Genomic DNA, 230,686 nt, shown 5'->3' on the forward strand with positions numbered 1-230,686 from the left:
ACGTGCCGCCTGCTCAGCAGAGGCGTACGCCTGCTTCGTCTGCTCAAGCTCCTGCTCCACAGACACAAGCTGGGACGCCAAGACCTCCGCAGTCGCATTGAACTGCTGCGCCTTCTCCGCGTCACCAGCACCCGTGGCCTTATCAGCCGCCTGAAGTGCCGTACGCGTCTTCGCCTGCAAGTCCTCCTGCGACTTAATCAGACGCTCCAGCTTCATCTGCAGCTGGTTGCGGTTGCCAATAATCGACGCAGCCTGCTGCGAAATCTCCTGATGGTTCTTCTTCGCCTGTGCAACCGCCTGCTGAATCTGAACCCGAGGATCTGCATTTTCGTCGATCTTCGAGTCAAACGATTGCATCATGTACTTCCAACCCTTGGTAAATGGGTTAGCCATGGGGGACACCTTTCGTCGATAAGCAAGAATGCCCCACCAAGTGTACGGAAACTACTCGCCCGCCTGCTGCTGCTCAATCTGGCGACGGACCTCATCCATATCCAAAGCGTTGACCTGATCCACCAGGTCAGCAAAGGCAGCCTCCGGCAGCGCACCCGCATTACGGAACACCAAAATGCCGTCGCGGAACGCCATCAACGTCGGGATTGCCTGGATCTCAAGCGCCGCCGCAAGCCCCTGATTCGCCTCCGTATCCAGCTTGGCAAAAGTCACATCCGGATGAGCCTCCGAAACCTTCTCATACACCGGCGCAAACTGGCGGCACGGTCCGCACCAGGACGCCCAAGCATCAACGAAAACGGTGCCTTCGCTAACAGTGGCCTCAAACGTGTCCTCGGTTACATCGATCGTGCTCATTACATACTCCTTCGCATTGGTTTGTTAAGGTGCCAACTACTTCAACCGTATCAACGTGCCCGAGATTCCCAGCCGGGCATAACCTGGGGAAAGTACAAAATAATGACCAAAAATTACAGCATTTCCGGCCCGTCGACTGAAGCTGCGGTGGACTCGCTTGTTGATGAGGTGCAGCTTGTACGCGGCATCCACACCGTAGACGTTGACCTGGAAAACGGCCGCCTGACCGTCAGCGGTGAGGACTTCTCCGGCGAGGAGATTCTGCAGGCAATTGCCACAGCTGGCTATACGCTTACAAATGAGTAGGCTGGCGCCATGGCTACAAAAAATTACAAGGTAGAAGGCATGACCTGCGGCCACTGCGAGTTGAGCGTGCAGGAGGAAATCGCTGAGATCGCCGGCGTGACCGCGGTAAAGGCGGACCACGTCAGTGGTGCCGTGACGGTTGAGGGCGACGGATTCGATGATGCGGCCATTGCCTCCGCGGTCAAAGAGGCCGGCTACAAACTGGTTTAACCGATGACGCACATCGAGCTTGGCGTCACGGGCATGACGTGTACGTCCTGCTCGTCGCGCGTGCAGCGCAAGTTGAACAAACTCGACGGCGTGGAGGCTGCGGTGAATTACTCCACCGAGACCGCCACGATTGATTATGACCCGTCAAAGGTTGAAGTTGAGCAGCTGCTCTCCACGGTCCGCGGCGCAGGCTATGACGCCTTCGTGGTCCAGGACAAGGAGCCCCTGCTTGACGACGCAGCCAGCGCCCCCACCACCGACCCCCTCCTCACCACCACCGTGTGGTCTGCGATTGTGTCGCTGCCGGTGATGCTGGTCTCCATGATCCCGGCGATGCAGTTTGCGAACTGGCAGTGGGCGGCGTTTGCTGCGACGACGTTGGTGTACTTCAGCGCCGGCAGCGTGTTCCACCGCGCCACGTTGACCAACCTGCGCCACGGCACGTTCACCATGGACACCCTGATCACGCTGGGCACGACCGCGGCGTACGGATGGTCGATCTGGGCGCTGTTCTTTGACGGCAGCGACCACATTTATCTGGAAACGGTGTGCGTTGTCATCACGTTTCTGCTGCTGGGGCGTTGGTTTGAACACCGCGCCAAGGGGCGCAGTTCCGAAGCGTTGCGCAACCTGTTGGACATGGGGGCCAAGGACGCCGCCGTGCTTCGAGACGGTGTGGAGGTCCGCATCCCCATCGGCGAGCTGCGCGTCGGCGATCACTTCGTGGTGCGGCCCGGCGAGAAGGTAGCTACGGATGGCCGCGTGGTCAGCGGCAGCTCCGCTATTGACGCCTCATTGTTGACCGGCGAATCCGTGCCCGTTGAAATCACCGAAGGCGACACCGTTACCGGCGCAACGCTGAACACTTCCGGCCGCCTAGTGGTGGAAGCCACCCGCGTGGGTGAAAACACCACGCTTGCGCAGATGGCGCAGCTGGTCAAGGACGCCCAATCCTCCCAAGCACCCGTGCAGCGGTTGGTGGACAAGATCTCCCAGGTGTTCGTGCCTGTGGTCATGGTGGTGGCACTGCTTGCGCTGGTTGGCCACCTGATCGCCGGCCAAGGCGTGACACAGGCGTTTACCGCGGCGGTTGCCGTGCTGATCATCGCGTGCCCGTGTGCGCTCGGGTTGGCCACCCCCACCGCCATCCTGGTGGGCACCGGCCGCGGCGCGGAGCTCGGCCTTTTGATCAAGGGGCCGGAGGCGCTCGAATCCACGGGCAATGTGGACACCATCGTGCTGGACAAGACCGGCACCGTAACCTCTGGCGAAATGCAGGTCACCGGGGTGTACCCGGCGCGTGGGTGGGATGAAGATGAGGTGTGGGTGTTGGCGGGGGGCGTCGAGAAGCAAAGCGAGCACCCGATTGCCCAAGCCATCGCCGCAGGTACCCAACCTGCCGAGGCCACCGACTTCCTGGCTGAGCCGGGCATTGGGGCCTCTGCGCGTATCAACGGCCACCGCATCCACGTCGGCCGCCCCACCCAGGAGCTTGGCGAACTGGCTGCCGCATTCGACGCCGCTGAAGCCGAGGGCGCGACCGCCGTTGCCGTGGAGCGCGACGGCAAGGCGATCGGCGTGATCGCAGTGCGCGACACCGTGCGCGCTGAATCCGCGGCCGCCGTGGCTGAACTCAAACGCATGGGGCTGACCCCACACCTAGTCACCGGCGACAACGCCGGCGCGGCTGAAGCCGTGGCGCGCGAAGTGGGCATCGAGGAAGTCACCGCGGGCGTGCTGCCTGCGGACAAGGTGGACGTGGTGCGCGGGTTGCAGTCGGAAGGCAAACGCGTGGCCATGGTTGGCGACGGCGTCAACGACGCCGCAGCCCTCGCCACCGCCGACCTTGGCATGGCCATGGGCGCGGGTTCTGACGTGGCCATCGAGGCCTCCGACATCACGCTCATGCACGACTCTCTGGGATCCGCCGTAGACGCCATCCACCTGGCACGACGCACCCTGCGCACCATCAAAGGCAACCTGTTCTGGGCGTTCGCCTACAACGTGCTGCTGATCCCCGTGGCGGCGCTTGGGTGGCTGGATCCGATGCTGGCGGGCATCGCCATGGCGTTCTCTTCCGTGTTTGTTGTATCTAATTCACTACGGTTGAAGGGCTTTAAGGCACAATTTGGCGGGTGAGCGAACTAACACGCACCCAACGCCTTGACCGCCTGCCCGTAACACCGAAGCACAAGCGCCTGCTGTTTGGCTCCGGCATCGGCTGGGCCCTTGACGCCATGGACATCGGCCTGGTGTCCTTCATCATTGCCGCGCTTGCCGTGCACTGGGACTTGGATAAATCCACGACGTCGTGGATTGCGTCGGTGGGGTTCATCGGCATGGCGGTGGGTGCGTCGCTGGCGGGCCTGTTGGCCGACAAGATCGGCCGCCGTCAGGTGTTCGCCGCGACGCTGCTGCTATATGGGCTGGCCACGGGCGCTTCGGCGTTGGTTACCTCCGTGGGGGCGTTGATGGTGCTGCGCTTCATCGTGGGCCTTGGCCTGGGCGGTGAGTTGCCGGTGGCGTCGACGCTGGTCAGTGAGTTCTCTCCAAGGCGTGTGCGCGGGCGCATGGTGGTGATCCTGGAGGCGTTTTGGGCGCTGGGTTGGATCATGGCGGCGCTGATTGGCACATTTGTGGTGGCTGGCAGCGACAACGGGTGGCGCTACGGCCTGGCGCTTGGCGCGCTACCGGCGTTGTACGCGCTGTACGTGCGCCTTGGGCTGCCGGAGTCGGTGCGCTTTTTGGAGTCCAAGGGCCGCCACGAAGAGGCCGAGGCCATCGTGCGCTCCTTCGAGGCCCAGGCCAGCCATGTGGAGCCGGTGGTTGAGGAGGTTGCGCAGCCCATCGAGGGAGGCATTTGGGGCCCTGCTTTACGACGCCGCACCGCCGCCTTCTGGACCGTCTGGTTCTGCGTCTCACTCGCCTATTATGGGGCGTTCATCTGGATCCCGTCCTTGCTGGTGGAACAGGGCTTCACCCTGGTGCGCTCCTTTGCGTTCACGCTGATTATCACGCTTGCACAGCTGCCCGGGTACGCGGCGGCGGCGTGGTTGATTGAGGTGTGGGGCCGCCGCGTGACGCTGTCTGCTTTCTTGGCGGGGTCTGCCGTCTCGGCGTTGCTGTACGGGTTGGCCAGCGCCGAGTGGCAGATCATTGCCGCGGGTTGCCTGTTGTCCTTTTTCAACCTGGGCGCGTGGGGAGCGCTCTACGCCATCGGCCCGGAGCTCTACCCCACCGAGATCCGCGCTACCGGCACCGGCGCCGGTGCTGCCTTCGGACGCGTCGGCTCCATCATCGCGCCACTTTTGGTGCCGCCGGTGCTTGCCTTCGGCGGCCAGATCGCCGTCTTCGGGGTCTTCGCAGTGGCGTTCGGGGTTGCGTGCGCGGCAGCTTTTTCGCTGCCCGAGCAAAAAGGCCAACCGCTGATCTAGCCGCTCAGTCTCTTGCGATGCAGCGATTCCCAAATCACTGCATTCCGAGATCTATTTCCCCAAGATGTGACACGTGCTCGGGAAATTACTGCACTGACCCACCGCTCGCCTGGAACAATCGATCCAGCTGCCCGTACATCTGCGGCAGCGTTTCATCTGAATACCGCAGCGGCGTCCACCCCTGAAGCGTCACCTCCAAGTTAATCGACGCATCTTTGTTTCGCTGCGTCTTGTCCCAGTGATGCGCCCCGTCATACATAAGCCCAACCGTCAGTCGCCGCTTCATGTCAATGAGGACAAGGTCAAAGGTGGTAACAATCCGACCCTCCGTCCAGATCGTTACCTGTTCTTCCAGCAAAAGCCCATGTTTATCCGCCAAGAACTGGGCGATCAACCTCATCTCTGATTCTTTGGGAGAATCTGCAAAACCAGATGACGCGCCAATCACTGAACTGAGCCACAGCATGTCAATGTGTTGCTGTCCAGCTGCGAGGACTTTGGTGGGGTCGACGTGGAGGTGGCGGCGTGTGGCGTCGATAAGCTGAACTGCCCTGGTGAACGCATCATCCTTTCCGGGGGCACTGACCACGGGCCATCTGGATGTGCCTCTTCTTACTAACTTCAGCGCCTGCATCGTGGCAAGCGCGGGAGACGCCACCTGGACACGGGTCCCTCGGCAGCGCGCCAGCCACACATCAGGGCCAGGAATGGAGCCGCGTCTTACACCTGGCTGCAAAAGTGAGGCACGCTGGGCGCGTGAAAAACCATCAGCTAGAAACGTAATATCGCATCCCTCCACCAAAAACGGGAGACCATAAAGAGCCAAAGCGCCAAAGCCGGTAAGCACAAAATTTGGATGTGCAAGAGCATGCGCGGCGGCACGTAGCCGCGCAGGCGCCAGATACTGGATGCGCTGCGGATTGCAAGCGGCTACGTGTGTGGCCAAAGCCGGCGACAGCAGCTCATGGTTAGACACCCAGTAATGGGGGCTCAGCTGAAAGAGTCCAGGGCGCGAAGGGTCAACATTGTTTACAAGGGCGTTCGCGGCAGGTATGTCCATCCCGCGGTGAGGCTTTTCATTCATACCTCTTTAGACTGCGTGCAGCCGGGCTCGGTTCCCTCCCCGCGTGAAATGCGATGCAGTAATTCCGGGAGCACGTGTTGCCACTAGGGGTTTTACACCGCGGAATGCACCAATTTCGGGATTAGCGCGGTGTTTTCCGCAAAATTTGCGGGGCTTAGCCGTGGGCCATGTTGACAAAGCGCGAGTAGTGCAGCTGGTGCGCCACCGGGATCGTGTCAATCGGGCCGCCGCGGTGCTTGGCAACGATGATGTCGGCTTCGCCGGCGCGCTCGTCGTCACGATCCTGCGAATCCGGGCGGTACAGCAGGAACACCATGTCGGCGTCCTGCTCAAGCGAGCCCGACTCACGAAGGTCTGCAAGCTGCGGCTTCTTGTCCGTACGCGACTCCGGGCCACGGTTCAGCTGCGAAATCGCGATCACGGGGACCTCCAGCTCCTTGGCCAGCAGCTTCAGGTGACGGGAGAACTCCGAGACCTCCTGCTGACGCGACTCCACCTTCTTGCCAGAGCTCATCAGCTGCAGGTAGTCCAGCACCACAAGGTCCAGGCCGTGCTGACGCTTCAGCGCGCGGGCTTTGGAGCGGATTTCCATCATGGTGAGGTTTGGGGAGTCGTCGATAAACAGCGGGGCGTCCTGGATCTCGGTGAGGCGCTTGGTCAACTTCTCCCAGTCGCGCTCCTCCATCTGGCCCGAGCGCATCGACGACAACTTGATCTCCGTCTCCGCCGACAACAAACGCATAATGATCTCGGAGGCGCTCATCTCCAGGGAGAAGATCACGCTGGTCTTGTTGTGGTGAATCGAGCACGAACGCATGAAATCCAGCGCCAGTGTGGACTTACCCACGCCCGGGCGCGCCGCGATGATCACCATCTGGCCGGCGTGCAGGCCGTTGGTCAGGTTGTCCAGGTCGATGAAACCGGTGGGCACGCCCTGGTCGAGGGCGCCGCCGGCGGCGATTTGCGTGAGTTCGTCGATAGTAGGCTTCAGCAGCTCGGATAGCGCGCGGTAGTCCTGGCCGGCGTCGTTGCGAGTGATGGCGAAGACTTCCTGCTGCGCGCGGTCTACAAGCGCCTCAACCTCCATGCCTTCCTCGCCTTCGTACCCAAGCTGGGCCACGTGCGTGCCGGCGTTGACCAGCTGGCGGAGGATGGACTTCTCCTCCACGATGTTGGCGTAATACAGGGCGTTGGCCGCCGTCGGCACCTCAGAGATCAACGTGTGCAGATACGGCGCACCACCGACGCGCTCCAGCTGGTTGAAGCGGTCTAGGCGCCCGGCGACGATCAGGACGTCGATCTCGCTGGCGTCCGAGTACAGATCCACAATCGCGTTGAAGATCAACTGGTTGGCCGGGAAATAGAAGTCATCCGAACGCAGCTTGTCCACCACGTCAATGACCACGTCCTGGTTCAGCAGCATCGCACCGAGCACGGAGCGTTCCGCGCGCTCATCATGCGGCGGGGTGCGGTACTCGGAGTTCTGCCAATGCTGCCTGCCGCGCTCGTAGCGCGAAGACCCCCTCCGCGGCTGGTAGCCCGACGATGACCCCGCGTCATCCGAGAAGTCCGAGAAGTCCGGCGGCACGTCATCCGCAGGCTCTGGCGGCAAGACGTAGTCGTCTTCAAAACTGTTGTTGGCGGCCACGATGATCCCCTTTCACTGTGTGTAAAACACTACCCCACGCAGAGTTATCCACAGGCCCTGTGGACAATTGCGCAAAACCAGTGCGAGTTGTCCACAGCCACCCCGCCGGCCCTGTGGAATTCTTGTGGAATCACGCCGCAAACGCACAGCAACCCATCACATCAACGCAGCTCAAGCTATATACATGCAAAACCGCACCGGAGCGAACAAACGGGGGATAACTCCCCTGACCACGAGGTTTGACAAGCCCATTTTTGGCACTCAACACAGCGACACGCCGCCTGCGCTGGCATTCTTATGCGCTACTTATCCACAATTGTTCACAGGGGTGGCGCGGGGGTGGAATCACTCTTCGTGCGCGGCCCAGTCGGCCATGTACTCCGCAATGCCGTGCGGGTCAGCCAGAAAGTCGCGCATGGCCCGAAACGCCATCGTCTCCTCCACGGCCACGCCGCGGGTCATGCCGTGCTCGCCCACCTCCACAATCTCCGCGCCAGGCACACCCAGCAGGATTGGCGAGTGCGCCACCATCACCACCTGCGTATCTGGGCGTCCCAAAGCATGCAGCTGCGCGAGTAACGCCATTTGGGAGATGGCGGAGAGGCCCGATTCGGGCTCATCAAGCAGGTAGAGCGCGTTCGGCTGCATCCGGGACGTCACCTCCAGCACGGACTCCCCGTGCGAGCGCCCGCCAAACTCCGTGATCGCCGTGTGCGTCTCCCCGCGCAAAAAGTACCCGGCAACCTTCGCCCGCGGCCCAGTGGCAAGCGTCAGCGCCCCAAACATCGGGTCATGAGCCCCAGGCTTATCGACGCCCCACGCCCCACCCTCAACCGCAAACCCCCACGCCCTGGCGACCCCCTCCAACAGCGTGGATTTGCCCACCCCGTTGCCGCCGGTAAACACCGTGATTGGCCGACGGAAGTCGAAGCCGAACTCCGCCACGTGCGCAATCGCGGGCGTGTCTAGGGCCCACGCGGGAGCCTTCGTGGCGTCGATGGAGATGCGGGTGATAAACATCAACTACAAAGACTAGAGCCTCACTCGGGGCTTGTGAGGTAGGCGGCGGTGCCAGCAGGGTCGTTGATGAATTCGCGGGTGGCGGTGAGGGGCTCGCAGGCGTCGAAAAGCAAAGGCTCCAAGGTGGGAACCTCAAGGATGCGGGCCTCCGGGATGGCCAGCAGCACCGGCGAGTGGGTGGCCATGAGGATTTGGGCGCCGCGGCGGGCCAGGACGGTGAGGCGGCCGAGGAGTTCGAGTTGGGAGAAGACGGACAGGCCATCTTCGGGCTCATCAAGAATGATCAGCGTTTCGGGGCCGAGGCGGGTGCGCGCGAGGTCCATGATGCCCTCGCCGTGGCTGCGCAGTGGAAGGCCCACCAGCGCGTCGTCGGGGCCGAGGCTGGCGTGGTAGTTGGCCAGGGTGAGGTAGGTTTCGCCGCGGAGGAAGTAGACGTCGCGAGGGTTTTTGCGGCGCGTCAGTGTCAGGGCCTCGTGCAAAAGCGAGTGGTCGGCCGCCTCGAAGCGTGCGTTCCTGGAACCGCCCGCCGCGTTCGCGCCGGCTGCAATCGCAATCGCTTCGATGAGCGTGGACTTGCCCGCACCGTTGTCGCCAGTCAGGATGGTCACCTGCGCCAGCTCCAGCGGCCGTTGGGCGAGCTGGCGCACCACGGGAAGGCCAGCGGCGTAGCCCACCACCGGGGCGTCAATGCGAACGCGGGTAACAAACATAGCGTCAGTTGCAGCGCTAGTGCAGGCCCGCCGGCAGCGGCACCGCCGCATCAACCGCCAACAAGAACCCGTACGCCGTACCGGAAGCGATGCCGATGATGTTCACGCTGCCATCCGGATTCAGCGTGTACACCGGCGCGCCTGAGTCACCCTGCCACGCCAAGATCGCCACCGCGATCTCACCCGTATCCGGGTTCACGTTGAGCACGCGCCCGCAGGTGCGGGAGGTACGCCCGCCGTCTTTGCACACCACGTCCCACTGCTTGACGCTGGTCACCGGCTGCCTTGAAACAACCGCACGGTTCGGGTGCACGCGCTGCGCGAACTGGCTCACCGCGTGATTCGCACCAAAAAACGGCAAGTCAACATAGCCGCCGCGCACCACGGAAGCGTTCACCGCGTCCCCCGGCAGGCGGAACCACGCCACGTCCGTCAACGCACCGCCCAGGGTGTTATCGCCCTCGTATGTATAGCCAGAGTCACGAAGGTCCGAGAGCAACGTGCGCCCATCCACCGCGTATACCGCCACCGGACGCGCCCCACCAATCGGCGCCAAACAATGCCCCGCCGTCACCCCATACAGCGCCCCACCACGCTGCGCCACCGAATTCAACGTGCAACCATAACGCGCACCGTTCGAGTACTGGATGCGGATCACGTCACCCGGGTGCACCACCACCGCGGCAGACGCCGCCGGCGCCGCTAGCAAGGAAGCCACTAACAAGGAAAGAGCCATAACAACAGCGACAACAGCGCCCGAAACGGCACGCGCAGCACGAAACACCATGCTGGTCATTCTAACCAGCGCCCAGGCACGAAAAAGCCGCGGGGCCCGCTCCTCACAAGCGGGCCCCGCGGCCAAAATGCTGTTGTCGTGGATTGCGTTATGGGTGGTTCACGCAATCGTCGTCAAGCAAACTATGCTCCAACGACCTCGAAGTTAATCTTGCCTTCCACATCGTCGTGGAGAGCAACCTTCACCTGGAAACCGCCGGTCTTCTTCACAAGACCCTTCGGCACGGTGATGCGACGCTTGTCCAGCGACGGGCCACCAGCAGCCTTCACCGCATCAGCGATGTCAGCCGGGGTGACGGAGCCGAACAGCTTACCGTTCTCAGCGGTGCGCACGGCAACCTTCACGCCGGTCAGCTGGTCCAGCTGGTCACGCAGCTCCTTTGCGTGCTCCAGGTCGCGCACCTGGCGGTCAGCCTGGGCACGCTTGATGTCTGCAATCTGCTTCTCCGCGCCGCGGGTAGCCGGGATGGCCAGGCCGCGCGGCAGCAGGAGGTTACGGCCGTATCCGTCCTTGACCTCGACGATATCGCCGGGCTCACCAAGGTTCTCAACGGCAGCGGTGAGGATCAGTTTCATGAATCCTAACCTTCCTTCTGGTTGAAAAGTTTGAGTGTGGTTTTCGTAAAAAAGAAGCGTGTTTAGAACGGTGGCTCATCATCCATACCGCCGAACGAGTCGGACGACGGTGCGGAGTTCCACGGGTCATTCGCAGGCTGCTGCTGTTGCTGTTGCTGCGGCTGCTGCGAAAACTGTTGCGGCTGGGACTGCCCGAACCCGCCCTGGTTTTGTGCCGGGGCTTGCTGGTTCTGACGCTGGCCACCAAAGTTTCCGTTCCCGCCCTCACGCGTGGTCCGGGCAATCTTGGCGGTGGCGTACCTCAGGGACGGTCCAACCTCATCGACCTCGACCTCGAAGACAGTGCGGTTCTCACCCTCGCGGGTTTGGTAGGAGCGCTGCTTCAGGCGGCCCGTCACAATGACGCGCATGCCTTTGGTCAGGGTTTCGGCGACGTTCTCTGCCATTTGGCGCCAGCAGTTGCAGGTTAGAAACAGTGCATCGCCGTCTTCGAACTGGTTCGTCTCTCGGTTGTATGTCCGCGGGGTGGACGCGATGCGGAAGCTTGCTACGGCTGCTCCGCTGGGGATGAACCGCAGCTCTGGGTCTGCAACGAGGTTGCCTACAACGGTGATTTGAGTATCGCCTTGAGCCATGTCCGTTTCCTTTGCTCTTACTTGTCTGTACGCAGCACCTTGGTGCGCAGGACGTTCTCGTTCAGGCTCAGAACGCGGTCGAGCTCTGCGACGGTGTCGGACTCGCACTCGAGGTTGAGCACCGCGTAGATGCCTTCTTCCTTCTTGTTGATCGGGTATGCAAGGCGCTGCTTGCCCCACACATCAACCTTTTCCACCTTGCCGCCATCCTTGCGGACGTTCTCGAGGAACTTGTCCAGGGACGGGGCGACGGTGCGCTCATCCTGCTGCGGATCGAGGATGATCATTACTTCGTAGTGACGCACGGACCTCATCACCTCCTATGGTCTTTGTTTTCTTCGGCCATCACCCTTGTGGCGATGGCAGGAGGGTCGCTTGGCGTCAAGCAACCTTGCTAGGGTACCCCAGATTCGGGGGTCCGCCAAAAGGGGCTTTTTGCTTATCGACGCCTCCCTGCCCTCACGGTCATCCGCCGGGGTTCGGGGCTGCGCCGAAGACGGCGAGGGTAACAGGGATGACGGTCATGAAAAGAAACGCTGCGATGCCCAGGGTGATGGCGAGGGTGGTGCGTTTTTGCGTCGTGAAGTAAAAGGCTCCAAGGAACAGGATGAAGGCCACCGCGATGGACACAATGCCGGCGATAGTTGTGGCGTTAAGCATGGGCGGGCTCCTGCCAGTCGGTGGGGCGGGTAAGCAGCGGGTCGTGGCCGTTGTGTGCCTGGGCGACGATGTCGGGGCGGCGGCCGAAGAGTTGCTGGACAACCAGAACCATGATGGTGACGATGAGCGCGTCACGGCAGATGATCACGATGTCGAGCACTTCGCCCGGCAGGCCCAGGTTGTCGGTGCCAAGCATGTGCCACATCAGTACCGGCCAGACCATCATGTCCACCGTCATCCACGTCAGAAGCAGTTTCCAGTGCGGCAGCGCGAGCACCGCCGGGACGATGAGCCAGATGGAGTACTGGGGGCTCCACACCTTGTTAAACAGCAGGAAGAAGCCAACGATGAGGCAGAGCAGCTCCGCCACGCGCGGCTCCTTCGGCGCCTTGAGTCCCATGATCAGCACGGCCAGGCAGCCGGCGGCAAACAGGACGAATGTGACGGTGTTGAGGATGACGGGTGCGCCCTCGCCGGAGTCGAAACCCGACCAGCCGAAGGTGCGCGAGATCACCGCGTAGATGGTGGTCCACTCCCAGCCGCGGTCCGTGTTGAGGCGGTTGAACTCGCCCCAGGCGTCCGCGTTGCGCAGGTAGACGGGCACGTTGATCACAAGCCAGGTAACCACGGTGGCGGCGAGCATCTTGAAAAACGGCACGAGGTTGCGCTTGCGAATGGCGATGGTCAGGTACGCGCCCAACACAAACAGTGGCCAAAGTTTGAACGAGGTGCCGGCGCCGATCAGGATTCCGGCCAGCCACCACTTCTTGTTGCGCGCCGCCAGAAGGGCTGCGACCAGGAAGAAGATGGACGGGATGTCCCAGTTGGTAAACGCGTGCATGATCAAAAGCGGAGAGCCGACCACAAGCAGGGTGTCCCAGATGCGGTTGCCGGCAAGTTCCGCCACCATGCGGGCGGTGCAGATCCAAATGATGGACAAAAACAGCACCGTCATCCAGAAGTACCAACCCACCTCTGGCAAAAACCTGCTGGCCACGAAGTAGGTGTTGCGGGAGATAAACGCGGTGAACTGTTGGAACAGGCCAGCCAACACCGGGTATTCCATGTAGCGCGTCAGGCCGTCTTCAACCCAGGAGTAGTCATAGACAAAGCCGGGCTGGTCTAGGCCGCGGGCGCCGTAGAGCGGGACGATGTCGTTGTAGCAAAAGGAGGTGAACTGGCGGTTGCCGTCCCAGTTCAGTTGCATCACGCCGTCATCATCCGGCTTGCCTAAAGAGCAGTTCGCCTTGGACAGCCCACCTAACGTAAGGAACACGTAGGCGAGGGCGAAGATGGCGCGCAGCGGCGTCCAAAAGCGGGCGCGGCCGATTTGCGCGTAGCGGCCCATCGGCCCGCCAAGGTAGTCCACCCAACCTTTGGCCAGCGGCTCTGTACGCCCGGGCTGGACGCGGTGCTTAGGATCCGGCCAGGTCTGGGTCGCGGTCATCGTGCTCCTTTATTGGAAGATGCTGTTGAGGTTGTCCAATGCGTCACTAATCGCGTCGCTAATCGGCGGCGGGGGCGGCATCGGTGCCGGGGCGGGAACTGGTGCCGGCGCCGGTACCGGTTCACCTGGTGCAGGTGCCGCCGGGTCCTCCGCCGGGTCAGCTTCCTCAGACGGTGGCGTGGTGGTTGGCGTGTAGTAGTAGCTCGCGTCTCGGCCACCCAGGTTGGTGCCGCCGGAGTACGGCTTGACACCCCAGTAGACCGGGCTGGCGGTTGGGAAGGCCTCGAACTCTTCGTTCTGCAGCGCCTCATCCAGCACGCCCTTCCAGATCCTGGTTGGTGTGTTGGAGCCGAACATGTTGCCGCCCCACTCGTTGAAGATGGCGGTTGTGTTGTCCGCGGTGCCAACCCACACAGCCACGGACAGTTGCGGGGTGCCGCCGACCATCCAGGCGTCCTTGTTCAAGCCGGTGTTGCCCAGCTGTGCGGTGCCGGTCTTGGCTGCGGCGGGGCGTCCGCCGGCGAGGGTGGCGTTGGAGTAGCCGACCACGGACTGCATCGCGTCAATGGTGTTGTCCGCAACCTGCTCTGCTACTCGACGCTCTGCGTACGTCTGATCCACCTCATAGAGCACCTCACCGTTGCCGTCCACAATCTTCTGCACAAAGTGGGCCGGGTGGTACACGCCGCGCTCCAAAAGCGTGCCTACTGCCGACGCCATATCCAACACCCGCGACTGGTACTGACCCAGCACAATGCCTTCATACGGCTGGCCACCGTTTTCACGCAGGGTCACCGGAATACCCGGGATGGAACGGGCAACGCCCAAGGCGTGCGCCATGTCAGCGGTGTCCTGCGTGGTGTTGTCCAGGTCATCCTGGATACGCAGGTACGCGGTGTTGGAGGAGGTACGCGTGGCTTCCTTGGCGGTGATCACGCCGCCGCCACCGCCGTCCCAGTTGGTCACCTGGATGCCGCCGGGCAGCATCACCGGGGAGGAGTCAAAGGTATCCGTCAGCTTGATGCCCTGCTGCAGCGCAGAGGCAAGCGTGAAGATCTTGAACGTGGAGCCGGTCTGCAGACCAGCGTTGGCGTAGTCCCAACCGTTCGGCTCATCGCCGCCGTAGTAGCCCACCACGCCGCCGGTGGAAGGATCAATAGCCACCACGCCCGTGCGCGCGTCTTCCTGCAGGTTAGCAAGGTTGTTGCGCGCAACGCGTTCCACGATCTCCTGCGTCCTCGGGTCAATGGTGGTGGTGATCTGCAGACCGCGGTTGGTCAGGTCATCTTCCGTAATGCCCAGGGACTCCAGCTCCGTGATCACCTGGTTCTTGATCAGGCCGTTCGGGCCGGTGGCCTCGGTGTATGGGGAGTAGGAGGCTGGGTCGCGCGTCTCCGGGTACTGCGCCGCGGCGCGCTCCTCTGGCGTGATCGCACCGGTTTCCACCATGCCGTCCATGACGTAGTTCCAGCGCGCGTTTGCGCCGTCCGGGTTGGTCCACGGATCCAGCTGGGACGGCAGCTGGATGGAGGCAGCCAGCACGGCGCCTTCCTCCAGCGTCAGCTCGCTGGCCGGCTTGCCAAAGAACGCGTTTGCCGCAGCCTGGATGCCGTAGGCGTTGCGCCCGAAGTAGACAGTGTTGAGGTACGCGTTGAGGATCTCCTCCTTGCTCCAAGAGTTGGTCATCTTCACGGAGTAGACCAGCTCACGAGCCTTGCGCTCATAGGAGTGTTCGTTGCCCACAATCGCGTTCTTCACGTACTGCTGGGTGATGGTGGAGCCACCGCCAGCGCCAACGTTGCCGGTGATCTGACCGATCGCGGCACGGGCGAAGCCGGTAAAGGAGAAGCCGGAGTTCTCCCAGAAGTCACGGTCCTCTGCTGCGAGGACGGCGTTTTGGACGTGCACCGGCACGCTATCAAGCGGGATTTGCACACGGTTGCCGTCCGGCGGCACCACGCGGGCAAGCTCCGTTGCGCCATCACTGAAATAGATGTTGGAGATCTGCGCTGTTTCAATCTCGCCCGGCTCCGGAATGCGGGCTTCGGCATATTTGATGCCAAACCACGTTGCCGGGATTGCAGCCAACAGCACAAGAAACAGCAGTAGCGCTAGGAGCCATTGCCCCCAGCGCGTCTTGGGTTTCTTCGCCTTCTTCTCCACGTTCTCTGCCACAAAATGACACACTACCTTGGCAGCTGCGCTGTAACCTCTTTGAGCAGGAAGTTCCACTTACAAGATTCGCAGACCTCTACAAGATGCACAGTAATTGGGCCCACTTCCTCCACCAGACGGGCAATCTCGGCCTCATCTCTTGCGGTGCCGCTGCGCCGGCCCAGGTTGTCCCCGTAAACCCAGCGGACATAACGCAGGGCATCTTGCTTACAGACGGGGCATGCCACCTGTGCCTCAAACCCATGAAAACGTGCGGCTGTGATCAGGAGGTGGTCGGCGTCCAGGTAGGCGTCGGCAAGCAAAAGCCCCTGATGCAGATCCCTGAGTGTGGTGCGGCGCTGCCACCCGTGCGACAACTCGTTTGTGTAAACAATTTTTTTGCGTGTACCATCGTCGGAAAACTTTAGATTTTTCAACCTTTGGGAACCTCCATGTCCAACGAACAAGACGCTCTAGAGCTAGCCCGCCGCGTGCGCCCAGCCATGACAAAGCTCTACGTTAGCTACTTCCGCACCGCCGAGCACTCAGAGCTGACCGGCCCGCAGCTGTCCATCATGACCCGGATCGCCGAGCACGGACCGAGCCGCATTAGCCAGCTTGCCGACGCCGAGGGCGTGCGCATGCCAACCGCCTCCAACACCATCAACCAGCTAGAAAAACGAGGCCTGGTCCAGCGCACCCGCGCCGTGGAAGACCGCCGCGGCGTCAGCGTCGAACTCACCGAGCTGGGCATGCAAGAGCTCAAGCGTGTGGGCGAAGAGCGTACCCAGTCCCTCGCCGAGATGATCAGCACGCTGGATGAGAACCACCTCAAGCTGATCGAACAGGCCGCAGACGCCATCAACGCCCTGGCAGAAACCTACGCCGAGGCATCTTCTAAAAGGGACCTGGAGCACAGCTAAAGTAGTAACCGATGGTTGCTCGCTCATTTACCAAAGAACTAGCGGAACTCCCCGCTGACGGGAAGCCGCTACGCGTTGTCGTGGGGTGGGACGCGCAAAACACCGAAGCCATCGAATTCGCCGCATGGCTCGGCCGCTCACTGCCAGTCAAGGTCAAAGTGCTCTCCGCCGTTGAAGGCACCTGGAAAAAACCCTTGCCCGGCAAGAAATACAAGCGCTGGTTCCGCGACCGCGCCCAAGAGTTTGAACTGCAAGCCAAACGCGTACTCAAAGCGCACATTCCGCGCGATCAGTGGGCAAAAGACTTCGCCGAGCTGGCAGAACGCACCGATGTTGCTGGGTCGCTATATTCATGCGCTGCGGATTTCTCAGCGGACATGATTGTGTTGGGCTCGCGCGTGAAAACGCAAAAAAGCAGATTCCGGCCCTCCTCTACTGCAGACGAGCTGATGCACTCCTCCCCCGTCCCCCTCGGGCTCGCGCCGCGTGGGGTGAAGCTGTCGCGCAAAGGCATCACGCGCATTACGTACGCGCTTATCGAGTCCTCAAAATCCGCACAACCACGCGACGAAGGCCGCTTCTCCGGCCTGCCCTACGCCGCAACCCTCGCCTGCGTCCTGGGTGTGCCGCTGCGCATCATCGCCTTTTCACCCCAGGAGCAAACCGACGACCTCTCTCTGGCCGCCGAGTGGAACGAATCCACCCTCGGGCTTTTGGATCGGGCGCGCGACCAGGCGTACGGTGTGGCGTCTGCAATGGGGCCGACCTGCGCCGACAACTTTGACGTCCACGCTTTTGTAGCCAGCGGCAAAGGTTGGAAGCGCTCCATCGACTCCGTGAAATGGAAAAAGGGCGACCTACTGTGCATGGGATCGCAGCCTTCCGACCAGCTCAAGCGCGTGTTTGTTGGCTCTCGCGAAGGCGAGTTCATCCGGTTTGCGCCCGTGCCAGTGATCATCCACCCACGAGGAGTGAAGTAGCCAATGAATATGGACAAGGGCAGAGATCAAGGCTGGGATCACCCGGAAAATGACCTACACGGCGGCCAAGACCGCTTCTCCCGCGTACGCCCAGCCCCGCGCGACTTTGATGAGCTAGCCGACGAGCCGGACCCGCTGGAAGTGGCGCGGCGCAACAGCGCGTCTACCCGCCAAGCACTCTGGTACGCGCTGACAACCGTGGGCGTCACACTTGGGTTCGCGCTTTTGCTGGGTCTGGTTGGGCGGGTCGCCGGCGGGCCACTATGCGATGCCGGCGAAGCCACCTGGCTGTGCAGCCAAAGCTGGCGCACCTGGTGGGCAGTGCTCACCTCCATCCCGCCCGTTGCAATGCTGCTCGGCTGCGCCGTAATCATGGTGCGCAAACTCAACCGCTACGAACGCTGGATGCCGTGGATGGGCGTCTTCTGGCTACCGCTGGTGCCATTCACCATGGTCTGGCTGATCATCACCGTTGGCATGCTGGCCCGGGATTTCGCCGGGTAGGTTTTTGGGGGTTTGGGGTTGGTTTTTTGGGGGCTTTGGTAGTGGCTCCGCCCGGGGCGCGGGCCCGCTGAAAAATCTGACCTCGCTAATTTGTTCGAAGCGCTATGGCCTGGGCCTTTGCTGAGGAGCCCCGGGCGCCTCGTCACATTTGTCAGGGAGGTCAGCAGCGCTACCGTAGCAATTCCGGGAGCACGTGCCACCACCTGGGCGTTTAGGGGCCAGAATGCAGTAATTCGGAAATTACTTCATCGACGACGCCGTGTGATGAGCGCTCCGCCGGCCATGAGACACAGCATCGCAATGGCTACGGGAAGCATGACGCTCGCACCGGTTGAAGCGAGGCTGCCACCGCTACCGCCACCGCCCACTGACGCTGCCTGCGCAGTTATGGACTGGGTGGTTGCCGACTGTGCACTTGTGCGCTGGGTTGTCGTGGACTGGGTTGTTGACCTGGTTGTTGTGGGCTTGGTGGTTGTGGACTGGGTGGATGTCTTGGGGGTTGTTGAGGATGTTGTTGGCTGGGTTGGCTGGGTTGGCTTGGTTGTGCCCGACGGGGAAGGCGAAGGCACTGGGGAACTGGGCACTGGGGAGCTGGGCGCTGGGGAGCCCGGCGCGGGCTCAGGCTCAGTAGTGGCGTTGCCGACCAGGTATGTGATTGTGGACCACTCGGTGACGGCTTTGCCCTGCGGATCAACCGCACGCATGTCCATGGTGTACGTGCCGGGTTTGGTGAACACCCAGTCGGCATGGATGTGGAAGGGGCCCTCGCTCACGCCGGAAATGGTGTGCGTTCCGGTGGAGCTGGCCAGTGTGCGTTCCGGAACCCCGAGGGAGGGAATGTGCCCGGCCCACCATGCGCCGCCCTTCGGGGTGGAGCGTGGGCGGACTTCCACATTGACGCCGGCTGGGTACTGCTCGGCGACTCGGAACGTATCCCAGCCAGGCCAGATACTGTCACGGTCCTGCATGAGTGGGAGGTGGTAAATGCTCGCACCACGCTCAACGATGCCGGTAAAGGAAAGCGCATCCGCAATAGAGTCGGTAGCTGTCACCTTGCGGTTGTCCTTCACGCGCAGGACCACGGTTTCGGGGACGTGGTGTTGGTCGTCTTCGTTGATGAGGAGGTGCGGGGTGGCGTCGATAAGCTTGGGCCCAAAATCGATGTGACCTGTGGTGATCTCCTTGATGGTGTCCGGCTTGGCATCGGGGGCGACGACAAAACGCAGCACTTCCTGCTGGGATGGCGTGCCACCCTTCTCCGCAACCCACACGCCGATCTCGTACGTGCCCGGTTTTCTGAACGCCCACGAAACATGCATGTGCTCCGGGCCTTCAGTGGTGTACGCGCGGGTGGAATCGCTGCCGGCCAGGCGGTCTTGCGGGGAGGTTTGGTTGCCGCGGAACGCGATCCACTTGCCGCCCTCCGGCGCGCTGAGCGGAGTGAAGGTGAACGTGTAATCCTTCTTCGTTTGCGCGTATGCGTGCTCACTGCTCAGTCCGGGCCAAACCACGCCTGACCGTTGGGTTTCCGGGAGGATGTAGGCAGTGGCGCCTTTCTCGGCGAAACCCTCGATGCTCTCGGGCAGGGTCGTGCTCACCTGGGAGGGGACGGTGAAGTAGACGTCGTTGGGACGTCGCCACACGGCGCCGCGCTGGTGGAGGTTCGTCTCATCCTTGATGCGCAGGTGGAGCACGTCGTTGTCGTAGTACGGCGCGATGTCAACGTGCCCGGAGCTCAAGTTCAGGGCCTGGCCCTCGGAGGGGACAGGCTCGGAGGGGACCGACGGCGCAGACTCGGAAGGAGCGGGCTCCGAGGGCGCAGTAGGAGCGGACGGCACAGGCTCGGACGGCTCCGTTGGCTGCGAGGAAGGCACCTCGCTCTCCCCGCCCCCACCGCTGAGGCGCACTGTCGTTCCCGGGATCGGGGCGTACGCATCGGTGTGGGGAACGCTGACAAGGGCGGCGTCCGCAGCGTTAGACCGAGACTCCGGGATGAGGCGGAGGAGGAGTTGGTAGTTGGGGCGTTGGCAGCCGTCGATAAGCTGCTTGCTCTTCCTGCTGTCTGGGGCGGAGGTGAAGTCGACCTCGCAGTCGGCGATGGCGTCGCGCGGCATGGTGGTCAGTGGGCCGTTATCCATTCTGTAGAAACCGCCGGTGACGCGCAGTGTTGTGCGGGGGTCGGCGGGTTCGACGGTGATGTCGATGTTGCGCATGTCTTCGCCGTAGACCGCGGAGGTGCTCACGGTGACATCGGGGCTGGTGAGCGTCAGGGGGTCAGTGTCGAACGCCGGGATGGGCTCCATGCTTGGCGACGGCAAAACCCCCGCACCGTCCCTAGTCGCAGTTTTGGCGTCGCCGGTGCGGAAGCGCAGCGGTGCAGACGCCCAGCGTGGCGTGGGCGAAGATGTGCTGGGAAGGTAGACGGCTTGGAGGTCGGAGGTGTCGTCGCCGAGCATCTCATCCCACGTGGCGGTGCCGCCGGTAACTTCGCGCTCGGCGAGGTAGAAGCCGTTGATGAAGAACTGGACGTGGCCGGTGTCGTTGGGGTTGCCGGTGTCAAAAGTCAGCGTGCTCAGCACGCCTTGCTCCGCGCCTTTCGTCGACGCGATGGAAGGCGCAATGCTGAATGTCGGGGTGCCGGTGCCGATGCTCGGCGCGGCATTATACGCTGCAACGATGTCCGTGATCGTGCGCTGGGCAGGATCCGTGCCGCCTACCTGCCAGGTCAGCGCTTGGGGCGCGGAGTGGATAAAAGAACCGTCCTTCATCCGCGCGGTTGCCCGGTAGGTGACTTGGTAGAGGCCGGGGCGTGTGAACGTCGTGGAGTTGTGAGTGTGGGTGCCGGCGTTGACCCAGGTTGAGCGGAATCCCGGGTCATGGGAGGACCACAGGCGCGTTAGCGGATAGGTCTCATCGCTGTAGTTGAACAGCTCCATCTTGCCCGGGCCGGAAAAACCAACGATTTCCATGTTGAAGGACTCCGCCCGGAATTGATCCGTGGGCAGATCCGCAGCCGCACCGAAGCCGGCCCAGATGGGCATGGTGTTTTTGGGGAAGCCGTGGGCGGGTCCTCCGAAGTACATGAGGTGGCCCGGTTCGACGCCGAGGAAGCTAAAGCGTGGGTCATCGGGAACCCGCCAGGCGTAGGCGCCAAGCCCGCCATCGGTGCGCCCGCGGCTGACCCAGTTCACGGTGTTTTCAATTGGGACGAGCCCGGCGCTGTTGGACATGAGCCGGAAGTTGCCGTCCTCCCACACCGCGTGGGGAGAATCCACGTGCGTTTGTGTGCGCACTATTTTGCCGTCGGTGGTTGCGGACTCGGCGAGGGCCAGAGGCGCGCCGATGAACAAGAGGGTCAGAGTGGCGACAAGCGCCGGGAAACGTGTGCGCAACAGGATGCTCTCCCGAAGTTAATGAAAATGACTTTCATTTACCTTAATTACGTCCCCACGGAAGGGCAATAGCAGGGTCTACCTTTGCCAAATTTGACGTGGCACTAATGTTGCGCGGGGCTATCTAGTAACACCGTGGCGACTATCCAGTAACGCAATGGTGAGTATCGAGTAACACTTTGGGGGAGGATTTTTCTGACCGTGCGACAAAAGGGCATGCGGCTTATCAGAGGAGTCCGATCGTGACTGATTATCGGGCCGTGATGGATCTAGTTTTGCAAGGCTGGTCTGTCCGCCAAATCTGTTCGACTGTGCGATGTTCACACACCACAGTCCAAAAAGCTCGCCACACAATGGTGAAGCGACGCACCAGATCACAACTCATGCACAACTTGCCGGCATCACTGATGAAGAAATGGCTACGTGGTTTGTTGATGGTCGTAGTGTTGCTCAAGGTGACTTCGTGCCGATTGACTTTGAAGCGGTTGTCAAGGCGCGCACCGGGCGAAACAAAGTGACCCTCCAAGTCTTGGGGGGCGATACACCACCCAACCAGCTCACCCAGGTCAGCGTTACTACAGCTACGAGCGATTCCGTCAGCTTGTTGCCGAACACGTCGATGCCACAGGTCTTAGCGCACGCATTACGCACGCCCCTGCCCACACCATGCAAGTCGACTGGGCGGGACATGACAGCCATTTTTCCCATCGGTTCAGCCTGTGACCGTTTTATACCGGCGATTCCCCGACTGCGTATCGGTGGTATCAGCAGCATCACCGCGTGTTTCGGTTGGGCGATCTTCTTGCAGGAGTCCTACAGCAGGCCTAAGCAGAAGTTTTCTAGTGGCCGTGAGCTGATCAACGCGGTTAAAACACGTCGTGAGGACGCGCAGCGCTTTAAAGAGCTGTCGCAGGGCGTAGAAGCCGAACTAGCAGGAACGTTAGATCAGTATGACCCGGATCTGATCCAGGGCGTGCGGGTGCTGTGGGTGCGCGAGGGACGTGCAGCACGCGATGAGACGGCGTTTCGTCATGCGCTTAAAGCCGGGCACCGCTTGCGTCAGGCTGGTCAGCGTATGACTGATGCCGCGATCATTGACACGTATGAGCAGGGCTATCGTGTGGCTCAAGAAGTCGGTGCGGACGGGCGCAAGAATGAACTACCGCCGATGAAAGACCGGCAGACTATGGCTAGGCGTGTGCGTGAGTATGTCACGACCTCTAAGAGTGAGTCTTATGGCTCGTCAGCGCCCTCTGAGCGGGCTACACTGAGCGTAAGGCATTGTCCACTATGGGGCGTAAGGGCGGTAAAAAGGCCGATGAGCGCTGGAAAGGCCGAGACAGTGACTAACGCCCAAGCTGAACTGAAGAAACTAGAAACAGCTAATAAGCGTCGGAGAACGAACGCAACAGGCGATAAGTTCACTATCGCAGGCTGGTTTATGAAAGCCAACGCAGAGACCGGGGAGTGACCTTCAATTCCAGAGGCAATGCAAGAGTTCAATGTTTCTCGAAAGACCGTGCAAAGAGCTTTGAGAAATGGCGGTATTCAGCTTTCTCGAGGTCGGCGTAAAACTTCTAATTAAATAGGTCAAGCCGTAGGCAATATACGGTTCCCGTGCGGTAGCACTAGGTGGTTGGTTTTTTAAGCATGGATCTAAGGATGTGACTGTTACCATCAGGTGTTTGTTCGGGAGGGGATGAGAAGATCCTGGTTGGGTGCAGGTGTGTTCGTTACACTGCAGATTTAGTTTGTTTTGAAGCGTCCTGGGTTTAGTTCCTACCTCTGCTAAGGAAGGATTGGCACTATGCCCAGAAAGTATTCCGTCGAATTCAGGCAGAAGGCGGTTCATCAAGTCGTTGAGATGATTCGTTTGGAGTCTTGCTCACTGCAACGTGCCTACACCGAGGTCGGCGAGCTCCTTGGAGTATCTCACCACACGTTGCGGGCTTGGTACCGTGACAGTGCTTCAGTACGCGATGATTCTGACGCTTCAGGCGGCGAGACCATGGAAGAAGAACTCAAGCGTCTGCGCCGCGAAAACCGTGAGCTAAAACGAGCAAACGGGATTCTTAAGACTGCTTCGGCTTTTTTCGCAGCGGAACTCGACCGACCCACGACCAAATGATCGCCTACATCGACGCGCACAAAGATCAGTTTGGGGTCGAGGCCATCTGCCGTGTTTTGAAACAGGCAGATCGTGGATTCATCACTTCTCGCGGCTACCGTAAAGCCACTACTCGTGTCCCGAGTGCGAGAGCGTTAAGCGATAGTCTGCTTATCCCAGAGATTCAACGCGTGCATGCGGAAAACTTCTCGGTCTATGGCATCCGCAAGATGTGGCACGCGATGAACCGTGAAGGCTTTCATATCGGCCGAGATAAGACTGCACGTTTGATGAAGCTTGCAGGTGTTTCTGGTCGACGACGTGGACGAATCCCGATAACTACGATCAGTGCGAAGACACCGGATCATCGCCCGGACTTGGTCGAGCGAAACTTTCGTGCAACAGCACCTGGACGGCTTTGGGTGGCCGACATTACCTACGTTCGCACCCTGTCAGGGTTTGCATACACAGCGTTTGTCACTGACGTCTACAGCCGCAAAATAGTCGGTGTTGCCACACGCTCTACGATGCGTACCGATGCGCTGCCGATGGAGGCTTTGGAACATGCTTTAACAACTGCTGGTCGAATCCATGGCGATCAGCTGGTACAACAACAGTGATCGAGGAAGTCAGTACGTGTCGTTGAAATACTCCGCCGCTTTAGCTGAAGCCGGAATCCGGCCGAGTGTTGGCACCGTTGGCGATTCCTATGACAACGCGCTGGCGGAGACGGTCAACGGTCTCTACAAAGCTGAACTTATCCATGCGCACGGCCCGTGGACGTCGGTCGGCGAAGTCGAGCTTGCCACCTTGCGATGGGTGCATTGGTGGAACACCAAGCGCCTTCACGAAGCCTTGGACTATGCCACCCCGCAGGAAGTAGAAATCGAGTATTATTTCACCGAGCCCATCAACACCGGGCCATAAAAGAAGCGGAACCAAACCCAGGACGCTTCAGTTTTGCGAATAGTGACTCACACAACTTCAATATAAGGAGAAATGTTGCTACAAGGTCAGAAGTCGATTTCCCTGCAGAAACTCTTTGCATCATTTGTCGCGGTCATTTGTGCGCTGTTTTTCGTAGAAATACCATCTGCAAACGCCGAGGAACTTATCAATACCCAATCCATTGATCTTCCTGATGACGTTAGGCAGCATCTTGCTGATGACGTCGAAAAGCAGGAGGTGCTCCGAATCGCATTCCCAGGAACTTCGGAACCTGGACTCTCATCTTCTCGCTCTTCTACCGGCTTTTTTAATTTGAATAGTGAAGACCCTCTTTTGGTTGACCCCGAAAACTACATTGTAGAAAAGCGTAGTAATGATGTCTTTATCGCTTACAGCGCTGTTAAAGAGGGTGAAGAGAATGTAACTCTCGACATCCGTTCTATCAACCTCACAACAGGAACCGTGGAAGAGACTCAGCAGTACTATTTTTCTCCGAATGATGTTACAGGGGAAATGGACGCTAAGGTGGTTGCCGAAGGTGAGACACTTTGGGAAGGTGCAGTTGATCAGTCCGGAAATATTACCCGTACCCAGTACGAGCAGCCTAGTCTTCAATATGGCACTGCTTATGATGCTTGCATTCGCTCTGTCGATTCCTTGTGTGCTGTCGGTGGTAGCACCGGGGGGGCGATCGCCTGTGCGCTTCTAGGAATTACCGGTATTGGAGGTATTGCTTGCGCTGGTGTCGTCGGGCTTATCGCTATGTTTGGTTGTAATGGTGCCAAAGAGCGCGTTTGCGGGGGTGCAAGGCGTTAAGAGTCCTTGGTGGTGATTTAAGCATTGCAGATGTCATGGAGGTAAGGAAGCCACTATGAAAGTTTGGCAAACAGCAACGGTCTCACTGCTTTTTGGAGTATTTCTCTACTTCGTAACTTTGGGAGAATTATGGTTTGCACTCATCCCTGTTCTTCTGCTGGTCTCGTTTATGATCGTGTCCAGGATTCCTTTCAAAGCATCGTCCAAGGCAGAAAGGGCTTCAATCCTCATGATTGCCGTTCCTTTTCTATTAATCTGGTTAGCGTATTTTAGTCCAGAAGACCTCTTTTACGCTGCGTTGCTAGGTATAGCTAGTGCAGTTCTTCTTTTTGTTCTTCTTTTTCTTCATGAGAAGAGGTCTATTCAAAACAGTGATTAAGCAAATGATTTGTGCTATCTCTAGCTTTTACTTGAGCTGTTTGAGCAGATGTACTGGTGCTTGATGACTTTCTAACAACGCCGATCGAAGCTGCAACAGCACACCAGCTGCTCAACATTCTTGCTGAGCGCGAACACCGGGGATCAACGATTGTGACTTCTCAGTTCACACTCGATGAGTGGTAAAAATCCATCCCCGATGCTGTCATCGCTGAGTCGATCCTCAACCGACTTGTCGTTGGCGCTGAGATCATCACGTTGGAAGGACCGAACATGCGCCTAGAGACCAACACCCAGTAGCTGACCCTGGTCCACGCCCGAGTGTTACTCGAAACTCACCCGGGCGATACCGGTTACTCACCACGGCGTTACTAAACCCGTGGTCCTAACAGCACTAAGGGAAAGCGGAAAGAATTCAGAGCGGCACCCCGAATCCTGAATTTGTTTCCCAAAATCGGACAAAGAATTCAGTTTCCCCAGGTCGCTGAACACCCCTAATGGAAAGAATTCAGGATTTCTCCCAAGGTACTGAATTATTTCTGAATTCATTCCCCGGACACTGACGCCCCCACGCACTCCCCACACACCGGATTGCCCTCACGGCACGCCGCGCATGAGAGGTACTGGTGGCGGCACTCGGGCTCGTTGGCGCAGTTGTAGAAGTCATTGGTGGCTTCGCCGCAGTGCACGCAGTGGCCGAGCTGGACAAAATTCGGGTCGCCCGGCGCGCCGAACTCGGTGTGCATGCGCTTGTCAAAGACGTACAGCGAGCCTTCCCAAAGGCCCTGGTTGCCGTACTTTTCGCCGTAGCGGACGATGCCGCCGTCGATTTGGTAGACCTCTTCAAACCCGCGGTTTTTCATCAGGGGCGTTAACACTTCGCAGCGGATGCCGCCGGTGCAGTAGGCGATGACGGGTTTGTCCTTCATCCAGTCATACTTGCCGCTTTCCAGCTCACGGATGAAGTCATGGGTGGTTTCCACATCGGGCACGACCGCGTTTTTGAACTTGCCAATCTCGGCTTCGCGGGCGTTGCGGCCGTCAAAGAACACCACGTCCGGGTTGTTCGCCACCAGCTCATTGACCTGCTCAGGGGTCAGGTGCGTGCCGCCGCCGATCACACCCTTGTCATCCACCTGCAGCTCATCGGGCGCGCCGAAGGCCACGATCTCCTCGCGAGCCTTCACGCTGAGTTTGGGAAAGTCCGCGGCGGAGCCTTCGGACCATTTGAACTCAATGCCGCGGAAGTATTCCTTGGTTTTGCGGGCGTAGGCCTTGCACGCGTCAATGTCGCCGCCGACGGTGCCGTTGATGCCGTGTTTGGAAATGAGGATCCTGCCGGTCAGCCCGAGGCCTTCGCACAGGTCACGCTGCCAGAGGCGTACCGCCTCAGGGTCTGCAATCGGCTGGAACTTGTAGTACAGCAGGATCTTTCCGGTCATGCCCGAAAGTCTAGGCCAGAGGTATAGGCCCGTACCTAACGCAGGTACCTAACGCTTGTGGTAAAGCGCCTTCTTCCAGTACTGCGGCTCCGAGGTCACCAGCACCCCGAGGGAGCGGAAGATCCCTTCGTCGACGGAGCCGAGGATGGTGGTGGTGTGGGCGTCGCAACCCTGCAGGTACTTCAGGTGCTCCAACGCCACAGCCGCCTGCGGGTCGGTGGACGCGGACACAGACAGCGCGATCAGCACCTCATCGGTGTGCAGGCGCGGGTTGACGGAGCCCAAGTGGCGCGTCTTCAACGACTGGATCGGCTCGATTGCCTCAGGCGCAAGCAGGTGGACGTCATCCGGAATCCCCGCCAAAGACTTCAGCGCGTTGAGCAGCACCGCAGCCGAGGGCCCCAGCAGGTCCGAGGTTTTGCCGGTGACAATCTCACCGCTCGGCAGCTCCAGCGCCGCACCCGGGCTGCCGGTCGCCTCAGCAATCTCAAGCGCCGGGCCCACCACCACACGATCCGCCGTGGTCACGTTCGCCTTGCGCATCACGTTGAGTACGCGGTCGGAGACGGTGGAGTCTTCATCGTTGCGTCGTTCAGCAACAAGCGCATGGTAGTAACGCCGAATGATCTCCTGCTCAGAGGCGTGGCGGCACGCGGCGTCGTCACTCATGCACAGCCCAGCCATGTTCACGCCCATGTCAGTCGGGGACTTGTAGGGCTCCGTCCCCGTCGCCTCCTTCAGCAGGGTGCGCAACAGCGGGAAGACCTCAATGTCACGGTTGTAGCTGGTGGCCTGCTTGCCGTACGCGTCCAGGTGGTACTGGTCAATCACGTTGATGTCATCCAGGTCCGCCGTAGCCGCCTCATAGGCCAGGTTCACCGGGTGGGACAGCGGCAGGTTCCAGATCGGGAACGTCTCAAACTTGGCGTAACCAGCGTTAATGCCGCGCTTGTGCTCGTGGTACACCTGGCTCAAACACGTGGCCAGCTTGCCGGAGCCCGGACCCGGCGCGGTCATCACAATCAGATCCCGCGACGTCTCCACGTACTCGTTGCGGCCAAAGCCTTGATCACTGACCACTACGGCGGTGTCGTTCGGATACCCGCTAATAGTGAAATGGCGCGACACCTTCAACCCCAGGCGCTCCAGGCGCGAAATGAACGCCTCCACATGCTGGTTGTGGCCCTCCAGCTGCGTCACCACGACATTTTCGGCGAGGAAGCCGCGGTTCCGGAAAACGTCGATAAGCCGAAGCACCTCGTCCTCATAGGTGATGCCGAGGTCGGCGCGGACCTTTTGACGCACAACATCGCCCGCGTTGAAGCAGACGACAATCTCCACCTCATCTTTGATGCGGTCCAGCATGGCGATCTTGTTATCCGGGGTAAACCCAGGCAGCACGCGCGACGCATGATGGTCATCGAAGAGCTTGCCGCCCATCTCCAGGTAGAGCTTGCCGCCGATTTCTTCACGACGAGCACTAATGTGCTCCGACTGCAGCTGGATGTACTTCTCGCGGTCAAAACCCACTGTGTACGGCATGCGCGCAATCCTACCGCGCCAACTACGCTTACACCGCATGGAGCACTTCACCTGGACAGTTGCGCAAATCCTTGAGGCGGAGCGGCGGCTGCGCGCCCACACTGAGGACCCGGAGGCGATGATGCGGGCGGCAGCTGATGCGGTGGCGGAGGCGGCGTCGGTGATGCTCGCGCCGCGCGAGCCCGTGGTCATCCTCGCAGGTCCCGGCGGCAATGGCGGCGATGGGCTCTATGCCGGCGCGACGCTTGCCGCCGGCGGCCACCCGGTTGATGCGCTGCTCACCGCCGGTCGCGCGCACCAGCCGGCCCTCGATGCGTTTGTTGCCGCCGGCGGCCGGGTCATCTCTGCGCTGGACAGGCCGTGGGAGTACAGCCTGCTTATCGACGCAATAACCGGCCTCTCCGCCCGCCCCGGCCTCGACGAGTCCCTGCGCCCACTTGTGGAAGACGTCGCTGAACTACCCACGCTTGCCGTAGACCTGCCGTCCGGCGTGGAGGCGGACACCGGCTTGGCGGGTGAGCTGCACATCACCGCGGATGCCACCATTACCTTCGGCGGTTGGCGGCGCGCCCACGTCCTCCACCACGCCTGCGGCACCCAACTGCTTGCCGACATTCACCTTGGCCAGCACAGTCTTGCACTGGAGCTTGAGGCGATGTCCGACGACGGCGAGCTCGGCGACACCATGATGTTGTTCGCCTCCCGCGCCGTGTCAGGTGAGCCCTTGCCGGAAGCGTTCCCTGACGAGTTCGCTGTGTTGGAACCCTTCGACGTCGCCCCCATCACGCCCGGCCCGTCTTCGGACAAGTACACCGGCGGCGTTGTCGGCATTGTCGCAGGCAGCGCGGAGTTCCCGGGCGCGGCGGTGTTGAGTTGCCTCGGCGCCGTCAACGCCACCCCAGGCATGGTCCGCTACGTGGGCACGCAAGCGGCCGAGGTCGTGCGCGCGATGCCGGAGGTCGTCGCCGTCGAGCGCCTCGAAGACTGCGGCCGCGTCCAGGCCTGGGTCTTCGGCCCCGGCAGCACCTCCGAAGCCGACCTGCGCTGGCTGCTCGCCCGCCCGGAGCCTTTGCTTATCGACGCCACCGGCACCACCCTCCTCGCCTCCTCCCCCACCCTGCGCGATCTCCTTGTTTCACGCTCCGCCCCGACGGTGCTCACGCCGCATGATGGCGAGTTCGCCCGCCTCCACGACGCGGTCTTCGCCGGCGCGGCCGGTGCTTCGGCCGGCCCTGGCACTGCCGCTAGTGCCGCCGGCGCGGGTGCCTCGCGCCTTGAGGAAACCCTCGCGCTGGCGAAAGCGCTGCGCTGCACGGTCGTGCGCAAAGGCCGCGTCACGATCATCGCGGACCACACCGCCGCCGGCCCCTCCACCGGCCCTGCGACTGGCACCACAGGCTGGGACTACGCGTACGCGGTTGACGCCGGCCACTCCTGGGCGGCCACGCCTGGCTCCGGCGACGTGCTCAGCGGCCTGATGGGCGCGCGCCTTGCGCTCGCCGCAGCCGAGGCCCCGCTCGACATTCCCGCCGACGAGGTCGCCGCACAGTCCGTGGTTGTCCACGCGGTTGCCGCAAGTCTTGCCGCTCGCACGCCATATGGGAACGCGACGGCCCCGGCGAGCCGCATCGCAACGTTCGTGCGCGACGCCACCGCCTGCCTCACCTAGCCCAACACCCAGCCCGACACACCCTGCCCGACACACCCAGCCCGACCGCCGTTCTGGGGATAGGTGCTTTCGCCAAGGCTCGCACTTTTTGTGAGTAGATGCTCGGTCAGAGGGTCGGGTTTTAGAAACTTAAGGCTGTGACCGAGCATCTATTCACTTTTTTGCAGAGGCTCGGCGGAAGCACCTATCCGCACCCTGCCCAGCGCACCAGCGCCACTCCTACCCGCACTGACTTCCTGCAGGTGGCGGTGAAGCACTACGGTTAGGGGAGCATAAGCTAGAGCAACACCTAACAACACCGAAGCCAGGAGTAACAGAAGCGATGCGCATCGCAGTGCTATTTAAAGAGGTGCCGGACACGTACGGCGAACGCGAACTGAATTTAGAGACGGGTTTGGCTGTTCGCACTGGTGACAACGTTGCGGACGAGGCGGTGGAGCGCGCCGTGGAGGCCGCGCTGACTATCGCTGAGGCCACCGGTGGTGAGGTGGAGTTGTTGTCGGTGGCGCCGGCGTCGGCAGACGCGAGCATTAGGAAAGGCATCGCGATGGGCGCCGAAAACGCCCACATTGTTAGCGACGACTCCCTGATCGGCGCGGACTTTACGCTGACGGCGGAGGTGTTGGCGGCGTTGGTGCGTCGTGAAGAATATGACCTTGTGGTAGCCGGAAACGTGTCCAGTGACGGTGCGGGCGGCGTGATCCCGACCATGGTGGCGGAGCTGCTGGATTGGCCGGCGCTGACCAACCTGACAAAGGTGGAGGTCGCCGGCTCCACGGTCACCGCGACGCGCGCGAGCGACGGCGCCACGATGGAACTTTCCGCCGAGCTGCCCGCCGTGATTTCGGTGACGGACGCGTTTCCGGACGCGCGCTTCCCCAACTTCAAGGGCCTGATGGCCGCGAAGAAAAAGGAACTGGACACGCTGACGTTGGCGGATCTGGGGATTGACGCGAATGATTTCGCCCCGGCGCGCGCGATTGTTGTTGAGGCGAGCCAGCGTCCGCCGCGTGAGGCGGGCACGCTGATTCATGACGACGGCACCGCCGCCACCCAAATCGCCGACTTCCTGGCCGAGAAGAAGTTCATCTAAAGGAGACGCACCATGACAGACGCTATGACACAGCCAGTTCTTGTTGTTATTGACTCCCTTGAGACAGCTGCGGAGCTTCTTGGCGCGGCAAGTGGGATCGGCACGCCGGTCGCGCTGACCGCCAGTGAGGAGATCGCCGGCCAGCTGGGGGAGCTTGGCGCGGCGAAGGTGCTGGTCGCGAGCCTGCCGGAGGACGTGTTGAGCATCCCGCTTGCCGACGCCACCGTAGCCGCCATCACCGCCACCAACCCAGCAGCGATCCTCTTTGCCAACAACGTGGAGGGCCGCGACGCCGCCGCGCGCGTGGCAGTGCGTGAGAAGCGCGCCCTGCTTTCAGACGTCACGTCTATCCGCCGCGACGACCAAGGCGTGATCACCGACCACTCCGTCTTCGGCGGCAACTACCTCACCGTTGGCGCGGCGACGCATAGTGCGCCGGTGGTGACGGTGCGTCAGGGGGGCGTCGAAAAGCAAGCAAAGCCCCAGGCAGCCGAGGTGGAGACGCTGGAGGTTGAGCTGACCGGCAGGCGTGCGGCGACGGTGGTGTCGCGCACCGCGGTGACCGACGAGTCGGCGCGACCGCCGCTGCGCACCGCGGACCGCGTGGTCACCGGTGGTGCGGCGACGGGTTCGGCCGAGCAGTTCGAGGAGCTCGTCGGCGGGCTGGCGGATGCGCTGGGTGCCGCGGTTGGTGCGACGCGTGTGGCCGTGGACAACGGGTACATCTCCAACGATCACCAGGTTGGCCAGACCGGTGTGCTGGTGTCGCCGCAGCTTTACATCGCGCTTGGCGTTTCCGGCGCGATCCAGCACCTGGTGGGCATGCAGACCGCGGACACGATTGTGGCTGTGAATACGGATGCGGATTCGCCGATTTTTGAGGTCGCGGATTTCGGCGTCGTCGGCGACATCTTTGAGGTTGTGCCGCAGCTCATCGCCGCAATCAACGAACGTAAGGCGTAGCCGTGAGCATTTCTTTACGACGCGGCCTGCCCCGTGTTGCGGGCGGCGAACCCTGGCCACCCGCCGACGCCGTCGGGCCGGCGCTCCCCGAGCCTGCCGTCGAGCCTGCGGTTGCTGGCGCTTCGGTTGCTGGCGCTTCGGTTGCTGGCGCTTCGGTTGCTGGCGCTTCGGTTGCTGGTGTTGGTGACGTTGGTGCTGCTGGCGTTTCAGCTGGCGTGGCCACGATGAACGTTGCCTTGCGCCGCGGACTCCCGCGTGTCGCCGGTGGTCCCGCGTGGCCAGAGGCTGATTCCGCCCAGGTCCCCGTGCGCACGTACCGCGAAAACGCTCTTGCGCCCGCTGCCGCGCTGGCCGAAACTGCCGCGGAACCGGCTGTCGCGACTGAGGCCGTGGCGCTGCGCCGCGGGCTTCCGCGCGTTGCCGGTGGTCCCGCGTGGCCGGATGTCGACACCGCCCAGGTCCCAGTCCGCGAATACGCCGCAACACCAGTCGCGGAACCGGCACTGGAAGCCGCTGCGGAACCGGTTGCAAAGCCCGCTGCGGAACCGGCTGCAGAGCCAGTTGCGGAGACGCAGCCAGCGCCAGCTGCAGCAACCCCGGCAGCCGCAGCTGCACCAGCCGCCGCTCCCAAGTCGGCAGCCGCAGCTGCACCAGCTGCGCCCAAGAAGCTTGGGTGGCTGTGGTGGCTGGTTGGCGCTGTTGTGCTTGGCGTGGTGGCCGTTGTCGTTGCTCGAATGGTGTTGGGTACGGGGTGGGGGCAGGGGTTCGTCGATAAGCATCCTGGCACTCAGCCGCTTCCAGACGACGCACCCGTCGGCTTCCCGGCCTGGCTGAGCTGGGCGCACTTCTTCAACATGTTCCTGATGGTGCTGATCGTGCGCACCGGGCTGCAGGTGCGCAACGAACGCAAACCCGAAGGATACTGGGCGCCGAGGTGGGCGCCGAGCAAGAAAATCAGCCTCACGCTGTGGCTACACCAAGCGCTCGACGTGCTGTGGGTGATCAACGGGCTGGTGTTCTACATCCTGCTGTTCGCCACCGGGCATTGGGTGCGGATTGTGCCCACAAGCTGGGACGTGTTCCCGAACGCGGTGTCCGCCGGGCTGCAATACCTGTCGCTGGACTGGCCGCTGGAAAACGGCTGGGTCCACTACAACGCGCTGCAGGAGCTGGCGTACTTTGCCACCGTGTTCATCGCGTCGCCGTTGGCCATCCTGTCGGGCCTGCGTATGAGCAGCTTCTGGTCCGAAAAGTGGACGCGTGCGGGCAAGGTTTTGACGGCGCCGCTGGCGCGCAAGATCCACTTCCCCGTGATGATTTACTTCCTGGTGTTCATCGTGGTGCATGTGGGCCTGGTGCTGGCCACCGGGTTCCGACGCAACATGGCCGGCATGTTCGCCGGCCGCGGCAGCGTCGACCCCTCCGCCTACGCCACCGACTGGACCGGCGTGTGGGTGTTCCTCGGCGCAGTCGTTGTGATTGCCCTGGCGTGGTTCCTGGCAAAGCCGCGGTTTGTGGCGCCCGTCGCGGGGGCGACCGGCAAGGTCAGCAGCCGCTAGCTTTTGCGGCTTTGGCGGCTTTTGCGGTTGGCCAGCCAGGTCATCCCCGCCCACACCAACGGGATGCCCGGCGCGACCACCAGCAGATAATACGGCCACGGGCCGAACAGGTTCAGCAGGCTCCAGCCGCGCGGGTGGCGCGCCACAAACATGTAGTTGCCGCCCGTGATCTTGTTCATCACCTGCGCAAACCCCGCCCACGCGAACGTGATGGCGGTAACGATGCGCCAGTCTTTCCAGGACGGCCGGTAGCCAAACGCGAACGTTAATACGGTTGGCACCACCAGCGCCGCCGTGTGGAAAAACCAGTACGCAAACTCCTGCAGCCCCGGGTAGCGCTGCACGTATGCCATGTCCGGCGTGAGCAGCGCCATTGGATTGAGCAGGAATCCCCAGTAGAAGGAGAGGGCTTGGGGCAGGGGGGCGTCGGTAAGCAGAGCGATCGGTGTGACCACCCGCAGGGCGTCAGTGACATGGAACGGCGCCGTCTCATCCCACACAATGCGATCCGGGTGCAAAACCCACAGGTAGTACGCGGTAACGCAGATACCCAGGACCGCCCCGGCGACCTTGCGCGCCGCCTTGCGCTTGTTGCGCGGCAGCCTCCGCGCCGCCACAACCAGCACCCCACACAACACAATCACAAACACGAGCACGCCTGCGTGACGACGATCAAACTGCCCAATATTCCCATACGTCTCCCCATTCCGGGACGTCCAATCCGGCGGCGTATACGGAATGGTCGGCGGCAGCAGGGGCGGCATCGCGCGTCGCGCTTCGCGGGCGTTGTGCGCCTCGTGCGCTTTGTGCGCTTGGGCGTTGTGCGCCTCGTGCGCTTGGGCGTGTCGCGCTTGGTGCGCCTGGGCGTTTGTCCCTGCGTGTGGCGGTGGGTTTGAGCCGGTGTTTGGGCCCGGGTTTGGTGTTGCGTCTGGCACAAGGCGTGATCGTAGCCGACTCGCCGCCGCTCCCCCGCCCTGACGTCGCTTGTTGCATGTTTGCGTGTGCGTTTGCGTGTGCGTGTGCGTGTGCCTGCGCATGCTTGCGAGCGCGCGCCTGCGAGCGCGTCCAACTTGGCCTCGTGTGCGCGCCATCGGATAAACCCCGTACACAACACTACGGATAGATACCCAAAACACGGTCTATCCGTACTCTTCCGTTCGGGGTTTAGGTCCGGAGAGGTCCGGAGCGAGCCGGAGCACGGCCAGAGCAACCCGGTGCACGGCCAGAGCAACCCGGTGCACGGCCAGGGCGGGTCAGAACGGGGTACCGCGTGCTCGGCAAAAGGCCTCAGGGCAACCCATGCACGCCCTCCAACCTAAAACCCGTCTACCCCACCCCGTTTAGACCCCTAAAACAGCTCGAAAACGGGGTCCTGTAAACGGGGTTTACGCTCAGAACCAACCCGGAGCACGGTCGAAGCACGCCTGTTCGGATAAACCCCGAACACAACACTACGGATAGATACCCAAAACACGGTCTATCCGTACTCTTCCGTTCGGGGTTTAGGTCCGGAGCGAGCCGGAGCACGGCCAGAGCAACCCGGTGCACGGCCAGGGCGGGTCAGAACGGGGTACCGCGTGCTCGGCAAAAGGCCTCGGGGCAACCCATGCGCGCCCTCCAAGCCAAAACCCGTCTACCCCACCCCGTTTAGACCCCTAAAACGGCACGAAAACGGGGTCCTGTAAACGGGGTTTACGCTCAGAACCAACCCGGAGCACGGCCGAAGCACGCCTGTTCGGATAAACCCCGTACACAACACTACGGATAGATACCCAAAACACGGTCTATCCGTACTCTTCCGTTCGGGGTTTAGGTCCGGAGAGGTCCGGAGCGAGCCGGAGCACGGCCAGAGCAACCCGGTGCACGGCCGAAACGCGGCCAGGGCGGGCCAGGGCGGGGCGGCGCGGGAACAGGCTGGCGTCGGCACGCAGGCCCCCGCAGTTCAGTGACGCAGTTCGGCCGCATCACGCGAAGGCGCGTATGGTGCAAGCGTGCAAAATCCCACACCAAAACCCATACCAAAACCCACACCAAAACAAGCACCAAAGTCCCAGATGCAGATCGTGCCGCTGATGGCGATGAGCTTCGCGGCGTTTGTGTACGTCACGTATGAGATGTTTGCGATTGGGTTGATCTCCCCAATGGCGGTTGACCTGGGCGTGACGGAGGGCCAGATCGGCCTGCTTATGACGGTGTACGCGGGTTTGGTTGCCGTGGTGACTATCCCGTTGATGCATTACACGCGGCGGATGAACCGTAGGCCGTTGTTTATTGCCACGCTGGCGTTTTTGCTCACGGGCATTGTGTTGCAGGCGATCGCTACGAGTTATCCCATGTTGGTGGTTGGTCGTGTGACGGCGGCGTTTACGCATGGGTTGTTTTGGTCGTTGGTCAACCCGATGGCGGCGAGGTTGGCGCCGGCGGGTCAGATGGGTAAGGCGGTGGCGGCGGTGTCGTTTGGCTCGACGATGTCGACGGTGCTGGGCGCTCCCCTGACCACCGCGGTTGGCCACGCGATTGGGTGGCGCAACGCCACGTGGTTGCTTGGTGTTGGCGCGATTGTGGCGTTTCTGCTGCTGCTCAAGACGCTGCCGAGCATGCCAGCGAAGCCCCCGGTCAAGACCGCGAATGTGCAGAAGACGAGGTCCGCGTTGCCGTCGTTGGTGTTTTATCTGACGTTTTCGGTCACGGCGCTGTTTGCCACGTTTACGTATCTGGCGTTGTTGTTGCAGGATACGGCTGGTGAGCGGTGGGTCGCGCCGGGCTTGGCGCTCTATGGCGTGGTGGGCATTATCTTTGTGGTGGTTGCGGGCCGCCGGGTGGATGCCCGCATGATCCGGCTTAACGGCTTTGATGCACTTTTCTTAATGACGTCCGCGTTCACCGGCCTTCTCGCCCTCCAGCAACAAAGCGGCGTGCTGATGTTTGTGGCGGTTGCGTTGCTGGGCATGTCTTCAGGCACATTGCCGACGGCAGCGACCACGATCTTCATGCACGCCGGCAAGGGCAACCAGGACATGGCTAGTTCTATTTACGTGGTCACGTTCCAGGTGGGTATCGCCGCCGGTTCCGCGCTCGGTGCGGCCAGTGTGGATGCCGGGTACCTCAGCGGCACGTTGTTGATCACGCTCATACTCGGCGCGGCGGCGCTGGTGACGTTGGTCGGGTTCTCGCGCCCGCGCCTGCGCTAAACCAGCACGGATTCGCGGGCGCTGAGGCGCTGGACGTGGCCGTCGCGGACTTCGTACACGGCGTCATCCGGGGTGATCATGGACCGGTTGTGGGTGACAAAGCCGCAGGCCACGCCGGTATCGGCTACCAGCGATCGGAGGAGAGACACGATTTCTTCGGTGCGGGTGGAGTCGAGGGCGGCGGTTGGTTCGTCGGCAAGAATGAGCGAGGGCTCCCCCATCAACGCGCGTGCGATGCCGACGCGTTGGCGCTGGCCGCCGGAGAGTTGCTGCATTTTGCGGTCGCCGAGCCCGTCCAAACCGACTTTGGTGAGGAGTTCGTCGGCGCGGTCTTTGCGTGGTTTGATGCCGCGCATGTGGTCGGTGATCAGCAGCTGGTCGCGTACGTTGAGCGCCCCGATGAGGTTCGCCTGTTGGAAGATCATGCCGATCCTTGTGAGGCGGGTGTGGTTGGTGACGGGGGTGGCGTCGATAAGAATGCTGCCGCTGTCGGGGGTGATCAGGCCGGCGGCGGCGGAGAGCAGGGTGGATTTGCCGGAGCCGGATTCGCCGACGATGAAGGTGATTTCGCCGTCGCGGGCGGTGAAGGTGGCGTTGTCTAGGGCGGTGATGGTGTCTTGGCCGTCTTTGAAGGTGACGGTGACGTTTTCCATGGTGAGCATTTAGGCGATACCTCCGAGTGCAAGCTGGGGTTGGACGTTGGTGATGGAGCGGGTGGCTATCAGGGCGCCGACCATGCCGAGGGCGAAGATGCCAAGTGGTGGGCCGACGGTGGTCAGGGTGGTCAGGGTGAATGGGACGGTGCCGGAGGCGAGTGCGCCAAGCGCGAGTGCGATGCCGGTGCCTAGGATGACGCCGAAGCCGAGGAGGATTGCGGACTGGCCGAGGGCGTCTTTACGCAGGTAGGCGTTGGAGCCGCCGATGGCTTTGAGGATGGCTAGGTCGCGGGTGCGCTGCATGGTCCACACGGTGAGGAACGCGACGATGACCAGTGCGGCGATGGCGTAGAGGAACCCTTGGATCATGAGCAGGGAGCCTTGTTCGGAGCCGTAGGCGGGCAGCCCGGCGAAGGATTCGCGCAGGCTCAGCCCGCTGTCGTCGGCGGCGAGGAGCACGGTACCGTCGGCGTCGGTGTGCATGGCGGTTTGCCAGATTTCGGTTGGCACCCACAGTACGGGTGAGTGGGCAAATTCCAGGGGGCTAGTTAGCTTATCGACGCCCACCTGCTGCCCACCCACCCGCACAACCTCACCCGCGGCGAGGTCGAGGGAGGTCGACGCGATGGCGCCGTCGCCGAGGGTTTCGCCGCCGGGAAGCGTGGTGCCTTTGGGCAGGGCGAGGATGGCTACGGCGTCTTCGGTGCCATCGGCGCGCGTGAGCAGCGTCTGTGCGGTGCCGAGCGGCGTTGCGCCTGCTTCGGCGTCGACGCGGGAGGTGGTAAATGATGGGTCCTCGTTGTCTTGGAACACCACGGATTGCGGGTTGAGCGCCTCAAGCGCGGAGGTGTTTTGTTTGCCAAGGCCCGCGGTGAGTCCGGTGAGCATGACCACCAGGAGGGTGATCAGCGCGACGGTGCCGGCGATCAGCCCGAAACGCCCGCGGGCGTTTGTGATTTCTCTTAAAGCTAGGAACATGGCCCCTATTGTGCGTGTGACCTGGGGATTTCCACATCGGGCGGGCGGTTGAAATCTGCCTCAACCGTTCGGTTGATAGGTTGGTGCGTTGTGAAGACCACCAACCACATTTTGGTCCTGTTGAGCGTGAGCCTGCATGTGCTCACGGCTGTGTTGCTTGGCGTTGGCCTGTTAAGCGCGGGCCAAGCAGGCGCACTGAGCCCGGTGACGTTGGTGCTGGTGGCGGCGTTTTCCCTGGTGTATTTGGCGGGCACGGTGTGGAAGCACCAGGGCCGTGAGGTGTCTCAAGCGGCGGCGTACGCGTGGCTGGCGCTGATCGTTGCGTTGTGGGCGGCGCTTGGGGTGCGCACGAGTGCGTTTGTGTGGTTGGAGTTTCCGCTGGTGATTTTGGCGCCGCTGCTTTTGCCCACTGGGTTTGGCTTGGGCGTGGCGGCGATGCTGCTTGCGGCAACGCTTGCGCGCACGGTGCCGGACGCGGGTTGGGCGGGCTTTATCGGCCCAACCATTGGCACGTTGCTGGCGGTGTTCATTGTGTACGCCTACCAGGCGCTTCGCCAGGAAACGGAAATGTATAAGGCGCTTGAACATGCCGCGGGTGTGGCCGAGGAGCGGGCGCGGCTTTCGCGCGAGGTGCACGACACGATGGCGCAGGGCTTGAGCTCTATCGTGTTGCTCGGCCGGGCGTTGGATAAGCAGCTGGGTGATAACGAGGAGGCACGCGCCACCTTGGATACGATTCGGGCGACTGCCTCGGAAAACCTGGCGGCGGCGCGGCGGTTTGTTGCGGTCAACGCTCCCCCGGCAGCTCCCCTGCCCACGCGCCTTCATGAGCTTGCCGCAAGCGCCGAGGAGCGCCAGCGCGCGCTGGGCCGTACCCTTCGCGTGCAGGTCAACGCGGATACGGACGTGCCAGAGCCGGCGGCCAGTGTGATTGAGCGCGTGGTGCGCGAGGGTGTGAGCAACATTGAGCGCCACTCGCACGCGGATCTGGCGGTGATCACTGTAGATGTCTCTGGGGACGGCTCTGGCCGTGTGGCTACGGTGGACGTGTATGACAACGGTGATGGCATCATCGGCGAGGAAGGCTTTGGCATCAAGGGCCTGCGTGCTCGTTTGGCTGAGGTCGGTGGCACGTTGACTATCGACGGCTCCGTGCTCGCCGCCAGCGTCCCAGTGGAGGAACAATGATCAGGATCATGCTTATAGACGACCATCCGGTCGTCCGCGCCGGCTTACGCGCCGTACTGAATTCTTTTGGTGACGTTGAGGTGGTCGCCGAGGCTGACAACGGCGACGCCGATGTCCCGGACGATGTGGACGTGGTGGTCACGGACATCCAGATGCCGGGCTCAAGCGGCATCGACCTGACCAGGCGGTTGACCAAGGCGGGCGGTCCCCCGGTGCTGATCCTGACTACGTATGACACGCAGTCTGACGTGGTGGCCGCCATGGAGGCCGGTGCCTTGGGCTACCTGCTGAAAGACGCTCCCGAGGAGGACCTCCACGACGCCGTGCTCAAAGCCGCCCGGCGCGAACGCGTGCTCTCACCCCAGGCGGCGGGCGTGCTGGCGGATCGCGTGATGAACCCGAACGAGGCGTTGTCCGCGCGCGAGATTGAGATCCTCCAGGCGCTGAAAACGGGGGCGTCCAACAGGCAGATCGCGGATACCCTGTTCATCTCGCTGGCCACGGTGAAGACGCACCTGATCCACATCTACGAAAAGCTCGGGGTGGATAACCGCACCGCGGCGGTGCAGCAGGCCCAGGACCGCAGGATTATCTAGCGCTGACCAGCGCTAGTTATTTAGCGCGGGTGAGCACCTGCATACCCGCAAACGCCGCGCCCGCGCACACCAGAGACACCACCGACATGGTCAGCGCATGGTTGGAGCCCAGGCCGACCAGTGCTGGGACCACGCCCGCGATCAAAAACTGCGCAAAGCCCATCGCGCCGCTGCCGGCACCCGCGCCGATCGCGCGGATCTCCTCCACCGCAAGCGCCGCCGCGTTTGCGGAGATGAACCCGGACATCATGGCCAAAATGGCAAGACAGGCCACCACGGGGACCAAAGTTGGGCCGGTCAGGGAGAGGATGATGAGGATGAGGGTCACGCAGGCGTCGATAAGCAAGGCGCAGACCAGCAACTTCCTGGGGGCAACTGAGCGAACCACGCGCATGTTGAAGGCGTTGGAGATGGGAAACAGCAGCGCGATCGCACCGAAGGTGAACGCGTAGGCGGTGGGTGATTGACCCAGCTGCACCTGCAGGACCAGGGGTGAGCCGGAGATGTAGGCGAAGAGCGCGCCGAAGCCGAGCGATCCGGCCAGCATGTAGCCGACAAACACCGGGTGCTGCAGGCAGCGCCAAATGCGCGAGGCCAGGCCGCTGAGCGCACCCGGAGAGCGCTTCTCCACAGGCAGGGTTTCCGGTATACGTAGTGCCACAACCAGCTGCAACAGGTTCACACCCGCCAGCACCCAGAACACGCCGCGCCACCCCACCGTAGGAATCAGCAGCCCACCGATCGCGGGTGCAAACGCCGGCATAAAGCCGGAGAGCGCCTGCAGGGCGGAAAACGCGCGGGCCGCCGCCACGCCGTGCACTATATCCGGCACCACGGCGCGCGACACCACAATCACACACCCGCCTGCCAGGCCCTGGAGGAAGCGCGCCGCGATCAGCGTTGCAATGGTCGGCGCGAGCGCACAGGCCACCGACGTGAGGAAGAAAATGACACTGGCAATGATCAGGGGGCGCTTGCGTCCGGTGCCGTCTGAAATTGCGCCGAACAGCAGGTTGCCCACCGCCATGCCAATCATGAAGGCGGAGATGGTCAGCTGGACCGCGCCGGGGGTAGTGCCCAGTTCCTGCTGTAGTTGCGGCAGGCCGGGCAGGTACATGTCAATAGACAGCGGGCCGGCGGACGAGAAGATCGCCAGCGTAAGCATGAGTCCTGCTGAAAGTTGGTGCACGCAGGTACCATACAGCACATGGTGCACACTCAGGGAAGCCTCATCGGGGCATGGGATTTCGCAGCTACGGGTCGCCTGGCGCCAAAGCCGGGGCGTTTTTCGGTGCTTTTGCCTATCGACGCCACGTTGACCCTCACCGACCGCCACCACCTCTCCGAAGCAGTCTCTGCTGGCCAGGGCGCCGTGGTGACCTCCGGGGACAAAGTGTTGGTGGACGTTGGGGCTTCCGCCTACGGCGTGCAACTGGATGCGGTTGTGGATGCTGATGGTGCGGGCGCTGGCGCTGGTGAGAGCACTGTGGAGATTTACCAGCCAGACGTCTTTACCCTGCGCAGCGTGACCACGGAGCTGGTTGGCGAGGCCCGCGTGTTTGTCGGCTCCATGTTTGGGCAGACCTCCCCCGTTGTTCCCCCTTCCCCACTGGTTGCCGCGGAAATCCGCCTTGCACCAGGTGCGGAGGTGGCGATGACGCTGGAGCCGGACTTTGAATACGGCCTGCTCGCGGTGAGTGACGGGTTGGCTTTGCAAAATACGCGTGTTCCGCGCGGTGTTGTTGGCTACACTGACGTTGGTACGGCCACATGGGGCGTGAAGAATTTGGGGAATGAAGTGGCCCAAGCGGTCATCTTCGGGGGAAAGGTGTTTTAGAAAAGTATGAACGTCACTGTCTTGTTGTCCTTGGAGGGGGCGGACCCGGAGATTTCGCGTTGCGTGAACGTGGATTCGGCGATGCACTTGGGTCACCTCAGCGCTGTGATTGATGCGGCGTTTGGGTTCTCCGGTGCGGCGACGCACCTGTACACCCAGGGTGAGGGTGGTTTCCGCAAGCTATACACGGCGCATCCTGGTCCTGGGGAGCTGAGCGAGACGAGTCTTACCGTTGGGGATATTACCCCGATGACCTATATCTATGACCCGGCGGCGAACTGGAACATCGCCGTTGAGTTGCTCGGCCCAACTCAGTTGGATTCGCCGACGCCGGCGTTGGTGGACGCGGCGGGCCCCGACATTGTTGAGGCCGCGCATGGTCCGGCGATGATGACCAAGTTCCGAATTGAGGCGCGCCGTATCGCTGCAGGTCTGGCACCGAATATGGAGATCACTCCCCTGCTGCTGAGCTACCTGCCGGTGATGAGCCCGGAGCGGATCCTGCAGCGGCTGACGGTGGCTGACCAGGTTGCCGTGGCAACGCGTATCAGCCTGGCGGCAGAAGAACTGTTCTACGGCGAGGAGTTTGCCAAGGCGCCGTTCCACCAGGCAGATCTGGCGGAGGAGTTTGAGAACTTTTTGGACTCGCGCCCAGACCTGCGCGAGATCATCCAGACGGACCCGGAGGCGGACCGCAACCCTACCCTGCTTGCCGCGGTGGCGGACTTTTTTGATTCCCACCTTGGTGAGCCCGAGGTTGATTTTCTGGACGAGATGTCCCCGGATCTGATGGCTGACTTCCCCGGCGCATTCGAGGAGGCCACGATGGATGACGTCGTGCGCGACCTGATGGAGATCTTCCTCGACCCGGTAAAGCTCACCGCGAAAAAGGGCCAGTTGCCTACCGCTGTGGTCCAGGAGATCAGTGACGTGCTCAATATCACGTCCTGGTACTCCCGCCCAACCGAGACATCCATCCCGGGAGTCCACGAAGTGCGCAAGCTGTTGGAAGGCGCCGGCTTTATCGGGGTGACCAGTAAAAAAACGCTGGAAGTTACAGATCTTGGCTTTGACCTGCTCAACTCCATCGACATGACCGGCGTGTTTATCCCGGAGTGGGCGCGCGGCTTTGAACACGCCTTTGGTGAAACGCTGTGGCGTGAAAGCTTGACCACCCTGGGCAATATGTTCAACCTTGGCACCGAGTACGGCATTGAAAACAAGCTAGGCCGCATGCCCGAGAACTTCTCGGATGTTGTGAGCCTGCTGATTAGCTTCGCGGCCTTGGATGACAGCAGCAAGCACATGGCAATCACCCCGGAGGCTCGCCGCATGTTTGGCCGCATGCTGGACTACTACAAGCACGGGATCTAGCGCGCTTCTAACGCGGGCGCGCATACCAGGCAGCGGCGGCGCGGGCGCCGAGGTAGGTGCCGAGGGTGTTGCACCAGACGTCGTCAAGATCCGAAAAGCCCACCGCCAGGATGTACTGCGCGGTTTCGATGCCCAAGCTGAGCAGTAGGCCGCAGAGCGTGGCGCGGCGCACGCTGTCGCGGAAAAACACCCAGCCCACGGGTACAAACAGGGCGATGTTGCCAAACAGGTTGAACCACGGGCCCCACCACACCCGCGGGTGGATGAACGTTTCAAAGGGAATCAACCGCAGCTGGCGCACCTCGTGCGCTTGGGCCTCCCACAGGCCGGGTACTGAAAAGTAGGCCTTGCCCAGGGTGAGCACGAAGATTACCGCGAAAACGAAAACGGCGAGCACCGGAGAAACCCGGTGCCCACCGCTGAAGCGTTTGGCAGCCACGCGCTAGGAGGTGGCCTCGTGCGGGACGGGCCCGCCGGAGATCTGCCGGTAGGCGTGCGCCTGTGCCAGGTAGACCAGCGGGGCAAGCACCACGGTGAGCAGGAAGGTCAGGCCAGCGCCTGCCCACACGTTGAAGCCCACCACGTCCACCGCCGCGGCCGGGATCGCAGCAATCACGCCAACAACCAGGCTAAACAGCAAGAGCAGCAGGGTAGTGCCGTAGTTGCGCTTGGCGGCCTTCATGCCTTCGCCTAGGCAGAAGCCGAAGCTGCCCGCGTTATCTGCGGCGTAGAACACCGGGTACACCGCAAACGGCGCCACCAGTGCGAACACCAAGGCGCCAACGACCACGCCGGGCGCCGCGGCGATAGCCATGTTCATCATTTGCTCTTGGATTTGCTCTTGGCTCATGTTGGTCGCATCACCAAAGGCGTTCGGGTCAAAACCCGTCACAGCCAGCGTGACCACAAACGCAATGCCGGCCAGGATGATACCAACAAGGCCCACCAGCATGCGGTTGACCACAGACACGCCCAACGCCTTGCCGTAGGCGGGGGAGTTCGGCTTGTCCACCTGCGCCGTTAACGTCTGCTGCAGCGCCGCGCTGGCAAACACCGGGTCCAACAGCACAAGCGCAATGGTAAACAGCAGGCCAGGCACCGCAAGCGCCGGGATCTGGTCCGCAACGCCCAACACCGCCATGACCAGGCCGATGACCAGCCAAAACTTCGGGTTGGTCTTGTACACACCAAATGTCCAGGCAATCGCCTGGCCCACACGCAACTTGCCCGTGCCTTTGGTGTGGCCGTAGCCATTCGCCGCGGGGTCGTTGATCGGGTGTGGGGTATCGGTGTCGCCAAAGTAGCCGTCTACAAGCTGGGTGCCATGGAAACGCTGCGCGTTAGCACCCGCAAGATCAGCGGCGGAGTTTACTTCGAATCGGGCAAAGTCGTCGGGGACAGTCAAAAATTCTCCTTCGTTCGTGGCCTTCGTTCGTGGCTGTTTACTTCACTACAAGGTTGACCATGCGGCCCGGCACCACAATGGTCTTCACCACGGTCTTGCCGTTGGTCAGTTCCACAACCTTCGGGTCTGCAAGGGCAATTGTGGTGATCTCGTCTTGGGATGCGTCGGTAGGAACATCAATTCTCGCTTTGACTTTCCCGTTGATTTGGATGGGCAGTTCCACGGTGTCGTCGACAAGCAACTGCTCATCAAAGGTCGGGAATGGCTCAAAGGTGATGGTGCCTGTGTGGCCGAGCTGTGCCCACAATTCCTCAGCGATGTGCGGCGCGAGCGGGCTGACCATCTGCACCAGAGGAGTGACGGCCGCGCGTGGGGCGCCAATCGGGTAGGCCTTGGTCAGGTAGTTGACGTACTCGATGAGCTTGGCGGCAACAGTGTTGTCGCGCAGGTGCTCATAATCGTCGCGCACGCCAGCGATGGTGCGGTGCAGTTGCTTCTCATCGTCGCCGGTCAGGGGGCTGTCGGTGACGGTGACGTTGCCGGTTTCCTCATCCACCACCAGGCGCCACAGGCGCTGCAGGAAGCGGTGCGCACCCACAACGTCCTTCGTCGCCCACGGGCGAGACGTGTCCAGCGGGCCCATCGACATCTCGTAGACGCGCAGGGTGTCCGCACCGTAATCACGCACCACGTCATCCGGTGCCACGGCGTTCTTCAGGGACTTGCCCATCTTGCCGTACTCGCGGTTGACTTCCTCGCCGTCGTAGTAGAACTTGCCGTCTTTTTCCTCAACCTCGGCGGCCGGGACGTAGATGCCGCGGGAATCCGTAAACGCGTAGGCCTGGATGTAGCCCTGGTTGAACAGGCGGCGGTACGGCTCCTTGGAGGTAACAAAGCCCAGGTCATAGAGCACCTTGTGCCAGAAACGTGCGTAGAGCAAGTGCAGCACGGCGTGCTCGACGCCGCCCACGTACAGGTCCACGCCACCCGGGTCATTCTCGCCGCGCGGGCCGGTCCAGTACTCCTCATTTTCAATGTTGACAAACTCATCCGAGTTCGTCGGATCGATGTATCGCAGCTGGTACCAGGAGGAACCGGCCCACTGCGGCATCACGTTCGTGTCACGACGGTACTGCTGCTCACCATGGCCCAAATCCATGGTCACGTTCACCCAGTCCGTGGCCTTGGCCAGCGGGGGAGAAGGCTCCGAATCCTTGTCGTCCGGGTCGAAGGACACCGGCTTGTAGTCCTCAACCTCCGGCAGCTCTACCGGCAGCTGGTCCTCCGGAATGCCGTGGGCCTGGCCGTTTTCGTCATACACAATCGGGAAGGGCTCGCCCCAGTAGCGCTGGCGGGCAAACAGCCAGTCGCGCAGCTTGTACTGGATTTTCTCGGAGCCTTTTTGCTTATCGACGAGCCACGCAATCGCCTGGTCAACGCCCTCCTGCTTGCCCAGGCCGTTGAGATCAAGGCCGTCCTGGTTGGCGGAGTTGATGTGCGGGGCGTCGCCCACAAACGCTTCCTCGGTAACGTCGGCGTCCAGCACCGGGATAATCGGCAGGCCGAAGACGGTGGCGAACTCATAGTCGCGCTCATCGTGCGCCGGCACCGCCATAATTGCGCCCGTGCCGTAGCCGGTGAGCACGTAGTCCGCGATGAAGATCGGCACCTGTTCACCATTGACCGGGTTCGTGGCGTACGAGCCGGTAAACACGCCGGTCTTTTCCTTGTTCTCCTGACGCTCAAGGTCGCTCTTTGCGGCGATGGCGTCCAGGTACGCGCTGATCGCTTCGGCCGGGGTGGACTTGCCGTTGGTCCAGCGAGCGTCGATGCCGTAGGCGTACGCGTCTGTGGTCAGCTGTTCTACCAGCTCATGCTCCGGGGCAAGCACCACGTACGTTGCGCCGAACAGCGTGTCCGGGCGGGTGGTGAACACCTCAATCGGCCCAGCAGGGGAGTCAAACGTCACCTCCGCACCGCGGGAACGGCCGATCCAGTTGCGCTGCATGGCTTTGACCTTCTCCGGCCAATCCAGCAACTCCAGATCATCCAACAGACGATCCGAGTAATCCGTAATGCGCATCATCCACTGCTTCAGGCGTTTGCGGTAGACAGGGAAGTTGCCGCGCTCAGACTTACCGTCCGCCGTGACCTCCTCGTTGGCCAGCACCGTGCCCAGGCCCGGGCACCAGTTGACCATGGAATCCGCAAGGTAGACCAGGCGGAACTCATCGATCGCCTTGTGCTTTTCCTCCGTGGTCAGGTCCTTGAAGTCACGACCATCCTTCGTAGTACGCGCGCCCGAAAGAAGGTCCTTGACCAGGTCCTCGATCGGGCGGGCCTTCTGCAGGTCCTCATCAAACCAGGCGTTATAAATCTGCAGGAAAATCCACTGCGTCCACTTGTAAAACTCCGGATCCGTGGTGGCCACCGCACGACGCTTATCGTGCCCCAAACCCAACTGACCCAGCTGGCGCTCCATGTTGGCAATGTTGGCCTCAGTAGTGGTGCGCGGGTGCGTACCCGTCTGGATTGCGTACTGCTCCGCCGGCAGACCAAACGCGTCATACCCCAGCGTGTGCAGGACGTTCTTGCCCAGCATGCGGTTGTAGCGGGCGTACACATCCGTTGCAATATAGCCCAGCGGGTGCCCCACGTGCAGACCCGCACCAGAAGGGTACGGGAACATGTCCTGGACGTTCAGCTTCTCCTTCGGCAGCTGCGCCGTCTCGCCATCGGAGGCCTGTGGCGCCAAATCACCCGTGGGGTTCGGAGCGTTGAACGTGCCGTTGTCGCGCCAGTACTGCTGCCACTTCTGCTCAATGGTGTTCGCCAGATCAGCGGTGTAGCGGTGCGCGGTGGGATTCGCGTTAGTCATGGTTAGCCAGTGTAATAGCTGGGCCGGTTGGCGGGGTTTGGGGTGCTGGGGCTTGGGTTGGACCTGGGTTGGGCTTGGCTTGGGCTTGGCCCCGGGGGAGCTTTTTTCAATTGCGGCAGCATGTTGCCAAACCGGGGATAGTTGCCGCAATAGCGGCATTTCCCCAGGGAATTGTTTTTTTGGTGGAAATGGCACGGAAAAACAATTCGGAAACAATTAGGCGAAGAATTCGGGGAGAATTAGGGGCATTGTCTTACGTTTTTGCTGGTCAGCGAATTGTCCGGAATTGTTTTGAATTGTTTTTGGTGCGGGTTCAAGCACTGATCCAGCGGGTGCCTCGTCCACGTTGCGGCCCTGTGGGATCTATACGAGCACGGCCTAAAGACCGCAGGTGCCGCAAGATTCGACCGGCCTCCACCGGACTAATGCCCGCAAAGGTGGCAATGTCTGAGGCTTGGAGCGCTTCCCCGTCTGCAAGACGCGCCTCCACCCACTCCCGCACACTTACCGTGGGTAATCCCTCACGGTTAGCAAGACCAAGGAGATTGCGTGCTTCGTCGCTGAGCACCCACTCGTCAGCGTCACGAACCGCCTGAAGCACGCCACGGTCCACCATCTCTGACATCAGTTCCCGAACCAGCAGGGGAGAGCTTTGCGTTTTCTCCGCGGCAGTGTGCTCAGTGATAATCGGTGCGGAGTTGAGGTGCCAAAGAACAATCAGTGCATCGACGCTGTTCATCAGCTCTTCGCCATACCTTTGGGACAAACGCTGCAAGCCCTTCACAAAATTTGTATCGGGCTCCTGCGCGGCAAGAATCACCTGCACATGCGCCGGCGTGGCCTCCACCTCAGGCACATCACGCCCCGACCGGATCATCGCCGCCCACATGCGGTCAAAACCGCGGGAGCTTTCCTCCGCAAGGCCAAGGGTGCGCATCGCAGCCATTAAGCGGTTATTCCTTGGAACAGACGGCGTTGATAGCAGCCTGCCCACCGACACCCCCGGCGGCAAAGGGCCAGGTGAAGATACTTTCAGCGTGCGGTTGGACTGCTCCACAACAACCGGACCGGGAATGCGCCAGTCGCGGTGGATGACTGCGTTGGACACAACTTCATCAACAGCCTGGGCGGGAAAGCGGGGGATTGCGGTTTCGGTGCCGTCGTCAAAAAGCACACGCTCAATTTCCTGGTTACCTTTCTCCGCAATGATCCGCCTCAGCCGAGGTAAAGCCAGAAGAATCGGCTCCGAAATCTCCGTGACCTTGGGATCCGATCCGGGGAAATCACGCCACAAATGCTGGATCACAATATCTGTGGGATCCGGATCGGCGAGGAGGATTTCGCCGGCGCGCTTCAAGCGTGCGTCGTCACGCAAAAGCCCCAATTCCTTGAGCAAACCCGCAGTGGTGGCTGGGACCAAGGCGTCGCTGCCGGAGCGTTGGCGGTGCGCCCGCAGCATGCGACGCGCCTCCTCAATCACCGGCAAACGCAGGTCCTCAACAGCCACATCCGAAGGCTCATTGGAGAAATCCGGGTTACGACGCGCCGCATCAATCGAACGCCGCTGCTCCTCAGTCATAGGAGCGCAAGAAAACTTCGCATCAGCTTGACGACGCTTCGCCGCACCATTCTTACGCGTATACAGCGCACGCGCCTCAGGAACATAGATCACCAGCAACCGAACACCCCACACATGATGCTCAGTGACCACCACGTTCATATTCGGAACCGTATGCCCAAAAATTGACTGGGCAACATCCTCCTCGCCCAGCTCACACCCCAAAAACGCATCTGGGCCAGGTGTCTTATCCGCAACACCGACAACGATATAACCCGTGCCGGCGTCACTATTCGCCATACACACGGCCTCATCAATCAGCTTCTCCATAAGCCCCGCCCGCGCCCTATCCGCCCCAACCCGCAGACTCGGGTCCTCCTTAAACTCAAGAGTGAGCGACTCCTGCGAATCAGCAGTCTGGCCCCCATAAATGTTTTCAAGAGCTGAAGCCACAAACGGCGGAAGAGCTGCAAAGGAAGCCTGCGTATTCATAATTGCATCATACATTTCCCCAGGGAATTGTTTTTTCGGCGGAAATGGCGCGGGAAAACAATTCGGAAACAATTAGGCGAAGAATTCGGGGTTAATTAGGGGCATTTCCTGGCGTTTGTGCTGGTCAGCGAATTGTTTCGAATTGTTTCATTTTGCGTCAATCGGTGGCAGACGGCCCCTGGAGAAAGAATTCAGGACCTGCTCCGAAGTCCTGAATTCTTTTGGCTGAAGCGTTTTGCCACCTGGGGATACTGAATTCTTTGCCCGATTTTGGGAAACAAATTCAGGATTCGAGGCGCCGCACTGAATTATTTCTGAATTGTTTTAGGCAGAGACCTGGGCAGGCATTTAAGCAATGCCGAAGCCTAGCAGCGCCCAGTGGATGCCGATCGCGGCGGCGCACACGGCAAGCAGCGCAGTACCCACGCCGTAGATGGCGGCGATGGCGTATTCGTGCTGGTCAATAAGCTGACCCAGTTGGCGGGCCAGCATGGCCAAGGTGGACAGCGATCCAGCAAATCCAATGCCGGCAAACGTTTGCCACTGGCCAGGCAACGCAAGCGTGAACCCCATGATTGCAGACGCAGTGAGGTTCGCCGTCAGTGTAGCTGCCAGCGGATGGTCGATGGCCGTCATGAAACACCAGCGCACAAAGCCGCCAAGGACCCCGCCGACAAACACGGCAAGAGCGCTGATGAGTAACGACGCCTGACTAAACATGCGCGTGCGTTCGGGTAGAGGAGCCGGCGAGGAACGCTAACGTGGCCGTGGATAAGCAAAGTGCAATTATGAACAAAGCCCAGGCAGCCGAGCTGTGCGCGCTGGCGAGCGCGACCGCAGAGAGCGTGGAGAAGCCGCCGAGGAATCCCACACCCCAGAACGGGCCTGGGTTGAAATAGCCCATGGCAAAGCAGGCAGCCAGGTTCACGGCGAAAGTGACTGACATGGCGAGCATCTCCGGCGTGGTCGGATTCAGCCAGAACAGGAGCAGGAAGCGTGCCAGCGCCCCCAGCCCAGACCCCAACGCCACAATCAGGCCAGTGCGGAGGGAGTCAGCGTTCACGTGAGACGACTGTAGCACTCGGCACCGTTTACACTCCTAGGCATGCGTACCCGTACCATCGCCGCCGCTGTTGCGGTTTCCCTTGTCGCCGCCACGTCGGCGCCTGCGCTTGCTAACGAATCACGTCCCGGCTTCAGCGCCCCCGAACTGTCCTCTATGACATTGAACTGGTTCAACCCCGCCGCCTGGCCGGAGGATATGGAACAGGAGATGTCCCGGATGGGTCTGTTCGCCCTGTCATCGTTCTTTGGCCACCGTTTGATTGGCGCGATGATCTTCTTCCCGTTCGCGCTTTGGGGCTTAAGCAGCTACTACTTGCCGCGTTAGGTTGTTTGCTGCTTGTTGGCCCAATCGACGATCGGCTCCAAGCGTGCAAGGTCAACCCTGTCGACGTCCTTGCCATAGGTGTCGATCATGTTGCGCTCATTGTCACTCTTGCGCGGCTTGATCCTTAACGCCGTGATCAGCGTGCGCATCACGCCTTTATGCTGAGCGTTGAGCTGCGAGTAGTTCAGGCGGCCAGGCAGGTAGAAGCGCTTCACGTGCGGGGCGAGACCGCCGAGGAGCTTGCCGGTGGCGTCGGCTTTTTCTACTTCTTCATCAATGGTCATGCCGACGGTGACCAGTGCGATTGGGGTTTGCTCGACCTGGTTGGGGGCGAGCTGCTTGATTAGCTTCACACCGTCATGCAGCGGGCCGTGCGCCGGTGCAAGGATCACCGTGGGTCCGGTCAGCGCGGGTGGGTTTGGGATCTGTTGGGCGGTGGTGTTGAGCCGCTTGGCAAGTGCTTCGGCGTACTGCTTGGTTGAGCCGTAGTAAGTGGAGTACAAGATGGTGCAGGACATGGGTCTATTGTGCCTTGGGCTGGGGGAGCTTTTTTGAATTGCGGCGAATATCTGCCAAACCGGGGATAGTTGCATTGGCTGACAGGTGATTGCCAGGTTTGTGGCCTGAGCGGGAGCTCCTGGACCTAGGCGGCCTAGGCGGACCTATGCGGACTGCCGTGGCGCGTATCTGGGTGCGCCTCTAGCAGACAATGATTTTAGCCCTGCGTTTCCCCAGGTCGATTGTCTCTACTCATCGCGGTTTTTGCGTTGTGTGCTAGTGGCCAGACGAAAACTGGACTCACAGGCGCAAGCGATGCTAGAACGAAGGCACAAACAGCGAAGCCGGAAGCGTTATCGGACTTCTTGTCATCGGAGCTATCATCCTTGGGCTCTACGGATACTTCAGCCCGACTAACCCCAACGACGCTTTCGCGAACGCTGCGCGGTAGTTCCCGGGTCGGAACCTGGGACCTAGAGCCCGGGGATCTGGGCCCTTGCGCGCAGAGAACCTTTTAGCGATCACAAAGATTCCGGGGACCAGAGCCTGCGGCGGCGGGCTAGGATGCGTCGCAGATCCCGCGCGCGCCGGGTGTCGAAATCGGTTGCCGCAACAATGCGCTCCGCAGCATCCTGCGTTACAGCAAGGGCAAGACGCATCACAGCATCAGTAGTCCTGGTATTCAAACCGATCTCAGCACAAAAAGCACGAAACATCTTTCCGCTGATGTTGTCCGTGCGTCCCTGAATGGATAACGCCATTGTGGTGTCGCCATACGGGATTGTCGAAGGAATGTCATAGATCGGAGCCACCTCTGCAACCCCATCCCGCCAGACCATCGAGATGTTCTTGGCGTGTAAATCACCATTACCCGTAAGCCACGCCAACGCTGCCTGAAACGCCACAGCGCGGGCGGTCAGCAACGGTGAAGCACTCACGGCCATCAGTGCTTGCGCCACCTCCTCCATCGCCGGGTCGTACTTCTCACCCGGGTAGAGCCCCATGATCTGTGCGGCGTCCTCGACATGAAGCCTTGCTTCCCCTACGCGGTCGAATCGGGAGATGAGGAGGGCGGGGAGGCCGCGGGCGTCGATAAGCAACTGCACCTGCGCTAGCGGGAAACCTGCTGCACGGGCGATACCGAAACAAGCGGCTTCATTTTCCACGAGCTTGGGATACTCAGGGGGTGAGACTTTCAGAATGAACTCGGTACCAGTCCCACGCACCGGTGCGGCAATCGTGCGCGCCGACGCTTTATCCTGCACCCCCGGGACTGCGATCGGATCAATAATCCCAGCGTCAGCGAGCGCTTGAGAAAAGTCCAGATCACCATCCAGGTCAATAACTGCAGGGGTGGGCCGCGGGCGCTGCCCAGGAGCAACCACCGCGACATCCCCAACCGTGTCCGCACCAACTGCAAGAAGAAGCGTCAATTCATCGTCCAACGAGGCCTTTACCGTGCGTTTAAGACTTGATAGTCGCCGACCCTCCGGCAACAGATTGGTAAAGAACGGAGGAATCGCGCCACCAAAGTTGTTATAAGGCGCTTGATCCAGCGGCAAACTTGTGGCCACCGGAATAGGCGAGTTTCCTACATAGTCAAACTCAGTGGCCCCACCTGGAGTCTTCGAAAAGTGTCCAACCAGCACTCCGGCTCTGTACACGTCAGCGACAATCACAGCAGATCACCCCGGTGGACTTTCGGCTCCAAATCGTAGCCAAGCGCGGAAAGCACGGTAATCACCTTGCCTACTTCAGCAGTCGGCTTACCCTTTTCAAGCTCACGCAGGAAACGGTCCGACACTCCTGCAAGATCAGCAAGATCTACCTGCGTCAGACCAGTGCGTTTGCGTTGAGCCCGAACAAATGTCCCAAGCTCGCCTGCGTCCATGCGGTGTCTCCTCCTTGCATCGCCTTGCTTGCCGACGGAATGCTCGCACCGATTCCGTACCCTTCAGATCACAACGATAGCGCCAAACAAGCAGAAACGGAATGCTCGCACCGATTTTGGTGCCGTTTTGGAGTATTGGGTTGAAGATTTCACGGAATCGGTGCGCTCGCTCCGAACGTCACAAGCTTTGCAGCTGGGTGGCCTGCAGGGGAGCTTTTTTGAATTGCGGCGGATATCTGCCAAACCGGGGATAGTTGCCGCAAGCAAGGTCAATGACGGCGGCCGGTACGTTCGGCGAATTGGTCGAGAAGGTAGAGGACCTCGGGGGATCGCCAAGCACGCTGGCGTTTATCTAGCTGCGCCGACACTACAATCCCATCCGCTTCCAACCGGTCGAGGGCGTTGCGGGCCGTTTCAACGGACACATCGAATTCGGCAGCGACTGCGCTGGTGGTCAGTACCGGTCGTTGGATGAGGAGGTCGAGGAGGGGCCACGCGAGGGCGTCGATACGCGCAGTGAGCTCGTCACTCCAAGCTGTGCGGACCTGCAGCAATTCCTCTGCTAGCCACGAGCCTCGTTCGGCACCGTCGATGGCGGCGCCGGCGAAGAGGGTGATGATGGGCTCGATGTCGCCGGCGCGATAGGAGGTGAGGGCTTGGAAGTAGCCGTCGACGTTATGAAGAAGGCCAGCTGAGATCGGTAGGGCGACGGTGGATGTCAGCCCGCGATTGCGCAGCAGCACATGGATGAGTGCGCGGCCGGTGCGCCCGTTGCCGTCTGCAAACGGATGGATGGTTTCGAATTGCGCGTGGGCGAGCGCCGCCTGCGCAAGTGCCGGAATGTCGGTGCGTTGCATGAATCGCTGGAGATCTTCAAGCAGCGCGGCAACGTGCGTGGCCTGCGGCGGGACGAACAAGGCGCCGTCGGGGTGGAAATCCCCACCACCAATCCAGACCGCCTGCGTGCGCAGTTCGCCAGCGATGTCCGGGGCTGATTCCTCCAGCAGCACGCGGTGCATGTCTAAAATGCCGTCGATGGTGGCGCCGCCGCGCGCAATCGCCTGCTGCATGAGGCGTGTGTTCGCAGCAATCAGCGCTGCGTTGCCCGTGCCGTGACCTGTGGTTTCCGCTTCGAGCACTTTGCGTGCGGACGCTGTCAGCTGCTCAATCCTGCTCGACGCCACCGACTCACTGCGCAGCAGCAACGGCGTGAACGGGAGGACTCGGTGGGCCTCGGTGGCGTCGAAACGCACGGCGGCAACGGTTGCTTCCTCCACAATCGCCGCGGTGCCGTTGGTCAGTGTGACGGCTTCTTCGCTGATCGCAGGCACGACAGCACTCTGGTAGGTCCGGGGCATTCGCTTTGCGACGCGCCCCGCAAACCCCCCTTCCGCCCCCACCCAATCCAACGTTTCATACGCCACACTCGGCCACTGCATAACGACACGGTACCAGCAAACCACCAAACTTATGGCCCTAAGTTTGGTGGTTTGGCAGAAAGGGCGAAGATCTTCGGTTGGGGCTTAGGCGACCCAGTTGAGGCAGAAGACGATCCAGGGGAGCGCGACGACGTCGATAAGCACAGCCCCCGAAAGTGGAACCACCACCATCGCAACCTTGGACTGCAAACCATGCTTGCGGCCAACCGCATCCATGTTGGCCACCGCGTTGGGGGTGCCGCCGAGGCCGTGGCCCATCATGCCGCCGCAGATGACGGCGGCGTCGTAGTTCTTGCCAAGAATGCGGAACACAACCAGCGCCACAAACGCCACAAGCACAACCACCTGGACCAACAGGATGACCAGCAGCGGCAGGGCGAGATCATAAAGATCCCAAATCTTCAGACTCATCATGGCCTGAGTAAGGAAGAAGCCCAGCGACACATCTGAAATCAGCTTCAGCGTCTTGCCGTGAATTTCCACCCAGCCAGCGGCGTCGTTGATGTTGCGCAGAATGATCGCGATCAACATCGCACCGACGTAACCCGGCAGCGAATAACCCGTCCACTCGCCGAAAAGCTTGCCCAGGTACACACCGATGACCACAATCACGCCGATCACAGCCGCGGTTGCAACCACCGAGCCCTCGTTAACCTCGGACGTGTTGTCCACGCCGCGCTCCTGCACATCACCAATATCTCGCGTTTCAACGGCCAATTTGTTCCGCTTAATCAACCACGTGGCCAGCGGACCGCCAATCAGCGAACCTGCGATCAGGCCAAACGTTGCCGCAGCAATCGCTACCGCAGTCGCGCCCTGGGCGCCGAGTTCTTCAGCCGTTGGACCAAACGCTGCCGCCGCGCCGTGTCCACCCTCAAGCGATACCGCACCAGCCATGACGCCCAGCAACTCGTTGATCCCTAGCGCTTTTGCCAAACCGATGCCGACGAGGTTCTGGAAAATTGCCACAGTCCAGCACGCAACCAGGTACACCACAAGGACTCGGCCGCCGGTTTTGATCAGGCTTAGCGACGCACCGAGACCGATCGTGGTGAAGAATGCCAACATCGCAGGGGATTGGAGGGTGGTATCGATCGTCAGTTCGATCGAGCCCCACTCACGCAATGCCAACACAACGAGCGCGAACAGGAAGCCGCCAACTACAGGCCCCGGGATTGCGAACCTGCTGAAGATTCTCCAGCTCCTCGCAGCCCACGCGCCAAACAACAACAGCAAGAGCGTCAACGCTACTGAGCTCACCAGACCAACTTCGATCTGCATGCGTCACCTTCTTTCTCTGGGTTCTTCTTTGGGTCCTTCTTTGCGGCTTTCGCCTTGAACAGGCTCACCTTACGTTCCATACGAGGCGTGGGCCACATCAGCGTGTTGGTCCGAGGCTTTTACGGGTTGTGTGGCGCTGGGGGAGTTGTATGCCTGGGGGAGTTGTGTGGCTGGGGGAGCTTTTTTGAATTGCGGCGAATATCTGCCAAACCGGGGATAGTTGCATTGGCTGACAGGTGATTGCCAGGTTTGTGGCCTGAGCGGGAGCTCCTGGACCTAGGCGGATCTAGGCGGACTGCCGTGCCGCGTATCTGGGTGCGCCTCGGGTGCGCCTCGGGCGCGCCACTAGCAGACAATGATTTTGGCCCTGCGTATCCCCAGGTCGATTGTCTCTACTCATCGCAGTTTTTGCGTTGTGTGCTAGTGGGCAGACGAAAACTGGACCCACAGGCGCAAGCGATGCTGGAGCGAAGATCATTGAAAGCTATTTTGCTGCTTTGGGTGAGGATGGCGTGCAAACGTCATACGATGACACTCATGAAGAAGATCCTCAGCGCGGCTACGGCTGGCGCATTAGCCCTGTCCACCGTCGCAGTTGCACCGGCTGTCCAGGCGCAGCCGGTGAAGACCAACTACGCCCAGAACACTCAGAACACCAAGAACACCAAGAACACCAAGAACACCAAGAAAACTGACGCCAGTAGCGAAGCCGGAAGCGTTATCGGACTTCTTGTCATCGGAGCTATCATCCTTGGGCTCTACGGGTTCTTCAGCCCGTACAACCCCAACGGCGCTTTCGCGAACGCGGCGCGATAGTTGCGTGTAACTGTTTAGGGCGCAGGTGCGTGGGCTGCTTTAACACTTTTTAACACTTTATTGCCACTTTGTTTTTACACTTTGACGCTTTGTCTACCTGCAGCTTTTCCACTTTGCAACTTGCTAAATAGGCAGTTTTGCAAGTTTAAGTTGCACTTTTGCCGACCACTTTTGCACTTTTGCACTTTGCTGCACTTTGCCCAGTTTTGCAGGTTTGGTTTTTCAGTTAATAAGGGTTCGGTGGAGCTGTTGCGGGGCCGCGGCAGCTCTGCAGCATGCGAGTTAACGCTTGATGCGGGTGGCACCTCGAAGCAATTGCGGCGAATATCTGCCAAACCGGGGATAGTTGCCGCAATAAGCCTGAAACTGTGAGCCAGCTGCCAGCCGTGGCAGATATCCCCGATTTGGCAACATGCTGCCGCAATCCCAAAAAGCTCTACCCGGGGTCAACCACACCTCGCCACGAACGGCAATCCACGCAAGAGCACCATTTGGGTGCGGACGCACTCGACGACCAATAAGATCAGCGTATGGCTCTTCAGGCACGGGCGCTGACGTTTAAGCGCCATAAGGAACAGTCGGCGGCAGTGCGACTCTTGCACGCCGACAACGCGCCCGTAGTCCTCGCCATGATCGCGGAGTACTTCCCGCGCGGCGCCGAGCCAAGACCCGCCGGGGAAGTGTACGAGCTGATGGCGGCCGACTTTGCGCTGCTGCGCGACACGTTTGATCTGCCGAAGAGTCCGCAGTCATATTGCAACGACTGGGTAAAAGCGGGCTGGCTCGTTCGAAAATCTGGCACTCAGGTCACGGGTGAGACGCTGGAGCCGAGCGAGGACGGCCTGGTTGCGCTGCAGATGATGGATCGGGTTGGGGGTCCGTATTCGGCGGTGACGGCGAGTAGGGTGGCGTCGATAAGCAATGCCCTCCAAGACCTGGCAAGGGACACAGACCCGGACATTTCAACGCGCCTGAAGCACCTGCGGAGGCAGCGTGATCGGGTGGACGAAATGATTGCAGATGTGGAGCGCGGCGTGTTTGAGCTGCCTTCGGATGCGAGTGTGCAGGAGCGGGTGGGCGATATTTTGGGCATGGCCTCTGCAATCCCGAGTGATTTTGCGCGTGTGCGGCATCAGTTGGAGGTGCTGAATCTGGATTTGCGCCGGCAGTTGCTGGACCCGGAGGGCAGTCGCGGTGATGTGCTAGCGGAGATTTTCGCGGGCGTCGATGTTATTTCGGAGTCGGATGCGGGGCGCAGTTTCAACGGGTTTTATCGGCTGGTTGTGGATTCGGAGCATGGCGCGTGGGTGGAGTCATGGATTGGGGAGATTCTTCAGCGGGTTGGTCCGGAGGTGATGGATTCCAAGACGCGTTCGCAGTTTAGGAATCTGTTCCGCAATCTTGAAGACGCTGGTTATGAGGTCAACCGCATGATGACCCGCCTTGCGCGCAATTTGCGTAATTATGTTTCCAGTGAACAGTTTGCTGAAGATCGTCGGATGATTGAGCTGTTGCGCGATACGCGCAGGCTTGCGTCGGAGGCGGCGGAGGCTGAGGAGTTGTCGCCAACCAAGCGGATGGAAACGCCGTTGCAGCGTATTGGTATGGCGGTCAGTTCTGTTGCACAGATGAAGCTGGCGGATCCGGGGGCGGAGGTAATCACGTCGGATGTGGAGCGTTTTGAGGCCAGTGAGGGGGATGCGGAGGCGCTGCTTGAGCTGGTGCGTGAGTCTGAGATTGATCTTGAGGAGCTGTCTGCCGCTGTTGCTGATGCGGTTGCTGAGCTAGGCAAACCTTCTATTGCGGATGTATTGGAGCACCATCCGGCGACGCAGGGTTTGGCCTCGGTTGTGGGTTTGGTTTATTTGGCCATGCGGTTCGGGGTGCAGCTTGATGGCAGGGAATCGGTTCGTTTTGAGGAGGACGATGGGGCAGTTCGCTTAGCGACGTTGCCTCTGTTCACCTTCGACACCACATCAGTGGAGGAAATGCGATGACGGAAGCACTGTGGAGTGGAGATACGGGGACGTTATCGTATGAGTCCCGGCGCGCGTTGGTGGATTTGTTGAAGGGGCCGTTGATTAGCGCAGACCGTAAAAAAGACACGTGGAACGCCATTTTGAGCGACAAGGAGGCGTTGCGCGGCTGGCTGCATGACGTGTTTTTGGAGCTGGTGATTGATGAGGAAGCCGGAATTGCGTTTACCCGTCACGTTCGCCCGGATAACGATGACGTGCACGTGCCACCGGTGTTGCGTACGGATTCCTTGACGCACCTGCAGACGGCGATTTTGCTGCAGCTTCGCCACGAATTGGGCATGAGTACGCCGGGGGAGCGCGTAGTGGTTGGTGAAGACGAGCTTTACACGGCAATTGGGTACATCCGGGCGGTGGATAACCGTGATGAGGCTGGTTTTAAGCGTCGTTTTGATGCGGCGATCAACGCCATCAAGAACAAGTACAGCCTGCTCACGGAGACGGAGACGGAAGGACGCTATGTAGTCTCGCCAGTACTGCGCCACATTTTCGATGCGGATACTGTCTACGCGCTGCGCGAGGAGTACCTACGGCTAGCTGGAGCCAACGCTGGCAATGACCTCGAGGGAGAAGAGCAGTGACCGAACAATTCAAGTTGGCACGAGTTCAGCTTGTGAACTGGGGAACGTTCCACGGCTACTTTGACATTCCGGTGGGGCAAAAGGGTTTTTTGATCACGGGTGCGTCGGGCTCGGGTAAGTCCACGCTGATTGATGCGTTTTCGACCATCCTGGTTCCTCAGTCCAAGATCCGTTACAACGCGGCGGCGCAGCAGGACAGCACGCGCGATAAAGGTCGTAGCAGAGTGTCCTACATTCGTGGCGCGTGGCGCAGGAGCGAGGACCCCACTACTGGTGAGATCCGCAGTCAGTACCTGCGCGAAGGTGCAACCGCGACGGTGGTTGCAATGACGTATCACAGCCCAAGCGAGACGTATACGTTGGTGGCAATTTTTCGTCTCAACGCAGGGCAAAACTCCGAGGCCCAGGTGCGGACGCTTTACGGCATCTTCCCGGACGAGGTGGACGTTGATGCGTTCATGCCGCACCTGGTGAACTCGCTGGATAAGCGCAAGCTTGAGCAGAAGTTCAAGACGCCGAGCAACGGCGTCACGTTTACAGATCAGTATTCGGTGTTTGCCAACCGTTTCCGTGCACGCCTGGGCATTGATAGTGAGGACGCCCAGATGCTGCTGCACCGTACGCAGTCGGCGAAGTCTTTGAGCAGTATGGATGAGCTGTTTCGTGATTACATGCTGGAGCAGCCCATCACGTTCGACCTGGCCAGGGAGGCGGTGGCTACGCATGGTGATCTGCGCTATGCCTACGAGCGTCTGGAAGATCTGAACCGCCAGATTGAGGCGTTGGCGCCATTGCCGGGGTTGCAGGCGTCGTTAGAAGAGGCGCAGGCTACGCGCGGGCATGCGGAGGCGCTGGCGGCAGCGTTGCCGTCTGTACGCAGGGCGATTGAGGCTGCCGAGCTTCGCGACGCCATCACGACCCACCAAGCCCAACGCGAAGCTGTCAAGGTGCAAGAAAGCTCACTTACCCAGCGCAAACAAGCACAACAGGAGGCGGTGCAGCGCGCATACGCCAAGTTGGAGGGGCGCACAGGCGACGCTGTGACGCCGCTTCGCCAGCGCATCCAACGGGAGGAGCAAGAGCTTGCTGCGCGTACGGCGAAGGCGAAAGAGCTGCAGCGGATCCTGGGCGTGGACGAGCTAACCACGGAAACCTTTGCGGAACTCAAAGCGCAAGCTCGCCGTGAGATTGAAGAGGCACCCGCAGAACGCGAGCTACTGGACGCAACGTGGTCCGACGCCCGCGCACAGAAACAGCAGTGCGAGCAGCAGGAGCGCGCAATCCAGCAGGAGCTTGAGGGCTTAAGTGCGCGTTCCAGCAACATCGACCAGGGATTCATTGATCTGCGCGCGCAGATGTGCGCGGACATCAACCTGACAACGCAGGAGCTGCCCTTTGTGGGTGAGCTGATTGACGTGTTGAAGCAGGAGGAGGAGTGGGAGCCGGTGATCCAGCGCCTGTTGTCCATCTTTGCCATCACGCTGCTGGTGCCGGAGGAGCATGAGCGCGCGGTGAACAGTTGGGTCAATAGCCGCCGGCTTGGCCGCAGGTTGGAGTACCGCACGGTGCCGGCGGGTGCGACGCCACCGAAAAGGCCGAAGAACTCAGCCAGCCTGTTTCACAAGGTCGCGGTGGTGGATAGCCCGATGCGGCCCTGGTTGGAACAGATGCTGGCCAGCACGTTTGATTACGCCTTGGTGCGCACCGTTGAGGAACTTGAGCAGCAGACGCAGCGCGCGGCAACTATCGACGGTTTGGAGCGCAACGTCCGCGACCGCACAAGGTCCACCCGCTATATCAAGGACGATCGCCGCCCGCTTGGGCAGCATCGTGATTACCGTTTGGGCTCCTCCAACAACAAGAAGGTGGAATTGCTGCGTGGGTCGTTGAAAGAAGCGCGCCAGGCAACAACTGCTGCCCACAACCGGGAGCGAGAGCTGCAACGAAAGCGCGTGAGCTTGCAGCATCGCCTGGATCAGGTGAAATTAATTGCTTCGACGGGGTGGGTCGAGGTGGATTACGTGGGCGTCGAGAAGCAACTGGCTCAACTGCAAGCTGAGCTGGAGCTTGTGACCTCCTCACCCGAGGTGCGCGAGCTGAGCCGTGCCTACGAGGACGCGTGTGACAGCCTGCAGGCCACCGAGGAGGAGCTGCGTGAGGTGCAGCGGCAGATCACCGTCGCGGAGACCAGCATTGCCGCAGATCAGGCGCGGCTGGCGGAGGTTGAGCGCGCCAGCGTTGCGGTGGACCAGGCGCTGTTTGATGAGCTGGAGGCCAAGCTGAAAAGCCGTAAGCGGCGGCTTACGCGCGAGAACATCGGTTCGCTTGCAGACGAGGTGCAGTCCGAACTCGACGCCACCATCAAACACAACGCGCAAGTGATCACCAGTGCAAACACAAAGATTGGCAACATTTTGACCAGCTACCTGGCCGGGTGGCCGTCTGAATCGGCGGAGCTGCGTGCCGAGCCGGAGTTTGCGGGTGAGGCGATCAACCGCCTGGAAGCGCTCCGTGCGGACCGCCTGCCGGAGTTCCGCGGCCGGTTCCTGGAGCTGCTCAACGGCCAATCCGTCATGCACCTCAGCCACATCTCCACGCAGCTCGCGCGGGCGAAGGGTGACATTGAAACCAACCTGGGCCCGATCAATGCTTCGCTGATGCGCTCGAAATACACCCCCGAGGGCGGCGGGAGGTATCTGCAGATTGAGGTCCGCGACAACCGCGGGCCTGAAGTTCGCGAATTCCAGCAAGACCTGCGCGAAGCCACCGCCGGCAGTTTGAGCGCAGCCGACGAAACCGAGGCGATCGCGCGCTACCATCGGCTGGCGAAAATCATGGACCGCCTCGCCTCCTCGGAGCGTGCCGATACCCGCTGGCGCAACCTCGTCCTGGACACCCGCCGCCACGTGAAGTTTGTGGGCAACGAAATTGATGCCGACGGTGAGGTGTACAACACCCACGTTGATTCCGCGTCGCTCTCCGGCGGGCAGGCGCAGAAACTTGTGTTCTTCTGCCTGGCTGCGGCGCTGCGCTACCGCCTCGCCGGGGTGGATGCGGACGTTCCCACATACGCCACCGTTGTGCTTGATGAGGCCTTCGATCGCGCCGACCCCACCTTTACCCGCACCGCTATGGACGTGTTCACCCGCTTCGGTTTCCACATGATTCTGGCGACTCCGATGAAGCTGATCAAGACACTATCGCCCTATGTGGACGGCACGATTGTGGTCAACTACGCCGAAACGCCACAGGCGCGCTCCACCTTCGAGTTCATTGACACCCACGGTGGTTAGCAGGTTGGTCAGTTTCTGATGCGTTTACCCGACCAGCTTCCGTTGCGCCTTGACATTGAACGCGCGCTTTTGGGTTCAGCGCTGCCCGAGTCGATCCCGTTGCACCCGCCAACCGCAAAGAAAGTGCTAGCGGAGCCCTTAGTGGCAACCGAGTTCGTTCGCGCCTGGCAGGCATATGAGCCCCAGGTGGAGGTGGAGTGGGTTACTCGCCGCTGGGCGCACCTAGGCCAGCAGCGGGTCCCGGCGCGTGTGCATATTGGCAGTTGGGAGCGGGTTGCGGAGCTCACCGGGCAGTCTTCAGCGTTGGCGTTGGCGCGCTCCCGGTTTGCTGAACTTGTGGGATTGTTCCCGTGTTCGCCGGGCTTCCCCGGCTTTCGTGCGACCGTTGCGCGCACTCACTCCACTTGGCTGTCGCTGGACAATTTGGACTTCACCCGCCTTACCAACACTCTGACCTGGATGTATACGCACCCCGCTTCCGGTCTGCGCCCGCGCGCCCTGCCCGTTGAAGGCGTTGACACCAAATGGGTCGAGAGCCACCAGAGCCTCCTGTTGCGTTTGCTCAAGCCGCTCGGTCTGGCCACTTTGGGCCTTTCGCTTACCGACGCCACCCTCCGCCTCCGCTTCCTCGACTCCTCTTTGGCCCCCACACCGAATCTTCTTGACATCGCAGTTCCGTTCAACGCCTTGCCGCTTCCTTTGGGCCTGACGGTTGTGATTGTGGAGAACAAAGAGACGTTCCTTGCGCTGCCGCAAGCGCCTGTTGGTTCTAACGCCGTGTTGGTGTTCGGCGCGGGCTACAGCGGAGCGCAATTAGCTTCCCTTGACTGGGTCCGCGGCGGCAAGGTGCTGTACTGGGGCGATGCGGATGCGGATGGCTACGCCATTCTGAACGCACTGCGCAGCCACATGGGTGCTGGCGTTGCTGGTGCTGCTGGTGCTGCTGGTGCTGGTTTCGGGCAGGTAGAGAGCGTTGCGATGGATAGCGCTACCGTTGCGAAGTTTCTGCACCTGTCAGTTGATGATCCCGGCGACGCCACCCGACACCTACCTTTCCTTACCGAGGAGGAAGAAAACGCGCGACGCCTCCTGATCACACGCGGCAACCGGAGGCTTGAGCAGGAGCGAGTGTCGCTGGACTGGGCGCTCGCGCAGGAAGCCTTCGCTGGGATCTGGGGTTGAGGTCGGCTGCCGTTTTGGGCTGTGTGGTGCTGGGGGCCGGGGTGCTGGAGGAGCTTTTTGGAATTGTGGCAGCATGTTGCCAAACCGGGGATAGTTGCATTGGCTGACAGGTGATTGTCAGGTTCGGGGACTAAGCGGGAGATCCTGGATCGGGCCGGGCTACTGGGAGCGGATCTGGGTGTGTGCCTCGGACGCATCCCTGGGTGCGCCACTAGCAGACAATGATTTTGGGCCGGCGTTTGTACAGGTCGATTGTCTCTACTCACCGCGATTTTTGCGTTGTGTGCTAGTGCGCCAGATGACAACTGGGAGCATGGGCAGGTTCAAGGTCGCGAGTGATGCTCACGAGAAGGCACAAACAACCAAATTTATGGCCGTAAGTTTGGCGGTTTGCCGGAAAGGGCGAAGATCTTTGGAATCTATTTCCCTGTTTTGCAGAGGGCGGCGTCCGAGCGTCATACGATGTCACTCATGAAAAAGAAGACTGACGCCAGCAGCGAAGCCGGAAGCGTCATCGGACTTCTTGTCATCGGCGCTATCCTCCTCGGACTGTATGGGTTCTTCAGCCCGTACAACCCCAACGGTGCGTTGGCGAACGCTGCACGGTAGTTGCTTGTAGCTGTTTAGAGTGCAGATGCGTGAGCTGCTTTAACACTTTTTAGCACTTTATTGCCACTTTGTGTTTACACTTTACAACCTTGCCTACCTGCATCTTTTCCACTTTTAAACTTGCCAAATAGGCAATTTTGCAAGTTTAAGTTGCACTTTGCGCGCTAACTTTTGCACTTTTCCTAGCTTTGCAGTTTCGGTTTTGCAGTTTGCGGTTAATGCTAGGCCCTGTCATCGGGTAGGCCTACGGGGCAACGGAGGTGCGGGTTAGCGCTTGATGCGGGTGGTACCTCAAAGCGATTGCGGCGAATATCTGCCAAACCGGGGATAGTTGCCGCAATAGGCCCGAAACTGTGAGCCCGCTGCCAGCCGTGGCAGCTATCCCCGGTTTGGCAACATGCTGCCGCAATCCAAAAAAGCTCTACCCGAGGTCCGAGGAATCAGAACCATGCTTTCCAGAGTGTGGTTGTGTCAAATAGGCATTCGCCCTGTGCGGTGAACTGCTGAGGTTTGCGGGAGGTGTGTCAGTGTCTTTCCACAATGGCCGATAACGGCCATACTTAGCGACTATCGTTTATGGAGAATGCACGACAAGTGAATGGCACCGGCTGTAAGGGGGAGTTTATTTGCAAAACGATACACCGAGACCAGCGATAGTTTCGGTTACAAAGACTGCGAATACCGGAACCCGTCCATTCCTTGCTCTTACAGATTCCGGAGACTACTACTGGTGCAAGCAACTGCATAACGATCATGGACCACAATCCACAATTAATGAGGTCGTTTGCTCAGTAATCGGAGATGCCCTAGGTGCGCCAGTCGCGCCTTGGGCACTCGTTGATGTTCCGCCCGAACTTGTAGGAACTTCCACCCCATCTGGACAAGCTGGCGTAACTAACACAGTTCAAAGTCTGCCGGTTTTTGGGTCGAAGCTATTTCACTTCGCGGACATTTGGGATGCTTCCGAAAAAATTCGTTTCACACGTCGAGACGGCAATGAGGAGAGGATTCCCCGACTGATTGCCTTGTGGATACTCTGCAACGCCAAAGACCTGCAGGTTATTCATGACACCTCAGATGACATGCGTATTTATTCCGTCGACCACGGGATGTGGTTCGGGTCCGACGAGTCTTTGTGGGTATTAGCCCCGTCATCAGAGCTCTATGGGCGAACCGAGATTGGCCACCCTCAACAAGCTATCCCCAAACATTTCTGGTGTGAAGCATTGGATGCGGTTGCCTCGTTGAGTCCGGATCTCAAAGTGGACGTTCTGTGTGCAATTCCTGAAGAATGGGAGGTCCCACACCATCAGGTAGAAATTTTGGTGCAATACTGCTTAGACCGCCGTGAGTACACCATCGAGCGGCTTCGGCAAGAGATGCTGCACGTTTGAAGGAGGTGCTATGAAATTCCGCTACTGGACGCTGACTCTCCAGCATGACCCGTCGTTATTAGACCGGCAGGGGATCGGCGTTGTTGCAGAGGGCGAAGACGGCGCCTCAGCGGCGCGAATCATTTCAACCGGCGACCTCCGCACCAACGGCATGTCAGACGCAGCCAAAACGGCAGCACGTACAGTTCTGGATACGCTTCGCGAAGAATTGACCCCCCTCGTTTCTGATCAGCCAATTCTCCAGTTCGGACCTAGCACGGAGATCCGCACTTTCCTGAACACCGCAAATCAGCGTTGGAATAACTTTGTGGAGGTTCAAAGTGATCGCACTTTGGCCGTCGATATGGAGCTCGGCGAAGTCGTTGACTACTTGTTCAGCATGTATATCCGCAGCACACCTGCGTCCCACAAGACTCCGCAGCAAAGACTCCAAGAAAAAGTGTGGCGCGCATACGAAGGCGTTCCACAGGTCGCTGCCTTGCTGCGTCGCCAACCGACCACAACGTTTGCTGGTGTGAACGTCCGAACGGATCTTGCTCTGATTGATGACAACGAGGTTAAAGAGCTGGTCCGAACCGTTCCGTTCAACATCGATCCTGACCCGAGGCGGCTCCAAGGCGTAGACGCCTGGACCATGCGAGTGTTCAACCTACGGAAGAACGGTGGCCAACTCGACTCCCGGGGCGAGTCCATCACGCTTCCGAACAACGTTCCCGTTTCAGTCATCTATGCACCGCCCAATACACGAGAACAATACGAAACCTTTGACCTGATCACTCAAAACTGGTCGGATTTTCAGATCGAATCCGTCTCTGCCCTTCATGCAAAAGAGCATGTGTTGGCGTTGGCTGAACGCATTTAGCACTTGATTTAGCACTTGATGTGGGTGGGGGTTTTGCCGCGGGCGATTTCGTCGATAAGCAAGTCCATCCTGCGGATCTTTTGCATCAACGCATCTTCCACCTCCTGGACCCGCACGCCACACACCGTGCCCGTGATCAGGTCCGTGTTGGGGTGGAGGGTGATCTGGCTGAGGAAGTCTCGTAGCGACAAGTCTTGCGCGGCCTCCAGCCCGTCCGAATCGAGGCCGGTGAACCACCCGAGGATGTCATCCAGCTCCTCGCGCGTGTGGCCTTTGCGCTCCACTTTGGCCAGATAGTTGGCGTAAATGTCGCCGAAGCGGTAGTTGAATACGCGCTCAAGTTTCGCCTGCTCGTCCATGGGTGGGCTCCTTTGTCGGGGTGGGTGGTGTCGCTGCTTTCGTGGTTGGTGCCATCTATACCGCAGAGCGATTGCGGCGAATATCTGCCAAACCGGGGATAGTTGCATTGGCTGACAGGTGATTGCCAGGTTTTAGGTTTGGCCGAGGGCTGGACGAGACACTGGTAGCGCATACGGCTGCGCCCGAGACACACCCCCGGCGCGTCACTAGCAGACAATGACTTTGACCCTACATTTCCCCAGGTCGGTTGTCTCTACTCATAGCAGTTTTTGCGTTGTGTGCTAGTGCCCGGACGAAGATTGGGCTTATGGTCAGGCTCGCTTGTGCGTTAGCGAACGCTGCGCGGTAGTTGCTTCTAGCTGTTTAGAGTGCGGATGTGTGAGTCTCTTTAACACTTTTTAACACTTTATTGTCACTTTGCTTTTACACTTTGTCGCCGTGTCTACCTGCAGCTTTTCCACTTTCCAACTTGCAAAATAGGCAATTTTGCAAGTTTAAGTTGCACTTTTGCCGACCACTTTTGCACTTTGCCCGGTTTTGCAGGTTTAGTTTTGCAGTTTGCAGTTTGCAGTTAATGCTGAGACCTGTCATCGGGAAGGCCTGCGGGGCAACGGACGTGCGGGTTGCGCTTGGTTCGGGTGGGGTGATGTGCGCCTGCTGCCGTCATGCATGCCTTCTAGGCCTGCCTGCTGGGCAGTAATTAGGCAGTAGCTGCCAAGTAGTAGCGAGTCTCGGGTTTGCCGCGGCCGCCGATCATGATGACGAAGTTGGCGTCGATTAGCAGGCGAAGCGCGTAGCGAACCTGACCTTCTGCAAGTTGCGTGTCCAGTTCGATTTCCCGTAACGACTTTCCTAAACCTGCTCCATCGCGGATGCTGGCATAAACCGGCAAAGCATTCTTGCTCAGCTGCCCAACTTCTTCCGACCGGTCTTCGCTGGCAGTGACTGGTTCTCGGCGCGGATGGCGCATGGTTTCGCCGCCCTCGGAAACAAGGCTGTAGATTCCCGCGTATTCTTCCACAACACCAAGGGCCTCCAGCTTTTCAAGCATCATGGTGCACTTTTTGTCGCTCATCGGCCGATAATCAGCGATGATTCGTGACCGTTCCGCAGGACCATAGGCACGTAGATTTACTAACAAATCTTCCTGATTCGGAGTGAGCGGCCCAACGGATTGCTGCAACGACTCAAGCCACGAATCCTCATCAGGAGAGAATCGCGAACCTCGGGGAAATACAACCTTGAATTCCACCCCAGTATCGATGAACTGTGGGCGTGGCAAACGAGCTTCGCGCAAAGCTGCGACGATTTCCTGGATGCCGCCGCCTTCGCCTTCGATGACGCGGGAGTCGTCGTCAAGCCGAAGGCTCCTAGCCATTTCATACAGACGCTTGTTTACAGCCGATTTGGCCAAGGCGGGCCCACCCAGCTGATCAACGGAAATGCCCCGCAGACCGCCGGGGTTGACCACGACCAATGCGCGGTCAGTTACACGGATTTCAATCTTTTTCCCGGTATCCAGGGAGGGTCCAAGATCGCGGTGTACCAGCGCATTCGCAATGACTTCACGTACGGCAGATGTTGGAAACTCGGGAGTGTCTACAAGATTTCCGGAGTCGTTGTAACGGCTTACCGTGTCGGTATTCCTGCGGACCCAAAGCATGGCGTCCTGCAACATAACGGGCACCGGCCCCTCAATCTCTTTGAGGTTTTTGTTGCGAATACCGCTACCATCCCTGGCCAGGCGAACCGCTGCGGTTGCACCAAGTGCCGGCTCCTGTGCTTGAGGCAAGTAGCCCATCGCGTACAGGCCACCGCGGCGAATATTGCCAGCAGCATCCGTCACCCCGGTCATTTGCAGCAAGCGCTCATCGTCTTCAATCTTCCCCAGCCGAGGGCTGGAATCACGGACTATCCGCACATAGGAGGCCAAGAGCTTCGCATCCAGCAGTGCCGTGTCAGTACCTGGTAGCGATTCAAAGTCATACTGCGGAGTCTTGCCTTCAGCAAGTGCTGCCAGTTGAAGCATCCGGAGGTCATTAGCGTTCATCGCGTAATCTCCGTCAGCCTGACGCAGGTAGGGCATCCCCTTGACCGTCGCTGGTTTCTCCTGCGGCATAAGTGGCAACACTTCCACGACAACCACATCGCGGTTTTGCACTTTAAGTGGCAAACAATTGATTTGCGGGGATGGGTCCACCGCAGTCCGGCTTATTTGCGTGACCGCTTTTATCATTTTGGCTGGATTGGCCACCCCGGTAACTTCGAAACCCCGCCGCTCATCCACCCCAAGAATGATGGTTCCTGGCTGCGGCATATTTGCAAAAGCGCAGATCGTCTTCGCCAGGTTTTCCGGCACTTCCTCTGCGGCACGCTTGCACTCGATCAAGGTTGTGTCGTCACCGAACGCCCTCAGTTGCGACAACACCTCAAGCAGCCGTTGCTCATTCCAATTCACATTGCCACTTTAACACTTATTGCCAATTTTATGACCTCCTGTTTTTCCTATTTAATTTGCACTTTTAGCAGTTTAGATTGTTCAAAGTAGCAATTAACACTTTTACTGCTTAGGGGTTTTCTGTTTTCGGCCCATACATAGCTTTTTTCAAATGCGGCGAATATCTGCCAAACCGGGGATAGTTGCCGCAATAGGCCTGAAACTGTGAGCCAGCTGCCAGCCGTGGCAGATATCCCCGGTTTGGCAACATGCTGCCGCAATTCAAAAAAGCACTACCCGTGGTCCGGAGTCCGAAGGAACGGGAGACAGGCCCACTCCCGTGGACCATAATGGTTTCACAATCACCAAAACTGACGCGCACGATGACCTGGAGGCCACAGCATGGCAAAGCAGAAGCTCATTCAACTCTTTCTTATCGACGGCACCGCCGACGGCCCCGTCAAAGCGTCAATTTTGGGCTGGCTGGGCAGGGTGTATTCGATTCCCGTGCAAGAGCTGAGGCGCCCAGACATCAACTCGCGCCCTGACTTGAATACCCATGCGATTTACTTCCTCGTGGGAACTGACAACGAGACGGATGAGCCACTGATCTACGTTGGGCAAGCAGGGCCTAGGAAATCTGCTCCGTCGCTTGCTCGCGTCTTCGAGCACTTGAAGAATGATGAACGCAACGAAAAAGTGGACCCCGAGGAAATGGAAGAGATCCGTTCCCTTGAGGAGCGCGCGTGGTTCAACCGCGCGATTTACCTGTGTACCAGCGATAACTCCTGGGGTCCGACAGAACTGAACTATCTGGAGAATGCCTTCTACAAGTTGGTGAAGCAGGTTGGCACCTTCCAGATCGGAAACAAGAGCGAGCCACCTGCAGGCAACGTTGTTGAGGAGCACATCCCGGTGCTGGATGACTACATTCAAAACACGCGCCTCATCCTGAAGTCTCTCGGTATCGATGCCTTTGAAACTCCGCTTGGAGACGCGTCCGCATCAAACACCTCGAAGAGCACCATTACTAACGACGTCCGCGACACCGACCCCATCTTCGAAATCGGATCACCCAACACGTTCCATGGTGAGGCGCGTCAGAACGCCGACAAGTTCGTGGTGCTCAAGGGCGCTGTCCTTAGTGAAACGATTGTCCCGAGTGCGCCGCGAAGCGTAGCCCGCAACCGTGAGATCCATGCTCACGCTATCCAGGGCAACCGTCTGATTAAGGACATCCCTTTCTCAAGCCCAACTGCCGCTGCTGCTTTTCTGAGTGGTAACTCCGTGAGCGGACCGAAGGCTTGGAAGGTGAAGGGGCGCAACATATCGCTGGCGGAGTGGGTGGACACAGATTCTCCGCGCCCAGCCGAAGAATCGGCAAACTTGGCGCAGGTTACCGAGGAAGTAGCAGAGGTTGTGGCGGCTACCGTGACTCCAGTCGAGGAAGAAAGCCACGCTGTGGCCGTGCAACCGGATCAGACGTAGCACCCGTGAGGCGCGGCTATAAAGCCGAAACGGCGCGTGCCCACTCAGTAGGCGTAGGAAGCTCGTCAGTAGTGAAGTAGCGGGAGTGCGTAACCTTGAGGTCATCGAGAGAGGCGGCACCAATGACCACGATTTCAACGTCTGGATTGGAGTTTTCAGACTCCGCCTCAAGACGAGCACGAATCGCTTGATCGGCGTCGGTGTACTCGGTCAGCTGGCGATCGCCCGTACGCCGGTTGTACACAATCAAGAAATGCTTCATCGACTCTCTCCTTCCTCTCAAAACTAGATGGTTTGAAGGTTGTTATGCAGGTACGCAGCCACTCGAATTGGGTGAGGCATGAACTAGGCCTCTGAGCAATTGCGGCAGATATCCCCGGTTTGGCAACATGCTGCCGCAATTCAAAAAAGCTCCACCCGAGGTCCGGAGGCCAGGGTCCCGAGAGCCACCCGAGGCCCGGGGCCAACTACCCCAAATCGACACCTACGGCAGATTCGGCGGCAGCAACTCGGAGGGTTCACCGGTGGAGGTGATGACCAGTTCGTCGCGGGCCCTTGAAGCAGCCACGTATAGCAAGGAACGTTCGCGTTGGAGGGCCTCGCGGGCGTCTTCCTCAGAAAGGTCCTTGAGACGGAAGCGCAACGGCATCAATTCCTTGCCCACACCCATGAGCAAGACGTGGGTAAATTCCATGCCTTTGGCGCCGTGCATGGTCATCACGGACACCTGCTCAGGCGTAGCACGCTCGGCGTTGCGGGTGGCCACAGCGTCAATGCCGTGGTCCGCAAGACCGGAGACAACGCGGGAGATCTGACCGCGCGTACGGCACATCACGCCAATATGCACGTCGCGCTCCGAGTCCATCCACTTAGAAATGAAGTGGGCGGCAACGTCGAATTCTTGTGCCTCGGAATTCACACGCACAAGGTACGGGTCCGGGCCGGTGCGGGCGGAGCGGTAGCCGCGGACGGAGTCGTTGTCTCCCTCGCCGTCCAGGTACGCCAGGCCCTCTTGCCCCAGCAAGATGAGCAGGGCGTATTCCAGGTTCTGCTTGGTGGTGCGGTAGTTCAGGGTGAGGCGTTGAGAGCGGCCTCGCGTAGCAATGCCAAAACGTGACAGGGTCAGCGGTTGGCCGTAGATGCGCTGGTGGGAGTCCTCTGCAATAAAGATATCGTTGGGACCGGTGGCAACGCAGGCGCGCAGGAATCGCCAATGGCCCGCGTTGAAATCCTGAGCCTCATCAACCACCACGTGATCAAACGTGTACCCGCCGCCGTTTTCCACGCGCACGTTTAACACTTCGGCGCCAACGGCACTCATGGTGGGCCAGAACAACTGCCCGTCCACTGCTTGGGTTTGCATGACGGATTCCATAACGGCCCACACCAGTTTGCGCTGCTTCCGGTTCAGCGGTGTGCCGCGACCGGTGCGTGCGATCTTGAGGTATTCCGCAAGCGAGGTCACCTGGCCAGCAAGGACTACGCCTTCGTACTCCTGCTGCAGGAACGTGAGGTTTGCAATGGAGCGCGGCAGGTCATCGCTGGCGGCTTCCAGTGCGGTCTCCCAGACCTGTTCGGCGTCGCGTTCCAGGTAGGGGCGCACGCGCGGCGCACCCAGGCCCAGGACGCGTTTGGTGGCGGCCTCCACTTCGTGTGGTGCGGCGGACGTCAACACCTGGCGTACCGCGGCGTCCACGTTGTCCACCCAAATACCGGGCTGACCAAGTGACTCCGCCGCAGGGTGATGCGGGTTCAACGTATTCAGCTGGTACTTCAGCCCCTGCGCAAGGCCCTTGGTGTACGTGGTCAGCAGGATGCGCGGTGCCTCATCGCCAGCGGGCTGGTTCGGTATTGCCCGGCGCGCCAGGTTGTTCGCGCGGTGCACGGCAACCACGGTCTTGCCGGTGCCGGCGCCACCGAAGACACGCGCGGAGCCGTTGCGTGCGCCTTCCGCCATGCGGCGTTGCTCTGGGTGGATGAACACACGCCACTGGTCGAAATCGCCAAGACTGATCACGGCGCGTAGGGATTCGGTATCCACGTCATCCACGTAGGCGAAGTCCAGTTCAGCTGCGGGTTGGCGCAGGCCGGCAAGCAAAAGCGTGTCTTCGTCGGCACCGGATTGTTCCACCGCGCCGGGCTCTAGCTTCTGCAGTCCCAGGGAGTCGCGCACTTCGTCGACGGTGTAGCCGGCTACAAGGCCGAGGATGGCGTCGTGTTCCCAGGTCGGCCGGGCGTTCAGAAGCAACTGAAGCTCTGCCTCAGACTCGGCGCGCCACACAGCCTTCAGCAGCGCCTGGTCCACACCGAGCTCTTCGTACAGGCTGGCCGGGGTGTAGCCGTTGTGCTCCATCTCGGTGCGCGGCGGGGCCTTTGGCTTCTCTGCGACGACCGCATCCACCCCATCCGCCTCCGAAAGGTGTCGCGCCTGCTCTTGCTGCTTTGCGGCCAGCTTCTCGGCGGCTTCGGCTGCGGCTTTCGCCTTGGCCTCGGAGGTGCTCTCGGCAGCAGCCGTGTCAGCGGCGGGTGCGTCTTCCTGGATGAGCTGGGTCAGGCCGTTGACGGGGTTGACGGTCAGGCGAAGGCGCGCAGGGTCGAGGCGTTCGGCTTTGGCGTTGCCTTCGTCGTGGGAGTCAACGTCGACGAGGACGAAGTGGTGCGTTTCGGCGTCGCGAATCTCAAAGAGCACCGCACGGAACTGGTCATTGACGCGGCCGGTGCGCACGCGCTTGTCCACCGCGTTGCTAAGCGTCTTGATGCGCAGCGACGGGTTGGTGGGATCTTCTGCAAGCTTCTGCAGGAAGTTCATGACGGGTTTGTGCAGCACCCCGTCTAAACGCAGGCCGCTGTAGAAGCTAAACGTCACCATCTGTGTCATGTGTTAATCACCCTTACCCAGCAACGCTGCCGGAATTGTTTGCTCGCTGAGTGTATCTGGATACATCAACGTCCAACCCTGATCACGCAGGGTGTCCTCGGCTTGTGCGTAGGACGCGTCTTGCTGCATCAGCAGTGCAATCTTGCGATCTGGCCAGGATACGGCGGTGGGCAGCGACCCCACTTCCTCACCAATATCCTCGGTGGCTTCCGCACCGGCTCGTGCCAGCAGCTGCAGGGCGGCGAGCACTCTGGATTCGTCCTCAAACTCCTCGATCGCTTCGGCCCAGGCTTCGGGGACCTCGTCGGCCACAGCGTCGGCATCCGGGGATACCGCTGCAGGAACCTCGGCCGGCTCCACAGCAACCGCGCCCTCATCTTCCGCGATGGTGGCAATGACCACAGGGGAGTCTGCAAGCCACCAGATGTTGGCAAAGCGCAGGAAGTCACGCCAGTTCTCATCAGTAATGGAACCAGCGTGCGGTGCCTCTACGTAGGCGCGCTTGGGGTGCAGCTGTTGCTCAAAAAACGCGCAGCGCAGGTGGATCTGGTCGCGGAAGGTCACATGCGCCCCACCCGGGATGCTACGTGCCTTTGACTTGCCAATAAGCAGTCGCATCAGCGCCTGGGCAGTCATACCGTAGGTGGCTTTCTCCGGCCCGGCCAGGTAGTCCAGCAGCTGGGTGACAGGGGAAGAGGTGAGCATCTTCCAGGCGTCTGTACTAAAGCCCTTGAACTCAGGGAACTTCTTCACCCTCGCCCACGCCGGCTTCTGGTCAACTTGCTTTTGCTCGTCTTCAAACCAGGTGATATCCGCATCCGTAACGTTCCACGGCAACCAGGACTCCTCATAGTGCAGACGGTTGCGCTTGGCTATGTCATCCGGGAAGCGGTAGTGCGCTTGGCTGATGTGGAACGCCGCGCCGTCCGTAAACACCGCCACTGGGCGCACATTGGCTTTGGTGCGGTGGGTAAACAAGAAGTCTGGCTTGGTGTAGCCCTTGTCCACCTGCTCACGCATCTTCCACTCCTCACCGTCAGTGAAAGTGATCTGCCACTCCACCTGGCCAGCGTTGGGGATGTCCTTGACGGTGGCGTGGCGGTCTTCCAAAGCCTTGCGCAGAATCTCACGGAAGCGGACCTCCAGGTTGGAGGCGCTATCACGCACCGGCGCTTCGGTTTGGGTCTCCCAGGTAACGCTCAACGGGTCAAGGTCTGCCCCCGGGTGATCTTGGTCGGCCAAGATGGCACGCAAGACCCGCTCGGCCGCCGCACGTGAGGTGACCTCCAGATGACTTGCCTGCGTGTACGGCAACAGGCAGTCCGGGCAGGCCAAGCGCTCATCGGCGGCACACGAGCAATTCTTCACACGGGTGAACGCCTTCTCCAGTAGTCGGCGGACGTCTTCAGGCGTGGCGAACTGCGAAAGGTAACCGGTACCGCCGGGCACAATGTCATGCATCAACAACGCATCAACGGTGTCGCCCTTATCATCCGGCACGCGCACGGTAACCACGCTGAGATGCTCCGGCTCACCACCCAAGTCTTCCTTAAAGCCAAGCTTGATCGCCGCGGTCAGGCTGGGGATGGTGGAGTTGTCGCCCGCGGTCAGCTGCACCGGCACGTGCAGCAGCACGCCCTGAGTTTGCAGCGTGCGTGACAACGCCACGGTTACGGTCTCTTCCTCGCTGGCGTTGCGCTTCGGGCACCACGGCCTGTGGTCCCACTTGGAGTTAGCGCCCTTCTGGGAATCTAAGTGCCCGCAGTAGTTACACACCGTGAACAGAGGAGCGTCCGTTTCCCTGTTGGCGTAGATCCTCTTGGCGCTCGGGCCACGGCCCAGGTTGAACCAGCTCAAGTTCACGTACCGCAGGTACTGCGCACCAAAGCCGAGGGAGGTGAACCATCGGCCGCCGTGTCCGCCTTCGGGTACGGCGAAGCTCAGGGTGGTGATGTAGTTGAGGCTGGTGCGTTCTTCATGGGTGCCGTCGATAAGCGACCTAGCCCTATCAACCTCCGCCGAGACCCGCCGCATGCGAACCGAGTCCAACACCTGGCCCTTGTCCGCAAAACCGGCGTCGCCGCAGACCGGACAGGCGGCAGGCGTTGCGCCTTCGGTGACGCGCGCGCCATAGGAGCAGGCGCGACACAGGCGCCACTGCTCAATGTCGCCGCCGTTGTGGCCCATCTCCACCGCATCCACGGTGGCGGCGATGCCGCGGGCGTAGAACGTGTTGCCCGGCGCGAGCTCCATCAGCGCGGAGGACACGCCGCGGGACAGTTCGAAGGTTTCCGGATCAATCTGCAGCGTGGACGGGTTGAGTTGAGAGACCACCACGGCCAGCTCCACCGAATCATCCAGAAGCGTGAAGTTGGGCAGCAAGCCGTAGCGCTCCATGGAGGAAATCCAGTATTCCTTAAGCAAGATCTCGCTGATGTCGCGCTGCGTGCGTTTGAGCGCCGCCTTGGTGCTGCGTTTTTCACGTTCCAACTCCGCATCGGCGTTTTCGGTGCCCGCGTTCGGGTCTGCCTTCGCTTCCAGCTGGATCATCCGGTCCTGCAGTACATCGAAGCGTTCAGTCATTATCTTCACTTCTCTGTCCCACAGTTCTTGGCAGCGCTTGAGCTCACCAACCAGGGAGTCCGGCCCAAGGCCCGTGGCCCACTCGCGGACACCGGCAAGCGACACCTCATCCACCGCGCCTTCCACGGTGGCCAGGTACGCATCCACGCGCTCGTCCACGCCCGCGGCAATGTCTTCTGCCAGCACCTCTACAAGAGACCTGCGCTTGGTAGAGAACACGCTGGTTGCGTCCTTCACCTGCAGCCCCTCCGCGGCGAAGTCCAACGTGTCCACCAAATACGCGGTGACCTGCCGGTGCAGGATCTCGGTGGCGGACAAAAACGCCGCCGGCGGAACAACAGACCCTGCGATCATGGACAGCGGTTTATTCAGCTTGGGCAGTGTCGTGCCGCGGCCTTGCACAAACGCCAGCACCAGCGAGTTGCCGGTCAAACGCCCGGCGCGCCCCACACGCTGCACGTAGTTGGCAACAGACTTGGGCAGAGACGCCAGCATGACGGTAGACAGGTCTCCAATATCAATACCCATCTCCAGCGTTGGTGTTGCCACCAGCACATTCGGCGCGTTCGGTGCGGTTTCCGCGCCGCGGAAAGAGCGCTCCAGCGCCAGGCGTTCATCCTTAGGTATCAGCCCGGTGTGCTCGCGCGCGACCACCGCACGCGGGGTGGTGGAGGTGTAGAGCCGTGAGTAGTAGTTCGGCTCAATATCGGCCGGCTCGAGCTCACCAAGGCAACCGGGGGTTGAGCACGGCATCCCGGCAAGCAAAGAACTGGTCTGCTTGTCTGCGCCCAACGTTCCATGACACACCCCACACCTTAAGGAGCGCGCGTGGTCTTCAAACCGCACCACCACCTGTTCTGGTTTGAGTGCGTAGACGGTGCCACCCGTGCCGGTGGTGATCGCCTCCATGACACCGGCGTTGGCGAGTTCCTTGAACACGTTGGTAAGCGCAGTGGTGGCGTCATGGGTTGAGATGCCCAGCATCTTCGACGTCCACCGTGCGTAGCGCCCGCGCGGGCTGCCAAGCGGGGTGATGCCGCGATCTTTTTCATCTAGCGCGGCGCCTGCGCGTGGGAACTCCGGCGCGCCACCCTTGGGAAAGCTCGGTACGCCTTCCGCTTTGGCAAAACGGTTGTGCAGGCGCCAAGAGTTGGCGTCATCCTGCAGGTACTTCTGCAAAAGCGTCGTGGTGATGCCGCCGCGCTCACGCACCTGCTCTAGAAGCCCACGCATCCACCGCAACCGAACCTCTGGCGAGGACGCGTCCTTGAGCTCAAACAGGCCAGCATCAACCTTGCGCAGCGCCGCCTCCGCAGCATCCAACAGCACCTGGTCTTCAACCTGCACCGACGATGCCAACGCACCCGTGGACACCAAGGAGCGCGGCAAGTGCGCACGCTGACCAAACTCCAGCGCCGCATCAAGCTCCAGGCGGTTGAGCACCGCCGTGGTTGCGCGCCTGCGCTCCGCATCGGGGGCATCCTTCATCCAAAACGGTGCAAACGTTGGGGTCTCTGCAAGCTCCGGCGGCAGCAGCTCGAAGCGGGCGCGCGCCGGGTCCGCGTCCGCGTCCGCCTGCTGGAGGATGCGGTGCGGCAGCGTTGCGACGGTCACCTCACCCCCCTCATCCAACCCCGCACGTGTGACCACACTGCGCATCAACGTACGAATGCCAAAGGCACGCGCACGCGACTGCACAAAGCCTGCGCGGTGTGCTGCATCCTGCACCGAGTCCGCGAAGACCAGGGTCTTCTTCTCGTTCTGGTCCAGCTCCGGCATGCCGAAGAGGTTGGACAGGCCAACTGAGAGCAGCGTTGCCACGCGTGAACCGATGTAGCGGATCGTGTCCGTACCACCACAGGACGGGCAGACCTGGTCGCGCGCGTAATCCTCCGCGCCAAGACCGGAGTAGGTCAGCACCGGCACCGATTTACCTTCCGCCAGGTCTTCCTCGCTGGGGTCCGCGGTGCTTAAGCTCCGGGTTTCGGTGTGGAACCACATCATGGTGCGCTTGCCTTCGTCATCACTCATGGCAGACCACGGCACGCCTTCGGCGGTGGCGCGGCGGTGCTCCGTCGTGGCGTCGATAAGCGGCCTGGTCCTCTCACGGGCATTGAATGACGCATGGCGGATCTCGGCACCGTTGAGCACCACTGCATCGGTGCCCGGTTCCATCGCGGCCATCCACCCGGCGCGTCCGCACTCACGGCAGTAGATGGCGGGCAGCCACACCCCGGCTTCGTCCCAGACCAGGTGGCCGTCATCGGCGAAGCGGAAGATGTCTCCGGTGTCATTGGGGGTTACGGTGCGCTCAATGCGGGAGACTTCACGCAGCCACAGGTGCGTTTCCACGCCCGGCAGGCGCTTGCCCTCAAAGCGGTACTTCTCGCCGGCTTTCGCGCGCAGGTGCGCCACCGCGGTGAGCAGGTGGGTAATGAATTCACGGGCCACTTCGGTGCCTAAAGAGCGCTCTACAATCGGGCCCAGCACCAACAGCGGCAGGGTGTCTTCCTGCTCGCCTTCACGGTTGATCAGCGGCTTTGCCGTGTTTGCTTGCTCCAGCAGCGCTTGGGTCAGCGGGTGTACCGCGTACGCCGAGATGGTTTCTTCGAGGCTCTCGCCCGCGCCCCACAGCTGGGTGCGGAACACATCCAGCACCAGATCCGCGTGGTCGCGACCCGAGGTGTCTTGCTGGATGGTTTCCACCACGGTGCGCAGCTGCTCAATGTCCGGGTACGGCTGCACCGGGTGCGCACCGTAGGCTTCCGCGAGTTCTGCCACCCAGTCCTGGTAGCTCAGCGTGCGCTCGCCCACCACGGCGTCTGGCGTGAACGTTTCACCAAAGATGGTGGCCGCGAAGTTCAGCACCTTCTCCTGGTCGCCCTCACCGCCCAGGGTTGCGGACGTTGCCACCGGCGTGACCCTGCCAAGCGGGTTTTGTTCGTACTCGCCCAAAAACCCTTCCGGCTGGTGGGTTTTGAGCATGAGTCCTAGTCTGCGCAGCAACAGCGCCACATCTGTGCCCTGCGCACCGTCATACGTGTGGAACTCATCCAACACCAGGTACTGCAACGATGTTGCGGATTTCTCCCAGATCTCACGGTCTGCCGGGCGAAGCAGCAGCTGGTCCAACATCTTGTAGTTAGTCAACAGGATGTCTGGGGGGTTGAGCCGCATCTCATCTGGATTATTGATCAGCGAGTGCTCAGTTACCTTCTTTACGTTGCCCTTAGCCTCACCCGTGTAGATGCCGGCGGTGACACCGGCCAGGCCTGGCTCGCTAGTGATCAGCTTGGCCAGGCGATCTGCCTGGTCATTGGCCAGTGCGTTCATGGGGTAGAGCAGCAGCGCCTTTACGCCGGTGCGGCCTTGTGCGCGTGTGCGTGCTGCGTGGTCCAGCACGGGGTACAGGAAGGATTCCGTCTTACCGGAGCCAGTGCCTGTGATCACGAGCGTTGCTTGTGGACGCCTCTCCCCACCACCGTCCGAACTCCTCAACCTCCGGAACGCTTCTGCCTGGTGGTGGTACGGCGTGAAGGCAAAGCGGGTGGGCATCCAGTCCAAGATGCCGTCCCACCCCAGGGCACGCGCGTAGGGCAGACGCACCCGCACGTACGGGCCGTGAAACATACCCCGCTCTGTGTCTTCCAAAAACGCTTTGAGGGCGTTGGACGTCTCCGGGTTCTTCAGCGAAAACGCGGTGGCGAGGTACTCGGACACACCATCAAGGACGTGCTCCGATGCGTGGACGGGAATGAGGGAGGACACGGGAACAACTCTAATCAGGCTTCACGGCCGACATAGCAACCTGACACAGCCGTCCGAAGACACTCAATTGGCAACCAACTTTTGTGCTGCCTCGAAGACAAGCTCCGGTGATTCCTTCACTTTCTTCATAGGTGCCACACCAAGCCCTGGGATACTTTGCCCGTTGGCCCACCAATCTTGAACAAGCTGTATGCCATGCGTGCTTCCAACGAACTTGGTAATAAGGATTTCGTTTACATTTCCAACATTGGAATCAATACCAGTGAGATCCTCATTGAATTGGAAAACCGGATAGTATTTCGTCCCTCCGACCTCGTGGAGGAAGATTCCCTTCCTGTCCCTCAGATACCTCAGGAAATCCTTCTTCCCCTTCTCGTTCCTATCAGGAAAGACGGTCTCAAGCAGTCTGGCCTGCGTAACGCATTCAACCTGGTTCACGCAGTCAATAAGAAGGCAGGCTTCTAGATCAGGTGGAACCGCACCGTTCCATATTGGCCGCTCCCTCCAATCCACCGGAAAGCCCATTGCGTGCATTGGAATATTGCTTTGGTGCGTATAAGCCTCAATAAGCTCCAACATTTCATCCGACCACTGAGAATCCGGATAGACCCGAGTAAATATGAAACGGATAGCTGCGATCGTTTTATAGAGCTTGTGCGGCAAAGTCTTAAAGTCCGACAGACCATCAATTGCCCCTTTGGGTGCTGCTAGCGTCGTGTCAAACACCTTGTTCCAAACCCGCCCATAGTGAGCACAAACGTTACGGAGATAACGGAAGTGGTTCAGCCAGCTTGAAAAGGTTGCTTGATCGCCTTTTCCATCTGGGTTCACAATCCCAGCCCGAGCGGCGATAAGCGCCCTGTCTTCTTCGTGCAGCAGATCAAAGAGCCTGCAGATAGTACCCAAAGTCATGATTTCCGTAGCCGCCCATACTGGGAGGTGTGGCCCATATTTGCTGCGGAAGTGTTGAACGAAATCTCCCTGACTTCGCCGCTCTTCACGCGAATAATCCGCAATCCATTCAATATGTTTGGACTGCTTAATAACCTTTTGAGATGCTGTCCATATAGATACGTTTTTACGCAAATGGACAGGGATTCTGTGCGCAAACGGGTGGTAGAAACCAAGCCGGTTACTTAGCTGTGATCTCAACCAGACTTCGATCATTTCGAGACCTTCGATCAGCTTGTTTCGCATCAGCTCGTCGAACCGATAGAGGTCAACCACTTGAGCAAAAGTTGTACCTTCACGAAATGCACCGTTGGTTTTGAAAAAGTACGCGTACCCCGCGAAGCGAAAGTAACCGATTTTTCTTAAAGTTGCTTTTGCTAACTCGTAGTCTTCAATGTCCAGTCCGTGACCGTATAACTTCGCCAGCTGCTCATCAACGAAAAAATATGGTTTCGCGTAACTACTTAGGCTTAAGGGACATTTCGTGTGGATAAACCGATACGGATTCCCGGGTCAGCCTGGGATAATGCCGTGATCTTGATTTTGAATCGGTTCCAACAGCCCAATCGGTGAAATCAACACCGGATAGTCCTAGGTCTGTGATAGGGGGACTGCGGCTGGTGCGGTAAGGCCAATTCCTATGGCTAATAGGAATCGGCCGTCGTGTGACGTGTGCGGCCACGGACTGGTTAAGAACGGCAAAACCGCGGCAGGAACCCAACGCTGGCTATGTCCTGCGTGCAACGCTTCATCGATTAACACCCGGGCGCACACCAGCGAGATTCGACACTTCAAAATCTTTATCGACTGGATCCTTTCCGGGGAATCCGCAGACCACTTAGCCAAACGCCTTGGGGTGAGCAGACGGACTTTGACCCGGTGGTTCAAACTGCTGTGGTTTATCACCGTGCCCACGACTACAGACCCCTACCGTGTCTATGACCAAGTCTTTATCGACGGCACCTACTTTCACAAGAAATGCCTGCTGGTAGCCTGCACCGACACACACGTCATCGCCTGGCATTGGTGCCTGCGTGAAAGCTCGTATGAGTACCTAAAACTATTCGACAAAATCGCCCAACCACTCATCGTCACCACCGACGGGTCAGGCGGAGCACTTAAGGCACTGCGCATTAAATGGCCAGGCGTAGCCATCCAGCGCTGCTTAGTCCACGTCCAGCGCAACACGTTTGCCGACATCAGCCGCAACCCGATTCACCCCGCTCATAAAGCAATCCGCAAACTCGGCTACATGCTCGTCCAGATAGACAGCCTTGAAGATGCTGCACGCTTTACTGCTGCAGTCCACCACACCCGCATCACCTTTGCCGATTGGCTTAAACAACGCACCTACCGCAGTGCTATACCTGCAGGCCAAGTACCAAAATGGGTCAGCCCCAACCAGAAATGGTGGTACACCCACCGCAATGCACGCCGGGCATTAAAACGCTTAGAAAAACTCATTCATGACAGACACCTATTTACCTTCCTTACCCCGCCTGAAGGCGTTGTCATGCAGGACTTAAAAGCCACCACAAACCTGTTGGAAGGCGGCATCAACAAACAGCTCAAAGACCTAGCAGGAAACCATCGCGGCATGTTCGATGAGCATCAGCGCATCACCATGGACTGGTGGCTCTACGTCCATACCGAAGACCCGGTAGCGCCACTGGAGTTAGCTAAGCAACAAGACTTCGGACGCCAAGGAGAAAAAGCAGCACGCACCGCCTGGGCGAAAGAACAACTCAAACGACGCGGCCACCCAGACGGGCGACCAGCCACATATGACACCCACATCGACAACGAATGGAACCCCAGCTTAGGCATAAGAAAAGGCTGGGCAGGACGCCCCTAAATCCACACGAAATGTCCCTTAGTACGACACGCCGCAAATCCACACGAAATGTCCCTTAACCCACTACTTAGCCGATATCCTCTTAACGTTTTTTCATCCACACATATAAAACTAGCCGCCTTCCCATACGGAAAGGTCGGCTAGTCGTAATGAGTTCGAGGCTACTCCCTGAGGCAGCGTTGCACAAGCCACAACGATCACGTTACCCCCGGGGGATGTCGCTTTGTTCAATGTCCGGCACCCCTCCCAAGCATCTAGCACCTACATCAGACTGACAAAGAGTAACTGCCTCGGCTGATAGTTCCAGGATGTTCGCCACCTTGGGTACACCTGCTGCTTCACACCTTGGCGCACGTGGCGGCGACCCGCTCGGGGCGTGGAATTGTCAGATCCAGCTAGTTGGTACTGATTCGGGCAAGACGAAAAGACGCTACCCGAACCGTTCGTGTCACAAGTTTAGGTTTCACACTCACAGCTGATACGTTGTCGCAGTGTCGCAGCAGCGATCAGAGTTGTTAAGCAATCAACAAAACGCCCGCACATCTGCCAGGTACAGGTCCTGAAGAAACTCCATGCCTGCTGGATCTGTTTGCGACCGGAGATAGAGCAGCAGGGTCGTGACTATCTGGTAGCGCTTAGCGAGTATTTGGTAGCAGTTGAAGACTTCTGGGACCCCCCCCTTGCAGTACCAGGTACGCGGAACACCGATACCAACGACGCGTACTCGCGGTACCAACTGCCTTAATTAAACCGGCCTGGGTTGGTGAGAGGGCATGATGTAACACAGGAGGAACATCATGGCTATCAGCCCTTACGACCAGGAGACCCGCCAGCGGGCGGTGCGCCTGTATTTCGAGGAGCTCGCTGACGGCGCTTCATCCAAGGCAGCCGCACTACGCGCTGTCGAAGCTGTCATCGGCATCAAAACATCGACTATCCGCAACTGGGTACGCGCAGAAGAGAAGAAGGTAGACGCCGCCGTCGAGCAATCCGATGCCGAGAAAGACGCGGAACTTATCACCCTGCGCAAGGAAAATGCCCGGCTCAAAGAAGCCAACGAGATCCTGAAACTGGCCTCAGCTTTTTTCGCCCAGGCGGAGCTCGACCGCAAACTAAAGTGATTGTGGACTTCCTCCGCACTCACCGGCACCTGTATTCCATCGAGCGGATGTGCCGCGTGCTCAATGAGCATGAATACGCTATTTCACCAGCAACGTTCTACCGCTTCCAGGCCCGTGGTTTCGGGCCCACCCCTGCCGAGCTGGATGAGGCTTACACCGCGCACCGGCTCTTTGAGCTGTGGCGGGCCAATCGGCGGGTCTACGGGCGACGAAAACTATGGAAAGCCGCCCACCGGGCAGGCTGGAACATCGGCCGTGACCAGGTGCAACGCCTCATGAATATCCTTGGAATCGCGGGTGTACTCCGACGCAAGACCACACGCACCACCGTTGCTGATCCCTCCGCCGAGCGTTTCCCGGATCGTATTCAACGGGCCTGGTCGCAGGCTCAGCGTCCCGATCAGTGGTGGGTCGCGGATTTCACGTATGTGCACACCAGTTGCGGTTTCAGCTACGTGGCTTTTGTCACCGACGTGTTCACCCGTGAGATCCTGGCGTATGTCGTGGACACCCGAGCCACGAAATCTTTGGTCATCCGTGCGCTGCGACAGGCACTGGCGATACGCCAGCGCCAGGACCCGTACTTTGATTCGGCCGGGGTGATCCATCACTCGGATGCGGGCTCACAGTACACCTCCACAGATCTCCGCCGACTGCTGGCCGTCCACCAAATGGACGGGTCCATCGGCACCGTCGGCGACGCTTACGACAACGGTCTGATGGAGTCAACGATCGGGCTGTACAAGTCAGAACTCATTGATTTCGAAGCGGGGACGTGGACGAACTGGAGTGAGGTGGAACGCGCCACAGCCGGATGGGTCCACTGGTATAATCACGAGCGGTTGCATTCCTCGCTCGGGCATATCCCGCCGATCGAGCACTACACCAACTACCAACGAGAAAACCACGCAGGCCTTCACGCCGCGTAACACGCCACTCTCAAAAAGTCAGGCCGATTCAAATCGCCACCGACAATTGCCGACACACCCATATAGGTAAATGGTGTGGGCTGTGTCAAATTTTGTGGACGGGTAAACCCGTTGTGTTTGGTTGTGGGGGTTAGGCTGCGGCGGTGTGTGTGTCGGCGCAGCGGGTTTTGAATTGGCGCATTGCTTCGGCGGGGATCAGCCCGGTGGTGGAGTGGATGCGGCGGCGGTTGTAGTACGCCTCGATCCAGTGTCCGACTTCGTAGCGGGCGTCGAACTTGGACGCGAACTGTTTCTTTTCGTACAGCAGATGCAGCTTCAACGTGGAAAACATCGACTCCGCAACCGCGTTGTCCCAGCACACACCGACCGCGCCGGTGCTTAAACGCACATCGAGTTTCTTGGCTGTTTGCGCGAACTGCTTCGAGGTGTACTGCGAGCCGCGGTCGGAGTGAAACACCGCGTTGCCCGCGACGAAACCGGCCGCGTGCGCCATGGTCAGCGCGTCGACGACAAGTTGCGCACTCATCCGGTCTGCGATCTGCCACCCGACAACCATCCGAGTGCTCAGATCGATCACGACGGCCAGATACATCCACCCCTGCGCGGTGCGCAGGTAGGTGATGTCGCCGCACAGATAGGTTGTCGGCATCGCTGGGTAGAAACGGCGCCGAAGCAGATCAGCACGTGCGCTCGCCTGCGGGTCTTGGATCGTGGTGCGTTTAAACGCGCGACGGTACTTGGTGTACAGCGTGTTGTCAGCCATGATCTTTCGCACCGCATACAGCGTGGTTGCAACGTTTTGGGCCTGAAGCTGCCGGTAGATAGTGCGCGCCCCGGCAAAACCGTTGTGCTCGTTGAAGATATCGATAACCAGATCGGTAATCGCCGCGCGTTTCGCCCGCGGTGTGCCACCGGCCTGCGGAGTATCTCTACGCTTGCGCCAGGCGTAATAGCCGGAGCTAGATACTTCCAACACACGGCACATCATTGACACTGGGTAGCGGGGGCAGGGGTTGCCTTCTTCGTGGAAGTGGGCAATTACCGCGAAGAGGTCCTCGTGGTGTGCTCCGTGGCGAAGAAGGCGGCCGCTTTTTTTAAAAACTCGTTTTCACGCTCGAGCTCTTTGATCCGCTTTGCCATCTCTGCCGGGTCCTGCGACGCGGCATCAGCAGCGCGCATGTGGCTGCCGGAACCAGTGCCCAAGGTGCCTTCGGCTTTGGCCACCCAGCGTCCCAACGACGAGGCCGACACCCCGTACTCCTGGGCCACGGCACCACGGGTCTTGCCGAACATCAACACCTCATCAATGCACTGCTGACGGAACTGATCCGAATACTTACGTGGCATGATTTAATCCTTCCAGATCGGTGGGTTTCACCGTCCACCAGAATCATGACACCCCAGTAGCGGCCTAACAGGATGTCGCCAGGGTCAGTGTCCAGCGACAGCGCTAAAACCGCTCTAATTCAGCGAAAATCGAAGAATTAGAGCGGTGTTTTTTGAAGCGTCCTGGGTTCAGATTCAGGTAACTCAAGGATGAGTGTGAATCCGGGGTTTGTGTCTTTGAGAAGGCCCTTTAGAAGCCTTCAAGTACTTCGTAGAGGGCGGTGGCTAGGGTTAGTCGCCGTCGCTAGCTGTGCTTGGCTGTTAATGTCATGTCGACCAACTGCAGGAAGCGTATAACGTAGTCTTTGACAAAGCCTGCGGTGCCTTCATTGAGATGGCCGGAGTCTTCGAAGAGGGTGGGGGATTGGCCAAGGAATACCTCGGGCTGACCAGGAAGCGGCATATCGAAGTAGGACAGGGCGAGCCGGAGGTTCTTCTGTGAACTGTAGCCGCCCATGCGGCCTACAGAGTGACTGATGATACCTGCGGGAAGGTTCTTCCAAGCCACATCCGAGTTGGGCTTGGAACCGATGTCCACTGCATTCTTGAGACAGGCAGGGATAGTACGGTTATTTTCCGGGGTAACAAAGAGGACGCCGCTCGAGTTCTTGATGGTGTCGCGGAAAGTGGTGTACTCAGCTGGAATGGGCTTGTCCGTGACCGAGGGGTCATCGTAGTCGAAGTCATAGAGCGGCAAGTCACGGATTTCAACGATGTCTGCCTGGTAGTTTTCAGGGATCATTGTGAGCACTTCGTGTGCAATCTTGCGCGCAAATGAGCCGCGGCGCAGGCTGCCGACGATAACACTAATGCGTGGGGTGGTCATAGGAAGTCCTTTCTTCTTAGTTGGGCGTAGGTACGTGCGATCAAGGGAGAAAAGGCTTGCAGCCAAAGGCAGGCGGTGGCCCGGCGGCGTGGGCGGCAGTAAGAAAGTTATCCACTTTGTCTTCTTCATGGCGGAAGTACAGTTCGATGAGTCCTAACAGTCCCCCGAGGACGGCCTCCCGTGCGGCGGACGTATCCAAAAGCCGCATGGCTGCTGGTTGGTTTCCTTCGCGGATGGCTTCAAACAGCGCGATGGTCTCAAGCCAGCTTCCTTGGTCTGGTCGTGGAAACGGTTTAGAAATCCCAGTCATCATCACTCGTTTCTTCAGCGGTGCCAATGACATAGGAGGAACCGGAGCCGGAGAAGAAGTCATGGTTTTCATCTGCTCCAGGTGCTAGGGCAGCGAGGATTTCCGGGTTCACTTCCGTTTCTTCAGGTGGGAAGTAGTCCGGGTAGCCCAAATTCATGAGCGCCTTATTGGCGTTATAGCGAACGAATACAGCTACATCATCCATGAGCCCCAACGGCTCATATAGCTCGCCGGAATAATCCAGCTCTAGGGCATAAAGCTCTTCGAGCAAGGAAATAGTGAAATCATGCATCTCCTGTTGCCGTTGTGGAGCAGACGTTTCCAGTCCGCGCTGGTACTTGTAGCCTGAGTAGTAACCGTGCACTGCCTTGTCACGCAGAATGAGGCGAATCATGTCTGCCGTATTTGTCAGGGTGGCGTGGACGGAAAAATGCAGGGGAAGATAGAAACCCGCGTAGAGAAGCAGCGAGGAAAGCAGCGTCGATGACACTTTGCGCTTGAGTGGATCGGGTCCAAAATAATGAGTGAGCACTTTTTTGGCACGTGCCTGGAGAAGGTCATTATTCACCGCCCAGCGGTATGCCTCATCAATTTCTTTCGTACTGCTCAAAGTAGAAAACACTGAAGAGTAAGAACGGGCATGGACTGATTGCATGAAGGCGATGTTGGTATACACGGCCTCCTCGTGCTCGGTGCGGGCATCTTGGATCTGACAGATTTCGCCCACAGTGGCCTGGACGGTGTCCAGGGTGGTGAGTCCCGTGAACACCCGCATGGTGAGGTTGCGTTCCTCCGGTGTCATCCTCTGCCACGCCGGGAGATCGTTTGAAAGTGGAACCTTTTCTGGCAACCAAAAGTTGGCGGTGAGGCGGTTCCACACTTCAAGATCCTTCTCATCGCTCACCCGATTCCAATTGATGGCGCGGATGCGGGCTGAAGGGTCATGCCGGTAACTTGGCGGCGTAACTGAGATGCTGGTTAGCTCAGCAGTGTTTGATGTTGAAGACATAGCTTCTTTCTTTCTTGATGGATGGTTGTGAATGAAGGAAGGACCGTGTTCCTACAGAGCACAGGAAACGCAGCCTTCGACCTCGGTTCCCTGGAGTGCAGGTTGGCGTAAACGGATGTAGTACAAGGTCTTGATTCCGGCTTTCCAGGCATAGATTTGTGCCTTGTTGATGTCCCGCGTAGTGGTGTCAGCGGTGAAGAACAAAGTCAGGGAAAGCCCTTGGTCCACGTGTTGGGTGGCCATAGCGTAGGTGTCGATGATTTTTTTGTACCCCACGGTGTAGGAGTCATCGAAATACTCCAAGTTGTCGTTGGTCATTTCCGGTGCGGGGTAGTACACGCGCCCCAAGCGGCCTTCCTTGCGTATTTCAATCTTGGAGGCAATCGGGTGTATGGACGCGGTGGAGTCATTGATGTAGGAAATTGATCCAGTGGGTGGAACTGCCTGCAAGTAGGCGTTGTAGATGCCGTCTTGCATCACTTGGTTCTTGAGCCGTAGCCAATCCTCGCGTTGAGGAATCTGCACGCCAGCCTCATGGAATAGCTGTTTTACGTGGTCAGTGGCCGGCGCCCAGTCTTGGTCGATGTACTTGTCGAAGTAGACGCCAGTGGCATAGGTGGATTCTTCAAAGCCAGTGAATCGTTGACCTTTCTCAACCGCTAGCGCATGGGATGCACGGAGCGCATGATAGGTCACGGTCAGGAAATAGATATTTGTAAAGTCCAGTGCTTCGGCGCAGCCATAAGGAATACGCTTGGAAGCCAGGAAACCGTGGAGATTCATTTGGCCCAACCCGATGGCATGCATGGATGCATTACCGTGAGCGATGGAAGGAACAGCTTCGATATTTGTTAGGTCTGAGACCTTCGTGAGAGCGCGCACCGCGGTTTCAACAGTTTCCCCAAAGTCCGGTGATTCAAAAGCTTTAGCGATGTTGAGCGACCCTAGATTGCAGGAAATGTCCTGGCCAACGGTGGTGTAGTTACCTGAGGCGCCGTAGGTGGATGGCGTGTTGACCTGGAGGATCTCACTACACAGATTGGACATATTGATATGTCCTTTGAGGGGATTAGCGCGGTTGACCGTATCCTCAAAGAGTATGTAGGGGTATCCAGATTCAAACTGAAGCTCAGCCAGCGTGGTGAAAAACTCGCGGGCCTTGATAGTCGTATGAGAAATTCGCGGATTGGAAACCAGCTCGTCGTAATACTCGGTGATAGACATGTCAGACATGGCTACGCCGTACTCGCGAGCGATGTCATACGGGCTAAAAAGATGCATATCCTTGTTCTCTTTGGCCAGCTGGAAGGTTATATCTGGAATAACAACTCCCAGCGAAAGAGTCTTAATGCGGACTTTCTCATCGGCATTTTCCCGCTTGGTATCCAGGAAACGAAGAATATCTGGATGGTGCGCATGTAGGTAGACGGCTCCAGCGCCCTGTCGAGCGCCCAATTGGTTGGCATAGCTGAAGCTATCTTCCAGAATTTTCATGACTGGGACTACGCCGGAAGCTTGGTTCTCAATCTTTTTGATTGGGGCTCCGGATTCGCGCAGATTGCTCAGTAACAAGGCCACACCACCGCCGCGTTTTGAAAGCTGCAGTGCAGAGTTCACGCTGCGGCCAATGCTTTCCAAATTGTCTTCGATGCGAAGGAGGAAGCAGGAGACCATTTCGCCACGCTGGGCTTTTCCTGCGTTGAGAAAAGTAGGGGTGGCGGGCTGGAAGCGTCCGGTCATGATGTCATCCACCAGCTTCTCCGCAAGCTCTTCATCGCCCTGTGCAAGGTACAAAGCTGTGGTGGCGACGCGTTCTTCGTAGCCTTCCAGAAATCGCGAGCCATCAAAGGTTTTCAGTGCGTATGAAGTAAAGAACTTAAATGCGCCGAGGAAAGTGCGGAACTGATGCTTGGCTCGGTGGGCTCTGTCGTACATAGTGCACAGAAAATCGTCATCATAAAGCTCAAGGAATTCCCGCTCGTAGTATTCGTTATCAACCAACCACTCCAAGCGCTGCTTGGTGGATTCAAACTGATGCATGCGGGGAGTGACATGGTGCGCTAAAAAGTCTTGTGTTGCCTCAATGTCCTTGTCGAACTGGATTCTTCCCGAATCGTCGAATAGGTTCAGCTGCGCGTTGAGTGCATGGTAGCTCTTGCGCTTACCGACACCGCCGGCATCGTCTGCTGAAGCGGTGCGGGGCGTAGGGCCAATGGGCGGTGTGGGGGTGGCCTTAAGTGGCGGCATTGTGGTTTCCAATCTGTGTGTTGCGGATGTGGTCTTCATTTTGTGGGAAATCAATGGGGTGTAATTGTTAGTTGCTTTGCTGCTCCCAAAACTTGTGAAGGCCCTGCTTTACAGCGGCAACGTCCTTCTGCGTGCCGAGTAGCTCGAAGTGATACAGCTCTGGAACGTGGCACTTAGCGGAAATGATGCGGCCGGCGACGCAGTAAGCGCTTCCGAAGTTGGTATTGCCTGAGGTAATCACGCCCCGGATAAAGGAACGGTTGATTGGGTCATTGAGGAAGTCGATGACCTGTTTGGGGACTGCGCGTTTGAGCGAGCCACCGCCGTAGGTTGGAACGATGAGTACGTACGGGTGTGAAACCTGGATCATTCCGGTTTTCTTGGGCCGCAGTGGAATGCGCACTGCGGGTCTATCTAAGCGTTCGACGAATCTTTTTGTGTTTTCAGAAACGCTAGAAAAGTACACCAAATCTGGTGAGTCTGACATGACAATCCTGCTCATCCTGGCCTTAGCCATAAGTGGGATAGGTGATGATCGAAAAGATTAACTACGTACTACCGTAGTTGCAAACTACGCCGCACCGTAGTTTTTAAAAGGGCAGGTAGGGACAGGATTAATGAGAAAGGGAAAGACTACAGGCTGTGGTGTGCTACAAACACTGCGTCCGTAGCTGGGCGCCCAAGTACTACCCACTGAGTACTGTCGGCTACCTGTACTTCGAGCGATTCTGAAAAGGGCGTTCCTTCGCGCGTGGTAAGAACAGCCCCAATGACGATGCCTTGCTCTTTGAGGAAGGCCAGCAGTTGTGGGTCGGAATCAGAAATGCGTTCCACGGTCACCTGCGGTTGTGCGCCGCTGTCGGTGAGACGGTGCGCACTGGGGATAGTGACCTGTCCATCAACCGTAGGGATAGGGTCGCCGTGTGGATCCCTAGTGGGGTAATTGAGGAACTTATCCACGCGCTCTATGAGCATGTCAGACACCGCGTGTTCAAGATTTTCGGCTTCATCATGGACCTCGTCCCACGTATAATCCAATGCTTGAACCAAAAAAGACTCAAGCAATCGGTGGCGGCGCACCATGACCAATGCGTACTGCCTGCCAAGTTCGGTTAACTCCACAGAGCCATAGGGCGTGTGTGACACGAGCCCTTGCTTCGACATTTTGCGCACTGCATCGGAGACCGAGGAGAGCTTGAGTCCCAGCTGTTTCGCTATAAGTGTGGCGGTAACGGGCTCGGATGACCATTCCTTTAGCCCCCAGATAGCTTTCAAATAGTTCTGGGTACTGGTGGACAGCTCAGAAACAGACATGAGTAAATGTTAACCCAGCTTCCGTATGCGCCTTAGGCGCTGTGCCCCAACGCTCATAGCGAACAGAGGCCAAGTTTGAGAGGAATGCCGGTAAGGTGGGGCCAGTTAAAGCATTCTTCACTTGAAGGAGAACCACTAATGTCTGAGAAGATTTCAATGAACTTGAAGTGCGCCAGCGTAGTGCGTAATGGAATGGCTAGTACACAGTGCAGTAAAACAGCGCATGTAATGGCTCATGTAATGCACTGTGTAGAGACAGAGCGTCTGGAGCAGGAGTATCAGCGCTCCCGTACTGGACGGCGACGGCGTTATGCGTGGTCTGTGCTGAAAAAATAACCCCGCAGGTTTCCCTGCGGGGTGTTGTTGCAACTAGAACGGCACTTCTTCAGAGTCATTAGCAGCAGCGTTATCTGCGCTGTTCTCGCGGCGTGCTGCTCGTGCCTCAGACTCCTTCTTGGAGTCGATCAGCTGCACAGTGTCGATGCGCGCTACCAGCGGATAGTGCTTGTTGCCGTCCTTATCGGTGTAGTTGTTTAGTCTTCAGCGAGTAGCTCACTGCAACGCGATCACCAGCGCCGATGCATCCGAAGACGCCGAGGTTCTTGGCGTCAGCCACGTAGCCAGTGAGTTCGACAATCTCTGATTCCACCTTGCCTGTGGACTTGTTCTTGAACGTATTACGTGCGTAGACGTTGAGCTTCACCGTCGCACCGCCGTTTGCGTGCTCAAAGATCTTCGGCTCGCGTGCTGCGTTGCGGTTGCCCGCAAATGGTGGACACGTAGTGGAGCTACCTCATGGTTAGGCAGCTGTTTCTTCTTCGTTGGTGGTCTGGGTGATGTGGTGCTCGAAGTCGACGGGGCTGACCATCCCGAGTGCGGAGTGGCGCCGGCGGCGGTTGTAGACCATTTCAATCCAGCGGGCGACACCCGTGCGTGCAGCATCCCTGGTAGGCCAGCGTTGCCGGTCGTAGAACTCAGTCTTCAACGTCGACCAGAACGACTCGGCCATCGCGTTATCAAAGCACACCCCGGTACGCCCGACGGACTGGGCAATGCCCAGGCCGCGGCAGACGTCCCAGAGCTGCTCGCTGGTAAACTGTGCCCCACGGTCAGCGTGAAACACCAGGCCATCAGGAACCTCACCGCGTAGCGTATACGCCATCCGCAGGGCCCGTTCGACCCGGGAAGTATCTTGCACACTATCCATAGCCCAGCCCAGCACTCGGCGGGAATGACCATCACGGACCGCACACAAGTACAGCCAGCCTTCACCGGTGCGCAGGTAGGTAATATCCGACATCCACACCCGATTGAGCTCACCGGCATCAAACATGCGCTTAACCAGGTCAGGAAGCGTGGACTTACGCTTGGACTGAATCGTGGTCACCGGGACGAAGGCACGCGGTGAAATCCCCTCAATCCCCATCAGGCGCATCCGCTTGGCCACAGTCTTCCGATTGAGCGCAATGCCGTAGCGCTCAGCCAGTTCTGCGGTAATGCGCGGTGCACCGTAGACCTGATCAGAGTCAGCCCAAATCTGGCGGATACTGCAGTCAACATCGTCATAAAACGCTGCCCGATCATCGTTACCTAGGAGTCGTTGCTGCTGGTTATGGGACCATTTGTAGTAGCCGGACCGTGACACCTTCAACAAGCGTGCCATACGTTTGATGCTGTAGTTTGCCTTCTCTCGCCGCATTAGTTCGAACTTTTCTGTTCGCGTTGCCTCAAAGCGAAGAAGGCTGTCGCTTTTGACAAAAACTCGTTGTCCATCCGAGCTTCTGCCAGCTCCCGGCGCAAGCGCGCATTCTCGGCCCGAAGATCCGCCGCGCTCATCCCATCGGCAGCGCCTCGGCGCTCCCGCTCATTTTTGACCCACTTGCCCAAAAGCCCCGGGGCGACACCGATCTCTCGGGCCACATGAGCGGTCGGGCGCTGCGACTCAATCACGAGATTCGCGGCTTCACGCCGGTACTCCGGCGTGTACTTCTTGCGTTGTTGACTCACAATGAACATCCTCTCCTACGGACACAACATCCGTACAAGTTGGGTGTCCACTAAACGAGGGTAACCTCAAAACTACGGAAGCATCTCGAATGGGAAGAACATTGGCGTAAGGATAATGACCAGGATCGTCAGCAAGGCTGTGATCGGAACGCCGAGTCTCAGGTAGTCGCGGAAACTGTAGCCGGCAACCAGTGTTTGCGACATTGCCGTTCCGCCAATCGGAGTAGCAATCGACATGTTCGATGCCAAGGCGATCGCCAGGACAAACGTATATGGATTCGCACCAACACCAACCGCAATGCCGATGAAGATCGGCGTCATCATTGCTGCCACAGCTGTGTTCGACATGATGTTGGTCAACACCACGGTCACAATCACGGCAATTGCGAGCAGTATCCAGAGGTTATCGCCGACGATCTGGACGGACAGTTCACTGATCTTCTGACCAGCACCGCTGTCGTTCATGCCTGCAGCGATACCTTGTGCGAAGGCGATCAAAAGGACGGTATTCCAGTCCAACTGAGCCATAGTTTTCTTGAAGTCCACGCATCCGGTGATCAAGACAACTGCAGCACCAATGAGTGCAGTAATTTCGATTGGGAGCAAGCCGGTAACGAATGATACGACGCAGAACAGAAGAGTTGCCGTTGCAATCCACGTATGCACTGTCGGCTTAAAGTTCTCGAATTCTTCAGCACCCGGCGCGTCGCTGCCTTCGAAAGTGCCACCACCGACAACATTGACATCCGCAAAGGTAAACGACTTCTCCATTACCTTGTAGCCAATAGTGACGCAATAGAGAATCAAAACAATCAGGGCAGGGATCGCCACATACGCGAAGGAAAACATTCCCAGCCCGCCGTATCCTGACTCCTCAAGAATGCTGGAGGCGACCGGTTGCGATGTTGAGCCGACCAGTGAGATTGTTCCGCCAACGGAAGCTGCCATACCAAGGGGCATCAACAGATTCTTGTTAGACAGCCGACCAGGCGCGGCGGCAACCATTCCGCCAATCAGCGGGATAAATGTGGCTACCAGCGCTGTATTGCTTAGGAAAGCTGATGCTACACCCGCCACCAGCATCATCACTGCCAGCAGCGACTTCTCATTTCTTGCGAAACGGGATCGTAGGATCCAGCTGCCAAGGACTTTCACCACACCGGTCTCAAAGAGGGCATACCCCACGATCAACATGCCGAAGACCAAGAGAGTTACAGGTGTTGCAAAGCCTGAATAGACCTTCTTGAACTCCATCGTCCCGAAAAGTGCAAGCAACAACGATGAACAAAGCGCAGTGATCGCCAGGGGTATCCGATCAAGGACGAAGGCTACGAGTGTAAGACCAATGATGATTAGGGCAACGTATTCCGTTGCAATGAATCCAGAAAGGTCGATCATTTTAACCCTTTCCCTCCAGAGTTTGCTTGAGTTTTTCGAGTTCCAGGAGAGCAGAGTCGCGCCACGCGACCCTTTCTTCCCACTTATCTAGCGGCATAACTTCTCGTCGTTCGGCCTCGACCCGCGAAACCAGATCAGGCTCCCACGGATCGTTTTGGCCTCGCTCCTGGCCCATCCGCAAATACGCCGGCCCCAGGCGCTCTGCGTGTTTCACGATGCCTCCGCGAGTGTTAACGTCAGCAACTTCGAATGGCCCCATGAAAGCCCAACGGCGTCCAAGTCCGTCCCGAACCACTTTGTCCAAGTCGTTAGCTCCAATTACCCCATCACGAACCAAGGCATAGGCTTCGCGGAGAAGGGCACCCTGCAAACGGTTGAACACGAATCCTTCCTGTTCAACTTTGATGAGCACCGGTTCTAAACCACAGCTCGCATAGATCTCGATTGCTCGTTCCACCAACGCCTTATTGGTTTTCGGTGTTGGGACAATCTCAATGACGGGAAGCAGATACGGTGGGTTGCCGGGATGAGCGACCAATCCTTGCTCAATCAAGCCAGTGTCTTCCATGCTCTTCGATGCCGTAATGGCAGACGACGAGCTGGCGACGATGACATCCTGATCTACATGTTCCGCGATCTGCCGGAAGAGATCCCGTTTCAGCTCAAGCTGTTCGGGAATACATTCTTGGACTAAATCGGCCCCTCGCAATACTTCCGAGAGATCTTCACCGACGCTGAGGTGCACTTGTACCTGCTCCTCCGTCAGTGAAGCCAAACCTGCCGCGGACAACTGCTCTGCCCTTGCACAGACCTCATCGAGAATCAGAGAGCGGCGCTCTGCCGAGGGCTCGTAGATTGCTACGTCATTACCCTCACGCAGGAAGACAACTGCGAAGGCAATACCAATTGATCCGCCCCCAAAGATCGCCATTTTCGTGTTAGACATGCTGAGCTCCTACCGTCATGCCCCCACAAACGTAGAGAACCTGTCCAGTCACAAATCCGGCTTCTTCCCCAAGAAAGAAAGAGACCGCGTTGGCTACCTCCGCTGGGGCACCCATCCGCTTAACTGGAATCGCTTCAATGATCTGCCGGGTCTTGGGGGCGTTTTCCGGATTCGCATTATTGAACAGCTCTGTAGCGATAGGTCCTGGTGCAACGGCATTTGCAGTGATCCCCTGCGATGCCAGTTCGAGCGCCCACGTCTTCGTCATGCCAATTAGTCCTGCTTTGGAAGCCGCGTATGCAGAACGATCGAGCTTGCCCAAGGCCGCACGGGAAGAAATGTTCACCACTCGGCCAAACTGCTCTTGCCTCATCCCTGGCGCCAATGCCTGCATGCAAAGAAACGCGCTTCGCAGATTAAGGTTCATGACGGCGTTAAACTCCGCTACTGTTTGGTTTTCCAAACTGTTCGGAAAGACTGCGCCGACGTTGTTGACTAGGCGGCAAATTGGGCCACCTTCCAGGGCTTTTTCAAGCGCCGCTTGAGTCTCAACAGGATCCGAAAGATCGCAATGTATCGCTCCGTCACCATCTCTATCTAAAACAATGACTTCATAGCCTTGGGATTTACATGATTCGACTACTGCGGCACCAATTCCTCTGCTACCGCCAGTTACCAGCACTCGATTATTCGGCACTCGTGGTCTCCTTCCAGTCTTGAGCTATCCACAACGTCAATGTGGCGTAGATAACACTGACTAGAAGTTATTGAGCAGGACACATATCGTCCAATAACAATGGATTATCACTTATAAGAAAAAGGCATACTGTGGATACGCGCAATATTCATTCATTCATCGCAGTGCATGAAGAGGCAAGCTTTTCAAAGGCAGCAGCGATACTTGGCATAAGCCAACCACTGGTGAGCCAACGGGTCCGCCGTCTAGAGCAAGAAGTCGGCGCTGAACTAATTGCCCGCGAATACCGACCCTTAAGACTGACAGTTGAAGGGGAAACCTTCCTCCCACACGCCCGCGAGATAGCTCGCGCAGAGAAGAATGCGCTAGATGTCCTTAACCACGCACAAAAGGGCGTGCGTGGACGGGTTTCGCTCGGCTACGCAGGCGCCTCAGTAAATAGCCTTCTTCCACCCCTAGCCCAACAACTCCGCAAAGAACTTCCCGCGGTGGAGCTTGATTTAGTGCCAATGATCTATGCGGGTGAGGCCCAAGGCTTAGTGGCTGATGGCAAACTTGACTTGGCTTTCTCAAAGAGACCGCTGGTCAAGCCAGAGCTCAATGAGCTTCTCGTGGAATTTGAGGAGATAGTTTTAGCTCTCCCACCGACCCACCCGTTGGCCTCGGAACCAGTCATTGATCTAGAAAAACTCAAGCACGAATCATGGATCATGCTTGAAGACCTAAAAGGGTCCGGCCTCCGCGGCACGGCCCTGAAACTACTCGAGTCAGCCGGCATCAAACCCAAGATCACGCAGACTGCGCCTGATTCATACACTCTCTTAGCGATGGTGAGTGCTGGCTTGGGGTGCACAATCACGCTCTCAACTGTTGTTCGTAGTGTTCACGCTGACGTCGCGATTGCGGAGATCCGTGGCGGTAGACGTTACCTAGAAGCGACGCTTGTGTGGCGATCAGATCCGTCGCCCGTCGTGGAGGCAGTTGCTACCTCGCTCAAATCCTTTTTTGCAGAGCCGAGGCGGCCCACGGGAAGACTTCTCCCATAGCCCCAGTCATGGCACCTCGCCGAGAGGGCCCATCCGACCCTTGTTCTCCGATGTTTGGCACTCCACGCTTAATTCCCGGTTGCAATGCCAGTCTGCGTAGGACTTTGGCGTGAGGAATATTGGATCTCCGCGGGCTTGTGTGTGTCGCTCCCGTGCAGAGCCTGTACCAGGAGGTTGCGGGTTAAGCGACAAAATGTGTGCTTTTTTGGATATGGATTCCCGGGCCTGCCTGGGCCTACGGCGGGAGAGTGCTCGTTGAATCGGGATTCCCGACCATAGACCGGAAGGTCCACCACTTCAGGCGTTGGATGTGCTACGACAGCAAGCTGTTAAACCAGCTGCATGCCAACTCAACACAGGAAGAGAAAACACAACAGGCCCCTATGCCCGGCATGCGAGCACACCGCCACGAAAATGGGCACCACCTCCAGCGGAAAACAGCGATGGCGCTGTACACACTGCGGGCACACCTTCACCAACCCGAACACGGCTAAGACCAGCGCATATCGGTTTGCCATCTTCATCGACTGGATCACCGGCCAGCGTCCCCTCGACGCTGTGGCTGCTGCACACAACGTCTCCAGGCGCACATTGATCCGCTGGTTCACCTACTTCTGGTTCATCATCGTCCCATGCAAACCAGACCCGTACCGCGTCTACGACCAGCTGTTTATTGACGGCACCTACTTCCACAAAAAATGCCTGCTTGTCGCTGCAACCAGCGAACACGTCGTTGCCTGGCACTGGTGCACACGAGAAACCGCCTACGACTACGCCAAACTCTTCGACCTGATCGCCGAACCCCTAGTCGTGACCACAGACGGCTCCGGTGGCGCAAACAAGGCCATCAAACAATGCTGGCCAAACGCCTCCATCCAACGCTGCCTCGTCCACGTACGCCGCGACACCATCAAAGACACCACACGCCAACCAACAATCACCGCGCACAAAGCACTCCTTCGCCTCGGCAACCAGCTAACCCACATCACCACCCGTGACCAGGCAATTACCTGGGTACTTCGCCTCAACCGCTTCCATGACCTCTACGGTGACTGGCTCAAAGACCGCACCTACCGCAACCAAGTCGCCCCAGAAGAGATCCCAAAACGCATCCGCGACAACCAGCAATGGTGGTACACCCACCCCAGAGCCCGCAGAGCCTACCGCCGGTTCGAGCGTCTCTACCAACAAGGCCACCTCTTCGTCTGGCTCAACCCACCACACCGCACCACAACCGAGCTGAAGACCACCACAAACAGCCTGGAAGGCGGCGTGAACGCACAGCTGAAACACCTTGCCCGAGCCCACCGCGGCGCATTTGACGAACATCAACGAATCATCATGGACTGGTGGCTCTACCTGCACACCCAACACCACGATGACCCGCTGGCGCTAGCAATCGAGCAAGACTTCGGCCGCAAAGGCTACGCACACGCCCGCCAGGCACACATGCGTGAACGCGACCAAGCCAACTCACCCGACGGCCGGCCGAAAGTCTACGACACCGGCATCGACACCGACTTCAACCCCTCCTGGGCCATCCGACACGGCTGGGCAGGACGCTCATAACCCCAGCACAGCACCCCGGGCCCGGCCCATTCCAACCCCCGAAAAGCACACATTTTGTCACTTAAATCGACACGCCGAGAAAAGCACACATTTTGTCGCTTAACCCGAGGTTGCAGGGATTCTGTCGGAGAGACGAAGAGCAGGTCCCCTCGCCACTCGCGCTCTAAAATGGGGGGGGTGGGTGAGCGCTCATCCGGTCACGGGGGGGTTGGACCGTGGGCGAGAGAACCTGCTAAGAGAAACTATACACACGGCTTACATTTCTTGTCTAGTCCTTAGCCAAACTTTTTTCTTGCAGGCTCTGACCAGCGGAAATAGCGCGCTTTAGCTACGCGTTGGCAAAGCTACCGTTCGGGTTATAAGGGTTGAACCACGCCATGATGGGCAGGAACAGAGCCAGCAAGACAATCACACCAATGGCAGCTCCGATGTCAGAGCTGGACTTGTTGTCCTGCGTGTTGTTCTGGGTGCCGCCGGTGTTGTTCTTGCCCTTTTCGTTTTCGCAGTTCGGGTAGCACTTCTTCGTAGTCAGAACTGGTGGCGTAAAGACTTTCGCCTGCGCCTGAGGTGCGACGGTTGCAGGGGTGAATACCAGCGAGGCGGCAACAGCGGCGCCCATCAGTTTCTTCATGGTCTTTTTCTCTTTCAGCAGAGGGGGGAAACAGGACACCGCTGACTTTACCGCGACTCCCCCGGGTGGACGCTTCAAGCAGACGCCTCAAGCAATTGCGGCAACTATCCCCGGTTTGGCAACATGCTGCCGCAATTGAAAAAAGCTCCCCCAGCACTAAACCGGCACTATCCGATGTTTGGGGCAGGCTAGGGCGGCGGGCATAGGCCTAGGGGACGCTTGGGGCGTCGGCAAGCGAGAAGCCCCAACACCTAGTAAGAGCTGGAACCACCCGCACCCGAAAAGCCCGAGCTGAAGCCCGTGTTCGCGCTAAACGAAGACGAGGACGAAGACTGCGCAGCCTGGTGGGCCTCCACGTTGGAGGAATGCCAGCTGTAGATAGTCACGTACGGGATGTAGTTGGAGTAGATGTAGCCAGGATCCGTAAGGCGCGGAGCGTAGAGCTTGTTGTACTCCTTCACGTCCGAGAACTCGCGGCGCTTGATCTCCGGGATGAGCTGGTTGTAATCAGAAAGAATGCGGGTGAACTGGTCCACAAACTTCGGATAATCCGGGTTCTGGTCCAGGTAATCCAGGCCGCGCTCCAACTTGGCCAGCTCGCGCTTCAGCTCCTGGTCCTTGATCTGGCGGCGGGCCTTGATCACGTCCGTGCGCACCTCATTGATAATCACGGCGCGCTCAGCCGGATCGCCCTGCTCAACCGCAAACAGGCGGTTGATGTTCTCCTCCGCGTTACCCGTGTCCTGCACGGTCTCGGCGAACTTGGCCAGCTTCTTGTGGTTCTCCCACGCCTGGCGGTCCGTGCCCACCTCCAGCTGCATCGCGTCATGCATGCCCAGGAAGCGGTCGCGCACCTCCTCCCACTGCTTGCGCAGCTCCGCGTTAGCAAACGCGCTAGACACGGAATTGGCGCGAATGTCCAACTCATCAATGCGCTGGCTCAGACCCGTGAACTCGCGGCCAATGATCGCATGGTTCTCGCGGGCCTGAGCAATCGCTTTCCTGCGTTTGCTGCGCTGGCTCGCCGCAATCGCGCCACCCGCCAGCGTCACGCCGCCAACACCAGCGCCAAGGCCGATGCCAGCGGCTGCCTTGTTGCCGGCGGCGCTGTCAACCGGGTAGTTCTGCGCGGCATCAATGTCCATGGCAAGGTCCGCGCCGGCGAAGTAGCCGGCCGGGATATTGTCGTCCCGCAGCCCAGGCTTCATCGCCTCAAGGGCGTCCTCCAGGCGCTCGCCGGAGCGCAAGTAGAGCTGGTTGGCAACGTCCTCACCGGCGAAGATGAAGTTGTTGCGGCCTTTGACGTCGGTGCCAACGATCAACATGCCATCCGCAAACTTCTTGTCCAGGATTTGGTCCGGGAAGTTATCACGCAGGAAGTTCTCTACCGCGTCGTTGACGTTCTCGCGGCCCTCGTCCAGCGTGATGAAGTGGAGCTTCTTCACCGTGTCCGGGTGCTGGAGACGCTCCACGTCACGAAGCAGGCGCGCCTCATCATCCGCCAGCATCACATCCGAGGGGTCCGAGATCTCCACCGCGGGTGCCTCGGCCTGGGTGGCAATCACCACAGGCTCGGGCGTATCCGGCAGGGCGTAGCCCACCGTGCCGCCAATGCCGCCCAGCAAGGCAGTCAGGCCCAAGACGGCAGCCCAGTCCTTGCCCTTCGTGCTTCGAGATCCGCGGTATCCCTTATTGTTATCCGGATTCATGGCGGCCATGGTACGCGCGGATATTCGGCTGGGCAGGGTGAGAGGGCAGCGTTAGGCGTCGACAAGCAAAAAGCCCCTGCGCACGTGTAACGTTTGAGCTGTACACCCCACAACGGATCGTTCGGCACGTACCTGCCGATGGAGGAGAACACTATGGCAACCGTGACCTATGACCAGGCCACCCGTATTTACCCCGGCGCGGACAAGCCCAGCGTTGACCGCCTGAACCTGGAAATCGCAGACGGCGAATTCCTCGTGCTCGTCGGCCCGTCCGGCTCCGGCAAGTCCACCGCACTGCGCATGCTCGCAGGCCTGGAAGACACCAATGAGGGCCGCATTCTCATCGGGGACAAGGACGTGACCAACGCCAGCCCCAAAGAGCGCGACATTGCCATGGTGTTCCAGAACTACGCCCTGTACCCGCACATGACCGTGCGCGAGAACATCGGTTTTGCGCTGAAGATTGCGGGTATGGACAAGGGCGAGATCAACCGTCGTGTGGAAGAGGCAGCGGCAACGCTGGACCTGACGCAGTACCTGGACCGCAAGCCGAAGGCCCTGTCCGGTGGTCAGCGCCAGCGCGTGGCCATGGGTCGTGCGATTGTGCGTGAGCCGCAGGTGTTCCTTATGGACGAGCCGCTGTCCAACCTGGACGCCAAACTCCGCGTGCAAACCCGTACCCAGATTGCTAACCTGCAGCGTCGCATGGGCGTGACCACCCTGTACGTCACGCACGACCAGACCGAGGCGCTGACCATGGGCGACCGCATCGCCGTGCTGAACTTCGGCGTCTTGCAGCAGGTAGGCACCCCGCGTGAGCTTTATGATCACCCGGATAACGTCTTCGTTGCTGGTTTCATCGGCTCGCCCGCCATGAACCTGTCCACCTTTGATGTGGATCCGCAGACCCGCACCGCGCGCATCGGTCAGGCGAGCATCCCGCTGGACGACGCTACGCTCAACGCCCTATCCGTGGAAGACAACGGCCAGGTGATCCTTGGCTTCCGTCCGGAGTCGCTGGAACTTGTCGGCGCTGATGAGCCGCACACGATCCCGGTTGAGGTGGATTTTGTGGAGGAGCTGGGCTCTGACTCCTACGTCTACGGCCACCTGGCTGGCGGCGGCTGGCGCGAAGCCGGCTTGGAGGAAGGCCGCGAGGGTGCTGCGAGCGACCAGATTGTGGTGCGCACCCCGCCGCTGTCCGGCGCGAAGAAGGGCGACGTGATCCACGCTCGCATCAAGGAGGGCGGCCTGCACGTCTTTTCCAAGGCGACGGGTCAGCGCATCTAGCTTCTTGCTGGTTTAGCTGGTTTAGCTGTGTCTCTGGAGAAGCTGAACGTAGTTTCTCCAGCGTATGCGCCGACGCTGCTCACCATGCCGTGGTCGGTGCCGCTGGAGGAATGGGACTCAGATCTGCTTGCAGCGCTGCCGCGCGGTATTTCCCGCCACACGGTCCGCCTGATCGCCGCCGATGAGTTGGTGTTTGCGGTCAAGGAGATCGGTGAGTCTGTGGCGTACCACGAGTACCGCATGCTGCGCCGCCTGCAGGAATTAGGTGTGCCGTGCGTGGTGCCGGTGGCGGTGATCACCCACCGCGTGGATGCGGATGGTGAGCCGCTGACCGCCTGCCTGGTCACCGAGCACCTGCGGTTTTCTTTGCCGTACCGCGATCTGTTCTCCCGCGAGCTCGCCCCGTACACCGTAAGCAAGCTGATCAGGGCGCTTGCCGTGCTCTTGGTGCGCCTGCACCTGGTCAACTTTTACTGGGGGGATGTGTCGCTGTCGAACACGCTGTTCCGCCGTGACGCAGACGAGTTCCTCGCCTACCTGGTGGACGCGGAGACCGGCGAGTTCCACGAACCGCTGTCCAAGGGCCGCAGGCTTTACGACGTGGACGTGGCCCGCGTCAACATCATCGGCGAGTTAATGGACCTCCAAGCCGGCGGCATGATCGACGAAACCATGGACGTCATCGCCGTGGGCAACGAGATCGAGCGCAATTACCTGGAGCTGTGGGACCTGATGACGGGTGACCTCTACGTCCAGGGCAACCAGGCGTTTGACGCGATCAGTGAGCGCGTGGCCAAGATCAACGCGCTTGGTTTTGACGTGGGCGAAATGGAGATCTCCAACGAGGGCGACATGCGCCGCGTCCATGTCCAGCCGGCGGTGTTCTCCACGGGCTTTAACCGTAGAAAATTGCAAGCCCTGACCGGCCTGGACGTCCAGGACCGCCAGGCGCAGCGGCTGTTGGGTGAGATGGAGGTCTACCGCGCCGTGCGCTACGGCGGCAAACTCCCGCTTGAGGCGGTGGCGCATCGCTGGATGGTCAAGGAATACGAGCCGGTGGTGAGCCTGATCCCGCCCAAACTGCGCGAGAAACTCGAACCCGCCCAGATCTTCCACGAGATCCTGGACCACCGCTGGTTCATGAGCCAAAACGACAAGCGTTTCGTCCCGCTTGCAGAGGCAGCCGAGTCTTACTTCGACCACGTCCTGCCCACCCACCGTGATGAAGCGATGGTCTACCGCGGGGAGTCTGCACCGGATCGTGACGCATCACACAACTGTTTTGATGGGTATTGACATGTCACTACACTGGTAAACGTACGACGTTTCCCTTAGTAGAAGGACGACTCATGAATAAGATCAGTCGCGTACTTGCCACCACGGCAGCTGCAGCACTGACCGCTACCAGCCTCGTTGCCTGCGGTGGCAGCGGCGGCGAAGCCGGCCCAAGCGTGTACTTCCTCAACTTCAAGCCGGAGCAGGATGCGGCTTACCAGCAGATTGCAAAGGAATACACCGAAGAGACCGGCGTTCCGGTGAAGGTGGTTACCGCCGCCTCCGGTAAGTACGAGCAGACCCTGCGCACCGAGGTGTCCAAGTCTGACGCCCCGACCCTGTTCCAGATGAACGGCCCGACCGGCTTTGAAACCTGGAAGGACTACACCGCTGACCTCGGCGACACCCAGGTTGCACAGCAGCTGAACGAGGACGTGACCCCGCTTGAGGGCGAGGACGGCACCGTTCGCGGCGTCCCGTTCGCTGTGGAGGGCTTCGGCATCCTCTACAACGAGGAGATCCTGGACCAGTACTTCGCACTCCCGGGTGCGGCAGTCACGTCCGTGGATGAGGTCACCAACTTCGAGTCCCTGAAGGCTCTGGCTGAGGACATGCAGGCCAAGAAGGACGAGCTGGGTATTGACGGCGCGTTTGCCTCCACCTCCCTTGCCTCTGGTGAGGACTGGCGCTGGCAGACCCACCTGGCCAACGGCCCGATGCACTACGAGTTTGAGAATGTTGGCGACCAGAACACCGCCGACGTGACCTTTGAGTACAACGAGGAGTTCAAGAACCTCTTCGACCTGTACCTGCAGAACTCCACCGTCCAGCCGTCCCTGGCACCGTCCAAGGCAGTGAGCGACTCCATGGCTGAGTTCGCACAGGGCAAGGCCGCCATGGTGCAGAACGGCAACTGGGCATGGAGCCAGATCGCTGAGGTCAACGGCAACGTGGTCAAGGAAGACAAGATCAAGTTCATGCCGATGTACATGGGTCTGCCGAATGAGGAGACCACCGGCATCAACGTTGGTACTGAGAACTACTTTGCTGTGAACTCCCAGGCATCTGAAGAGGACCAGCAGGCGTCCAAGGACTTCCTGGACTGGCTGTTCACCTCTGATGCGGGCAAGGAGCACGTGATCAATGATCTCGGCTTCATCGCTCCGTTTAAGAACTACGGCCCGGAGGACACCCCGGCTGACCCGCTGGCAAAGCAGGTTCAGGCTGCGATTGCTAACACTGAGGTTTCCACCATCCCGTGGGACTTCCAGTACTTCCCGTCGCAGCAGTTCAAGGATCTCTTCGGTGGCAACCTGGCACAGTACGCGTCCGGCAACATGGAGTGGTCTGACGTTGTGGCCAAGTTCGTCGAGGACTGGAAGGCCGAGAAGCGCACCAGCTAAAAGCTGGGTAGCGTAAAAGCGGATCACACGTTGTCGTCGATAAGCGACAGCCCGTGGTGAGGGGATACCCCCTCACCACAACCCTCCCGAAAGAGGCACCTACGCATGCAACAGTCTTTGAAAAAGTATTTCCCAATTTTCGTTTTGCCAACGTTGCTGGCATTCCTCATCGCATTCCTGGTTCCGTTTGTGATGGGTTTCCTGCTCTCGTTCACCAACTTCACAACCATCACCAACGCAACGTGGGTGGGGTTGGACAACTACGTACAGGCGTTCAACGCCCGAGAAGGGTTCGTGCGATCCTTCGGGTTCACGGCGCTGGTATCCATCGTGTCCATCATCACGGTGAACGTGTTCGCATTTGCCATCGCGTGGGTGCTCACCCGCAAACTTAAAGGAACTAACTTCTTCCGCACGATCTTCTTCATGCCCAACCTGATCGGCGGCATCGTGCTGGGCTACACCTGGCAGTCCATGATCAACGCGGTGCTGGCCAAGTACGGCACCACGATCGTGTCTGACTGGAAGTTCGGCTTCGCCGGCCTGGTCATCCTGCTGAACTGGCAGCTGGTGGGCTACATGATGATCATCTACATCGCCGGTCTGCAGAACGTGCCGCCGGAGCTGATCGAGGCCGCCGAGCTGGATGGCGTAAGCAAGTGGGAGATGCTGCGGCACGTGACCATCCCAATGATCATGCCGTCCATCACCATCTGCCTGTTCCTGACGCTGTCCAACACGTTCAAGCTGTTCGACCAGAACCTGGCGCTGACCAACGGTGCGCCTGGCGGCCAGACCGAGATGGTGGCGCTGAACATTGTGAACACCATGTTCAACCGCGTCGGTGTTGAGGGCGTTGGCCAGGCAAAGGCAGTGATCTTTGTGGTTGTTGTCGTTGTCATTGCAATGTTCCAGCTCAGCACCACCCGTCGCAGGGAAGTGGAGGCATAACCCATGACTACCAGCATTCAAGCACCTGAAGCTTCGGCCAAGAAGGCAACGGATAAAGCTCCGGTGAAGGCCTCGGAGGCGCGCGTCTCCGGCCCGGCGAAGACCCTGATCTACGCCGTGCTGCTCTTCCTCACCGTGGTGTTTTTGGGCCCGATCTTCTTCATCCTGCTCAACAGTTTCAAGCAGAAGTTCTCCATCTCCAACAACCCGTTCGCGTTGCCGCTGGGGGACATGTGGGCTGGGTTTGAGAACTACATCACCGGCATCCAAGGCGAAGGCTTTGGCATGGCCATCGTGTGGTCGTTTGTGATCACGATTCTGTCCGTGGCCGCGATTGTGTTCTTCTCCGCCATGACCGCCTACTACATCACCCGTGTGAAGACGTGGTGGACGTCCGCACTGTACTACATGTTCGTGTTCTCCATGGTCATCCCGTTCCAGATGGTGATGTTCCCAACCGTGGCCATCGCGGACCGCCTGGGCTTGGACAACCCGCTGGGCATGGTGGTGTTGTACATGGGCTTCGGCGCTGGCCTGTCCGTGTTCATGTTCGCGGGCTTTGTTAAGTCCATCCCGCTGGAGATCGAAGAGGCCGCGGTTATCGACGGCTGCTCGCCCCTCACCACCTTCTTCCGCGTCGTACTTCCCATGCTGAAGCCAACCGCGATCACCGTGGCCATCCTGAACGCCATGTGGGTGTGGAACGACTACCTGCTGCCGTACCTGGTCATCGGCCTGTCCACCCCGTACCGCACGATCCCGGTTGTGATCCAGCAGTTCGTGGGCTCCCAGGGCAACCGCGACATGGGCGCAATGATGGCGATGCTGGTGCTGGCCATCATCCCGATCATCGTGTTCTACATGTCTGCACAGAAGCACATCGTTGAAGGTGTCGCTGCAGGTGCAGTGAAGGGCTAAGTCGGGCTAGCCTTAAAAGGGTGTTCCACCCAGAGTCCCGTTTCATGTCCGCCGTCACGCTGATGGCGGACATTGTCATTCTCAACATGTTTTTGGTGGTCGCCTGCCTGCCAGTAGTCACGGTTGGCGCGGCGGTGCGCGCAGCCAATGTGGTGGTGCGCGACATGATCCAGGGCGTCGGCTCGCGCTACTGGCTCCGCTTTCTTCGTGAGCTCACCTCCCACTGGAAACCCGCCACCGCCTATTGGTTCCTCCTCGTTCTCTTGCTGGGTCTGCTTGCGTACCAGCAGTTCGTGGTGTTCCAGGCCGGCGTCTCCGGCTTCGCACTCACGCTCATCCAGGCCCTCGCTTTGTCCGGCCTATTCCTCATCGCGGGGGTGACGGTGTGGTTCTACGGCCTCGCGTCCTCCCGTCCGGCGCCTTTTGGGCCTTTGCTTATCGACGCCACGCTCACCACCCTCCGCCACCTCCCCCACACCCTCGGCGCGGTCATTGTCCTGGCGGCAGGGGTGTGGGGCGTGGTTGCGCTGCCGATCGGGTGGGCCGTGCCCTTGACGGTGTTCCTCCTGCCAGCGCTGACGATCTACGTCATCCGCCTGATCATTGCGGGGCCGCTCGGGGAGAAGCTGGACGCTTAGAACGGCTCGGCGACGGTGCGGGCGAGGACGACGGCGCCTGCGTCGATACGCTCAGTGAGCGCGTTCTCAACCGCCTCGGGGGTGTCTCCGGTGAGGAACCAGCCGGTCCAGGTGGTTTTGCCGGGGGAGAAGAGGCCGTCGCCTTTGCCGATGATGTTGAGTGTGGCGTCGCGAAGCCAAAGGGGCCCCACGAGTTTGGTTTGCTCCGTGCTGTCACTTTCGGCGAGGTTGGGTTGGTACGCCACGGCGTGCACGTGGCCAATGAGCTCCTGGTACAGCGCCTCCGCTGTGGCCGCGTTGTGCTCCGCACCCAGGTAGATGACGGTGATCAGTGACATCGCGTCTGTCGGCGCGTCACGCACCCGGAAATCCGCAAGCCCGCCGAGGAACGCCGGGTACGCAGTCGGCTCGGTGGGGCCTTCGAAGAAGAAATCCTCCACCGCCTCATCACGATCCGTCGTGACAAAATCCACCAACGCATTGAGCTCATAGAGCTGCATGGTGTCCGGGGCGGGCAGGTTGTCGTAGGCGGCTTGGCAGCGCAGGTCCCACAGGAAGAACTCGCTGTCAATCGGGTGCGGGCTTGGAGAGATCGCAACAACCTCCGCGCGACTCATGGCCACGCGTGCGCGGTAGAGCTCATACGCGTCGGCGAGGTCGTGCTCGTGAGCGACGAAGTGAGTAGAGACGATCTCATATGCCATGTGCGCCAGCGTAGCTGCGGTGTAGTGCTGGGGGAGCTTTTTTGAATTGCGGCAGCATTCTGCCAAACCGGGGATAGTTGCCGTTGTGTAAAGTTTGCTTGACAGTTGGTCGTTGCGGGTTTACATTTTGTATATGGAAGGGAACGAAAGGAGAGCGGCATGAGCATGGTGCGCAAGTGGCGGCGCTGGCTGGAACTCTCCCAGCAAGAACTCGCCGACCGAGTCGGCGTTTCACGCCAAACCATCGCCAACATTGAACGCGGCAACTATTCGCCTTCCGTGTACCTAGCACTGGACATTTGCCGCGAACTTGGCAAAACCGTCGAGGAAATCTTCGGCGATGACGAGGAACAGCTTTAGGGAGGATTACTGATGAAGCAGTACGGCGACACCATTGTTAACTACGTTGCGGACATTGCCCAGGACGAATTCGAAGCCTCGACCTACTACAAAGCCGACTCTGTAGCGCTGTACACGTCCCTACCGGTGACGGCGCTCGTGGGTACAATCCTTGCCTTGGTACTTCCCGGCCAGCTCGCCATGTGGTCACTGCTTGTGCTTTGCGTGCCTGGGCTCAGTAGCGCAGCCGCTGCCCTCTGGATGCGCAACTACGTGCCACGGCCAGTGTCTAGTCTGCGCAAGATGCCGCGCGGCCTGCTCGTGGTCTACTTCGGCCTGGTCGCAGTGTGGCTGGCAATCATCATTATCACCGGCGCGTACAACCCCGAGGGCGAGTTCAGCGGCGCCGGCACCATTGGCGCCATCGTCGGTGCAGTTATCGGCATGCTGGTTTTCGGCGCACTCGCCGGAAAAATCAGCGAGCGCAGGCGAGCAAAGGACCAGGCGCGTCTCGACGCCACATCTGACGACTAGCCGACCACCTAAATCCGATAACGACGGTTGCGGCTCGTGGGGGGAGCGGTTGGTGAGATCACGTTGGCGTCGACAAGCTTGCGCAAGCGAGGCCGCACACTGCTAAGGCTGACACCTAGCGCATCGGCAATCTCCCGAGCTGAAAGCTCCCCACCTCCCGCAAGAACGTTAATGATCTCCGGGTCCACACTACCCGCACCACCGTTGGATGGGGCAAGCGTAAACCGATCGGGATCACTCGTAGGCACCAAGCTTCCTGCCGACGCAAGCCCGTTCAAGATCGCTCGCGCGTCATCACTATCAAGCCCCACATTGTCTTTCAGCTCCCGGGTAGACACCGCACCGAGGCCATGCGCAATCGCAAGCGCCACCTGTTCCTCCCTAGTCGCCTTCGGAGCAACCCGATTCAGCCACTGCGCAATCTCCGGAGTCAACAAACCGAAGCGGAAAAGCGTCACAGTGAAATCGCCAATGTTCGCAGTAAACAACGGCTGAGGCAGACCATGCGTTTGCATCCCCGACTTCATACGCTGAATTCCACTGCCCTGATTCTCCGCAACACGCGAAGAGCCCCCAGGCGTGCGCAAATGACTCAACAAGTTAGCTAGGTACTGGTTACGAGCAGTCGACCGATTCTCCTGAATATTGTCCACCGTTCGATCACCCCAAAGACCGCCCGGATTATTGATCTCCACCCGATCCGGATAGATATCAATCTGCACCTGCCGACCCAACACCTGCGGGTTGTAATCCCTATGCATCACGGCATTGACCACCGCCTCACGGATAGCAATCTCCGGAATCTCCGGCTCATCAATCATCACAGAACCACGCTCCACAGTCCGCGTACGAAGGTTGGCTAACACAGTCTGGATTGCGTTCTCAACCGCAATCGGCAACGGACCATCACACTGCTTCCGCTCAAGAAAACGCACCTCCCCCGAAGATTTCTCTGTCTGCGGGTGTACCGCAACATCAATGAACAATTGTGGGTAAAACTGCTGCGGATACGTCCCAAGAGCAAGCGTGCCCGCAAGAGTAGGCGTGCCACCCCCATCAACAACATGCAGACGCTCAAGCGCCTCTACATCACTCTTCGTTCCGTACATAAGCCTGGACCCAGACTTAACAAAAGAGCCCAAAAGCGCTTCCCATTCCGGCTTCTCCAGATCATCCAGCGTTGCCTTCGGCGCCGGTGCCAACTCCGCCAAATCCGGTTCATACAAGGTGGCAAGTTGAAACACCTCATACGAAGATAGCCGATGATCACCATCGAACAGCCGCTTATAAGAACCGTTCCGCGGACCCTGGCTTGTGACATAACAAGGCATTAACTTGCCCAACTTCGGATCATCCCTCATCGGGTACACCCTCAAGACAATCACCGGGGCGCCGTTGTACTCATCCGCTTCAGGCTCCACGCGCGGAAGCGGCGTGACACCCGGGTTCTCCTGCGAGGGGCGGAACGCATCCTCTAAGCGATCGCTCATCTGGTGATAGTCAAAATCAGGGTTCACCACAAAACGCCCAGTTTCCTGATCCTCTGAAATCCCCAGAACAATAAGACCCCCACGAGTGTTAGCAAAGGCGCTGACAGTGCTCCAGAACGCTTTGTCGAGTTTGCCCGTACCGCTCTTGGCCTCAATGCAGTGATCATCATCCCGCTGCCGATTGAGGCGCTCCATAATCCTGTTCATGCGATCACTCATGCTGTCAGTTTAGCGAATCTATAGAGTGACGGCCTCACTTTATAGAGTGACAGTTCACTTTTCGGTCAATTTACACAGTGAGGGCGTCACATTATAGAGTGAGGGACCTATTCTTCGAGAGATAATAGAGTGACGGCGTAGTGATGTTTAGTGATTCAGCTGTCCCTGGGGGAGTGGCCTGGGGCGGTGGGGGAGCTTTTTTGAATTGCGGAAGCATTCTGCCAAATCGGGGATAGTTGCATTGACTGCCAGGTGATTGCCAGGTTTGAGTTGCGATGAGTCGTAGCCGCGACCCGCCGTGCGTGTGCCACTAGCAGACAATGATTTTGGCCCTATGTTTCCCCAGGTCAGTTGTCTTTACTCAGCTTGAGTTTTGCGTTGTGTGCTAGTAGGCCCACCGGGAGCGCCTTGCAGGGAGCGACACTGCCTCACTGTTGCCTCACTGCTAGACGACATTGAAAATTACCCCGCAAACCCGCAGGTCGAATATGGAGACATTTGGCGGATTTTGCGTTGTAGTCTAGCAAGGCGTGGGTTGGGCGTGGGTGGGGTGTGGGGAGGGCAGGGGAGTGCCCGACAACAAATGCAAAAGCCCAGGCCGCAAAGCGAAATCTGGCAAACACCTGTGAGCCGTGGCAGATATCCCCGGTTTGGCAGATATTTGCCGCAATTGAAAAAAGGACCCCCAGAGGTCTGGGAGTCCTTCGCTAACGGTCCTTCGCCAGCGGCAGCAGTCTGTGCGGCAGCAGTCTGTGCGGCTAGCCAGTGCGGTTAGCGGGCAGCTTCGGCGTTGGCTTCAGTGTTCGTTGGGGTGGAGGGTTCTGCGTTGGCGTCAGCGTCGTCAAGCGAAGTGCTCTTGATCTTGCCTGCGGCGAACTTGTTGATGATCAACGCGATCGCGCCATCGCCGGTGACGTTGGCTGCGGTGCCGAAGGAGTCAACAACAATGTAGGCGGCGATCATGAGGGAGACCATGGACTCGTCAAAACCAAGGTTGGCCTGCAGCAGGCCAACCGCAGCCATGATGGCGCCACCCGGCACGCCCGGCGCAGCGATCATCATGATGCCCAGCAGCAGCATGAAGCCGAGGATTTGCGGGCTGGTCACATCAAGCCCACCCATGAACACGATGGCCAGGGCGTACAGCATGATCTTCATCATGGAACCCGACAGGTGAATCGTCGCGCACAGCGGGACTACGAAGCCGGCGACGTCCTCGTCCACCTTGTTCTTCAGGGTGGATGCGTAGGTGACCGGGATCGTGGCTGCGGAAGAAGAGGTACCCAGCGCGGTGAAGTACGCCGGCAGCATGTTCTTCAGGGCAACGAACGGGTTCACACCAGCGATAACACCGGCGATGATGTAGAGCAGCAGGACGATGACAAGGGTCATCACGATGGACAGCACCAGGACGGTACCAAACGCGGCGATGGTGGAGCCGAAGTTGTCATTCATGCCCAGGCTCAGGAACGTGCCGAAGATGTAGATCGGCAGCAGCGGGATGACAAAGCTGGTGACAACCTTCAGGATCACCGCGTTGAGCTCATCAAGCACCTGGTGCATGTTCTTCGACGGCACCGCGGTCATTGCAACACCGATGACAAAGGACAGCAGCAGCGCAGCCATCACCGGGAACGGCGCTGGCATTTCGACGCTGAAGAATGGTTCGAGGCCGCCTTCGCTGGGGTCGTCGACGGAGGTGACTAGGCCGTCATTAAGAAAAATCGGGTACAGCACGGTTGCGGTGCCCCACGCGATGAGACCGGAAATGATCGTGGAACCGTACGCAACACCGGCGGTGATGCCGAGCCACTTTCCCGCTCCCTGCCCCAAGCCGGCGATCGCCGGCGCGATCAGCGCGAAAATCAGCACCGGGACGAAGAAGCCGAGGAAGTTGGAAAACAGGCCATTAAACGTGACAAACACGCGCGCAAGCCAGTCAGGGAAGAACAAGCTGCAGACGTAACCGGCGATGATCGCCAGCACAATCCACATCAGCAGCGAGTTCAGAAATTTCGATTTCATTGCTGAAACCCTTCTACAGTGAACGGGAATTGGACAGGGCGCGGCCGCAGCCGTCGCTAATTTCTCATTTTCCCCTAAATAACCACCTGTTTTCCAATCATGGGCTGTTTTCTTTGGCCGTGGCTTCGGGTTTATGCTTGGGGGCATGTCCCCGCTTGCAACCATGACCACGCTTAACGCGGTGCTTGGCACCATTTTCATCGTCCTCGCGCTTGTTTTCCTCATCGTCGGCGCCATGGCTACCGCTGGCAAACTCCCCGGCAATAACGTTGTTGGCCTGCGGGTTCCTGAGGTTCGCAAGAACGAGTCCACGTGGCGCCAGGCCCACCGTGTGGTCGGCCCCTTCTGGATTCTCACCGGTGTGGGCCTCGCGTTGGCCGCCGCGTTTGCGTTCATCGCCTCCGGTTGGCTGTGGATCGCCCCGGCCATTGCGGTGGTTGCGTCCGTTGTTGCTCTTTCGGTTGGTGGGAACTTCGGCGCCAGGGCTGCCCTGCTTGTCGACGACGCGCTGTCCTCCACCTCCGCCGATTCCGCCAGCGCCGGTACCGGTGCTGGTGCCGCCGCCGCCCCGGCCGTGGACCTGGGTGCCTTGCGAAACGCCGCCACCCAAGCCGACAACAAGACCGGCAACAAGACCGGCGGCGAGTAACTCTAGGCGGCCAGTAGCCCCCTGACCAGCGCTAACCCCACACGCCCCACTGGCCTCATTGCAAACAAGGCCGTTTGTTACGGATGTGACTAACGCGACCTGGGGTTTGTAAGCGACCCCGGGGTTGCTTACAGGATCCACACCCAGACCCACCCGAACCCGCCGGGGCCTACTGTCAGGGTTCGAGCTGTGAGCGTCGGAACCGTAGCTCACGCTCCGCGCCGTAGAGTGCAGAACCTTCCACGGGAATCTCCGCGAGGTTGATACCGCTGGCAACCGTGAGCGCGATTTCATTTGCACCGTGTGCGGCTTTCAGCGGGAGACTAATGCTCTCCGCGAAGGCATCCCAGTCCCTTGCGCGCAGGTTTTTAGTTTTGCCGTTCACTGTCAGTGCAAGGGTGAAGTCGCGGTACACGGCTGTGCAGGGGATGTCATACATGGGCGCGACCTCCCAATTACCTGCTACGTTTTGAACAACCGATATGTTTTTGGCGTGGCAGTCGCCGTTGCCGGTCAGCCATGCGAACACCAACTGCAAATAAAGCGTTCGGGCTGCAATACGCGGCTGCGCAGTAACTTCGGCGAGAGCCTGGGTCACTTCTTCGGCTGTGACGTTGTATTTCTGGGATGGGGGGATGTTGAGGATCTGCGTAGCGTCTTCAAGCGGGAGCCTCCGGCCCCCATACCGATCAAAGCGTTGGACTAAGAGTCCACTGACACCGTTGCGGTCTTGGACCAGCTGTGATTGTGCAACCGGAATGCCTAACTTGGCAGCGTGCTGCAGGTGCAGATGCTCATTTTCCACAAGCTGCGGATACTCTGCGGAGCTGAGTTTCAGGATGTAGTCGCCACGATCGATGGTCAGCGGCGTGTTGATCATGGAGGCAGATGCTTTCCCTTGCACGCCGGCGAGACCCTGCGTTTCCACTGTTTCGGTCAGCGTTTGGAAGTCGAGATGCCCAGGTTCTCCCTGCTGGACGGGTGGCACGGGTTTCGTGCCCGTGGGTACCACGCGAACGTCACCAGGTAGGTCGTTGCCAATTGCCAGAAGAAGGGACAGCTCATCATCCAGCGAAGTCTTCACCAGTTTCCGGATGACACTCAAGCGGTGGCCCTCCGGCAGCAGCCCGGTGAAAAAGGCTGGTAGTGCACCGCCTTGCGTATCGACGCCCCCGTCAACCACCGGCAACGACTTCGCCACCGGAGGACCCGCATACCCGGGAAGATACGCAAAGGTGACCCCGCCGTCTTCTTTTCGCACCAGCGTTGCAACGTGGGCATCTTGCTTCCAGACGTCCGCACGCTTGACGGTCCGTAACTGTTCAAGCGAGTTCACGGCGTGACCTCCAGGCGAAGGCCGAGGACATCGAGTGTTTCTAGTGCTGCCTTGAGGCTTGGCGTTGCCGTTCCGTGTTCGAGGTCGCGCACCGTCTTGTCTGAAAGGTTGGCAAGCTGCGCCAGCTGTACCTGGGTGAGCCCGAGGGATTTTCTGGTTTGGCGGATGGTGGCGCCAATTGTTCCGGCGATGACCATCGGATCGGGACGTTGCTGCATTTCGGAAGTATCCTTCGGATTCATACGGGCTCAGACGGCATAGTGCCAGTTTTTCGCTGATTAAAGCGTTGAATCGGAAGTATACTTCGGAAAGCGGCCCGATCCCACCCGAATGAGGCACGAAATCGGCCGAAACGGCAATATTCTTCGGAATTCACACGTGGGCGCAAATTATGCGCTACGCTGTCATGCGTGACTTTCAACAACTTGGCCCACGGCAATCTTCAGTGGTGGTGGCTCGCGTAGACGGCGTGCCACAAGTCAACGTAGAAAAAATCTTCTGGCCCGCCAGCTTGAACTCAAACCAAGCGCCGCGGGCCTTTGCTCTAAGTCCCCGGTGCTGCATAAGACAAAGCACAACGACAAAGGACGAACACAATGAGCAAATCCCCACCACAGCCGCGGTTTACGAAGGTAGACGTGCGCTATCACGAGGACGTCTCCAGTTTGTTCGCGCACCTTGGTGGCTGCGAACAGGAAGACTCCGTGCTTTTAGAGTCCGCTGATATTACGACGAAGTCGGGGTTGCATTCGATGGCGGTGCTCAAGGCGTCGTTAAGAGTGACCTGCAATGGCAACCAGGTGAGCATCGAGCCGTTCACCGAGTCCGGCGAGCTGCTAGCCAAGCAAGCCCAAGAGCAGCTCAAGCCGTACGCAACCGCCGAAAACACCTACGAGTTCCCGGCAAGTAAGGCCGAGGATGAGCGGGAGCGGCTGACGGCGCCGTCGAGTGCGGAGGTGCTGCGCGCCCTGAGCACCAAGGCCGGCTACGGCAACGAGGACTTTCCACTGTTGGCGGGCGGGTTCGCGTTTGATTATCTGGAAACGTTTGAGACGCTGCCGCAGGTCCAGGAGGGGGAGAACACCTACCCGGATTACCAGTTTGTGCTGGCAGAGGTGCTGCTGAAGGTGGATCACCAGGCGCAGACCGCGTACCTAGCCGCCGTGGATGCCACCGGCGAGGGCATTGATCTTTCAGAGCTCGCCATGCGTATCGACGCCCCAACGCAGACCTACACCCCCGCCCCACACCCGGAAAACACGCTGCGTGTGGCCGCGAGTATGGGTGATGGGGAGTTTCGGAGGGACGTGGATAAGCTGAAGGGCTCCATTGCCAACGGGGATATTTACCAGGTGGTGCCGGCGCGCAGTTTTACTACGACCTGCCGGGATGCGTTTGCGGCGTACCAGCGGCTGCGTGAGACGAACCCCTCGCCGTACATGTTTTATGTGCGCGGTGTGGACCGGGCGGGGCAGCCGTACGAGTTGTTTGGGGCTTCGCCGGAGTCCAACCTGAAGTTTGATGCGGCCACGCGCGAGGTGCAGTTGTACCCGATCGCGGGCACGCGACCGCGCGGGTTGAACGCGGATGGCAGCGTGAATTTGGAGTTGGATACGCGCATGGAGCTGCAGCTTCGTACGGATGCGAAGGAGGTTGCGGAGCACACGATGCTGGTGGATCTGGCGCGCAATGACCTGGCGCGTGTGGCTGAGCCGGGGACTCGCAAGGTGGCGGAGTTGTTGCAGGTGGACCGCTATTCGCGCGTGATGCACCTGGTCAGCCGGGTCACGGCGACGCTTGCGCAGGACCTGGATGCGCTGGATGCGTACCGCGCGTGCATGAACATGGGCACGCTGACGGGCGCGCCGAAGCTGCGGGCCACCGAGTTGTTGCGTGAGATGGAGGGCACCCGCCGCGGGTCCTACGGCGGCGCGGTGGGCTACCTGCGCGGCAACGGCGACTTTGACACCTGCATTGTCATCCGTTCCGCCTATGTTTCACGTGAAACATCGGTGGTTCAGGCAGGCGCGGGCGTAGTTCGGGATTCGGACCCGCAGGCCGAAGCCGATGAAACCCTGCACAAGGCATACGCCGTACTCAACGCGTTGGCCCTGGCTGCCGACGCGGAGCTGGAGGTAATCAAATGACAATTGTGATGCTGGATAACCAGGACTCGTTTGTCTATAACCTGGTCGACGCGCTTCGGGATACCGGCGACCACGACATGGTGGTCTACCGCAACACTGTCTCCGCCGACACGGTGCTGGCCGCCAATCCGGACCTCATCGTGCTCTCGCCCGGCCCCGGCTACCCGGTCGAGGCCGGCTGCATGATGGAGGTCATCGGCCGCGCCCAGGGCCGCATCCCAATCCTGGGCATCTGCCTTGGCTACCAGGCACTGATTGAACACCACGGCGGCCGCGTCCACCCGTGCGGCCCAGAGCACGGAACCTCCCGACCGATGCGCCTGACCGAGGCCGGCAGGGCTAGCGTGCTTTTTAGCGGCCTGACCACCGGCGGCACGCCCACCGAACCAAGCAACAGCGTCCCTGTTGCCCGTTACCACTCACTCGGCGCAACGCAGGAGCCGGAGGGGATGCGCGCCCTTGCGTGGGCCGATACTGAAATTGGTGAGGTGATCATGGCCGCCGAGACGACGGATAGTATGGCCATTGGCCTGCAATTTCACCCCGAATCTATTTTGACGCCGGCCGGCCCGATCATGCTCGAGCGCTGCGTTACTCAACTGCTGCAGAAAGGTGCAAACAATGGCAAGTGAAAAGTCTCTGGAAATTCTGCGTCGCTTTTTGGATAACCCGGCGCCCACGCTTGAAGAGGCGGTGGAGGCGTTTACCCCGCTGACTATCGGTGATTATGACGACGTACACATCGCAGCCCTGTTGGCCACGATCCGTACGCGCGGCGAGACCTTCGCCGACATCGCGGGCGCGACCCAGGCGTTCCTGGCTGCCGGCCGCCCGTTCCCGGTGACGGGGGAGGGGATCATGGACACCGCCGGTACGGGTGGTGACGGCGCGAATACCATCAACATCACCACCGCTGCCTCGCTGACCGCGGCCGCCGGTGGCGTGAAGATGATCAAGTGCGGCAACCGCTCCGTATCTTCCAAGTCCGGTTCCGCTGACGTGCTTGAGGCGCTGAACATCCCGCTGGACCTGGACCCGGACCGTGCGGTGCGCCAGTTCGAGTCCGCCAACTTCACCTTCCTGTTCGCCCCGGCCTACAACCCGGCGATTGCGCACGTGCAGCCGGTGCGTAAGTCCCTCGGCGTGTCCACACTGTTCAACACGATGGGCCCGCTGCTTTCGCCTGCTCGCCCGGAGTTCCAGATCATGGGCATTGCCAACCCGAAGCAGGGCCAGGTGATCGCGGAAACCATGCGTGAGCTGGGCCGCGGTCGCGCACTCGTGGTACACGGCGCGGGTACGGATGAGATTGCGGTCCATGGTGACACCCAGGTGTGGGAGCTAGACCGCGAGGGCGAGATCACGCACTACACCATCACCCCGGAGGAGCTCGGCGTTTCGCGCCACCCGCTAGAGGCGCTGCGCGGTGGCGACGGCGCGGAGAACGCCGCCTACATGCGCGCCACCTTTGCGGGCGAAGGCCCCCAGGCGCACCACGACGCGATTGCGCTTTCCGCCGGCGCCATGTTCTACCTTTACGGCAAGGCGGACACGATTGCGGAAGGTGTAGCGCATGCGAGCACCTTGCTTAACGACGGCACCGTTCAAGCCTGGCTGCAGAAGCACGAGGGGACCGATTACAGTGCCTAAGCTTCCTACGGTTCTGGAGAATATCGTCGCCGGCCGAAAAGGTCACCTTGACGAAATTCATGCACGGCTGCACGGCGTTGATTTCGACACGTTACCTAAATCAGAACGCTCGTTGTACGAGAATCTGAAGCGTCCGGGGACCAGTTTTATTTTGGAGTGCAAGAGCGCGTCGCCGTCTTTAGGCATGATCCGCGAACACTACGAGCCGGGGGAGATCGCCACCGTGTACTCCCACGGCCACTCCAAGGCGGCGGGCATCTCCGTGCTTTGCGAGCCCGACCGCTTCGGCGGCGACTACGACCACCTGGCAACGGTCGCCTCCACCACGCACCTGCCGGTGCTGTGCAAGGACTTCATCATTGATGAGATCCAGGTATATGCCGCTCGCTACTTTGGTGCGGACGCAATCTTGCTCATGCTCTCTGTGTTGGACGATGAGGAGTACTCGCGCCTCTCCGCGCTGGCGGACTCCCTTGGCATGGACGTGCTCACCGAGGTGATCGATGAGGAGGAGGCGCACCGCGCGGCCAAGCTCGGCGCGAAGATCTTCGGCGTGAACCACCGCAACTTGCACGACTTGTCCATTGACCTGACGCGCTCCAAGCACCTGGCGCAGTTCGCACCGGAGGACTCGGTGGTGGTTTCGGAGTCGGGGATCAGGGACGTGCGCACGGTTCGCGCGCTCGGCGCGCACTCTGACGGGTTCCTCGTGGGATCGCAACTGACCAGCCAGCCGGACGTGGACCTGGCGGTGCGCGAGTTGGTCTACGGGCCGAATAAGGTCTGCGGGCTCACCAGCCCATCCGCGGCGCAGGCAGCGAAGGCGGCCGGCGCAGTCTACGGCGGGCTGATCTTTGAGGATGCCAGCCCCCGCAATGTTTCACGTGGAACATCTGCCAACATCATCGCGCACGAGCGCGGGCTGAAGTACGTCGCGGTCTCTCGCCGCACGGAGAACTACGGCGAGCTGATCCAGGACGGCATCGCGGCTGTGCAGATTCACGCACCGCTGCAGGCGTCGGTGGAGAAGGAGCGCGAGCTCATCGCACGCGTTCGCGCCGAGGTTCCCGAACATGTTGAGGTATGGCGCGCAGTTTCGATGACGGACGAGCTCGGCCCCGAGATCGCCCAAGCCATCACTGATGACGTGGACATGCTTGTCCTCGATGCCCATGAGGGCGGTTCGGGGGAAAGGTTTGATTGGGGGGTGCTGCGTGGCGTCGATAAGCAGAAGGCCCTGCTTGCTGGTGGGCTGAACCCGGACAATGTTGCGGAGGCCTTGACCACCGGGGTGGCCGGCGTGGACCTGAATTCGGGTGTGGAGTATGCACCGGGGCACAAGGATGCGGCGAAGCTGCGCCAGGCTTTTGCGGCGATTGGGAACTTTTATGAGGAGGACAACAATGAGTGAGTACAGCCGCGGTGGCAAAACCCTGCTGCCAGCGTATTACGGTGAGTTCGGCGGGCAGTTTGTGCCCGAGTCCCTGATGCCTGCGCTGGACCAATTGGAGCGCGCGTTTGTGGAGGCCTTTGAAAACGAGGAGTTTATGGCCGAATACCGCGCGCTGCTGCGGGACTACCTGGGCCGCCCGACCCCGCTGACGGAGTGCCGCAACCTGCCTATCAACGGCAACACGCGCATCTTTCTCAAGCGCGAGGACCTCGTGCACGGCGGCGCACACAAGACCAACCAGGTGATTGGGCAGGCGCTGCTGGCAAAGCAGATGGGCAAGACGCGCATCATCGCGGAGACCGGCGCGGGCCAGCACGGCACGGCGACGGCGCTGGCGTGCGCCCTGCTGGATCTGGATTGCGTGATTTACATGGGCAAGGTGGATATGGCCCGCCAAGAGCCGAACGTCTACCGCATGCGCCTGATGGGTGCGGAGGTTATCGGCGTGGAGTCCGGCGCAGGCACCTTGAAGGATGCCGTGAATGAGGCGCTGCGCGATTGGACGGCCACGTTCCATGAGTCGCACTACCTGCTTGGCACCGCGGCGGGCCCGCACCCCTTCCCGAAGATTGTGAAGGAATTCCACCGCGTGATTTCTGCCGAGGCGCGCGCCCAGATGCTGGAGCGCACAGGCGCCTTGCCGGACACGGTGGTTGCGTGTGTGGGCGGCGGCTCCAACGCGATCGGCATGTTCGCGGAGTTCATTGATGATGAGGGCGTGGAGCTCGTCGGCGCCGAGCCGGGCGGCGAGGGCTACGGCGTGGGCATGCACGGCGCCGCGATCGCCCAGGGCACCGTCGGCATTTTGCACGGCACGCGTTCTTACCTGATGCGTGATGACGACGGCCAGGTCGAGGAGTCCTACAGCATCTCCGCCGGCCTGGACTACCCGGCGGTTGGCCCGGAGCACGCCTACCTGGCCAAATCCGGCCGCGCTAAGTACGTGCCGGTGACTGATGAGGAGGCCCTGCGCGCCTTCCAGTTGCTCTCCCGCCACGAGGGCATCATTCCGGCGCTCGAGTCTTCGCACGCGCTTGCTTATGCTTTACGACGCGCAGCCGAACACCCCACCAACGCCCAACCATTAAACATCCTGGTCTGCCTCTCTGGGCGCGGAGACAAGGACGTGGCACACGTTCGCCGGACGTTAGAGGAGCACCCGGACTGGGTTCTGTCTGACAAGGCATCTGAAAAGGAGGAGCAGCGATGAACCGCTATGACACGATGTTTCAACGCCTGGAGGAGAAGGGGGAGGGCGCGTTCGTTCCGTTCATCATGCTTTCTGACCCCTCTCCGGCAGAGGCCGTGGAGATCATCTCCACCGTTGTTGAGGCTGGCGCGGATGCCGTGGAGTTGGGTGTGCCGTTTTCTGATCCGGTGGCGGACGGCCCGGCGATCCAGACCGCTCACGTGCGCGCCCTTGATGGCGGCGCGACGGTGCAGCAAGCCTTAGATCAGGTGCGTGAGCTTCGCCAGCGCTTCCCGGAGTTGCCGATTGGCATGTTGATCTACGCCAACGTTGCCTTCGTCCGCGGCCTGGAGCGTTTCTATCCGGACTTTCACTCCGCGGGCGCGGATAGCATTTTGCTTCCAGACGTCCCGGTGCGCGAGTCCCAACCGTTTACTGAAGCCGCCACCGCCGCGGGTGTGGACCCGATCTACATCGCACCGGCGAAGGCGTCGCGTGAAACCTTGGAGGGTGTGGCGGCCAACTCTCGCGGCTACATTTACGCCATTTCTCGCGACGGCGTGACCGGCGCTGAGAAGGAAGCCACCGTGGACGGACTCCGCGAGGTGGTGGATAACATCAACTCCTTCGGTGGGGCGCCAGTGTTGTTGGGCTTTGGTATTTCCCGCCCGGAGCACGTACGCGACGCGATTGCCGCGGGTGCCTCAGGTGCCATCACGGGTTCCGCGATCAGCAACATCATTGCCAAATACACCGAGCACACCCACCCGAATCCGGGCCATGTGACCGATATGGATGGGCTGAAAGCGGAGCTGTCTGACTACGTCCGGGCTATGAAGCAAGCTACGGTGAAGGCATGACAAACCCGAACCCGCACACCTGCTCCCGCCGCATGTTCATCCTCGGCTCCGCGGCAACCTTCGCCGGCGCGTTCCTGGCCGCCTGTGGTCAGGAGCCGACCGCGGAGCTTGCCAAAACCGAGGTACCTGTTGGCAGCGCGGTGATTATGGATCGCTTCATCATCGCCCAGCCAACCGAGGGCAACTTCGTGGCGTACTCCTCCATGTGCCCGCACCAGGGCGCGAAGATCACGGTGGTTAACGGTGATGAGGTGCGCTGCACCAAGCACGGTTCCACCTTCAGCATTGTGGACGGTTCGGTGACCTCCGGCCCGTCGGAGTCCGCCATGATGACGGCTGCGCTTGCAGACAACGGCGACACCGTCACCGCGAGTAATCAGTAAGCCCTGAAGTAGGAGTCCGGGTACGGCAGCTTGGCGTGATCCACGCCGAGCTCCTCCAGGGCATCAATGGCCCACTCCGCGTTGCGCAGGGCGGCGCGCCCGATCATGACGGCGTCCGCGTCGCCTGCTTCCAGAATGTTTTCGGCCTGCTGGGCGTCCGTGATTAAACCCACGGCCGCTACCGGCAGGCCGCTTGCGTCTTTCAAGGCGCGTGCAAACGGCACCTGGTAGCCGGGTTCAACGGGAATGTTGGCGCGGACGTTGCCGCTAGAGGAGACGTCGATAAGATCAACGCCCTTGTCGCGCAACTGGGCGCCAAGCCAGCGGGAGTCATCCAACGTCCAGCCTTCCGGGTCCAGCCACTCGGAGGCAGACAGGCGGACTAACAGCGGCATGCCTTCCGGCAGCACCTCGCGCACGGAGGACACCACCTCAAGCAGAAGACGCGCCCGGTTCTCGCGCGAGCCGCCATACTCATCGCTTCGCTGGTTCGACAGCGGGGAGAGGAACTGGTGCAGCAGGTAGCCGTGCGCCGCGTGGATTTCCACGAAGTCGAAGCCGGCCTCCACGGCACGGGTCGCCGCGGCAGCAAACAACGCCGGAAGCTCACGGACCTCGTCCAAGGTCAGTTCGCGCGGTTCGGCATGGCCCTCGGATGGGGTGGGGGAGGGCGCGGTGGTTTGCCACCCGGCGCAATCAAGCGGGATGCTCCTGCGGCCGGTCACTTGGGGCAGCATCGGGTACGTGGAGGCTTTGCGGCCGGCGTGGTTGAGTTGGATGCCCATCGCGGCGCCGAGCGACTTGGCAAGCGAGACGATTGGCGCCCACGCGTCGACGTGCTCCTGGCTCCACAGGCCGGCGCAGTAATTGGAGATCCGGCCCTCCGGCACAATCGCGGTGGCTTCCGCGACGATGAGCCCGAAGCCGCCGGCGGCACGCGCGCCGTAGTGCATCATGTGCCATGCGCCCGGGATACCGTCTTCGTTGCGGCAGCGATACTGGCACATGGGCGGAAGCCAGATGCGGTTGCGGACGGTCAGGGAGCGAAGGGTGAGCGGTTCGTTGAGGAGCATGCCGCCAGAATAGCTACGAGTTCGTAGAATTACCCGCATGCCTGGTTTTCTTGAAGGTTTCTTAAAACGGTTCGACCCGCTGCTTGTGGGCATCTTCGCCTCGATGGTCATCGCGTTCATTGTGCCGGCGAGCGGCAGCTTTGCGGACGGGTTTGCCGTGGCGGTGAAGCTTGCCATTGCGCTGCTGTTCTTCCTGTACGGCGCGCGCCTTTCCACCCATGAAGCGATGAAAGGCCTGACCAACTGGCGCCTTCACCTCCTGATTCTTGCGTTCACCTTCCTGATTTACCCGGTGATTGGCGTGCTGCTCCGGCCAACTACGGCGTTTTTGTCGCAGGAGATTTACCAGGGCATCCTGTTTGCCATGTTGGTGCCGTCCACGGTGCAGTCCTCGGTGGCGCTGACCGGTATTGCGCGGGGCAATGTCTCGGGGGCGGTGGTGGCGGCGTCGGTGTCGTCGCTAGTCGGTGTGGTGGCAACGCCTGTGCTGGTGATGTTGCTGATGGGCACCGGGACGGGCGTGCGTATCGACGCCACCGTGTTCACCAACATCGCCCTCCAACTACTCCTGCCGTTCGTACTTGGCCAGCTGGTGCACAATTACGTGCCGCGGGCGAAGGAGATTGCCAAGTCCAAGGCCACGAAGATTGTGGACCGCGGTTCCATCTGGATGGTGGTCTACTCCGCGTTTTCCAGCGGCGTGGTCTCCGGCGTGTGGTCAAATGTGAAGCTGTGGGAGATCGTCTTCCTGGCCGTATTCGCCGTTGTGTTGGTGGTGGCGATGCTGTGGCTTTCCAAGGTTCTCCCGCAGGCGCTGGGCTTCAACCGCGAGGACCGCGTCGCTGTGCAGATGTGCGGCACGCAGAAGTCGCTCGCCACCGGCCTGCCCATGGCAACGGTGATCTTCGGCGGCGCGCAGCTGGGCGTGCTGATTGTCCCGCTGATGATCTATCACATGATCCAGATCGTGACCTGCTCCGCGTACGCTTCGCGGCTTCATGCCGAAACCGCCTAGAGTGTTTCACGTGAAACATTACGTGCGCATCCATTACACCGTCCCGGAGCTCGGCGGCGAGCTGCTGAACATCGCGGAGCTTGAAGAGCGCAGCGCCTCCGAATGCGCGATGCTCCGCATGATCGAACTCGACCCGGCGGAAACCATCACCGGCATCTTCATCGACGGCCGCGTCATCGGCCAGGCCAACCAACCACTCGACGTTGTCCCGCACCCGGACCTCTACAGCCAGCTCGAAGGCATCCGCGCCACGCGCCTCACGCCGGAGGAGTTCGAGGGCCTGTGGGAAGAGGCCGCTGCCAAGTTCCCGCATTAGGGCTTCTTGCTTACCGACGCCAAATCCCACCCCAGCTTCCAGCCAGGGTGGGATTTTTCTACGTGGAGGGGAAGTTCTGCTTAGAACGGGAGCTTCAGGCCGCCGCCGTTGGTCAGGAACGCGATAACAGCCAGGATCGCGGCGGTGATGCCGGTGCCCAGCAGGATGTTGGCGGTCTTGCCCGGCTCCCAGTCATTAGCCTTATCAGACTTCAGGGAGGATGCGAGCGAGCCGAGCGACTTGCCATCGTCGTCCTTGTCCAGGGCGCTCTTTACCGGGCCCTTGGCCTTGTCCTTGTTATCCTTGGCGTAGTTGATGGCCTCCTCATTGGTGTACTCCGAAGACTTCTTGTTGTTGTTGCCTTCCTGGCTGCCAACGGAGGAACCGCCATTCCCCGAGCTGCCTTCCTCTTCTGCCATTGCCGGAACAGTGGCGAGGGACATTGCAGTTGCGGCTGCGATTGCAGCGGTAGTGATGCGCTTCATGTGACAGTCCTTTCATCACGAGTAAGCAATTAAGCGAGTAAGGAATACAGCGATCGGATACCTCTCGGCTTTCGTTCGCTTGTTTTGCCTACCTAACTAGCTCACCCTTGGGGGATTATTGTTTGGTCCGCAAAACTACTTGTTCAGAAGACTGAAATGGTAGCGGTGTGGTGAGTATCTGGTAGCGCCTGAGTGAGTATCCGGTAGCGGTGTCTTACTCAGGCGTTGTTGGTGGTTATGTGTTGGTGGTCAGGCGCATGTTTGGTCCTTCGAGTGTGATGATCTCGGCGCCGGAGACGAGTCGGTTGAGGATTGACTCGGAGATCACGGCATCGGGGATGGATTTGTACCATTCCAGTGGGGTGAATTGTGAGGTCACTATCGTTGAGACTTTGCCTTCTCGCCCGGCGAGGATGTTGAGAAGTTGGTGCGCGGTTGCGGCATCTACAGGTGTGGTCAGGAAGTCATCTAAGACCAGGACGTCGACGTCGTGGAGGTGTTGGATGAACTTCAGCCGTGCGGGGTCATCGAGTTGGAGGACTGCCAGTTCGGCGGCAAGCATGTCGGTGCGGTAGAACCGTGCGGAGTAGTCGTTGCGGCATGCAGCTGTGATCAGGGCTTGGGCGAGGTAGGTTTTGCCGACTGAGGATTTGCCCAGGATGACAATGTTTTGGCCCAGGTGGCACCATTGTCCGTGAGCGAGTCTGCTGACTTGCTCGGGGTTGATGTTGCGGTCAGGCGTGCAGACCACGTTTTCAAGGCAAGCATCAAGGTTTGGCGATCGGGATGCTTTCAGCAGTTTGTTGATGCGTCGTTCACGCCTGGCTGCGACTTCTTTATCGAGTGCGTAGAGCACCTTTTGGGAAAACGTCCATGTGTCGAATGCGGGATCGTTGGCAATCTCGATGACGCTTTGTCCAAAGGCAGTCATCCGCAGCGCGGTGAAGTCGGGCAGGACGGACTCGTCAAGGAAGCGATCTGTTGGTGGGGTTGGTGATGACATGGGCTTAGTGTCCTTTCTGGGAGGTTTCCATGCTGAACTGGTCTGCACCGCCGAGAAACGCGCCGGTGGTATCCCGGTCGGTGACTGCAGGGGCGGTGGGCTGGTTGGTTGTGGTGCTGCGCGGGGCCTGGTCTAACCCGCGGGGCCGGGTGGCGTGTTCTTTGCGTATGGCGGCCATCATGTTTTTAACCGCGGTATATGACACTGCACGTCGGCTGCCGTCGTTGGCCATCAGGCGCTGGCATGCCTCTTCCAAGATTGGTTTGTTGCCGTGTTTGCCCATCGACAGCACGTTTCTACAGGACTGGTACGCCTGGGCTGGGATGGCTTTCGCCGCGATGAGTTCTTCGATGACCTTGCGTGTTGCCGGGCCGATTTTGCTGGCTTCGCGATAAAAGTAGTCGCTTGTCCACAGCCCACGAGTGGAGTCCATGCCAGATGGAATGTGCTCATAGTCAGTGACATAGGCCCCACGCTTATGCGAAACTTGGTGCGTTGCCACGGTCGTGCCTTGATCAAAGACGGTCAAGACTTGCCCTGTGATGCGCACATCGACAGTGCGGCCAACAAGCTGATGCGGAACGGAGTAGCGCACCGTTGCAACCGTGATATGGAAATCTGGGGCTACTTTCGCACGCTTCCACTCGGTGTGCTGCCACGGGGTTTGCGGCAGATCAGCAAGCAGATGCTGCTCGTGTTGTTCAAAGAGATCCCTGCGGCTTGACTGCTGGCTGCGAAACGGCACGGAGGTGTTGATCGCGTCGACTAAGTCCACAATCTTTTCGTTGAGCTCGTCTACGTCAACGCACTGGTGGCCTTCAAGGGTGTGGATGACTTTGTGGGTGACGATCTTTACCGCAGCTTCCACATTTGCTTTATCCTTCGGTCGGCGCGCGCGTGTGGGAAGTGCTGCTGTGTTGTAGTGCTCTAAGAACTGCTGGTAGGTGTCGTTGACCTTCCGATTCCTATCGGCAGTACTAATCGCGTTTGATGCTGTTGACGCGTTATCGGGGACAACAACCTGACAGACTCCACCGAAGTAGTCAAACGCTTGACGATGGGCATCAAGCCAGGACTGTTGACGCTGGTCAACACACGCACACGCAAACAACATCCCTGAATACGGCAGCGAAGCGACGAAAATATTGACTTTCGCACCCGGCGTGCCCGCAGGGTCGTACAGGCGCATCTTGGTACCTGCCCAATCCACCTGCATCGTATGGCCTGGTGCATGGGTGATCCGCGCGCTAAGCCCGGCAGCATCGACATGGGAGGCAACTAGCTGGCGGAACCGGTCGTAGCTGTAATGACGCTGACCCGGCTGGGCTGGGGTGGTGGTGTAGCGAGCCCACAATACTTGCAGTGTTTGCTTCGTACGCCCTGTGCGTGCTTTGACGACCGCGTCAAAGTCAATCGGGACGAACTCGCCTTGCCCACTGGTGCGTTTGTCAACGAATATCTCGGCCAACTCGTCATCGGTCAACGCCGCGACCTGCTGGGCAGTGGTCAGGCCAAGGCTTCGCAGCGCTTGGTTCGCTCGGGAAATTGCGCGGTGCGAGCACCCAAGCTGGTCTTCAATCTGGCGGTAAGAACGCTTCCTAATCAGCAGCGTCATCACCGCACGGTAATCCGTCATAAGCGGACTCCTTCCAGTACGCGCCGCACCCGAGTGGTGCGGCTACCGGAAGTATCACCCCGAGCCCCCTGAGCTGCTACCAGATACTCACTGAAGTGCTACCAGATAGTCACGACACTGCTACCAAATAGCCGGTCGCAACAACTACTATCTGTTTTTCTGGCAATCCTCTGGCATTTGGTGGGGGAGAGGGGTTCTGGGGGTTAGGGGGTTTAGCGCCGGGCAAAAGAAAAGCAGCCACGTCGCGCTTGGCGAGTGACTGCTAAAGGCTTGCCGTTGGCTAACTCTGTCGGCTAACTCTTGGCCAGCACTTGGCGTGTGCCGAATTAGAACGGCAGCTTCAGGCCCGGAACCAGGCCGGAGTTAACAACGAATGCGATCAGAGCAAGCAGAGCAGCGGTGATGCCGGTGCCCAGCAGGACGTCAGCGGTGGTGCCCGGTGCCCAGCCCTGAGCAGCGTCGGACTTCAGGGAGGAGATGAGCGGCTTCAGAGCCTTCTCGCGCTCTTCCGGGGTGTCCTTCTCTGCAGCCTTCTTCACCAGGCCGGTGAGCTCATCAGACTTCTTGTTCGCGTAGTCGATTGCATCCTGGTCCGAGAGCTCGGAAGACTTCTTCTTGGTCTCGCCGTCCTTGGAGGAGCCGCCCTTGTCACCCTCCTTGTCCTGCTGCTGGGAGGAGCCCTGGTTCTCGTTGGAGGAGCCGTCCTTGTTGTCCTCAGCGAAAGCCGGGGTAGCAACGAGGGACAGAGCGGTAGCTGCAGCAACTGCTGCGGTGGTGATGCGCTTCATGTGAAGTTCCTTTCGGAGGGGATTAAACACGGAAATAAACAGTGACAGCCATCCCAACAAAGGGATTTGAAGGGGAAGCTATTTGGTCTATCGAAGCACTTATCCATTCCGTTACAACATGTTTTGACCAGCAAAAACACGGTAAAGATTATTCGCTTTGCCGTGTCGATCCTCTCCCGACCCGAGGCTTCCCGTCATAGGGCAAATCCCGGTGATAGTTGACTCATCGGTGAGCCAAGCCCCGGTCGACGTTTCCGCATAGTCGGGAGAGTCTTCCGCAACCCTTTTGGAAAAACGGGCTGTTTTTTGTTTTGGATCGGGCCACCTGGATTCTCTTACTCGGGTCGGGTATCAACCAGTTCTTCTGGGTCGTAGTCTTCCACCCATCCGTAGGCATCTTCTGGATCCGGGAAGGGTGGTTCAGAAAAATCGGGTTCTTTTGGCAACGGCTCCGGCAACACTGCCTTGATCGGGAAAATCAGTCCGTATTCTTCTTCCAGTGCTGCGATTTGGGCGTCGGTCTGTTCGAGGTTGTGGTGGTGGTCAAAATCGTCGAGTATTTTGTGGCCTTTGGCGTAGAACTGCGCCACTTTATTGCGACGCTGGCACACTTGCCCCAGGTTGCTCTTCCACCGTGGGGCCTGGGCGTGGGTGTTGTGTGCGATCAAGCTATCCGGGGTGCAGGTTTCATACGTACCGTTAGTGAAAAGCCACAAGATTTCACCGGTGTCTGGGTCCGGCACGTAGAAACCACGCTTATCGGTTTTCAAGTTGTGGTGCTTTTGGCACAACGGATACAAGTTACTCGGCGTGGTTTTCCCGCCCTGGCCAAACGGAATCCGGTGATCCAACTGACACCTCAATGACGGCACCGTGCATCCCGGGAATACACAATGGGTATGGCGAGCACACACCACGCGACGCATTGCCTCGGTCGGGGTGTAGCTATCCGTATGTGCTTGAAGTTCTGCCTCCATATCCACTTCGGTGACCTTCGCTGACGCCAACAGGTCATCGAGTGCTGCGGTTGCTTCCGGGGTTAAGGCCCCTACACCTGGCACATAGGCTGGCCCACCAGGTACACGGTCTTTCGGCACAAACACATGCAGCGTCGTTTTCGTTGGGGTGATCTCACCGGAAAGCAGTTTGACCATCGCATCGGCCATGGAGGTTTTATGCTCCCGTGCGGTGGCCAAGACGTGGTTACGCACGACCTGTGCCGTCAACGGGTTGGTCGCCAACGTGACCAGTGTTTTGACTGTGCCGGACTGTGCAGACACCTCAAACGTCACCGCATCATCAGCCGCATGTGCCTGCGCCACTCGCTGTTGGCGCCTTGTTGGTTGGTAGGCGCAGGTTGGGTCAATCCGTTTGATCATCTCCCGGATACGACGAGTAATCGTGGTGGTTTGTGGAGTGTGTTGCCCAGGCCGGGTTGGGGTAAACGTAGTAGTCAACATCTCGTCGAACTCGGCATACGCCTCATCGGTAATGTCTGGCCCAAGCTCGGCAAGCACCGTATCGATGGCACGTAAATGCTGCAGATCCATCACACGCGTCTTGGCCTGCAATGAACGCAGCTTCGGTAAGTGCTGTAGACGTGCATGGGAAAAGATCGCTTGCTCAACCGAGCTTTTCGCCCAGCCGGTTGCTTCCCTCATGGCCACCACAGTCACGTCGAAGTCATCAACACTTGCCCCAGGTGTGGCGAAGCGGCCGAAGGCATTCCAGTAAATATCGCGAATACCTTGACTGAACGTGCTTAGTGGATCTTCTGGTCGCTGTGTGCGGAAGTATGGTTCGCCCACGGTCTACCCCCAGTGTTATGTTCCCGTTGTTCCCGTTGTTTTGTACCCCTAATTATACACGCCTACCTGTTCTATGCGCAAGGGCTAAACCAGCATTTATTGCACTATTTCCGCATGCTCATTCACCACACATGCTGGCGGTTGCATTCAGTATAGACCCCTACCTCTACACGCCCTTGCCGTCGATAAGAAAATGCCAAACGGGCGTTCGAGAAGCGCTCTACATTTCACCTGTAGAGCAAAAACCCGCGCACTCCCGAGGGGGAAGTGAGCGGGTTATAAGCTCTTAGACGGTGAGCTTAGAACTGCACGCCCGGGATCAGGCCCTGCTGTGCCGCGAACGCACCGCCACCGATCAGAGCAAGCAAGAGCGCGACGATGCCGGTGCCCCAGATCAGATCATGGGTGGTGCCGATCTTCCAGTCGCGTGCCGTATCGTTCTTGATTGAGGAACTGACGTCATTCTTGATCTGGCCACTGTTCGAAGAATTGACGTAAGGCTGGGAGAAACCCGTGCCCTTTTGCTTCTCTTCCTTCTCGATGGCCTTACGGTGATGCTCGTCTACTTCGGCTTGGGTGATTTCAGATGAGCTCTTCGTCGAGGAATTCTTATCCTCGGCAGCCTGTGCGGGCATCGCAATGAGGGATAGGGCAGTAACAGTTGCGAGGGATGCGACAGTAAAACGCTTCATGGGGATCTCCTTCAAGTGAACGTTGGAAGCTCTCAACGGTCTGTGACCCACAACATAAATGCGGGTCCACGACCTCGCAACAGATACGAACCCAAGCGGAGTACCAAGAGAAGCGAAAACCCGCCCATCCCAAGCAGGGAAGTGAGCGGGTTAAAAACAGTGCTTAGACTGTGTGTTTAGAGCTGAACGCCCGGGATCAGGCCCTGGTACGCAGCTGCGCCGCCGATCAGGGCGAGCAGGAGGGCGGTGATACCCGTGCCAAGGAGGATGTCGAAAGTGGTGCCGACCTTGTAGCCGTTGGCTGCGTCATTGCGCAGGGAGCTGTCGAGAACAGAAGTGTCGTCACCCTTCTCGTAGTTCTTCAGGATGCTCCGCATGGAAGGGGTGAGACCAGCGCCTTTGTTGGCGCTATCCTTCAGAATGCCACCCCAGATGTAACCGATGGCGTACGGATCAGAAACCTCGGAGGACTTCTTCTCAGCAGCCTGTGCAGGCATTGCAACGAGGGACAGCGCGGTAGCGGCAGCAATAGAAGCAGCGGTGAAACGCTTCATGGGGAAACTCCTTGAGGTGAACGTATGGGAACCTGTCAGCGAACTGACCCCACACAACTTAAACTCTCAACTATTTCCGCGCAACCAATAGATTCACACAACCAAACCCCACTAAAACACCCAGTTCACCAGCACAACGTAGAGGAAGGTGCCGGTGAAGATGGAGAGTGCGAGGGAGCGTCGATAAGCATGAAGCCCCAGGGTGACCGCTGCGGCAAGGAGGGAGGCCGTAACGCCGCCGGGCGCATCGGTGGCTCCGGCGATAGAGTAGACAACCAGCACCGTCATTACGCTGACGGGCATGATCACCCCGAGGAACTCGAGGAGGGGGCTGCCGCGGAGGAGGCGTCGGAAAAGGAAGGGGGCTGCGCGCAGGGCGACCGTGACAACGGCCACGGGGAGCAGCACCGCCCACACCATGGTCAGGGTTACACCGGTTGGAAGTCCCATTAGATTGTGTGGGTCAGTTTGGCGTCTAGACGCGGGCGCCAGAAACGCACCAGCATAAGGACGAACAGGGCGGTCAGGGCAACAATCAACATCTGGCCAGGCGCGATCAGCCAAGCGACAAGGCCGAAGATCAGGGCGATGGCCACCGCACCGATGTCACGCATGGACTTGAACGCCTCATACGCCAGCACGATGAACAGGGCGGTCAGCGCGAACTCCATGCCTTTGAGATCCGGCGGGATCAACGCGCCCGCGAGCGCACCGACGATGCCGGAGCCGACCCAGAACGCTTGGGCGGCAATCTGGATGGTCATCACGCGCGGCCCGCTGAGCTTCGTGCCCTTCGGCAGGGCGGAGACGACCGCGTAGGACTCATCAGTCAGCGCATACGTGCCGTACAGCCGGCCGATGGGGGAGCGGACCTTCTCAAGCGGGTAGGTCAGACCGTAGAAAATGTGGCGGAAGTTCACCATGAATCCGGTCAGCGCCGCCGAGGCCGGGCCCACACCGGTGAGCACCATGTTTAGCGCCACGAACTCCATCGAGCCCGCGTAGATGACAAAAGAGAAAATCGGGGTCCACCACCAGGCGAAACCCGTTTGCGTCATCAGCACGCCAAACGCCAGGCCAAGCGGGATCAGGCCGAGACCGACCAGCCAGATGTCCTTTATGCCTTTGCGGATTTCCGCGGATGTTTCACGTGAAACCATGAGTTAGTTGTCTTCAAGGTTGGTGGGGAAAGTTGCGAACAAGGGCAAGGGCATTGCTTGTCGACGCATCACGTCACCCCACAAATCCGCCCTCGCCGGCGCAACAACGTCACCAGGCAACGCAGGCGCAATGAACCAATCACCGCGCTCGATCTCCTCTTCCAACTGGCCCGTGTCCCACCCGGCGTAACCGGCGAACACGCGGATGCCCTCAAGGTCATCGGCCAGCAGTGTCGGGTCCGCGCCAAGGTCAATATGCACGAGTTTGTTGGCTAGGCGCGTGTAGTGCGGCGCGTTCTCAATATCCACACCATTCTTGGTCACGCCAACCGCCACGGCAGCCTGCGGCATGACCGGCCCACCGATGTAGAGCGCCTGCGGGGAAGCGGCCAGATCCGCCCACGCGGGCATGACGTTGAACAACGCCGTGTCACTGCGGCGGTTCAGGATGATGCCCACGGTGCCGTCCACGTCACGCTCCAACACCAGCACCACGGTGCGCGCAAACTCCGGCGAGTACATCCCCGGTGCGGCAACCAGCAACATGCCGGGCGCGACCTCTTCGCGCTCTAACGCGTTGAACAACCTGTCAGCGTAGAAGTACTCAGGCACGCTGCTCCTCCTCCCACCACGCCTTGAGCGCGGCAACCGCCTCGTCGTGCTCAAGCTCGCCGCGCTCTAGGCGCAGGTCCTTCATAAACTTCCAGGCGCGGCCAACGTCCGGGCCGGGCTTGAGGTCCAGGATCTGCATGATCTGGTTGCCGTCTAAGTCCGGGCGTACGCGCGCCAGGTCCTCCTTGGCGGCCAGCTCCGCAATGCGGTCCTCCAGATTGTTATAGGTGCGCTGCAGGCGCGCCGCCTTCCTGGGGTTGCGCGTGGTGCAATCCGCGCGCACCAGCTTGTTCAGGCGGGGGAGCAGCTCGCCGGCGTCCGTGACGTAGCGGCGCACCGCCGAATCCGTCCACTGGCCCTCACCAAACCCGTAGAAACGCATGTGCAGGTACACCAGCTGACCAATGTCCTCAATCATGTGCTTCGGATACTTCAACGCACGCAAACGCTTGCGCGCCAGCTTCGCGCCAACCACCTCGTGGTGGTGGAAGCTCACGCCGCCGCCTTCCTTCACCGCACGCGTATCCGGCTTGCCAATATCATGCAGCAGCGCCGCCCAACGCAGCTTCAGATCCGGCTCTTCCTCCGGGTCCTCCAGCTCAACGGCTTGGCGAAGCACCGTCAACGAGTGTCGGTACACATCCTTATGCTGCATGTGCTCGTCCTGCTCCAACTGCAGCGCCGGCACCTCCGGCAGCACGTAATCCGCAAGACCGGTCTGCACCAGCAGATCCATGCCCTCCCACGGAGCCGCACCCGCCATGAGCTTGTTCAGCTCCGCCTGGATACGCTCCACCGTGATGCGCTCAATCTCACTAGCCATGTCCCGCATCGCATCAAACACGCGGGGTGCCACCTCAAACCCAAGCTGGGAAACAAAGCGGGCAGCGCGCAGCATGCGCAACGGGTCATCCCTGAAGGACACTTCCGGTGCCTGCGGCGTATCCAGCTTGCGCGCCAACACATCTTCAAGGCCGCCGCAGGGATCGTGGAATTGGGGGTTCAACGTGGCGTCGACAAGCAAAAGCTCCACTGCCATCGCATTGCACGCAAAGTCGCGGCGGACCAGGTCACCCTCGATCGTGTCGCCGAACGTGACCTCCGGGTTGCGGCTCACACCGTCATAGAGATCCGCGCGGAAGGTGGTGATCTCCACCTGCACACCGCGCTTGACCGTGCTCACCGTGCCAAAATCAATGCCCGTATCCCACGTCTTCTCACCCCACACCTCAAGGATCTCCTTGATCACCTCAGGGCGGGCAGAGGTAGTAAAGTCCAGGTCATTGCCGGTTTTGCCCAGCATGGCATCACGCACCGGGCCGCCGACAAGATATAAGGACTCACCGCGCTCGGCGAAAGCAGCGGCAAGCGGCTGCAAGATCTCGGCGTGCTCCTGCACCCCAGACTGCAACCGCCCCATCACTACCGCCACGGCGTTCGGGTCTTGCGCATCGGGCAGGTCAAAAACACTCACCCGTGACACGATACCCGCGTAACCCGCAATACCAGATACGATAAGGCGAATGACTGACAACACCCGCGCGCGGCAATCCCAAACCGGCGCTTCGGCCCCTCGGGATGGTTCCCAAGGTGGGCAGAAGCGTCGGCGTCGTCGCGGCCGGGGCAAGGGCCGCTCCAAGCAGGGCTCGAACGGCCAGCAACAGGGCTCGAAACAGGGCCAGCAGCACGACAATTCCGAGGGCGGCAAGCCGAACAATCCGAACCGCAGGCGTCGCCGCGGGGGGCAGAATAATAAAGCCCACCGGAACAACCGGGGCGGGAGGCGTCGTTCAAGCGCGGATCAGCGCAAGCGCGCGCAGTATCAGGACCGCTACGACTCCTCCATTCCTACGCGCGACGAGACCTCTGCAGGCGGCCTGGTGGTTTCCGGCATGGCTGAGGCCGTGGATAAGGGCGGCAATGTGGACCTGAGCAAGATCTACGCGGCGCTGATTGGTCGCCTGGATCGCCGCGGCCGTCTGCTGTGGTCCATGCCCAAGGGCCACGTTGAGGATGATGAGCACCAGTGGAAGACCGCGGAGCGTGAGGTGTGGGAGGAAACCGGTATTTACGGTGAGGCCTTTGACACGCTGGGCACCATTGATTACTGGTTTGTCTCGGACGGGGTGCGCATTCACAAGACCGTGCACCACAACTTGCTGCGCTACGTGGACGGGGATCTCAATGATGAGGACCCGGAGGTCACCGAGGTCACGTGGGTGCCTATGAGCGAGCTCATCGAGCGCCTCGCGTACGCGGATGAGCGCAAGTTGGCCCGCATTGCGGTGGATCGTATGCCCGAATTGGCACGAAAGGAACGCACCTCCGGAAGGGCCACCCCGCGATGATTCGCCCGCGGCTTGCGGCCGCTACGTGCGCCGTGTTGCTCGCGTCTGTGGGTATCCAGCCCGCCGCAGCAATTCCGGTGCCTACGGATCCGGACCACCCGTCTGTCGCCTCTACCTGGGCAAATCCCTCCGTTCGCCCTAATGATGGGTTGCGGGGGGAGCTTTTGCTTATCGACGCCCCGTTGTCCACCCCAGCCGCCAACCCCGCAATGTTTCACGTGAAACTTCGTGTTACGAACCACTCGGATGGGGTGCTTGAGGGCTTAAGCGTGACGTCCCGACGCGGGCCGGCAACCGGTTCCGTGACCGACCAGCGCGTGGCAACCGTGGCGCAAGTGGGGGAGTACAGCAAGGTCGGCCAACGCGTTGACGTGCCGGGAGCGCTGCAGCCGGGCGACAGCACCGACGTGGAGTTTGACGTAGAGCTGCCCATGGATTGGGTGGGCGCCTACCCGGTCATGCTGCAACTCACGGATGCAGACGGCACGACCCTAGATACCGAGCGCTTCCACCTGAACACGCGCGGCGCGCCTTCGGAAGAGATGGCCCCGGGCGGGCTCACAGCGCTGTATCCGATATCCGCGGCGGTGGACATCCTGCCGGGTGAAACCGGCGACGCACCGATGGACCCGCCGCTGATCTTGGCCTCTGAGCAACTGGCTAGGCAGATCGCACCGGGCGGGCGTTTGGACCAGCTTGCGGAAACCTACCTGGACGCTATCGCTGATCCCGACACCGGCGAGAACGTGTCTAATGCCGTATGCGCCGCCATCGACCCCGCGCTTATTGACACCGTGGACCGCATGAGCCGCGGCTACACCGTGTCCCACAAACGCCCGCCGGTGGTGGAGGAGCCGAAGCGACTGCGCGATTCTTGGGGCAGCGACACCAAAGCGGAACTTGGCCTACCAGGCATTGGCAGCGAGGACGCCGCCGCATGGCTGGACAAAATGCGCCAGATTTCTGCCAGCGGCTGCACCGTAGCCCTGCCGTGGGCGAACACGGACCTCAACGCGGTAGCCCAAACGGGTGATCCCTGGCTGATGCGCGAAGCCATCGAGCGCGGTCCCTTCACCCTGGAGCGCATCCTTGGCCAAACCGGTGTGCTCAACACCGTGGTTCCGGCTACCGGATACGTGGCCGACGATGTGGCGCCAGCGCTTGGCTGGGCGGACCACACTCGCTCCCGCATCCAGGAAGAAGGCTTAAGCGGCGCCTGGGAAAACGCCGTGCAAGCAGCCACGGAGGAAGTGGGCGGTAGTGCAAAGAGTGCGCTTGAGCGCCAGGAGCAGGCCGCGCCAGACTGGGCCGCAGCGCCCGAGCCGACCGTGCCGGTGCGCGTGCTCACCGCGGGGTCGGAGACTAACGGCGCCTGGCTCGCCCCCGGAGTGGCCAGCCTGGACTACAACGCTGCACTCAACGCCACGCTTGCCCAAATGGGGCAGACACCGTCCACCATGGCGTACACCAACCCCGCGTACCGCTTTAACTACGCCAAGGACTCCAAGCTTGCCCGCGACATCAACGCCGTGGCCGCCATCCAGCTGGCCGCAAGCCAGGCCATGGTGCCCGTGCCGGAAATGCCAGAAACGCCTGAGCAGGAACCCGAGCCAAACACCAACAACGTGCTGCTCAACCCGCCCGCAAGCTGGGACGCGGATTCCGCAGCGGCGCTGCTCGGCTCCATTGCCTACCTGACCGCCGAGGGCTTCTCCCGCCCCGAGGGGCTTGCGCAGCGTGTGCTGCGTATGGACGTTGCGCCGAACCCCGAGCCTTTGCTTGTCAACGACGGCGCCACCTACTCCGACGCCGAAATCTTAAGCGCCACCCAACAGGCCCGGTTTATCAATGACTTGTCCACGCTGTTGGCCTCCGACAGCTCGATCGCGCTGACCCGCTACGGCTTCACGCTGCCGCTGCGGCGCGACATCCTCACGGCATTCGCACCCACGGGTCGGCGCTCCATCGGTGGCTACGCCGCCGCCGCTGCCGAAACCAGCGACCGCCTTACCGGATCACGCGCGGAGCTCAGCGCTCTGCGCGCCGCAGTCACGCTGATTCCGCCGGGCAACGTGTACACAAGGACCTCGCCATCGAGCCCGCTGCTCATCGTCGCCCAAAACGGTATGCCGCTGCCGGTGGACACCACCATCGGCTACGTTGCCGCCGACGGGGCACGCCTCAACGTTCCAGAGACGTTCCGCATCCCCGCGCGCGGCTCCGTCACCGTCACCATGACGGCAGACCTGCCGCAAGACTCCCGCGACACCACGCTGCAGCTCTTCTTAGCCGGCAAGCAGGGCCAGGCAATCTCGCAGCCCGTGGACATCGCCGTGCGCACCCCGTCTTTGGCCTTAAGCGGCTGGGTGCTGGTCCTAGGCGCGTTCGTGCTCTTCGCCCTCTTCGCCTTGATCGGGATGGGCGCGAGGAGGCGGAGGAGGGGGTTGGCACCGCCGTCGTCGATAAGCAAAAAGCCCCCAACCACCACTAACCCGAATGGAGCAGCGACGTGACAGAGAACCTGCGCAAGCGCATTGTTGCGCCGGCACCGCCCGCGCCCGTGCCTGCGCCACGCGAGCCCAAGCCGGACCCGGTGGCGGAAACCGGCGAGCCAGACCGCTCGCTTCTCACCACCAGCCCCAAGGGCGAAACCCTCGCAGGGGCAAGTGGTGGGGCAGTGGCCACCCTGGAGGCACCCGCCGCGCAAGAGGCTGAGGCGACGGAGGAGAACTCCAGCCAGTCCGTGGTGCGCGCAACCGGCTCCATGGCCGTTGCCACGCTGATCTCACGCATCACCGGATTCATCCGCACCGTGATGATCGGTGCGGCGCTCGGCCCAGCCGTCGCATCCGCGTTCAACACCGCCAACACGCTGCCGAACATCATCACCGAAATCGTGCTCGGCTCCGTGCTCACCGCACTCGTGGTGCCAGTGCTGGTGCGTGCGGAGAAGGAAGACCCGGACCGCGGCGAACGCTTCGTGCGCCAACTGTTCACGCTGACGCTGACCCTGATGGTGGTGGTGACCACCGTCGCCATCGTCACCGCACCCTGGCTGACCAGGCTGTTTCTTGATGACGAAGGCAAGGTCAACGTCATCCAATCCACCTCATTCGCCTACCTGTTGCTGCCGCAGATCTTCTTCTACGGCATGTTCTCCCTGTTCATGGCAATCCTGAACACCAAGGAACACTTCAGGCCAGGCGCATGGGCACCGGTGGCGAACAACATTGTCTCCATCGCGGTGTTGGCCGCGTATATGGCGCTGCCGGGGCGGTTGAATGCGGCCGCGCCGGCGTCGATTAGCAACCCCCATGTGCTCCTGCTTGGCTTGGGTACAACGGCCGGTGTGGTGGTGCAATGCCTGATCATGCTGCCCGCGCTGCGCAAGCTGGGGATTAACCTGCGGCCGCTGTGGGGTATTGATGACAGGCTGAAGCAATTCGGCGGCATGGCGCTGGCGATCATCACCTACGTGGCCATTAGCCAGGCCGGCTACATTGTGACCACGCGTATTGCCTCCAACGCACACGAAGCCGCGCCGTTTATCTACCAGCAGCACTGGATGCTGCTGCAGGTGCCATACGGCATCATCGGCGTGACCCTGCTGACCGCGATTATGCCGCGCCTGTCACGCAAGGCCGCAGACGGCGACGACGAAGCCGTAGTGCGCGACCTGACCCTGGGCACCAAGCTGACGTTCATCGCGTTGATCCCCATCATCGTGTTCATGACCGCGCTGGGCCCCGACATCGGGCACGCGCTGTTTGCCTACGGCGACTTCGACCCAGAGGCCGCGCGCACCCTAGGGCTTACCATCAGCTTCGCCGCGTTCACCCTGATCCCGTACGCGCTAGTGATGCTGCACCTGCGCGTGTTCTACGCGCGTGAAGAGGCCTGGACACCCACCTTCATCATCGCCGGCATCACCCTGACCAAGGTGCTGCTGAGCATGCTCGCGCCCCTGGTAGCCAATCGCCCGGAGCACGTGGTGGTGCTGCTTGGTGCGGCCAACGGGTTCGGGTTTGTTGCCGGTGCCGCAATCGGCGCGCTGCTGCTCAAGCGCAAGCTGGGCACCCTGGACATGCGCTCAGTGCTGCACACCTCTATCTGGGCGATGGCCTCTGCAATCATTGGCGTGGCCGGGATGTTCGGGCTGCGCTGGCTGGTGCGCGACGTTGCCGGCATAGACATGCCCAACTTCCTGGGCGAGCTGATCCACCTGCCTTCGCTTGGCTTCCTGTTTGAGGTTGGCATCCTGGGCGTGCTGTTTATCATTGCCACCGGCCTAGTCCTGGCACGCTCCGGCCTGCCAGAGGTGCAGAACCTGGGCCGCGCGCTGGCACGTATCCCGGGCATGGGCCGCTTCATCCGCCCGGATGAGGAGCGCGCCATTGACACCGGTGAAGTGGACCCGCGCGAGATGTCCACCCAGTTCCTCGCCGCCGATACGTTCAACGCCTCGCCGGTGCCGCCGCCGATGTCCGCCGGTGTTGTGCGCGGGCCCCGTCTGGTGCCGGGCGCGCTGGTTTCAGACGGCCGCTTCCGTCTCATCCGGGACCACGGCGCCACCGCCGGCGCCCGCTTCTGGCAGGCCCGCGAGGTGGCGACCGGCCGGCCTGTGGCGCTGACGTTTGTGGACACCACCGGCGCCTCCCCGATGGCGCCGGCCAGCCCGCGCGAGGCCGCCATTGACGCCGCAAGCGTTGCCCGCCGCACCCGCAAACTAGCCAAGCTTGGCCACCCCGCGGTGGCGGACAACATTGAAATCCTGTCGTATCGCACCGGCGCCTTGATCGTGGCGGACTGGGTAGAGGGCACCTCTGTCAAGGCCGTGTGCGAGTCCGGCCAGACCCTGCACACTGAGGCCGTGGCCAACGCGCTTGCGCCTTTGGCCGGTGCCATGGCCGCCGCCCGCAACGTGGACGTGCCGCTTGGTCTGGACAACCGCCAGCGCCTGCGCGTGGACACCGAGGGCAAAATCCGCCTGGCGTTCCCGGCCGTGCTGCCCGGCTCTTCCGCAGTGACAGACGCCGCGAGCTTCGCCTCCGCCATGGAGCTGCTCACCGCCAACGTGAACTCCGATGCGCTTGAAGAGATCACACGCAACACGCGTGCGCTTGTAGACGCCGACGCAATTGAAACCCACGACTTCCGCGACCTCCAAGCCGCCCTGCGCAGGGAAGCGAACCTGCCGGGGACCGTGACGGAGTCTGTGTCTGAAACGGATGCGGAAGCTGCTCCGGACGCCTCGGCCGCGCTGGACTTCGCGCCGGCAGCCGAGGAACCCGAAGACGACCCGGACGCACTGCGCGGCGGCTTCGGCGCCGGCAGCTTCAGCCCGGTCGTCGTGGCGCTGCTGACCGCTATTGCGGTGGCGGCCGTCATCATGATCGCGGCCCTAACCGCCTACCTCATCGGCACGTTCAGCAGCGAAGAATCCGACGGCCCCGTCAGCCCGGTCGGCGCCACCACCAGCGCGCCGCACCCGACCACCACCGAGGCCTCCACACTGCCCGTGGTCATCCGCCCGCTGCTCGCCGCCGCGGTGAACCCCGACGGCACGCCTGTGGACGGCCAAGTACACAACATCGTGGACCAGGACAACACCACCTCCTGGACCACCACCCGCGACGTTGCGGTGGTCCTTCGCGGCGGCGATGTCACCGGCCCGTTCCGCCTTGAGCACATGCTTATCGACGCCCCAACCGACACCGGCCCCTACGAAATCTACGGCCTCCCCGCCGACTTTTCTGGCGGCTCTGACGGCTCTGCTGGTTCCGGTATCACTCGCGAGCAGTGGTCGCAGTTCCCACTGCTGGCCAGCGGCACGTTGCACAAGGGCCAAAACAACATCGACGTCGAAGCGCGCGAGGTCAGCGGCGTGGTGATCTACCTGCCGCCGCGTGAAGACGGTACTGGTGCTGGTGAGGCGACGCTGCGCAACGTCTCGCTCATCGGCTACATGAAGTAGGTGCGGCGGGCTGCACGGCCCCAAACCCCGCCCCAAACCTAAATGCAGCTACCTACATGCAGCTACTAAGCGATTTGGGACTTGGTAGCCGGGTCTAGGTAGCTGCAAACGTGTGGGGAGGGGGCTCACGCAACCCGTGTCCACTAAAGTGTGCACGCATTTTGTAGCGCAACGGCACCGCGGCAGGGCATAGTTAAACCCGTCATGTTTTTTCGGGGGATACACAGGGGGAACTATGCCGCACCGCTCCGACATCCAGCTGGCTTCTGACTACGTAAATGGCGACGTCCGTGCGTTTCGCGTGATTGTGAAGCGCCACCACCAGCGCATGTTTTACACTGCACGCAGTTACGCGCGCGATGAGTTTGACGCCCAGGACATTGTCCAGGAGGCGCTGTTTCGCGCCAGCCGCAGTATGCACACGTACCGCGGGGAGGCGAAGATGACCACGTGGCTGCACCGCACGGTGACCAATGTGGCGTATGACTTTTACCGTCGTACGGAAACCAGGAACGGCAACGTGGTCAGTTATGACGATGGGGAGACGATCACCCAGGACAATCACCGTTTCTTGTCGCATGATCCGACGACAACGGTGGAGTCTTTCCTGGCGTTGCGTCAGGCGGTGGCGAATCTTCCCTCCACGCATCGCAAGGCGCTTTTGCTTATAGACGTCTACGGGATGAGCGTCGAATCCGCCGCCACCAAACTGGGTGTTCGTCCCGGTACGGTGAAGTCTCGCCGCTTCCGCGCACGCGAGCTGGTTGCTGCGGCTGTGGCTGAAGCGTAACTCGCTGGGGCGTATGTGTACCGCGCCGCTACACTACGTAGCTATGACGAATCCGGGATTTATTAACGTGGGCAACCTTGGTGCGAATGCGGTTGCAGACGGCGTCGATAAGCAAGATGCCCCTGTGCACGACCTGATCATTGTGGGCTCCGGCCCGGCAGGCTACACGGCGGCGATTTATGCCGCGCGTGCGGAGCTGAAACCGCTGGTCTTTGAAGGGTATGAGTACGGCGGCGAGTTGATGAACACCACCGAGGTGGAGAATTTCCCCGGCTTTGATGCGGGCGTGATGGGCCCGGATCTGATGGAGAATATGCGCGAGCAGGCTGAGAAGTTTGGTGCGGATCTGCGCAGTGAGCTGGTGACTCGGGTGGATTTCTCCGACACCGGCCTGAAGAAGGTCTACGTGGATGATGAGGTCTACCAGGCCAAGGCCGTGATTTTGGCCACGGGTGCAGCGCCGCGCCACCTGGGTGTGCCGGGTGAGGAGGAGCTGACCGGCCGCGGCGTGTCCACCTGCGCAACCTGTGACGGCTTCTTCTTCAAGGACCACCACATTGCCGTTGTTGGTGGTGGTGATTCCGCGATGGAGGAGGCCACCTTCCTGACCAAGTTCGGCTCCAAGGTCACGCTGATTCACCGCTCGGAGAACTTCCGTGCCTCCAAAATCATGCTGGAGCGCGCGCGTGAGAACGAGAAGATTGAGTTCCTCACCAACACCGTTGTGGAATCCGTGGTTGACGGCGGCGGAAAGGTCGAGGGCCTGAACGTGGTGAACACGGTGACCGGGGAGAAGTCCGTGCTGGACGCCACGGCGCTGTTTGTGGCTATCGGGCACGATCCGCGCTCCGGGTTCCTTGAGGGCCAGGTGGCCGTGGATGAGGGCGGGTACGTCACGGTGGCGGATCCGTCCACGGCAACGAGTGTTCCGGGCGTGTTCGCGGCGGGTGACTTGGTGGACAAAACCTACCGTCAGGCAATTACTGCGGCGGGCTCCGGTTGCCGCGCGGCGCTGGACGCGCAGCATTACTTGGCCGCGCTGTAACACCTTTGCCGGTCGCCCAACTAGGATGTGAGGCTATGAACGCTCCAATTGATGTCACCCAGGCCACCTTCAAATCTGAGGTGGTAGACGCCGACACCCCTGTGCTGGTGGACTTCTGGGCCGAATGGTGCGGCCCATGCAAGAAGCTCGGCCCGATTCTGGACGAAATTGCCACGGAGATGGGCGATTCGGTCAAGGTTGCCAAGGTCAATGTTGACCAGGAACGCACCCTTGGCGCGATGTTCCAGGTCATGTCCATCCCGACTGTCTTGCTGTTCAAGGGCGGCGAGAAGGTCGATGAGTTTGTCGGCGTTCGTCCGAAGAGTGAGATTGTTAAGCGCCTCCAGGCGCAGATGTAATATGCCGGAAATTCTTCGCGTCGGTGATTCGAGCGCGCGTGTGGCTGAGGTCCGCACCGCGCTTGCTCGCATCGGCGTTCTTGAGGGCTTTGAGGGCAGTGTTGGCAGCTTTAACTCAAGGCAGTTTTCGAAGCAGGAGATGCTTTTCGACGCTGCGTTGGAGCAAGCCATCCGCGCCTTCCAACAGTCCCGCGGCATCGTTCCCTCTGGGGCTATCGATGATTTGACGCTGCGTGAGCTGCGCGAGGCGTCCTACAAGTTGGGCGCGCGTGTGCTGAGTTATCAGCCGGGCCAGCTCATGGTGGGCGATGATGTGACGCAGCTGCAGAATCAGCTGCATGAACTGGGCTTTTATCAGCATCGTGTGGATGGGCGCTTTGGCCCGGATACGCATGAGGCTGTGGCGAACTTCCAGCTGGACACCGGTCTTGAGGATGACGGCGTCTGCGGCCCGGAGACGTTGCGTGCGCTGAGCCTTTTGGGCCGTCGGATTACTGGCGGTTCCGCGCACAATATTCGTGAGCGTGAGCATGTGCGCCAGGCGGGTCCGCACCTGTCCGGCAAGCGTGTGGTGATTGACCCAGCGCTTGGCGGGGACGACCACGGTTCGGCGGTATCCGGGCGTTTTGGTGAGATTCATGAGGAAGAGATTCTGTGGGATCTCGCTGGCCGTATTGAGGGCCGCATGGTTGCCGCGGGGATGGAGACGATCCTGTCCCGGCCGCGTGGGGATAACCCGTCGACGAAGGCCCGTGCTGATTTGGCGAATGGGTTTGGCGCTGACGTTGTGATTTCGCTGAAGCTGGACCGCTACGCCAACGAGAAGGCCAACGGTACCGCCACGTTTTACTTTGGTTCTGAGCAGGGCACGTCCTCCATGACCGGCGAAGTGCTCTCCGGATTCATTCAGCGCGAGATCGCTGCACGCACTGACCTGCAGAATTGCCACAACCACGCCCGCACGTGGGACATGCTGCGCATGACGCAGATGCCTACCGTTGAGGTAGTGCTGGGGTATGTGACCAATCCTGGCGACGTTGCCGTGTTGACAGATCCGAAGCAACGCGACGCAATTGCGGAGGCGATTGTGGTTGCGGTGAAGCGTCTCTACCTGATGGAGATGGATGACCAGCCGACCGGCACGTACAACTTCTCTGACTTGCTGCGCGAGGAACGGGCGTAGCTCCTAGAGCTGCAGGTAGAGCGTGGTCCGGGTCTCGCCGGTTCGCCTGAGCACGCCTTGATCCACAAGTTTACGCAGCGCACGGTAGGCCTGTTGTTTACTTAAGCCCGCCATTTGGGCAATCGTGCTACTCGACGCCCCTTCGTCACCCACCCTGCCCATCATCTTGAGCACGCGCGCCTCATTGCCGGTGGCGTTGACTGCTGTTCCTGTGGCGCTGCTTGTTGTGTTGCTCGTTGTGGTTGCCCAGGGGAGGCTGGCTACGACCGCCTGGTCGTGGCTGCCTTCAAAACTCACAGCGTGTCCGTCCTGGGCAAGCGTGGCCAGGCCGGTGCCGGCGCCCGGGGTGAGCCCGGTGTGGGCAATTGCGCTGGTCAGATACATGGAGCGCGGCGCGTGGACCCCGCCAGTGCCATCCACGCCGCGGGGGAGAGGCCCCGGGCTGGTGACTTTGGCACCGCGCTGGTCCAACGCCACGTACACGGGGCCGGGCATGAAGTAGTCCCTGTGCAGTAGTGCGTTGATCACAAGCGGGTAGGCGGCGCCGAACGTGTCGACGTTGCGGCTGAGATCATCGAGCATCAGCGCAAGTGGCGCCTGGCTGCGCATCGTCTTCGGGGTGGCGCCCGGGCGCACGCGGCGATCCGCAACAGTCAGACCGTGGTAGGGGAGGAAGCGCTGCAGAGCGTCACTGTGACCAAATAACGCAATAGCTCCGAGGCTGAGCGGTTCTGCGGAGTCGTTGTAGAAGCCCAGTGCGCGAAGCAGTGCTTCATCACCAAGTTCTCGCAGGTGAGCGGCCTGGAGGTGTGCCCGGTAGGTGCTGATGGCGTCCGGGTTGACGTCTGCAAGCGAGGCCCCCGCGGCGGGCGCCAGTGCCCAGTCCATCCCGTTGGCGTCGCGGTAGCGGGTGAACAGATACGCCGGGTCCATGCCAACGCACTCCGGGGTGCCCTGCGCGTTAAGGCGGCGCGTGCGGTACACACCCCACTTGGTTGCCACGGGGCTTGCGGCGGCGTCCGCGTGGACCGCCACGACGTCCTTGCCGTCCACACGTACCACCGAGACGGTCACGGGAAGGGAGGGGGAGGTATGCCGGAAGACGCTTGCGGCGAGTTGCGCCGGGTCGGTCGTCTCGCCATGGAAGGGGTAGCAGCCGCTGACGGTACCGTCCTTGTCCACCCCGATGAGCAGCGTCCCGCCGTCGGCGTTGGCCAAGCACGCCATTGTTTCAATCAATCGTCGCTCATTGATGTATGCGGATGAAACTCGGCGCGCGAATGCAACCGACAGGGATTCCCCTCGCGCTATGAGCTGCTGAATCTCCGCACTATTCACGCCCGAGAGTTTACATCAGATTCAATCATTGATGGAATCCAGAAGCTAATTACCCCTGCATGAGCTCCATGATTCGCTCAAAGTCATCGCGGTCACCGAACTCCACGACGATCTTGCCTTTGCGCTTGCCCATGGTCACGGACACCTTGGTATCCCACACATCCGCCAGGCGCTCAGCGGCGGTCTGCAGGTACTCCGGCTGCGGCGTCGGGGTGCGCTTCGGCTTCTCCGGGACTTGGCCGTTGTTATTGATCAGGGTCACGGCTTCTTCGGTTGCGCGAACAGACAAGCCCTCGGCCACAATGCGCTCGGCGAGGGTGTCTTGGGCGTTGGTTGTGGCGTCGCCAAGCTTGATGCCCAAAAGCGCACGGGCGTGGCCGGCGGACAGCACACCGGCTGCCACGCGGCGTTGCACCGCAACCGGCAACCCCAACAGACGAATCGCATTGGTCACCGCTGGGCGCGAGCGGCCAAGCTTGTCAGCCAGCTGCTCCTGGGTCACGCCGAACTCCTGCAAAAGCTGCTGGTAGGCGGCCGCTTCTTCCAGCGGGTTGAGCTGGACGCGGTGGATGTTCTCCAGCAGGGCGTCGCGCAGCATGTCCTCATCGGAGGTCTCGCGCACGATAGCCGGGATGTGCTTGAGGCCCGCCTTGGAGGCCGCGCGCCAACGGCGCTCACCCATGATGAGCTCGAAGCCCTCGCGCGTATCGCGCACCACGATCGGCTGCAGCAAGCCGAACTCACGGATGGAGTGGACCAGCTCCGCCAGGTCGTCCTCATCGAAGACCTGGCGCGGCTGCTTCGGGTTCGGGATGATCTGGCCAAGCGGGATCTCCTGGTAGCGCGCGCCACCGACCGGCATCGGGGAAAGCGCGTTCTCCGCGCTCGCCGCCACCGTCGGCGCACCCTTCACACCAACCTTCGGGGCACCCTTCGGACGCTTCGGCTTAGCCGGCTTGGCTGCCTGAGCAGGCTTTTCCTCCTCGGCCGGCTTCGCCTTGCCAAAGATGATGTCGGACGCCCCGCCACCAATGCCGCCGGTCTTGCCGGACTTGTCCATCTGTGCCGGGGCCGAGGGGATCAACGCACCCAGGCCGCGGCCAAGGCCGCCTTTGCGTTCCTGTGCCATTGTTTAGTCCTCCTCGATCTCGTAGTTTGAATCCGCATCTAGCTGGGCGTATACCTCCGGACTGACACCAATCGGCCCGGTGGTGGGGTGCGGTGTGTAATCACCGCGCGTATCAAGTTCCTTCGCAGCATCAATGTAGGCCAACGCGCCGCGCGAGGTCGGGTCATATTCCACAACCGTCTGGCCAAAGCCGGGCGCCTCTGAGACCTTCACGGAGCGCGGGATCATGTTGCGCAGCACCACTTCACCGAACTGGCTGCGCACTTCCTCCGCAACGTCGGCGGCAAGCTTCGTGCGTGCGTCGTACATAGTCAGCAGCACAGCCGCAATGTGCAGGTTCTGATTCAGGTGTTCACGGATCATGCCGATGTTGTTCAGCAGCTGGCCTACGCCCTCAAGCGCGTAATACTCGCACTGAATCGGAATCATCACTTCATCCACCGCGGTCATCGCGTTGATGGTGAGCAGGCCCAAAGACGGCGGGCAGTCGATGAAGACGTAGTCGAATCCGTGTGATTCGAGGAAGCCGCGCCTCAAAGCGTCGTAAAGCCGGTACTCCCTGCGCACCATGCTGACCAGCTCAATCTCAGCACCGGCCAGGTCAATGGTTGCGGGGATGCAGAACAGGTTCGGGTTGTCCGGGTTCGGCTGCATAGCCTCCTCCGGCGTTGCATGCCCGATCAGGATCTCGTAGGAGGACAGCGTGCCGGAGGTATGCTCCGCACCCAGTGCGGTCGAGGCGTTGCCCTGCGGATCCAAATCCACCACCAGCACCTTGTGGCCTTGCTTGGCCAGGGCGGCAGCGATGTTGACACTCGTGGTGGTTTTACCCACGCCACCTTTTTGGTTTGCCACCGTAAATAAGCGCACGTTGCTCATGGCCTACCTCCGCACAATCCTGATCAACGTGGTCGGCTCTGCAAGCGCCGCCCCCACCGTGAAAATCTCCGCGTCCCCGCCGCCGGCCTTGGTCACTTCCTTACGGTCGCGTTCGAGCTCTTCGCTTACCGACGCCCCCTTCAACGCCACCATCTGCCCCCCATGTTTCACCAGCGGCAAAGACCACCCGGCGAGCTTGCCCAGCGGCGCCACGGCACGGGAGGTTACCGCGTCGAACTGGCCTTTCTTCTGCTCCTCAGCACGGCCGCGGACCACGGTGACGTTATCCAGGTTCAGCGCCTCTTTGACCTCGCCCAAGTACACCGAGCGCTTCAGCAGCGGCTCAATCAGCGTGATCTGCAAGTCTGGGCGCGCGATAGCCAGCGGGATGCCCGGCAGTCCGGCGCCGGAACCGATGTCCGCCACTTTGAGATCTGGAGCGAATGCCTCACCAACCACCGCGCAATTGAGGATGTGGCGCTCCCACAGGCGCTCCACTTCCTTCGGGCCGATGAACCCACGTTCCGCAGCCGTTGTTGCCAGCGAGTCGTGGTACGCCACCGCAAGGTTGAAGCGGTCCCCAAAGACCTCTTTGGCTATTTCGGGCAACTGATCTGACACGGCTGTGTACTCCTTGCTCACGTGGGCGTTCTGCATAGGCAGGCTGTTGTTCCCTAGATGTTAGTCAACGCCGCCACACACCATACAGCCGCCGCCATATCCGCAGGTAGGCAACAAAAAACCGGCAACCCCGGCCCGAAGGGCCGACGCTGCCGGAATGTGGTGTGAAGTTCGTAGGCTACTGGCCTTACTTGCCCTGCTTGCGCTGCTTCTTGGTGCGCTTATCCACCGTGCGGGCACCAACCACAGGTGCGGATGCACGCTTAGCCTCACGCTTCGCTGCCTCTTCCGCTTCCTCTTCCTTATCCATCTTGTCGTAGACAATGCGGGTTTGGAAGAAGGTCCACACGTTGTTGGCCAGCATGTAGAACAGCAGGCCAACGTGCCACAGGAAGCCGGACGCCAGAATCATGATCGGCATGATCCACAGCATCATGTTGTTCATCATGCCCATCTGGGATTCCATCATCTTCGCAGTATCACCAGTCGGTGCGGCAACCTTGCCAGCTGCACGGCGCTCATTCTGACGGTTGATGGAAATACGCGCGTTGAAGTGCACGAACACTGCGGAGATGATCACCAGCGGCAAGCAGACCGCAATGATGTGGGTTCGCGTCAGGTCAACGCCGGTAAACGCCTCGAACGCGGCTTCCGGCATAGACATGTAGGCCGACAGCGGCACGCCGAAGAAGTTGGCGTCCAGGAAGGACTGCACGTCTTCCGCTGGGAAGGCGTAGTTGGCGGTCTCACGGTTTACCTCAACGCTCAGCGGGTCGTTCGGACGCGCGGTGCGGTTAAAGGAGCGCAGCACGTGGAACAGGCCAAGGAAGATTGGCATCTGCACCAGCGGCACGATGCAGGAGGCCAATGGGTTGACACCCATTTCCTTCTGCAGCTTGCGCATTTCTTCGGCCATTTTTGTCTGGTCGTTTTTGTACTTCTCGCGGACTTCCTGCATCCGCGGCTGTACTTCTTGCATCTTGCGCATGGAGCGCATCTGGTTGACCATGGGTTTAACCAGGAAGATGCGCACCGTAAAGGTCAAAAGCACAATGGCCAGGATCCAGGAGATGCCGGAATCTTTGGGCAGGACAAAGCCGAGGGCTTCGTGCCAGAACCGCAGCACCCACGAGATTGGCCAGTAAATAAAGTTCAGCACTGTTCGGTGTTTCTCCTCGTTGTCTTTTCCGCTTCGCCCGCGCTGCCGGGTACCGGGTCGTATCCCCCGGGGTGCCACGGGCCGCACTTACACACTCGTGCCGCTGCCATCGCGCCACCTCGCACAGCTCCGTGACGTGATACGGCCTCAAGCGCATACGCGCTGCATACAGGCATAAAGCGACAAGTGCCACCCATCTTAAGGGGCGAGAGGTATTTTTGGTAACCACGCACGGCGCCCACCATGGCTTTCGCTAGGGGCCCTTTGGCTCGGGGGATTTCCTCGCCCAGGAAGTTGAAGTACGGCATTTAGCGCTTCTTCAACGCCCTGGCCAGCGCGGATACAAACTCCCGGGCCAGCTCTTCGCTGGTTGCGGTTGCTGCCGGTGGTAGTGCTCGCACCACTACATCGTGGTGGGGCTTAAGCTTATCGACGCCCCCCGCAAGCACCACAGCCCTCAACCTCCGGGACACCGCATGCCTTATTACAGCGTTGCCGACTTGTTTGCTCACAACCAGGCCGAAGCGGGGCCCGCCGCGTACAACAAGATCTTCGCGGGCGTAAACATGCACCACTAATGTGCGAGACCCCGCGCGCACTCCTCGACGCATCGTCTGCTTGAAGTCAGCGGACGAGGTCAGTTTGTGCGGGCGGGGTAACACGCGCGTTGGTTATAGGCTTAAGCGCTCTTATGCGCTCAGCTTTGCGCGGCCCTTCTTGCGGCGCGCGGAGATGATGGCGCGGCCGGCACGGGTACGCATGCGAGCACGGAAGCCGTGCTTGCGGGAGCGACGGCGGTTGTTCGGCTGGAAAGTCCGCTTAGACACGGAAATACTCCTTCGGTTGCACGAACGGCCAGCTTGTACTCACGCGGATTCCCCGCGTGTGCACCAGCTCCGGGGCCTGGGCCGTCCGGTGGTGAAACGTTGTAAGTGAGATTGCGGTGCGTGATGTGGATCATCTCGCTCGCATGCACCGTCCCGGGAAGGTGCTCTCCAGAAGTCACTGATGTGACAGACCATGTCAGGGTACGTGATGGAAAGGCGTTGCTACAAATCGCCGCGCCGCATGTTGGAACCTTTCTTTTGGGTACCCCCGGAATTACAACAGTGTGTTTTTCTGCAGGTGGGAGGGCGAATCGCCGAGCCATCCAGCGCCACAATAATTGTCTATTCATTTATGTGCAACACACGTGTTCGAGCGCGAAAGTTATCCACAGGGGTACTCACAGGCATTTGTTAGACAGTGCGAGGTCGGACGCGGTAACAATGTTTTATCACCACAAAATCACAGACCCCAATTGTGGAGTCCTGTGGATAACTGTGAAGTTCTAGTTGAGACTTTCGCGAAATTCCGCTAGTTTCTGCAGGTACAAGCGTTGTACACAGAAACTCACAGTTATCCACAGGTAAACACACTCCTGTGGATAACCCCGGTGGATAGAGTTATCCACAGGTGTGTATAACCTTGTGGAACATGAGGTCGCGGGCTTATCAGTCCAGACCTAACTTGTGAATTGCTGTTAATTCTTGTGAGGAGCTGCCGTGGCCGATCAGCAACTCGAGTCACTGTGGCGTGACCTCGTTGCGGAGTTGTTGCAACTTTCTGAGCGTCCCAACTCATCCGTACCCACGCTGACCCACCAGCAGCGCGCCTACCTCCAGTTGGTGCGCCCGGAAGTGCTGGTCAACGGCTATGCCGTAGTCACTGCACCGCATGCCGCAGCCAAGTCAGTAGTAGAGGAGTCGCTGGCGCCGCACATCACCGCACTGCTGCAGTCGCGTTTGGGAACGCCCTGCACACTTGCGGTAACCATGGCCGCGCCTGAACCGGAACCCGAGATCCCGCCAGTCCAGGAGCAGTGGGCATCCAGCCAAACGGCACAGACCCCGGTGGGGGAGCAAATGCCGATGGGTCTTGATGAGCTTGCGCAGATGCACGCCCAGCAGGTCGCGGCAAGTGGTAGCGCACACCCCGTCGTCCCGCAGCGCATTCCGCGTGAAAAGCCTGCTCACGACCCTGACCGCGAAGCCAGCCTGAACCCGAAGTACACCTTCGAAAACTTTGTTATTGGCTCTTCCAACCGCTTTGCCAATGGTGCAGCGGTGGCCGTCGCAGAGAATCCAGCCCGTGCTTACAACCCACTGTTTATTTGGGGTGGTTCCGGCCTGGGCAAGACCCACTTGCTGCACGCTGCCGGCAACTACGCGCGTGTGCTGCAGCCAAACTTGCGCATTAAATATGTGTCATCGGAGGAATTCACCAATGACTACATCAATTCCGTGCGTGATGACCGTCAGGAATCCTTCAAGCGCCGCTACCGCGACCTGGACATTCTGATGGTGGATGACATCCAGTTCCTCGAAGGCAAGGAAGGCACCCAGGAAGAGTTCTTCCACACCTTTAATGCGCTGCACCAGTCCAACAAGCAGATCATTTTGTCCTCTGACCGGCCGCCGCGTCAGCTGACCACGCTTGAAGACCGCCTACGTACCCGCTTCGAAGGCGGCCTCATCACCGATATTCAGCCGCCAGACCTGGAAACTCGCATCGCGATTCTGCTAAAAAAGGCAGCTGCGGACGGCACGCACGTCAGTCACGACGTCCTCGAACTCATTGCCACGCAGTTCCAAAGCTCCATCCGCGAGCTCGAAGGCGCCCTAATCCGCGTCTCTGCGTACTCTTCGCTGATCAATGAGCCAATCACCATGGAAGTTGCCCAGGTTGCGCTTCGGGACATTCTTCCCGACGAAAGCGATATCCACATCACCGCCACCGCCATCAAAGAGGCCGCGGCGGAGTACTTCAGCGTGGCCGTCGACCAACTCACTGGCGCCGGAAAGACCAGGCAGGTGGCCCACGCGCGCCAGATTGCCATGTATCTGTGCCGCGAGCTGACCGAGCTTTCGCTGCCCAAGATTGGCGACGAGTTCGGCGGCAAAGACCACACCACCGTCATGTACGCGGACCGCAAGATCCGCAAGGAGATGACGGAAAACCGTGAGACGTACGACGAAATCCAAGAGCTCACCCAGATTGTGAAGAACCGCGCCCGCGGCGCCTAACGCACTCGCCCTGCCTGCCCGGCCTGCCCGCCTTCCTTCCGGGCTCACCCGAGCCGCGACCTGGTCTTTTGTCATTATCGTCTAGCACTCAGCACCGGCCGCTAGACGACAACGCAAAATCCGCCAAATGTCTCCACATTCGACCTGGGGGAATGGAGGCCAGTTTTCAATGTCGTCTAGCAGGGTTTCGCTGCCTGCTAGACGACATTTCTCATGTCCAGTCACTCTTTGGACACGGGCTCATTGGACACGGGGCTTATTGGACACGGAGCCCACCGGGCCCGCTCGGCATCCATGACGAGGCCACTGGCAGAAGGGCGACTGACAGCAGGGCGACTGGCAGAAGGGCACTAGCAGACATTGCAAAAAACGCGGTGAGTAAAGACAACTGACCTGGGGAAACGCGAGGCCGAAATCATTATCTGCTAGTGGCACAACACGATCCCACCCTGGCAAAGCCCAAACAGGCCCCGAACCTGGCAATTACCTGACAGCCAATGCAACTATCCCCGGTTTGGCAACATGCTGCCGCAATTACAAAAAGGTCCCCCACTGGTCGAGAGGCACGCTAAGCCACAAGCACGCAAGGCTGAAGTTCAGCCCTGTGAACTGCACAAACCGCAACATTTCACAGTTATCCACAGACTTATCCACACCTGTGTAATTACGCTTGTGTAATTCATAGGCTGCAGCGCAACGCCGCAACACCGCCAGCCCCGCTCACCCCCTGGGGACAAACAACAAATTCTTGTGAGTAATCGGTGGACAACTCGCCGGCGAAATGTGGATGGAATTCCATGGCTGAAATCTATCCACAGCGCGCAGCCGTTCATCCACACATTGTCCACACGCCACTCACACCCTCGACGGGACTCATGAGCTGCGCAAACAACACGTTATCCACAGATTGCACAGGACTTACTGTTCTTACCAACTCTTTTACTTGTAATTCATTAGGAGAAACAGGGGCTGTGCACAGTTCGTCGGCAAGCGAGCGAATTACAAAACTTCTGGGACCCCTCGCGTGAGATTTGTGCCGTGGTTGCCTAGAGTGAAAACGGTAATTCCAAGAATCTTGTTTAAAGGGGGCCAGCGCGCGCCATGGTTGAGAGCTCAGTGTCATTCCGTGTTCAGAAAGAAGATCTTTCTGAGGCTGCCTCGTGGGTTGCGCGCTCCCTGCCTACGAAAAACACTCAGCCGGTGCTTCGCGCTGTTGTGATTACGGCTGATGATCACGGTTTGGAGTTCGCGGGCTTTGACTATGAGGTTTCCAGCAAGGTTCGCATCAACGCCGATATTGATCAGCCGGGTCGTGTAGCGGTGGCGGGTAAGTTGTTGGCGGATATCGTCGCAAATATGCCCTCTGGCCCGGTGGAGGTTTCCACTAACGGCAACAAGCTGCAGCTCAAAGGTGGTTCGGCAAGGTTTGAGCTGCCATTGATGGGTTTGGATGATTACCCGCAGCTGCCGAGCTTGCCGGAGGTCACGGGCAAGATTTCGCCAGCCGCCCTGACCGCGGCAGTGACTCAGGTGGCGTCTGCTGCTGGTCGTGATGACACGCTTCCAATGCTTACCGGTATCCACATGGAGGTAAACGGCACGCATCTGAAGCTGACGGCTACGGACCGTTTCCGTTTGGCGTTGCGTTCCTTGGAGTGGGAGCCGACCTCACCAAACGTTGAGGCGAAGCTGCTGATCCCGGCGAAGACGCTGCTGGATAACGCCCGCACGCTGGATACGCATATCGAAGAGCCGGTGGAGATCGCCGTCGGTGGTGCGGACAATGTTGGTGCGGACGGCCTGTTTGGTCTGCACGTGAGCAACCGCGAAACCACCACGCGCATGCTGGATGCGGACTTCCCGAATGTGGCGCCGCTGCTTCCGAAGACGCACACGTCCATTGCCACGGTGGAGATTTCGCCGCTGATGGAATCCATTCGTCGTGTGTCGCTGGTGGCGGACCGTAATGCGCAGATCCGCCTGCACTTTAAGCAGGGCGAGCTCACGCTGTACGCGTCTGGTGCGGATTCCGGTGAGGCGTCTGAGACCATCCCGGCTGCGTTCACTGGTGAAGATGAGCTGCTTATCGCCTTTAACGCTGGTTACCTGCGTGATGGCCTTGGCGTGATTGGCACGGATCGTGTGATGTTTGGCTTCACGGAGTCTTCGCGCCCGGCGATTATGGTGCCGGAGCCGGAGGAGCTTCCGGAGGCGAATGCGGACGGCACGTTCCCCACCCCGGACACTTACTTCACGTACCTGCTGATGCCGGTGCGTCTGCCGGGTTAAGCCAGGTTAAGTGCCGGATTAAGTGTTTGTCTCTGAGCTGGATCTGCGGGATTTCCGCTCGTGGCCGGAGTTGCATCTGGACCTTGAGCCGGGGGTGACGGTCTTTGCTGGCCGCAATGGGCATGGCAAGACCAACATCGTTGAGGCGGTGTATTACACCTCGCACCTGGGCAGCCACAGGGTGTCTACGGACACGCCGCTGATTCGCACTGGTCAGGACAACGCTCGTGTTTCCGCGACCACGATTAATAATGACCGCGCGCTGACCACCCACCTGCTGATTAAGGCCGCGGGTGCGAACCAGGCGCAGATCAACCGCACGCGTCTGAAAAGTCCGCGCGAGGTTTTGGGCGTGTTGCGTACGGTGTTGTTTTCGCCGGAGGACCTGCGGCTTGTGGTTGGTGAGCCCGCGGAGCGTCGCCGTTTTTTGGATGAGTTGCTCTCGCTTCGTACACCAAGGATTGGTGGGGTGCGGGCGGATTATGACCGGGTGCTGCGCCAGCGAAACGCCCTTTTGCGCACCTCAAACATGGTGTTGCGCCGCGGCTACCAGGATGAATCGGGTGCGGCGGCACTTTCCACACTCGATGTGTGGGACGCCCAGCTTGCCAGCTTGGGTAGCCAGTTGATAACCGCGCGCCTCTTGCTTATCGACGCCCTAGCGCCCCTGATCACCTCCGCCTACGCCAGCGTGGCGCCGGAGTCGCGCCCCGCAAGCGTTCGCTACAAATCCACCGTTGGTTTAGGCGAAGGCTTAGGCGAAGAGCGTGATCCGGCAACGTTTGAGGCGGCGCTCCTGGCAGAGTTGGGCCGGCGCAGGAAAGAGGAAATTGACCGCGGCACCACGTTGGTGGGTCCGCACCGCGATGACCTGGTGCTCATGCTTGGTAACACACCGGCGAAGGGTTACGCCTCCCACGGCGAAACGTGGTCGTACGCACTGTCGCTGCATTTGGCGGAGTACCAGTTGCTCTCTGAGCAGGGATCGGCACCCGTGCTGATCTTGGACGATGTATTTGCGGAGCTGGATGCTAAAAGACGCGAGCGTTTAGTCCACGTTGCCGAAGAAGCAGAGCAAGTGCTGATCACGGCGGCGGTGGGCGATGACTTGCCCGCTAACCTGCACGATGCCGTGGCCGCGCGCTACACGGTGACCATGGATAACGGGGTGAGTGCAATTGCAGGATCTGGTTAAAACCACGTTTCTTCTCACCCGCGAGATGGCGCGCAAGCGCGGCGGGCGCGTTCCGGATCTTTCGCGCCAAGGCACACTGCCGGTGCCGAAGCGAAGCGCTGCAGCACTTGGCGCCCCAACCACTGAAGCGCTGGTGCCGGGGTTGGAGGTTGGGGGGTTCGACGGGGCGTCGATAAGCAAGAAAGGCCCCGGGCGACCAACCGGGCTGGATGGGCGAGCGATCCCGCGCCGCATGCGGGTGAGCTCCTTTAACTCGCTGGTGGGAAGGGAGATTAAGCGCCGCGAGTGGAGCGAAAACATGGCCTACGGCTGGGTCATGGGCAACTGGGAAACCCTGGTGGGTGCGAAAATCGCGCAGCACACCACCGTGCACATGATTAAGGACGGTGAGGTGCACATCGAATGCGACACCACCGCCTGGGCCACGCAGCTGAAATACATGCAATCCACCGTGCTGCGGCTCATTGCAGACAAGGTGGGGCCCGAAGTGGTGACCAAACTGCACATTTACGGGCCGAAGACGCCGTCCTGGCGCAAGGGTCCGCTCCATGTGAAAGGCCGCGGGCCGCGCGACACTTACGGATAAGCGCACAAAACGCCCTCTGACGGATTCGAGTGCTGCCAAGGCATGGCCCCACAAGCGTGTAAGATACAAGGGGTTAAACGCGCCTATGGGCGCTTGTGAAGAATAAAAGAGGAGAGTCCCTTTCCGTGGCTGAACAAGTACCGCATTATGACGCCTCATCGATCACCATCCTGGAGGGCCTGGAGGCCGTCCGTAAACGTCCTGGCATGTACATCGGTTCCACCGGTGTGCGCGGCCTGCACCACCTGGTGTGGGAGGTTGTGGACAACTCTGTAGATGAGGCGATGGCGGGGTATGCGGATCGCGTCGATGTCACCCTGCTTGAAGACGGTGGAGTGCAGGTCGTAGACAACGGCCGCGGCATCCCGGTGGAGATGCACCCGTCGGGCGCACCAACTGTCCAGGTTGTTATGACCCAGCTGCACGCCGGCGGCAAGTTTGACTCGGAGTCTTACGCCGTTTCCGGTGGTCTGCACGGCGTGGGTATTTCCGTGGTGAACGCACTGTCCACCCGCGTTGAGGCGGACATTAAGCGCGACGGCAAGCACTGGATTCAGAAGTTCGAGGCTGCCAAGCCCGAGCCGCTGGTTGAGGGCGGCAACGCTCGCGGCACCGGCACCACCATCCGTTTCTGGCCGGACCCGGAGATCTTTGAAACGGTTGAGTTCAACTACGACACCATTGCTCGCCGCCTGCAGGAGATGGCTTTCCTGAACAAGGGCCTGACCATCACCCTGAAGGATGAGCGCGTCACCGAGGAGGAGCTGGAGCTTGAGGCAATCGCCGAAGAGGGCGATACCGCAGCGCTGATTGGTGGCGACTCCTTTGATGATGACACCGTGGTTGAGGCCGCGGCTGAGGTTGATCAGGATGACGATGGTGACCCGGTTGAGGCTGGTGACGAGGTTGCGCCGAACGTTAAGCGCAAGCGCGAGAAAAAGGTCACCTACCACTACCCAGAGGGGTTGATTGATTACGTCAACTACCTGAACAAGAACAAGACCGAGATCCACCCGACGATTGTTGGTTTTGATCAAAAGGGCGACGGCCTTGAGGCCGAGGTGGCTATGCAGTGGAACAACTCCTTCAAGGAGTCTGTCCACACCTTCGCCAACACCATCAACACACATGAGGGCGGTACTCACGAGGAGGGCTTCCGCGCCGCGCTGACAACGTTGATGAACCGCTACGCGCGTGACCACAAGCTGCTCAAGGACAAAGAGCCCAATTTGACTGGCGACGATTGCCGTGAAGGCCTCGCCGCCGTCGTCTCCGTCCGAGTGGCGGACCCACAGTTTGAGGGCCAAACCAAGACCAAGCTGGGTAACACCGAGGTCAAGGGCTTTGTTCAGCGTGCGGTGAATGAGAACCTCTCCGACTGGTTCGACGCGAACCCGGCTGAGGCAAAGGTCATTGTGAATAAGGCGGTGCAGTCCTCGCAGGCGCGTCAGGCGGCGCGTAAGGCGCGCGACCTGGTTCGCCGTAAGTCCGCGACCGACCTTGGTGGTCTGCCGGGCAAGCTGGCTGACTGCCGTTCGAAGGACCCGAAGCAGTCCGAGCTGTTCATTGTGGAGGGTGACTCCGCAGGCGGCTCCGCAAAGGGCGGCCGTGACTCCATGCACCAGGCAATTCTGCCGCTGCGCGGCAAGATCCTGAACGTGGAGAAGGCCCGCATGGACCGCGTGCTGAAGAACGCCGAGGTCCAGGCCATCATCACTGCCTTGGGCACCGGTATTCACGACGAGTTTGATATTTCCAAGCTGCGCTACCACAAGATCGTGCTCATGGCCGATGCTGACGTGGACGGCCAGCACATTGCCACCCTGCTTCTGACCCTGCTGTTCCGCTTCATGCCGGAGCTGATTGAGCAGGGCCACGTGTACCTGGCTAACCCGCCGTTGTACAAGCTGAAGTGGGCAAAGAGCGAGCCCGGCTACGCCTTCTCCGACCGTGAGCGTGATGAAATGCTGGCTGCTGGCCTTGAGGCTGGCCGCAAGATCAACACGGACGACGGCATCCAGCGCTACAAGGGTCTGGGTGAGATGAACGCCAAGGAGCTGTGGGAGACCACGCTCGACCCGGAGACCCGCATCCTGCGCCGCGTTGAGCTTGAAGACGCACAGCGTGCAGACGAGCTGTTCTCCATCCTCATGGGTGACGACGTTGCAGCACGCCGCAGCTTCATCACCCGCAAGGCGAAGGACGTCCGCTTCCTGGACGTGTAGGTCGCCGGCCCGGGTTTTGGGCGGGGTGTGTTTGTGTGAGGCACGGTACGCTGTGCCGCATGAGCAATTCACGGCCACTGGTTGTCATTTTCCCTGGTATGGGGATGGAGGCGCGCTACTACCGCCCCATCGCCGAGGCGCTGACCGAGGCTGGTTTTCCCACGACGGTTGGTGAGCTTCGCGGCCAGGGTGAAAGCCCCCACGTTGCTTCTAGGAGCAATCAGTGGGGGTATCACCATGTTGCGGCAGAGGACTACCCAGCGACGATCAGCAACGCCAAGCAGGAACATAGGCTTGATGAGAATCACCCGGTGATCCTTTTGACGCACTCGATGGGCGGGCAGGTTGGCACGCTGTTCATGGCGCGACCGGAAGCGTCTGCGTTGAATGTGATTGGCATGCTGGGTGTGGGCGCCGGTAACCCTTGGCACAAGGCGTTTCCGCTTCGTAACAAACTGAAATTCGGCGTTGGCATCCAGCTAATCTGGCTGGTCAGCCAGGTGCTGGGCTACTGGCCGGGTGACAAGATCACCATCGGCGGTAACTGGGGGCGCCACCCGCGCACGTACATAAATGAGTGGGCGCGGATGAACCGCAGCGGCAAGCGCGGAAAGCTTGCGGGTGCGGACATTGATTATGACGCCGCCATGCAGCACATCAACGTCCCCGTCGTACTCACGCGCTTTAAAAACGACCGAGACTGCACGTATGCATCCGCCAAGTCCCTGGCTGATCAGGTTTCTGGCGCGACTGTTGAGGAGCTCGACGGCGGTTTGGGCCACAACAGGTGGGCCCGCGAGCCGGAGATTATTGTTGGCCGGGTGCTGGAATTTGCCCAGGAGCTGCAATAGCTGGGCGTTTTTGGCTGTTTGTTGTTAGTTAGCGCTACTTTGCGTAGCGCTCGATGATGTTGCCCAGTTCAGGCAGTGCCGGCGCCACGATCTTGCCAACCTTGCCGCGTAGAGTGGAGTACACCTTCTGAATGGCACTGGGCATTTCGCCGGTTGCGCCGTCGGCGGCGTTGAGGATCTTCTCTACCACTTCGTTTTCGTTGTCGGAAAGGAATGCGCCGAAGGAGCCGGAGCCCTCAGTCTGGAAGCGCTCAAACAGCGGCTGCAGCTCAGAAACAACCTGCGGCAGGTAGCGATTCACACCCTTCGGGACGGCATCCGCGTCAGCCTTCTTACCAGCAGCAACGGCGGACTTTAGCGCCATGCCGGTGAGGCCGGATTGGTTGGCCACGGTGGTGTCTACAAGCTCGGCGATCTCGGCGACAACCTTGGAGCGGTTGGCCTCAGTAAGGAGGTTGTTCAAGTCAGTCATGAGGAAAAGCTTAGCGGCCCGCGCTCGGTTGAGCGGGGCCGCTGCCAGGTGTCGTAGTTCTTCCACCACAGCACCCTGTTACCTACAAGTCACTGTAACCACAACGGCAACAACAGTAACATGCGTAACACCGTCGGGGCAACTGGGAGTCCCCTGAATGCGGTGAATGTGGACTTAGGTCAAATTAGTGCCGAAATTGAGGCTGCAGTTACCGCGCTTGGGTGGTGCGCTGACAAATCTGATCACGCTATTTTGGCGAAAAGTCTCTGACCTGGGCGTTTAAAAATTTAGGGTGCGTCGGGATGTCGCATTTGTCAGTGGGCCCGAGGGGATCCTGACAAATCTGACAACGCAGTTTGCGTTTGCCCAGGTCGTGGTCCGGTCAGCAAGGGCCCGCTGCATGATTTGTCAGGAATGCCAGCGGGGGAGCCCCAAAAACCAACAGCGCTACGGCATCAGCGGCATCTGAACGTTGCCCTGCAGCTTTTGGGCGAAGGTGATCCACGCGGGGACGTCGAAAATGCGGTTGCCCTCGGAGGAACCCTGCACCCACTCAAGTCCAGCGGCGCGAGCGGCGTCATCAACTGCCTGGCGCAGTGGCGGCACTGCATCCACAACCAGCTGCACGGCCAAGGCAGTCAGGCCAACAGCCAGAGCGATGGAAAGCGGGGCACTGCCGGTATATGCGCTGCCCAGCGGGGTTTTCTTAGGCACTTCGATGGAAGGATCGTTGGGATCCTTCTCATAGTCAATCTTTGACGAGCCCTTGCTGGAGCCACTCGACAGCTCAAAAATCCCCGCCTGCGCATGCGCCGGGGTGACGCTAACGGCGGAAGCAGACACAGCCAGCACCAGCGCGGCAGTTGCGACCCTCTTCATAAAAACACCTCATGGTTCAAGGCAGAACGAAAAACCGATGGTTCACACTGTAGGCGGTGAACCACCGGTTTGGGGTGTTAGGCAGCGGCTAGAAACGGAAGTTCTGCAGCATCGGCAGCGCGGCAATCGCACCGCCGATGGCAACCAGGATGGTTACCAAAATGCCCACGATCAGGCCAACGTTGTTCTCCGAAGAACCGGAGGAGCCATCCTGCGAGGGCCTCTCGCTTGGCGACGTCGGCGGGGTCGGCTCAGACGTCGGCGGGGTTGGCTCGGACGTTGGCTCGCTCGTCGGCGGGGTCGGTTCGGACGTCGGCGGCGTTGGCTCGGAGGGCTCGGACGTCGGTTCGGTAGTCGGGTCAGTCGGCTTGGTGGTGGCCGCTGGCTCGATCGTCAGCTTGAACGACACCTTCTTGGAAGTACCGTCCGTGTAACGCACCGTCACGGGGATCTCCGCGGTGCCAGCGCCGGTACCTGCAGCAACGCTGATGGTTACCTCGCCGGTTGCCTCATTGGTGCTGATCTTCAGACCGTCCTTGTCCTGGTTCGGGCCAAAGAATTTGGTGCCGGCCGGAGCCGCAGGCGTGATCTTCGGAGCGATCTTGGTGGATTTGCCGGCGGTTACGGTGGTGGCGGGGTAGGAGACCTCGTGGGCGTCGGCAAGCTTCTTGGAAGGCTCTGCGGTTGTGAACTTCACCGGGTAGGCGTTGTTGGTGCCGTCTGGGAAGGTGGCAAGGACGAACGCGGTGCCGCTCAGCCCGGCGGAGGAGTTCGGGGCGGCCTTGATGGTCGCTTCACCGGTGGTTTCGTTGACGCTGAAGGTCCAGCCGTCCGGCAGCTTGCTGTGGGAAGCGAACTTGGTGCCCTCCGGCCACTGACCCGTGGGTGTGGAGGTGCCAGCCTTATCCGCCGGGGTGGTGATGTCCGGGTAAGTCACCTTGGCCTGCTGGCTTTGCCACTGGCCGTCCTTGGTCACCTTGAACGGGACTGCCTTGGTGGTGTGGGAGGCATCCGGGTAGGTCACTTCCACGGGGACGTTGAAGGCGAAACCGGCCTTGACCGGCGTTTTCGGGGAGACGGTGACGTTGCCGTTGGCTGCTACCTCGATGTTGACGTAGTCGCCGAGGTTGCTCAGCAGGTCTTCACGCAGCTTGAAGGTGGTGCCGGCCGGTACATCACCGGAGCGCGTGGCGGTCTTGGCGGCGCCCGCATTGCCATCCAGCTCAGTGGTATCTGGCCAGGTGGGGGAGTACTTTGCGGTGTCGCGCTCAGTGTGCGGGGTGGTGTTGCCGTCCTTGTCAGAAACCGTGATCTTCAGGTCGGTGTACGCAACGGAGGTGTCCGGGTAGGTCACCTTGATCCGTGCGGTTGCCGTGGAGCCTGCGCCCACCTTGGAACCCGGGGTTACGGTGACGTGGCCCTGGTTATTCACAGACACGTTGAACTGCTCAGGGGCGAATACAACGGAGAACATCGTGCCCTTCGGCAACGTCTTTGCCTTGTTGGCGGCAACCTTGCTCTCGCCCTCCTTGACCGTCAGTGGATCGTAGGAAACTGCGTACTTTGTGGCCTGGTTGTCGCCGCCCTTTACAACGTTGACGGAGGTTTGGTACTCACCAGCCTTCTCGTACTTCTTCGCTTTAGCGTTGAGCTTGTACACCTGGATGGTGAATTTGACGCCGCCGCCGGGCTCCGCGTTAAGCGGCGCCTTGACGGTGACCTCACCTGTCTTCTCGTTAGTGGTGAAGGTGTAGCCCAGGCCGTCGGCAGGGCCGACAAAGCGGTACGTATCCGCATCGGGAGCGGCCTTCGAAGGCGTGACCTTCGCCTCACCACCTGCGGTGATGTCCTCTTCTGGCCAGGTGAAGCCCTCTACGGCCGCGCTGTCTGCAGATGCCGCGGTGATCGCAGCGAACGGCTGCACGTTGTCTTGGGCGTTGGAGGTTGGGACGGCCAGGCCAGCGCCGATCAGGGCGGTGGTGGTGGCCAGGGCGATGACATGCTTATTCAGCTTCATTACTGTGTACTTTCAGGATTTTCAGGGTGGTTCCAGCCCAGTGTAAGACGCTGCGCCCAAATTGTCAGCCGACTTCGTTGGCCCAGCGCAGGTACACATCGCGTGCAACATCTGCAAACGCTGGGTTGTGGGAGGTTAGTGGGGAGAGGTTGCGTATGGCGTCGGCAAGCAAAAAGGCCCCTTCCTGCGGTGATTGGCACACAGGCACGCCGTGCAGGCGGGCGCCGGGGATGGCGGCGCAGGCGGCGATTGCTGCAAATGAGCGGATTTGCACCTTATATATAGGACAAAATTCGTCCGCGATGGCCAGGAGCTGCTCGCCTGTGAAGTTTCTCATGCGCGGGCCTGGCGGATGCGGGATTCGGTGGAGCGGTACTCCGGGATCATGTCGCGGGCGAGTGCCTGGACGGCCGCCGTGTCCAGCATGCGGGTGGCGGCGGTGACCACGGCGCGGCGGGCGGCTTCCTGTTTGGAGCAGCCCCACGCGGAGGCCAATAAAACGAGGGCTTTGTCCTCTTCTGTGGTGAGTCGCAATGTCATAGCCATACCAAAGTGATACCACGCCGCACCAGCTCAAGGCCTAGGAAGGGGGCTAGAATGGCGCCTATGGCAGATGACACTTTGAGTGGTGACGGTTTCGACCGCATCCAACCCATTGATATCAACGAGGAGATGCAGACCAGCTACATCGATTACGCCATGAGCGTGATCGTGGGCCGTGCACTCCCCGAGGTGCGCGACGGTATGAAGCCGGTGCACCGCCGCGTGATCTACGCGATGTATGACGCGGGTTTCCGCCCCGAGCGCTCTTACGTCAAGAGTGTGAAGGCCGTCGGCGAGACGATGAGTAATTACCACCCGCACGGCGACAGCGCCATCTACGACACCCTGGTGCGCATGGCTCAGCCGTGGGCGATGCGCTACCCGCTGGTAGACGGTCAGGGCAACTTCGGCTCCCCGGGTAATGACGGCCCGGCCGCCATGCGTTACACGGAGTGCAAGCTCACCCCGATTGCGATGGAGATGGTGCGTGACATTCGCGAAAACTCCGTGGATTTCGCGCCCAACTTCGACTCGAAGACGCAGGAGCCCACGGTGCTTCCAAGCCGTGTGCCGAACCTGCTGATGAACGGCTCCAACGGTATTGCCGTGGGTATGGCCACCAACATCCCGCCACACAACTTGAACGAGTTGGCGGAGGCGATCTACTGGATCCTGGACAACCACGACGCAGATGACCAGACCACCCTGGACGCGGTTATGGAGCGCGTGAAGGGCCCGGACTTCCCAACCGCCGGCCTGATCGTGGGCGACTCTGGCATCAAGGATGCCTACACCACCGGCCGCGGCTCCATCCGCATGCGCGGTGTCACGGAGATTGAAGAGGTGGGCAAGCGCCAGGTCATCACCATTACGGAGCTTCCGTACCAGGTGAACCCGGATAACTTCATCCAGAGCATTGCCACCCAGATCAACGAAGGCAAGATGGCGGGCATTTCCGCGATTGATGATGAGTCTTCGGATCGCGTGGGCATGCGCATCGTGGTCACGTTGAAACGTGACGCTGTGCCGCGCGTGGTGCTGAACAACCTGTACAAGCACTCTGCGCTGGAGACGAACTTCTCCGCCAACATGCTTTCCATTGTGGACGGTGTGCCGCGCACGCTGCGCCTGGACCAGATGCTGCGCTTCTACGTGAAGCACCAGATCGAGGTCATTGTCCGCCGTACCCAGTACCGTCTGGACGAAGCTGAGAAGCGCGCCCACATCCTGCGCGGCCTGGTCAAGGCCCTGGACATGCTGGATGAGGTCATTGCGCTCATCCGCGGTTCCCGCACGGTGGATGAAGCTAGGCAGGGGCTCATTTCGCTTCTCGACGTTGACGAGATCCAAGCCAACGAAATCCTCGCAATGCAGCTGCGTCGCCTGGCTGCGTTGGAGCGCCAGAAGATTATCGACGACTTGGCCGAGATCGAGCTGCAGATCGCCGATTACAAGGACATCCTGGCCAAGCCGGAGCGCCAGCGCGCGATTGTGGGCGAGGAGCTCAAGGAGATCGTGGACAAGTACGGCGATGAGCGCCGCACCCAGATCGTTGCCGCAACCGGCGACGTGACGGAGGAGGACCTGATCGCCCGCGAGAACGTGGTGGTGACCATCACGGCCACCGGCTACGCCAAGCGCACGAAGGTGGACGCGTACAAGTCCCAGAAGCGCGGCGGCAAGGGTGTCCGCGGCGCTGAGCTGAAGCAGGACGACGTGGTGAAGAACTTCTTCATCTGCTCCACGCACGACTGGATTCTGTTCTTCACCAACTTCGGCCGCGTGTACCGCCTGAAGGCGTACGAGCTGCCGGAGGCCGGCCGCACTGCACGTGGCCAGCACGTGGCTAACCTGCTGGAGTTCCAGCCGGAGGAGAAGATCGCACAGATCATTCAGATCCAGTCCTACGAGGATGCGCCGTACCTGGTGCTTGCTACTCGCGACGGCCGCGTGAAGAAGTCCCGCCTCTCCGACTACGAGTCCGCGCGTTCCGCAGGCCTGATTGCCATCAACCTGAACGAGGGCGATGCCCTCATCGGCGCCGTACTTGCCGGTGAGGACGATGACCTGCTGCTGGTCTCCGAACAGGGACAGGCCATCCGCTTTACTGCCGACGATGAGCAGCTACGCCCAATGGGCCGCGCAACCGCCGGTGTGAAGGGCATGCGATTCCGTGGGGACGACCAGCTGCTGTCCATGGCCGTGGCCAAGGACGGCGAATTCCTGCTGGTTGCCACCTCCGGCGGCTACGGCAAGCGCACCGCGATTGAGGAGTACAACACCCAGGGCCGCGGTGGCATGGGTGTGATGACGTTCAAGTACACCCCGAAGCGCGGCAAGCTCATCGGCGCCCTGGCTGTGGAGGAGGAAGACCAGATCTTCGCCATCACCTCCGCCGGCGGCGTGATCCGCACCGAGGTGGACCAGATCCGTCCGTCCTCTCGCGCAACCATGGGCGTGCGCCTGGTCGACCTTGCAGACGGCGTGGAGCTGCTCGCCATCGACCGCAACGTTGAGGACGAAGGCGAAGAGGAAGCAACCGCAGTGGCAACCGGCCAGAAGACGCTGGACGCTGGTGCTGAGGCTGGTGCTGGCACTGAGGCTGGTGCTGAGGCTGGTGCTGAGGCTCCTGAGGGCGAGGAGTAGCCCATGGCTGCACGCAAAGTTGCCATCAAGCACATCGGCGTCGGCTCCGTGTTCAAGGTGGCGACCATCATGTCGCTGGTCGGTTTCGTCGTATGGATGCTCGCGGCCACCCTCATCTACTTCGGCCTCGAGCAGACTGGCGTCATTGACTCCATCAACTCACTGATCGGCGGCGTGGGCGGGGACCAGGTCATTGACATGGCTCTGGTGCTCTCTGGCGCCGCGTTGGTGGGGTTGATTGGTGTGGTGTTCACCGCGGTCATTTCGCCGCTTCTAGCGGTGATTTACAACTCCATTGCAGACATGGTTGGCGGCATTACCTACACAATGTCCAACCGAGTCCGCTAAAGTTGCGTTTAAGCGAGCGTTATAACGTGAGTTATAGCGTGGTTATAAGTCCAAAAAGATAGCCATCTACCTGGCGATTTGGTAGTTATCAAGTTGCTGGGTAATGTTCTATCTCGTTCCACGGGCCTATAGCTCAGTCGGTTAGAGCGCATCGCTGATAACGATGAGGTCGCAAGTTCGATTCTTGCTAGGCCCACCGGGATCCTCTCGAGGAACTCGCAAGGGGCATTAGCTCAGTTGGTAGAGCACCTGCTTTGCAAGCAGGATGTCAGGAGTTCGATTCTCCTATGCTCCACAGTAGGAATAAGGGAAGACCCTCTAGCCGGAAGGTTAGGGGGTCTTCCTTTTGCTGTCTGCACGCTCCGGGTTAAGGGACATTTCGTGTGGATTTTTTGAATGCCGCTGCAGAGCCGTTAGGGCATTCTTCGGCGCCACTGTACGTGATTGCACACAAACATCGGATAAGGCCCGCCGAGCGGCTATCCGATCTTTATCGTTATCGGACAACTCCACCACCCCGCCGCTCGGCCAGCGTTCCCTTCAGCCCATTGTTTCTGCAGGTAGAAGCGTTACAAAAACAGGCTGCTCGCTAAACCTCGTGGAGGCGGCTCACGGCGATACCTAAAGATCGGATAGCAAACATCGGATAGCGCCCATGCCCTTGCGGCAAGCCAGCTTCGTTTTCAACAAATATGCAGGGGAAGATATGCAGGTCTGCAGGTCACGGGCTATTTGTTGCGACCGGCTATTTGGTAGCAGTGTCGTGACTATCTGGTAGCACTTCAGTGAGTATCTGGTAGCAGCTCAGGGGGCTCGGGGTGATACTTCCGGTAGCCGCACCACTCGGGTGCGGCGCGTACTGGAAGGAGTCCGCTTATGACGGATTACCGTGCGGTGATGACGCTGCTGATTAGGAAGCGTTCTTACCGCCAGATTGAAGACCAGCTTGGGTGCTCGCACCGCGCAATTTCCCGAGCGAACCAAGCGCTGCGAAGCCTTGGCCTGACCACTGCCCAGCAGGTCGCGGCGTTGACCGATGACGAGTTGGCCGAGATATTCGTTGACAAACGCACCAGTGGGCAAGGCGAGTTCGTCCCGATTGACTTTGACGCGGTCGTCAAAGCACGCACAGGGCGTACGAAGCAAACACTGCAAGTATTGTGGGCTCGCTACACCACCACCCCAGCCCAGCCGGGTCAGCGTCATTACAGCTACGACCGGTTCCGCCAGCTAGTTGCCTCCCATGTCGATGCAGCCGGGCTTAGCGCGCGGATCACCCATGCACCAGGGCATACGATGCAGGTGGATTGGGCAGGTACCAAGATGCGCCTGTACGACCCTGCGGGCACGCCGGGTGCGAAAGTCAATATTTTCGTCGCTTCGCTGCCGTATTCAGGGATGTTGTTTGCGTGTGCGTGTGTTGACCAGCGTCAACAGTCCTGGCTTGATGCCCATCGTCAAGCGTTTGACTACTTCGGTGGAGTCTGTCAGGTTGTTGTCCCCGATAACGCGTCAACAGCATCAAACGCGATTAGTACTGCCGATAGGAATCGGAAGGTCAACGACACCTACCAGCAGTTCTTAGAGCACTACAACACAGCAGCACTTCCCACACGCGCGCGCCGACCGAAGGATAAAGCAAATGTGGAAGCTGCGGTAAAGATCGTCACCCACAAAGTCATCCACACCCTTGAAGGCCACCAGTGCGTTGACGTAGACGAGCTCAACGAAAAGATTGTGGACTTAGTCGACGCGATCAACACCTCCGTGCCGTTTCGCAGCCAGCAGTCAAGCCGCAGGGATCTCTTTGAACAACACGAGCAGCATCTGCTTGCTGATCTGCCGCAAACCCCGTGGCAGCACACCGAGTGGAAGCGTGCGAAAGTAGCCCCAGATTTCCATATCACGGTTGCAACGGTGCGCTACTCCGTTCCGCATCAGCTTGTTGGCCGCACTGTCGATGTGCGCATCACAGGGCAAGTCTTGACCGTCTTTGATCAAGGCACGACCGTGGCAACGCACCAAGTTTCGCATAAGCGTGGGGCCTATGTCACTGACTATGAGCACATTCCATCTGGCATGGACTCCACTCGTGGGCTGTGGACAAGCGACTACTTTTATCGCGAAGCCAGCAAAACCGGCCCGGCAACACGCAAGGTCATCGAAGAACTCATCGCGGCGAAAGCCATCCCAGCCCAGGCGTACCAGTCCTGTAGAAACGTGCTGTCGATGGGCAAACACGGCAACAAACCAATCTTGGAAGAGGCATGCCAGCGCTTAATGGCCAACGACGGCAGCCGCCGGGCGGTGTCATATACCGCGGTTAAAAACATGATGGCCGCCATACGCAAAGAACACGCCACCCGGCCCCGCGGGTTAGACCAGGCCCCGCGCAGCACCACAACCAACCAGCCCACCGCCCCTGCAGTCTCCGACAGGGATACCACCGGCGCGTTTCTCGGCGGTGCAGACCAGTTCAGCATCGAAAACCTCACCAAGAAAGGACACTAAGCCCATGTCATCACCAACCCCACCAACAGATCGCTTCCTTGACGAGTCCGTCCTGCCCGACTTCACCGCGCTGCGGATGACTGCCTTTGGACAAAGCGTCATCGAGATTGCCAACGATCCCGCATTCGACGCATGGACGTTTTCCCAAAAGGTGCTCTACGCACTCGATAAAGAAGTCGCGGCCAGGCGCGAACGACGCATCAACAAACTACTGAAAGCATCCCGATCGCCAAACCTTGATGCTTGCCTTGAAAACGTGGTCTGCACGCCTGACCGCAACATCAACCCCGAGCAAGTCAGCAGACTCGCTCACGGACAATGGTGCCACCTGGGCCAAAACATTGTTATCCTGGGCAAATCCTCAGTCGGCAAAACCTACCTCGCCCAAGCCCTGATCACAGCAGCATGCCGCAAGGACTACTCCGCACGCTTCTACCGCACCGACATGCTCGCCGCCGAACTAGCAGTCCTCCAACCCGATGACCCCGCACGGTTAAAGTTCATCCAGTACCTCCACGACGTCGACGTCTTAGTCCTCGATGACTTCCTGACCACACCTGTAGATGCCGCAACCGCGCACCAACTTCTCAACATCCTCGCCGCGCGTGAAAGCAAAGTCTCAACGATTGTGACCTCACAATTCACCCCGCAAGAGTGGTACAAATCCATCCCCGATGCGGTGATCTCCGAGTCAATCCTCAACCGACTCGTCTCCGGTGCGGAGATCATCACACTCGAAGGACCAAACATGCGCCTGACCACCAACGCATAACCACCAACAACGCCTGAGTGAGACACCGCTACCGGATACACACTCAGGCGCTACCAGATACTCACCACACCGCTACCATTTCAATCTTCTGAACACTATTTTCATTAACAGGTGCCTTATTGAAAAAACGCTCTGACCATTACTCCTGCATATCTTCCCCTGCATATTTGTGTTCGGGCGCTGTTCGGTGGTCGGCCGTCGTCAAGGTCAAGCAGGCGATGCAAACGCTCAGGACACCCCCAAGACACCAACATCTAAGAATCCAGCAGCCAGAACCCCATGAAGTCTTAAGCTTAGTGCCAGATTACCCCCGTTATAGGGGATATTTTGTTGATATGACCCCCATTTCTGAGAGTTTAATATGACGCATCACCATTCTGTTTAGCCAGAATATAGGGCTTTTTGCGTACCTTTAGGTTTGATTAGTTCTCCGGGGCTAAATTCTGGTCGCAAGCCTCGAGTCAGATAAGAGAAACCTTACTGTAGAGTTACTGACTGATATTTGAATGACGTGTTACAGAGTATTTTCTTAATGTTCTGTAACCCCAACACGGAGTAATCAGTCTTGTCTCAGAATTTGAAGAAGAAGATTCTCGCCGCAACCGTGGCGGGTGTCACTGCATTGAGCACGGTAACCGTTGCACCGTCCGCTCAAGCGTTTAGCTTTGCCTCTACCTCTACTGTCACCCAGAAGCAGCAGAGGGGCGACACTAGGCAGGTTTTGTCCTACTACGAGAGCTTCCCTCGCGCTGAAGAGCAGAAGATCCGCCAGGAGATTCAGAACCCGAACGTGTTCGCCTCGGGTCTCATGCAGTCCCCGGTCGGTTACGGCTGGTGCATCGACCTTGGTCTGTACGCTCCGGAAACGAAGTATGTTCAGGGCCACACTTATGAGGTCCGTAAGCTCACCGGTCAGTCCGGTGCTTACGGCGATAACTTGGGTCTGCACGAGGACATTCGCGTAGCGGCAGTCAACGTGACCAAGGAGCTCATGAAGGCTGCTGAGGCAGGCAATGACGGCCGTGTGCAGAAGCTGAACCTGGTTCTCCAGGCGCTGCTGGGCAACAACCTGGGTCACTTGAACGGTGTTCGCGAGAACTTCTACTACAACAAGGGTGGACTGACCAACCGCGAGTTTGAGTACCTGACCGGTTTCAAGGTTGATCATCGCCAGCAGGCAAAGCCTGGCAACCTGGAGACCAACTACTACTTTGTTAAGACCTCGCGTCACAACGAGATCAAGCGCACCGTGAAGTCTTACGAGTACATCACGGTTCTGGTGCCCACGAGCTACAACACCAAGTCCGCTGCGGTGAACTTCAAGGCTCCGCAGCGTCTGATCACGATTTACCAGCCGGGCCTGGAGATCACCCCGAAGCCGGAGCCGACCCCTGAGGTCACCCCGGATCCGAAGCCGACCCCAGAGCAGCCGACGCCGGATCCGAAGCCGACGCCGACCACTGAGACTGCAACTGAGACCACGACCAAGACGACCACTCAGACCACCACCGCCACCACGACGGTGACGCATGAGCCGTCCACCACCACGGTTGTTGTTCCGGGCGAGAAGGAAACCCGGATTGAGAAGCACTACTTCTACTCCTACTTCTGGTCCTTCGAGTCCTGGAACAACCAGTCCCGCAAGATCACGGTAGAGAACAACTCCAACGTCAAGGTCATTGGTGAGGAGTGGGTTGAGTGGCGTCGTGAGGGCAACACCATCATCATCACCCCGAAGCCGGGCTCCAACGGCAAGACTGTCAAGGTCATCGTGACCAACCCGGATGGTTCCCAGTCTGAGCACGTGATCAACATTGAGTACAAGACCCAGATCACCACTGGCGGCTCGATCGAGATCGTTTCCAACCAGCAGGCTGAGATCACCATCGAATCTGGTGATTCCTACCGCGTGATTGGTGGCGACAGCCTGATCCGCGTTGTGGAGCGCAACGGCAAGCTGATCATCGTTGGCGTGGAGGGCGCAAGCGGCACCGACACCATTGTTGTTACGGATAAGTACGGCAATGAGATCCACTACAAGATCACGGTGACCACCCCGTCCATCAAGAACAACACGTTCACCCTGGAGAACGGCTCCAGCAGCCGTATCACCATCGAGAACTCTAATTGGGAGTACAGGGTTGTTCAGGGCCAGGATCTTATCGACGTTTCCCGTAACGGCAACCAGCTGATCATCACCGGCAAGGACGGCGCTAATGGTGCTGCGATCGTTGAGGTTGTAGACGCTCATGGCAACGTGATTTACCGCTACTCCATCAACGTCGTGTGGAACCAGCAGGATGCGGACGCTCCGGAGTTCTCCTACCGCGTCTCTAACTTGGGCAACCTGAAGGTCAATACCGAGTCCGGCCACAAGCTGACCATCACTGAGAATGGCCACCTTGTTGAGCTGACCCAGAACGGCAACCAGTGGATCATCGTTCCTAAGCAGGATGCTGAGGGCGTTGTGGTGGTTGAGGAGCGTGACGGTCAGGATCGCCTCGTCGCTACGCACAAGATCACCATCTTCAAGGCGCAGGTTCAGACCAGCTACCTGGAGATCTACAACACCCAGGAGATCAACGGCCTGCCGGGCAAGGATCTGACCATCGTCAGCGGTTCTGAGCACGCCGACCTGAACAAGAACGGCTCTACCTGGACCCTGACCCCGAAGAAGGGCGCTGAAGGCACCGTCGTCATTGAGGACCGTGATGAGCACGGCCGTGTGATTGGCAAGATCCAGGTCACCATCAAGGCACAGCCGGTTGTGGTGCAGGAGCTGAACAAGGACATCTTCAACAACGTTGAGCACAAGCTGACCTTCTCCGAGGGCTGGAGCTTCAACATTGTTGAGAACCAGGCTGACGTCACGGTTGAGCGCCAGGGCGACAAGCTTGTTGTTAAGCCGAAGCCGGGCAAGACTGGCCGCGTCTACATCGAGCTGAAGAACGAGCACGGCCAGCTGGTTGGCAAGGTCACCCTGAACGTGAAGAACCCGCCGGCAGGCAACCTGACCCGCGTGATTGAGAACTACTCCGTCATCGTGATCAACGTTCGCGGCAACAACAAGCTCGTTGTCCGCGAGGGTGGCGACCTGGTTGTTATCGACGGCAACAAGGTCACCCCGACCGGCAAGCCGGGCACCGTGATCATCGAAGAGCGTGACGCCAACGGCAACGTGGTCAACGTCCACACGATTGAGATCAAGCCGGGCAAGACGACCACCGAGACCAACACCAACACGGTTGTTGAAATCGAGATCACCGAAGGCAACACGCTGACCCCGAAGCCGGGTCAGGGCGGCGACCTGGTCATCATCGACGGCAAGGAAGTCAAGCCGAAGGGTAAGCCGGGCACCGTGATCATCGAAGAGCGCGATGGCAACGGCAACGTGGTCAACACCCACGAGATCGTGATCACCGACAATAACCCAGCTCCGAAGCCGGGCCCCGTTGAGACCGATGACCGCGACGGCAAGACGCCGAACGACTACAACTCCGGCAACACCACGATCGAGATCACCGATTCCAACGTCAAGCGCAACCCGGACGGTTCCATCACCGTGACGGTTCCGGGCGGCAACAAGGGCAACGGCAAGATCGAGATCACCGACGGCAATGCGGATGACTACAACATCGTGCAGAACCCGGACGGCACCTGGACCATCACCCGCAAGGATGGCAAGCGGGTTGACGGTGTCAGAATGATCTGGGTCAGCAACAAGACCACCAACGTCAACATCAACGGTCTGTCTTCCCGTGAAGACGGTGAGGGTGGCTCCAGCAAGCTGGATGACAAGTGCATCTGGTCCATCGTTGGCCTGACCGCACCGCTGGCGCTGCTGATCCCGCTGGGCATCCTGTCCCAGGTCAGCATCCCGGGCCTGGAGCCGGTTCACCAGCAGCTGAACATGGCAGTCCAGCGTGCGAACACCTCGCTGCAGCGTGGCCTGGGTATCTACGACGAGGACAAGGCTGGACGCGCAGCTGGCGTTGACGCTGCACTGCGCGGCATTGACGCAAGCCAGCTGGCTCTCGCCGGCGGCGCCCTGGCTGCCGTGGCCGTAGGCCTGGCCATCCTGGACGGTGTGCTGCGTGCATGCGGCAAGGAAGAGGCAACCTCCTCCTACGCCATCCAGCAGGCAGTGGGCAAGGCCAAGGACAAGAAGGCCGAGAAAGAGGCAAAGCGCGAAGAAAACTAGCGCCTTAGCCCCTTGCAGTAGTACTTAGCGGGACCCCAACCGGATTCGTCTGGTTGGGGTTTCGCGTTTTCATACCCGCTCAAAGTCCCGTGCGCGTAGTTTGGCCGTAGCGATTCTGGAAACCAGGCGCATATCCAACCGTGGCACCCCAACCGCCGCCGAGACGAACTGGTCTCTTTTCCCCTTGAGGTAGCCGATACTTCTCCGTTTCAGTCTGGAGTTCGACATCGTAAACGTTCCCCGATCCACAACACATCAAAGACCAACAGCGTGCAACGAGGATCCTGCGCCCTTCCCCGCCCTTGGTGTCCGATCAGACGGAAAGGTCCTTTGCCCCAGATGCCAACAGCCAGTAATGCCGAACTTTCGTGCATCCACGATTCAAAAACACAAGGTCAATGGGAGGATATGTCGCGCTAGCTACAGGCAATTCTGCTTAGAAAATGCCAGCACCACGAAAACATCTATCAAGCCTCATGGATAGAAGAACCGCAAACACAAGCGCAAGTGGCCCAAAAGCAAAAGCGTCTGGGCCATCAGCTCCGGCTTGCCCGGACAAGGCAAGAAACGTTAACCCTTTAGCCCGGAAGCCCACCCGCAGACCCGGCCCCGCTCCAGCCCTGGCCCCGCCGAAGCTGCACGCTGCTAGTAGCTCCGATTGAAAGAACCCGTTTGGAGGATCCCGTTTTCGCCGTCTTTTCGGGGTCTAAACGGGGTCCCGAGAACGGGATCTAGCCCACGAGGCGCATTTGGGCGCTCGCCCCACACTCTCGCAAACCCCGAACGCACAAACCCCGAGCGGAACACTACGGATACGCCGTGTTTTTGGGGCCTACACGTAGTGTTCCGCTCGGGGTTTAGCGCAAAGAGGCGCTTTCCGGGGCGGTTCCTCCAACTTTCAGTACTATGGCGCAACTAAGTACTAGCGATAGATGCGAGAGGACCCGCCCTCATGAGCAAACACGCAAGGAACGTAGTAACAATCGCAGTCGTCGGGGCACTAACCCTAGGTCTAGCCGGCTGCGCGGAGACCGAGTCAGCGCCAGAGCCGTCCCCGGAGACAACGCAGGAGACAACTGCGGAAGCAAGCTCCCAAGAAACCACAGAAGAAGCCACAGAAGAAACCACCGCGCAGGCTTCCGACTTGGTGGAGGTCAACTCCGGCCCGCTGACAATCAAGGTGCCGAAGAGTTGGGAAGTGTACGATCGATCTACTGATCCGGATGAGTTGCCAGACCCGTGGGTTGTTGGCGTGTTGGATGTTGAGACGGTGACGCAGATCCGCATGTCAGAGGACAGTGGTCAGGCTCCGCTTGCCGACGCCACGAATTACATCATCCTCGGCGGCAACGCGATCGCCCAGGCGGGCAAGGTTGAAGAGCGCGGTTCCGATGACGTGGACATCCAGGGTGCTGACAACGCGATGGTGTCCTTCTTCGAGTACACCGACAATGACGGTGACTTGTGGAATGGCCTGCTGCTTTCCGCAGGCACGCGTGCCACGGGCAACGTGGCCACCATGGAGCTGCTCAGCATCAGGGACGGCGGCCTGAGCCAGGATGAGGTGATGGAGATTGTCAACAGCGCCACCTATGACGTGTCGAAAGCCCCCGAAGTCGACGCCGTAGACCTCACGCCGTAAACCTCACGCCGTAAACGCTTAGCCAACCGCACAGCTAAACCCCGAACGGAAGACTACGGATAGGCGGGGTTTTGGGTATCTATCCGTACTCTTGTATTCGGGGTTTAGCTCAAAAGGGGAGCGGTTCGGGCTGGTGGGAAGCCGCCAGGCGACGGCGTAGCCACGCCGACGCAGCCGACCCACCCGCTAGACGGCGATTTCGGGGTGGATGTCTTTTTCGCGGATGTTGCGTCGTAAACGAAGCGCCAGACACGACGCCACCCAAGCGCCGACGGCCAGGCACACGAGCACGATGATGCCGCGCATGAGGCGGGGGTCGGTACTCGTGGTGCCAAACATGGCGATGCGGGTGAGGTCCACCACGTACGTCATGGGGTCCAGCTTGTGGATCCATTGGATGAACTCCGGCTGCACCTCGGGCGGGTACAGGCCGTTCGATGCCACCAGCTGCAGGGACATCAGGGCCATAGTGGTCAGTCTGCCTATGGACGGCCCAAACAACGCATTCAACGCAAAAATCGTGGTGATGAAGGACCAGGAAGAAATCAGCAACACCGCGAACATCCAGACCGGGTGGACTGGTTCCACCTTCAGCACCAGCACCTGCACGACCCACAGCGCCACTACCTGGGCAAGGCCGATGAGGTAGGAGGGGATAAGGGTGTTGAGGGCGACTCGGTACGCACGCGCCCCGGAGTCGATGGCGCGCCGGGAAAGCGGCGGGAAGATCATGTAGGCGATCAGGCCGCCGAACCAGAGCGACAGGGCCAGGAAGAAGGGGGAGAGGCCGCGGCCGAAGTAGGTCACGGAGTCGCCAACCTGGTTGACCACCACGGGGCGCGAGGCGGCGTCCACAGCCTTGTTCAGGCGGTCGCCTTCCCAGCGGGGGGCTTGCTGGGCGCCGTCGGAAAGTTTGACGGAGAGTTCGCCGGTGCCGTCGGAGAGTTGCACGAGGCCGTCGTTAAGCGAACCAAGCCCCACAACCAGCTGGTTGGAGCCGGCCGCAAGCTGGGAGGATGCGTCGGCTGCGGTGTTGGCGGCGACGACGAGCTGGCTGGTGCCGTCCTTCAGGCGCGTGATGCCGGCCATGAGGGTGCCGGAGCCGTTTTCAAGCTGCGCGAGGCCGTCCGCAAGCTGCTGCGCAGCAACGGCCGCGCGGTCCATGCCGGAGCGGAACTGGGCGGTCGGGTCCTGCAGCTGGTTGGCCAAATCGTGGGCGCCCTGCTGCAGCTGGTTCATCTGGGCGACCAGGTCAACGCCGGCAACGGTGGTCAGCGCCCCCGAGTTGAGCTGCGCGCGGGTGGCGCGAGCCTGGTTGGCAATGATCTCAGAGCCCGGGACGGGGGAGGCGTCCAGGTCGGCGATGACCTGGGCAAGGCCTGCGTCGATGTCGTTGAGCGCGGCCTGCGCGGAGCCTAGAGAATTAGCAAAGCCGGTGATCTGGTCCACGCCGCCGGCGATCTGGGCTGCGCCCGCGCCCAGGCGGTCCGTGCCTTGCTTGAGCTGGTTCAAACCGTTCGACAACTGCTGCGAGCCGCCGGTTGCGGAGGTAAGGCCGGTGGAGAGGCGCTGTGCGCCGTCATAAAGCTGGCCCATGCCGTCGTCCAGCTGGCGTGCCGCGGGCGGCAACCCCTGGAGCTTGGAGTTGAACTCCTGCATGCCGTTGTCCAGCTTGCCCGCGCCCGCGCCGAGCTGACCTGCGCCATCCTCGGCCTTTTTGGCGCCGGCGTCGAGCTGGCTGGCGCCATCGGCGGCCTTATCCATGCCCTCGCCGACCGTGTTGAAGCCGACGAAGAGCTGTTCAACCACCTCCGCGCCAACCGTGCTGGACACGGCCTCAGCCACCTGGCCACTGGCCACGTTGCCCAACATGGTTGGGATGAAACCGTTGGTTTCATTCAGCGTGACGTTGATCTTGGCCTGGTGCGGGTTCTCATCACGCACGCTGGTGGCGGCGGCGGTGAAGTCCTTGGGAATCTCCATGGCCATGTAATACGTGCCGTTGTCCACGCCCTCGCGGGCCTCTTCGGCACTGATCAGGTGGAAGTCCATCGGGGACTGCGCGAGCAGCTCATCGACCACCTGTTGGCCGGCCTCACCTTCGTCAGAGTTGACCAGGGCCACGGGCACTTTGTGGAAGTTGCCCAGCGGGTCGTAGTAGCTCCAAACAAAGAGACCGCCGAAAAGCAGCGGCAGCAACATGATGGCAATCAGTGCCAGCGGAGGGAGCTTGCCATGGAAGAACTTCCGGAAGTTTGTTCCAATGTGTAGTCCGCTCATAGCTCCTCATTCACTGTGGTCACGATGACCGGTACGCGCGCCGCCACCTTGGTGAGGTCCTGCAGGATTTCGTGGCGTAGCGCCATCTTTTTCAGCTGGTCAATGTCGTCGACCACCAGCAGCTCCGCGTCCGGGCGCGAGATCAGTGCCAGCAGGATGCGAAGCCGGAAGCGGTCCATCACGCCAAGATCACCGACTGCTTGGTCTACGTCCAAGTCTTCTAAACGCAGCGGTTCGAGCCAGGGTGCAACCAGCTTGTGTTCCATGATGTTTTTCGGCACGCGCGCGAAGAAGGGTTGCGCCCAGGCAACTTGTTCGCGGATGCATTCGCGTGCGCTGACCATGCGTTCGAGTTCGTCGATAAAATTCACCCCGGCAAGCGCGGTGCGCTTGAAGCCGGGGCCGTCGACTGAACCGGACTGCGGTTTGTGCCGGCCGGCGAGTGCCATGGCGAGTTTTGTGCCGCCTACCTCGCGTTTGGTTTGGATGATGGTCATGCCTTCACCCGCTTCGAGGTTGATGGGGCTACCCCCGTCGTGCACCACTAAATCGTGTGCTGTGAGTACTGTTTTCATGATTCTCCAAGCGGAGGGTTTACTATCACTTATAGATGGTGATATCATGCTCGCGAAAACTAAAGCTGTCAAGAAGGGGGAGCCCTTGCGTGCCGACGCCCGTTTGAAACGCGCACAAATCATCACCACGGCCATGGAGCACTACCGCACAAAGCCGGCTTCTCAAGTGACGTTGGAGAGTATCGCTGCTGATGCCGGTGTGGGTATTGCCACACTGTACCGTCACTTTCCTTCGCGCGCGGCACTGCGTGAAGCCTGCGCAATAGGCTTCATCGAGCTTCTAGAGGAATACCTGCAGAAAACGGTGCAGGAGTTTGACTCCAACCCAGAAGAGAAGTGGGACACTTTCGTACTCACGCTGATGGATTACGGCGTAGGCATGCTGGTGGGCGCGTTGGTGGCTGACCTGCCAAGCACCGATGACTGCGAGATGGAATCGGAGTACGAGGAGTTCTTCCAGCGCCTAGGCGAGCTGCTGCACAAAGCCGCCGCACACAAGCTGATTGACCCGGACCTGACGCCCATTGAGTTCGCCACCGAACTGATCGTGGTTACCCGTCCGATGGATGAGCAGTTCACGGCGCTGTTTCCTGACGTACGCCAGCGCCTCGTGCGCCACCTGCTGACCGCGTGGCGGGCAGCAGGTGCAGCGCAGGGCGCTGCGAACTAGTCGCGGATTAGTCCTCTTCGCGCAGCTGGTGGCGTGGGGCGGTGGCTTCACGCTGATCATCATCAAGCGCGTCGAGGGTGGTCAGCTGCTCATCAATAGAGGAGAGCAGCTCCTCGTCGCGGACTGCCGGCTCCTCACCAAGCGGGCCGGCAGCGTGCTTGCCGTAGTCATCCTTTTCGTAGTCATCTTCCGTGCGGGTGGAGTACACCAGCGTGGCGGTGCCAGCGGTGCCGGTTTCCGTGCGCGTGGGCTCCGGGGTGTAAGCGTGCTTGCCGGCAGCCTGCCTGTCCAGCTTTTCTGCCAGGACGAACTCCCACAGCGCCCAGCCCGCGGCGGCAAGCCCCGCGGCACCCAGCAGGCCGCCGACAACCTTGCCGGCCTTGCCTTTCTTCTTTGCAGGCTTTTTGCCAACCTTCTCGGCAGCCGCGCTCTTGATGTTGTTGAGCGCCTCGCGCCGCGCCTTGCGGTCCGGGGCAGCCGCGGCGAAGGCGGCGCGGCGACGGTCGAGGCGGTCGTGAATGTCCCGGGTGACGTCGCCAGCCTCAGCGCGCGCGTTAGTAAACAGCTCTTCTAGCTGATCGATGTTGGCCTTTTCCGCGACCTCGCCAATCCGGCCGTTCTTCACGGCCTCCAACAGCGCGTCATACACTTCGCGCTCCCGTTTGTCCGCGCTGTTGCGCAGGTAGTTGTAGGCGTCCGTTGCGCCGCGCACGGCAAGCCTCAGCAGTGTGCTGTTCATGGGGGTGCTCCTTCTCATTGCAAATTTCTGTGACACAACAAGCGTAGCTAATTTGCACACGCATGAAATGGACCAAGCGGTTCATTTTGTCGAATATTATTCACCCGAGAAACCCCCGATAGCCTGCACGGACACAAAGTAGACCAAGAGGTACATTGTGCAGGTTATGAACGCGGAATAACTTTTCAAACCACCGTTGAAAAACGGTGCAGAGCGCAAGTGCCCTACCCGGCCAGCCGCCCCAATTGAGATCCGAAAGGCAGATGTTTTCCATGCGTGGAACTATTGCTTCGACGCGGCTGTCCGCCTCAGCGCCACTGGACACCGCAGAAGAAGCACTTGGCACAGGCCTCGAGACAGGCCCCGGTGCAGACCAGGGTGTGTCGCGGCGCAGCCGCACGGCGCTCAGCTTTGAGCTGATCCCGCCGCGCAACACCGCCGACACCGAGAAGCTCGACGAGCTGATCGGTGGCCTTGCCGCGTACCACCCGGATTACGTCTCCGTCACCAGCTCCATGCGCAGCGATTGGCTGGAGGGAACCTCCGCGCTGATCGCGCGCATCGCCAGCACCACCGATCTGCGCCCGATCGCTCACCTCGCCTGCACTGCCGGCACCAAGGTTGAGCTTGAGGGCTGGATCCGCCAGCTTATCGACGCCGGCGTGCGCGGCTTCCTCGCCCTGCGAGGAGACCTGCAGCCAGGCCAAAAGGCGCTGCCGGAAGGCTACCTGCCGTATGCCACCGACTTGTTGAACCTGATCAATGAGGTCCAGGAGGAAGAGGCGTTTCGCCTGGCAGCAGGCAAGTTGGCGCTGTCTGTGGCCTGCTACCCAAGCGGGCACGCGGAGAGCAAGAACTTCGACCATGACTTAGACGTGCTGTTGGCAAAGCAGCGCCTCGGGGCAGACTTCGCCATCACGCAGCTGTTCTTCGACGCCGCCGACTACCTCGAGTTCGTTGAGGTAGCGCGCATGGCAGGCGTGCGGATTCCCCTGATCCCCGGCATCATGCCGATCACTTCGCTCGCCAGGGCGAAGAGGATGGGTGAGTTGAGTGGGTTGGAGGTTCCGCGTGGCGTCGAAAAGCAACTGAGCTCCGCCGCAACCGGCGAGGAGGAGTATGAGCTGGGCATGGAGCTTTCGGCGGACCTGGCGCGCACGATTCTGAACGCGGGCACGGGCGGCCTGCACATTTATACACACAACAATCTCGCCGTAACGCGCGACCTTTTGCAGCGCATTGGCATCGAACACAAGGATTAACATGACGTTTCCCAAGGCAACCATCGAAGGCTACCCGCGTATCGGCGCGAACCGCGAGCTCAAGCGCGCGCTAGAAAGCTACTGGGCCGGGCGTATCGACGCTGATACGTTCCGCTCCACCACCCGCGCCCTGCGCATTGACACCTACAACCACCTGCGCGACCTTGGCCTGGACGAGGATTACGCAATCCCGGCGGATGTGGCGTACTACGACCAGGTGCTTGAAACCGCACTCACCGTAGGCCTGGTGCCGGGCGGCACCGACCTGGACGAGGAATTCGCCCTGGCCCGCGGCAACGATGAGCGCGTGCCGCTGGAGATGACCAAGTGGTTCGACACCAACTACCACTACCTGGTGCCGGAGATTTCCGCAGGCCAGGAGATTAAGGCCGTGCCGGAGCGCGTGCTTCGGCTTGTGGAGGAGGCCCGCGAGGCTGGCCACACCGTGCGCCCGTACCTGGTTGGCCCGGTCACGCTGATCGCCCTGTCCAAGCCGGCCGAGTGGTCGCTGTTGCCGGCTCTTGTGAACGCCTACGCTGAGGTTTTCAGCGCCCTGAAGGACGCCGGCGTGGAGTGGGTCCAGGTGGCAGAGCCCGCCGTGGTGGCAGACCTGTCCACCCCGGACGCTGAGATCGCCGGCTACCTGCGCGAGGCCTGGACTAAGCTGCTGGCTGCCGATGCTCGCCCGAACGTCTACCTGACCACCCCGTACGGCGCTGCCCGCGAGGCGCTGCCGGTACTCGGCTCCCTTGGCGTTGAGGCGCTCCAGGTGGATCTCGCGCCGTGGACCCTGGACGTGGACCCGGATTACGCAAAGCACGTCCGCGAGGCTGTTGGCGCTGGTACCACCCTGGTTGCTGGTGTTATCGACGGCCGCAACGTCTGGGCCGCCGACCTGCGCAAGAAGGTTGCGCTGCTGGAGGAGTTGGGCGTGGCCGACAACCTCCACGTGACCACCTCGACCTCGCTGCAGCACGTGCCGCACACGCTCAAGGCAGAGAAGAACCTGCCGGTGGACGTGGCCAACTGGCTCTCGTTTGCAGACGAGAAGATCGCCGAGATCAAGGCGCTCGTTGCAGGTGAAGAGGCCGCCGCTGAAGCCTTCAGCCGCTCCGACCGCGCAGTGCGCACCCGCGCCGAATCCGAGCGCACCCACAACGCCGCCGTTCAGGAGCGCGTCGCCGCCCTGCCGGAAGGTTCCGTGCAGCGCCAGCCGGTGTTTGAGGAGCGCATCAAGGTCCAGCACGAGGAGCTTGGCCTGCCGAAGCTGCCGATCACCACGATCGGTTCCTTCCCGCAGACCCCAGAAATCCGCAAGGCACGCGCCGACCACAAGGCCGGTACGCTCACCGATGAGCAGTACAAGGACGCCCTGAAAGCCGAAATCAAGCAGGTCATCGAGCTGCAGGAAGAGATCGGCATCGACGTACTCGTCCACGGTGAGGCCGAGCGCAACGACATGGTCCAGTACTTCGCCGAGCTTCTGGACGGCTTCGTGGTCACCGAAAACGGCTGGGTCCAGTCCTACGGTTCCCGCTGCACCCGCCCGCCAATCGTGGTCGGCGACATCTCCCGCCCGAACGCGATGACGGTGGAGTGGGCCTCCTACGCCCAGTCCCTTTCCGACAAGCCGGTCAAGGGCATGCTCACCGGCCCGGTCACGATCCTGGCCTGGAGCTTCAAGCGCGACGATGTGCCTTTGTCTGTCTCCGCCGACCAGCTCGGCGTTGCCCTTGCAGACGAGGTTCGCGACCTTGAAGACGCCGGCATCAACGTCATCCAGATCGACGAGCCCGCACTGCGCGAGCTTTTGCCGCTGCGTGCCGACGACCGCGCCTCCTACCTCGACTGGGCCGTCCGCTCCTTCCGCCTAGTAGCCCTGGACGCCAAGCCGGCAACCCAGATCCACACCCACCTGTGCTACTCCGAGTTCGGCCAGATCATCGAGGCCGTCGCCGCGCTTGACGCGGACGTCACCTCCATCGAAGCCGCCCGCTCCCGCATGGAACTGCTCGAGGACCTGGACGAGACCTTCCACTCCGAAATCGGCCCCGGCGTGTGGGACATCCACTCCCCGCGCGTGCCGTCCAAGGACGAAGTTGCGGACCTCCTGCGCGCTGCGTTGGAGAACGTCCCGACCGAGCGCCTGTGGGTCAACCCGGACTGCGGCCTGAAGACCCGCGGCTACAAGGAAGTCGACCCGTCCCTGCGCAACTTGGTCGCTGCCCGCGACGAGGTCGTCGCCGGCCTCTAGTCCGCTGGGGCGTTGTTGCCTGGCCGTTGGCTGGTGGCCTTCGGCGCTCGGCCCTTGCCCGTTAACCCCGTGACCTGGTGTTATTTGTCCAGTTCACGGGGTTTTCTTGAGCTCTTGCCCTGTGCCCTAGCCCTGTTGCCCTAGCCCGTAGCTAATCCCACGCGCCACACCAGCCTCATTGCAACCAAGGCCGTTTGTTACGGATGTGACGAACGCGACCTAGGGTTTTGTAAACGACCCCCGGGTCGCTTACAGCCCTGACCGCCCGACCCGCTGCAGTGATTTCCAAATTGCTGCATTCTGTCCCCGAAACGCCCAGGTGGCGACACTAGCTCCCCGGATTGTTGCATCGGCCGGCGGCTAAATGCTGGGGGAGGCCAACCGGGCCAACACAGGCCCGCCGAGAGCTTCACTCTCGCTAACTATCGCCGAGTTGGCCGGAGAGGTGGTCGAGGCGCCACTTGCTCGGGCCGTCTAGGCCGATGATCTCCACGGTTTTGCCGCGCTGCTGGAACTTGTGGGTGATGGAGTCGAGGGTGGCTACGGTGGAGGCGTCCCAAATCTCGGCCGCGGAGAGGTCAATGATGATGTGTTCGGCCTCATCGTTGTAGTCGAACTGGTACACAAGGTCGTTGCTGGACGCCCAGAAGAGCTGGCCGTGGACTTTGTAGGTGCGGATGTTGGGGTGGCCGTCGCCAGTCGTGTCTAGCTCTTCGACCATCTCTAGGCGCACCAGGTGGGCGACGCGGCGGGTGAAGGTCACCATCGCCGTCAGCACACCCAGCACCACGCCGACGGCCAGGTTGCCGGTGCCCAGCGTGCCGACGACAGTGACCAACATCGCGGTCGTTTCAGACAGCGGCATGAACTTCAGCGTGCGTGGGTGGAGGGAGTGCCAGTCAATGGTGCCAAGGGAGACCACGATCATCACGGCAACCAAAGCAGCCATGGGGATTTGGCCCACGAGGTTGTTCAACGTGAGCATGAGCACCAAGAGGAACACGCCGGAAATCAGCGTGGACAGGCGGGTGCGTGCGCCGGATTCGCGCACGTTGATCATGGTTTGGCCGATCATGCCGCAGCCGCCCATGCCGCCGAAGAAACCGGTAACAATGTTGGCTACGCCTTGGCCCCAGGATTCGCGGGTTTTGTCGGAGTGGGTGTCGGTGATGTCATCTACAAGCTTGGCGGTCATCAAGGATTCCATGATGCCGACTACTGCCATGCCCAAGGCATACGGTGCGATGATGGAAAACGTTTCGAGGGTTAACGGGACGTCGGGAAGCAAAAGCCCTGGTAGCGAGCTTGGGAGCTGACCCATGTCACCCACGTTGGGCACGGACCAGCCGAACGCCAGCACCATCGCGGTGAGCACGACGATGGCTACCAGTGGGGCGGGGACAACCGTGGTCAGGCGTGGCAGGCCGACCACAATGACCAGGCCGATGGCCACCAGCGGGTAGACCAACCACGGTACGTTGAACAGGTGCGGCAACTGCGCGGAAAACACGAGGATGCCCAGGGCGTTGACAAAGCCGACCATGACGGAGCGAGGGATAAACCGCATAAGGCGCGCAATGCCAAGGACAGCCAACAGGATTTGGAAGATGCCGCCGAGGATCACCGTGGCAATGAAGTAATCAAAGCCGTGATCGCGCATCACCGGTGCGATTACCAGGGCGATGGCGCCGGTGGCGGCGGTGATCATCGCAGGGCGCCCGCCGGTGAACGAAATCGTGATTGCCATGATGACGGTGGCGAACAGCCCCACCGCCGGGTCCACACCCGCGAGGATGGAAAAGGCGATGGACTCCGGAATCAGCGCAAGCGCCACGGTCATGCCGGCAAACACTTCGGTGCGCAGGCGCGCCGGGGAGGAAAACGCGTAGCGGAAAGAGTCGATAACTCCGGAGGGGGCTTTTTCGGTCATGGGCTAACCGTAATCCTCGGGCGGCGGCAAGGCGAACCCTGAAAACAAATCGATTTGTTACGGATGTGATTTTAAAACCCCAGGTCGCTGAAAAATATCGCAAAATTTTTCAGGGTTTCTGAATACCGCGTACCCTAGTCACCATGACTATGAAAACGCAGACGATGACTTTGCACACCAACCACGGCGACATTGTGATTGACCTGTTTGGCAACCACGCACCGAAGACCGTGGCAACCATCACCGGCCTGGCCACAGGCGAGCAGGAGTACGCCACCAAGAACGCCTCCGGCACTGATGAGGGCCCGTTCTACAACGGCGCGATCTTCCACCGCATCATTCCGGGTTTCATGATCCAGGGCGGCGACCCGACTGGCACCGGCACCGGCGGCCCGGGCTTCCAGTTTGCTGATGAGTTCCACCCGGAGCTGCAGTTCGACCGCCCGTACCTGCTGGCCATGGCTAACGCTGGCCCGGGCACCAACGGTTCCCAGTTCTTCATCACGGTGGACGCCACCCCGTGGCTGAACAACCGCCACACCATCTTCGGTGAGGTCACCGATGAGGCATCGAAGCAGGTTGTGGATAAGATTGCTAACGTTAAGACCGGCCGCATGGACCGCCCGGTTGAGGACGTGGTGATTGAGTCCGTGGACGTTAACTAAGCGAACTAAGCGGACGTAACCATTAACGTTTTCCGTAACGTTCTCCGCGGCGCACCGGCGACCACCATCATTGTCGCCGTGTGTGTCGCGGTTTTTTGCGTGTCTGCACTCCAGACGCGTTCGTTGACGCAGGTGGTGTGGGGTTCATCCCTTGCGGAGCACATGATTCTCTACGGCCCCGAGGTCACTGGCCTTGGCTACAGTCGCGCGTTGACGTCGGGCTTTTTGCACCTGGATGCCACGCACTTGTTCCTCAACATGCTCATGCTGGTGCTCGTTGGTGCGGAGGTTGAGCGCGCGATTGGGACGGGTCCGTTTGTGGTGGCGTATGGGGGGTTTACGTTGGCGTCGGCAAGCATGGTGCTCGCGGGTGCCTTTGGGGTGCCCACGGCGGGTGCTTCGGGGGCCCTGTTTGCGCTGATGGCGGTGCTAGTAGCTCTTGCTTATCGACGCCACGCCGACCTCATCGCCCCCCTCACCCTTCTGGCCGTGAACGTGGGCTATACGTTTGTGGCCACCAACGTCAGTGTGTGGGGGCACGTGGGTGGGTTGTTGGTGGGGGCGTTGGTGGCGTGGCCGTTGACGTCTACAAGCAAGAAAGCCCGATGGGTGACAGCTTGGGTGTGTTTGGGGCTATCGGTGCTGGCAGTGTGGCTGCCGACGCTGCCGATGGCCACCCCTGTGTACTAAATCCACAGGGTTGTCCACAGGGTTATCCACAGCCTGTGGATAGGTGTGGATAGTTAGCGCCAACCCATGGTCATCAGCAGACCAACGATCATGCCGGCGAAGCCGATGGCGTAGTTCCACGGGCCGAGCTCAGCCAGGAACTGGACCTGATCACCGAAGATGTAGAAGGCGACAATCCAGGCCAAACCGAGCAGCATCAGGGCGAACATGATGACCTTGTACCAGGTCGGGGTGCCGCCGGTGTTGATCTTCACCGGGGTGCGCGACGTGCCGGCCGAGGTGGTAGATACCGGGCGAACGGCGTCCTTTGTCACTTTTGCCTTGGGCATGTGTGCAGTCCTTTCAACGCTAGAGCGCTAGCCTATCACCGGCCGCAGTGGGCCGGGTATTTACGGGATGAGGGCAGAGGCCTCAAATTGCCAGAGGTTGTAGCCAATGGCCTGGTCTTTACGGATAACCTCACCGGCGGCGACCTCCTGGTGGCCGATCAGGCCGCTGTCAATCGCCGCGCCCGTGGGCACCGCGGGACCAGGGACAAGGCGCCCAGTCCAGCCGAGGTCACGCAGCGCCTGGTCCGCCTCCGTGGGGTACATGCGCGTGATCTGCGGCATGGTCATCAACATGTTGTTGGACACGCGCAGCTCCACCGTGGTGCCGGTCTCTACCTCGGTGTTCGCGCCGGCCACGGCAAGTACCTCACCGTCCGGGCGATCCGAGTCCACGCGGGTGACCGTGGCGCGCAGATCAAGCTGCGCAAGCGTTGCCGTTGCCTGGTTCACGTTCAGGCCAACCAGGGACGGCACCTCCACCTTCTCCCGGCCTTCGGAGACCGTGATTATCACCTTCGAGCCCTTCGACAGCTGCGAACCAGCCGCCGGGTGCTGCGACGTAACTAGGCCCTCCGGGACAGTGTCGGAGGTTTCCTTCCGAATGTCCTCGTTGAGCTCCAGGCCCGCCTGCTCCAACGCCTCAAGCGCGTCCTGGGCGGTGAGGTTGGTCAGGTCCGGCACGTCTGTGAGCTCGCGGCCGGAAGAGACGATCACGGTGACCAGGGATCCCGGCGGCAGCTGCGAACCAATCGCCGGGCTGGTGCCAATGACGTCTCCGCGGACGATGTCTGGGTTCGGCTCCTCAGAGGTCACGGTGCGAAGGCCAAGTGCCTCCAGCTGCCCGATCACTTCCGCACGCGGCTTGCCCACCACGTCCGGCACCATGATCATCTGCTCCTGCACCTGGCGCTGGTCAGAGAAGTATGAGTACGCAAACCAGCCGGCGGTGCTCAGCAGCGCGACGCCAAGAAACGCGGCGACAATCTTCATCCATGCGGACGTACCGGTCTTCTCGTTGGCGCGGCGGTGATCCTCATAACGGGAGTGCTCCTCACGGGCACGCGCCGCATCCGCACGACGGGCAGGTTCCCTGCGCATCGGCGCACGATCCGTAGCAACAGCAGTGCCGCCAACCACCGTCTGGTCCGTGGCGTTGGTGGCGTTGGACGCATCAAGGTCCGACTCCGCGGCAGCCAAGTGGTTGCGTGCGGCTTCCGTTACAGAGCCGCGCTCCAAACGCTCCAGGTCCGCACACATTTCGTCGGCAGACTGGTAGCGGTCCGCCGGGTGCTTCGCCATCGCCGTGAGAATCACCGAATCAATGTTCACGGCCTCATTCGGGCTCAACGTGTCCGCAATACGCTCGCTCGGCGGCACCGGGTCTTCCTGCACGTGCTGGTAGGCAACCGCAAACGGGGACTCGCCCTCAAACGGCGGCTGGCCGGTAACGGCCTCATACATCACGCAGCCCAGGGCGTAAATGTCACTGCGGGCATCCGCGGCCTTGCCGCGCGCCTGTTCAGGGGAAAGGTACTGCGCCGTACCAATCACGGCGGAGGTCTGGGTCATTGCAGACGTCGCGTCATCCAACGCCCGTGCAATACCAAAATCCATCACCTTCACCGTTCCGGTGTTGGTGACCATGATGTTCGCCGGCTTGATGTCACGGTGAATAATCCCGGCATCATGCGAAGACTGCAGCGCCTTGGTTACGGGCTGCATGAAGGTGGCGGCGTCGTGGGGGCTAAGCGGGCCGTCGTCACGCACGATGTCCCTCAAGTTCCTACCAACAACGCGCTCCATCACAATGAACGGCACTTCCAAGCCATCGATGTCCTGGGAGCCCGTGTCATACACCGCCACAATGTTCGGGTGATTCAGGCGCGCAGAATTCTTCGCCTCCTGGCGGAAACGCTCACGGAAATTCTCATCACGCGCCATGTCAGACTTCAACATCTTCACGGCGACCTGGCGGCCAAGGACCGTGTCCGTAGCCGCGTAGACGTCAGACATGCCGCCCGTGCCGATGATGTCCCCGAGCTCATAGCGGTCAGCGATCATCATGTGTTAGTTGTCACCTCCTGTGACAGATGGGTCAGCTTGTGATTCTAACTCACCGTTGTCCTGCGGCGTTGTCGGCGCCTCCTGCGCAGACGTCGCGGGCGGCTGATCCGGCTGCTGCGGCTGCGAAGGCTGAGAAGGCTGAGCAGGCTGGGACGGATGCGGCTGCGTGGGCTGCTCCGGGTGGGAAGGACGCGGCTGCGAAGGCTGCTCCCGCGTCGGCTGCTGGCGGGTAGTCGTACTCGGCTGGCTGGTCTCCGGCTCAAACGTAATCGTGCCCGGGGCGTCCTGCGTAGGCACCTCGCGCTGCTCCGGCTCCGGCTGCTGCACCTGCGTCTGGGTCTCCGTCACCGTTTCCGTGGCAGCCGTGGCGGCGGTTGTAGGCGTCATCGGCGTGCTCGTCTTCGGAGAGGAGCTGCCAATCATGCCCGCCGACCACGCCCAAGCAACACCGCCGCCAATTAGCGCAAGCAGCAACAACGCCGCAATGATCGGTCCCGCAGCACCGCTCTTGCCGCCGCCGCCAGCATGCGCCGGTGCCGGCGGCGCCGACTGTGCGGAAAGCGCAGCACGCTGCGCCTGCGCACGGGCGCGCGCCTGGGCCGCAGCCTGCTCACGTGCCGCCTGCTCAGCGGCAGAGCGCCGGGCTTTTTCCTGCACCGCCATCGCCGCGGACGGCGGGTACTTCCCAGCCGGGCGGGTGGTGCGCGCGTCAGCAACGTTGGCCAACATCTGGGTAGACGCGGTAGCCGACGGCTCCGCCGCAATCACCTGCGTACGCCCGCCCGGCTGGGCCGGGCGCATACCGTTTCGTACCTGGCTAACAGCCAGCTGCATCTCGTTGCCGTCGCGGAAACGCTGCTCCGGGTTCTTGCGCAGGCCAATCTCAATGAGCTCACGCGCCGGAGCAGACACCGAAATAGGCAAAGCCGGCGGCTCGTTGCTCACGTGCGCAAGCGCCACCGACACGGAGGAGTCCCCGGTAAACGGACGTGTACCGGAGAGCATCTCGTAGCCCACCACGGACAGGGAGTACACGTCAGACGCCGGGGTGACCGACAGCCCTTGCGCCTGCTCAGGGGAGACGTACTGGGCGGTGCCCACCACCATGCCGGTGCGCGTCAGCGGCACTGCTGCCGCGGCCTTGGCAATGCCAAAGTCCGTGATCTTGATCTGCCCGTTCTGGGTGATCATGAGGTTGCCCGGCTTAATGTCGCGATGCACCATGCCCATGCGGTGGATCATGGCTAGGCCATGGGCGGCCTGCTCCAGCACGTCCAGCGCAACGGATTCCTCCAGCTGGCCCTCGCGGGCGATCAGGTCCGCCAGGGACTCGCCGCGGATGTACTCCATGGCAATGAAGCACATGCTGAAACCGGCTGGCGAGGTGACCTCGCGGTAGTCATAGGTGGCCACCACGTTGGGGGAGTTGATGCCTTCTGCAGCCAGTGCTTCGTTGCGGAAGCGGGCGAGGAACTCCTGGTTGCTGGAGAACTCCGGGCGCAGGACTTTCAGCGCCACCTCGCGCTCATTGACCACATCGTCTGCCAACCACACGGTGGACATGCCGCCGTGGCCGATGACCCATTGCAGCTGGTAGTCATCGCCGATAAGTTGTTGTAAATCTTCGCGGTTTTCCGTGTTCATGCTTACCAACTCACCTACCTATTTCCCTGCTCTTGCTGGGTGTTTTCCTCTGCCGGTGCCGGAGCGGGTGCCGCGGGTGCCGCTCGCAGGATCGCACGCCCCAGCGGCGAGGACACCTGCCCGCCGGTTGCTCCAACACCCAAATTGCCGCCATTCTTTACGACGACAGCCACCGCCACATCCTTCGCGTCATCAAACGCCACATACCAAACGTGCGGGTCAGCGCCCTCGGCGTGCTCCGCGGTGCCGGTCTTGGAGGCGAAACTGTTGCCGTCATAACCCCAGGTCCAGCGCTCAGAGCCGTACATCAGCCCGGCAAGCGTTGCCGCTTCCTCCGGCGTCAGTGCCTCATTGAGCATCTCCGGCTCCGCTTTGTACGCCTCCGTCAGGTTGGGGCGTGTCACCCGGGAGACCACATACGGCTTCATACGCACGCCATCATTGGCCACAATGCCGGCCATCACTGCGGCCTGCAGGGCGGTCATGGTGACGTCGCGCTGACCGATGGCGGATTGCGCCACCTCCGGACCGCTGGGCAGGTCGCCCAGGCTGCCGGCCGCGTTGGGCATACCAAGGTCATAGCGCTCACCCACGCCGAAGGCGGCGGCGGCCTCACGCATGGCGTCCGCCCCAACCTCAAGACCCATCTGCACAAACGCCGTGTTGCACGACAGGGCAAACGCGGTGGACAGTGTGACTTGGCCGCCGCTGCCGCACACCTGGCCGCCGTAGTTGCTCAGCGGGATGTCGGTGCCCGGCAGGATGGTCTGCGCCTCACCCGTCAGCAGCGAGTCCGGCGTGTAGCCGTTGCGCAGGCCCGCTGCCGTGGTGATGATCTTGAAGATGGAACCCGGCGGCAGCTGGTCCTGCGTCGCGTGATTCAACAGCGGCTTGCCGGGGTTGTTGTTCACATCCGCCCAGGTGCCTTCTGCCGTCGCTGGGTCAGCGATCAGGTTCGGGTCATAGGACGGGGTAGAGGCCAGCGCGAGGATCTCACCAGTGCTTGGGCGGATTGCCGCAATGGCGCCCTCGTAGCCAGGGTTTGCCAGCAGCTCATAGGCCTGCGCCTGCAGCTGTGGGTCAATGGTCAGCTCCACATTGTAGCCCACCTGGTCCTCTTCCAACCCGGTGCGCAGGAAGCGGGAGGACGCCCCGGCGGTGTCCCCAGTCAACTGCCCGTTGAAGCCAGCCTCCAACTGGGCTGTGCCGTACTGGTCAGAGACGTAACCCACCACCGGGCCGAACGACAGCGGCATGTTGGGGTAGGAGCGCTGGTAGAACCCGTCCTCAGTACGGAACGACTCCGCCAGCACCAACCCGCCCGCGTTGATCTGACCGCGGTTAATCTGGCGCAGCTCCACAGTGGTGCGGGCGTTGCGGGGGTCTTGCGCATACACGTCTTCACGAAAGCCCTGTACAACGGTGAGGTTGACCAGCAAGGCCACAATGAGCAGCAGCGCAAACGATGCACCGAGGCGAATGGACTTGTTCATTTACGCCCCCGTCCCTACAGCCTGTGCTGCGTGCCTGCGCACACTGCGCGGCGTTTTCCGCAGCGCGTCCTGGTCAAACTCCGTCGGGCGGTTCGCGGCGTTGGACACGCGAAGCAGCAGTCCGAGCAGGATGTAGTTGGCCATCACGGAGGAACCACCGGCGGACATGAACGGCGTGGTCAGACCAGTCATGGGCAGCATGGCGGAAATGCCACCAGCAACCACGAAGATCTGGATGGCAATCGTGGTGGCAAGGCCTGCGGCCAACAGCTTGCCGTAGGTGTCACGTACCTGCAGCGCGGAGCGGTAGCCGCGGGAAATAAACACCGCGAACAGGCACAGCACTGCACCCAGGCCAACCAGACCCAGCTCCTCACCAAGCGCGGCCAGGATGTAGTCAGACTCCGCAACCGGGATCATCCCCGGGTGCCCGTAACCAAGACCCGTGCCGGTCAGCCCACCCCAGCTCAAGCCGAACAGGGCCTGGGAAGGCTGGTAGCCAATGGTTTCGAAGTTTGCCAGCGGGTCAAGGAAGTTGGCCACACGCTGCTGGATCTTGGTGCTGACTTGGTAGACGGCGTAGCCGCCAACAGCCACAAGGCCCACGCCGATCAACAGCCAGGAGGTGCGCCCAGTGGCGAAGTACACCATGGCCAACACGGTGGCAAACAGCAACAGGGCCGGGCCAAAGTCGTCGGAGATCCCCATGATCAAAATGGCAATCGCCCATACCACCAGGATCGGCGCCAAGTCACGCAGGCGCGGGAAGGTCAAGCCCAGGAAACGCTTGCCGGCCACCGTAAACAGCGCACGCTTTTGGGTGAGCAGCTGCGCGAAGAAGATCAGCAGCAGGATCTTGGAAAACTCACCAGGCTGCAGCGAAAACGGACCAATCCAGATCCAAATCCGCGCATTCACATTCGGCGGCTGCGGCCACACCAGCGGCAACGCCAGCAGGATCAAGCCAAGGATGCCCAGCAGGTAGGAGTAGCGCGACAGCGCTTTGTGGTCACGCACAATCGCCAGCGTGAGCACCATCAGCACCACGCCAACGAGGGACCAGATCATCTGCCGTGACGCCAACCCACTTGAGCCATCCGTAAAGCCGAGGCGATACAGCATGACCAGGCCAATCGCGTTGAGCAGACTGACCACCGGCAGCAGCAGCTGATCCGCGTACGGCGCGAGCCAACCAATCGCCGCGTGCGCAATGCCGTAGACCAAAATGAAGCCGCCTACCAGGTACAACAGCTCCCCGGTCAGGGTGCGGCCCTGGCTCAGCTCAAGGCTAAACAGCATTAACAGCAACAGCCCTGCGGAGCACAGCAGCAGCACCAGCTCCTTGGTCCGCCCAAATACGCCGCGCACTACTTCACCTCCCGGCACTTCGGTTGCTCAGCGTCCGGCTTGTCAGTCTCAGTCTTGTCAGTCTTGTCGCCGTCCACGCACACTGGCAGCGCTTCGTCTGCAAGCCTGCCCAGCATTCCCAGCACCTCGTCATAGGTGCCCGAGGGCAGACGCTCCGCCGCATCCTGCTGGCTTTCCGGCAGGTCGCTTTGAGAAAACAGGTGGCAGTCCGACGTGCTCTTCGCACCCTCCTCATACGGCTGGGTGCGCATCGTGTTCTTCGAATCCAGGCACACCTGTTGCACCGGCTCACCACGACCGGTCTCAATCACAAAAACGCCCTGCTCATCGGTGGTCAGGTTGTAGGTCTCCGGCGTCTTATTGCGCATCCACATCGTCGCCGAAAACGCCAGAATCAGCGCCAGCAGCAGCGCACCGATCACCCACGGCCATGTGCTTCGTTGGGGACCCTCCGCATCATCGCCCGCGGCGTCCGCAGGCTGCAGCTTCGCACGGTTGTGGTCCGGCTCAATCGTCTCCGACTTGCGCAACAGCGCCGCCGCCCGCCCCGCCGAAGAATCCGGGTGGGTGGACTCAAAGCTGGGTGCCAAAGCACCGGCCTTCACAGGGGCTTCATTGCTTATCGACGCCCCTGCGCCGCCACCCACAACCTCCGCCACCACCACAGTGACGTTATCCGGGCCACCGGAACGAAGCGCCAGCTCAATCAAACGATCCGCCGCGTTTTGCACCGTGCCCTGGCCAAGTGCCACACCGATGGTCTCTGCCGTGACTGGGTCCGACAAGCCGTCCGAGCACAGCAGCAGACGGTCGCCTGCTTGCACGTCCACCATCTCCAGGTGCGGTGTGACATCCCGGCCCGTGTACGCCTTCAGAATCAAGGACTTCTGCGGGTGCGAGGACACATCCTCCGGCGCCAGCTTGCCCTCGTCCACCAAAGACTGCACGAACGTGTCGTCGACGGTGAGTTGCTTCAACGTGCCGTCGCGAAGCAGATAGCCCCTGGAATCACCCACATGGATCAGGCCAAGCTGCTCACCGTTAAACATGACCGCCGTCAGCGTCGTGCCCATGCCCTCCTGCTCCGAATGCTCACGCACCGAAGCAGCAATCGCCGCATTGGCATCATCCGCCGCAGCACCCAACAGCGCAAGCATGTCCGCATCCGCCGGATCCTTATCCAGGTGCTCCAGATGCTCAATCATCATCTGCGAAGCAACCTCGCCAGCGGCATGACCACCCATGCCATCTGCAAGCGCCAACAAATTCGGACCAGCATACGCCGAATCCTCATTGTTGCCACGCACAAGACCGCGGTCAGACGACGCGACGAAATCAAGGCGCAAATTCTTCGAAGATCTCTTTGCGGAACTCATTACGGCACCAGCCTCACAATCGTGCGTCCCATTTTGATATCAGTGCCCACAGACACCCGTTCCGGTTGATCAATGCGCATACCCTGCACAAACGTGCCGTTGCGCGAATCCAGATCCTCAACAAACCACTCACTGCCGCGACGGAACAACCGCGCGTGCCGTGCCGAGGAAAAATCATCACCCAGCTGGAAATCATTATCCGGGCCACGGCCAATGGTCAGCTCCTCCAACGAGGACACATCCATATGGGAGCCCTGCAGCGGACCCTCAACCACAGTCAGGTGCCGCGGCTTCTCACGCTTGACCGGCGCTTGCCGCGCCGCCTGCCTAGGCACCATCCCTGCCGCACGCACAACATCCTTACGCTGGATAAACACCACCAGCAGGATGAACAGCCACAACAGGGCGAGCAGCCCAAAACGGGCGCTCAGAATCACAGTGGCATCCATCGGCTTCCTTCCGGCAGGGGGTTATTGGTTATTCGTCTGGCCCGGCTGATTGGGCTGGGCTGGCGGCTGGAAAAACTCAGTGCCCGGGTAGGGAACCGGCTCAGCCGGCGGCTCCACAGCCTCCGGGAAGTGCGGCGGCTTAGCGTTCGCGGCACTCTGGCCAGCGCTGTTACCGCCCTGCGGGTTCACAATGCGCACCTCAATATTGGAATGGCCAACCGTGATCACGTCACCGTCCGCCAACATCCAGTTATCAACCTGCTCATCATTGACCGTGGTGCCGTTCGTGGACTCCAAATCCACCAACACCGCGATCTCCCCATCCCACGTGATCTCCGCGTGCTGGCGCGAGACACCGGTATCCGGCAGCCTGAAATCAGCATCGTTGGAACGGCCCAAAATGTTGGACCCTTCGTGGACAAGGTAGGTCCTCGACGAGCCGTCTTGAAGCAGCAAGCTCACCATCGGCTGCCCACCACCGGAAACAGGCTTCATAGCATTTGGTTCGGACACAGCATCCTCCTGTTCATGTGCCGATGCTTCACGACGCCGCGCAAACGCAGCCACCGCCGCCGGAGAAGGCTCCGCATCAATAGCGTCAAACCCACTCCCCACATCGGGCACAGAATCAATGTAAGACGACACCCGCAGCTGGCCCGTACGTAAACCAGACTCCTCGGCAATACGCACCACAGCTGGCCCATCCAAGAACCAGCCCTGATTACGCACGAAACGCATCAACTGCTCAGCAAGGTCAACGGGCAAATCACGCTGCTTAGACAGGTTCTCCAGATCCTTCGAGGACACACCAACCGCGTACACGTTCGGTGCAACAACCTCATCCTGGTCCGTAACAACCAACGAATCCTGCGCCTCCTGGCGGATCAGCTCCTCCAACTCAGCGGAGACAACCTTGCCGCCAAACACCGCAGCCATGGAGTTATCCAAACCACGCTGAATAGAACTATCCAGCTTGGCCAACCTGTCCATAAATGACATTCCCGTTCACCTCCTTTACTGGTGCTGCTCGTGCGTTTGCTCGTTGCGTTTGCTCGTGCGCGCGTGCGCACGGGTGTCTTATGACGCAGTAAGTATAGGTGCCGATGGCACACGAACCTAGAAACCACGATGGGACGGCGGCATTTAACTTTGAATAGTTGCCGGAAAAATGTGCGTTTAACTGGCGATTTGTTGTTATATGCCCTTGGGGTGCTATGGTTATCAGGTCCCAAGCCCGGGTGGCGGAATTGGCAGACGCGCTGGCTTCAGGTGCCAGTGTTCGCAAGAACGTGGGGGTTCAAGTCCCCCCCCGGGCACAGACAGACACCCCGTGCGAGAAATCGCGCGGGGTGTTTTCGTTTGCTCCGGTGCTGTTATTTGCGGCACGCCGAAACAGGGACGAAAATACTCCCACTATGAACACGCCTTCACCATTTTCCGACGCCTCCGAAAAACGCCAGCGCTGGATGTTCTTTGCCATCATCTCCCTGGGTCTGTTCATGATCAGTTTGGACAACTCGATCATGTACACGGCGCTGCCGACGATTAAGGAGCAGCTGGGGGCGTCGCAAAGCCAAGCCCTGTGGATTATTAATGCCTACCCGCTGGTGCTCTCCGGGCTGTTGTTAGGCACGGGCACCCTGGGGGACCGGGTGGGGCACCGCCTGATGTTTATGGTGGGGCTGATTGTGTTCGGCGCGGCCTCGCTCCTGGCGGCGTTTTCGCCGACGCCGGAGATGCTGGTTGCCGCGCGCGCGTTCCTAGGCATTGGTGGAGCGACGATGATGCCAGCCACGTTGGCCTTGATCAGCCTCACGTTCCCATACGGTCAGGAACGCAACACGGCGATCGGCCTGTGGAGCGCGGTCGCTGTGGTGGGTAACGCCATGGGCCCGGTAATAGGCGGTTTGCTGCTGGCGAAATTCTGGTGGGGCTCGCTGTTTCTGATCAACGTGCCGGTGGTCATCATCGCACTGGTGGCTACTGCGCTACTCGCGCCGCCGAATGTGGCGAATAAGGCGAAGAAATGGGACGCAACGTCCTCTATCTACTCCCTCATCGCCCTGTTGGGCATGACCGTGGCCATCAAGCAGGCGGCAAATCCAGAGCGCACGACCGTGGTCATGGCGGCTGCTGTGGTGGCGATGCTCTTGTTCGGCCTGCTGTTCCATTTCCGCCAGCAGCGCCTGACAGACCCGCTGCTCACGCTGGATATTTTCCGTTCCCCGATCTTTTTAGGTGGCGTGATTGCGGCGGGCGGAAGCATGTTCGTCTTCATCGGTGCGGAGCTGCATACGGTGCAGAAGCTGCAGCTGATTAATGGCTATTCGCCGCTGCACGCCGGCCTTGTCATCATTGCGATGGCGCTTGGTGCACTGCCCGCGTCCATCCTCGGCGGCGCAAACCTGCACCGTATTGGTTTTCTGCCGTTGGTGTCGGGTGGGTTCGTGGGCGGTGGCGTCGGTACGCTGCTGCTCATCGCTGGGGAGAAGACCGGATCCCTGCCGCTGGAGATCCTCGCGCTGGCGCTGCTTGGGTTCAGTCTGGGTTTGGTGATGAGCGTGGCGTCCACGGCAATTATCGGCTCCGCACCCGCGCACCGCTCCGGCATGGCCGCCGGCGTGGAGGAGGTGGCCTACGAGTTCGGCGCGCTGATCACCGTGACCATTACCGGTGCGCTGATGGCACGCTGGCTGGCGCTGGGGGAGCCGACCATGGGGTACGAGGCGGCGTACGTTGACGCATACCAGGACGTGTTGTGGCTGGTTGCAGGAATTTCGCTGCTGTTCGGGCTCATCACCTGGGTGTGTTTCTATAAAAACCCGAAGACGGCTTCGGACCTAGACTCGGCTACATGACATCGCCGGTAACGCAGTACCTTCACACCATGTTGGATGCGGTGCGCGACCAGGATTCTGGTGAGCGCGCCGATTACATCGAGAAACTCAAAAACGCCGACCCAGACAAGTTGGCGTTGGCGCTTTGTACTATCGACGGCCACGTGTACTCCGCCGGCGACACCGACTATGAGTTCTCCATCCAGTCCATTTCCAAGCCCTTTGTCTACGCGTTGGCGTTGGACATGTACGGCGCGGAAGAGGTGCACAAGTACGTCGGCGTGGAGCCCAGCGGTGAGGCGTTCAACCAGCTGTCCCTGGACAGCAAGGGGCGTCCGGCGAATCCGCTGATCAACGCGGGTGCCATTACGGTTAATCAGTTGATTGGCGGTCCTGAGATGGCCGTGGATAAGAGAGTGGAAAAGATCCGTGACTACTTCTCCCGTCTGGCGGGGCGCGAGCTGGCAGTGGATCAGGAGATCTTTGAGTCTGAAATGTCCACCGCGGACCGCAACATGGCCTTGGCGCACCTGCTGCGTGAGGCGGACATGGTCACTGACCAGCCGCATGAGGCCGTATCCAGCTACATCAGCCAGTGTTCCGTGCTGGTCACGGTAAAGGATCTGGCGCTGATGGCCGCCACTTTGGCAAACGGTGGCACCCAGCCGGTGACGGGGGAGAAGATCCTGACCGCTGAGGCCTGCCGGGTCACGCAGGCGGTGATGGTCTCTGCCGGCATGTACGACGCTTCCGGCCGCTGGATGGTCAACGTGGGTATCCCGGCGAAGTCCGGCGTTGCGGGCGGTTTGATTGGCACGATGCCGGGACAGCTTGGCATTGCCTCGCTCAGCCCCCGGCTGGATGCGCAGGGCAATTCGGTGCGCGGCGTGAAGCTGTTCCGGGAGCTGTCCAGCGCGCTGGATCTGAACCTGGTGTCTTCGAACTTCTACTTCGCGCCGGGCATCCGTTCCGTGTCCAGTGTGGACGGCGCGACGGTGGTGGAGCTGCAAGGCATGATCAACTTCGCTATTGCAGAAAAGAACTTGTATGCGTTACGACGCATGCGTTTAGCCCCCCGCCTCGTCCTGGATGTCTCCCGCGTGACCTCCTTTAACAAAGCAGGCCGCGACCTGATCAAGGATGGCCTGATGCAGTTTAGGGACCAGGGCGTGGACGTGTCCATCTACGACCCGGACCAGGCGATGAGCGACTACGAGTTTTCCGACGGCACCACCGCGCGTGCCATCCGCGAATTCACCACGTCGTTTTCCGTACCCGGCTCACGCGACGAGGTGTTTAGCGCCTTTACCAAGCCGAACGAGTGGTTCGACGGCGAGGACAGTGAGTTTGACGGGTTTGACGGGTTTGCTGAGTTTGAATCTGCGGATGTGGAGGAGTCCGACGACGGCACCCGCGTGGTGTGGAAAGCCGACGAAGACGATGACGCCGAGCTGGTTTTCGACTTCCACGACGACGAGTCCGGCTCCGGCCAAACCAAAGTCAGCCTCACGCGCAGAGGTGCCGGATCGGAGGAGAAAGGCTATGCGGATGCGGCGAAAGGCTGGCGCGAGCGCCTAGCCAAGGGGCTGCAGCCGTGGCTGAAGCGTGGCGAAGAAACCGATTCTGCTGAAAAATAGGGCGCATGCTTCCTTCCCAAACGCGCACAAGGCTTGGGGCGACCGTCGTTGCTTCCGCGTTGCTGCTTGCTGCCGGATGCAGCGTTGGTGGGGAAGGCGCTGTGCCGTACTCGCAGCTTTTTAACGGCGTCACGTATAAAGGCGAGCCGGTTATTCCAGCTCCACAGGAAGACATGGAAGAGATGCTAGAAGCCTTCCTCGCCTCGGAAGCGGAAGGGTATGAGGAGCAGCTTGACCCACCCGAATGTGCCGAGCTGTATAGCGACCAGGGCCACGAGCTTGATCTTGAAAACCTGTCTCTAGATAAGACCGCGTTCGGTGCAGTCAAGCTCGACACCTTTTCCGTCAGGGTTTACAGCGAGAACGTATACGTCAACCCCGAGGCGAAAAAGACACCCCAAGATGACCCTGAGTTAGCGGAAGCATGCCAGGACTTCTCCGTCACATCGGATCAGGGCACCATACATATCCACGTTGAGCCGATTCCGTTTAAGGGCAATACGGACAGAGGTTATGCCCACAAGCAGGTGACCGAAAGCGATGGCATGGAGTATGAAGGCTTCTACACAGCCGCTTGGAAAAACGACGCTTTTGTCACGCTCTACCACTCGGCGGTTGACCAGGAATCTATCGACGCTGGGTTTGAAACCCTGAACATGGTCCTCGACCGCCTGTAGACCGCTTGTAACCTCCAGAACCCAAAGGAGCAACATGTCCACCATCCGCCAGTGCAAAAAGTTTGGAAGTGTCCTCGTAATATCCTCGCTGCTGCTTGCGGCCGGATGCAGCACTGGTGGGGAAACGGGTGGCCAAGAAGCTGCCGCACATGCCGCCTCGGCTGTGCCTTACCCGCAGCTTCTTGAGGGCATCACGTACAAAGGGCAGCCAGTTGTTGTGGCTTCGCCGGAGGAGCTGGAAGAGACGATACAAACTTTCGGTGAATGGGGACCGGGCGGGTTCGAAATACAGCTTGACCCACCCGAATGCGGACCGCTGTATGGGGGCGATGGCCTGAAATATAATTTTGAAAAGCTATCCCCAGAAACGTTCACAGTTGCTACTGCTGAGACCGATGGGTTTTCCGTCAGGGTGTACAACAAGGACGCCTACCTCAACCCGGAGGCGAAGAAGCTGCCCCAGGATGATCCGAAATTGGCCAAAACATGCCAGGACTACTCCATTACAACGGAGTACGGCACCATACAGAGCCACATTGAGGCGCTTCCGTTTAAGGGCAATACGGACAGAGGCTACGCCCATATCCAGACCAGCCAGAGCGACGACATGGAATATGAAATGTTCTATACAGCCGCTTGGAAAGACGACGCTTACGTCACGCTGTCTCACACGGCAGTTGACCCGGAATCCATCGACGCAGGGTTTGAAACCCTAAACATGATCCTCGACCGCTTGTAGACCGCTTGTAACCTCCAGAACCCAAAGGAGCAACATGTTGACTTCCCGCACGTTCAAGAAGATTGGAAGCACCCTCTTTACAGCCTCGCTGTTGTTCGCGGCGAGCTGCAGCACTGATGGCCAAGAAGCTGCAGCGCCAGCCGACCCGGAAGCGTCGGCGGTGTCTGCTGAAACTAGTGCAGCGGACGCCGCAACAACCGAAACATCTGCCGCCCCGGATGTGGAATTCTCGCAGCTTCTGGACGGCGTTACCTACAAAGGCCAGCAGGTCCTCAGAATTTCGCAGGAGGGGATCGAGGACTACATACGGCAAGCGCGGGAAACTGAAGTTGATTATGACGCGCAGTTTGACCCACCCGAGTGCGCCGATGCGTTTGAGCACAACGCGGAGGACTACGACCCCGAAAAGCTGAACCTAGAAACCCTTACTATTGGTGACCTACAGACGGACGGGTTCTCCCTCGTCGCGTTCAGTAGGGACGCGCTCAAAGACGGTATCGACGCTACGTGGGACCCGTCAGACTTCTCCAAGTGCCAGAAGTACTCTTACACCGCACCGGGGCTTGGCACGATGCACGTGAGCATCGAGGAGCTTCCGTTTGAGGGCAACGTGGAGAATGGGTACGCGATTATCCAGCGGATTGAAGAGGACGGCTCGGGACTTGAACCTCTTGACGCCTACAACACGGTTGCAGTGAAAAACGGTGCGCAGGTCAACGTCAACCTCACCGTAGTTACTGATGAAAACACCGCCGCCGCCAACGAAACACTGAACATGGTCCTTGACCGCTTGTAGGCCGTTTGTAGGCCGCGAACGGGCCGCGTACGGAAAATAAGTAGCGTTCAACCCAGAAAATAAGTAGTCTTCAACCCGGAAAATTGGTAGCGTTCGCGCTATGGGTTACTTGCCAAGAGTTGTGGACATGCAGCTTGACCAGCTCTTACCGTATGTTTCCGCGATTGCTATCGAGGGGCCAAAAGGCGTCGGCAAAACAGAGACAGCCGCGCGCCGGGCGAAGACGGTGCTGAGGTTGGATGAAAGCGCGGATGCCGCTGCGTTGGCGTCGGACCCTTCGTTTAGCTCGTTTCCAAAACCGTTGCTTATTGATGAATGGCAGGTGGAACCACAGTCTTGGAACCGTGTGCGTAGAGCGGTGGATGACGGCGCCGAGGCCAGCAGTTTTCCGCTGACAGGCTCGGCCACGCCGGTGGCAGGCACCGATACGCATAGTGGCGCCGCTCGAATTATTTCGTTGCGTATGCGTCCACTGGCTTTGTTTGAGCGCCCGGGCTGGCAGGCAAATATTAGTCTGCGGGACCTCTTTCAAGGCACAGCTGATGTCAGCGGTTCTACGGAGAAAACTCTGACTGATTACATCGAAGCCATTGCCAGCGGTGGCTTCCCTGGCTTCATGCAGGCACCCCAGCTGGTGAGAGAACAGCAGCTGGATTCCTATCTTGCGCGGATTGTGGATAGGGACTTGCCGGATCAGGGATATACGGTGCGCAATGCGGCGTCGTTAATGAATTGGCTGGCGGCGTACGCGGCGGCAAGCTCCACTACGACGAGCTACCAGGAAATTTTGGATGCGGCGACGCCTGGAGACGCTGACAAGCCAGCAAAGACCACCACCATGAAGTACCGCGAAAAACTTGCAGAGATTTGGATGCTGGATCCGGTGCCTGCATGGGATTTCCGTCGTTCACCGTTTGCCGGTTTGGCACGTGCGCCGAAGCACCAGCTGGCGGACCCTGCTTTTGTGCTGCGGTTGTTGAAGATTCCGGCGAAGAAATTAAGCACCCGCTTTAACTACATGTTGGGGCCGCTGTTTGAGTCGCTTGCTACATTGTCGGCTCGTGTTGCTGCCCAGGCAGTTTTTGGCAGCGTGTCACATTTCCGCACGTCTAAGGGGGATCGGGAAATTGATCTGATTGTCCAAAACGCGGATGGGGACATCATTGCCATTGAGGTCAAGCTCAGCGTGGACGTGGATGATGAGGATGTGCGGCACCTGCTGTGGTTCCGCGAGCAACTTCCAGAGGATGTGGTGGACACCGTGGTGTTGACTACCGGGACGCGGGCGTATCGGCGCGCGGATGGGGTTGCGGTGATCCCGCTGGCTATGTTTGGCCCCTAGACTGGCCAGCATGATTGACAACACAATTTGGTGGCACGTCTATCCTCTTGGGGCAACGGGGGCGCCGATTCGTGACCGCGGGGACAACCCGCAGGATGCCGCCCACCGCCTGCCCAAGTTGGAGGCGTGGCTGGATTACCTGATTGAGCTGGGCTGCAACGGCCTGCTCCTCGGCCCGATTTTTCAGTCCGTGGGCCACGGTTATGACACGTTGGATTACTACACAATCGATTCCCGCCTGGGCACCAACGAGGACTTCGACCACCTTATGGCCGCCTGCAACGAGCGCGGCATCCGCGTGATGCTGGATGGCGTGTTCAACCACGTCGCTCGCACACACCCGTGGGTGGCGGAGGGCCTGGCCGGCGATACGGATTGGGAGGGCCACGCGGAGCTTGCCACGCTGCACCACGCTGACCAGCGGGTCAAGGACCATGTGGTGGACATCATGTGCCACTGGCTACGCCGCGGTATTGCGGGTTGGCGTCTGGACGTTGCGTATTCCGTCCCGCCCGAGTTCTGGTGCGAGGTGCTCGCCCGGGTCCGCGAGGAGTTCCCGCATGCGATGTTTCTTGGCGAGGTCATCCACGGCGACTACGCCGAAATCACCCAAGCCGGCACCCTGGATGCCGTCACGCAGTATGAGCTGTGGAAGGGCATCTGGTCTTCGCTGGTAGATGGGAATTTTTGGGAGCTTGCGCATGCGCTTGAGCGTCATAACGCAATCGCCCAGCAGGTGCTGACCAACACGTTCATTGGTAACCATGACGTGGACCGGATCGCGTCCAAGGTGGGGCAGGACAAGCTGCCGCTGGCCATGGCGATTCTCATGATGGTGCCCGGCATGCCCAGCATCTATTACGGCGATGAGCAGGGCTTCGAGGGCCTGCGCACGGAGGGTTTCGCCGCCGACGACAGCGTCCGCCCGCCGCTTCCCGACAACCCAGGTGAGCTCTCCCCGATGGGTTGGTGGATCTACAGGCAGTGGCAGGAGCTCATTGCTTTCCGACGCCAAAACGCACCCCTCACCCACGCCACCTTAGAAGTCCTCGACAAAACCAACGAAACGATCAGCTTCGTCTGCCGCACCGGCGCCGGCGCTGGTGTTGTTGATGGCGCTGGTGTTGTTGATGGCGCTGGTTTCGGCGCTGACGCTGGCTCGCAGCAGCTGCAGCTGGATGCGTGGCTGACCCCCACCCCGGGTGTGCGCATCCACGCAGGCGGCAACACCCTCTACGAGTGGACCTAACCAGCGCGCTAACCAGGGACGGGCGAACCGCCCAGCCGTACCGCCCGGCCGTGACGCCCTCTCGGAACAAATATGCAGGGGAAGATATGCAGGAGTAATGGTCAGAGCGTTTTTTCAATAAGAGGTCCGTTAATGAAAATGGCCCGTGACCTGCAGACCTGCATATCTTCCCCTGCATATCTGTGTTTCCCGAGGTGCCGCGGGCCGCGCCCGAGGCCGTGCCATCGGGCCGCCGGGGAGATTTCCGCGGGGTCCGGGTTAGTTGAGCGGTTAGTTGAGCCGGTTAGTTGATGCGGTTAGTTGATGCCAGGCACCTTGACGTTGAAGAAGTCGAGGATGGCGGCTAGGGCTTGGCGAAGCATCGCCAAGACATCCGGCAACACCACAGTGCCAACGCCATTGACCGGGACCTCGAAGGACGGCGCGCCAGCAGGGGCGAGCACGATGGTGTTCTGCGCCGCCGGTGCCGCAGGTGCGGGGGCTGCCGGTGCGGGGGCCTGCTGCTGCGGCTGGCCCTGCTGGCCTTGGCGCGGTGCCTGCTGCTGCGGCTGGCCCTGGTTGTTCTGGGGTGCGCGCTGGTTGTTCTGCGCGGTGCCGCCGCCTGCGTTGCCGGAGCCACCAGCGTTGTTGCCGCTGCCTTTGAGGCCGCAGCGGTTGGCGGCTTCGTCGACACGCGCGAGCGCATTGAGGATCTGCGGACCGCGGCTGTCAAAGCGGGCGACGGTCTGCGCCTGGCGGACCTTGGAGTTGTAGTCCGCCTCGTTGGTCCAGTAGCGCTTCGCTTGGTCGCAGGAGATGGGGCCGGAGGGGAGTTTCGCCAAAGCGTCGTCAATCATGTCGGCCTGGGCGGCCGGTGCCAGCGCAATCGTGCTGGCCACGGCGGCGCTGAGGGCAAGGGTGCGTGCAGAGAAAGGATTTCGCATGCACGACAGTATGTCACGGAAGTGACGCAAGTGTCACCTGTGACAGCGCGCAAACGCGCGCAAACGCGCGCGACCGCGCTAAAAGCAGAACCGCTCCACCAAAGAGCGGTAGGCGCGGGCGGTGAGGCGGACGTCTTCGACCTCCACGTATTCGTCGTGACTGTGCAGCGTATCCAGCACACTGCCCAACGTCTGGTGGCGCTGGTGCATGGCAAAGCCGTACCCCACACCGCCTTTGCTGCGGCCAAAGCGCAGGTCCGAACCACCCGCCGCCAACGTGGGCACCACCGGTACGCCGGGGAAGAACTCCGCAAACGTATCCAGAATCGCCTGGTAGAGGGGGCCGTCGGTGGGGGAGACGGTGGCGTCTTCAGTAATCAGGTGGGTGATCTCCACTTCATCGGCCATATCACCCAGCGCCTCGACCAACAGCGCGTCAATATCCTCCTGCGTCTGGCCCGGAAGCGGGCGGATATCCATTTCCAACCACGCCACCGACGGCAGTACGTTAATCGCCTGACCTGCGCGAAGCACCGTCTGCGCCAACGTTAAGTGGCTCATGGCGTGCGAGTAGCGGGCCAGCCCGCCGAGCGCCTCGTAGCCCTCGCCGTGCAGCAGCGCAGCTTCCGTCTCCGGATCAAACTTGAATGCGCGGACGTATCCGGGCCACGGCTCGTCGCGAGTCACCGACGGCTCCAACGCCGCCACGCGCCGGGCAACCTCCGCAATCTTCACCACCGCGGACTCGCGCCCATGCGGCGCCGAGCCGTGCCCGGCATCCCCATGCACCGTCAACCGACGCTGACCAGCACCCTTTTCGCCCACGACCACGATCAACGCGTCGCTGCCATCCTCAACAGGCAGGTGGGACCCGCCCTCCTCGGACAAACAGTTGCGCCAGGAAAACGCCTCCGGCTCATGCTCCGCAATCCATCCGGCGCCCAGGCCGCCGCGGGCCTCCTCGTCCGCCAACCCCACAAACGTTAGGGTCCCGCGTGGCGGCACCCCGCGCATCGCCACGTCACGAACCGCCGCGGCCATGGATGCCGTGATGTACAGCATGTCCGTCGCACCGCGCCCAAAAATCTTGCCGTCTACCTCTTCGGCACCAAACGGATCGCGCGTCCACTTCGGCGCATCCACCGGCACCACATCCGTGTGCCCCAGCAGGGTCAGCGGCTCCGCGGAGGGATCCGAGCCCTCAATCGTAAACGCCACGGACACGCGCCCCGGGTGGGGTTCGAAGTGGCGGATGTGGATGGGCAACGGGGCGTCGGCAAGCAAAAGCCCCTGGCGGAAAAACTCCTCCAACGTGTCCGCATTGCGGACCTCCTGGCCGGAATCGGGCGTGAGATCATTCACGCACGCGTTGCGGATCAGGTCTTTGAGCAGGGCAAGTGCGGCATCCTCGGGCGAAGGGAGGCCCGCAGTAACTACGGTAGGTTTCATGGACACAGTTCAGGAGCTTAGCTCGCTTTACGACGCCTCCGTCACCCTCGCCCACGACACCCTCAAGACCGGCGAATGGCACCGATACGCCGACGTGCGCTACCCAAAACTGTCCGTAACCGTCAAACATTGGCAACCGATCGACCGCCTCGAACCCTTCGGCTACGTCGACGAAGCCGGCACCTACTCGGCCGTGCTGTCGCGCCCCGACCTCATGGCCGACTACCTGCGCGCCCAACTTGACGCCTTAACGTCCAACTACGACTGCGACGTCACCGTCACCTACTCCGACGTCTGCATCCCGCCCGAATACATCCCCGGCCTGGAAAGCTACGGGGAACTCCCGGCGGAAGCACGCGAATTTGTTCCGCGACCCGCGCTCGACGCCGTTGACGACGCGATTGTGGACGGCCACTGGGACGCCTTCCACGGAACCGAAAAACCCCTGTTTCACTTCGGCCCCCAGCGCTTCGACCTGGCGATTGCCCGCCTGCGCCACTACACCGGCATCGACGTGGACACCCTGCAGAAATACATCCTGTTCACCAACTACGCCATGCACGTCACCGAATTCGTTCGCTTCGGCGTGCGCGAACTGGCCAGCGAACACTCCCGCTACACCCGGCTCGTGCTGCCGTCCGGTGAAACCATTTCCGACACCGTCGCCGTCGAAGACCTCGAACTCGGCTCCAAATTCCAAATGCCACGCTACGACCTAGTCACCGAGGGTGGCGACGGCATCACCATGATCAACATCGGCGTCGGCCCCTCCAACGCCAAAACAATCACCGACTGCTTGGCAGTACTGCGCCCAGAGGCCTGGATCATGATCGGCCACTGCGCCGGCATGGACGCCCGCATGCGCATCGGAGACCTCATCCTTGGCAACGCCTACGAACGCCACGACCACCTGCTGGACGGGCATCTACGACCAGAACTACCCATCCCCGCCGTCCCCGAAATCCAACGCACGCTGGAGAAATCCGTCGCCCGGGTCTACGGCGACGACACCTCCCTCATGCGCACCGGCACCGTCCTATCCACCGGCGACAGAAACTGGGAATGGAAAGCGCCACGCGACCTTTGGAACTGGCTCCGCGGCTCCACCGCCGCCGCCGTAGACATGGAATCCTGCACCATCGCCGCCAACGGCTACCGCTACCGCATCCCCTACGGCGCGCTGCTGGCCGTTTCCGACCTGCCACTCCATGCCGTACCGAAACTGCCCGCCGGCGCCCAGGCCTTCTACGCCAACTCCAAAGAAGCCCACGTCATGTGCGCCGTGCGCGCCATGGAGAAACTGGCGCGCCGCCCCGAACGCCTGCGCACCCGCAAGTTACGACGCACCATCGGCGAAGTCCCGTTCCGGTAGGGGGAAGTCCCGTTCCGGTAGGGGTGCCGCGTGGGTCCTCCCGCGCGGTGCTCTCGCGCGGTGCTCTCGCGCGGTGCTCTCGCGCGGCGCTCTCGCGTCGCCACGGGACCCTCCGAGAACAAATATGCAGGGGAAGATATGCAGGTCTGCAGGTCACGGACCATTTTCATTAACGGGCCCCTTATTGAAAAAACGCTCTGACCGGGGAACCTGCATATCTTCCCCTGCATATCTGTTGAAAAGCGGCGCGAGCGGGGGCGAGAACGAGCGCGAACGCTCCCGCGACCGCCGGCGCGAGCGAACGCGCGAACGCTCCCGCGACCGCCGGCGCGAGCGAACGCGCGAACGCTCCCGCGACCGCCGGCGCGAATCAAGTTACGGCACCGCGTCGGGCCCGAAGATGCGGGTAACGGCGGCGTTGAACATGGCAAGGAAGCGTTCGGGTTCGCGCTCTACAAGCCAGGGGGCGACGCGGAGGAAGTCGATGCCGTGGTTGGTGATGTAGTCCTGCCGGAATTTTTCCTTGCGAAACGCCTGGTCGGTGGGGCCGTAGGTGGCGCCGTCCATTTTGACCAGGCCGTCCATTTCAACAGCAAGGCGGTGTCGGTGGAGGAGGTCGACTCGGTAGCGTTTGTCGGTGACTACAGGGTTGACTTCAAGGTCGGTGTAACCGGCGTGGATAAGCAGGCCGCGCATGAACGCTTCGGGTGCGGATTCGGATCGGGTGCTGGCGTGGGCGGCGGCGCAGGCTGCCACGCCGATGCCGGGAACGCGTGGCGACATGGCTACTTCGCGTTGCAAACTGGCCACGGAGAATCCGCCATACTGCACGAGCCAGTCGGCGGTGGTGAGGGCGTGGGGGAAGCCGTCGAAACGCGCGATGTGCAAAAAGGTTTGGAAGGGGCTGGTGGTGGACATGTGGTCGCCACGCACGATGTCGCGGGTGGTGGTTTGGATGTAGCGCACACCGGCGGGCCAGCTGGGACGCGGCGGGACGGATTTGAGCACTACCTGCACTTCGTGCAGTGGTGTGTTGGCCACCCACATGTCGTTGAGGTAGGCGGAGGCGCGACCGGTTATGACGGCGTTGCGCATGGACAGTCCCACGCAGTAGGCGCGCAGCCAGTGTTGCTGGTTGACGGGCAGCGACAGGTAGGCAACCGCGTCGATGGCGTGCGAAGTGGATAGCGTTTGCAGGCGCCCGCGCTGCAGCGCCTCGTGTGTCTCCCGCGGCAGCGTTCGGTGTACGCGGATGTCTATGAGTTGTCCCCGAAGTTCCTTTTTCCAATCCCCCATGCCCAACACACTAATCTGAACAACGATGCACCGTACAGATTTCACCGATTTTGATGACCCGGCCGTGGCCATGGCGCACAAAAGCGCCGTGCGGTCCATTGAGCGGGTGGTGCATGAGACGGTGCCGGCGACCCCGCCACAGGAGGCGCTGGAGCAAACCATCAACCAGCTCCAGAACCCGAAAAACCTGGTTATCACGGGTGCGGGCGTGTCCACGGCGTCGGGGATTCCGGATTATCGCAGCAAGAATGGGCGGCTGACCAAGGGCCGGCCGATGACGTTTCAGGAGTTCGCGCATTCGCCACAACAGGTCAGACGTTATTGGGCGCGCGCGTTTGTGGGCATCCGCATGATGCGCGCCGCCGCACCGAACCGCACGCATTTCGCGTTGGTGGAGCTGGAGCGCGCCGGGCTGCTGACAGGGCTGGTCACGCAGAATGTCGATGGCCTACACACGCAGGCCGGCAGCCAAAACGTCATTGCGCTGCATGGGGACATGGATCATGTGGTGTGCCTGGATTGTCATACGTTGCATGAGCGTTTGCTTATCGACGCCCTCTTAACCCACGCCAACCCCCACTTCCTCACCCTGGTTGAAAACGAAAACCTAACCATCAACCCAGACGGTGACGTGGAGTTGCCCGCACACTACGTGGAGCAGTTCACCATGATTGGGTGTCCGACCTGCAGAAGTGAACGCCTGAAGCCGAACGTGGTGTACTTCGGTGAGAACGTGCCGAAGGCGCGCCGGGCGCAGGCGGATCGATGGCTGGCGCAGTCTACGGGCGTGATTGCCATCGGCACGAGCCTTGCGGTGATGAGCGGCTACAAGTTCATCATTGACGCCAAGAAGCAGGGCAAACCCGTCACCGTGATCAACGGCGGGCCGGGGCGTGGGGATGTGAAGGCGGATACGGTGTGGCGCACCGATGTCGGCGAGGCGTTGGATGAAATCCTTGACGGCGTGGGATTATGACGACCATGACCGTCATAAACGCTGTGATTCTGCTTGCCGCAATTGCGTTTTGCGGTTGGCGCTACAGCGTGAACGCTGGCACGTTGGAAAGCGTCTTCACCAAAGAGGTGCCCTCTGACCTGCAGGTGTATCTGCTTGGTGGGCAGAAGGTGGCCAACCACCAGGATCTCTATGACGGGGATTTGTTGCCCGGGTTGCCGTTTACGTATCCGCCGTTTTCGGGTGTGGTGTTTTCGTGGTTCGGGCTGCCCACGCCGACCCTTGCGTTTTGGTGGAATGCGCTGGCTGTGGTGTTGCTGGGGGTGGTGTGCTACGGGGCGTCGAGAAGCATAAATGCTCCCTTGCTTGCGGTGTTTTTCATCCTGGCAACCGAGCCGGTACACGCGACCTTGTATTTCGGCCAGATCAATATTTTCCTGATGGCGCTGGTGTGCCTGGATTTTCTGCCGCGCAACCGGCTGCCCGGCATTGGTACGGGCCTGGCCGCGGGGTTGAAACTCACGCCCGCGTATTTCCTGCTGCTGCTGGCGGTGCAGGGCCGGTGGGGCTCGATCGCCATTGCCGGTTTCACCTTCCTGTGCACGGTGGCGGTTGGGTTTCAGCTGGTCCCGGACGCGGCCCGTTTTTGGACTGAGTCCATGTTCAACTCGGATCGCGTGGGCGTGGCGGACAATCCCGGCGCCCAGGCGCTGCGCCAGGTGCTCAGCCGTGAGCTGGGTATTGACTCCACCGCCCTGTGGTTACTCTTGGCGGTTCTGGTCACGGCGATCGCGGCGTTTGGAGCTTATTTTGCTTATCGACGCCACGATCTCCCCCTCGCCGTCGCCCTCACCGGCATGGCGTCCTGCCTGGTCAGCCCGTTTTCTTGGCATCACCACTGGGTGTGGATCGTGCTGCTGGGGTGTGTGGTGTACCGCTGGTGGGGCGCGGTGCCGATGATCGTGCTCATGCTGCCCTTTGTTGCGGACAACGTTGCCTACGGGCTCTTTAGCGTCCCCAACATCGCGTTCACGTTAGTGCCGTTGTGTTTCATGGTTATTTACGCAGGTTACGGTGCCTATCAGCTATGGTTGGAGTATGCGCAAACGTCTTCTCGCGGCAACGCTGACCGCCGCACTCATCGCCGCCCCTCTCCAAACCGCTAACGCTGAACCCGCCCCCGTCACGGGCGTGGAACTCGGTACCACTATTGACGGTGCTGTAGCCGTGAACTCACGTTTTGATTTCACCGAGGCCTACACCATCGGCCTGCCACAGCTGAAGAAGCTGCGCGGCGAGATGTGGGACATCAACCCGCCGTTCAACGGTGTTTCGCTGCGCGAGGCCGCGTTTGCCGCTGGTTTGAGAACTAAAGAGCAATACGTCAACGCCGTCAACATTGATGCGAACTTGACCCGTATCGCCGTCCAGCGCGCAGCGGAGCAGTACGCAACCGGTGGATACTGGGGCGAGCTTTCGCACGACCGCGTAAGGCCTAACGATACTTGGACTGCCACCATTGACGGCAAGCAGTCTTGGGCGGAAATTCTTGCGGCTGGCAAAATGGCTGACGCCATTTCCCAGGGTTGGGGCTATGGCGAGCTGGACGCGTTGAAGAGGGCCAACGGGAAATCCAACCCGAGGAACGGCCACCTTCACACGCTACTTAACCCCAAATTCCACTACTACGGATTTGGCACGGTCAACGTGTACGAGGGGCGCCAGTTCTATGACTTCTCCGCAGGTCAAGCAAGCGAACATACCCTGGGTGGCGCAGCGCTTCCCGAAGGCAAACAGGCGCTGAACCTGTACCGCCCAGCCCGAGATGGCGAGAAGCCGACGGGCATCCAGGAATACAAGGAGCCGCCGACCGGCCCGCTTGGCGGTGGTTCGAGCTCTGACGCTCGGACGATCATCGGCATCATCGTCTCGATTGTCTCGCTGCTCAGCGTGCTCGCGGGGTTTGCGCAGCAGTTCATGCGCTAGGGCTTGAAACGCCCAGGGCACCCGAAACCGACTGCACCAATTTCCAAATTGGTGCAGTTTTGCTTTGAAACACCCAGGTGGGTGCAACTACTCGGGGAATTACTGCACTGGTGCAGCCGGTGCGGTCGGTGCGGTCGGCGCAGCCCGGCCTGGCGGGCGTCCCGGCGATCCACGCCGCGGCCCCGGGCAGGGTCCGCAGCACCCCGGAAACACAGATATGCAGGGGAAGATATGCAGGTCGCGCACCATTTTCATTAACGGGTGCCTTATTGAAAAAACGCCCTGACCAGGGAACCTGCATATCTTCCCCTCCATATTTGTTACATGTGGGCCAGTTCAAGACCAGATCGAATTCATGGCTACTCGGAGGCTTGATTCACCGGCTCAACCGTGGCTACCGGCTCAGCCGCGGCAGTCGGCTCAGCCTCAACGCCGTTCTCGGCGGCGTCCCAAACCTCCTGGTTCAGGATGCCTTCGCGCTTGGCCACAACGGCGGCAACAAGTGCTTGGCCGGTGACGTTGACGGCGGTGCGGCCCATGTCAATGATCGGGTCCACGGCCAGGAGGAGGCCAACGCCGGCAAGTGGCAGGCCAAGGGTGGATAGCGTCAGGGTGAGCATGACGGTTGCGCCGGTGGTGCCGGCGGTGGCTGCGGAGCCAAGCACGGCGACGATGGCAATCAACAGGTAGTCGCCAAACCCAAGCTCAACGCCGTAGAACTGGGCGACAAAGATCGCGGCGATTGCCGGGTAGATGGAGGCGCAGCCGTCCATTTTGGTGGTGGCGCCAAGCGGGATGGCAAAGGACGCGTATTCACGCGGCACGCCCATGGATTCCTCGGTGGTGCGTTGGGTCACCGGCATAACGCCCATGGAGGAGCGGGTGACAAAGCCGAGCGTGGTCACCGGCCAGACCCGCTTGAAAAATCCGAGCACCGGTAGACCAACCACGGCCAGAACCGCGGGGTACAGCACGAAGATGACAAGTGCGAGGCCGAGGTAGATGGCAAAGACGAACTTGCCCAAAGAACCCAAGGCGTCCCACCCGTAGGAAGCAACGGCGTTACCAATGAGTGCGGCGGTGCCGATTGGGGCGAGGCGGATGACCCACCACAGCACTTCCTGGATGACCTTCAGCAGGGATTCGGAAACGTTGATGAACGGCTCCGCGGCCTTGCCCACGCGTACGGCTGCGATGCCGATGAGCAGGGAGATCACCAGGATTTGGAGGACGTTGAAGTTGATGGAGATGGCGTTGGCGTCGTTAAGCTTGGCGCTCAAGCCCAAAATGTTTGACGGCACTACCGAGTTGATGAAGCCCATCCAAGAGCCGGTGGAGGAGGGGTCGGCGGCGTTGGCGGCGTCCACGGTGGAGTTCACTCCGGGTTTGACCACTAGGCCAACGATGATGCCGATGATCACGGAGAAGAACGCGGTGATGGCGAACCAGACCAGCGTTTGCACTGCTAGGCGTGCGGCGTTGGTGACTTGGCGCAGGTTGGCAATGGAGGTGACCACCGCGGTGAAGACGAGGGCGGGGATGAGCAGTTTCAGTAGCTGCACGTAGGTTTTGCCGACCCAGCTCAAGGCTGCGGCGAGCGCGTTGTCGTCGCCCATGCCGGCGGCGATGAATCCGAGGATCAGGCCGATGATGAGGCCTGCGATGACTTGGGCGCCGAAGCTAGTGGCCCATTTTGGTAGATGCATTGTAACTCCAATAGACAGATCGGTTCATCAGAAACCGAGAATACGCAGTTAACCTACACCATTAGCCGTGGCGTGTCCCAAATCGAGATGAACAGCTCTGTCTTATTCTGGTGGCATGATCTACAGTTTCGAAGGCCACACGCCCCAAATCCATGACACCGCCTGGGTGTCCCCAGAGGCCACGGTGATCGGGCAGGTCACCCTTGGCCCCCATGTCAATGTTTGGCCGGGGGCTGTGCTGCGTGCCGACGTCGGCGTTATCACCATCGGCGCCCACTCCAACATCCAGGACAACTCCGTGATCCACGTAGATACCGGTGGCGAGACGGTCTTGGGGGAGTACGTCACCGTCGGGCATATGGCAATGCTGCACTCCTGCACGATTGAAGACGCCTGCCTGATCGGCATGTCCGCCACCGTGCTCAGCCGCTCAGTAGTGGGGGAGGGCACCATCATCGGCGGCGGCGCTGTGGTGTTGGAGGGGCAGGAGATCCCTGCGTTTTCCATCGCGGCGGGCGTGCCGGCGAAGGTGAAGCGTGAGTTGGATCCGGAAACTCGTCAAGCACGCATCAAGCACGCGGAAGGCTACGTTGAGCTGGCCGAGCGCTACCGCACCGGGCTCAAGCGGATCGATTAAGCGGATCGGTCAGCACCAGGTCGAGGGCCACGGCGCGGGCGATGTCGCGGACCATCTCGCGGTGGCCGGGCAGCATGCGCAGGTCAATCTTTGCGTGGTCGCCGGTTGCGCGTACCGCTTGGGCGAAGGGGGCGGGGGACAATGGGTCATCAATAAACGCACTGCCCGCGATGACCACCGTGGAGGGGTTGTGTTCCGTGCACAGCTCACCAACCAGCTGGCCTAGGTTGCGGGCGCGCTTGTCCAGCGCCGGGCGAGTCACGGTTTGGTACTTCGAGTCCGTCACCGCCTGGCGCAGCGTCTGTATCTCCGGCTTGTTAATGGCGTTGAGCAGACCAAAGGTGGTCAGGTCTTCGCGTTCGACGGTGATGTTGTGCACGCCGTCGTTGGTAGTAATGGCGCACGCTAGAGAGTCATCCGCGAACAGCGCCATCACTGAGGGAGTGGCCAGGTCGCGGCTGGACTGCATCTCAGAGCCGACAATGGCCGCAGACACCGAGCTGACCTGGACGGGCACGGAGAATTGTTCGCGGAGCTGATCGCCCAGCGCAACATTTTTCCAGTTGAGGTTGGGGGCGGTCACCCGGCCGTCTGTAGTCACGGTGCCCGAAGCCGTAACGCCAACGGTGGCCAGGGGGCGGTCGATGGTGGCGGTGAGTTTGTTCAGCTCGGCCATGATGTGCTGGATGAAGTCATCTTGGTCCAGCTTTGCCACGGGCAGCTCCGCATCAACGCAACGCAGCGTGCGACCTTTCAGGTCAAACAGGGCGATGTAGGTAGAGTCGGTGCCGATGGAGATGCCGGCGTGGACCGCTTCCGGCTCTGCCAATTCAAGCGGGACGGTGGGGCGGCCGCGGCCGCGCGTCTTGGCTAGGTCGAAGCGTTCGGTGACGTAGCCGGCCTGCGAAAGTGCGGCGATTGCGCGGGTGATTGTGGGCTGGGATAGTCCGGTGGCCTCTATAAGTTCGGCCCTGGTGGTCAGCTGACCGAGCCGCACGAGGTGCAAGCACTTCGCGGCTGGGGTCTGAGGGCGGAGGAAAGCCATGCATAATGAGTACACCATTCTAGACCGCTTTGTCCATTCGGCGCGTAGTAAGCTGTGCAAGGCTGGATTCGTGGTAAAACACGCGATTTGGGATAGACTGCCTTCCCATGACTGCAACATCCGAGCCCTTGCGTAAGCCATCTCTGCTTGACGCTACTTGCGAGGACTTCGTGTACGACATTGCGGAGCTCGTGCCCACCCTGGGCACGCAACTAGGCATGGAGGGCCTAGACGGTGAGCTGCAAGATTACAGCCCGGAATTCTGGAACTCCGTGGCTGAGCGCATGCGTGACTTGGTCCAGGACATTGACGCCCTGAATGACTCCACGGATGACTCGGACGATGAAGACGACTTTGATGACGTCGACCACCTCACCGCCGCCGTTGTGCGTGACCGCATCACTAGGGAGCTGGAGCTGCACCACAACGGTGAGTGGCTCAGCAGTCTGAACGTTATTGACTCGCCGCTGCAGACCATCCGCGATTCCTTCTCCCTGATGAGCCAGGAGACCCCCGAGGACATTGAGGCGATTGCCTCGCGTCTGTCCAAGGTGCGCGGCGCCCTGCACGGGTATGCGGAGTCCTTGGCGGAGGCGGCGCAGACGGGCAACGTGGCGTCGCATCGCCAGATTGATGCTGTGATTAACCAGGCGGAGGCGCTGGCAGAGGTCGGCTCCCAGCTGGAGCAGCTCGGTGTGGACCCGGAGAGCGCGCCGGTGCAGGACGCCAAGGACGCGTTCGCTGAGTTTGCGGACTGGCTGTCCACAGAGCTGTCCCCGCAGTCCTCCCACGAGGACGCTGTGGGCCGTGACCGCTACGAACTCTTCGCGGGCCTTTTCCTGGGCCGCGACATTGACTGGGACGAGGCCTACGACTGGGCCAAGGAGCAGCTCGCAGAGACCGTGGATGAGCAGGGGCGCTTGGCGTCGGAACTCTATGGCCCTGGCACGACCGTGCTGTCCGCCTACCGCCAGCTCAACGAGGACCCGCGCTACCAGCTGCGTGGTACCGACGCGCTTTTGGAGTGGATGAACTCAGTCAACGAGCGCGCCTTTGCTGAACTCAACGGCGAGGACCTCACCGTTCCGCCTGAGCTGCACAAGGTGGAGTGCGCGATTGACCGCGCCGGTTCCGGCGGCATCTTCTACACCCCGCCTTCAGACGATCTGGAGCGCCCCGGCACCATGTGGTGGTCCGTGCCGCACGGCCAGGAGGTATTCCACACCTGGCAGGAACTGACCACTGTTTTCCACGAGGGCCTGCCGGGCCACCACCTGCAGATTGGCACCGCGCTTCTGCAGCGCCGCAGTATTAACCTGCTGCGCCGCAACCTGTTCTACTCCGGCCACGGCGAGGGTTGGGCGCTCTACGCTGAGCACCTCATGGCAGAGCATGGCTATTTTGAGGATGCGGGCTATCGCATGGGGTTGCTGGATGCCCGCAGGTTGCGTTTGGCGCGTGTGCTTATCGACGTAGGCGTGCACCTCAAGAAACCCACCCCCGACGGTTCGGGCATCTGGGATGCCCAATACGCCAAGGCATTCCTGCGCGACAACTGCGCGCTCGGCGAGGCACAGGTGGCGTTTGAGCTGGACCGCTACCTGGGTTGGCCAGGCCAAGCGCCGTGCTACGCCCTTGGTTTCCGCGACTGGCTGAACCTGCGCGACAAGGCCCTGGAGCAGGGCATGACCCTGAAGCGTTTCCACGACAAGGCGCTGCGCCTGGGCTCAATGCCAATGGACATGCTGGCGTGTGAGGTGCTCAACCACGGCGCTTAGCTCCGCTAAGCGCCGTGAGAAAGCGTGTACTTAGCGCTGGCGCTTCAACCGCAGCAGGATCTGCGGCAGGTAGCCCGCAAACAGCACCACGCAGATCAGCCGGATCAGTTGCAGCGTGATCACGGCAGGGCCGGTGCCGCCTTCAGCGGACAGGGCGAGCACGGTTTCAATCGCGCCGGGCGTGGTGGCCAGGTAGCCCTCAAGCGGGGTCAGGCCCAGCCACTGAGACATCACCCAGCCCATGCCAGCGCAGGCGGCCATGAGGATGATGATGTAGAGGAACGTGGCTGGCAGCATGCGTGAAAACAGCTTCAGCGCCGGCACGCTTAAGCCGCCGCCAACCATCCAGCCAATCGCAATGAGCGCGGCAATAGTAACCGGGGCGGGGCTGACCACCGGCACCTTAACCACGTAGCCCACCAGCACAGTGAGCAACATCGGGCCGAAGATCGGTGCGTTGGGCAGGCGCAGCAGCTTGCCCAGCGGCTGGCCCACAAAGGCCATGGCGGGAACGAGGATCCACATCCACCACTCGGTCGGCTGCGCGCTGAAGCTGCCGTCGCCGGTGGCCCCCAGCAGTGACGCCACCAGCGGCAACGTAAACGACACCACCAGAAGCCGCAGGTACTGCGACAGCGCAACATAGCGCACGTCCGCACCCACCTCGTGGGCGATTGCGGGCATGATGGACGCCCCACCGGCCAACAGTGACAACACGCCTGTCTCACGGGACACCCCGTGGTTGGCCAGGATGATGCCGCCGCCAAACGCCAGCAGGATAATGAACGCCGCGCTGACCAAACCGGGCACAAGGTAGCGCACCAGGTCCGCCGGCGGGATGCCAACCAGCGGCAGGGCCGCCATCACACCGATGATGCCGCGGGCGAACTTGAAAAAGATGTCGTTGACCTCAAGCTCACGCTTGCCAATCAGCGCGGCCGCACCGGAAGCGATGATCGCGCCCAAGATCCACGCCGCCGGCACGTGCGCCCAACTCAGCAGGGCGCCCAGCGCCACGGACGCAGGTACTACGAAAAGCCAACGGTTCACAGCCGCTTAGGATACCCTTTGCGCTTATGACTCCAACCGCCATCACCATCCTCGCCATCGCCGCAGCCTTCGCCGGTTGGATTGATGCGGTGATTGGCGGCGGCGGTTTGGTGCTGATCCCGGTGCTGATGAGCTTCACCGGCATGCCTGCCGCATCGGTGCTTGCCACCAACAAAGTCGCGGCGGTCACGGGCACGGCGTCGGCGGCGATCACGCTGGTGCGCAAAGTGGGCGTGCCCAAGGCAACGTGGTCCTATGCCCTAGCGGCGGGCGCGGCCAGCGCAGGTGGTGCGGCGGCGGTGGCGTTGATTAGTGATAGCGTCGTGCGCCCCGTCATCATCGTTCTGCTCTTAGCCGTGGGCGCGTTTGTGGCGTTGCGGCCGGAGTTTGGGGTGGGCGGTGATGGGGTGTTCACGGGGCGTCGACAAGCAATGGCCCTTGTAGCGGCCGCTGCCATCGGGTTCTACGACGGCATCTTCGGCCCCGGCACCGGCATGTTCCTCATCATGGCGTTCACCGCCGTATTCGCGCAATCCTTCATCCGATCCGCCGCCATGGCCAAAGTAGTCAACACCGCCACCAACATCGGCGCGCTCAGCGTGTTCATCATCGGCGGTTACGTGGTGTGGCCACTGGCAATCGGCCTTGCGGTGGCCAACGTCATCGGCGCGCAAATCGGCGCCCGCACGGTGCTCGCCGGCGGCTCCAAGCTGGTCCGGTTCGCACTGCTCGGGCTGGTGGTGGTGCTGAGCACCAAGTTGCTTATGGACGAACTGCTGTAGCCAACCACGGAAAATGCGTAAAAAGTACGCAGAAAGCCTTTTTAAGTTATCCTTTCGGTGTGCAACTCATTCGATTTACCGCCGGAAACTTCAAAAGCATCGCTGATGAGCAGACGATTGATTTTGCCTACTGGCCTGGCGAAAGCTCGGTACCTGATGTCCCGTGGGCAGATGTTGTGCGGCCGGTGACGGTGCTGATGGGGGCAAACGCGTCTGGGAAGAGCAACATGCTGGACGCGTTGGGCTACTTTTCCCGCGCCATCCGACTTTCAGCCACCCGTTGGCAAGATCTCGAAGATCCTGGTGAGGTGATGTTTTACCCGTTCGCCTCGGAGAGCTCTGGCGTGAAGCCAAGCTTTTTTGAACTCGACTTTGTTGTAGACGGCAAACGGTACTTGTACGGGTTTGAATACGGCGGTCTCGGTGTTGAGGGCGAATGGTTGCATTACGTTCCCAACGAGCGGTGGACCCCAATCTTTGAGCGAAGCGATGAGACCATCGAGTTCAACAACCGCGTTGTGCTCGAAGATGAGCAGGCAGTGCTGCGCTTTGCCAACCCCCGCGAGCTCTACCTTTCGGTTGCATTGCGCGGACAATTTGGAAAACTCGGCGCCCTGGCTCAGGCGATCGTCCATTCGCTGCGTTTCATCGCTTTGAGTGATCAGCATCGTGAGCAGCGTATTCACAATGTGATGCGAGCGCTGCGAAGCGGAGCGATGAACTTTGATGATGTGGGACAGCTTCTTGCGGCTGCGGACACCGGCATAGTCAACGTCACGCTCGATGAAAGCAAGTTGCCACCAGACCTCGTTGAGAAGCTTCAGACAGCGGCCACCTCACTTAAGCAACTTCATCCTTCGCCTAGGGCAGGCGCTGCGCTGACGATTTCCGACGGTGACGGGGGAGTCATCGAGTTTTCAGAAAAGGATCTGGAGGCTGTGGCGCTGCACTTGATCTTTGAGCATCAATCCGAGGACGGCACGATGTCGCTCGGACTACGTGAGCAATCCGACGGCACCGTTACCTGGTTTTCACTCGCCACCATTCTGGTAGAAGCGCTAAAGACCGGTGGTGTGGTGGTTGTTGATGAGCTTGATGCACACCTGCACCAGCACCTGCTCTTTCTCATCGTTGAAGCTTTCACAGACACAACAATCAATGTGGGCGGCGCGCAACTGTTTTTCACCTCACACAGCACAAACTTGTTGGAGCGGATGCAGGAGCTGAACCTGAAGGAACAGTCGTTCTGGTTCACCGAAAAAGGCTCCGACGGCAAAACCACGGTCTACTCGTTGGCGGATTTCAGGAAGGATTCGCGTGCAAACTATGAGCGCCGCTACCTTGACGGCCGCTACCGGGCGATCCCGAACCTCTCCCCGGCAACGCTACGGGGCCTAACTAACGCGAATGTGGGTGGGTAGCGCTAATGGTGTTAGACAAGCGCTGCGCATCCGCTGGTCTCATGCGCGGTAAGACAATGAAAACTGACTTCCCTTTTGGCCGCTATGAGGAGGCTAAAGCTGTGGCACTTCAGCTGGGAAGGGTGAAGGCAGGGCAGGCCGGACCGAATCCATCGACAGCAATGCCCAACTTCCTCGATGCCATCAGAGCCTTGGCTGACTAGCCCTGGTTGAAATCCTCTACAGCACCAGCGACCCGTTAACCAGCCCAACCACGGCAAACACCGCGCCGATGACAACGAGGGCGACAACGACCCACTCGAAGGCGTTAAACAGGCGCTCTCCACGCGCGCGCTTGGTCAGCACGTACGGGATGATGCCCGGCAGTACTGCGAGTGCGCCGAAGAGGACGTACACCAGGTCAGCGGCGTAGATGAGCCACAGCGAGTAGATGAACGCCACGGCGGCAACAACCAAGTGCTTGGAGTTGGTTGCGCGGTCTGGGCGTACCTCGGCGTTCTCGGTGTTCTGGGTGTCCTCGGCCGGGTTCTTGTCCGCACGCAGCGCAAGCAGCACGAGGTACAGCGCGGAGAAAATGTACGGCAAAAGGTACATGATCGTTGCCAGCTGGACCATGGCGTTGTAGGAGGTCTGGTTGGCAAAGAACACGATGACAAAGAACTGGATGACCACCGTGGAGATCAGCTGCGCGGTAATCGGTGCGCCGGCGTTGTTGGCGCGGCCCAGGCGCTTCGGCAACAGGCCGTCATTAGCCATGAGCACGATGGGTTCAGCGCACAGCATCTGCCAGGACACGTACGCGCCCAGCACGCTCAGGCACAGGCCGATGGAGATGAACACGCCACCCCACGGTCCCACAACTGCCTCAAGTACCGCGGCCATGGAGTTGTCCGGCAGCGCGGCCAGTTCCTGCTGGGTGAGCACGCCGTAGCTCAAGGTGGACACGGCAACCAGAAGACCCAAAACGGACAGGAATCCGATGATGGTGGCACGGCCAACGTCCGTACGCTTGGATGCCTGCTTGGAGTAGACGGATGCGCCCTCAATACCAATGAACACCCACACGGTGTAGAGCATGATGCCCTGCAGCTGCTTGGAAAACGACAGGCCAGAGCTTTCGCCCCAGAAGTCGAACGTGAACTTGTCCCAACTAAAGCCCAGGAACGCCACCAGCACAATGAAGGCAAGGATAGGCACGATTTTGGCAACGGTGACCACCACGTTCATCACCGCCGCCTGTTTGATGCCGCGGGTGAGCATGAAGAAGATCGACCAGGTCAGTACCGATACCGCCAGGGCAAGCACCCACTGGTTGCGGAAGATGGGGAAGTAGTAGCCGATGGTGCCGAAGAACAAGGTGGCGTAGCCTACCTGCGCCATGACGGAACCAAGCCAGTAGCCCAGGCCGGAGGCGAAGCCGATGAAATCACCCAGCCCCGCACGCACGTAGGAGTACACGCCGGAGTCCAGGTGCGGTTTGCGCCGCGCGAGGATCTGGAAGACGAAGGCGATGGAAAGCATGCCCACGCCAGCGATCAGCCAGCCGGTGAGCATCGCGCCGGGGCCCGCTACGGAGCCGATGTTTTGCGGCAGCGCGAAAATGCCGGAGCCCACCGTGGAGCCGATGATCAGCGACACCAGCGTCCACATGGACACAGTGTGTGCCCGGGAGTGGCCCTCGGTGTGCGTCTTATGCGCAGTTGTCATGCCGATAATGTAGCGGTTTACATTTGGTTCTTGGTCTTCGCCGTGGCTTTGGCGCTCCAGGGGTCCTCCGGCCAGGGGTGCTTGGGGTAGCGTCCACGCATTTCTTTGCGCACCTGTTGGTAGGGCCCGTCCCAGAAACTACGCAGATCATCGGTGACCGCAAGTTCGCGTCCGGCAGGCGAGAGCAGGTGAAATAGCACGCGCACCCCGGAAACCTCCGGCGAGGTGGCCAGCCCGAAGCATTCCTGCAGTTTCACGCGCACCACAGGTCGGCGGGTCTCGTAGGAAATCTTCGGCCGCGACCCGCTGGGCACCGCTAGGCGCTCCGGCGCGCTTTGCTCCAGCTTGCCGGCCAGCTCCCACGGCAGGTTGCGCATCATTGCGGCCCGCATGTCGCATTTGCTTATCGACGCCCCACGCAACACCTCCCCAACCTCAACCGCGTAATCCCCACGCGAAATATCCGGCCAGCCAGCTTGCTCGTGGAGGAAGGTGAGACGGGAAAGGAGGTCGCGTTCGTTGTTATCAAGCAGGAAGTCCTCGAAGCGGAATGATGCGGCGGCCTCTTCCAGTGCCTCGCTGGCGGCGGCGGTAGTTGAGGTGTTGAGGGCGACCGGCGTTGCGCTGAGCTCGATTGCGCCGATGGCTTTGACTTTGCGAAGCTGCACCTTGTCCTTATTTACATGCGCACGGTAGCCCTGCGTGATGCGCTCGGTTGGAAGCTGCGTGGCGGCAGCCGCGCGGATCACGGCGTTGTGTTTGGTGCGCTGCACCTCAGCGGCCGCGATCCACTCGGCGCCTGTCAGGTTGATCTTTGGATCCAACGTGGCGCGGGTGCCGCTGGCCAGCAGGTATTCCTCGCCCATGCGCTTGGCCACCCACTGCGGAAACGCGGTGCTGACCACCTCGCCCGCCGCAACGGGCGGGCCTTTCGGCGCGAGCTTGACCAGGCGGTTGACCTGATTGCGCGGCGGATCCACCCGGCTTAAATCACCGCTTAAGCCCTCCGCAATCGCCGCGACCGTGGGTGCGGCACCGCTGCCCAGCTTCAGCAGTGCGGCGCCTAAGCGCGGGTCCACCGGCAGCGTGGCCAGTGTGCGGCCGAAGTTGGTGATCTCGCCGCGGCTGTCAAGGGCGCCGAGTGCCTCTAGCGTTTCCTCTGCTTCTTCACGTGCCGCGGCTGGTGGCGGGGTCAACAGCGGCAGGTCTGGGGATCCCCACGCCTTCATCATCAACACCGCACCCGTCAAGTCGCTCGTGGTGATTTCTGCGGCGATGTCTTCACGAAAGTGCTGGTAGTCAGCCTCCGAGTAGGCGCGCACCACGGTGCCCGGCCCCAAACGTGCGGCACGACCCGCGCGCTGGTTCGCGCTCGCCTTGGACGCCGACACCGTGACTAAGCCAGTCATGCCGCGGGCATCCCTGCGCGGCTCCCTCGAAAGGCCCGTGTCCACAACTTTGCGCACGCCCGGCACGGTTACCGAAGACTCCGCTACCGCCGTCGACACCACCACCGGCGCATCCCCGTACAGCGCCTGGTCCTGCTGCTCGCTGCTCAGCCGCCCGTGCAGCGGTGCTGCTGCAACGCTGTGCTTGTGCAGCGCCTCGCACACCAACTCCACCTCACGCACACCCGGCACAAACACCAACGTGCGGCCCTCCGCTGCTGTTGACGCTGCTGTCGCCGGTTTAGCAGCCAGCGACGCCACATGCTCATAAAACTCCCGCGACCCCGCCGCACGTCCCGCATGCGGCGCGTACTGCACCTCCAACGGGTACGTTTCCGCCTGCGTGGACACCACGTGCGCACCCATATGCTGAGCAAACGCCGCCGCGTCCAGGGTGGCGGACATGGCGGTGAGAAAGAAGTCGTCGCGAAGAATCGCAACCTCCATGCACATCGCCAACGCCAGATCCGTATCCAGCTGACGCTCGTGCACCTCATCCAAAATCACCGCGTTCACACCGTGAAGCTCCGGGTCCTTCAACAGGCGGTTCAGCAGCACGCCGGGGGTGACAAACTCCACCAACTCGCCGCGCTTGGCTTCGCCGCGGATGGCGTAGCCGGAAAGCGACGGGGCGTCGAGAAGCGAAAGGCGCCGAAACGCCGCACGAACCGCAACCCTGCGCGGGGCCGTGACCAGCGTCTTCCCATGCGCATTCGCAACCGCCGGCGGGATCAGCGTCGTCTTACCCGTACCCGGCGGCGCCTCAACCACCAGCGGGCCAGCCTCAGGCAACTGGCCCAGCACCCCCGCCACCGGCAGACCGCGTCCGATTTTCTCCAAGTCAAACATTGTTTTCCAGGGTACCTTTGAGGCCATGAGACGCCTGTTCGCCGCAATCGTCCCACCAACCGAGGTCCGCGAGCACCTCATCACCGCCCTGCGCCCGATCCGCGACACATTCGGCACCGAAACCCGCTGGACCGACCCAGACAACTGGCACATCACGCTGGCTTTCTACGGCTCCCAGCCCAACGACGCCGCCGAAGTCACCGACATCCTCGCCCAGGCAACCGCATGGGCTCCGCCATTAGAGCTGCGGCTTCGCGGCGCCGGCTGCTTCGACCGCCGCACCCTGTGGATCGGCGTCGGCGGCGACAAAGCCGAGCTGAAAACCCTCATGGCTGACTGCCTTCTGGAACCCGACGCCCGCGGCCGCCAGCGCGCGCACCTCACCGTCGCCCGCACGGGCACCCGGACCAGGGACTTTTGGCTTCTCGACGACCACGCCCACGCCCTCTCCATCTACTCCGGCCCTCGCTGGCATGTGGACGAGATCCACCTCATGGAATCCCACCTGGGCAAGGGCCGCTCCGGCGGACCGAAGTACGACATCGTGGACACCTTCTACCTGCGCGGACCCGCGCGCCGCGAGGCCTCGTAGGGGGTTCTACCCCCTGACCTGCGCTAACCCCACGCACCCCACCAGCCTCATTGCAAACAAAGCGATTTGTTACGGATGTGACGAACCCGACCTGGGCTTTTGTAAACGAGGCCCCCTCGTTTACAGGATTACGACTGATGGCCTGCCTTCAGCTCGAACAACAATTTCGAACATCTGCTGGCGTGTTACCCCAGTGTGCAACAATGGGCACAGCAAACCAACAAGAACATTTCCAAGGAGGGATTATGTCTACGCCGATTATTCGCCGACTCACGGTTGAGGAGGCTAAGCAGGAGCTACATAATCTCGAGCAGCAGGTAGAAGGTGGAATCGAGGCGTTCGAGGAGCGCGCCCACTCGTACGATTTATCACCTACCGAGCAGGGCGTATGGCAGCGCATTTCGGAACTACGGTGGCTTCTTGGTTAACTGAACCCTAATTAGACCCATGCTTTTCGACGCTCTCCCGCGCACCCCCTCCAACCCACTCCCAGGAGTGGTGCACCTGCCGAATTTCCTCAGCGTCGAAGAGCAAGCCGCACTGGTCAAGCAGGCGCGGGATATTGCGAACCAGGTCAAGGGCACGCCGGTGGCGATGCGGCGCCCACGCGTTGGGCAGGGGCAGATGGCGGCGTGGCTGTTGTCGTTAGGGTGGTTTTGGCAGACGCAGCCGTACCGGCTGGTGCGTGAGGTTGATGGCCACGCTGTGCCGGAAGTACCCGCAAACTACCAGGTCATGGCCAACAACATCATGGATCACGCCCGCGCCATCGACCCACTGGTCGGCCCCACGCCAACGGTGGAGACCGCGCTGGTGAATTTCTACCCGCCGGGCGCGGGCATGGGCCTGCACGTTGACGCGGAGGAAGAATCCGACAACGCGGTGGTCAGTCTGTCCATCGGGGAGGAGACGATCTTTCGCATCCAAGAAACAGACCTGCTGCTGATGTCCGGGGACGCGCTGGTGTTCGGTGGCCCGGCGAGGAGGGCATATCACGGGGTGAAGGCGCCGCGCGAAGCCACCGGGCCCGAAACCACGGGTCTGAAAGAGGGGCGGATAAACATCACAATGCGCCAAGTACACCGGTAACCTGTGCGCATGGACAAAAAAGTTGCTGTAGTTACTGGCGGCTCGGCGGGTATTGGTGAGGCCGCGTGTCGTGCGTTGGCGGCCGATGGTTGGCACGTGATTGTGGCGGCGCGCCGGGTGGAGCGTTGCCGCGGCATCGCTGATGAGATTGGCGGCGCGGCATTGGAGTTGGACGTCACGGATGAGGCGAGCGTGGACAAGTTGGCGAAGCTCCCGCGGGTGGACCTGCTGGTCAACAATGCTGGTGGGGCGAAGGAGCTTGACCTGCTTCGCGACGCTAACGCGAACGACTGGCAATGGATGTTCGACACCAACGTCATGGGCACCATGCGCGTCACCCAAGCCCTGTACCCGCAGCTCAAGGCCGCAAAGGGTTTGGTTATCAACATCGGCTCCGTGGCGGCGACGGATGCGTACAAGGGCGGCAGCGGTTACAACGCGGCGAAGTTCGGGTTGCGGGGGTTGACTAGGGCGTTTCGTAGAGAGGAGGCGCCCGACATCCGCATCTGCGAGATCGACCCGGGCCGCGTGAAAACGGACTTCTCGCTCAACCGCTTCCACGGTGACGCGGAGCGTGCCGCCCAGGTGTACGAGGGCAAACTGAACCTGACTGCGGAGGACATTGCGGAGGCAATCCGTTGGGTGGCGTCGCTGCCGGCGCACGTGAACATTGACACGATGAGCGTCATGCCTGCTGATCAGGCGGAACGTTAAGTGACCGGGTCGGCGTTCGCGGCGCTGCTCGGTGTGTGGTTTGCCGCGATTGTCAGCCCTGGTCCGGACACATTTCAGATCATCCGCATCGGCTCGCGCGACCGCGCCGCCGGCGTTTGGGCGGCGGTGGGCATCACGCTTGGCAACGCCGTTTGGATCATCGGGTCGCTTCTGGGCCTGTCTGCGCTGGTGCAGACGTTGCCGCAGATTCTGACGGTGCTGCAGATCGTCGGCGGCGGCTACTTGTTGTACATGGGTCTTGGGGCGTTGCGGGGTGGGGTGAAGGCGCGCGTCGATAAGCAAAAAAGCCCTGATGTGGTCGAACCTGCCGCGCGAGCCATGAGCACCGCCAAGGCGTTCGGTGTGGGTGTGGCCACGAACCTGTCCAACCCGAAGGCGGTCCTGTTCTTCGGCGCGATCTTTGCCCAGTTCATCCGCCCCGGCATGGGGTGGCAGTGGATGGTG

General features: G+C 60.4%; 198 protein-coding genes, 3 tRNA genes and 3 pseudogenes (2 of these 204 running past the window's edge). 101 read left to right on the plus strand and 103 right to left on the minus strand.

Going from position 1 to position 230,686, the window contains the following annotated elements; genetic code table 11:
* On the minus strand, positions 1-393 hold the beginning of the coding sequence (locus I6I71_RS02365; protein WP_201821991.1) for a PspA/IM30 family protein. 471 nt of this gene lie to the left of the window's left edge; the window shows 393 of its 864 coding nt (coding positions 1-393); it begins with the start codon at positions 391-393; its stop codon lies beyond the left edge, outside the window.
* A gap of 51 nt (positions 394-444) precedes the next feature.
* On the minus strand, positions 445-810 hold the full coding sequence (locus tag I6I71_RS02370; RefSeq protein ID WP_201821993.1) for a thioredoxin family protein: 366 nt from the start codon (positions 808-810) through the stop codon (positions 445-447).
* A 102-nt stretch (positions 811-912) separates the two neighbouring features.
* On the opposite strand from I6I71_RS02370, the gene I6I71_RS02375 reads away from it, so the two are divergent.
* Genes I6I71_RS02375 through I6I71_RS02390 form a run of 4 tightly spaced genes read left to right on the plus strand, consistent with a single transcriptional unit; the run spans position 913 to position 4,760 of the window.
* Positions 913-1,116 carry a heavy-metal-associated domain-containing protein gene (locus I6I71_RS02375; protein ID WP_052205778.1) on the plus strand — a complete coding sequence of 68 codons (204 nt, stop codon included), beginning with the start codon at positions 913-915 and terminating at the stop codon, positions 1,114-1,116.
* Positions 1,117-1,125: 9 nt separating this feature from the next.
* Positions 1,126-1,326 (plus strand): heavy-metal-associated domain-containing protein, encoded by a 201-nt coding sequence (locus I6I71_RS02380; RefSeq protein WP_201821995.1) that lies wholly within the window; start codon positions 1,126-1,128, stop codon positions 1,324-1,326.
* A gap of 3 nt (positions 1,327-1,329) precedes the next feature.
* Positions 1,330-3,465: a heavy metal translocating P-type ATPase gene (locus tag I6I71_RS02385; RefSeq protein ID WP_201821997.1), complete on the plus strand. Its 2,136-nt coding sequence runs from the start codon at positions 1,330-1,332 to the stop codon at positions 3,463-3,465.
* Entirely contained in the window at positions 3,462-4,760 is a 1,299-nt protein-coding gene (locus tag I6I71_RS02390) for an MFS transporter (protein ID WP_201821998.1), read from the plus strand. Before I6I71_RS02385 ends, I6I71_RS02390 begins: the two co-directional genes overlap by 4 nt.
* An 85-nt stretch (positions 4,761-4,845) precedes the next feature.
* Here the strand turns inward: I6I71_RS02390 and I6I71_RS02395 are convergent, their stop codons facing one another.
* The 12 genes from I6I71_RS02395 to I6I71_RS02450 all read right to left on the minus strand — a co-directional run bounded on the left by I6I71_RS02395 (position 4,846) and on the right by I6I71_RS02450 (position 15,866).
* Entirely contained in the window at positions 4,846-5,844 is a 999-nt protein-coding gene (locus I6I71_RS02395; RefSeq protein WP_201822000.1) for a hypothetical protein, read from the minus strand.
* A 154-nt stretch (positions 5,845-5,998) separates the two neighbouring features.
* Positions 5,999-7,498: a replicative DNA helicase gene (gene dnaB, locus I6I71_RS02400; RefSeq protein WP_414017451.1), complete on the minus strand. Its 1,500-nt coding sequence runs from the start codon at positions 7,496-7,498 to the stop codon at positions 5,999-6,001.
* A gap of 339 nt (positions 7,499-7,837) precedes the next feature.
* A complete protein-coding gene (locus I6I71_RS02405) occupies positions 7,838-8,512 on the minus strand; it encodes an AAA family ATPase (protein ID WP_201822004.1) in 675 nt (224 codons plus the stop codon).
* A 20-nt stretch (positions 8,513-8,532) separates the two neighbouring features.
* Positions 8,533-9,222: an AAA family ATPase gene (locus I6I71_RS02410; RefSeq protein ID WP_201822006.1), complete on the minus strand. Its 690-nt coding sequence runs from the start codon at positions 9,220-9,222 to the stop codon at positions 8,533-8,535.
* A gap of 16 nt (positions 9,223-9,238) precedes the next feature.
* Positions 9,239-10,009 carry a chymotrypsin family serine protease gene (locus I6I71_RS02415; RefSeq protein ID WP_201822010.1) on the minus strand — a complete coding sequence of 257 codons (771 nt, stop codon included), beginning with the start codon at positions 10,007-10,009 and terminating at the stop codon, positions 9,239-9,241.
* Positions 10,010-10,140: 131 nt separating this feature from the next.
* Entirely contained in the window at positions 10,141-10,593 is a 453-nt protein-coding gene (gene rplI / locus I6I71_RS02420; protein WP_070493021.1) for a 50S ribosomal protein L9, read from the minus strand.
* A 62-nt stretch (positions 10,594-10,655) separates the two neighbouring features.
* Positions 10,656-11,228, minus strand: a complete 573-nt coding sequence (locus I6I71_RS02425; RefSeq protein ID WP_201822012.1) for a single-stranded DNA-binding protein — start codon at positions 11,226-11,228, stop codon at positions 10,656-10,658.
* 17 nt (positions 11,229-11,245) lie between these two features.
* The gene (gene rpsF, locus I6I71_RS02430; RefSeq protein ID WP_180950555.1) at positions 11,246-11,533 is read right to left on the minus strand and encodes a 30S ribosomal protein S6; all 288 of its coding nucleotides are present in this window, start codon (positions 11,531-11,533) and stop codon (positions 11,246-11,248) included.
* Between the two features lie 160 nt (positions 11,534-11,693).
* Positions 11,694-11,888, minus strand: a complete 195-nt coding sequence (locus tag I6I71_RS02435) for a hypothetical protein (RefSeq protein WP_070493018.1) — start codon at positions 11,886-11,888, stop codon at positions 11,694-11,696.
* Entirely contained in the window at positions 11,881-13,335 is a 1,455-nt protein-coding gene (locus tag I6I71_RS02440; RefSeq protein WP_201822014.1) for a glycosyltransferase family 87 protein, read from the minus strand. Before I6I71_RS02440 ends, I6I71_RS02435 begins: the two co-directional genes overlap by 8 nt.
* A 9-nt stretch (positions 13,336-13,344) precedes the next feature.
* A complete protein-coding gene (locus I6I71_RS02445; RefSeq protein ID WP_236587359.1) occupies positions 13,345-15,510 on the minus strand; it encodes a transglycosylase domain-containing protein in 2,166 nt (721 codons plus the stop codon).
* Between the two features lie 11 nt (positions 15,511-15,521).
* Positions 15,522-15,866, minus strand: coding sequence for a DUF5318 family protein (locus I6I71_RS02450; RefSeq protein ID WP_236587360.1), 345 nt, complete (start codon positions 15,864-15,866; stop codon positions 15,522-15,524).
* A gap of 75 nt (positions 15,867-15,941) precedes the next feature.
* On the opposite strand from I6I71_RS02450, the gene I6I71_RS02455 reads away from it, so the two are divergent.
* From I6I71_RS02455 to I6I71_RS02465, 3 genes are read left to right on the plus strand one after another with little or no spacing between them, the layout of a single operon-like run.
* Entirely contained in the window at positions 15,942-16,412 is a 471-nt protein-coding gene (locus tag I6I71_RS02455; protein ID WP_070493010.1) for a MarR family winged helix-turn-helix transcriptional regulator, read from the plus strand.
* A gap of 11 nt (positions 16,413-16,423) precedes the next feature.
* Positions 16,424-17,392: a universal stress protein gene (locus I6I71_RS02460; protein WP_201822016.1), complete on the plus strand. Its 969-nt coding sequence runs from the start codon at positions 16,424-16,426 to the stop codon at positions 17,390-17,392.
* Positions 17,393-17,395: 3 nt separating this feature from the next.
* A complete protein-coding gene (locus I6I71_RS02465) occupies positions 17,396-17,896 on the plus strand; it encodes a hypothetical protein (protein WP_168156332.1) in 501 nt (166 codons plus the stop codon).
* A gap of 245 nt (positions 17,897-18,141) precedes the next feature.
* On the opposite strand, the gene I6I71_RS02470 is transcribed toward I6I71_RS02465, so the two are convergent.
* A complete protein-coding gene (locus tag I6I71_RS02470) occupies positions 18,142-21,288 on the minus strand; it encodes a choice-of-anchor M domain-containing protein (protein WP_236587361.1) in 3,147 nt (1,048 codons plus the stop codon).
* A gap of 263 nt (positions 21,289-21,551) precedes the next feature.
* On the opposite strand from I6I71_RS02470, the pseudogene I6I71_RS12000 reads away from it, so the two are divergent.
* From I6I71_RS12000 to I6I71_RS12010, 6 genes and pseudogenes are all read left to right on the plus strand, one after another.
* Positions 21,552-21,599 (plus strand): annotated as a pseudogene (locus I6I71_RS12000) (hypothetical protein); the annotation flags it as partial.
* Between the two features lie 5 nt (positions 21,600-21,604).
* Entirely contained in the window at positions 21,605-22,759 is a 1,155-nt protein-coding gene (locus I6I71_RS12005) for a hypothetical protein (RefSeq protein ID WP_236587465.1), read from the plus strand.
* A gap of 336 nt (positions 22,760-23,095) precedes the next feature.
* A pseudogene (locus tag I6I71_RS02480) lies at positions 23,096-24,322 on the plus strand (IS3 family transposase).
* Positions 24,323-24,394: 72 nt separating this feature from the next.
* A complete protein-coding gene (locus I6I71_RS02485) occupies positions 24,395-25,159 on the plus strand; it encodes a halocin C8-like domain-containing protein (RefSeq protein WP_201822017.1) in 765 nt (254 codons plus the stop codon).
* A 55-nt stretch (positions 25,160-25,214) separates the two neighbouring features.
* Complete coding sequence (locus tag I6I71_RS02490; RefSeq protein ID WP_201822018.1) at positions 25,215-25,538, plus strand: hypothetical protein; 324 nt, start codon at positions 25,215-25,217, stop codon at positions 25,536-25,538.
* A 56-nt stretch (positions 25,539-25,594) separates the two neighbouring features.
* The gene (locus tag I6I71_RS12010; protein ID WP_236587362.1) at positions 25,595-25,723 is read left to right on the plus strand and encodes an ATP-binding protein; all 129 of its coding nucleotides are present in this window, start codon (positions 25,595-25,597) and stop codon (positions 25,721-25,723) included.
* 359 nt (positions 25,724-26,082) lie between these two features.
* On the opposite strand, the gene trhO is transcribed toward I6I71_RS12010, so the two are convergent.
* A complete protein-coding gene (trhO, locus tag I6I71_RS02500; RefSeq protein ID WP_201822019.1) occupies positions 26,083-26,979 on the minus strand; it encodes an oxygen-dependent tRNA uridine(34) hydroxylase TrhO in 897 nt (298 codons plus the stop codon).
* 48 nt (positions 26,980-27,027) lie between these two features.
* Positions 27,028-28,521 (minus strand): DUF1846 domain-containing protein, encoded by a 1,494-nt coding sequence (locus I6I71_RS02505; RefSeq protein WP_201822020.1) that lies wholly within the window; start codon positions 28,519-28,521, stop codon positions 27,028-27,030.
* Positions 28,522-28,558: 37 nt separating this feature from the next.
* On the opposite strand from I6I71_RS02505, the gene I6I71_RS02510 reads away from it, so the two are divergent.
* The 4 genes from I6I71_RS02510 to I6I71_RS02525 all read left to right on the plus strand — a co-directional run bounded on the left by I6I71_RS02510 (position 28,559) and on the right by I6I71_RS02525 (position 33,805).
* Entirely contained in the window at positions 28,559-30,190 is a 1,632-nt protein-coding gene (locus I6I71_RS02510) for a bifunctional ADP-dependent NAD(P)H-hydrate dehydratase/NAD(P)H-hydrate epimerase (RefSeq protein WP_201822022.1), read from the plus strand.
* A gap of 322 nt (positions 30,191-30,512) precedes the next feature.
* Complete coding sequence (locus I6I71_RS02515; protein WP_201822024.1) at positions 30,513-31,283, plus strand: electron transfer flavoprotein subunit beta/FixA family protein; 771 nt, start codon at positions 30,513-30,515, stop codon at positions 31,281-31,283.
* 12 nt (positions 31,284-31,295) lie between these two features.
* Complete coding sequence (locus I6I71_RS02520; RefSeq protein WP_201822026.1) at positions 31,296-32,246, plus strand: electron transfer flavoprotein subunit alpha/FixB family protein; 951 nt, start codon at positions 31,296-31,298, stop codon at positions 32,244-32,246.
* A 2-nt stretch (positions 32,247-32,248) separates the two neighbouring features.
* Positions 32,249-33,805 (plus strand): cytochrome b/b6 domain-containing protein, encoded by a 1,557-nt coding sequence (locus I6I71_RS02525; protein WP_236587363.1) that lies wholly within the window; start codon positions 32,249-32,251, stop codon positions 33,803-33,805.
* Here the strand turns inward: I6I71_RS02525 and I6I71_RS02530 are convergent.
* The gene (locus I6I71_RS02530; RefSeq protein WP_236587364.1) at positions 33,802-34,740 is read right to left on the minus strand and encodes a YwaF family protein; all 939 of its coding nucleotides are present in this window, start codon (positions 34,738-34,740) and stop codon (positions 33,802-33,804) included. The genes I6I71_RS02525 and I6I71_RS02530 overlap by 4 nt on opposite strands.
* 1,119 nt (positions 34,741-35,859) lie before the next feature.
* Here I6I71_RS02530 and I6I71_RS02535 point away from each other — a divergent pair.
* Complete coding sequence (locus I6I71_RS02535) at positions 35,860-36,996, plus strand: MFS transporter (protein WP_236587365.1); 1,137 nt, start codon at positions 35,860-35,862, stop codon at positions 36,994-36,996.
* Here I6I71_RS02535 and I6I71_RS02540 read toward each other — a convergent pair.
* Complete coding sequence (locus I6I71_RS02540) at positions 36,993-37,658, minus strand: ABC transporter ATP-binding protein (RefSeq protein WP_201822028.1); 666 nt, start codon at positions 37,656-37,658, stop codon at positions 36,993-36,995. The genes I6I71_RS02535 and I6I71_RS02540 overlap by 4 nt on opposite strands.
* A complete protein-coding gene (locus I6I71_RS02545) occupies positions 37,659-38,630 on the minus strand; it encodes an ABC transporter permease (RefSeq protein ID WP_201822030.1) in 972 nt (323 codons plus the stop codon). It abuts the gene before it with no gap.
* A gap of 90 nt (positions 38,631-38,720) precedes the next feature.
* Between I6I71_RS02545 and I6I71_RS02550 the strand changes: the two genes are divergently transcribed.
* Both I6I71_RS02550 and I6I71_RS02555 read left to right on the plus strand, forming a co-directional pair.
* Positions 38,721-39,818, plus strand: coding sequence for a sensor histidine kinase (locus I6I71_RS02550; protein WP_201822031.1), 1,098 nt, complete (start codon positions 38,721-38,723; stop codon positions 39,816-39,818).
* Positions 39,815-40,414 (plus strand): response regulator, encoded by a 600-nt coding sequence (locus tag I6I71_RS02555; protein WP_201822034.1) that lies wholly within the window; start codon positions 39,815-39,817, stop codon positions 40,412-40,414. Before I6I71_RS02550 ends, I6I71_RS02555 begins: the two co-directional genes overlap by 4 nt.
* 16 nt (positions 40,415-40,430) lie before the next feature.
* On the opposite strand, the gene I6I71_RS02560 is transcribed toward I6I71_RS02555, so the two are convergent.
* Complete coding sequence (locus I6I71_RS02560; protein WP_236587366.1) at positions 40,431-41,603, minus strand: multidrug effflux MFS transporter; 1,173 nt, start codon at positions 41,601-41,603, stop codon at positions 40,431-40,433.
* 18 nt (positions 41,604-41,621) lie between these two features.
* On the opposite strand from I6I71_RS02560, the gene I6I71_RS02565 reads away from it, so the two are divergent.
* On the plus strand, positions 41,622-42,251 hold the full coding sequence (locus tag I6I71_RS02565) for a pirin family protein (RefSeq protein WP_201822036.1): 630 nt from the start codon (positions 41,622-41,624) through the stop codon (positions 42,249-42,251).
* 6 nt (positions 42,252-42,257) lie between these two features.
* Positions 42,258-43,625, plus strand: a complete 1,368-nt coding sequence (locus tag I6I71_RS02570; protein ID WP_201822038.1) for an IS1096 element passenger TnpR family protein — start codon at positions 42,258-42,260, stop codon at positions 43,623-43,625.
* 7 nt (positions 43,626-43,632) lie between these two features.
* Here the strand turns inward: I6I71_RS02570 and I6I71_RS02575 are convergent, their stop codons facing one another.
* From I6I71_RS02575 to I6I71_RS02600, 6 genes are all read right to left on the minus strand, one after another.
* Positions 43,633-44,064, minus strand: coding sequence for a VanZ family protein (locus tag I6I71_RS02575; protein ID WP_083278918.1), 432 nt, complete (start codon positions 44,062-44,064; stop codon positions 43,633-43,635).
* Between the two features lie 3 nt (positions 44,065-44,067).
* Positions 44,068-45,030: a hypothetical protein gene (locus I6I71_RS02580; protein WP_201822040.1), complete on the minus strand. Its 963-nt coding sequence runs from the start codon at positions 45,028-45,030 to the stop codon at positions 44,068-44,070.
* A gap of 37 nt (positions 45,031-45,067) precedes the next feature.
* The gene (leuS, locus tag I6I71_RS02585; protein ID WP_201822047.1) at positions 45,068-47,908 is read right to left on the minus strand and encodes a leucine--tRNA ligase; all 2,841 of its coding nucleotides are present in this window, start codon (positions 47,906-47,908) and stop codon (positions 45,068-45,070) included.
* Between the two features lie 313 nt (positions 47,909-48,221).
* Positions 48,222-49,958: an RNA-binding domain-containing protein gene (locus I6I71_RS02590; protein ID WP_201822049.1), complete on the minus strand. Its 1,737-nt coding sequence runs from the start codon at positions 49,956-49,958 to the stop codon at positions 48,222-48,224.
* 348 nt (positions 49,959-50,306) lie between these two features.
* The gene (locus tag I6I71_RS02595) at positions 50,307-50,678 is read right to left on the minus strand and encodes a FluC/FEX family fluoride channel (protein ID WP_201822052.1); all 372 of its coding nucleotides are present in this window, start codon (positions 50,676-50,678) and stop codon (positions 50,307-50,309) included.
* Positions 50,671-51,021 (minus strand): CrcB family protein, encoded by a 351-nt coding sequence (locus I6I71_RS02600; protein WP_070463684.1) that lies wholly within the window; start codon positions 51,019-51,021, stop codon positions 50,671-50,673. The genes I6I71_RS02595 and I6I71_RS02600 overlap by 8 nt, the downstream gene beginning before the upstream one ends.
* Positions 51,022-51,063: 42 nt before the next feature.
* Between I6I71_RS02600 and I6I71_RS02605 the strand changes: the two genes are divergently transcribed.
* On the plus strand, positions 51,064-51,348 hold the full coding sequence (locus tag I6I71_RS02605) for a hypothetical protein (RefSeq protein ID WP_070494497.1): 285 nt from the start codon (positions 51,064-51,066) through the stop codon (positions 51,346-51,348).
* On the opposite strand, the gene I6I71_RS02610 is transcribed toward I6I71_RS02605, so the two are convergent.
* The 5 genes from I6I71_RS02610 to gltS form a co-directional block, all read right to left on the minus strand.
* Positions 51,345-51,866 (minus strand): flavodoxin domain-containing protein, encoded by a 522-nt coding sequence (locus I6I71_RS02610; protein ID WP_201822054.1) that lies wholly within the window; start codon positions 51,864-51,866, stop codon positions 51,345-51,347. The genes I6I71_RS02605 and I6I71_RS02610 overlap by 4 nt on opposite strands.
* A gap of 501 nt (positions 51,867-52,367) precedes the next feature.
* Positions 52,368-53,525, minus strand: a complete 1,158-nt coding sequence (locus I6I71_RS02615; RefSeq protein WP_330910985.1) for a type II toxin-antitoxin system HipA family toxin — start codon at positions 53,523-53,525, stop codon at positions 52,368-52,370.
* Positions 53,522-53,737, minus strand: a complete 216-nt coding sequence (locus tag I6I71_RS02620; protein ID WP_201822058.1) for a helix-turn-helix transcriptional regulator — start codon at positions 53,735-53,737, stop codon at positions 53,522-53,524. The genes I6I71_RS02615 and I6I71_RS02620 overlap by 4 nt, the downstream gene beginning before the upstream one ends.
* A gap of 269 nt (positions 53,738-54,006) precedes the next feature.
* Positions 54,007-55,068 (minus strand): Fic family protein, encoded by a 1,062-nt coding sequence (locus I6I71_RS02625; protein WP_236587368.1) that lies wholly within the window; start codon positions 55,066-55,068, stop codon positions 54,007-54,009.
* 192 nt (positions 55,069-55,260) lie between these two features.
* On the minus strand, positions 55,261-56,457 hold the full coding sequence (gltS, locus tag I6I71_RS02630; RefSeq protein ID WP_201822063.1) for a sodium/glutamate symporter: 1,197 nt from the start codon (positions 56,455-56,457) through the stop codon (positions 55,261-55,263).
* A 537-nt stretch (positions 56,458-56,994) separates the two neighbouring features.
* Here gltS and I6I71_RS02635 point away from each other — a divergent pair.
* The 8 genes from I6I71_RS02635 to I6I71_RS02670 all read left to right on the plus strand — a co-directional run bounded on the left by I6I71_RS02635 (position 56,995) and on the right by I6I71_RS02670 (position 67,230).
* Positions 56,995-57,273, plus strand: a complete 279-nt coding sequence (locus tag I6I71_RS02635; protein ID WP_201822065.1) for a hypothetical protein — start codon at positions 56,995-56,997, stop codon at positions 57,271-57,273.
* A gap of 530 nt (positions 57,274-57,803) precedes the next feature.
* Positions 57,804-59,270, plus strand: a complete 1,467-nt coding sequence (locus I6I71_RS02640) for a DUF3375 domain-containing protein (protein ID WP_201822067.1) — start codon at positions 57,804-57,806, stop codon at positions 59,268-59,270.
* Positions 59,267-59,890: a DUF4194 domain-containing protein gene (locus tag I6I71_RS02645; RefSeq protein ID WP_201822068.1), complete on the plus strand. Its 624-nt coding sequence runs from the start codon at positions 59,267-59,269 to the stop codon at positions 59,888-59,890. The genes I6I71_RS02640 and I6I71_RS02645 overlap by 4 nt, the downstream gene beginning before the upstream one ends.
* The gene (locus I6I71_RS02650; protein ID WP_201822070.1) at positions 59,887-63,183 is read left to right on the plus strand and encodes an ATP-binding protein; all 3,297 of its coding nucleotides are present in this window, start codon (positions 59,887-59,889) and stop codon (positions 63,181-63,183) included. Before I6I71_RS02645 ends, I6I71_RS02650 begins: the two co-directional genes overlap by 4 nt.
* 18 nt (positions 63,184-63,201) lie before the next feature.
* Entirely contained in the window at positions 63,202-64,365 is a 1,164-nt protein-coding gene (locus I6I71_RS02655; protein ID WP_201822072.1) for a DUF3322 domain-containing protein, read from the plus strand.
* A gap of 471 nt (positions 64,366-64,836) precedes the next feature.
* Positions 64,837-64,974: a hypothetical protein gene (locus I6I71_RS02660; protein ID WP_157045353.1), complete on the plus strand. Its 138-nt coding sequence runs from the start codon at positions 64,837-64,839 to the stop codon at positions 64,972-64,974.
* Positions 64,975-65,600: 626 nt separating this feature from the next.
* Entirely contained in the window at positions 65,601-66,368 is a 768-nt protein-coding gene (locus tag I6I71_RS02665) for a HipA family kinase (protein WP_201822074.1), read from the plus strand.
* 10 nt (positions 66,369-66,378) lie between these two features.
* Positions 66,379-67,230: a hypothetical protein gene (locus I6I71_RS02670; RefSeq protein WP_052205727.1), complete on the plus strand. Its 852-nt coding sequence runs from the start codon at positions 66,379-66,381 to the stop codon at positions 67,228-67,230.
* 8 nt (positions 67,231-67,238) lie between these two features.
* Here I6I71_RS02670 and I6I71_RS02675 read toward each other — a convergent pair whose 3' ends face one another.
* Positions 67,239-67,589, minus strand: a complete 351-nt coding sequence (locus tag I6I71_RS02675; RefSeq protein ID WP_201822077.1) for a DUF2200 family protein — start codon at positions 67,587-67,589, stop codon at positions 67,239-67,241.
* 701 nt (positions 67,590-68,290) lie between these two features.
* Positions 68,291-70,048 carry an ATP-binding protein gene (locus I6I71_RS02680; RefSeq protein WP_236587369.1) on the minus strand — a complete coding sequence of 586 codons (1,758 nt, stop codon included), beginning with the start codon at positions 70,046-70,048 and terminating at the stop codon, positions 68,291-68,293.
* Between the two features lie 381 nt (positions 70,049-70,429).
* On the opposite strand from I6I71_RS02680, the gene I6I71_RS02685 reads away from it, so the two are divergent.
* Complete coding sequence (locus tag I6I71_RS02685) at positions 70,430-71,515, plus strand: GIY-YIG nuclease family protein (RefSeq protein ID WP_201822079.1); 1,086 nt, start codon at positions 70,430-70,432, stop codon at positions 71,513-71,515.
* 16 nt (positions 71,516-71,531) lie between these two features.
* Here I6I71_RS02685 and I6I71_RS02690 read toward each other — a convergent pair whose 3' ends face one another.
* The 4 genes from I6I71_RS02690 to I6I71_RS02705 form a co-directional block, all read right to left on the minus strand.
* On the minus strand, positions 71,532-71,777 hold the full coding sequence (locus I6I71_RS02690; protein WP_201822081.1) for a hypothetical protein: 246 nt from the start codon (positions 71,775-71,777) through the stop codon (positions 71,532-71,534).
* A 222-nt stretch (positions 71,778-71,999) separates the two neighbouring features.
* A complete protein-coding gene (locus I6I71_RS02695; protein ID WP_236587370.1) occupies positions 72,000-74,393 on the minus strand; it encodes a 3'-5' exonuclease in 2,394 nt (797 codons plus the stop codon).
* Positions 74,394-74,396: 3 nt separating this feature from the next.
* The gene (locus I6I71_RS02700; RefSeq protein WP_201822083.1) at positions 74,397-80,744 is read right to left on the minus strand and encodes a DEAD/DEAH box helicase; all 6,348 of its coding nucleotides are present in this window, start codon (positions 80,742-80,744) and stop codon (positions 74,397-74,399) included.
* Positions 80,745-80,807: 63 nt separating this feature from the next.
* Entirely contained in the window at positions 80,808-82,187 is a 1,380-nt protein-coding gene (locus I6I71_RS02705; RefSeq protein WP_201823225.1) for an Abi family protein, read from the minus strand.
* A 148-nt stretch (positions 82,188-82,335) separates the two neighbouring features.
* On the opposite strand from I6I71_RS02705, the gene I6I71_RS02710 reads away from it, so the two are divergent.
* Both I6I71_RS02710 and I6I71_RS02715 read left to right on the plus strand, forming a co-directional pair.
* Positions 82,336-83,550 carry an IS1249 family transposase gene (locus tag I6I71_RS02710; RefSeq protein ID WP_201821510.1) on the plus strand — a complete coding sequence of 405 codons (1,215 nt, stop codon included), beginning with the start codon at positions 82,336-82,338 and terminating at the stop codon, positions 83,548-83,550.
* 794 nt (positions 83,551-84,344) lie between these two features.
* Positions 84,345-85,600, plus strand: a protein-coding gene (locus tag I6I71_RS02715; RefSeq protein WP_414017452.1) for an IS3 family transposase whose coding sequence is annotated in 2 segments (ribosomal slippage) — positions 84,345-84,630 and positions 84,630-85,600 — 1,257 coding nt in all. Because the reading frame shifts where the segments join, the coding sequence is not laid out codon by codon here.
* A gap of 130 nt (positions 85,601-85,730) precedes the next feature.
* Here I6I71_RS02715 and I6I71_RS02720 read toward each other — a convergent pair.
* From I6I71_RS02720 to I6I71_RS02780, 13 genes and pseudogenes are all read right to left on the minus strand, one after another.
* Positions 85,731-86,645, minus strand: a pseudogene (locus I6I71_RS02720) (IS3 family transposase); the annotation flags it as partial.
* A complete protein-coding gene (locus I6I71_RS02725; RefSeq protein WP_201822085.1) occupies positions 86,639-86,947 on the minus strand; it encodes a transposase in 309 nt (102 codons plus the stop codon). The gene I6I71_RS02725 and the pseudogene I6I71_RS02720, both read right to left, overlap by 7 nt.
* Positions 86,948-87,230: 283 nt before the next feature.
* Positions 87,231-87,812 (minus strand): NADPH-dependent FMN reductase, encoded by a 582-nt coding sequence (locus tag I6I71_RS02730; RefSeq protein ID WP_022862715.1) that lies wholly within the window; start codon positions 87,810-87,812, stop codon positions 87,231-87,233.
* A gap of 40 nt (positions 87,813-87,852) precedes the next feature.
* Positions 87,853-88,125: a hypothetical protein gene (locus I6I71_RS02735; protein WP_133065267.1), complete on the minus strand. Its 273-nt coding sequence runs from the start codon at positions 88,123-88,125 to the stop codon at positions 87,853-87,855.
* Complete coding sequence (nrdF, locus tag I6I71_RS02740) at positions 88,106-89,131, minus strand: class 1b ribonucleoside-diphosphate reductase subunit beta (RefSeq protein ID WP_034666259.1); 1,026 nt, start codon at positions 89,129-89,131, stop codon at positions 88,106-88,108. Before nrdF ends, I6I71_RS02735 begins: the two co-directional genes overlap by 20 nt.
* Before the next feature lie 51 nt (positions 89,132-89,182).
* Complete coding sequence (gene nrdE / locus I6I71_RS02745; RefSeq protein WP_201823228.1) at positions 89,183-91,378, minus strand: class 1b ribonucleoside-diphosphate reductase subunit alpha; 2,196 nt, start codon at positions 91,376-91,378, stop codon at positions 89,183-89,185.
* A gap of 67 nt (positions 91,379-91,445) precedes the next feature.
* Positions 91,446-91,895: a class Ib ribonucleoside-diphosphate reductase assembly flavoprotein NrdI gene (gene nrdI, locus I6I71_RS02750; RefSeq protein WP_052093126.1), complete on the minus strand. Its 450-nt coding sequence runs from the start codon at positions 91,893-91,895 to the stop codon at positions 91,446-91,448.
* A 116-nt stretch (positions 91,896-92,011) separates the two neighbouring features.
* Entirely contained in the window at positions 92,012-92,692 is a 681-nt protein-coding gene (locus I6I71_RS12195; protein WP_022862719.1) for a metal-dependent transcriptional regulator, read from the minus strand.
* Positions 92,693-93,209: 517 nt separating this feature from the next.
* Positions 93,210-93,395 carry a hypothetical protein gene (locus tag I6I71_RS12015; RefSeq protein WP_236587371.1) on the minus strand — a complete coding sequence of 62 codons (186 nt, stop codon included), beginning with the start codon at positions 93,393-93,395 and terminating at the stop codon, positions 93,210-93,212.
* A 96-nt stretch (positions 93,396-93,491) separates the two neighbouring features.
* A protein-coding gene (locus I6I71_RS02765) for an IS3 family transposase (protein WP_201822087.1) occupies positions 93,492-94,708 on the minus strand; the annotation gives its coding sequence in 2 pieces (ribosomal slippage) (positions 93,492-94,447 and positions 94,447-94,708; 1,218 coding nt in all).
* A 63-nt stretch (positions 94,709-94,771) separates the two neighbouring features.
* The gene (locus tag I6I71_RS02770) at positions 94,772-96,097 is read right to left on the minus strand and encodes an SLC13 family permease (RefSeq protein WP_101734180.1); all 1,326 of its coding nucleotides are present in this window, start codon (positions 96,095-96,097) and stop codon (positions 94,772-94,774) included.
* A 1-nt stretch (position 96,098) separates the two neighbouring features.
* Positions 96,099-97,043: a 3-hydroxyacyl-CoA dehydrogenase gene (locus tag I6I71_RS02775; protein ID WP_201822089.1), complete on the minus strand. Its 945-nt coding sequence runs from the start codon at positions 97,041-97,043 to the stop codon at positions 96,099-96,101.
* Positions 97,036-97,740: an SDR family oxidoreductase gene (locus I6I71_RS02780; RefSeq protein ID WP_201822091.1), complete on the minus strand. Its 705-nt coding sequence runs from the start codon at positions 97,738-97,740 to the stop codon at positions 97,036-97,038. The genes I6I71_RS02775 and I6I71_RS02780 overlap by 8 nt, the downstream gene beginning before the upstream one ends.
* Positions 97,741-97,871: 131 nt before the next feature.
* On the opposite strand from I6I71_RS02780, the gene I6I71_RS02785 reads away from it, so the two are divergent.
* Both I6I71_RS02785 and I6I71_RS02790 read left to right on the plus strand, forming a co-directional pair.
* The gene (locus tag I6I71_RS02785) at positions 97,872-98,786 is read left to right on the plus strand and encodes a LysR family transcriptional regulator (RefSeq protein WP_201822093.1); all 915 of its coding nucleotides are present in this window, start codon (positions 97,872-97,874) and stop codon (positions 98,784-98,786) included.
* Positions 98,787-99,128: 342 nt separating this feature from the next.
* Positions 99,129-100,355, plus strand: a complete 1,227-nt coding sequence (locus I6I71_RS02790; protein ID WP_269090332.1) for an IS1249 family transposase — start codon at positions 99,129-99,131, stop codon at positions 100,353-100,355.
* 328 nt (positions 100,356-100,683) lie between these two features.
* On the opposite strand, the gene I6I71_RS02795 is transcribed toward I6I71_RS02790, so the two are convergent.
* On the minus strand, positions 100,684-100,986 hold the full coding sequence (locus tag I6I71_RS02795; protein WP_201822095.1) for a hypothetical protein: 303 nt from the start codon (positions 100,984-100,986) through the stop codon (positions 100,684-100,686).
* Between the two features lie 251 nt (positions 100,987-101,237).
* On the minus strand, positions 101,238-102,695 hold the full coding sequence (locus tag I6I71_RS02800; protein ID WP_201822097.1) for a DUF5129 domain-containing protein: 1,458 nt from the start codon (positions 102,693-102,695) through the stop codon (positions 101,238-101,240).
* 153 nt (positions 102,696-102,848) lie between these two features.
* On the opposite strand from I6I71_RS02800, the gene I6I71_RS02805 reads away from it, so the two are divergent.
* The 6 genes from I6I71_RS02805 (at position 102,849) to I6I71_RS02830 (ending at position 109,170) form a co-directional block, all read left to right on the plus strand.
* Complete coding sequence (locus I6I71_RS02805) at positions 102,849-103,985, plus strand: ABC transporter ATP-binding protein (protein WP_052205714.1); 1,137 nt, start codon at positions 102,849-102,851, stop codon at positions 103,983-103,985.
* Between the two features lie 84 nt (positions 103,986-104,069).
* The gene (locus I6I71_RS02810; protein WP_201823231.1) at positions 104,070-105,281 is read left to right on the plus strand and encodes a DUF4032 domain-containing protein; all 1,212 of its coding nucleotides are present in this window, start codon (positions 104,070-104,072) and stop codon (positions 105,279-105,281) included.
* A gap of 53 nt (positions 105,282-105,334) precedes the next feature.
* Complete coding sequence (locus I6I71_RS02815; protein ID WP_201822099.1) at positions 105,335-106,663, plus strand: ABC transporter substrate-binding protein; 1,329 nt, start codon at positions 105,335-105,337, stop codon at positions 106,661-106,663.
* Positions 106,664-106,768: 105 nt separating this feature from the next.
* Entirely contained in the window at positions 106,769-107,614 is an 846-nt protein-coding gene (locus I6I71_RS02820) for a carbohydrate ABC transporter permease (RefSeq protein WP_052205712.1), read from the plus strand.
* A gap of 3 nt (positions 107,615-107,617) precedes the next feature.
* Positions 107,618-108,532, plus strand: a complete 915-nt coding sequence (locus tag I6I71_RS02825) for a carbohydrate ABC transporter permease (protein WP_052205711.1) — start codon at positions 107,618-107,620, stop codon at positions 108,530-108,532.
* A 44-nt stretch (positions 108,533-108,576) separates the two neighbouring features.
* Positions 108,577-109,170, plus strand: a complete 594-nt coding sequence (locus tag I6I71_RS02830; RefSeq protein WP_201822101.1) for a MusI family membrane protein — start codon at positions 108,577-108,579, stop codon at positions 109,168-109,170.
* On the opposite strand, the gene I6I71_RS02835 is transcribed toward I6I71_RS02830, so the two are convergent.
* Positions 109,167-109,874 carry a hypothetical protein gene (locus I6I71_RS02835; protein ID WP_201822103.1) on the minus strand — a complete coding sequence of 236 codons (708 nt, stop codon included), beginning with the start codon at positions 109,872-109,874 and terminating at the stop codon, positions 109,167-109,169. The two genes, I6I71_RS02830 and I6I71_RS02835, sit on opposite strands and share 4 nt — an antisense overlap.
* Before the next feature lie 159 nt (positions 109,875-110,033).
* On the opposite strand from I6I71_RS02835, the gene I6I71_RS02840 reads away from it, so the two are divergent.
* Positions 110,034-110,234 carry a helix-turn-helix transcriptional regulator gene (locus tag I6I71_RS02840; protein ID WP_052205708.1) on the plus strand — a complete coding sequence of 67 codons (201 nt, stop codon included), beginning with the start codon at positions 110,034-110,036 and terminating at the stop codon, positions 110,232-110,234.
* A gap of 12 nt (positions 110,235-110,246) precedes the next feature.
* Entirely contained in the window at positions 110,247-110,747 is a 501-nt protein-coding gene (locus I6I71_RS02845; RefSeq protein ID WP_201822105.1) for a hypothetical protein, read from the plus strand.
* Positions 110,748-110,755: 8 nt separating this feature from the next.
* On the opposite strand, the gene I6I71_RS02850 is transcribed toward I6I71_RS02845, so the two are convergent.
* Positions 110,756-112,456, minus strand: a complete 1,701-nt coding sequence (locus I6I71_RS02850) for an ATP-binding protein (protein ID WP_201822106.1) — start codon at positions 112,454-112,456, stop codon at positions 110,756-110,758.
* 771 nt (positions 112,457-113,227) lie between these two features.
* Complete coding sequence (locus I6I71_RS02855) at positions 113,228-114,481, minus strand: dicarboxylate/amino acid:cation symporter (protein WP_201822108.1); 1,254 nt, start codon at positions 114,479-114,481, stop codon at positions 113,228-113,230.
* 145 nt (positions 114,482-114,626) lie between these two features.
* Here I6I71_RS02855 and I6I71_RS02860 point away from each other — a divergent pair, with 145 nt between their 5' ends.
* The gene (locus tag I6I71_RS02860; protein ID WP_236587372.1) at positions 114,627-115,130 is read left to right on the plus strand and encodes an SdpI family protein; all 504 of its coding nucleotides are present in this window, start codon (positions 114,627-114,629) and stop codon (positions 115,128-115,130) included.
* A gap of 175 nt (positions 115,131-115,305) precedes the next feature.
* Here the strand turns inward: I6I71_RS02860 and I6I71_RS02865 are convergent, their stop codons facing one another.
* Together I6I71_RS02865 and I6I71_RS02870 are read right to left on the minus strand one after the other, a co-directional pair.
* Positions 115,306-116,466 carry a type II toxin-antitoxin system HipA family toxin gene (locus I6I71_RS02865; RefSeq protein ID WP_201822110.1) on the minus strand — a complete coding sequence of 387 codons (1,161 nt, stop codon included), beginning with the start codon at positions 116,464-116,466 and terminating at the stop codon, positions 115,306-115,308.
* Positions 116,463-116,684: a helix-turn-helix domain-containing protein gene (locus tag I6I71_RS02870; protein ID WP_201822112.1), complete on the minus strand. Its 222-nt coding sequence runs from the start codon at positions 116,682-116,684 to the stop codon at positions 116,463-116,465. The genes I6I71_RS02865 and I6I71_RS02870 overlap by 4 nt, the downstream gene beginning before the upstream one ends.
* 378 nt (positions 116,685-117,062) lie before the next feature.
* On the opposite strand from I6I71_RS02870, the gene I6I71_RS02875 reads away from it, so the two are divergent.
* Genes I6I71_RS02875 through I6I71_RS02905 form a run of 7 tightly spaced genes read left to right on the plus strand, consistent with a single transcriptional unit; the run spans position 117,063 to position 124,148 of the window.
* Entirely contained in the window at positions 117,063-118,613 is a 1,551-nt protein-coding gene (locus tag I6I71_RS02875) for an anthranilate synthase component 1 (protein WP_201822115.1), read from the plus strand.
* Complete coding sequence (locus I6I71_RS02880) at positions 118,610-119,245, plus strand: glutamine amidotransferase-related protein (RefSeq protein WP_201822117.1); 636 nt, start codon at positions 118,610-118,612, stop codon at positions 119,243-119,245. The genes I6I71_RS02875 and I6I71_RS02880 overlap by 4 nt, the downstream gene beginning before the upstream one ends.
* Positions 119,235-120,263 carry an anthranilate phosphoribosyltransferase gene (gene trpD / locus I6I71_RS02885; RefSeq protein WP_201822119.1) on the plus strand — a complete coding sequence of 343 codons (1,029 nt, stop codon included), beginning with the start codon at positions 119,235-119,237 and terminating at the stop codon, positions 120,261-120,263. The genes I6I71_RS02880 and trpD overlap by 11 nt, the downstream gene beginning before the upstream one ends.
* A complete protein-coding gene (gene trpCF / locus I6I71_RS02890; RefSeq protein WP_201823248.1) occupies positions 120,250-121,674 on the plus strand; it encodes a bifunctional indole-3-glycerol-phosphate synthase TrpC/phosphoribosylanthranilate isomerase TrpF in 1,425 nt (474 codons plus the stop codon). Before trpD ends, trpCF begins: the two co-directional genes overlap by 14 nt.
* A complete protein-coding gene (gene trpB / locus I6I71_RS02895; protein ID WP_201822121.1) occupies positions 121,667-122,926 on the plus strand; it encodes a tryptophan synthase subunit beta in 1,260 nt (419 codons plus the stop codon). Before trpCF ends, trpB begins: the two co-directional genes overlap by 8 nt.
* Positions 122,923-123,765 carry a tryptophan synthase subunit alpha gene (gene trpA / locus I6I71_RS02900; protein WP_201822123.1) on the plus strand — a complete coding sequence of 281 codons (843 nt, stop codon included), beginning with the start codon at positions 122,923-122,925 and terminating at the stop codon, positions 123,763-123,765. Before trpB ends, trpA begins: the two co-directional genes overlap by 4 nt.
* Before the next feature lie 32 nt (positions 123,766-123,797).
* Positions 123,798-124,148 carry a Rieske (2Fe-2S) protein gene (locus tag I6I71_RS02905; protein WP_201823256.1) on the plus strand — a complete coding sequence of 117 codons (351 nt, stop codon included), beginning with the start codon at positions 123,798-123,800 and terminating at the stop codon, positions 124,146-124,148.
* On the opposite strand, the gene I6I71_RS02910 is transcribed toward I6I71_RS02905, so the two are convergent.
* Positions 124,142-125,221: an NADH:flavin oxidoreductase/NADH oxidase gene (locus I6I71_RS02910; protein ID WP_201822125.1), complete on the minus strand. Its 1,080-nt coding sequence runs from the start codon at positions 125,219-125,221 to the stop codon at positions 124,142-124,144. The genes I6I71_RS02905 and I6I71_RS02910 overlap by 7 nt on opposite strands.
* 37 nt (positions 125,222-125,258) lie before the next feature.
* Here I6I71_RS02910 and I6I71_RS02915 point away from each other — a divergent pair, with 37 nt between their 5' ends.
* Positions 125,259-126,236, plus strand: coding sequence for a bile acid:sodium symporter family protein (locus I6I71_RS02915; RefSeq protein WP_201822127.1), 978 nt, complete (start codon positions 125,259-125,261; stop codon positions 126,234-126,236).
* A gap of 10 nt (positions 126,237-126,246) precedes the next feature.
* Positions 126,247-126,552, plus strand: coding sequence for a hypothetical protein (locus I6I71_RS02920; protein ID WP_070463187.1), 306 nt, complete (start codon positions 126,247-126,249; stop codon positions 126,550-126,552).
* Positions 126,553-126,632: 80 nt separating this feature from the next.
* Here the strand turns inward: I6I71_RS02920 and I6I71_RS02925 are convergent, their stop codons facing one another.
* The 11 genes from I6I71_RS02925 to I6I71_RS02975 form a co-directional block, all read right to left on the minus strand.
* Positions 126,633-127,037: a hypothetical protein gene (locus I6I71_RS02925; RefSeq protein ID WP_201822129.1), complete on the minus strand. Its 405-nt coding sequence runs from the start codon at positions 127,035-127,037 to the stop codon at positions 126,633-126,635.
* A 235-nt stretch (positions 127,038-127,272) separates the two neighbouring features.
* Positions 127,273-128,040: an ATP-binding protein gene (locus I6I71_RS02930; RefSeq protein WP_201821276.1), complete on the minus strand. Its 768-nt coding sequence runs from the start codon at positions 128,038-128,040 to the stop codon at positions 127,273-127,275.
* 4 nt (positions 128,041-128,044) lie between these two features.
* The gene (gene istA / locus I6I71_RS02935; RefSeq protein WP_201822132.1) at positions 128,045-129,676 is read right to left on the minus strand and encodes an IS21 family transposase; all 1,632 of its coding nucleotides are present in this window, start codon (positions 129,674-129,676) and stop codon (positions 128,045-128,047) included.
* Positions 129,677-130,002: 326 nt separating this feature from the next.
* Positions 130,003-130,464 carry a hypothetical protein gene (locus tag I6I71_RS02940; protein ID WP_101734585.1) on the minus strand — a complete coding sequence of 154 codons (462 nt, stop codon included), beginning with the start codon at positions 130,462-130,464 and terminating at the stop codon, positions 130,003-130,005.
* 335 nt (positions 130,465-130,799) lie between these two features.
* Positions 130,800-132,272 (minus strand): HNH endonuclease signature motif containing protein, encoded by a 1,473-nt coding sequence (locus I6I71_RS02945; RefSeq protein WP_201822133.1) that lies wholly within the window; start codon positions 132,270-132,272, stop codon positions 130,800-130,802.
* A 299-nt stretch (positions 132,273-132,571) separates the two neighbouring features.
* Positions 132,572-132,964: a hypothetical protein gene (locus I6I71_RS02950; RefSeq protein ID WP_070493968.1), complete on the minus strand. Its 393-nt coding sequence runs from the start codon at positions 132,962-132,964 to the stop codon at positions 132,572-132,574.
* Between the two features lie 176 nt (positions 132,965-133,140).
* Positions 133,141-133,518, minus strand: coding sequence for a hypothetical protein (locus I6I71_RS02955; RefSeq protein WP_201822135.1), 378 nt, complete (start codon positions 133,516-133,518; stop codon positions 133,141-133,143).
* 111 nt (positions 133,519-133,629) lie between these two features.
* Positions 133,630-133,968, minus strand: a complete 339-nt coding sequence (locus tag I6I71_RS02960) for a branched-chain amino acid transporter permease (protein WP_201822137.1) — start codon at positions 133,966-133,968, stop codon at positions 133,630-133,632.
* A complete protein-coding gene (locus I6I71_RS02965; protein WP_201822139.1) occupies positions 133,968-134,678 on the minus strand; it encodes an AzlC family ABC transporter permease in 711 nt (236 codons plus the stop codon). The genes I6I71_RS02960 and I6I71_RS02965 overlap by 1 nt, the downstream gene beginning before the upstream one ends.
* A gap of 3 nt (positions 134,679-134,681) precedes the next feature.
* The gene (locus I6I71_RS02970) at positions 134,682-135,290 is read right to left on the minus strand and encodes a YqgE/AlgH family protein (protein ID WP_052205688.1); all 609 of its coding nucleotides are present in this window, start codon (positions 135,288-135,290) and stop codon (positions 134,682-134,684) included.
* On the minus strand, positions 135,283-136,710 hold the full coding sequence (locus I6I71_RS02975) for a CCA tRNA nucleotidyltransferase (protein ID WP_083278876.1): 1,428 nt from the start codon (positions 136,708-136,710) through the stop codon (positions 135,283-135,285). The genes I6I71_RS02970 and I6I71_RS02975 overlap by 8 nt, the downstream gene beginning before the upstream one ends.
* Positions 136,711-136,813: 103 nt before the next feature.
* Here I6I71_RS02975 and I6I71_RS02980 point away from each other — a divergent pair, with 103 nt between their 5' ends.
* The 7 genes from I6I71_RS02980 (at position 136,814) to I6I71_RS03010 (ending at position 146,989) form a co-directional block, all read left to right on the plus strand.
* On the plus strand, positions 136,814-137,638 hold the full coding sequence (locus I6I71_RS02980) for an NUDIX hydrolase (protein WP_201822141.1): 825 nt from the start codon (positions 136,814-136,816) through the stop codon (positions 137,636-137,638).
* Complete coding sequence (locus I6I71_RS02985; RefSeq protein ID WP_201822143.1) at positions 137,635-140,151, plus strand: hypothetical protein; 2,517 nt, start codon at positions 137,635-137,637, stop codon at positions 140,149-140,151. Before I6I71_RS02980 ends, I6I71_RS02985 begins: the two co-directional genes overlap by 4 nt.
* A 251-nt stretch (positions 140,152-140,402) precedes the next feature.
* Complete coding sequence (locus I6I71_RS02990) at positions 140,403-143,612, plus strand: murein biosynthesis integral membrane protein MurJ (protein WP_236587431.1); 3,210 nt, start codon at positions 140,403-140,405, stop codon at positions 143,610-143,612.
* 235 nt (positions 143,613-143,847) lie between these two features.
* Positions 143,848-144,402: a sigma-70 family RNA polymerase sigma factor gene (locus I6I71_RS02995; protein ID WP_052205684.1), complete on the plus strand. Its 555-nt coding sequence runs from the start codon at positions 143,848-143,850 to the stop codon at positions 144,400-144,402.
* Positions 144,403-144,445: 43 nt separating this feature from the next.
* Complete coding sequence (trxB, locus tag I6I71_RS03000; RefSeq protein ID WP_201822147.1) at positions 144,446-145,447, plus strand: thioredoxin-disulfide reductase; 1,002 nt, start codon at positions 144,446-144,448, stop codon at positions 145,445-145,447.
* Positions 145,448-145,482: 35 nt separating this feature from the next.
* Positions 145,483-145,806 (plus strand): thioredoxin, encoded by a 324-nt coding sequence (gene trxA, locus I6I71_RS03005; RefSeq protein ID WP_052205683.1) that lies wholly within the window; start codon positions 145,483-145,485, stop codon positions 145,804-145,806.
* Position 145,807: 1 nt separating this feature from the next.
* The gene (locus tag I6I71_RS03010; RefSeq protein ID WP_201822149.1) at positions 145,808-146,989 is read left to right on the plus strand and encodes an N-acetylmuramoyl-L-alanine amidase; all 1,182 of its coding nucleotides are present in this window, start codon (positions 145,808-145,810) and stop codon (positions 146,987-146,989) included.
* Positions 146,990-146,992: 3 nt separating this feature from the next.
* Here I6I71_RS03010 and I6I71_RS03015 read toward each other — a convergent pair whose 3' ends face one another.
* The 8 genes from I6I71_RS03015 to rpmH all read right to left on the minus strand — a co-directional run bounded on the left by I6I71_RS03015 (position 146,993) and on the right by rpmH (position 152,948).
* Complete coding sequence (locus I6I71_RS03015) at positions 146,993-148,327, minus strand: AlbA family DNA-binding domain-containing protein (protein ID WP_201822151.1); 1,335 nt, start codon at positions 148,325-148,327, stop codon at positions 146,993-146,995.
* 49 nt (positions 148,328-148,376) lie between these two features.
* Positions 148,377-149,456, minus strand: a complete 1,080-nt coding sequence (locus I6I71_RS03020; protein ID WP_201822153.1) for a ParB/RepB/Spo0J family partition protein — start codon at positions 149,454-149,456, stop codon at positions 148,377-148,379.
* Positions 149,457-149,459: 3 nt separating this feature from the next.
* Positions 149,460-150,335 carry a ParA family protein gene (locus tag I6I71_RS03025; protein ID WP_052205679.1) on the minus strand — a complete coding sequence of 292 codons (876 nt, stop codon included), beginning with the start codon at positions 150,333-150,335 and terminating at the stop codon, positions 149,460-149,462.
* A gap of 3 nt (positions 150,336-150,338) precedes the next feature.
* Positions 150,339-150,992, minus strand: a complete 654-nt coding sequence (gene rsmG / locus I6I71_RS03030; RefSeq protein WP_201822155.1) for a 16S rRNA (guanine(527)-N(7))-methyltransferase RsmG — start codon at positions 150,990-150,992, stop codon at positions 150,339-150,341.
* 151 nt (positions 150,993-151,143) lie between these two features.
* Positions 151,144-152,115: a membrane protein insertase YidC gene (gene yidC / locus I6I71_RS03035; RefSeq protein ID WP_052205678.1), complete on the minus strand. Its 972-nt coding sequence runs from the start codon at positions 152,113-152,115 to the stop codon at positions 151,144-151,146.
* Positions 152,109-152,423, minus strand: coding sequence for a membrane protein insertion efficiency factor YidD (gene yidD / locus I6I71_RS03040; RefSeq protein ID WP_201822157.1), 315 nt, complete (start codon positions 152,421-152,423; stop codon positions 152,109-152,111). Before yidD ends, yidC begins: the two co-directional genes overlap by 7 nt.
* Positions 152,424-152,777 (minus strand): ribonuclease P protein component, encoded by a 354-nt coding sequence (gene rnpA / locus I6I71_RS03045; protein WP_101734599.1) that lies wholly within the window; start codon positions 152,775-152,777, stop codon positions 152,424-152,426.
* 27 nt (positions 152,778-152,804) lie between these two features.
* Positions 152,805-152,948, minus strand: a complete 144-nt coding sequence (gene rpmH, locus I6I71_RS03050) for a 50S ribosomal protein L34 (RefSeq protein WP_180950584.1) — start codon at positions 152,946-152,948, stop codon at positions 152,805-152,807.
* Positions 152,949-153,659: 711 nt separating this feature from the next.
* Between rpmH and dnaA the strand changes: the two genes are divergently transcribed.
* From dnaA to I6I71_RS03080, 6 genes are all read left to right on the plus strand, one after another.
* Positions 153,660-155,180 (plus strand): chromosomal replication initiator protein DnaA, encoded by a 1,521-nt coding sequence (gene dnaA, locus I6I71_RS03055; RefSeq protein WP_101734600.1) that lies wholly within the window; start codon positions 153,660-153,662, stop codon positions 155,178-155,180.
* 1,101 nt (positions 155,181-156,281) lie between these two features.
* On the plus strand, positions 156,282-157,469 hold the full coding sequence (gene dnaN, locus I6I71_RS03060; RefSeq protein ID WP_070494007.1) for a DNA polymerase III subunit beta: 1,188 nt from the start codon (positions 156,282-156,284) through the stop codon (positions 157,467-157,469).
* A 22-nt stretch (positions 157,470-157,491) separates the two neighbouring features.
* Positions 157,492-158,664 carry a DNA replication/repair protein RecF gene (gene recF, locus I6I71_RS03065; protein WP_101734602.1) on the plus strand — a complete coding sequence of 391 codons (1,173 nt, stop codon included), beginning with the start codon at positions 157,492-157,494 and terminating at the stop codon, positions 158,662-158,664.
* A gap of 25 nt (positions 158,665-158,689) precedes the next feature.
* Positions 158,690-159,250: a DciA family protein gene (locus I6I71_RS03070; RefSeq protein ID WP_052206498.1), complete on the plus strand. Its 561-nt coding sequence runs from the start codon at positions 158,690-158,692 to the stop codon at positions 159,248-159,250.
* 125 nt (positions 159,251-159,375) lie between these two features.
* On the plus strand, positions 159,376-161,475 hold the full coding sequence (gene gyrB, locus I6I71_RS03075) for a DNA topoisomerase (ATP-hydrolyzing) subunit B (protein ID WP_201822159.1): 2,100 nt from the start codon (positions 159,376-159,378) through the stop codon (positions 161,473-161,475).
* A 59-nt stretch (positions 161,476-161,534) separates the two neighbouring features.
* Entirely contained in the window at positions 161,535-162,326 is a 792-nt protein-coding gene (locus I6I71_RS03080; RefSeq protein WP_201822161.1) for an alpha/beta fold hydrolase, read from the plus strand.
* 34 nt (positions 162,327-162,360) lie between these two features.
* Here the strand turns inward: I6I71_RS03080 and I6I71_RS03085 are convergent, their stop codons facing one another.
* The 5 genes from I6I71_RS03085 to I6I71_RS03105 form a co-directional block, all read right to left on the minus strand.
* The gene (locus tag I6I71_RS03085; RefSeq protein WP_070494041.1) at positions 162,361-162,798 is read right to left on the minus strand and encodes a DUF6918 family protein; all 438 of its coding nucleotides are present in this window, start codon (positions 162,796-162,798) and stop codon (positions 162,361-162,363) included.
* A 447-nt stretch (positions 162,799-163,245) separates the two neighbouring features.
* Positions 163,246-163,677, minus strand: coding sequence for a hypothetical protein (locus I6I71_RS03090; protein ID WP_201822163.1), 432 nt, complete (start codon positions 163,675-163,677; stop codon positions 163,246-163,248).
* A gap of 88 nt (positions 163,678-163,765) precedes the next feature.
* Positions 163,766-165,694 (minus strand): Rib/alpha-like domain-containing protein, encoded by a 1,929-nt coding sequence (locus I6I71_RS03095; protein ID WP_201822165.1) that lies wholly within the window; start codon positions 165,692-165,694, stop codon positions 163,766-163,768.
* Positions 165,695-165,758: 64 nt separating this feature from the next.
* Positions 165,759-166,031, minus strand: a complete 273-nt coding sequence (locus I6I71_RS03100) for a TetR family transcriptional regulator (protein WP_201822167.1) — start codon at positions 166,029-166,031, stop codon at positions 165,759-165,761.
* Positions 166,028-166,240, minus strand: coding sequence for a CopG family transcriptional regulator (locus I6I71_RS03105; protein WP_201822169.1), 213 nt, complete (start codon positions 166,238-166,240; stop codon positions 166,028-166,030). The genes I6I71_RS03100 and I6I71_RS03105 overlap by 4 nt, the downstream gene beginning before the upstream one ends.
* Before the next feature lie 60 nt (positions 166,241-166,300).
* Here I6I71_RS03105 and gyrA point away from each other — a divergent pair, with 60 nt between their 5' ends.
* The 8 genes from gyrA to I6I71_RS03145 all read left to right on the plus strand — a co-directional run bounded on the left by gyrA (position 166,301) and on the right by I6I71_RS03145 (position 178,357).
* Entirely contained in the window at positions 166,301-168,883 is a 2,583-nt protein-coding gene (gyrA, locus tag I6I71_RS03110; RefSeq protein ID WP_201822171.1) for a DNA gyrase subunit A, read from the plus strand.
* Between the two features lie 3 nt (positions 168,884-168,886).
* Positions 168,887-169,231 (plus strand): DUF3566 domain-containing protein, encoded by a 345-nt coding sequence (locus I6I71_RS03115; protein ID WP_052205665.1) that lies wholly within the window; start codon positions 168,887-168,889, stop codon positions 169,229-169,231.
* A 122-nt stretch (positions 169,232-169,353) separates the two neighbouring features.
* A tRNA-Ile gene (locus I6I71_RS03120) sits at positions 169,354-169,427 on the plus strand.
* Between the two features lie 26 nt (positions 169,428-169,453).
* Positions 169,454-169,526: transfer RNA gene (locus tag I6I71_RS03125), tRNA-Ala, on the plus strand.
* Between the two features lie 581 nt (positions 169,527-170,107).
* Positions 170,108-171,742, plus strand: coding sequence for an IS21 family transposase (gene istA / locus I6I71_RS03130; RefSeq protein ID WP_201822173.1), 1,635 nt, complete (start codon positions 170,108-170,110; stop codon positions 171,740-171,742).
* Positions 171,743-171,746: 4 nt separating this feature from the next.
* Positions 171,747-172,514, plus strand: a complete 768-nt coding sequence (locus I6I71_RS03135) for an ATP-binding protein (RefSeq protein ID WP_201822175.1) — start codon at positions 171,747-171,749, stop codon at positions 172,512-172,514.
* A gap of 565 nt (positions 172,515-173,079) precedes the next feature.
* Positions 173,080-176,715 (plus strand): hypothetical protein, encoded by a 3,636-nt coding sequence (locus I6I71_RS03140; protein ID WP_201822177.1) that lies wholly within the window; start codon positions 173,080-173,082, stop codon positions 176,713-176,715.
* A 952-nt stretch (positions 176,716-177,667) separates the two neighbouring features.
* On the plus strand, positions 177,668-178,357 hold the full coding sequence (locus tag I6I71_RS03145; protein ID WP_201822179.1) for a hypothetical protein: 690 nt from the start codon (positions 177,668-177,670) through the stop codon (positions 178,355-178,357).
* Positions 178,358-178,543: 186 nt separating this feature from the next.
* Here the strand turns inward: I6I71_RS03145 and I6I71_RS03150 are convergent, their stop codons facing one another.
* Both I6I71_RS03150 and I6I71_RS03155 read right to left on the minus strand, forming a co-directional pair.
* A complete protein-coding gene (locus I6I71_RS03150; RefSeq protein WP_052205662.1) occupies positions 178,544-180,637 on the minus strand; it encodes a YhgE/Pip domain-containing protein in 2,094 nt (697 codons plus the stop codon).
* The gene (locus I6I71_RS03155) at positions 180,634-181,134 is read right to left on the minus strand and encodes a hypothetical protein (protein ID WP_236587374.1); all 501 of its coding nucleotides are present in this window, start codon (positions 181,132-181,134) and stop codon (positions 180,634-180,636) included. Before I6I71_RS03155 ends, I6I71_RS03150 begins: the two co-directional genes overlap by 4 nt.
* A 124-nt stretch (positions 181,135-181,258) precedes the next feature.
* Between I6I71_RS03155 and I6I71_RS03160 the strand changes: the two genes are divergently transcribed.
* On the plus strand, positions 181,259-181,882 hold the full coding sequence (locus I6I71_RS03160; protein WP_236587375.1) for a TetR/AcrR family transcriptional regulator: 624 nt from the start codon (positions 181,259-181,261) through the stop codon (positions 181,880-181,882).
* 7 nt (positions 181,883-181,889) lie between these two features.
* On the opposite strand, the gene I6I71_RS03165 is transcribed toward I6I71_RS03160, so the two are convergent.
* Positions 181,890-182,621: a hypothetical protein gene (locus I6I71_RS03165; RefSeq protein ID WP_201822182.1), complete on the minus strand. Its 732-nt coding sequence runs from the start codon at positions 182,619-182,621 to the stop codon at positions 181,890-181,892.
* A gap of 272 nt (positions 182,622-182,893) precedes the next feature.
* Here I6I71_RS03165 and I6I71_RS03170 point away from each other — a divergent pair, with 272 nt between their 5' ends.
* Together I6I71_RS03170 and metE are read left to right on the plus strand one after the other, a co-directional pair.
* On the plus strand, positions 182,894-183,883 hold the full coding sequence (locus I6I71_RS03170) for a methylenetetrahydrofolate reductase (RefSeq protein WP_070494683.1): 990 nt from the start codon (positions 182,894-182,896) through the stop codon (positions 183,881-183,883).
* Between the two features lies 1 nt (position 183,884).
* Positions 183,885-186,137, plus strand: coding sequence for a 5-methyltetrahydropteroyltriglutamate--homocysteine S-methyltransferase (gene metE / locus I6I71_RS03175; RefSeq protein WP_101734614.1), 2,253 nt, complete (start codon positions 183,885-183,887; stop codon positions 186,135-186,137).
* 418 nt (positions 186,138-186,555) lie between these two features.
* Here metE and I6I71_RS03180 read toward each other — a convergent pair whose 3' ends face one another.
* A complete protein-coding gene (locus I6I71_RS03180; RefSeq protein WP_201822184.1) occupies positions 186,556-188,067 on the minus strand; it encodes a SulP family inorganic anion transporter in 1,512 nt (503 codons plus the stop codon).
* A 143-nt stretch (positions 188,068-188,210) separates the two neighbouring features.
* On the opposite strand from I6I71_RS03180, the gene I6I71_RS03185 reads away from it, so the two are divergent.
* Positions 188,211-188,732, plus strand: coding sequence for a peptidylprolyl isomerase (locus I6I71_RS03185; RefSeq protein ID WP_052205658.1), 522 nt, complete (start codon positions 188,211-188,213; stop codon positions 188,730-188,732).
* A gap of 99 nt (positions 188,733-188,831) precedes the next feature.
* Entirely contained in the window at positions 188,832-189,422 is a 591-nt protein-coding gene (locus I6I71_RS03190; RefSeq protein ID WP_236587376.1) for a rhomboid family intramembrane serine protease, read from the plus strand.
* 53 nt (positions 189,423-189,475) lie between these two features.
* Here the strand turns inward: I6I71_RS03190 and crgA are convergent, their stop codons facing one another.
* Genes crgA through I6I71_RS03230 form a run of 8 tightly spaced genes read right to left on the minus strand, consistent with a single transcriptional unit; the run spans position 189,476 to position 199,144 of the window.
* Positions 189,476-189,751, minus strand: a complete 276-nt coding sequence (gene crgA, locus I6I71_RS03195) for a cell division protein CrgA (protein WP_052205656.1) — start codon at positions 189,749-189,751, stop codon at positions 189,476-189,478.
* Between the two features lie 60 nt (positions 189,752-189,811).
* Positions 189,812-191,812: a Stk1 family PASTA domain-containing Ser/Thr kinase gene (gene pknB / locus I6I71_RS03200; RefSeq protein ID WP_201823280.1), complete on the minus strand. Its 2,001-nt coding sequence runs from the start codon at positions 191,810-191,812 to the stop codon at positions 189,812-189,814.
* A 6-nt stretch (positions 191,813-191,818) separates the two neighbouring features.
* The gene (locus tag I6I71_RS03205; RefSeq protein WP_201822186.1) at positions 191,819-193,459 is read right to left on the minus strand and encodes a serine/threonine-protein kinase; all 1,641 of its coding nucleotides are present in this window, start codon (positions 193,457-193,459) and stop codon (positions 191,819-191,821) included.
* A gap of 14 nt (positions 193,460-193,473) precedes the next feature.
* Positions 193,474-194,952, minus strand: a complete 1,479-nt coding sequence (locus tag I6I71_RS03210; RefSeq protein WP_201822188.1) for a penicillin-binding transpeptidase domain-containing protein — start codon at positions 194,950-194,952, stop codon at positions 193,474-193,476.
* A complete protein-coding gene (locus I6I71_RS03215; protein ID WP_236587377.1) occupies positions 194,953-196,320 on the minus strand; it encodes an FtsW/RodA/SpoVE family cell cycle protein in 1,368 nt (455 codons plus the stop codon).
* Positions 196,320-197,696, minus strand: coding sequence for a PP2C family protein-serine/threonine phosphatase (locus I6I71_RS03220; RefSeq protein WP_201822189.1), 1,377 nt, complete (start codon positions 197,694-197,696; stop codon positions 196,320-196,322). The genes I6I71_RS03215 and I6I71_RS03220 overlap by 1 nt, the downstream gene beginning before the upstream one ends.
* The gene (locus I6I71_RS03225; RefSeq protein ID WP_052205652.1) at positions 197,696-198,145 is read right to left on the minus strand and encodes an FHA domain-containing protein FhaB/FipA; all 450 of its coding nucleotides are present in this window, start codon (positions 198,143-198,145) and stop codon (positions 197,696-197,698) included. Before I6I71_RS03225 ends, I6I71_RS03220 begins: the two co-directional genes overlap by 1 nt.
* 21 nt (positions 198,146-198,166) lie before the next feature.
* Complete coding sequence (locus I6I71_RS03230; RefSeq protein ID WP_052205651.1) at positions 198,167-199,144, minus strand: DUF3662 and FHA domain-containing protein; 978 nt, start codon at positions 199,142-199,144, stop codon at positions 198,167-198,169.
* Positions 199,145-199,377: 233 nt separating this feature from the next.
* Between I6I71_RS03230 and I6I71_RS03235 the strand changes: the two genes are divergently transcribed.
* From I6I71_RS03235 to I6I71_RS03270, 8 genes are all read left to right on the plus strand, one after another.
* A tRNA-Leu gene (locus I6I71_RS03235) sits at positions 199,378-199,461 on the plus strand.
* Between the two features lie 99 nt (positions 199,462-199,560).
* A complete protein-coding gene (locus tag I6I71_RS03240; protein WP_201822190.1) occupies positions 199,561-201,003 on the plus strand; it encodes an MFS transporter in 1,443 nt (480 codons plus the stop codon).
* Positions 201,000-202,619 carry a glutaminase gene (locus I6I71_RS03245; protein WP_201822192.1) on the plus strand — a complete coding sequence of 540 codons (1,620 nt, stop codon included), beginning with the start codon at positions 201,000-201,002 and terminating at the stop codon, positions 202,617-202,619. Before I6I71_RS03240 ends, I6I71_RS03245 begins: the two co-directional genes overlap by 4 nt.
* A 5-nt stretch (positions 202,620-202,624) precedes the next feature.
* The gene (locus I6I71_RS03250) at positions 202,625-203,296 is read left to right on the plus strand and encodes a hypothetical protein (RefSeq protein WP_201822194.1); all 672 of its coding nucleotides are present in this window, start codon (positions 202,625-202,627) and stop codon (positions 203,294-203,296) included.
* 34 nt (positions 203,297-203,330) lie between these two features.
* Entirely contained in the window at positions 203,331-204,035 is a 705-nt protein-coding gene (locus I6I71_RS03255) for a hypothetical protein (RefSeq protein ID WP_201822196.1), read from the plus strand.
* Between the two features lie 34 nt (positions 204,036-204,069).
* Positions 204,070-204,831 (plus strand): hypothetical protein, encoded by a 762-nt coding sequence (locus tag I6I71_RS03260; protein ID WP_201822198.1) that lies wholly within the window; start codon positions 204,070-204,072, stop codon positions 204,829-204,831.
* Positions 204,832-204,931: 100 nt separating this feature from the next.
* The gene (locus I6I71_RS03265; protein WP_201822200.1) at positions 204,932-206,173 is read left to right on the plus strand and encodes an ATP-binding protein; all 1,242 of its coding nucleotides are present in this window, start codon (positions 204,932-204,934) and stop codon (positions 206,171-206,173) included.
* A gap of 10 nt (positions 206,174-206,183) precedes the next feature.
* On the plus strand, positions 206,184-207,422 hold the full coding sequence (locus tag I6I71_RS03270) for an alpha-amylase family protein (RefSeq protein ID WP_201822202.1): 1,239 nt from the start codon (positions 206,184-206,186) through the stop codon (positions 207,420-207,422).
* A 296-nt stretch (positions 207,423-207,718) separates the two neighbouring features.
* Here the strand turns inward: I6I71_RS03270 and I6I71_RS03275 are convergent, their stop codons facing one another.
* The gene (locus tag I6I71_RS03275; protein ID WP_201822204.1) at positions 207,719-208,345 is read right to left on the minus strand and encodes a hypothetical protein; all 627 of its coding nucleotides are present in this window, start codon (positions 208,343-208,345) and stop codon (positions 207,719-207,721) included.
* Between the two features lie 78 nt (positions 208,346-208,423).
* A complete protein-coding gene (locus I6I71_RS03280) occupies positions 208,424-209,794 on the minus strand; it encodes a M20/M25/M40 family metallo-hydrolase (protein ID WP_201823283.1) in 1,371 nt (456 codons plus the stop codon).
* Between I6I71_RS03280 and amn the strand changes: the two genes are divergently transcribed.
* Positions 209,793-211,166, plus strand: a complete 1,374-nt coding sequence (gene amn, locus I6I71_RS03285; RefSeq protein WP_201823285.1) for an AMP nucleosidase — start codon at positions 209,793-209,795, stop codon at positions 211,164-211,166. The two genes, I6I71_RS03280 and amn, sit on opposite strands and share 2 nt — an antisense overlap.
* A 375-nt stretch (positions 211,167-211,541) precedes the next feature.
* On the opposite strand, the gene I6I71_RS03290 is transcribed toward amn, so the two are convergent.
* Entirely contained in the window at positions 211,542-212,462 is a 921-nt protein-coding gene (locus tag I6I71_RS03290) for a hypothetical protein (protein WP_201822206.1), read from the minus strand.
* 25 nt (positions 212,463-212,487) lie between these two features.
* Between I6I71_RS03290 and I6I71_RS03295 the strand changes: the two genes are divergently transcribed.
* The 3 genes from I6I71_RS03295 to I6I71_RS03305 are packed head-to-tail and all read left to right on the plus strand — an operon-like array spanning position 212,488 to position 215,403.
* A complete protein-coding gene (locus I6I71_RS03295) occupies positions 212,488-213,438 on the plus strand; it encodes a Sir2 family NAD-dependent protein deacetylase (protein WP_201822208.1) in 951 nt (316 codons plus the stop codon).
* A gap of 5 nt (positions 213,439-213,443) precedes the next feature.
* On the plus strand, positions 213,444-214,583 hold the full coding sequence (locus tag I6I71_RS03300; RefSeq protein WP_198147761.1) for a glycosyltransferase 87 family protein: 1,140 nt from the start codon (positions 213,444-213,446) through the stop codon (positions 214,581-214,583).
* Complete coding sequence (locus I6I71_RS03305; protein ID WP_201822210.1) at positions 214,516-215,403, plus strand: CAP domain-containing protein; 888 nt, start codon at positions 214,516-214,518, stop codon at positions 215,401-215,403. Before I6I71_RS03300 ends, I6I71_RS03305 begins: the two co-directional genes overlap by 68 nt.
* 359 nt (positions 215,404-215,762) lie before the next feature.
* On the opposite strand, the gene I6I71_RS03310 is transcribed toward I6I71_RS03305, so the two are convergent.
* Positions 215,763-217,109, minus strand: a complete 1,347-nt coding sequence (locus I6I71_RS03310) for a dicarboxylate/amino acid:cation symporter (protein WP_201822212.1) — start codon at positions 217,107-217,109, stop codon at positions 215,763-215,765.
* Between the two features lie 115 nt (positions 217,110-217,224).
* Here I6I71_RS03310 and I6I71_RS03315 point away from each other — a divergent pair, with 115 nt between their 5' ends.
* On the plus strand, positions 217,225-217,746 hold the full coding sequence (locus I6I71_RS03315) for a gamma carbonic anhydrase family protein (RefSeq protein WP_201822214.1): 522 nt from the start codon (positions 217,225-217,227) through the stop codon (positions 217,744-217,746).
* Here I6I71_RS03315 and I6I71_RS03320 read toward each other — a convergent pair.
* The gene (locus I6I71_RS03320) at positions 217,730-218,791 is read right to left on the minus strand and encodes an ROK family transcriptional regulator (protein ID WP_201822216.1); all 1,062 of its coding nucleotides are present in this window, start codon (positions 218,789-218,791) and stop codon (positions 217,730-217,732) included. The genes I6I71_RS03315 and I6I71_RS03320 overlap by 17 nt on opposite strands.
* 107 nt (positions 218,792-218,898) lie before the next feature.
* Between I6I71_RS03320 and I6I71_RS03325 the strand changes: the two genes are divergently transcribed.
* A complete protein-coding gene (locus tag I6I71_RS03325) occupies positions 218,899-220,569 on the plus strand; it encodes a DUF885 domain-containing protein (protein WP_052205634.1) in 1,671 nt (556 codons plus the stop codon).
* 30 nt (positions 220,570-220,599) lie between these two features.
* Here the strand turns inward: I6I71_RS03325 and I6I71_RS03330 are convergent, their stop codons facing one another.
* The gene (locus I6I71_RS03330) at positions 220,600-221,619 is read right to left on the minus strand and encodes an AbrB family transcriptional regulator (protein WP_201822224.1); all 1,020 of its coding nucleotides are present in this window, start codon (positions 221,617-221,619) and stop codon (positions 220,600-220,602) included.
* A gap of 26 nt (positions 221,620-221,645) precedes the next feature.
* Here I6I71_RS03330 and I6I71_RS03335 point away from each other — a divergent pair, with 26 nt between their 5' ends.
* Positions 221,646-222,401, plus strand: coding sequence for a TSUP family transporter (locus I6I71_RS03335; protein ID WP_201822226.1), 756 nt, complete (start codon positions 221,646-221,648; stop codon positions 222,399-222,401).
* Between the two features lie 59 nt (positions 222,402-222,460).
* Entirely contained in the window at positions 222,461-223,822 is a 1,362-nt protein-coding gene (locus I6I71_RS03340; RefSeq protein WP_052205631.1) for an AAA family ATPase, read from the plus strand.
* Positions 223,823-224,041: 219 nt separating this feature from the next.
* Here the strand turns inward: I6I71_RS03340 and I6I71_RS03345 are convergent, their stop codons facing one another.
* Together I6I71_RS03345 and I6I71_RS03350 are read right to left on the minus strand one after the other, a co-directional pair.
* Positions 224,042-225,529, minus strand: coding sequence for an amino acid permease (locus I6I71_RS03345; RefSeq protein ID WP_201822228.1), 1,488 nt, complete (start codon positions 225,527-225,529; stop codon positions 224,042-224,044).
* Between the two features lie 17 nt (positions 225,530-225,546).
* Positions 225,547-227,826: an ATP-dependent RNA helicase gene (locus I6I71_RS03350; RefSeq protein WP_201822230.1), complete on the minus strand. Its 2,280-nt coding sequence runs from the start codon at positions 227,824-227,826 to the stop codon at positions 225,547-225,549.
* Positions 227,827-227,851: 25 nt separating this feature from the next.
* Here I6I71_RS03350 and thpR point away from each other — a divergent pair, with 25 nt between their 5' ends.
* From thpR to I6I71_RS03375, 5 genes are all read left to right on the plus strand, one after another.
* On the plus strand, positions 227,852-228,418 hold the full coding sequence (gene thpR, locus I6I71_RS03355) for an RNA 2',3'-cyclic phosphodiesterase (RefSeq protein ID WP_070494677.1): 567 nt from the start codon (positions 227,852-227,854) through the stop codon (positions 228,416-228,418).
* A gap of 245 nt (positions 228,419-228,663) precedes the next feature.
* A complete protein-coding gene (locus I6I71_RS03360) occupies positions 228,664-228,846 on the plus strand; it encodes a hypothetical protein (protein ID WP_201822232.1) in 183 nt (60 codons plus the stop codon).
* Positions 228,847-228,865: 19 nt separating this feature from the next.
* Complete coding sequence (locus I6I71_RS03365; RefSeq protein WP_201822234.1) at positions 228,866-229,507, plus strand: alpha-ketoglutarate-dependent dioxygenase AlkB; 642 nt, start codon at positions 228,866-228,868, stop codon at positions 229,505-229,507.
* A gap of 9 nt (positions 229,508-229,516) precedes the next feature.
* The gene (locus tag I6I71_RS03370) at positions 229,517-230,221 is read left to right on the plus strand and encodes an SDR family NAD(P)-dependent oxidoreductase (protein ID WP_201822236.1); all 705 of its coding nucleotides are present in this window, start codon (positions 229,517-229,519) and stop codon (positions 230,219-230,221) included.
* Positions 230,222-230,686, plus strand: the 5' portion of a protein-coding gene (locus I6I71_RS03375; protein ID WP_201822238.1) for a LysE family translocator. Its footprint extends 189 nt past the window's final position; the window shows 465 of its 654 coding nt (coding positions 1-465); the start codon lies at positions 230,222-230,224; its stop codon lies beyond the right edge, outside the window. It begins immediately after the preceding gene.

The organism is Corynebacterium riegelii, assembly GCF_016728505.1.
Classification (GTDB): domain Bacteria; phylum Actinomycetota; class Actinomycetes; order Mycobacteriales; family Mycobacteriaceae; genus Corynebacterium; species Corynebacterium riegelii.

Bases quoted from the DNA above. Each gene is read 5' to 3' on its own strand.
- amn (WP_201823285.1), top strand. From the start codon at position 209,793: ATGGACACAGTTCAGGAGCTTAGCTCGCTTTACGACGCCTCCGTCACC.
- I6I71_RS03080 (WP_201822161.1), top strand. From the start codon at position 161,535: ATGAGCAATTCACGGCCACTGGTTGTCATTTTCCCTGGTATGGGGATG.
- I6I71_RS02640 (WP_201822067.1), top strand. From the start codon at position 57,804: ATGGCTCTTCAGGCACGGGCGCTGACGTTTAAGCGCCATAAGGAACAG.
- I6I71_RS02465 (WP_168156332.1), top strand. From the start codon at position 17,396: ATGAATATGGACAAGGGCAGAGATCAAGGCTGGGATCACCCGGAAAAT.
- I6I71_RS03365 (WP_201822234.1), top strand. From the start codon at position 228,866: ATGCTTTTCGACGCTCTCCCGCGCACCCCCTCCAACCCACTCCCAGGA.
- I6I71_RS03070 (WP_052206498.1), top strand. From the start codon at position 158,690: ATGGCGCGCAAGCGCGGCGGGCGCGTTCCGGATCTTTCGCGCCAAGGC.
- istA (WP_201822132.1), bottom strand. From the start codon at position 129,676: ATGACGGATTACCGTGCGGTGATGACGCTGCTGATTAGGAAGCGTTCT.
- I6I71_RS02590 (WP_201822049.1), bottom strand. From the start codon at position 49,958: ATGAATACGCAGGCTTCCTTTGCAGCTCTTCCGCCGTTTGTGGCTTCA.
- I6I71_RS03265 (WP_201822200.1), top strand. From the start codon at position 204,932: ATGGGTTACTTGCCAAGAGTTGTGGACATGCAGCTTGACCAGCTCTTA.
- I6I71_RS03085 (WP_070494041.1), bottom strand. From the start codon at position 162,798: ATGACTGACTTGAACAACCTCCTTACTGAGGCCAACCGCTCCAAGGTT.
- I6I71_RS02730 (WP_022862715.1), bottom strand. From the start codon at position 87,812: ATGACCACCCCACGCATTAGTGTTATCGTCGGCAGCCTGCGCCGCGGC.
- leuS (WP_201822047.1), bottom strand. From the start codon at position 47,908: ATGACTAACGCGAATCCCACCGCGCACCGCTACACCGCTGATCTGGCG.
- dnaN (WP_070494007.1), top strand. From the start codon at position 156,282: ATGGTTGAGAGCTCAGTGTCATTCCGTGTTCAGAAAGAAGATCTTTCT.
- istA (WP_201822173.1), top strand. From the start codon at position 170,108: ATGACGGATTACCGTGCGGTGATGACGCTGCTGATTAGGAAGCGTTCT.
- I6I71_RS03025 (WP_052205679.1), bottom strand. From the start codon at position 150,335: ATGAGCAACGTGCGCTTATTTACGGTGGCAAACCAAAAAGGTGGCGTG.
- I6I71_RS02635 (WP_201822065.1), top strand. From the start codon at position 56,995: ATGAAGAAGATCCTCAGCGCGGCTACGGCTGGCGCATTAGCCCTGTCC.
- I6I71_RS02795 (WP_201822095.1), bottom strand. From the start codon at position 100,986: ATGAAGAAACTGATGGGCGCCGCTGTTGCCGCCTCGCTGGTATTCACC.
- I6I71_RS03310 (WP_201822212.1), bottom strand. From the start codon at position 217,109: ATGCATCTACCAAAATGGGCCACTAGCTTCGGCGCCCAAGTCATCGCA.
- I6I71_RS03275 (WP_201822204.1), bottom strand. From the start codon at position 208,345: ATGCGAAATCCTTTCTCTGCACGCACCCTTGCCCTCAGCGCCGCCGTG.
- trpB (WP_201822121.1), top strand. From the start codon at position 121,667: ATGAGTGAGTACAGCCGCGGTGGCAAAACCCTGCTGCCAGCGTATTAC.
- thpR (WP_070494677.1), top strand. From the start codon at position 227,852: ATGAGACGCCTGTTCGCCGCAATCGTCCCACCAACCGAGGTCCGCGAG.
- I6I71_RS02565 (WP_201822036.1), top strand. From the start codon at position 41,622: ATGGTGCACACTCAGGGAAGCCTCATCGGGGCATGGGATTTCGCAGCT.
- I6I71_RS02805 (WP_052205714.1), top strand. From the start codon at position 102,849: ATGGCAACCGTGACCTATGACCAGGCCACCCGTATTTACCCCGGCGCG.
- I6I71_RS02800 (WP_201822097.1), bottom strand. From the start codon at position 102,695: ATGAATCCGGATAACAATAAGGGATACCGCGGATCTCGAAGCACGAAG.
- I6I71_RS02520 (WP_201822026.1), top strand. From the start codon at position 31,296: ATGACAGACGCTATGACACAGCCAGTTCTTGTTGTTATTGACTCCCTT.
- I6I71_RS02950 (WP_070493968.1), bottom strand. From the start codon at position 132,964: ATGAAGCGTTTTACTGTCGCATCCCTCGCAACTGTTACTGCCCTATCC.
- I6I71_RS02540 (WP_201822028.1), bottom strand. From the start codon at position 37,658: ATGCTCACCATGGAAAACGTCACCGTCACCTTCAAAGACGGCCAAGAC.
- I6I71_RS03360 (WP_201822232.1), top strand. From the start codon at position 228,664: ATGTCTACGCCGATTATTCGCCGACTCACGGTTGAGGAGGCTAAGCAG.
- I6I71_RS02440 (WP_201822014.1), bottom strand. From the start codon at position 13,335: ATGACCGCGACCCAGACCTGGCCGGATCCTAAGCACCGCGTCCAGCCC.
- gltS (WP_201822063.1), bottom strand. From the start codon at position 56,457: ATGCAGATCGAAGTTGGTCTGGTGAGCTCAGTAGCGTTGACGCTCTTG.
- trhO (WP_201822019.1), bottom strand. From the start codon at position 26,979: ATGACCGGAAAGATCCTGCTGTACTACAAGTTCCAGCCGATTGCAGAC.
- I6I71_RS02710 (WP_201821510.1), top strand. From the start codon at position 82,336: ATGGCTAATAGGAATCGGCCGTCGTGTGACGTGTGCGGCCACGGACTG.
- I6I71_RS02690 (WP_201822081.1), bottom strand. From the start codon at position 71,777: ATGAAGCATTTCTTGATTGTGTACAACCGGCGTACGGGCGATCGCCAG.
- I6I71_RS03225 (WP_052205652.1), bottom strand. From the start codon at position 198,145: ATGGATGCCACTGTGATTCTGAGCGCCCGTTTTGGGCTGCTCGCCCTG.
- I6I71_RS03090 (WP_201822163.1), bottom strand. From the start codon at position 163,677: ATGAAGAGGGTCGCAACTGCCGCGCTGGTGCTGGCTGTGTCTGCTTCC.
- I6I71_RS02685 (WP_201822079.1), top strand. From the start codon at position 70,430: ATGGCAAAGCAGAAGCTCATTCAACTCTTTCTTATCGACGGCACCGCC.
- crgA (WP_052205656.1), bottom strand. From the start codon at position 189,751: ATGCCCAAGGCAAAAGTGACAAAGGACGCCGTTCGCCCGGTATCTACC.
- I6I71_RS02925 (WP_201822129.1), bottom strand. From the start codon at position 127,037: ATGAAGCGCATCACTACCGCTGCAATCGCAGCCGCAACTGCAATGTCC.
- I6I71_RS02670 (WP_052205727.1), top strand. From the start codon at position 66,379: ATGAAATTCCGCTACTGGACGCTGACTCTCCAGCATGACCCGTCGTTA.
- I6I71_RS03105 (WP_201822169.1), bottom strand. From the start codon at position 166,240: ATGGCTATGACATTGCGACTCACCACAGAAGAGGACAAAGCCCTCGTT.
- nrdI (WP_052093126.1), bottom strand. From the start codon at position 91,895: ATGGCTAAGGCCAGGATGAGCAGGATTGTCATGTCAGACTCACCAGAT.
- I6I71_RS12195 (WP_022862719.1), bottom strand. From the start codon at position 92,692: ATGTCTGTTTCTGAGCTGTCCACCAGTACCCAGAACTATTTGAAAGCT.
- I6I71_RS02980 (WP_201822141.1), top strand. From the start codon at position 136,814: ATGACTGACAACACCCGCGCGCGGCAATCCCAAACCGGCGCTTCGGCC.
- I6I71_RS03020 (WP_201822153.1), bottom strand. From the start codon at position 149,456: ATGGCACAGGAACGCAAAGGCGGCCTTGGCCGCGGCCTGGGTGCGTTG.
- I6I71_RS02825 (WP_052205711.1), top strand. From the start codon at position 107,618: ATGACTACCAGCATTCAAGCACCTGAAGCTTCGGCCAAGAAGGCAACG.
- trpA (WP_201822123.1), top strand. From the start codon at position 122,923: ATGAACCGCTATGACACGATGTTTCAACGCCTGGAGGAGAAGGGGGAG.
- I6I71_RS02915 (WP_201822127.1), top strand. From the start codon at position 125,259: ATGCCTGGTTTTCTTGAAGGTTTCTTAAAACGGTTCGACCCGCTGCTT.
- I6I71_RS02570 (WP_201822038.1), top strand. From the start codon at position 42,258: ATGAACGTCACTGTCTTGTTGTCCTTGGAGGGGGCGGACCCGGAGATT.
- I6I71_RS02435 (WP_070493018.1), bottom strand. From the start codon at position 11,888: ATGCTTAACGCCACAACTATCGCCGGCATTGTGTCCATCGCGGTGGCC.
- I6I71_RS02955 (WP_201822135.1), bottom strand. From the start codon at position 133,518: ATGAAGCGTTTCACCGCTGCTTCTATTGCTGCCGCTACCGCGCTGTCC.
- I6I71_RS02380 (WP_201821995.1), top strand. From the start codon at position 1,126: ATGGCTACAAAAAATTACAAGGTAGAAGGCATGACCTGCGGCCACTGC.
- I6I71_RS02370 (WP_201821993.1), bottom strand. From the start codon at position 810: ATGAGCACGATCGATGTAACCGAGGACACGTTTGAGGCCACTGTTAGC.
- I6I71_RS02965 (WP_201822139.1), bottom strand. From the start codon at position 134,678: ATGGTTTCACGTGAAACATCCGCGGAAATCCGCAAAGGCATAAAGGAC.
- I6I71_RS02595 (WP_201822052.1), bottom strand. From the start codon at position 50,678: ATGTTTAGTCAGGCGTCGTTACTCATCAGCGCTCTTGCCGTGTTTGTC.
- I6I71_RS02880 (WP_201822117.1), top strand. From the start codon at position 118,610: ATGACAATTGTGATGCTGGATAACCAGGACTCGTTTGTCTATAACCTG.
- I6I71_RS03280 (WP_201823283.1), bottom strand. From the start codon at position 209,794: ATGAAACCTACCGTAGTTACTGCGGGCCTCCCTTCGCCCGAGGATGCC.
- I6I71_RS03290 (WP_201822206.1), bottom strand. From the start codon at position 212,462: ATGGGGGATTGGAAAAAGGAACTTCGGGGACAACTCATAGACATCCGC.
- I6I71_RS02620 (WP_201822058.1), bottom strand. From the start codon at position 53,737: ATGGACGCAGGCGAGCTTGGGACATTTGTTCGGGCTCAACGCAAACGC.
- I6I71_RS03295 (WP_201822208.1), top strand. From the start codon at position 212,488: ATGCACCGTACAGATTTCACCGATTTTGATGACCCGGCCGTGGCCATG.
- pknB (WP_201823280.1), bottom strand. From the start codon at position 191,812: ATGATCGCTGACCGCTATGAGCTCGGGGACATCATCGGCACGGGCGGC.
- I6I71_RS02775 (WP_201822089.1), bottom strand. From the start codon at position 97,043: ATGTCTAACACGAAAATGGCGATCTTTGGGGGCGGATCAATTGGTATT.
- I6I71_RS02995 (WP_052205684.1), top strand. From the start codon at position 143,848: ATGCCGCACCGCTCCGACATCCAGCTGGCTTCTGACTACGTAAATGGC.
- I6I71_RS02960 (WP_201822137.1), bottom strand. From the start codon at position 133,968: ATGGGACTTCCAACCGGTGTAACCCTGACCATGGTGTGGGCGGTGCTG.
- rplI (WP_070493021.1), bottom strand. From the start codon at position 10,593: ATGAAACTGATCCTCACCGCTGCCGTTGAGAACCTTGGTGAGCCCGGC.
- I6I71_RS02990 (WP_236587431.1), top strand. From the start codon at position 140,403: ATGGCCGTTGCCACGCTGATCTCACGCATCACCGGATTCATCCGCACC.
- I6I71_RS02840 (WP_052205708.1), top strand. From the start codon at position 110,034: ATGAGCATGGTGCGCAAGTGGCGGCGCTGGCTGGAACTCTCCCAGCAA.
- I6I71_RS02485 (WP_201822017.1), top strand. From the start codon at position 24,395: ATGTTGCTACAAGGTCAGAAGTCGATTTCCCTGCAGAAACTCTTTGCA.
- I6I71_RS03100 (WP_201822167.1), bottom strand. From the start codon at position 166,031: ATGAGAAACTTCACAGGCGAGCAGCTCCTGGCCATCGCGGACGAATTT.
- rsmG (WP_201822155.1), bottom strand. From the start codon at position 150,992: ATGCAGAACGCCCACGTGAGCAAGGAGTACACAGCCGTGTCAGATCAG.
- I6I71_RS02505 (WP_201822020.1), bottom strand. From the start codon at position 28,521: ATGCCGTACACAGTGGGTTTTGACCGCGAGAAGTACATCCAGCTGCAG.
- I6I71_RS02810 (WP_201823231.1), top strand. From the start codon at position 104,070: ATGCCGTGGTCGGTGCCGCTGGAGGAATGGGACTCAGATCTGCTTGCA.
- I6I71_RS02675 (WP_201822077.1), bottom strand. From the start codon at position 67,589: ATGGACGAGCAGGCGAAACTTGAGCGCGTATTCAACTACCGCTTCGGC.
- I6I71_RS02660 (WP_157045353.1), top strand. From the start codon at position 64,837: ATGAAAAAGAAGACTGACGCCAGCAGCGAAGCCGGAAGCGTCATCGGA.
- I6I71_RS02815 (WP_201822099.1), top strand. From the start codon at position 105,335: ATGAATAAGATCAGTCGCGTACTTGCCACCACGGCAGCTGCAGCACTG.
- I6I71_RS02985 (WP_201822143.1), top strand. From the start codon at position 137,635: ATGATTCGCCCGCGGCTTGCGGCCGCTACGTGCGCCGTGTTGCTCGCG.
- I6I71_RS02975 (WP_083278876.1), bottom strand. From the start codon at position 136,710: ATGGGGCGGTTGCAGTCTGGGGTGCAGGAGCACGCCGAGATCTTGCAG.
- nrdE (WP_201823228.1), bottom strand. From the start codon at position 91,378: ATGCCGCCACTTAAGGCCACCCCCACACCGCCCATTGGCCCTACGCCC.
- trpD (WP_201822119.1), top strand. From the start codon at position 119,235: ATGGCAAGTGAAAAGTCTCTGGAAATTCTGCGTCGCTTTTTGGATAAC.
- I6I71_RS02875 (WP_201822115.1), top strand. From the start codon at position 117,063: ATGAGCAAATCCCCACCACAGCCGCGGTTTACGAAGGTAGACGTGCGC.
- I6I71_RS03345 (WP_201822228.1), bottom strand. From the start codon at position 225,529: ATGACAACTGCGCATAAGACGCACACCGAGGGCCACTCCCGGGCACAC.
- I6I71_RS02870 (WP_201822112.1), bottom strand. From the start codon at position 116,684: ATGCAGCAACGTCCCGATCCGATGGTCATCGCCGGAACAATTGGCGCC.
- I6I71_RS02695 (WP_236587370.1), bottom strand. From the start codon at position 74,393: ATGACACAGATGGTGACGTTTAGCTTCTACAGCGGCCTGCGTTTAGAC.
- I6I71_RS03300 (WP_198147761.1), top strand. From the start codon at position 213,444: ATGACCGTCATAAACGCTGTGATTCTGCTTGCCGCAATTGCGTTTTGC.
- I6I71_RS03115 (WP_052205665.1), top strand. From the start codon at position 168,887: ATGGCTGCACGCAAAGTTGCCATCAAGCACATCGGCGTCGGCTCCGTG.
- I6I71_RS02645 (WP_201822068.1), top strand. From the start codon at position 59,267: ATGACGGAAGCACTGTGGAGTGGAGATACGGGGACGTTATCGTATGAG.
- I6I71_RS02820 (WP_052205712.1), top strand. From the start codon at position 106,769: ATGCAACAGTCTTTGAAAAAGTATTTCCCAATTTTCGTTTTGCCAACG.
- I6I71_RS02940 (WP_101734585.1), bottom strand. From the start codon at position 130,464: ATGAAGCGCATCACCACCGCAGCAGTTGCTGCAGCTACCGCTCTGTCC.
- I6I71_RS02545 (WP_201822030.1), bottom strand. From the start codon at position 38,630: ATGTTCCTAGCTTTAAGAGAAATCACAAACGCCCGCGGGCGTTTCGGG.
- I6I71_RS03150 (WP_052205662.1), bottom strand. From the start codon at position 180,637: ATGAGCGGACTACACATTGGAACAAACTTCCGGAAGTTCTTCCATGGC.
- I6I71_RS03160 (WP_236587375.1), top strand. From the start codon at position 181,259: ATGCTCGCGAAAACTAAAGCTGTCAAGAAGGGGGAGCCCTTGCGTGCC.
- I6I71_RS02830 (WP_201822101.1), top strand. From the start codon at position 108,577: ATGTCCGCCGTCACGCTGATGGCGGACATTGTCATTCTCAACATGTTT.
- nrdF (WP_034666259.1), bottom strand. From the start codon at position 89,131: ATGTCTTCAACATCAAACACTGCTGAGCTAACCAGCATCTCAGTTACG.
- I6I71_RS02395 (WP_201822000.1), bottom strand. From the start codon at position 5,844: ATGAATGAAAAGCCTCACCGCGGGATGGACATACCTGCCGCGAACGCC.
- I6I71_RS02930 (WP_201821276.1), bottom strand. From the start codon at position 128,040: ATGTCATCACCAACCCCACCAACAGATCGCTTCCTTGACGAGTCCGTC.
- I6I71_RS02515 (WP_201822024.1), top strand. From the start codon at position 30,513: ATGCGCATCGCAGTGCTATTTAAAGAGGTGCCGGACACGTACGGCGAA.
- I6I71_RS03145 (WP_201822179.1), top strand. From the start codon at position 177,668: ATGAGCAAACACGCAAGGAACGTAGTAACAATCGCAGTCGTCGGGGCA.
- I6I71_RS03250 (WP_201822194.1), top strand. From the start codon at position 202,625: ATGCTTCCTTCCCAAACGCGCACAAGGCTTGGGGCGACCGTCGTTGCT.
- I6I71_RS02385 (WP_201821997.1), top strand. From the start codon at position 1,330: ATGACGCACATCGAGCTTGGCGTCACGGGCATGACGTGTACGTCCTGC.
- I6I71_RS03335 (WP_201822226.1), top strand. From the start codon at position 221,646: ATGACTCCAACCGCCATCACCATCCTCGCCATCGCCGCAGCCTTCGCC.
- I6I71_RS02510 (WP_201822022.1), top strand. From the start codon at position 28,559: ATGGAGCACTTCACCTGGACAGTTGCGCAAATCCTTGAGGCGGAGCGG.
- I6I71_RS02535 (WP_236587365.1), top strand. From the start codon at position 35,860: ATGCAGATCGTGCCGCTGATGGCGATGAGCTTCGCGGCGTTTGTGTAC.
- I6I71_RS02490 (WP_201822018.1), top strand. From the start codon at position 25,215: ATGAAAGTTTGGCAAACAGCAACGGTCTCACTGCTTTTTGGAGTATTT.
- yidD (WP_201822157.1), bottom strand. From the start codon at position 152,423: ATGCCGTACTTCAACTTCCTGGGCGAGGAAATCCCCCGAGCCAAAGGG.
- I6I71_RS03185 (WP_052205658.1), top strand. From the start codon at position 188,211: ATGACTATGAAAACGCAGACGATGACTTTGCACACCAACCACGGCGAC.
- gyrA (WP_201822171.1), top strand. From the start codon at position 166,301: ATGGCAGATGACACTTTGAGTGGTGACGGTTTCGACCGCATCCAACCC.
- I6I71_RS02610 (WP_201822054.1), bottom strand. From the start codon at position 51,866: ATGTCCTGCACCATCTTGTACTCCACTTACTACGGCTCAACCAAGCAG.
- I6I71_RS02860 (WP_236587372.1), top strand. From the start codon at position 114,627: ATGTCCCCGCTTGCAACCATGACCACGCTTAACGCGGTGCTTGGCACC.
- I6I71_RS02835 (WP_201822103.1), bottom strand. From the start codon at position 109,874: ATGGCATATGAGATCGTCTCTACTCACTTCGTCGCTCACGAGCACGAC.
- I6I71_RS02455 (WP_070493010.1), top strand. From the start codon at position 15,942: ATGTCCAACGAACAAGACGCTCTAGAGCTAGCCCGCCGCGTGCGCCCA.
- I6I71_RS03240 (WP_201822190.1), top strand. From the start codon at position 199,561: ATGAACACGCCTTCACCATTTTCCGACGCCTCCGAAAAACGCCAGCGC.
- I6I71_RS02735 (WP_133065267.1), bottom strand. From the start codon at position 88,125: ATGATGACTGGGATTTCTAAACCGTTTCCACGACCAGACCAAGGAAGC.
- I6I71_RS02555 (WP_201822034.1), top strand. From the start codon at position 39,815: ATGATCAGGATCATGCTTATAGACGACCATCCGGTCGTCCGCGCCGGC.
- metE (WP_101734614.1), top strand. From the start codon at position 183,885: ATGACGTTTCCCAAGGCAACCATCGAAGGCTACCCGCGTATCGGCGCG.
- I6I71_RS02725 (WP_201822085.1), bottom strand. From the start codon at position 86,947: ATGCCACGTAAGTATTCGGATCAGTTCCGTCAGCAGTGCATTGATGAG.
- I6I71_RS03205 (WP_201822186.1), bottom strand. From the start codon at position 193,459: ATGAACACGGAAAACCGCGAAGATTTACAACAACTTATCGGCGATGAC.
- I6I71_RS03010 (WP_201822149.1), top strand. From the start codon at position 145,808: ATGCCGGAAATTCTTCGCGTCGGTGATTCGAGCGCGCGTGTGGCTGAG.
- I6I71_RS03095 (WP_201822165.1), bottom strand. From the start codon at position 165,694: ATGAAGCTGAATAAGCATGTCATCGCCCTGGCCACCACCACCGCCCTG.
- I6I71_RS02845 (WP_201822105.1), top strand. From the start codon at position 110,247: ATGAAGCAGTACGGCGACACCATTGTTAACTACGTTGCGGACATTGCC.
- I6I71_RS02770 (WP_101734180.1), bottom strand. From the start codon at position 96,097: ATGATCGACCTTTCTGGATTCATTGCAACGGAATACGTTGCCCTAATC.
- I6I71_RS03245 (WP_201822192.1), top strand. From the start codon at position 201,000: ATGACATCGCCGGTAACGCAGTACCTTCACACCATGTTGGATGCGGTG.
- I6I71_RS03180 (WP_201822184.1), bottom strand. From the start codon at position 188,067: ATGACCGAAAAAGCCCCCTCCGGAGTTATCGACTCTTTCCGCTACGCG.
- I6I71_RS02855 (WP_201822108.1), bottom strand. From the start codon at position 114,481: ATGAAATCGAAATTTCTGAACTCGCTGCTGATGTGGATTGTGCTGGCG.
- I6I71_RS02425 (WP_201822012.1), bottom strand. From the start codon at position 11,228: ATGGCTCAAGGCGATACTCAAATCACCGTTGTAGGCAACCTCGTTGCA.
- I6I71_RS02375 (WP_052205778.1), top strand. From the start codon at position 913: ATGACCAAAAATTACAGCATTTCCGGCCCGTCGACTGAAGCTGCGGTG.
- I6I71_RS03210 (WP_201822188.1), bottom strand. From the start codon at position 194,952: ATGAACAAGTCCATTCGCCTCGGTGCATCGTTTGCGCTGCTGCTCATT.
- I6I71_RS03370 (WP_201822236.1), top strand. From the start codon at position 229,517: ATGGACAAAAAAGTTGCTGTAGTTACTGGCGGCTCGGCGGGTATTGGT.
- I6I71_RS03170 (WP_070494683.1), top strand. From the start codon at position 182,894: ATGCGTGGAACTATTGCTTCGACGCGGCTGTCCGCCTCAGCGCCACTG.
- I6I71_RS12005 (WP_236587465.1), top strand. From the start codon at position 21,605: ATGTTCACACACCACAGTCCAAAAAGCTCGCCACACAATGGTGAAGCG.
- I6I71_RS02405 (WP_201822004.1), bottom strand. From the start codon at position 8,512: ATGTTTATCACCCGCATCTCCATCGACGCCACGAAGGCTCCCGCGTGG.
- I6I71_RS03320 (WP_201822216.1), bottom strand. From the start codon at position 218,791: ATGGCTTTCCTCCGCCCTCAGACCCCAGCCGCGAAGTGCTTGCACCTC.
- I6I71_RS03325 (WP_052205634.1), top strand. From the start codon at position 218,899: ATGACTGCAACATCCGAGCCCTTGCGTAAGCCATCTCTGCTTGACGCT.
- I6I71_RS03165 (WP_201822182.1), bottom strand. From the start codon at position 182,621: ATGAACAGCACACTGCTGAGGCTTGCCGTGCGCGGCGCAACGGACGCC.
- I6I71_RS03305 (WP_201822210.1), top strand. From the start codon at position 214,516: ATGCGCAAACGTCTTCTCGCGGCAACGCTGACCGCCGCACTCATCGCC.
- I6I71_RS03135 (WP_201822175.1), top strand. From the start codon at position 171,747: ATGTCATCACCAACCCCACCAACAGATCGCTTCCTTGACGAGTCCGTC.
- I6I71_RS03260 (WP_201822198.1), top strand. From the start codon at position 204,070: ATGTTGACTTCCCGCACGTTCAAGAAGATTGGAAGCACCCTCTTTACA.
- I6I71_RS02910 (WP_201822125.1), bottom strand. From the start codon at position 125,221: ATGCTCCTCAACGAACCGCTCACCCTTCGCTCCCTGACCGTCCGCAAC.
- I6I71_RS03255 (WP_201822196.1), top strand. From the start codon at position 203,331: ATGTCCACCATCCGCCAGTGCAAAAAGTTTGGAAGTGTCCTCGTAATA.
- I6I71_RS03220 (WP_201822189.1), bottom strand. From the start codon at position 197,696: ATGAGTTCCGCAAAGAGATCTTCGAAGAATTTGCGCCTTGATTTCGTC.
- I6I71_RS03270 (WP_201822202.1), top strand. From the start codon at position 206,184: ATGATTGACAACACAATTTGGTGGCACGTCTATCCTCTTGGGGCAACG.
- I6I71_RS02790 (WP_269090332.1), top strand. From the start codon at position 99,129: ATGCCAACTCAACACAGGAAGAGAAAACACAACAGGCCCCTATGCCCG.
- I6I71_RS02655 (WP_201822072.1), top strand. From the start codon at position 63,202: ATGCGTTTACCCGACCAGCTTCCGTTGCGCCTTGACATTGAACGCGCG.
- I6I71_RS02415 (WP_201822010.1), bottom strand. From the start codon at position 10,009: ATGGTGTTTCGTGCTGCGCGTGCCGTTTCGGGCGCTGTTGTCGCTGTT.
- I6I71_RS03155 (WP_236587374.1), bottom strand. From the start codon at position 181,134: ATGACCATCATCCAAACCAAACGCGAGGTAGGCGGCACAAAACTCGCC.
- I6I71_RS02905 (WP_201823256.1), top strand. From the start codon at position 123,798: ATGTTCATCCTCGGCTCCGCGGCAACCTTCGCCGGCGCGTTCCTGGCC.
- I6I71_RS02410 (WP_201822006.1), bottom strand. From the start codon at position 9,222: ATGTTTGTTACCCGCGTTCGCATTGACGCCCCGGTGGTGGGCTACGCC.
- I6I71_RS02605 (WP_070494497.1), top strand. From the start codon at position 51,064: ATGCGTACCCGTACCATCGCCGCCGCTGTTGCGGTTTCCCTTGTCGCC.
- I6I71_RS03350 (WP_201822230.1), bottom strand. From the start codon at position 227,826: ATGTTTGACTTGGAGAAAATCGGACGCGGTCTGCCGGTGGCGGGGGTG.
- trxB (WP_201822147.1), top strand. From the start codon at position 144,446: ATGACGAATCCGGGATTTATTAACGTGGGCAACCTTGGTGCGAATGCG.
- I6I71_RS03315 (WP_201822214.1), top strand. From the start codon at position 217,225: ATGATCTACAGTTTCGAAGGCCACACGCCCCAAATCCATGACACCGCC.
- I6I71_RS02850 (WP_201822106.1), bottom strand. From the start codon at position 112,456: ATGAGTGATCGCATGAACAGGATTATGGAGCGCCTCAATCGGCAGCGG.
- I6I71_RS02460 (WP_201822016.1), top strand. From the start codon at position 16,424: ATGGTTGCTCGCTCATTTACCAAAGAACTAGCGGAACTCCCCGCTGAC.
- I6I71_RS03230 (WP_052205651.1), bottom strand. From the start codon at position 199,144: ATGTCATTTATGGACAGGTTGGCCAAGCTGGATAGTTCTATTCAGCGT.
- trxA (WP_052205683.1), top strand. From the start codon at position 145,483: ATGAACGCTCCAATTGATGTCACCCAGGCCACCTTCAAATCTGAGGTG.